Origin of the sequence: Pantoea sp. USHLN256 (genome assembly GCF_037149875.1) — a bacterium.
Classification (GTDB): Bacteria; Pseudomonadota; Gammaproteobacteria; order Enterobacterales; family Enterobacteriaceae; genus Pantoea; species Pantoea nemavictus.
In genome coordinates this window covers 514,780-745,465 of record NZ_JBBCQO010000001.1, presented here as the reverse complement: position 1 = coordinate 745,465, position 230,686 = coordinate 514,780, and the positions used below count along the sequence as shown (strand labels likewise).

At 55.2% G+C, this 230,686-nt stretch carries 199 protein-coding genes, 3 tRNA genes and 1 riboswitch (2 of these 203 running past the window's edge); of the genes, 129 read left to right on the top strand and 73 right to left on the bottom strand.

Annotated features, from left to right (window positions below):
• The 18 genes from sucA to WFL93_RS03425 all read left to right on the top strand — a co-directional run.
• A protein-coding gene (sucA, locus tag WFL93_RS03510; RefSeq protein ID WP_007890648.1) for a 2-oxoglutarate dehydrogenase E1 component crosses the window boundary here: on the top strand, positions 1–283 show its 3' end. It extends 2,525 nt beyond the left edge of the window; only the last 283 of its 2,808 coding nucleotides appear in the window; its start codon lies beyond the left edge, outside the window; its stop codon occupies positions 281–283.
• Positions 284–298: 15 nt separating this feature from the next.
• Positions 299–1,522, top strand: a complete 1,224-nt coding sequence (gene odhB / locus WFL93_RS03505) for a 2-oxoglutarate dehydrogenase complex dihydrolipoyllysine-residue succinyltransferase (RefSeq protein ID WP_007890647.1) — start codon at positions 299–301, stop codon at positions 1,520–1,522.
• 61 nt (positions 1,523–1,583) lie between these two features.
• The gene (gene sucC / locus WFL93_RS03500; protein WP_007890646.1) at positions 1,584–2,750 is read left to right on the top strand and encodes an ADP-forming succinate--CoA ligase subunit beta; all 1,167 of its coding nucleotides are present in this window, start codon (positions 1,584–1,586) and stop codon (positions 2,748–2,750) included.
• Complete coding sequence (gene sucD, locus WFL93_RS03495) at positions 2,750–3,625, top strand: succinate--CoA ligase subunit alpha (RefSeq protein WP_007890645.1); 876 nt, start codon at positions 2,750–2,752, stop codon at positions 3,623–3,625. Before sucC ends, sucD begins: the two co-directional genes overlap by 1 nt.
• Before the next feature lie 665 nt (positions 3,626–4,290).
• Positions 4,291–5,862, top strand: coding sequence for a cytochrome ubiquinol oxidase subunit I (cydA, locus tag WFL93_RS03490; protein ID WP_336777255.1), 1,572 nt, complete (start codon positions 4,291–4,293; stop codon positions 5,860–5,862).
• A gap of 11 nt (positions 5,863–5,873) precedes the next feature.
• Positions 5,874–7,013 carry a cytochrome d ubiquinol oxidase subunit II gene (cydB, locus tag WFL93_RS03485; RefSeq protein ID WP_049850913.1) on the top strand — a complete coding sequence of 380 codons (1,140 nt, stop codon included), beginning with the start codon at positions 5,874–5,876 and terminating at the stop codon, positions 7,011–7,013.
• A gap of 15 nt (positions 7,014–7,028) precedes the next feature.
• Entirely contained in the window at positions 7,029–7,142 is a 114-nt protein-coding gene (gene cydX / locus WFL93_RS03480; protein ID WP_007890642.1) for a cytochrome bd-I oxidase subunit CydX, read from the top strand.
• On the top strand, positions 7,142–7,435 hold the full coding sequence (ybgE, locus tag WFL93_RS03475) for a cyd operon protein YbgE (RefSeq protein WP_007890641.1): 294 nt from the start codon (positions 7,142–7,144) through the stop codon (positions 7,433–7,435). The genes cydX and ybgE overlap by 1 nt, the downstream gene beginning before the upstream one ends.
• Positions 7,436–7,615: 180 nt before the next feature.
• On the top strand, positions 7,616–8,038 hold the full coding sequence (gene ybgC / locus WFL93_RS03470) for a tol-pal system-associated acyl-CoA thioesterase (RefSeq protein ID WP_191322252.1): 423 nt from the start codon (positions 7,616–7,618) through the stop codon (positions 8,036–8,038).
• The gene (tolQ, locus tag WFL93_RS03465; protein ID WP_007890639.1) at positions 8,035–8,721 is read left to right on the top strand and encodes a Tol-Pal system protein TolQ; all 687 of its coding nucleotides are present in this window, start codon (positions 8,035–8,037) and stop codon (positions 8,719–8,721) included. Before ybgC ends, tolQ begins: the two co-directional genes overlap by 4 nt.
• 13 nt (positions 8,722–8,734) lie before the next feature.
• On the top strand, positions 8,735–9,163 hold the full coding sequence (gene tolR / locus WFL93_RS03460; RefSeq protein WP_007890638.1) for a colicin uptake protein TolR: 429 nt from the start codon (positions 8,735–8,737) through the stop codon (positions 9,161–9,163).
• 25 nt (positions 9,164–9,188) lie between these two features.
• Complete coding sequence (gene tolA / locus WFL93_RS03455; RefSeq protein WP_049850915.1) at positions 9,189–10,475, top strand: cell envelope integrity protein TolA; 1,287 nt, start codon at positions 9,189–9,191, stop codon at positions 10,473–10,475.
• Between the two features lie 117 nt (positions 10,476–10,592).
• Entirely contained in the window at positions 10,593–11,888 is a 1,296-nt protein-coding gene (tolB, locus tag WFL93_RS03450; protein WP_007890636.1) for a Tol-Pal system beta propeller repeat protein TolB, read from the top strand.
• 64 nt (positions 11,889–11,952) lie between these two features.
• Positions 11,953–12,474: a peptidoglycan-associated lipoprotein Pal gene (gene pal / locus WFL93_RS03445; RefSeq protein ID WP_007890635.1), complete on the top strand. Its 522-nt coding sequence runs from the start codon at positions 11,953–11,955 to the stop codon at positions 12,472–12,474.
• Positions 12,475–12,483: 9 nt separating this feature from the next.
• Positions 12,484–13,278 (top strand): cell division protein CpoB, encoded by a 795-nt coding sequence (gene cpoB / locus WFL93_RS03440; RefSeq protein WP_036621514.1) that lies wholly within the window; start codon positions 12,484–12,486, stop codon positions 13,276–13,278.
• 166 nt (positions 13,279–13,444) lie between these two features.
• Positions 13,445–13,520, top strand: a tRNA-Lys gene (locus WFL93_RS03435).
• A gap of 53 nt (positions 13,521–13,573) precedes the next feature.
• Positions 13,574–13,649: transfer RNA gene (locus WFL93_RS03430), tRNA-Lys, on the top strand.
• Between the two features lie 27 nt (positions 13,650–13,676).
• Positions 13,677–13,752: transfer RNA gene (locus tag WFL93_RS03425), tRNA-Lys, on the top strand.
• 440 nt (positions 13,753–14,192) lie between these two features.
• Here WFL93_RS03425 and WFL93_RS03420 read toward each other — a convergent pair.
• The gene (locus WFL93_RS03420) at positions 14,193–15,665 is read right to left on the bottom strand and encodes an AlkA N-terminal domain-containing protein (RefSeq protein ID WP_336777403.1); all 1,473 of its coding nucleotides are present in this window, start codon (positions 15,663–15,665) and stop codon (positions 14,193–14,195) included.
• Positions 15,666–15,823: 158 nt separating this feature from the next.
• Here WFL93_RS03420 and WFL93_RS03415 point away from each other — a divergent pair, with 158 nt between their 5' ends.
• The 3 genes from WFL93_RS03415 (at position 15,824) to pnuC (ending at position 18,286) form a co-directional block, all read left to right on the top strand.
• The gene (locus WFL93_RS03415; protein ID WP_336777254.1) at positions 15,824–16,330 is read left to right on the top strand and encodes a methylated-DNA--[protein]-cysteine S-methyltransferase; all 507 of its coding nucleotides are present in this window, start codon (positions 15,824–15,826) and stop codon (positions 16,328–16,330) included.
• Between the two features lie 135 nt (positions 16,331–16,465).
• A complete protein-coding gene (gene nadA / locus WFL93_RS03410) occupies positions 16,466–17,527 on the top strand; it encodes a quinolinate synthase NadA (RefSeq protein ID WP_336777253.1) in 1,062 nt (353 codons plus the stop codon).
• Positions 17,528–17,563: 36 nt separating this feature from the next.
• Positions 17,564–18,286 (top strand): nicotinamide riboside transporter PnuC, encoded by a 723-nt coding sequence (pnuC, locus tag WFL93_RS03405; RefSeq protein WP_007890629.1) that lies wholly within the window; start codon positions 17,564–17,566, stop codon positions 18,284–18,286.
• On the opposite strand, the gene zitB is transcribed toward pnuC, so the two are convergent.
• The 4 genes from zitB to WFL93_RS03385 form a co-directional block, all read right to left on the bottom strand.
• Positions 18,280–19,248 (bottom strand): CDF family zinc transporter ZitB, encoded by a 969-nt coding sequence (zitB, locus tag WFL93_RS03400; RefSeq protein ID WP_049850919.1) that lies wholly within the window; start codon positions 19,246–19,248, stop codon positions 18,280–18,282. The genes pnuC and zitB overlap by 7 nt on opposite strands.
• On the bottom strand, positions 19,217–22,303 hold the full coding sequence (locus WFL93_RS03395) for a hybrid sensor histidine kinase/response regulator (RefSeq protein WP_336777252.1): 3,087 nt from the start codon (positions 22,301–22,303) through the stop codon (positions 19,217–19,219). The genes zitB and WFL93_RS03395 overlap by 32 nt, the downstream gene beginning before the upstream one ends.
• Positions 22,285–22,869 (bottom strand): response regulator transcription factor, encoded by a 585-nt coding sequence (locus tag WFL93_RS03390; protein ID WP_049850921.1) that lies wholly within the window; start codon positions 22,867–22,869, stop codon positions 22,285–22,287. Before WFL93_RS03390 ends, WFL93_RS03395 begins: the two co-directional genes overlap by 19 nt.
• Before the next feature lie 104 nt (positions 22,870–22,973).
• Positions 22,974–23,339 carry a YbgS-like family protein gene (locus WFL93_RS03385; protein ID WP_200902249.1) on the bottom strand — a complete coding sequence of 122 codons (366 nt, stop codon included), beginning with the start codon at positions 23,337–23,339 and terminating at the stop codon, positions 22,974–22,976.
• 300 nt (positions 23,340–23,639) lie between these two features.
• On the opposite strand from WFL93_RS03385, the gene aroG reads away from it, so the two are divergent.
• Complete coding sequence (aroG, locus tag WFL93_RS03380) at positions 23,640–24,692, top strand: 3-deoxy-7-phosphoheptulonate synthase AroG (RefSeq protein ID WP_180823275.1); 1,053 nt, start codon at positions 23,640–23,642, stop codon at positions 24,690–24,692.
• A gap of 61 nt (positions 24,693–24,753) precedes the next feature.
• Here aroG and gpmA read toward each other — a convergent pair whose 3' ends face one another.
• The 6 genes from gpmA to modE form a co-directional block, all read right to left on the bottom strand.
• Positions 24,754–25,506, bottom strand: a complete 753-nt coding sequence (gene gpmA / locus WFL93_RS03375; RefSeq protein ID WP_008109047.1) for a 2,3-diphosphoglycerate-dependent phosphoglycerate mutase — start codon at positions 25,504–25,506, stop codon at positions 24,754–24,756.
• Positions 25,507–25,655: 149 nt separating this feature from the next.
• Complete coding sequence (gene galM, locus WFL93_RS03370) at positions 25,656–26,690, bottom strand: galactose-1-epimerase (protein ID WP_049850923.1); 1,035 nt, start codon at positions 26,688–26,690, stop codon at positions 25,656–25,658.
• A complete protein-coding gene (galK, locus tag WFL93_RS03365; RefSeq protein ID WP_336777251.1) occupies positions 26,684–27,832 on the bottom strand; it encodes a galactokinase in 1,149 nt (382 codons plus the stop codon). The genes galM and galK overlap by 7 nt, the downstream gene beginning before the upstream one ends.
• The gene (galT, locus tag WFL93_RS03360; protein ID WP_007890620.1) at positions 27,833–28,876 is read right to left on the bottom strand and encodes a galactose-1-phosphate uridylyltransferase; all 1,044 of its coding nucleotides are present in this window, start codon (positions 28,874–28,876) and stop codon (positions 27,833–27,835) included.
• 267 nt (positions 28,877–29,143) lie between these two features.
• On the bottom strand, positions 29,144–30,616 hold the full coding sequence (gene modF / locus WFL93_RS03355) for a molybdate ABC transporter ATP-binding protein ModF (protein ID WP_336777250.1): 1,473 nt from the start codon (positions 30,614–30,616) through the stop codon (positions 29,144–29,146).
• A gap of 76 nt (positions 30,617–30,692) precedes the next feature.
• A complete protein-coding gene (gene modE / locus WFL93_RS03350) occupies positions 30,693–31,475 on the bottom strand; it encodes a molybdenum-dependent transcriptional regulator (protein ID WP_007890617.1) in 783 nt (260 codons plus the stop codon).
• 118 nt (positions 31,476–31,593) lie between these two features.
• Here modE and WFL93_RS03345 point away from each other — a divergent pair, with 118 nt between their 5' ends.
• The 4 genes from WFL93_RS03345 to modC all read left to right on the top strand — a co-directional run bounded on the left by WFL93_RS03345 (position 31,594) and on the right by modC (position 34,400).
• Positions 31,594–31,752 (top strand): AcrZ family multidrug efflux pump-associated protein, encoded by a 159-nt coding sequence (locus WFL93_RS03345; protein WP_007890616.1) that lies wholly within the window; start codon positions 31,594–31,596, stop codon positions 31,750–31,752.
• Between the two features lie 127 nt (positions 31,753–31,879).
• A complete protein-coding gene (modA, locus tag WFL93_RS03340; RefSeq protein WP_336777249.1) occupies positions 31,880–32,653 on the top strand; it encodes a molybdate ABC transporter substrate-binding protein in 774 nt (257 codons plus the stop codon).
• Positions 32,650–33,342, top strand: coding sequence for a molybdate ABC transporter permease subunit (gene modB / locus WFL93_RS03335; RefSeq protein ID WP_007890614.1), 693 nt, complete (start codon positions 32,650–32,652; stop codon positions 33,340–33,342). Before modA ends, modB begins: the two co-directional genes overlap by 4 nt.
• Positions 33,342–34,400: a molybdenum ABC transporter ATP-binding protein ModC gene (gene modC / locus WFL93_RS03330; RefSeq protein ID WP_336777248.1), complete on the top strand. Its 1,059-nt coding sequence runs from the start codon at positions 33,342–33,344 to the stop codon at positions 34,398–34,400. Before modB ends, modC begins: the two co-directional genes overlap by 1 nt.
• A gap of 56 nt (positions 34,401–34,456) precedes the next feature.
• Here the strand turns inward: modC and WFL93_RS03325 are convergent, their stop codons facing one another.
• A complete protein-coding gene (locus WFL93_RS03325) occupies positions 34,457–35,275 on the bottom strand; it encodes a pyridoxal phosphatase (protein ID WP_336777247.1) in 819 nt (272 codons plus the stop codon).
• A gap of 148 nt (positions 35,276–35,423) precedes the next feature.
• Here WFL93_RS03325 and pgl point away from each other — a divergent pair, with 148 nt between their 5' ends.
• Positions 35,424–36,419, top strand: coding sequence for a 6-phosphogluconolactonase (pgl, locus tag WFL93_RS03320; protein ID WP_336777246.1), 996 nt, complete (start codon positions 35,424–35,426; stop codon positions 36,417–36,419).
• A gap of 36 nt (positions 36,420–36,455) precedes the next feature.
• Here the strand turns inward: pgl and WFL93_RS03315 are convergent, their stop codons facing one another.
• Positions 36,456–36,932, bottom strand: coding sequence for a kinase inhibitor (locus WFL93_RS03315; RefSeq protein ID WP_007890610.1), 477 nt, complete (start codon positions 36,930–36,932; stop codon positions 36,456–36,458).
• Between the two features lie 28 nt (positions 36,933–36,960).
• Complete coding sequence (gene bioA, locus WFL93_RS03310) at positions 36,961–38,256, bottom strand: adenosylmethionine--8-amino-7-oxononanoate transaminase (protein WP_336777245.1); 1,296 nt, start codon at positions 38,254–38,256, stop codon at positions 36,961–36,963.
• Positions 38,257–38,344: 88 nt separating this feature from the next.
• On the opposite strand from bioA, the gene bioB reads away from it, so the two are divergent.
• The 4 genes from bioB to bioD are packed head-to-tail and all read left to right on the top strand — an operon-like array spanning position 38,345 to position 41,935.
• Positions 38,345–39,376: a biotin synthase BioB gene (gene bioB, locus WFL93_RS03305; protein ID WP_049850931.1), complete on the top strand. Its 1,032-nt coding sequence runs from the start codon at positions 38,345–38,347 to the stop codon at positions 39,374–39,376.
• On the top strand, positions 39,377–40,528 hold the full coding sequence (gene bioF / locus WFL93_RS03300) for an 8-amino-7-oxononanoate synthase (RefSeq protein WP_336777244.1): 1,152 nt from the start codon (positions 39,377–39,379) through the stop codon (positions 40,526–40,528).
• Positions 40,512–41,267 carry a malonyl-ACP O-methyltransferase BioC gene (bioC, locus tag WFL93_RS03295; RefSeq protein WP_336777243.1) on the top strand — a complete coding sequence of 252 codons (756 nt, stop codon included), beginning with the start codon at positions 40,512–40,514 and terminating at the stop codon, positions 41,265–41,267. Before bioF ends, bioC begins: the two co-directional genes overlap by 17 nt.
• Positions 41,264–41,935, top strand: a complete 672-nt coding sequence (gene bioD, locus WFL93_RS03290) for a dethiobiotin synthase (RefSeq protein WP_049850934.1) — start codon at positions 41,264–41,266, stop codon at positions 41,933–41,935. The genes bioC and bioD overlap by 4 nt, the downstream gene beginning before the upstream one ends.
• A 77-nt stretch (positions 41,936–42,012) precedes the next feature.
• On the opposite strand, the gene WFL93_RS03285 is transcribed toward bioD, so the two are convergent.
• Positions 42,013–42,729: an ABC transporter ATP-binding protein gene (locus WFL93_RS03285; protein ID WP_049850935.1), complete on the bottom strand. Its 717-nt coding sequence runs from the start codon at positions 42,727–42,729 to the stop codon at positions 42,013–42,015.
• 904 nt (positions 42,730–43,633) lie between these two features.
• Between WFL93_RS03285 and uvrB the strand changes: the two genes are divergently transcribed.
• Entirely contained in the window at positions 43,634–45,655 is a 2,022-nt protein-coding gene (uvrB, locus tag WFL93_RS03280; RefSeq protein ID WP_007890603.1) for an excinuclease ABC subunit UvrB, read from the top strand.
• A gap of 114 nt (positions 45,656–45,769) precedes the next feature.
• Here uvrB and WFL93_RS03275 read toward each other — a convergent pair whose 3' ends face one another.
• Positions 45,770–46,672 (bottom strand): gluconeogenesis factor YvcK family protein, encoded by a 903-nt coding sequence (locus WFL93_RS03275; protein ID WP_007890602.1) that lies wholly within the window; start codon positions 46,670–46,672, stop codon positions 45,770–45,772.
• Positions 46,673–46,867: 195 nt separating this feature from the next.
• A riboswitch (molybdenum cofactor riboswitch) is annotated at positions 46,868–47,004 on the top strand.
• Here WFL93_RS03275 and moaA point away from each other — a divergent pair.
• The 7 genes from moaA (at position 46,993) to WFL93_RS03240 (ending at position 51,635) form a co-directional block, all read left to right on the top strand.
• On the top strand, positions 46,993–47,979 hold the full coding sequence (gene moaA / locus WFL93_RS03270; RefSeq protein ID WP_007890601.1) for a GTP 3',8-cyclase MoaA: 987 nt from the start codon (positions 46,993–46,995) through the stop codon (positions 47,977–47,979). It overlaps the preceding riboswitch by 12 nt.
• A gap of 17 nt (positions 47,980–47,996) precedes the next feature.
• Positions 47,997–48,512, top strand: coding sequence for a molybdenum cofactor biosynthesis protein B (gene moaB / locus WFL93_RS03265; protein ID WP_336777242.1), 516 nt, complete (start codon positions 47,997–47,999; stop codon positions 48,510–48,512).
• A 2-nt stretch (positions 48,513–48,514) separates the two neighbouring features.
• The gene (gene moaC / locus WFL93_RS03260; RefSeq protein WP_336777241.1) at positions 48,515–49,000 is read left to right on the top strand and encodes a cyclic pyranopterin monophosphate synthase MoaC; all 486 of its coding nucleotides are present in this window, start codon (positions 48,515–48,517) and stop codon (positions 48,998–49,000) included.
• Positions 48,993–49,238 carry a molybdopterin synthase sulfur carrier subunit gene (moaD, locus tag WFL93_RS03255; RefSeq protein ID WP_049850937.1) on the top strand — a complete coding sequence of 82 codons (246 nt, stop codon included), beginning with the start codon at positions 48,993–48,995 and terminating at the stop codon, positions 49,236–49,238. The genes moaC and moaD overlap by 8 nt, the downstream gene beginning before the upstream one ends.
• A 2-nt stretch (positions 49,239–49,240) precedes the next feature.
• Positions 49,241–49,693, top strand: coding sequence for a molybdopterin synthase catalytic subunit MoaE (gene moaE / locus WFL93_RS03250; RefSeq protein ID WP_049850938.1), 453 nt, complete (start codon positions 49,241–49,243; stop codon positions 49,691–49,693).
• A gap of 80 nt (positions 49,694–49,773) precedes the next feature.
• Complete coding sequence (locus tag WFL93_RS03245) at positions 49,774–50,868, top strand: DUF1615 domain-containing protein (protein ID WP_180823286.1); 1,095 nt, start codon at positions 49,774–49,776, stop codon at positions 50,866–50,868.
• Positions 50,869–50,927: 59 nt separating this feature from the next.
• Entirely contained in the window at positions 50,928–51,635 is a 708-nt protein-coding gene (locus WFL93_RS03240; protein WP_007890595.1) for a Bax inhibitor-1/YccA family protein, read from the top strand.
• 72 nt (positions 51,636–51,707) lie between these two features.
• On the opposite strand, the gene WFL93_RS03235 is transcribed toward WFL93_RS03240, so the two are convergent.
• From WFL93_RS03235 to WFL93_RS03225, 3 genes are read right to left on the bottom strand one after another with little or no spacing between them, the layout of a single operon-like run.
• Entirely contained in the window at positions 51,708–52,682 is a 975-nt protein-coding gene (locus WFL93_RS03235) for a lysylphosphatidylglycerol synthase domain-containing protein (RefSeq protein WP_336777240.1), read from the bottom strand.
• Complete coding sequence (gene clsB, locus WFL93_RS03230; protein ID WP_049850939.1) at positions 52,682–53,926, bottom strand: cardiolipin synthase ClsB; 1,245 nt, start codon at positions 53,924–53,926, stop codon at positions 52,682–52,684. The genes WFL93_RS03235 and clsB overlap by 1 nt, the downstream gene beginning before the upstream one ends.
• Positions 53,923–54,684: an endonuclease/exonuclease/phosphatase family protein gene (locus tag WFL93_RS03225; RefSeq protein ID WP_336777239.1), complete on the bottom strand. Its 762-nt coding sequence runs from the start codon at positions 54,682–54,684 to the stop codon at positions 53,923–53,925. The genes clsB and WFL93_RS03225 overlap by 4 nt, the downstream gene beginning before the upstream one ends.
• Before the next feature lie 177 nt (positions 54,685–54,861).
• Here WFL93_RS03225 and WFL93_RS03220 point away from each other — a divergent pair, with 177 nt between their 5' ends.
• From WFL93_RS03220 to WFL93_RS03205, 4 genes are all read left to right on the top strand, one after another.
• Positions 54,862–55,254, top strand: coding sequence for a YbhQ family protein (locus WFL93_RS03220; RefSeq protein ID WP_336777238.1), 393 nt, complete (start codon positions 54,862–54,864; stop codon positions 55,252–55,254).
• Between the two features lie 215 nt (positions 55,255–55,469).
• Positions 55,470–56,861: an ATP-dependent RNA helicase RhlE gene (gene rhlE / locus WFL93_RS03215; protein ID WP_336777237.1), complete on the top strand. Its 1,392-nt coding sequence runs from the start codon at positions 55,470–55,472 to the stop codon at positions 56,859–56,861.
• Positions 56,862–56,865: 4 nt separating this feature from the next.
• Positions 56,866–57,816, top strand: coding sequence for a tRNA dihydrouridine(16) synthase DusC (gene dusC, locus WFL93_RS03210; protein WP_049850941.1), 951 nt, complete (start codon positions 56,866–56,868; stop codon positions 57,814–57,816).
• A gap of 183 nt (positions 57,817–57,999) precedes the next feature.
• Positions 58,000–59,205, top strand: coding sequence for an MFS transporter (locus WFL93_RS03205; protein ID WP_336777236.1), 1,206 nt, complete (start codon positions 58,000–58,002; stop codon positions 59,203–59,205).
• On the opposite strand, the gene ppk2 is transcribed toward WFL93_RS03205, so the two are convergent.
• Positions 59,202–60,122: a polyphosphate kinase 2 gene (gene ppk2 / locus WFL93_RS03200; protein ID WP_007890587.1), complete on the bottom strand. Its 921-nt coding sequence runs from the start codon at positions 60,120–60,122 to the stop codon at positions 59,202–59,204. The two genes, WFL93_RS03205 and ppk2, sit on opposite strands and share 4 nt — an antisense overlap.
• Before the next feature lie 12 nt (positions 60,123–60,134).
• The gene (locus WFL93_RS03195) at positions 60,135–61,745 is read right to left on the bottom strand and encodes an inorganic phosphate transporter (RefSeq protein ID WP_336777235.1); all 1,611 of its coding nucleotides are present in this window, start codon (positions 61,743–61,745) and stop codon (positions 60,135–60,137) included.
• A gap of 165 nt (positions 61,746–61,910) precedes the next feature.
• Between WFL93_RS03195 and WFL93_RS03190 the strand changes: the two genes are divergently transcribed.
• Positions 61,911–62,936 (top strand): transporter, encoded by a 1,026-nt coding sequence (locus WFL93_RS03190; protein ID WP_336777234.1) that lies wholly within the window; start codon positions 61,911–61,913, stop codon positions 62,934–62,936.
• A 786-nt stretch (positions 62,937–63,722) separates the two neighbouring features.
• Here WFL93_RS03190 and WFL93_RS03185 read toward each other — a convergent pair.
• Positions 63,723–64,775 carry a L,D-transpeptidase family protein gene (locus WFL93_RS03185; protein WP_007887865.1) on the bottom strand — a complete coding sequence of 351 codons (1,053 nt, stop codon included), beginning with the start codon at positions 64,773–64,775 and terminating at the stop codon, positions 63,723–63,725.
• Between the two features lie 196 nt (positions 64,776–64,971).
• Positions 64,972–66,786 carry a glycoside hydrolase family 15 protein gene (locus tag WFL93_RS03180; RefSeq protein ID WP_336777233.1) on the bottom strand — a complete coding sequence of 605 codons (1,815 nt, stop codon included), beginning with the start codon at positions 66,784–66,786 and terminating at the stop codon, positions 64,972–64,974.
• Positions 66,787–66,903: 117 nt separating this feature from the next.
• On the opposite strand from WFL93_RS03180, the gene WFL93_RS03175 reads away from it, so the two are divergent.
• Positions 66,904–67,680, top strand: a complete 777-nt coding sequence (locus tag WFL93_RS03175) for an SDR family oxidoreductase (RefSeq protein WP_007887857.1) — start codon at positions 66,904–66,906, stop codon at positions 67,678–67,680.
• Here WFL93_RS03175 and WFL93_RS03170 read toward each other — a convergent pair whose 3' ends face one another.
• Positions 67,681–68,256: a DedA family protein gene (locus WFL93_RS03170; RefSeq protein ID WP_007887855.1), complete on the bottom strand. Its 576-nt coding sequence runs from the start codon at positions 68,254–68,256 to the stop codon at positions 67,681–67,683.
• A 165-nt stretch (positions 68,257–68,421) separates the two neighbouring features.
• Between WFL93_RS03170 and WFL93_RS03165 the strand changes: the two genes are divergently transcribed.
• The 3 genes from WFL93_RS03165 (at position 68,422) to WFL93_RS03155 (ending at position 72,764) form a co-directional block, all read left to right on the top strand.
• Positions 68,422–69,009, top strand: coding sequence for a Yip1 family protein (locus tag WFL93_RS03165; RefSeq protein ID WP_007887853.1), 588 nt, complete (start codon positions 68,422–68,424; stop codon positions 69,007–69,009).
• Between the two features lie 215 nt (positions 69,010–69,224).
• Positions 69,225–70,154 carry a D-alanyl-D-alanine endopeptidase gene (pbpG, locus tag WFL93_RS03160; RefSeq protein ID WP_336777232.1) on the top strand — a complete coding sequence of 310 codons (930 nt, stop codon included), beginning with the start codon at positions 69,225–69,227 and terminating at the stop codon, positions 70,152–70,154.
• Between the two features lie 165 nt (positions 70,155–70,319).
• The gene (locus WFL93_RS03155; RefSeq protein WP_049850947.1) at positions 70,320–72,764 is read left to right on the top strand and encodes a DUF3772 domain-containing protein; all 2,445 of its coding nucleotides are present in this window, start codon (positions 70,320–70,322) and stop codon (positions 72,762–72,764) included.
• 131 nt (positions 72,765–72,895) lie between these two features.
• On the opposite strand, the gene dld is transcribed toward WFL93_RS03155, so the two are convergent.
• Positions 72,896–74,605 carry a D-lactate dehydrogenase gene (gene dld / locus WFL93_RS03150; protein WP_007887849.1) on the bottom strand — a complete coding sequence of 570 codons (1,710 nt, stop codon included), beginning with the start codon at positions 74,603–74,605 and terminating at the stop codon, positions 72,896–72,898.
• Positions 74,606–74,760: 155 nt separating this feature from the next.
• Here dld and bglX point away from each other — a divergent pair, with 155 nt between their 5' ends.
• Together bglX and WFL93_RS03140 are read left to right on the top strand one after the other, a co-directional pair.
• A complete protein-coding gene (bglX, locus tag WFL93_RS03145; protein WP_180823292.1) occupies positions 74,761–77,058 on the top strand; it encodes a beta-glucosidase BglX in 2,298 nt (765 codons plus the stop codon).
• Between the two features lie 145 nt (positions 77,059–77,203).
• The gene (locus WFL93_RS03140) at positions 77,204–78,073 is read left to right on the top strand and encodes an oxygenase MpaB family protein (protein ID WP_336777231.1); all 870 of its coding nucleotides are present in this window, start codon (positions 77,204–77,206) and stop codon (positions 78,071–78,073) included.
• Here the strand turns inward: WFL93_RS03140 and WFL93_RS03135 are convergent.
• The gene (locus tag WFL93_RS03135; RefSeq protein ID WP_007887845.1) at positions 78,065–78,361 is read right to left on the bottom strand and encodes a hypothetical protein; all 297 of its coding nucleotides are present in this window, start codon (positions 78,359–78,361) and stop codon (positions 78,065–78,067) included. The two genes, WFL93_RS03140 and WFL93_RS03135, sit on opposite strands and share 9 nt — an antisense overlap.
• A gap of 225 nt (positions 78,362–78,586) precedes the next feature.
• Here WFL93_RS03135 and WFL93_RS03130 point away from each other — a divergent pair, with 225 nt between their 5' ends.
• From WFL93_RS03130 to idi, 3 genes are all read left to right on the top strand, one after another.
• Positions 78,587–79,699 (top strand): suppressor of fused domain protein, encoded by a 1,113-nt coding sequence (locus tag WFL93_RS03130; protein WP_336777230.1) that lies wholly within the window; start codon positions 78,587–78,589, stop codon positions 79,697–79,699.
• Positions 79,700–79,851: 152 nt separating this feature from the next.
• A complete protein-coding gene (locus WFL93_RS03125; RefSeq protein WP_007887842.1) occupies positions 79,852–81,747 on the top strand; it encodes a methyl-accepting chemotaxis protein in 1,896 nt (631 codons plus the stop codon).
• A gap of 239 nt (positions 81,748–81,986) precedes the next feature.
• Complete coding sequence (gene idi / locus WFL93_RS03120; RefSeq protein WP_007887840.1) at positions 81,987–82,520, top strand: isopentenyl-diphosphate Delta-isomerase; 534 nt, start codon at positions 81,987–81,989, stop codon at positions 82,518–82,520.
• Positions 82,521–82,605: 85 nt separating this feature from the next.
• On the opposite strand, the gene WFL93_RS03115 is transcribed toward idi, so the two are convergent.
• A complete protein-coding gene (locus tag WFL93_RS03115) occupies positions 82,606–84,072 on the bottom strand; it encodes an MFS transporter (RefSeq protein WP_336777229.1) in 1,467 nt (488 codons plus the stop codon).
• Positions 84,073–84,287: 215 nt separating this feature from the next.
• On the opposite strand from WFL93_RS03115, the gene osmF reads away from it, so the two are divergent.
• From osmF to WFL93_RS03095, 4 genes are read left to right on the top strand one after another with little or no spacing between them, the layout of a single operon-like run.
• Entirely contained in the window at positions 84,288–85,196 is a 909-nt protein-coding gene (gene osmF, locus WFL93_RS03110) for a glycine betaine ABC transporter substrate-binding protein OsmF (RefSeq protein WP_336777228.1), read from the top strand.
• A 3-nt stretch (positions 85,197–85,199) separates the two neighbouring features.
• Entirely contained in the window at positions 85,200–86,366 is a 1,167-nt protein-coding gene (locus WFL93_RS03105; RefSeq protein ID WP_336777227.1) for an ABC transporter permease, read from the top strand.
• Complete coding sequence (locus WFL93_RS03100) at positions 86,359–87,294, top strand: ABC transporter ATP-binding protein (protein ID WP_336777226.1); 936 nt, start codon at positions 86,359–86,361, stop codon at positions 87,292–87,294. Before WFL93_RS03105 ends, WFL93_RS03100 begins: the two co-directional genes overlap by 8 nt.
• Positions 87,294–88,025 carry an ABC transporter permease gene (locus WFL93_RS03095; RefSeq protein ID WP_007887823.1) on the top strand — a complete coding sequence of 244 codons (732 nt, stop codon included), beginning with the start codon at positions 87,294–87,296 and terminating at the stop codon, positions 88,023–88,025. Before WFL93_RS03100 ends, WFL93_RS03095 begins: the two co-directional genes overlap by 1 nt.
• A gap of 170 nt (positions 88,026–88,195) precedes the next feature.
• Here WFL93_RS03095 and WFL93_RS03090 read toward each other — a convergent pair whose 3' ends face one another.
• Positions 88,196–88,930 carry a MerR family transcriptional regulator gene (locus tag WFL93_RS03090; protein WP_007887821.1) on the bottom strand — a complete coding sequence of 245 codons (735 nt, stop codon included), beginning with the start codon at positions 88,928–88,930 and terminating at the stop codon, positions 88,196–88,198.
• Between the two features lie 151 nt (positions 88,931–89,081).
• Between WFL93_RS03090 and WFL93_RS03085 the strand changes: the two genes are divergently transcribed.
• Positions 89,082–89,645 carry a helix-turn-helix domain-containing protein gene (locus WFL93_RS03085; RefSeq protein ID WP_007887818.1) on the top strand — a complete coding sequence of 188 codons (564 nt, stop codon included), beginning with the start codon at positions 89,082–89,084 and terminating at the stop codon, positions 89,643–89,645.
• Entirely contained in the window at positions 89,642–90,160 is a 519-nt protein-coding gene (locus WFL93_RS03080; protein ID WP_336777225.1) for a GNAT family N-acetyltransferase, read from the top strand. Before WFL93_RS03085 ends, WFL93_RS03080 begins: the two co-directional genes overlap by 4 nt.
• Before the next feature lie 188 nt (positions 90,161–90,348).
• Here the strand turns inward: WFL93_RS03080 and WFL93_RS03075 are convergent, their stop codons facing one another.
• Positions 90,349–91,320 carry a LysR family transcriptional regulator gene (locus WFL93_RS03075; RefSeq protein ID WP_007887814.1) on the bottom strand — a complete coding sequence of 324 codons (972 nt, stop codon included), beginning with the start codon at positions 91,318–91,320 and terminating at the stop codon, positions 90,349–90,351.
• A 157-nt stretch (positions 91,321–91,477) separates the two neighbouring features.
• On the opposite strand from WFL93_RS03075, the gene argH reads away from it, so the two are divergent.
• From argH to WFL93_RS03040, 7 genes are read left to right on the top strand one after another with little or no spacing between them, the layout of a single operon-like run.
• The gene (gene argH / locus WFL93_RS03070) at positions 91,478–92,905 is read left to right on the top strand and encodes an argininosuccinate lyase (RefSeq protein ID WP_336777224.1); all 1,428 of its coding nucleotides are present in this window, start codon (positions 91,478–91,480) and stop codon (positions 92,903–92,905) included.
• 10 nt (positions 92,906–92,915) lie between these two features.
• Positions 92,916–93,791, top strand: a complete 876-nt coding sequence (locus WFL93_RS03065; RefSeq protein ID WP_007887802.1) for an amino acid ABC transporter permease — start codon at positions 92,916–92,918, stop codon at positions 93,789–93,791.
• Positions 93,792–93,804: 13 nt separating this feature from the next.
• Entirely contained in the window at positions 93,805–94,569 is a 765-nt protein-coding gene (locus WFL93_RS03060; RefSeq protein WP_007887797.1) for an amino acid ABC transporter ATP-binding protein, read from the top strand.
• Between the two features lie 16 nt (positions 94,570–94,585).
• On the top strand, positions 94,586–95,407 hold the full coding sequence (locus tag WFL93_RS03055; RefSeq protein ID WP_007887796.1) for an ABC transporter substrate-binding protein: 822 nt from the start codon (positions 94,586–94,588) through the stop codon (positions 95,405–95,407).
• A 12-nt stretch (positions 95,408–95,419) separates the two neighbouring features.
• Positions 95,420–96,265: a polysaccharide deacetylase family protein gene (locus tag WFL93_RS03050; RefSeq protein WP_336777223.1), complete on the top strand. Its 846-nt coding sequence runs from the start codon at positions 95,420–95,422 to the stop codon at positions 96,263–96,265.
• A complete protein-coding gene (locus tag WFL93_RS03045; RefSeq protein ID WP_336777222.1) occupies positions 96,258–97,145 on the top strand; it encodes a polysaccharide deacetylase family protein in 888 nt (295 codons plus the stop codon). Before WFL93_RS03050 ends, WFL93_RS03045 begins: the two co-directional genes overlap by 8 nt.
• On the top strand, positions 97,129–98,490 hold the full coding sequence (locus WFL93_RS03040; RefSeq protein ID WP_336777221.1) for an MmgE/PrpD family protein: 1,362 nt from the start codon (positions 97,129–97,131) through the stop codon (positions 98,488–98,490). The genes WFL93_RS03045 and WFL93_RS03040 overlap by 17 nt, the downstream gene beginning before the upstream one ends.
• A gap of 180 nt (positions 98,491–98,670) precedes the next feature.
• On the opposite strand, the gene WFL93_RS03035 is transcribed toward WFL93_RS03040, so the two are convergent.
• Entirely contained in the window at positions 98,671–99,756 is a 1,086-nt protein-coding gene (locus tag WFL93_RS03035) for an iron-containing alcohol dehydrogenase family protein (RefSeq protein WP_336777402.1), read from the bottom strand.
• A complete protein-coding gene (speB, locus tag WFL93_RS03030) occupies positions 99,756–100,712 on the bottom strand; it encodes an agmatinase (RefSeq protein ID WP_007887791.1) in 957 nt (318 codons plus the stop codon). The genes WFL93_RS03035 and speB overlap by 1 nt, the downstream gene beginning before the upstream one ends.
• A 124-nt stretch (positions 100,713–100,836) precedes the next feature.
• On the opposite strand from speB, the gene WFL93_RS03025 reads away from it, so the two are divergent.
• From WFL93_RS03025 to ybiB, 3 genes are read left to right on the top strand one after another with little or no spacing between them, the layout of a single operon-like run.
• Complete coding sequence (locus WFL93_RS03025; RefSeq protein ID WP_336777220.1) at positions 100,837–101,733, top strand: LysR family transcriptional regulator; 897 nt, start codon at positions 100,837–100,839, stop codon at positions 101,731–101,733.
• Positions 101,734–101,787: 54 nt separating this feature from the next.
• Complete coding sequence (gene dinG / locus WFL93_RS03020) at positions 101,788–103,932, top strand: ATP-dependent DNA helicase DinG (protein ID WP_180823730.1); 2,145 nt, start codon at positions 101,788–101,790, stop codon at positions 103,930–103,932.
• Positions 103,933–103,984: 52 nt separating this feature from the next.
• Complete coding sequence (gene ybiB / locus WFL93_RS03015) at positions 103,985–104,953, top strand: DNA-binding protein YbiB (protein ID WP_336777219.1); 969 nt, start codon at positions 103,985–103,987, stop codon at positions 104,951–104,953.
• Between the two features lie 150 nt (positions 104,954–105,103).
• Here the strand turns inward: ybiB and WFL93_RS03010 are convergent, their stop codons facing one another.
• The 3 genes from WFL93_RS03010 to hutH all read right to left on the bottom strand — a co-directional run bounded on the left by WFL93_RS03010 (position 105,104) and on the right by hutH (position 109,787).
• On the bottom strand, positions 105,104–106,261 hold the full coding sequence (locus tag WFL93_RS03010) for a M20 aminoacylase family protein (RefSeq protein WP_336777218.1): 1,158 nt from the start codon (positions 106,259–106,261) through the stop codon (positions 105,104–105,106).
• A gap of 276 nt (positions 106,262–106,537) precedes the next feature.
• Complete coding sequence (hutU, locus tag WFL93_RS03005; RefSeq protein ID WP_336777401.1) at positions 106,538–108,223, bottom strand: urocanate hydratase; 1,686 nt, start codon at positions 108,221–108,223, stop codon at positions 106,538–106,540.
• Positions 108,224–108,233: 10 nt separating this feature from the next.
• The gene (hutH, locus tag WFL93_RS03000) at positions 108,234–109,787 is read right to left on the bottom strand and encodes a histidine ammonia-lyase (RefSeq protein WP_007887781.1); all 1,554 of its coding nucleotides are present in this window, start codon (positions 109,785–109,787) and stop codon (positions 108,234–108,236) included.
• 319 nt (positions 109,788–110,106) lie between these two features.
• On the opposite strand from hutH, the gene hutC reads away from it, so the two are divergent.
• Positions 110,107–110,862, top strand: coding sequence for a histidine utilization repressor (gene hutC, locus WFL93_RS02995; RefSeq protein ID WP_007887779.1), 756 nt, complete (start codon positions 110,107–110,109; stop codon positions 110,860–110,862).
• A 174-nt stretch (positions 110,863–111,036) separates the two neighbouring features.
• On the opposite strand, the gene WFL93_RS02990 is transcribed toward hutC, so the two are convergent.
• Both WFL93_RS02990 and WFL93_RS02985 read right to left on the bottom strand, forming a co-directional pair.
• Positions 111,037–111,576, bottom strand: coding sequence for a HutD/Ves family protein (locus WFL93_RS02990; protein WP_336777217.1), 540 nt, complete (start codon positions 111,574–111,576; stop codon positions 111,037–111,039).
• Positions 111,573–112,928 carry a formimidoylglutamate deiminase gene (locus tag WFL93_RS02985; RefSeq protein WP_049850968.1) on the bottom strand — a complete coding sequence of 452 codons (1,356 nt, stop codon included), beginning with the start codon at positions 112,926–112,928 and terminating at the stop codon, positions 111,573–111,575. Before WFL93_RS02985 ends, WFL93_RS02990 begins: the two co-directional genes overlap by 4 nt.
• An 85-nt stretch (positions 112,929–113,013) precedes the next feature.
• Here WFL93_RS02985 and hutI point away from each other — a divergent pair, with 85 nt between their 5' ends.
• The 7 genes from hutI to WFL93_RS02950 all read left to right on the top strand — a co-directional run bounded on the left by hutI (position 113,014) and on the right by WFL93_RS02950 (position 120,007).
• The gene (gene hutI, locus WFL93_RS02980) at positions 113,014–114,231 is read left to right on the top strand and encodes an imidazolonepropionase (protein ID WP_336777216.1); all 1,218 of its coding nucleotides are present in this window, start codon (positions 113,014–113,016) and stop codon (positions 114,229–114,231) included.
• Positions 114,228–115,019: an N-formylglutamate deformylase gene (gene hutG / locus WFL93_RS02975; RefSeq protein ID WP_336777215.1), complete on the top strand. Its 792-nt coding sequence runs from the start codon at positions 114,228–114,230 to the stop codon at positions 115,017–115,019. The genes hutI and hutG overlap by 4 nt, the downstream gene beginning before the upstream one ends.
• Before the next feature lie 390 nt (positions 115,020–115,409).
• A complete protein-coding gene (locus tag WFL93_RS02970) occupies positions 115,410–116,261 on the top strand; it encodes a transporter substrate-binding domain-containing protein (RefSeq protein WP_007887773.1) in 852 nt (283 codons plus the stop codon).
• A 12-nt stretch (positions 116,262–116,273) separates the two neighbouring features.
• The gene (locus WFL93_RS02965) at positions 116,274–116,993 is read left to right on the top strand and encodes an ABC transporter permease (protein WP_036620519.1); all 720 of its coding nucleotides are present in this window, start codon (positions 116,274–116,276) and stop codon (positions 116,991–116,993) included.
• Between the two features lie 11 nt (positions 116,994–117,004).
• A complete protein-coding gene (locus WFL93_RS02960) occupies positions 117,005–117,733 on the top strand; it encodes an ABC transporter permease (protein WP_007887768.1) in 729 nt (242 codons plus the stop codon).
• 1 nt (position 117,734) lies between these two features.
• A complete protein-coding gene (locus tag WFL93_RS02955; protein ID WP_049850971.1) occupies positions 117,735–118,529 on the top strand; it encodes an ABC transporter ATP-binding protein in 795 nt (264 codons plus the stop codon).
• A complete protein-coding gene (locus WFL93_RS02950) occupies positions 118,526–120,007 on the top strand; it encodes an HAL/PAL/TAL family ammonia-lyase (protein WP_336777214.1) in 1,482 nt (493 codons plus the stop codon). Before WFL93_RS02955 ends, WFL93_RS02950 begins: the two co-directional genes overlap by 4 nt.
• A gap of 87 nt (positions 120,008–120,094) precedes the next feature.
• Here the strand turns inward: WFL93_RS02950 and WFL93_RS02945 are convergent, their stop codons facing one another.
• Positions 120,095–120,730 carry a flavin reductase family protein gene (locus WFL93_RS02945; RefSeq protein ID WP_336777213.1) on the bottom strand — a complete coding sequence of 212 codons (636 nt, stop codon included), beginning with the start codon at positions 120,728–120,730 and terminating at the stop codon, positions 120,095–120,097.
• Positions 120,731–120,882: 152 nt separating this feature from the next.
• On the opposite strand from WFL93_RS02945, the gene WFL93_RS02940 reads away from it, so the two are divergent.
• The 6 genes from WFL93_RS02940 (at position 120,883) to rlmF (ending at position 126,294) form a co-directional block, all read left to right on the top strand.
• Positions 120,883–121,788, top strand: a complete 906-nt coding sequence (locus WFL93_RS02940; protein ID WP_336777212.1) for a LysR family transcriptional regulator — start codon at positions 120,883–120,885, stop codon at positions 121,786–121,788.
• A gap of 110 nt (positions 121,789–121,898) precedes the next feature.
• Positions 121,899–123,779: an FUSC family protein gene (locus tag WFL93_RS02935; RefSeq protein ID WP_336777211.1), complete on the top strand. Its 1,881-nt coding sequence runs from the start codon at positions 121,899–121,901 to the stop codon at positions 123,777–123,779.
• Positions 123,769–123,963: a DUF1656 domain-containing protein gene (locus WFL93_RS02930; protein WP_007887752.1), complete on the top strand. Its 195-nt coding sequence runs from the start codon at positions 123,769–123,771 to the stop codon at positions 123,961–123,963. Before WFL93_RS02935 ends, WFL93_RS02930 begins: the two co-directional genes overlap by 11 nt.
• 37 nt (positions 123,964–124,000) lie before the next feature.
• Positions 124,001–124,876, top strand: coding sequence for an HlyD family secretion protein (locus WFL93_RS02925; RefSeq protein WP_336777210.1), 876 nt, complete (start codon positions 124,001–124,003; stop codon positions 124,874–124,876).
• A 16-nt stretch (positions 124,877–124,892) separates the two neighbouring features.
• Positions 124,893–125,288 carry a hypothetical protein gene (locus tag WFL93_RS02920; RefSeq protein WP_007887749.1) on the top strand — a complete coding sequence of 132 codons (396 nt, stop codon included), beginning with the start codon at positions 124,893–124,895 and terminating at the stop codon, positions 125,286–125,288.
• A gap of 79 nt (positions 125,289–125,367) precedes the next feature.
• The gene (gene rlmF, locus WFL93_RS02915) at positions 125,368–126,294 is read left to right on the top strand and encodes a 23S rRNA (adenine(1618)-N(6))-methyltransferase RlmF (protein ID WP_336777209.1); all 927 of its coding nucleotides are present in this window, start codon (positions 125,368–125,370) and stop codon (positions 126,292–126,294) included.
• A gap of 2 nt (positions 126,295–126,296) precedes the next feature.
• Here the strand turns inward: rlmF and ybiO are convergent, their stop codons facing one another.
• The 6 genes from ybiO to rhtA form a co-directional block, all read right to left on the bottom strand.
• Positions 126,297–128,573, bottom strand: coding sequence for a mechanosensitive channel protein (ybiO, locus tag WFL93_RS02910; RefSeq protein WP_180823325.1), 2,277 nt, complete (start codon positions 128,571–128,573; stop codon positions 126,297–126,299).
• Positions 128,574–128,729: 156 nt separating this feature from the next.
• Entirely contained in the window at positions 128,730–129,452 is a 723-nt protein-coding gene (glnQ, locus tag WFL93_RS02905) for a glutamine ABC transporter ATP-binding protein GlnQ (RefSeq protein WP_007887746.1), read from the bottom strand.
• Positions 129,449–130,108: a glutamine ABC transporter permease GlnP gene (glnP, locus tag WFL93_RS02900; RefSeq protein WP_007887744.1), complete on the bottom strand. Its 660-nt coding sequence runs from the start codon at positions 130,106–130,108 to the stop codon at positions 129,449–129,451. Before glnP ends, glnQ begins: the two co-directional genes overlap by 4 nt.
• Positions 130,109–130,193: 85 nt before the next feature.
• Positions 130,194–130,940, bottom strand: coding sequence for a glutamine ABC transporter substrate-binding protein GlnH (glnH, locus tag WFL93_RS02895; protein ID WP_007887743.1), 747 nt, complete (start codon positions 130,938–130,940; stop codon positions 130,194–130,196).
• 322 nt (positions 130,941–131,262) lie between these two features.
• Entirely contained in the window at positions 131,263–131,766 is a 504-nt protein-coding gene (gene dps / locus WFL93_RS02890; RefSeq protein WP_036620516.1) for a DNA starvation/stationary phase protection protein Dps, read from the bottom strand.
• Between the two features lie 296 nt (positions 131,767–132,062).
• A complete protein-coding gene (gene rhtA / locus WFL93_RS02885) occupies positions 132,063–132,971 on the bottom strand; it encodes a threonine/homoserine exporter RhtA (protein ID WP_336777208.1) in 909 nt (302 codons plus the stop codon).
• Between the two features lie 378 nt (positions 132,972–133,349).
• Between rhtA and ompX the strand changes: the two genes are divergently transcribed.
• Positions 133,350–133,859 carry an outer membrane protein OmpX gene (gene ompX, locus WFL93_RS02880; RefSeq protein WP_007887740.1) on the top strand — a complete coding sequence of 170 codons (510 nt, stop codon included), beginning with the start codon at positions 133,350–133,352 and terminating at the stop codon, positions 133,857–133,859.
• A gap of 146 nt (positions 133,860–134,005) precedes the next feature.
• On the opposite strand, the gene WFL93_RS02875 is transcribed toward ompX, so the two are convergent.
• Positions 134,006–134,200: a hypothetical protein gene (locus WFL93_RS02875; protein WP_007887739.1), complete on the bottom strand. Its 195-nt coding sequence runs from the start codon at positions 134,198–134,200 to the stop codon at positions 134,006–134,008.
• 201 nt (positions 134,201–134,401) lie between these two features.
• Here WFL93_RS02875 and mntR point away from each other — a divergent pair, with 201 nt between their 5' ends.
• The 7 genes from mntR to WFL93_RS02840 all read left to right on the top strand — a co-directional run bounded on the left by mntR (position 134,402) and on the right by WFL93_RS02840 (position 143,048).
• Complete coding sequence (mntR, locus tag WFL93_RS02870; protein WP_007887735.1) at positions 134,402–134,860, top strand: manganese-binding transcriptional regulator MntR; 459 nt, start codon at positions 134,402–134,404, stop codon at positions 134,858–134,860.
• Between the two features lie 20 nt (positions 134,861–134,880).
• On the top strand, positions 134,881–135,990 hold the full coding sequence (locus tag WFL93_RS02865; RefSeq protein WP_336777207.1) for an SLC13 family permease: 1,110 nt from the start codon (positions 134,881–134,883) through the stop codon (positions 135,988–135,990).
• 115 nt (positions 135,991–136,105) lie between these two features.
• Positions 136,106–137,236: an HlyD family secretion protein gene (locus WFL93_RS02860; protein WP_007887731.1), complete on the top strand. Its 1,131-nt coding sequence runs from the start codon at positions 136,106–136,108 to the stop codon at positions 137,234–137,236.
• A complete protein-coding gene (locus tag WFL93_RS02855) occupies positions 137,233–138,801 on the top strand; it encodes a DHA2 family efflux MFS transporter permease subunit (RefSeq protein WP_007887728.1) in 1,569 nt (522 codons plus the stop codon). The genes WFL93_RS02860 and WFL93_RS02855 overlap by 4 nt, the downstream gene beginning before the upstream one ends.
• A gap of 1 nt (position 138,802) precedes the next feature.
• On the top strand, positions 138,803–140,332 hold the full coding sequence (locus WFL93_RS02850; protein ID WP_180823327.1) for an efflux transporter outer membrane subunit: 1,530 nt from the start codon (positions 138,803–138,805) through the stop codon (positions 140,330–140,332).
• Between the two features lie 415 nt (positions 140,333–140,747).
• The gene (locus tag WFL93_RS02845; protein ID WP_007887725.1) at positions 140,748–141,149 is read left to right on the top strand and encodes an H-NS family histone-like protein; all 402 of its coding nucleotides are present in this window, start codon (positions 140,748–140,750) and stop codon (positions 141,147–141,149) included.
• A 306-nt stretch (positions 141,150–141,455) separates the two neighbouring features.
• The gene (locus tag WFL93_RS02840) at positions 141,456–143,048 is read left to right on the top strand and encodes an ABC-F family ATPase (RefSeq protein WP_007887723.1); all 1,593 of its coding nucleotides are present in this window, start codon (positions 141,456–141,458) and stop codon (positions 143,046–143,048) included.
• A gap of 74 nt (positions 143,049–143,122) precedes the next feature.
• Here the strand turns inward: WFL93_RS02840 and moeB are convergent, their stop codons facing one another.
• Together moeB and moeA are read right to left on the bottom strand one after the other, a co-directional pair.
• Positions 143,123–143,878, bottom strand: a complete 756-nt coding sequence (moeB, locus tag WFL93_RS02835; RefSeq protein WP_336777206.1) for a molybdopterin-synthase adenylyltransferase MoeB — start codon at positions 143,876–143,878, stop codon at positions 143,123–143,125.
• Complete coding sequence (gene moeA / locus WFL93_RS02830; RefSeq protein ID WP_336777400.1) at positions 143,878–145,113, bottom strand: molybdopterin molybdotransferase MoeA; 1,236 nt, start codon at positions 145,111–145,113, stop codon at positions 143,878–143,880. Before moeA ends, moeB begins: the two co-directional genes overlap by 1 nt.
• 359 nt (positions 145,114–145,472) lie before the next feature.
• Here moeA and WFL93_RS02825 point away from each other — a divergent pair, with 359 nt between their 5' ends.
• The 5 genes from WFL93_RS02825 to gsiD all read left to right on the top strand — a co-directional run bounded on the left by WFL93_RS02825 (position 145,473) and on the right by gsiD (position 151,789).
• Positions 145,473–146,438, top strand: coding sequence for an isoaspartyl peptidase/L-asparaginase family protein (locus tag WFL93_RS02825; protein WP_049850983.1), 966 nt, complete (start codon positions 145,473–145,475; stop codon positions 146,436–146,438).
• A 9-nt stretch (positions 146,439–146,447) separates the two neighbouring features.
• Positions 146,448–148,304, top strand: coding sequence for a glutathione ABC transporter ATP-binding protein GsiA (gsiA, locus tag WFL93_RS02820; protein ID WP_007887715.1), 1,857 nt, complete (start codon positions 146,448–146,450; stop codon positions 148,302–148,304).
• Positions 148,305–148,367: 63 nt separating this feature from the next.
• Complete coding sequence (gsiB, locus tag WFL93_RS02815) at positions 148,368–149,903, top strand: glutathione ABC transporter substrate-binding protein GsiB (RefSeq protein ID WP_049850984.1); 1,536 nt, start codon at positions 148,368–148,370, stop codon at positions 149,901–149,903.
• Between the two features lie 49 nt (positions 149,904–149,952).
• A complete protein-coding gene (gene gsiC / locus WFL93_RS02810; RefSeq protein WP_336777205.1) occupies positions 149,953–150,873 on the top strand; it encodes a glutathione ABC transporter permease GsiC in 921 nt (306 codons plus the stop codon).
• Positions 150,874–150,883: 10 nt separating this feature from the next.
• The gene (gene gsiD, locus WFL93_RS02805) at positions 150,884–151,789 is read left to right on the top strand and encodes a glutathione ABC transporter permease GsiD (RefSeq protein WP_180823332.1); all 906 of its coding nucleotides are present in this window, start codon (positions 150,884–150,886) and stop codon (positions 151,787–151,789) included.
• A 108-nt stretch (positions 151,790–151,897) separates the two neighbouring features.
• Here gsiD and WFL93_RS02800 read toward each other — a convergent pair whose 3' ends face one another.
• Positions 151,898–153,559, bottom strand: coding sequence for a methyl-accepting chemotaxis protein (locus WFL93_RS02800; protein WP_007887707.1), 1,662 nt, complete (start codon positions 153,557–153,559; stop codon positions 151,898–151,900).
• 115 nt (positions 153,560–153,674) lie between these two features.
• Here WFL93_RS02800 and WFL93_RS02795 point away from each other — a divergent pair, with 115 nt between their 5' ends.
• Positions 153,675–154,124: a DUF4385 domain-containing protein gene (locus WFL93_RS02795; protein WP_049850987.1), complete on the top strand. Its 450-nt coding sequence runs from the start codon at positions 153,675–153,677 to the stop codon at positions 154,122–154,124.
• Here the strand turns inward: WFL93_RS02795 and rimO are convergent.
• A complete protein-coding gene (gene rimO, locus WFL93_RS02790; RefSeq protein WP_336777204.1) occupies positions 154,121–155,446 on the bottom strand; it encodes a 30S ribosomal protein S12 methylthiotransferase RimO in 1,326 nt (441 codons plus the stop codon). The genes WFL93_RS02795 and rimO overlap by 4 nt on opposite strands.
• Before the next feature lie 329 nt (positions 155,447–155,775).
• Between rimO and WFL93_RS02785 the strand changes: the two genes are divergently transcribed.
• The 3 genes from WFL93_RS02785 (at position 155,776) to WFL93_RS02775 (ending at position 158,424) form a co-directional block, all read left to right on the top strand.
• The gene (locus WFL93_RS02785) at positions 155,776–156,411 is read left to right on the top strand and encodes a carbonic anhydrase (RefSeq protein WP_007887698.1); all 636 of its coding nucleotides are present in this window, start codon (positions 155,776–155,778) and stop codon (positions 156,409–156,411) included.
• 118 nt (positions 156,412–156,529) lie between these two features.
• Positions 156,530–157,186, top strand: a complete 657-nt coding sequence (locus WFL93_RS02780; protein WP_336777203.1) for a DUF3313 domain-containing protein — start codon at positions 156,530–156,532, stop codon at positions 157,184–157,186.
• A 104-nt stretch (positions 157,187–157,290) separates the two neighbouring features.
• Positions 157,291–158,424, top strand: a complete 1,134-nt coding sequence (locus WFL93_RS02775) for a PQQ-dependent sugar dehydrogenase (protein ID WP_336777202.1) — start codon at positions 157,291–157,293, stop codon at positions 158,422–158,424.
• Between the two features lies 1 nt (position 158,425).
• On the opposite strand, the gene WFL93_RS02770 is transcribed toward WFL93_RS02775, so the two are convergent.
• On the bottom strand, positions 158,426–159,082 hold the full coding sequence (locus tag WFL93_RS02770; protein ID WP_336777201.1) for an HAD family hydrolase: 657 nt from the start codon (positions 159,080–159,082) through the stop codon (positions 158,426–158,428).
• A 276-nt stretch (positions 159,083–159,358) separates the two neighbouring features.
• Between WFL93_RS02770 and WFL93_RS02765 the strand changes: the two genes are divergently transcribed.
• Positions 159,359–160,564 carry a serine hydrolase gene (locus WFL93_RS02765; RefSeq protein WP_049850992.1) on the top strand — a complete coding sequence of 402 codons (1,206 nt, stop codon included), beginning with the start codon at positions 159,359–159,361 and terminating at the stop codon, positions 160,562–160,564.
• A 67-nt stretch (positions 160,565–160,631) separates the two neighbouring features.
• Here WFL93_RS02765 and ybjG read toward each other — a convergent pair whose 3' ends face one another.
• Together ybjG and WFL93_RS02755 are read right to left on the bottom strand one after the other, a co-directional pair.
• Positions 160,632–161,237 (bottom strand): undecaprenyl-diphosphate phosphatase, encoded by a 606-nt coding sequence (gene ybjG / locus WFL93_RS02760; RefSeq protein ID WP_049850993.1) that lies wholly within the window; start codon positions 161,235–161,237, stop codon positions 160,632–160,634.
• Positions 161,238–161,601: 364 nt separating this feature from the next.
• Complete coding sequence (locus WFL93_RS02755) at positions 161,602–163,290, bottom strand: aspartate:alanine antiporter (protein ID WP_007887678.1); 1,689 nt, start codon at positions 163,288–163,290, stop codon at positions 161,602–161,604.
• Between the two features lie 252 nt (positions 163,291–163,542).
• On the opposite strand from WFL93_RS02755, the gene ybjM reads away from it, so the two are divergent.
• Positions 163,543–163,914 carry an inner membrane protein YbjM gene (ybjM, locus tag WFL93_RS02750; protein WP_336777200.1) on the top strand — a complete coding sequence of 124 codons (372 nt, stop codon included), beginning with the start codon at positions 163,543–163,545 and terminating at the stop codon, positions 163,912–163,914.
• Between the two features lie 33 nt (positions 163,915–163,947).
• On the opposite strand, the gene WFL93_RS02745 is transcribed toward ybjM, so the two are convergent.
• Entirely contained in the window at positions 163,948–164,211 is a 264-nt protein-coding gene (locus WFL93_RS02745; RefSeq protein ID WP_007887673.1) for a GrxA family glutaredoxin, read from the bottom strand.
• Positions 164,212–164,381: 170 nt separating this feature from the next.
• Here WFL93_RS02745 and WFL93_RS02740 point away from each other — a divergent pair, with 170 nt between their 5' ends.
• The 10 genes from WFL93_RS02740 to rlmC all read left to right on the top strand — a co-directional run bounded on the left by WFL93_RS02740 (position 164,382) and on the right by rlmC (position 173,119).
• Entirely contained in the window at positions 164,382–164,633 is a 252-nt protein-coding gene (locus WFL93_RS02740; protein ID WP_007887671.1) for a DUF1418 family protein, read from the top strand.
• Between the two features lie 15 nt (positions 164,634–164,648).
• Complete coding sequence (gene nfsA / locus WFL93_RS02735; protein ID WP_049850995.1) at positions 164,649–165,371, top strand: oxygen-insensitive NADPH nitroreductase; 723 nt, start codon at positions 164,649–164,651, stop codon at positions 165,369–165,371.
• Positions 165,372–165,388: 17 nt separating this feature from the next.
• A complete protein-coding gene (rimK, locus tag WFL93_RS02730; RefSeq protein WP_007887665.1) occupies positions 165,389–166,291 on the top strand; it encodes a 30S ribosomal protein S6--L-glutamate ligase in 903 nt (300 codons plus the stop codon).
• 87 nt (positions 166,292–166,378) lie between these two features.
• The gene (locus tag WFL93_RS02725) at positions 166,379–166,861 is read left to right on the top strand and encodes a YbjN domain-containing protein (protein ID WP_007887662.1); all 483 of its coding nucleotides are present in this window, start codon (positions 166,379–166,381) and stop codon (positions 166,859–166,861) included.
• Between the two features lie 372 nt (positions 166,862–167,233).
• Complete coding sequence (potF, locus tag WFL93_RS02720; protein ID WP_007887660.1) at positions 167,234–168,343, top strand: spermidine/putrescine ABC transporter substrate-binding protein PotF; 1,110 nt, start codon at positions 167,234–167,236, stop codon at positions 168,341–168,343.
• 114 nt (positions 168,344–168,457) lie between these two features.
• Positions 168,458–169,591: a putrescine ABC transporter ATP-binding subunit PotG gene (gene potG / locus WFL93_RS02715; protein ID WP_007887659.1), complete on the top strand. Its 1,134-nt coding sequence runs from the start codon at positions 168,458–168,460 to the stop codon at positions 169,589–169,591.
• Between the two features lie 9 nt (positions 169,592–169,600).
• Positions 169,601–170,557, top strand: a complete 957-nt coding sequence (gene potH / locus WFL93_RS02710; RefSeq protein ID WP_336777199.1) for a putrescine ABC transporter permease PotH — start codon at positions 169,601–169,603, stop codon at positions 170,555–170,557.
• Positions 170,554–171,399: a putrescine ABC transporter permease PotI gene (potI, locus tag WFL93_RS02705; RefSeq protein ID WP_007887657.1), complete on the top strand. Its 846-nt coding sequence runs from the start codon at positions 170,554–170,556 to the stop codon at positions 171,397–171,399. The genes potH and potI overlap by 4 nt, the downstream gene beginning before the upstream one ends.
• Positions 171,400–171,473: 74 nt before the next feature.
• Positions 171,474–171,941, top strand: a complete 468-nt coding sequence (locus WFL93_RS02700) for a YbjO family protein (RefSeq protein WP_336777198.1) — start codon at positions 171,474–171,476, stop codon at positions 171,939–171,941.
• Between the two features lie 47 nt (positions 171,942–171,988).
• Positions 171,989–173,119 carry a 23S rRNA (uracil(747)-C(5))-methyltransferase RlmC gene (gene rlmC / locus WFL93_RS02695; RefSeq protein WP_049850996.1) on the top strand — a complete coding sequence of 377 codons (1,131 nt, stop codon included), beginning with the start codon at positions 171,989–171,991 and terminating at the stop codon, positions 173,117–173,119.
• A gap of 49 nt (positions 173,120–173,168) precedes the next feature.
• On the opposite strand, the gene artJ (WFL93_RS02690) is transcribed toward rlmC, so the two are convergent.
• The 6 genes from artJ (WFL93_RS02690) to WFL93_RS02665 all read right to left on the bottom strand — a co-directional run bounded on the left by artJ (WFL93_RS02690) (position 173,169) and on the right by WFL93_RS02665 (position 177,676).
• Entirely contained in the window at positions 173,169–173,900 is a 732-nt protein-coding gene (artJ, locus tag WFL93_RS02690) for an arginine ABC transporter substrate-binding protein (protein ID WP_049850997.1), read from the bottom strand.
• 130 nt (positions 173,901–174,030) lie between these two features.
• Positions 174,031–174,699, bottom strand: coding sequence for an arginine ABC transporter permease ArtM (gene artM / locus WFL93_RS02685; RefSeq protein WP_336777197.1), 669 nt, complete (start codon positions 174,697–174,699; stop codon positions 174,031–174,033).
• A gap of 2 nt (positions 174,700–174,701) precedes the next feature.
• Positions 174,702–175,415, bottom strand: a complete 714-nt coding sequence (artQ, locus tag WFL93_RS02680; RefSeq protein WP_007887649.1) for an arginine ABC transporter permease ArtQ — start codon at positions 175,413–175,415, stop codon at positions 174,702–174,704.
• Positions 175,416–175,421: 6 nt separating this feature from the next.
• On the bottom strand, positions 175,422–176,153 hold the full coding sequence (gene artJ / locus WFL93_RS02675) for an arginine ABC transporter substrate-binding protein (RefSeq protein WP_007887647.1): 732 nt from the start codon (positions 176,151–176,153) through the stop codon (positions 175,422–175,424).
• A 15-nt stretch (positions 176,154–176,168) separates the two neighbouring features.
• Positions 176,169–176,897, bottom strand: a complete 729-nt coding sequence (gene artP / locus WFL93_RS02670; RefSeq protein WP_049850999.1) for an arginine ABC transporter ATP-binding protein ArtP — start codon at positions 176,895–176,897, stop codon at positions 176,169–176,171.
• A 239-nt stretch (positions 176,898–177,136) separates the two neighbouring features.
• A complete protein-coding gene (locus WFL93_RS02665; RefSeq protein ID WP_336777196.1) occupies positions 177,137–177,676 on the bottom strand; it encodes a lipoprotein in 540 nt (179 codons plus the stop codon).
• 107 nt (positions 177,677–177,783) lie between these two features.
• Here WFL93_RS02665 and WFL93_RS02660 point away from each other — a divergent pair, with 107 nt between their 5' ends.
• Complete coding sequence (locus WFL93_RS02660) at positions 177,784–178,104, top strand: heavy metal-binding domain-containing protein (protein WP_007887640.1); 321 nt, start codon at positions 177,784–177,786, stop codon at positions 178,102–178,104.
• Complete coding sequence (locus WFL93_RS02655; RefSeq protein WP_336777195.1) at positions 178,104–178,928, top strand: N-acetylmuramoyl-L-alanine amidase; 825 nt, start codon at positions 178,104–178,106, stop codon at positions 178,926–178,928. Before WFL93_RS02660 ends, WFL93_RS02655 begins: the two co-directional genes overlap by 1 nt.
• 59 nt (positions 178,929–178,987) lie before the next feature.
• Here the strand turns inward: WFL93_RS02655 and ltaE are convergent, their stop codons facing one another.
• The 5 genes from ltaE to WFL93_RS02630 all read right to left on the bottom strand — a co-directional run bounded on the left by ltaE (position 178,988) and on the right by WFL93_RS02630 (position 197,427).
• On the bottom strand, positions 178,988–179,989 hold the full coding sequence (gene ltaE / locus WFL93_RS02650; RefSeq protein WP_336777194.1) for a low-specificity L-threonine aldolase: 1,002 nt from the start codon (positions 179,987–179,989) through the stop codon (positions 178,988–178,990).
• 67 nt (positions 179,990–180,056) lie between these two features.
• Complete coding sequence (poxB, locus tag WFL93_RS02645; protein WP_180823346.1) at positions 180,057–181,778, bottom strand: ubiquinone-dependent pyruvate dehydrogenase; 1,722 nt, start codon at positions 181,776–181,778, stop codon at positions 180,057–180,059.
• 151 nt (positions 181,779–181,929) lie between these two features.
• Entirely contained in the window at positions 181,930–195,237 is a 13,308-nt protein-coding gene (locus WFL93_RS02640) for an amino acid adenylation domain-containing protein (protein WP_336777193.1), read from the bottom strand.
• A gap of 32 nt (positions 195,238–195,269) precedes the next feature.
• Complete coding sequence (locus WFL93_RS02635; protein ID WP_336777192.1) at positions 195,270–196,154, bottom strand: hypothetical protein; 885 nt, start codon at positions 196,152–196,154, stop codon at positions 195,270–195,272.
• A 376-nt stretch (positions 196,155–196,530) separates the two neighbouring features.
• On the bottom strand, positions 196,531–197,427 hold the full coding sequence (locus WFL93_RS02630; protein WP_336777191.1) for a lysine exporter LysO family protein: 897 nt from the start codon (positions 197,425–197,427) through the stop codon (positions 196,531–196,533).
• 137 nt (positions 197,428–197,564) lie between these two features.
• Between WFL93_RS02630 and WFL93_RS02625 the strand changes: the two genes are divergently transcribed.
• The gene (locus WFL93_RS02625) at positions 197,565–199,205 is read left to right on the top strand and encodes an ATP-dependent endonuclease (RefSeq protein ID WP_336777399.1); all 1,641 of its coding nucleotides are present in this window, start codon (positions 197,565–197,567) and stop codon (positions 199,203–199,205) included.
• Positions 199,206–199,295: 90 nt separating this feature from the next.
• On the opposite strand, the gene cspD is transcribed toward WFL93_RS02625, so the two are convergent.
• On the bottom strand, positions 199,296–199,523 hold the full coding sequence (gene cspD, locus WFL93_RS02620) for a cold shock-like protein CspD (RefSeq protein ID WP_336777190.1): 228 nt from the start codon (positions 199,521–199,523) through the stop codon (positions 199,296–199,298).
• Positions 199,524–199,846: 323 nt separating this feature from the next.
• Between cspD and clpS the strand changes: the two genes are divergently transcribed.
• The gene (gene clpS / locus WFL93_RS02615; RefSeq protein ID WP_007887621.1) at positions 199,847–200,167 is read left to right on the top strand and encodes an ATP-dependent Clp protease adapter ClpS; all 321 of its coding nucleotides are present in this window, start codon (positions 199,847–199,849) and stop codon (positions 200,165–200,167) included.
• A 55-nt stretch (positions 200,168–200,222) separates the two neighbouring features.
• The gene (gene clpA / locus WFL93_RS02610) at positions 200,223–202,502 is read left to right on the top strand and encodes an ATP-dependent Clp protease ATP-binding subunit ClpA (protein WP_007887619.1); all 2,280 of its coding nucleotides are present in this window, start codon (positions 200,223–200,225) and stop codon (positions 202,500–202,502) included.
• A gap of 89 nt (positions 202,503–202,591) precedes the next feature.
• On the opposite strand, the gene infA is transcribed toward clpA, so the two are convergent.
• The 5 genes from infA to trxB all read right to left on the bottom strand — a co-directional run bounded on the left by infA (position 202,592) and on the right by trxB (position 208,493).
• Positions 202,592–202,810, bottom strand: a complete 219-nt coding sequence (gene infA, locus WFL93_RS02605; protein ID WP_002211347.1) for a translation initiation factor IF-1 — start codon at positions 202,808–202,810, stop codon at positions 202,592–202,594.
• 346 nt (positions 202,811–203,156) lie between these two features.
• Positions 203,157–203,849, bottom strand: coding sequence for a leucyl/phenylalanyl-tRNA--protein transferase (gene aat, locus WFL93_RS02600; protein ID WP_036620486.1), 693 nt, complete (start codon positions 203,847–203,849; stop codon positions 203,157–203,159).
• 33 nt (positions 203,850–203,882) lie between these two features.
• Positions 203,883–205,613 carry a heme ABC transporter ATP-binding protein/permease CydC gene (cydC, locus tag WFL93_RS02595; protein ID WP_336777398.1) on the bottom strand — a complete coding sequence of 577 codons (1,731 nt, stop codon included), beginning with the start codon at positions 205,611–205,613 and terminating at the stop codon, positions 203,883–203,885.
• Complete coding sequence (gene cydD, locus WFL93_RS02590) at positions 205,613–207,382, bottom strand: heme ABC transporter permease/ATP-binding protein CydD (protein ID WP_336777189.1); 1,770 nt, start codon at positions 207,380–207,382, stop codon at positions 205,613–205,615. Before cydD ends, cydC begins: the two co-directional genes overlap by 1 nt.
• A 145-nt stretch (positions 207,383–207,527) precedes the next feature.
• On the bottom strand, positions 207,528–208,493 hold the full coding sequence (trxB, locus tag WFL93_RS02585) for a thioredoxin-disulfide reductase (RefSeq protein WP_336777188.1): 966 nt from the start codon (positions 208,491–208,493) through the stop codon (positions 207,528–207,530).
• A 520-nt stretch (positions 208,494–209,013) separates the two neighbouring features.
• On the opposite strand from trxB, the gene lrp reads away from it, so the two are divergent.
• From lrp to WFL93_RS02555, 6 genes are all read left to right on the top strand, one after another.
• A complete protein-coding gene (lrp, locus tag WFL93_RS02580) occupies positions 209,014–209,508 on the top strand; it encodes a leucine-responsive transcriptional regulator Lrp (protein WP_006118610.1) in 495 nt (164 codons plus the stop codon).
• A 119-nt stretch (positions 209,509–209,627) separates the two neighbouring features.
• Positions 209,628–213,017 carry a DNA translocase FtsK 4TM domain-containing protein gene (locus tag WFL93_RS02575; protein WP_336777187.1) on the top strand — a complete coding sequence of 1,130 codons (3,390 nt, stop codon included), beginning with the start codon at positions 209,628–209,630 and terminating at the stop codon, positions 213,015–213,017.
• Positions 213,018–213,192: 175 nt separating this feature from the next.
• Positions 213,193–213,804: an outer membrane lipoprotein chaperone LolA gene (gene lolA, locus WFL93_RS02570; RefSeq protein WP_049851011.1), complete on the top strand. Its 612-nt coding sequence runs from the start codon at positions 213,193–213,195 to the stop codon at positions 213,802–213,804.
• Between the two features lie 7 nt (positions 213,805–213,811).
• The gene (locus WFL93_RS02565) at positions 213,812–215,158 is read left to right on the top strand and encodes a replication-associated recombination protein A (RefSeq protein ID WP_007887493.1); all 1,347 of its coding nucleotides are present in this window, start codon (positions 213,812–213,814) and stop codon (positions 215,156–215,158) included.
• Positions 215,159–215,255: 97 nt separating this feature from the next.
• Positions 215,256–216,548 carry a serine--tRNA ligase gene (serS, locus tag WFL93_RS02560; RefSeq protein WP_007887492.1) on the top strand — a complete coding sequence of 431 codons (1,293 nt, stop codon included), beginning with the start codon at positions 215,256–215,258 and terminating at the stop codon, positions 216,546–216,548.
• Positions 216,549–216,860: 312 nt separating this feature from the next.
• Positions 216,861–218,012 carry an MFS transporter gene (locus WFL93_RS02555; RefSeq protein ID WP_036620530.1) on the top strand — a complete coding sequence of 384 codons (1,152 nt, stop codon included), beginning with the start codon at positions 216,861–216,863 and terminating at the stop codon, positions 218,010–218,012.
• 52 nt (positions 218,013–218,064) lie between these two features.
• Here the strand turns inward: WFL93_RS02555 and pflA are convergent, their stop codons facing one another.
• The 4 genes from pflA to ycaO all read right to left on the bottom strand — a co-directional run bounded on the left by pflA (position 218,065) and on the right by ycaO (position 224,299).
• Positions 218,065–218,805 (bottom strand): pyruvate formate lyase 1-activating protein, encoded by a 741-nt coding sequence (gene pflA / locus WFL93_RS02550; RefSeq protein WP_180823351.1) that lies wholly within the window; start codon positions 218,803–218,805, stop codon positions 218,065–218,067.
• A 161-nt stretch (positions 218,806–218,966) separates the two neighbouring features.
• Positions 218,967–221,249, bottom strand: a complete 2,283-nt coding sequence (pflB, locus tag WFL93_RS02545; protein ID WP_007887486.1) for a formate C-acetyltransferase — start codon at positions 221,247–221,249, stop codon at positions 218,967–218,969.
• A 69-nt stretch (positions 221,250–221,318) separates the two neighbouring features.
• Entirely contained in the window at positions 221,319–222,179 is an 861-nt protein-coding gene (focA, locus tag WFL93_RS02540; protein ID WP_049851013.1) for a formate transporter FocA, read from the bottom strand.
• A 356-nt stretch (positions 222,180–222,535) separates the two neighbouring features.
• The gene (gene ycaO, locus WFL93_RS02535) at positions 222,536–224,299 is read right to left on the bottom strand and encodes a 30S ribosomal protein S12 methylthiotransferase accessory factor YcaO (RefSeq protein WP_336777186.1); all 1,764 of its coding nucleotides are present in this window, start codon (positions 224,297–224,299) and stop codon (positions 222,536–222,538) included.
• Positions 224,300–224,609: 310 nt separating this feature from the next.
• On the opposite strand from ycaO, the gene serC reads away from it, so the two are divergent.
• The 6 genes from serC to WFL93_RS02505 all read left to right on the top strand — a co-directional run.
• Positions 224,610–225,695 carry a 3-phosphoserine/phosphohydroxythreonine transaminase gene (gene serC / locus WFL93_RS02530; RefSeq protein WP_336777185.1) on the top strand — a complete coding sequence of 362 codons (1,086 nt, stop codon included), beginning with the start codon at positions 224,610–224,612 and terminating at the stop codon, positions 225,693–225,695.
• A gap of 81 nt (positions 225,696–225,776) precedes the next feature.
• The gene (gene aroA, locus WFL93_RS02525) at positions 225,777–227,063 is read left to right on the top strand and encodes a 3-phosphoshikimate 1-carboxyvinyltransferase (protein ID WP_180823354.1); all 1,287 of its coding nucleotides are present in this window, start codon (positions 225,777–225,779) and stop codon (positions 227,061–227,063) included.
• Between the two features lie 198 nt (positions 227,064–227,261).
• Complete coding sequence (gene cmk, locus WFL93_RS02520) at positions 227,262–227,942, top strand: (d)CMP kinase (protein ID WP_007887471.1); 681 nt, start codon at positions 227,262–227,264, stop codon at positions 227,940–227,942.
• 121 nt (positions 227,943–228,063) lie between these two features.
• Entirely contained in the window at positions 228,064–229,740 is a 1,677-nt protein-coding gene (gene rpsA, locus WFL93_RS02515) for a 30S ribosomal protein S1 (RefSeq protein ID WP_336777184.1), read from the top strand.
• Positions 229,741–229,826: 86 nt separating this feature from the next.
• Positions 229,827–230,111, top strand: a complete 285-nt coding sequence (gene ihfB, locus WFL93_RS02510; RefSeq protein WP_003849360.1) for an integration host factor subunit beta — start codon at positions 229,827–229,829, stop codon at positions 230,109–230,111.
• Positions 230,112–230,316: 205 nt separating this feature from the next.
• Positions 230,317–230,686: the start of a DNA internalization-related competence protein ComEC/Rec2 gene (locus tag WFL93_RS02505; protein ID WP_336777183.1), read on the top strand. It continues 1,889 nt past the right edge of the window; 370 of the gene's 2,259 nt are visible here — the first part of the coding sequence; it begins with the start codon at positions 230,317–230,319; the stop codon falls past the right edge of the window.

The following is a 230,686-nucleotide window of genomic DNA, read 5'->3' as shown; positions in this document are numbered from 1 at the left end:
GGCCATCGTACGTATCGAACAGCTTTATCCGTTCCCGCATAAAGTCGTGCAGGACGTGTTGAAAAACTATGCTCATGTGCAAGATTTCGTGTGGTGTCAGGAAGAGCCGCTCAATCAGGGCGCATGGTATTGCAGTCAGCATCATTTCCGCGAAGTGGTTCCATTTGGTGCGTCACTGCGTTATGCAGGCCGTCCGGCTTCTGCTTCACCGGCCGTGGGCTACATGTCCGTACATCAAAAACAGCAGCAAGACCTGGTTAATGACGCGCTGAACCTTGGTTAATAAAAAGGAAAGAAAATGAGTAGCGTAGAAATTCTCGTTCCCGATTTGCCTGAATCCGTAGCGGACGCAACGGTTGCAACCTGGCACAAAAAACCTGGCGACTCTGTGAGCCGCGATGAAGTACTGGTAGAGATTGAAACCGACAAAGTGGTGCTGGAAGTGCCTGCTTCCGCAGACGGCATTCTGGAAGCCGTGCTGGAAGATGAAGGTGCTACCGTCACTTCTCGCCAGATTCTGGGCCGCTTGAAAGAGGGCAACAGCGGCGGGAAAGAGACCGCGGCAAAAGCGGAAAGCAACGAGTCTACTCCGGCTCAGCGCCAGACAGCTTCGCTGGAAGAAGAGAGCAACGATGCGCTCAGCCCAGCGGTACGTCGTCTGATTGCTGAAAACAACCTCGATGCTGGCCAGATCAAAGGCACCGGCGTGGGCGGCCGTCTGACGCGTGAAGATGTGGAAAAACATCTGGCGAAGAAAGCCGACAGCGGCAAAGCAGCGCCAGCACCCGCCGCTGCGGCTGCACCGCAGGCTGCTGTGGCTAATCGCAGCGAAAAACGCGTACCGATGACGCGTCTGCGTAAGCGTGTTGCCGAGCGTCTGCTGGAAGCAAAAAACAGCACCGCCATGTTGACCACGTTCAACGAAATCAACATGAAGCCAATCATGGATCTGCGTAAGCAGTACGGCGATGCGTTTGAGAAGCGTCACGGCGTGCGTCTGGGCTTCATGTCCTTCTACATCAAAGCGGTGGTTGAAGCGCTGAAACGCTTCCCGGAAGTGAACGCGTCTATTGATGGCGAAGATGTGGTTTACCACAACTATTTCGATGTGAGCATTGCGGTTTCTACCCCGCGTGGTCTGGTTACGCCAGTGCTGAAAGATGTTGATGCGCTGAGCATGGCCGACATTGAGAAGAAAATTAAAGAGCTGGCGGTGAAAGGCCGTGACGGCAAGCTAACGGTTGACGAGTTGACCGGCGGTAACTTCACCATCACCAACGGTGGTGTATTCGGTTCGCTGATGTCTACGCCAATCATTAACCCGCCGCAGAGCGCGATTCTGGGCATGCACGCCATCAAAGAGCGCCCAATGGCGGTCAATGGTCAGGTAGTGATTCTGCCAATGATGTATCTGGCGCTCTCTTACGATCACCGTCTGATTGATGGTCGTGAATCCGTTGGCTATCTGGTCGCGGTGAAAGAGATGCTGGAAGATCCAGCGCGCCTGCTGCTGGACGTCTAAATTTCGCCGGGCGCGCGGAGTGACGGCGCGCCCAAAATCTTACCTGAATGGATAGAACATCATGAACTTACATGAATACCAGGCGAAGCAGTTGTTTGCACGCTATGGCATGCCAGCACCGACAGGCTACGCCTGCACCACGCCACGTGAAGCCGAAGAAGCCGCTTCTAAAATTGGCGCCGGTCCGTGGGTAGTGAAATGTCAGGTTCATGCCGGTGGCCGCGGTAAAGCGGGCGGCGTGAAAGTGGTTAATAGCAAAGAAGACATTCGTGCTTTTGCTGAGCATTGGTTGGGCAAACGTCTGGTGACCTATCAAACTGACGCGCACGGCCAGCCGGTAAACCAGATTCTGGTTGAAGCAGCCACGGATATCGATCAAGAGCTGTATCTGGGCGCGGTGGTTGATCGTGCAACCCGTCGCGTGATCTTCATGGCCTCGACTGAAGGCGGTGTTGAGATTGAGAAAGTGGCAGAAGAAACGCCACACTTGATCCATAAGATGGCACTGGATCCATTAGCGGGTCCACAACCGTATCAGGGCCGTGAGTTAGCATTCAAACTCGGTCTGACCGGTAAGCAAGTCAGCCAGTTCACCAAAATCTTCATGGGTCTGGCGACCATGTTCCTTGAGCGCGATCTGGCAATGGTTGAGATCAACCCGCTGGTGATCACCAAGCAGGGCGATCTGATCTGCCTCGACGGCAAATTGGGCGCAGACGGTAATGCACTGTTCCGTCAGCCGGAGCTGCGTGAAATGCGCGACCCGAGCCAGGAAGATCCACGTGAAGCGCACGCGACACAGTGGGAACTGAACTACGTTGCGCTGGATGGCAACATCGGCTGTATGGTGAACGGCGCCGGTCTGGCCATGGGCACCATGGACATCGTGAAACATCACGGTGGTGAGCCGGCAAACTTCCTCGATGTTGGCGGTGGCGCAACCAAAGAGCGCGTAACCGAAGCCTTCAAAATCATCCTGTCTGACGATGCGGTGAAAGCGGTATTCGTTAACATCTTCGGCGGCATTGTGCGTTGCGACCTGATTGCAGACGGCATCATTGGTGCAGTGGCAGAAGTGGGTGTGAACGTGCCAGTGGTGGTACGTCTGGAAGGTAACAACGCCGAGCTGGGCGCTAAGAAACTGGCGGACAGCGGTCTGAATATCATTGCAGCAACCAGCCTGACAGACGCAGCACAGCGTGTTGTCGCTGCAGCGGAGGGTAAATAATGTCCATTTTGATCGACAAAAACACCAAAGTCATTTGCCAGGGTTTCACCGGTGGTCAAGGGACGTTTCACTCTGAGCAGGCGCTGGCCTACGGTACGCAGCTGGTTGGCGGTGTAACGCCAGGCAAAGGCGGCACCACGCATCTCGGGCTGCCCGTGTTTAATACCGTGCGTGAAGCGGTAGAAGCGACCGGCGCAACTGCCACCGTGATCTATGTTCCGGCTCCGTTCTGCAAAGACGGTATCCTGGAAGCGATCGATGCAGGCATCAAGCTGATCATCACCATCACCGAAGGTATTCCAACGCTGGATATGCTGACCGTGAAAGTGAAGCTGGATGAAGCCGGCGTGCGCATGATCGGCCCGAACTGCCCAGGCGTGATCACGCCAGGCGAATGTAAAATCGGTATTATGCCGGGCCACATTCACCAGCCGGGCCGCGTAGGTATCGTCTCACGTTCAGGTACGCTGACCTATGAAGCCGTTAAGCAGACTACTGACATCGGCTACGGCCAGTCTACCTGCGTCGGTATCGGTGGTGACCCGATCCCAGGCTCTAACTTCATCGATATCCTGAAACTGTTCCAGGACGATCCACAGACCGAAGCGATCGTGATGATCGGTGAGATCGGTGGTAGCGCGGAAGAAGAAGCAGCTGCCTACATCAAAGCTCACGTGACTAAGCCGGTTGTCGGCTACATCGCGGGTGTGACTGCACCGAAAGGCAAGCGTATGGGCCACGCCGGCGCCATCATTGCCGGTGGTAAAGGCACCGCTGATGAGAAGTTTGCTGCGCTGGAAGCGGCCGGTGTGAAAACCGTACGTAGCCTGGCTGACATTGGTGACGCGGTTAAAGCGGTTCTGCCAATCAAATAAGCCATCATCGTAGTGATGTAAAAAGGCCACCTTCGGGTGGTCTTTTTTTTGGCAATATCCTGCTAAAAATCAGGGGAAAAAGCGCAACGGGTTAAAAAAGTGCGGCTATGCTTACTTTGGGTTCAAGGTAAAGAAGGGAAAAGGCGCTAGATCTCTGTCAAAGAATTGACGCGTAACTTTCCAGATAGAGGTTAAATAATTGCGGAAAAGGTAATTATATTCTTAATTTTACCAACTGGTTGTGACAACTAATTAACAACCATTCTTACACTACACATCTGGAAATTTATAGCCTTAATCCAGATCAATAAATAGCGAGTTATAGCAAACTTTACCACTGGCTAAGCGCGGGCCAACCGGTTTAAATTGCGCTGCATCAATTCAGTCTACTTCATAATATTTCAGGAGTTTGTGTCAGGCGTTGCTATATCAATTCTGTCGCCTCCTTAACTCACTTCTGCCTGAACCTGACTGAAAAGAGAGTTTATTTCGGGAAATTTTTATCACTGTTACTCGCTCACTTCGGGCAACAGGTTTCTCTGTTATCTCAGTAATAAAACTGGAATCAATAATCAGTCGTTCCTGAATCTAATTCTGCGCATCAATGTCAGTGTGTTTGCCGTTGTATCCGCAGAGCGAGTTTATGCGAGGAGCAAGGAGTCATCATGTTAGATATTGTCGAGCTGTCGCGTTTACAGTTTGCCCTGACGGCGATGTACCATTTCCTGTTTGTCCCATTAACGCTCGGTATGGCGTTTTTATTGGCAATCATGGAAACCGTATATGTCCTGACGGGGAAACAGATTTATAAAGATATGACCAAATTCTGGGGCAAGTTGTTCGGTATCAACTTTGCGCTGGGCGTGGCTACCGGTTTGACCATGGAGTTTCAGTTCGGTACCAACTGGTCATATTACTCACACTACGTCGGCGATATCTTCGGTGCGCCGCTGGCCATTGAAGGCCTGATGGCGTTCTTCCTCGAATCCACCTTTGTCGGCCTGTTCTTCTTCGGCTGGGATCGTCTCGGTAAGGTGCAGCACCTTGCAGTCACCTGGCTGGTCGCGCTCGGTTCTAATATGTCCGCGCTGTGGATTCTGGTAGCGAACGGCTGGATGCAAAACCCGATCGCTTCAGAGTTCAACTTTGAAACCATGCGCATGGAGATGCTGAGCTTCTCCGAGCTGGTGCTGAATCCGGTGGCGCAGGTGAAGTTTGTGCACACCGTTGCCGCCGGTTATACCGCGGGTGCGATGTTCATTCTTGGTATCAGCGCCTGGTATCTGCTGAAAGGGCGCGATATCGCCTTCGCAAAACGCTCTTTTGCTATTGCAGCCAGCTTCGGTATGGCGGCGATTTTGTCGGTGATCGTACTGGGTGATGAATCGGGTTATGAGATCGGCGATGTGCAGAAAACCAAACTGGCCGCGATTGAAGCGGAGTGGGAAACCCAACCGGCGCCAGCCGCGTTTACCCTGTTTGGTATTCCGGATCAGGAGACGCAAGAAAACAAATATGCGATTCAGATCCCTTATCTGCTCGGCCTGATTGCCACGCGTTCGGTCAATACGCCGGTTACCGGGCTCAAAGATCTGTTGGCGCAGCATGAAGTGCGTATTCGTAACGGCATGAAAGCGTATGCATTGCTGAACGAGTTGCGTGGGGGCAGTAAAGATCCGGCAGTACGCAGCCAGTTTGAAGCGAGCAAACAGGATCTCGGTTACGGCCTGCTGCTGAAGCGCTACACCGCTGATGTCGCCAACGCCACGGAAGAGCAAATTCAGCAAGCGAAACAGGATTCGATTCCCCGCGTTGCGCCGCTCTACTTCGCCTTCCGCATCATGGTGCTGGGTGGTGTGCTGATGCTGGGTATTATCGCGCTCTCATTCTGGAGCGTCATCCGCAACCGCATTGGCAAATCTCGCTGGCTGCTGAAAGCGGCGCTGTACGGTATTCCTTTGCCATGGATTGCGATTGAGTCGGGTTGGTTTGTCGCTGAATACGGTCGTCAGCCGTGGGCGATTGGTGAAGTGCTGCCGACCGCAGTCGCTAACTCATCATTAACCGTAGGCGATCTGCTGTTCTCGATGATTCTGATTTGCGGTCTTTACACCTTGTTCCTTGTGGCCGAGATGTACCTGATGTTCAAGTTTGCGCGCCTCGGTCCAAGCAGCCTGAAAACCGGCCGCTATCATCATGAAACGCTGAAGACATCATCTCAGCCGGTGCGTGGATAAGGAGAGCTACCATGTTTGATTATGAAGTTTTACGCTTTGTCTGGTGGCTGCTGATTGGTGTCCTGCTGATCGGTTTTGCCGTCACTGATGGCTTTGATATGGGCGTTGGTATGTTGACCCGTATTCTTGGGCGCACCGATACCGAACGTCGCATCATGATTAACAGCATTGCGCCACACTGGGACGGCAACCAGGTTTGGCTGATTACGGCGGGTGGTGCGCTGTTTGCCGCCTGGCCGATGGTCTATGCCGCTGCTTTCTCAGGCTTCTATGTAGCGATGATTCTGGTGCTCGCTTCACTGTTCTTCCGTCCGGTCGGTTTCGACTACCGTTCGAAAATTGAAGATATGCGCTGGCGTGGCATGTGGGATTGGGGCATTTTCATCGGCAGCTTTGTTCCGCCGTTAGTCATTGGTGTGGCATTCGGCAACTTGCTGCAAGGTGTGCCGTTCCATGCTGACGAATATCTGCGCCTCTTCTATACCGGCAACTTCTTCCAGCTGTTGAACCCGTTTGGTTTACTGGCCGGCGTAATCAGTGTGGCGATGATCCTGACCCAGGGTGCAACCTATCTGCAGATGCGTACTGCGGGTGATTTGCACTTGCGCAGCCGTACCACCGCGCAAATCACTGCGCTGGTGATGATGGTGTGTTTCATTCTGGCCGGTGTGTGGGTGAAATACGGTATCGACGGTTATGTGGTGAAGAGCGTCATCGATCATCACGCGGCATCTAACCCGTTGGGTAAAGATGTGGTGCGTGAAGCCGGTGCGTGGATGGTGAACTTTGAGCAAACACCGGTGCTGTGGCTGTTTCCGCTGTTAGGTGTGGTGCTGCCGCTGCTGACTATTCTCTGCTCGCGTCTGGAGAAGGGTGCCTGGGCATTCATCTTCTCTTCACTGACGCTGGCTTGCGTTATTATGACGGCGGGTATTGCGATGTTCCCGTTCATCATGCCATCCAGCACCGTGCCGGGCATCAGCCTGACAATGTGGGATGCCACATCTAGCTTGCTGACGCTGAAAGTAATGACCATTGCTGCCATCATCTTTGTACCCATTATCCTGGCGTACACCGCCTGGTGTTATTACAAGATGTTTGGCCGTATCACCAAAGAACACATTGAGAGCAATACGCACTCCCTGTACTGATTAAGGAGATTGAGCATGTGGTATTTTGCCTGGATTCTTGGCACCTTGCTGGCCTGTGCGTTCGGTGTGATTACGGCGCTGGCGCTGGAGCATGTAGAAGAGAGCAGCGCGAAGGACGAACAAGTCTGATGCGCGCACTGATTCAGACACTCTATCGTCTGATGGACAAGGGCCCACTGCGGGCCCTTTCGCTCATCCTTGCGCTGTGGCTGGCGGGCTGTGTGATCTGGCAGCCATCGCGCTTCGCCGCACGGACCAGTGATTTAGCAATATGGCATGGATTAGTGCTGATTTGGGCAGTGTGCGCGGGCGTGGTGCACGGTACTGGATTCCGACCGCAGCGCCTACGCTGGCAGGCACTGTTTTCACCGTTGCCAGCGATGCTGGTGCTGCTGACAGGAATAGTCTGGTTCTACCATTAAGTCCTGTCTCAGGACTTAAAATTGCTGTTTTTTCAGGCGTTGACGTGAGTTTTTGTCAGTGCCAGGTCAAGAAACATCCCAAAAATCCTTCCAGTTGTTAACGTGTGATAATTATTTTCTCCTGGCTCTGGCGGACCATTCCCAAGCCGATCTCTCTTGCGTATAGTAGCAACGTTTAAAATGAGACCGGGATGTAGAGTGAGTACAACGCTGTTTCGCTGGCCGGTTCGTGTCTATTACGAAGACACCGATGCCGGTGGTGTGGTTTACCATGCCAGTTATCTTGCTTTCTATGAACGAGCACGTACCGAAATGTTGCGCCAGCGCCATTTCAATCAGCAAGTCCTGTTGGAAGAGCAGGTGGCTTTTGTGGTACGACGCATGACAATCGATTTTGTTGCGGCTGCCCGTCTGGACGATCTTCTGGAAATTCAAACAGAAGTGACCTCAATGACGCGTGCAACTATGACGTTCTCGCAGCGTATCGTGAATGCAGAAGGCAAAGTGCTAAATGAAGCAGAAGTCCTGATTGCCTGCATCAACCCACATCTAATGAAGCCAATTGCGCTTCCCAAGTCTATTGTCGCGGAGTTCAAGCAGTGACTGACATGAATGTTCTTGATTTGTTCCTGAAGGCGAGCCTTCTGGTCAAACTTATCATGTTGATTTTGATCGGCTTTTCTATTGCCTCATGGGCGATCATTATTCAGCGTACGCGCATTTTGAATGCGGCGGGGCGCGAAGCCGAAGCGTTTGAGGATAAGTTCTGGTCGGGTATCGAGCTGTCACGCCTGTATCAGGAAAGCCAGGGACGCCGTGATGAACTGAGCGGATCTGAGCAAATTTTCTATTCAGGTTTCAAAGAGTTTGCGCGTTTGCATCGTGCTAATAACCATGCACCGGAAGCGGTGGTGGAGGGCGCGAGCCGTGCGATGCGTATCTCCTTCAATCGTGAACTGGAAACGCTGGAAAACCACATTCCTTTCCTTGGCACCGTGGGTTCCATCAGTCCGTATATCGGTCTGTTCGGTACGGTGTGGGGGATCATGCACGCCTTTATCGCCCTCGGTGCGGTAAAACAGGCAACGTTGCAGATGGTTGCGCCGGGTATCGCTGAAGCGTTAATCGCAACGGCCATCGGTCTGTTCGCGGCTATTCCTGCCGTTATGGCGTACAACCGTCTGAACCAGCGCGTTAACAAGCTGGAACAGGGCTACGACAACTTTATGGAAGAGTTCACGGCTATCCTGCATCGTCAGGCTTTCTCCACCGACAACACGAAGTAAGTCGAGGTTTACGATGGCCAGAACCCGTGGTCGCGGTAAGCGCGACCTTAAGTCGGAAATCAACATTGTTCCACTGCTGGACGTACTGTTGGTGTTGCTGCTCATCTTTATGGCAACCGCGCCGATTATTACCCAGAGCGTAGAAGTGGATCTGCCGGATGCGACAGATTCGAAAACCGTCTCAACTGATGATAATCCACCGGTGATTGTTGAAGTGGCTGGCGTTGGCCAGTACAGCCTGGTAGTGGATCACGATCGTATGACGCAGCTGCCGCCGGAGCAGGTGGTAAGCGAAGCGCAGCGCCGGATTGAAGCCAATCCGAAAACGGTCTTCCTGATCGGCGGTGCGAAAGACGTGCCTTACGACGAAATCATCAAGGCGCTGAACCTGTTACATCAGGCCGGCGTGAAATCTGTCGGTTTGATGACGCAGCCGATTTAAAGCGAACCGTTTTTGGGAACCGAGAGTGTCGAAGGCAACCGAGCAGAACGACAAGTTAAAGCGCGCGATAATTGTTTCGGTGATTCTGCACATCGTGCTGATCGCCTTACTGATTTGGAGCTCGTTTAACGAAAAAATCGAATCCAGCGGCGGTGGCGGCGGCAGTGATATTGACGCAGTGATGGTCGATTCAGGCGCCGTGGTTGAGCAATATAACCGCCAGCAGAATCAGCAACGAGACAGTCAGCGTGCCGAGCAGCAGCGGCAAAAACAGTCGCAGCAGCAGGCCGAAGAGTTACAGCAGAAACAAGCTGCCGAGCAGCAACGCTTGAAAGAGATGGAAAAAGAGCGCTTGCAGGCACAGCAGGAAGCCAAAGAGCAGGCCAAACAGCAGGCTGAGCAACAGAAAGCCGCTGAAGCCGCCGCTAAGCAAGCGCAGGAACAGCAGAAAACCGCCGAAGCGGCTGCCGCGAAAGCCAAAGCGGATGCCAAAGCAGAAGCGGACGCGCAGGCAAAAGCGGCCGCCGATGCCAAAGCCAAAGCGGTAGAAGAGGCTAAGCAAGCCGCGGCTGATGCGAAGAAGAAAGCCGAAGAGCAAGCGAAAGCGGCTGCTGCTGAAGCGGCGAAAGAGAAAGCGGCACAACAGGCGAAAGCCGCCGCAGAATCGAAAGCCAAAGCGGACGCTGAAGCGAAAGCCCAGGCTGCTGCCGATGCGAAGGCGAAAGCAGCTCAGGAAGCGAAAGAGGCCAAAGAGCAAGCGGCGGCTGAGGCGAAAGAGAAGGCCGCTGCAGAAGCGAAAGAGAAAGCTGCAGCAGAGGCGAAAGCCAAGGCCGATGCGGCTGCCAAGGCAAAAGCGGATGCGGCGGCGAAAGCCAAGGCAGCGGCGGATGCGAAGAAAAAGGCAGCAGCTGAAGCGGCGAAAAACGAAAGTGACGTCGATAACCTGTTAGGTGGTTTATCTTCTGGTAAGAACGCACCGAAAAGCGGTACCGCTTCGGGCGGCGCGGCTGGGCAGGGCAATCAGAAGAAGTCTGGCGCATCGGGTGCAGACATTAGTAATTATGCAGGCCAAATCCAGGCAGCAATCAAAAGTAAATTTTATGATTGGGAAAGCTTTAAGGGCAAAACCTGTACTTTGCGTATTCAGCTGATGTCAGACGGTACTGTGGCTGGCGTTAAATCTGAAGGAGGCGACCCGGCACTTTGCCAGGCTGCGGTTGCAGCTGCTCAGCAGGCTCGTATTCCTAAGCCGCCGAGCCAGGAAGTTTATCAGGTGTTCAAAAACGCACCTCTGGATTTCAAGCCTCAATAAATGCAGTAACGTACGGCAGGTTGAACTAAGGTTAGCTTGCCGTACTCTATGAGTACTCGTGTTTTTCAGGAACTGTGCGAATTATCATGAACCTCTGGTTCAGGTAAGGGAGATAAGATGAAGCAGGCACTTCGTGTAACCTTAGGTTTTTTTGTACTGCTGTGGGCAGCCATGCTCCATGCAGAAGTACGTATTGAAATTACGCAGGGCGTTAACACCGCACGTCCTATTGGTGTGGTTCCGTTCCAATGGGCTGGCCCAGGCGCGGCACCAGAAGACATCGGCGGCATTGTTAGCGCTGACTTACGCAACAGCGGTAAATTTAACCCGCTGGATCGTTCTCGTCTGCCACAACAACCCACCAGCGCGCAGGAAGTACAGCCTGCAGCGTGGAGTGCATTAGGTATTGATGCAGTCGTTGTCGGTCAGGTAACCCCTAACGCTGACGGCAGCTATCAAATTGCCTATCAGCTGGTGGATACCGGTGGTGCCCCAGGTACCGTGTTGGCCCAGAACTCTTATAAAGTGACTAAGCAGTGGCTGCGTTATGCCGCGCACACCGCCAGTGATGAAGTGTTCGAGAAGCTGACGGGCATTAAAGGTGCATTCCGTACCCGTATCGCTTACGTGGTCCAGACCAATGGCGGTCAGTTCCCGTATGAGCTGCGCGTGTCGGATTACGATGGCTACAACCAGTTTGTGGTTCACCGCTCACCGCAGCCATTGATGTCGCCAGCCTGGTCGCCAGATGGCAGCAAAGTGGCCTATGTGACCTTCGAAAGCGGCAAATCTGCGCTGGTAGTGCAGACGCTGTCTAACGGCGCAATCCGTCAGGTAGCTTCTTATCCGCGTCACAACGGTGCGCCAGCCTTCTCACCAGACGGTTCCAAACTGGCCTTCGCGCTGTCGAAAACCGGTAGCCTGAACCTGTACGTGATGGATCTGGCTTCAGGTCAGACGCGTCAGGTTACAGATGGCCGCTACAACAGCACTGAACCGACGTGGTTCCCGGATAGCCAGACGCTGGCTTATACCTCGGATCAGGCCGGTGCGCCTCAGATTTATAAAGTTGGAGTTAACGGCGGTGCGCCACAACGTATTACCTGGGAAGGTGCGCAAAACCAGGATGCGGACGTGTCAACTGACGGTAAAACGATGGTGATGATCAGCAGCGCCGGTGGCGCTCAGCATGTCGCCAAACAGGATCTGGTAACGGGAGCCGTTCAAACAATAACGGACACGTTCCTGGATGAAACGCCAAGTCTGGCGCCAAACGGCACAATGGTAATCTATAGCTCTACTCAGGGGATGGGTTCCGTGTTGCAGTTGGTTTCAACCGACGGGCGTTTCAAAGCGCGTCTTCCGGCAACTGATGGACAGGTCAAATTCCCTGCCTGGTCGCCGTATCTGTGATGCATAGGTCCCCTGCACGGCGGGGGATTAAAATGTATGGCAAACAAAATAATAGGATAAAGAAATGCAACTGAATAAAGTGCTGAAGGGTTTGATGCTGGCTCTGCCGGTTATCGCAGTAGCTGCATGTAGCTCACACAAAAACAACAACAACGATCAGACTGGTATGGGCGCTAACGACGGTGCTTACGGTGCTGGTGCGGGCCAGAACGGTAACATGTCTTCTGACGAGCAAGCGCGTCTGCAGATGCAGCAGCTGCAGCAGAACAACATCGTTTACTTCGGTCTGGACAAGTATGACGTGCAGTCTGATTACGCTCAGATGCTGGATCAGCACGCTGCATTCCTGCGTGGCAACCCGTCTTACAAAGTGACCATCGAAGGTCATGCGGATGAGCGCGGTACCCCAGAATACAACATCGCCCTGGGCGAACGTCGTGCAAGCGCCGTTAAGATGTATCTGCAAGGCAAAGGCGTTTCTGCTGACCAGATGTCTATCGTGTCTTACGGTAAAGAAAAACCAGCTGTACTGGGTCATGACGAAGCGGCTTACGCTAAAAACCGTCGTGCCGTACTGGTTTACTAAGATAATCGTATGATGAGTAACTTCAGACTTCATCTATTGAGTCTGTCGTTACTGGTTGGTTTAGCGGCCCCCTGGGCCGCTAATGCCCAGGCGTCAATCAGTAGCGTTGGCTCAGGCTCGGTCGAAGACCGCGTCACCACTCTTGAACGTATCTCTAATGCCCAGGCTCAGCTTCTGCAGCAGTTGCAGCAGCAGATGAGCGATAACCAAAGCGATATCGATTCGCTGCGCGGGCAAATCCAGCAAAATAGCTATCAGCTCAATCAGGTGATTGAGCGCCAGAAACAGCTTTATCAGCAGATCGATAGCCTCAGCTCCGGCAGCAACGGTGCCCAGGCGAGCGGTGGTGCCGATGCTGCTGCAGCGGGCGCAGCGACCTCTGATAGCGGCAGCAACAACAGCGCCACTGCGGCAGCGCCAGCTCAAACCGGCGATGCCAATACGGACTACAATGCTGCCGTTGCGTTGATTCTGGAGAAGAAGCAGTACGATCAGGCGATTACCGCCCTGCAGGCTTGGGTGAAGAAATATCCTGATTCTACCTATCAGCCGAACGCCAACTATTGGCTTGGTCAGCTGTTTTACAACAAGGGTAAAAAAGACGATTCCGCTTACTATTTTGCCACAGTGGTAAAGAATTATTCGAAATCGCCAAAAGCCCCAGAAGCGCTGTTTAAAGTTGGCGTGATCATGCAAGAGAAGAATGACACGGCGAAAGCCAAGGCCGTCTTCCAGCAAGTGATCAAACAATTCCCAAATAGTGATTCTGCGAAGCAGGCGCAAAAACGCCTTGCCGGGTTGTAATTTGTGCATAAAAGACCGGATTTCGTGTGATTTCTGGTCTTACAGCATGAAAGGTAAGCAATTGAGACATTTAGTGGAAAATAAGGGTTGCGCCGCCCCGCTAAATCAGTAATATATGCCGCCGTTGCCGGGACATATCTTAACAAGTATCGGCAGCACTGAAGATGGGTCGTTAGCTCAGTTGGTAGAGCAGTTGACTTTTAATCAATTGGTCGCAGGTTCGAATCCTGCACGACCCACCATCTCAACCCGTTGTTAGTGAGATGATTTCTTCAGTAAGCTTCACAACCTTGATGGGTCGTTAGCTCAGTTGGTAGAGCAGTTGACTTTTAATCAATTGGTCGCAGGTTCGAATCCTGCACGACCCACCATCAAGCATAAGGTTGTAAGCCCTCAACGGGTCGTTAGCTCAGTTGGTAGAGCAGTTGACTTTTAATCAATTGGTCGCAGGTTCGAATCCTGCACGACCCACCAGTTATGTAGAAAGGCGCCCTAAAGGCGCCTTTTTGCTTTTCTACGCTGATTAAAATGTTTAAATGGATTCGCTGTGTGATTGTGCACCGGCCAGATAAGGCGGGGCGGATCGCGAAGAAACCTCACATCCCTGTGGATCGGCCTCGCAAGTACTCGCCTCATCCATGAGGCTCGCCCGCAAGCGGGCAACGCTTCGGATTGTGCAAAAACTATCCTGGCGTTTATGTCCATGGCTCGGACGCTTAGCTCCTTCCGCACTCGCCTTTACTGGCCCTTAAGCTTTGTCGTTGCTTTAAATAATCGCACCGATGCATAACGAAGACGGAAGGATCGGGCGGTGGAGTAAAGCTTCCGGCGCATGGATGCGCCGGCAGAGCCTACAGGGATGTATCCACGGCGACTTTACGCAACCGCCCGATCCTTTCGGCTGTTGGCACGGTTTAATTACTTTTAATGACCTTAACCGGCGTCAGACTTTTCCAAATATGCAGCACAGCATAGCTGCGCCACGGTCGCCAAACCTGTGATAACTGTTCCGCCACTTTGGCACTCACGCCGCCAAGATTATTACGAATCGCAATATCCTCTTTCGGAAACGCATCCGGCCAACGCAGAGCGCGCATCGCAATATAACTCGCCGTCCACGGCCCAATCCCTTTCAGCGCCAGTAACTGTTGCTGAACCACATCAGGATTCACCGCACCGTTAAACCGCAAAGCGCCAGAAGCACACGCCTGCGCCAAAGCCTGAATGGCTTGTGAACGCGCACTGACAATTCCGAGGCTGGCGATATCATCAATGCTTGCCGCCGCCAGCGTCTCCGCATTGGGTGGCAAACGAGACAGCTCTGGCCACGGCGTTGCCAGCGATTCGCCAAAGCGTTGTGCCATACGACTGCTCAACGTCGTTGCGGCTTTCACGGTAACCTGCTGGCCGAGTATCGCACGCACACCCAGCTCAAAGCCGTCAAACGCACCAGGAACGCGTAAACCGGGAAAGCGCGATAAACTCTCCGCCAGTAGCGGATCGTGGCTCAGATGCTCTGCTATACGCTGTGGTTGCGCATCCAAATCAAACAGATCGCGCAGACGACGCAGTAGGGCGGGAAGCACCGGCGTCAACGACGTGGTGAATTGCACTTTCAACGACTGTTTCTCAGCAAGATGGCTCACGCGCACCCAGCCGCGACAATTGCCCAACGCCACGGTGCGTTGGTAAATGCCGCCGTTCACCCATTCCACCTCTTTCATCACGCGCTGCTGTAGAAAATCGAGTATTGCGTCCCAATCATAAGGCGGGCGATAACTCAGGCGCAGCTCGGCACTTTCCTGAATGGGAGTGACAGAATCGGGTTGGCTCTGCTTGCGTAAGCGGGAAGGCGTCATGCGATAACGTGCCTGAAACACATCATTAAAACGCCTCAGACTACGAAAGCCGCTCGCGTAAGCGATTTCCGTCACTGGCAGCGAGGTTTCAGTTAAAAGTTGCTTAGCGAGCAGCATACGGCGCGTCTGACGCAATTCTAATGGCGACACACCTAGCTCATGCTGCACTACTCGACGGAGTTGGCGCTCACTTAGGTCAAACTCGCGAGCAATCTCTGCGAGCGTCTCCTGCTCCTCCAGCAAACCTTCTTCGATGCGTCGAATCAAGCGATCGGCAATGCGATGATGACTGTCCACCGGTGCAAAGCCTGGCGCAAGCTCAGGGCGGCAACGCAAACAGGGGCGGAAATGCGCTTTCTCGGCGGCTTCAGCGCTGCTGAAAAACAGGCAGTTCTTCTGCATCGGCGCTTTCACCGGGCAAATGGGCCGACAATAAATGCCGGTTGACGTCACGCCAACGAAAAACAGCCCGTCGAAGCGACTATCGCGCGAGGTCAGCGCCTGGTAAGCAATTTCAGGATCAAACATCATGATCTCCAGCAAATAAACCGCATGGTCGCGCAAGCTGAACAGGAAAACTCGCTGCTTTCGGACAGCTAACCAGTTTATGCTGATGACCGAAAACAGCCAGTTTCTCAGGTTAGAAGTGCGATAATCGCCAACAGAGATTACGCCGGAGGTGCACTATGTATCATGCCAAAATTATCGCCACCCCTGTTGGGGAGCTCACGCTTATTGCTACTGACCACGGATTGTCGGCCATTCTGTGGGAAAACGAAGGTGCGCAGCGCGTACCGTTGACGCCGATCAGCCATAACGATCAACACCCCATTCTCTGTGAGGCGGAACGCCAGCTGCGCGAATACTTCGCTGGCGAGCGCCAGCAGTTTGATATGACATACGACACGGTTGGTACCGAATTCCAGAAAAAAGTCTGGCAAGCGCTACTCACGATTCCGTTTGGTGAAACCCGTAGCTATCAGCAAATCGCCGTTCAAATTGGTAATCCCAAAGCGGTGCGCGCGGTAGGTGCGGCGAACGGTAAAAACCCGCTGTCGATTATGGCGCCGTGCCATCGCGTGATTGGCAGCAACGGAAAACTGACCGGCTTCGCGGGCGGTCTCAGCGTTAAAGCATTCCTGCTGGAATTGGAAAGCCCACAGAAATCTGTGAGCAGCGTATTGTTGCTATAGGGCGCGCAAAAAAGAGACGACACTCTCGCGCAATTCCGCTATCGTGTTTAGCATATAAAACACGATGGCGGTTTTGATGCCGCATCATTGCCGTAGTAGGCAATTTTGTTAAATTGAGAAAACGAGAGCCGTGTCATGAGCCTGATGTTTGATCCTGAAAGCGCAATCTATCCTTTCCCGCCGAAACCGGCACGTCTCAGCCACGATGAAAAAGCCCACTATAAGAACGAAATCAAACGCCTGCTAAAAGAACGTGATGCGGTGATGGTGGCGCACTACTACACCGATCCCGAAATTCAGGCGCTGGCGGAAGAGACCGGCGGCTGCGTGTCGGACTCACTGGAAATGGCGCGTTTTGGCAGCACGCATCCGGCGAAAACCTTGCTGGTGGCGGGCGTGCGTTTTATGGGGGAAACCGCGAAAATCCTCAGCCCGGAAAAAACCGTACTGATGCCCACGCTGCAGGCCGAATGTTCGCTCGATCTCGGCTGCCCCATTGAAGAGTTCAATCGCTTCTGCGATCAACATCCTGACCGCACCGTGGTGGTGTATGCCAACACTTCAGCGGCGGTCAAAGCGCGTGCGGATTGGGTGGTAACATCAAGCATCGCGGTTGAGCTGATTGAGCATCTCGACAGCCTCGGCGAGAAAATTATCTGGGCACCCGATCGCCATCTTGGCCGTTACGTCACGCAGCAGTCCGGCGCCGATGTGCTGTGCTGGCAGGGCGCGTGCATCGTGCATGACGAATTCAAAACCCAGGCGCTGCAACGCATGAAGGCACTCTATCCGGATGCGGCGGTGCTGGTGCATCCTGAATCACCGCAGGCGATTGTCGATCTGGCCGATGCGGTGGGCTCCACCAGCCAGCTGATTCAGGCGGCGCAAAGCTTGCCGCATCCACAAATGATCGTCGCCACCGATCGCGGTATCTTCTACAAAATGCAGCAGGCGGTGCCGGAAAAAGAGTTGCTGGAAGCACCAACCGCCGGCGAGGGCGCGACTTGCCGCAGCTGCGCGCACTGTCCGTGGATGGCGATGAACGGCCTGAAAGCGATTGCTGAAGGATTGGCGCGCGGCGGCAGCGAGCATGAAGTTCACGTGGACAGCGCCTTGCGGGAGGCCGCGTTGCGACCGCTCAACCGCATGCTATCCTTTGCAGCAGATCTCAAACTCAAGGTAAAAGGGAACGCATGACGCGCACCCTTCATATTTAGGGTATAGGTACATAGCATGGACTTCTTTAGCACGCAAAATATCCTGGTTCACATCCCGCTCGGCGTGGGCGGCTACGATCTCTCATGGATTGAAGCCGTCGGCACCGTCGCGGGCCTGTTGTGCATCTGGCTTGCCAGTCTCGAAAAAATCATCAACTACTTCTTCGGTCTGATTAACGTCACGCTGTTCGCGGTGATCTTTTTCCAGATTCAGCTGTACGCCAGCTTGCTGCTGCAGCTGTTCTTCTTCGTCGCCAACGTCTATGGCTGGTACGCGTGGAGTCGGCAAACGTCCAATAACGAACACGAGTTACGGATTCGCTGGCTGCCGCTGCCGAAAGCGTTGGGCTGGGGTGCGGCATGCGTGGTGGCGATTGCCTTGATGACGGTGTACATCGATCCGGTGTTCGCCTTCCTAACCAAAACCGCGGTGGGCATCATGCAGAGCATGGGACTCAACGTGGCGATGCCGCAGCTACAGCCCGATGCGTTCCCATTCTGGGATTCGTGCATGATGGTATTGTCGATTGTGGCGATGATTCTGATGACGCGTAAATACGTTGAAAACTGGCTGCTGTGGGTGGTGATCAACGTGATTAGCGTGATGATTTTCGCCCGTCAGGGCGTGTATGCGATGTCGCTCGAGTACGCGATCCTGACGCTGATTGCCCTCAACGGTTCGCGCTTGTGGATGCAAAGCGCACGCGAACACGGCTCGCGTGCGCTATCACATCAGTGATGGTGATGGGCATGTCCTTCCAGCGCAGCATGATCATGATGATCGTGCTGCGCTGCATGACTCTCTAAACCGAGCTCGCAATCTGGTCCGCTACAGGCTTGATACTCCATCTGCACAGTGGCGTGGGCAATTTGATAGTGCTCGTGCAAATAGTGGTGAATACGTTGCAGCAAGCCGTCATGGTCGTAAGGCGGTATCACCTGCACATGCAGCGTCAGCACCGGTTTTTCACCTACTTGCCAAACGTGCACATGATGCACATTACGCACCTCATCAATATTGCGCGTCAGCTCGCGCGACAGCTTATCGGCATTGATATGGCCTGGCGCGCCTTCCAGTAACTCATGCAAACTCTCACGCAGCAGCGACCAGGCGCTGCGCACCACCAGTAATGACACCAGCAGCGAAAGAATCGGGTCAATCGGCGTCCAGCCAGTCAGCATAATGATTACGGCGGCGACAATCGCACCAACCGAACCGAGTAAATCGCCGAGCACGTGCAGCGCTGCAGCGCGCACGTTGAGATTTTTCTCTTCACTGCCGCGATGCAGTAGCCAGAATGACAGCAGATTAGCGAATAATCCGGCAATGGCGATGCCTAACATCAAACCACCGGCAATCGGCTGTGGCTGATAGAAGCGACGCAGCGCCTCCCAGACAATCAGCACGGTAATTACCAGCAGCGCGATAGCGTTAACGAACGCCGCCAGCGTGGTCAAACGCAGCAGACCAAACGTATGACGCGCATTTGGCTTGCGCTGGGCAAACTGTACGGCCAGCAGCGCCATCAGCAGTGCGGCAGCATCGGTCAACATATGTCCGGCATCCGCCAGTAACGCCAGCGAACCTGAAACCAGTCCGCCAATCACTTCGGCCACCATAAACAGCGCGGTCACGCCAAATGCGGCCGCCAGTCGCGTGCGGTTGCCGTTAGCTGAGCCGTGAGAATGAGTGTGTGCCATAATTTTCCAGTTGTTTTAGTAACCTGTTTGTTAATGATATCAGTAAATTGAGATTATCAACCTGCAACTGTTGCTGTTTAGCCTGCACAATCAGTTGCTGGCAGCGCTCGGCTAGTTCATCCATACCCAACATCAACCAGCTGCCCTTCATGCGGTGCGCCGCCTGTTCCAGTAAGGACCAGTTCTGGGTCGCGCGCGCGTTAAGCAGCGCATCACGATCCTGCTGCAGGGTACGTTGCAGAGTCTGGCAAATGCGCGGAATAAACGCCTGATTATTCTGCGCCAGAATCAGCAGGCTATTTGGCAACGCAGCCAATGGATCCATTGCCGCTCGCGCCAGCAGCGGTGCCAGATGATCGAGCTCGATCGGTTTTAACAGTAATGCTTCATCATCCTGCAGCGTCATTTTCAGCAACTGTACATCGGCAGAGCAGAGCACGCGCAGCACGTTTGTGCCACGCTGGCGCTGACGACGGCGCAGAATGCGCAGCAGGGTTAAACCATCCGGGCGCGGCATCATCTGGTCGATAAACAGCATATCAAACGGCTGCCTTTCATCTGCCTGCAGCAGCGCTCGACCCTCTTCAAACACCATTGCTTCCACGCCAAAGTTGGCCAGCTGCTGCTGCATCACTAAAAGATTGGTGGGATGATCGTCAACGATCGCCACGCGCAAATGGGAATAGCGTGGCCAGCATGCTGTGCGCTCGGTTGATGGCGCTTCACTCAGCACCAGCGGCAATTGCACCCTAACCGTGGTGCCGAGTCCCGGCTGCGAAGTCAGCGTCAGCGTGCCCCCCATGCGTTGCACGATTTCGCGGCAGATAAACAGTCCCAAACCGCTGCCTTGCACGGCATGGCTTTTGCCGGACGGCGCCTGGTACCACGGCTCGAACAGCTGCGCTTGCTCGCTGAGCGGAATGCCGCTGCCGCTATCGGTCACCGTCAGCTGTATATCTTCCTCGACCGCCAGCGACAGGCGCACTTCGCCCGCGCGGGTAAATTTTAGCGCGTTGGCCACCAGATTATTCACCACCTGCTGCAGGCGATCGCCATCCAGCAACACGCAGGCTGGTAGCGGCGTCAGCGCTTCAGCAATCAGCACTGGCCCGGTGTCACGCATCAAAGGATGATAAAACTGCTGCTGTTGCTGTAGCCAGTGCACCAGATTAAGCGGGCGTGGCGCCAGGCGGAAGCTCTGACTCTCAATGCGTGCGTGATCCTGCAGATCGTTCAACAGGGCCATCAGCGATCGCGCGCTGCTGTGCATCAGCGCCAGGCGTTCGCTCGGATGCTGCTGCTGTTCCAGCTCCAGCAAACCGAGAATCGCCTGCATCGGCGTACGCAGCTCATGACTGGCGGTGGCGAGAAACTGGCTCTTGGCAGCGTTAGCGCGCTCGGCCTGTTCGCGCTGCAGCCGGTCGCGGCGCTGTTGCCAATAGCGACGCAGCAACAAGGCTAATAGCAGCAAAATCGTCATGCCGGCGACGATCAGGATCATTAACGGAATATTGCGCATCGCCATGCTGTTACCCGGCTGTGGCGGCTGTGACCAGCTCACGCGCATCTGGTTGAGCGTGTCGGGGGGAATCTGCTGGAGTGCATGATCGAGCAGCGCACGTAACTGCGGTTGTGCAGCACTGACCTGCGGCGCCAATGGCCAGGCAATATCGCTGGCGGCAAACGCCAGATGAACGCGATTATCCTGATGACTCGCCATGCGCCAGCGCGCTGACAGCACGTTATCCACTAAGGCATCGATCTGACCACTGTTCAGCGCCTGCCACAGCTGTGCGCGATCCTCAAACAGCTGTGGCACCATGCCGGGTGGCAACAAACGCTGGGCTAAATCTGCGCGCACGATGCCAACGCGCTGGCCTTGCAGGGTTTGCCAGTTCATGGGTTGCGAAGTGGAAAGGGTATAAATCCCCCAAATGGCGCGCCAAACCGGCAAGGTATTGCTGTTGGCATCGTCGCCAAACAGCGGCTGAAACAGTTTCAGCATCACCTGCTGTTGTTGCATTAACGTGGTGGCCTGTTGCGGATTGCTAACCCAATGCGGCGTAAAGCGCAGGCCGGTGCTTTGGCTGAGCGCATTGAGCAGATCGATACCAAAGCCGCGAGCATTGCCATTGCTATCGCGATAGCTCCACGGGGCGTTATCTGCTTCAACGGCGTAAGGGATGTCAGTATGCTGCGCCAGCCACTGCTTTTCGCTGGCTGAGAGCATCAGGGTTTGCGTGTCCTGATAGCGCAACAGCGGCGGGCTCCAGCGCTGCTGTACGCGATTGCTGAACTCGGCGGGCAGCAGGCGCAGCTGGCTGTTGAGCCAGTGAATCAGGGCTTGATCGCGCGCCAAAGCGCGTAAGGTTAACTCGCTGGCGCCGGGATCGGCGGTAATCTGATAAATCTGTCCCTGCTGCAGCTGGCCGAGCAAAAAGCCCGCGCTGGCTTCGTCAGCCACCAGATAATCGCTCTGCTGATTCAGCAAGGCATACAGCGCCTGCAGATCACCCGGCAGGCTATGCCAGCGGTGCTGCTGCACAAAATCGGCTGGCAGTTGGGCCAGCGTGGCTTCAGCGATAGTGAGCTGGGCGGTCTCGCTATTGAACATCACCGCGCGCTGGTTATCGCGGTTGCGATAGATGCGAATCGGGCTGCTGTACCAGCTGTCGCTCAGCAGAATATCGGGCGGCAAGTGTGCGTGTTCGGTGCTCAACACCAAATCCACCTCGCCGCGTTGCAGCGCCGCCAGCTGCTGACTACGATCCGCATAGCTTTGCAGCGTAAAGTGGGTGCCGGTCAGTTGGCTGAGAGCACTAAGATAATCAGCATCAATTCCCCAAATGCGATCGCCGATCCGCATCGCCCATGGGGCGCTATTTTGCGCCGGAACCGCAACGCGCAACGATGCGCCGGGCCATGGCTCAGCATGCGGCGCAGGCATCATGGCAGGCAACATCACGCTGCTGGCGGGTTGCAAATCGGCTCTCGCCAGCAGACTCAGCAATAACGTACACAGCAACAGCCAAATCCTCACTGCTGCGCTTTCCACAGTTCGGCGAGTTCTACCACCGATTGCACGCCGGTTTTCTCCAGAATATTTTTCTTGTGGGTGCTTACGGTTTTATTACTGATATGCAGCTGTTCGCCAATCTGCAAATTCGACAATCCCTTCACCAGCAGCGCCACAATTTGCTGCTCTTTCTCAGTTAAAGGCAGTTCGATACGTTCTGGCAGCGGCGGGAAGGCTTGTTGGCCGCCGAGCACCGCCAAAATGGCACTGAGCAGTTGCGCCATACTTTGGCTCTTTACCACATAACCGGCGGCACCGAGCGATACCGCACTGAGCAACGTGTGGCGACTCTGCTGTGCCGAGTAGATCAATACCGGACATTGCTGATTGCGCAGGCGTAAACGGCGCAATAGCTCGAGTCCGTCGCAGTCCGGCAAACCGATATCGAGCACAATCACATCAATGTGATGCAGCTGAAGCAGTTGGCGCGCTTGCGCTTCATCGCCAGCAGCGTGAATTTTTAAGGGGATGGGGGCGTGAGCACTCGCCGCTTCCAGTGCGACGGCAACTAACGGATGATCATCAATAAGCAGCAATGAAGCCATGAATCAGTTCCTGTGAATTTCATTGCTCCAGCATAGCGGAAAAGGGCAGGGGGAAAAATAAAAGGGAGAGCCGAAGCTCTCCCTTATTTAAACTGCTGGTAACCTTATTGCGCGGTACCGTCAGTTTTATGTTTCACGTGGCCGCCACCTTCTTTAGTGTCGACTTTCTTATTCATATCCGGGCATTTGCCGTCTTTACACATGCTGTTTTTGTGAACCTGGCTGGCTGACATATTGCTTGAATCAGTGCCTGAGGTTGCCGCGCTATTAGTATTGGTGCTGCCATTGTTGATTTTGCTGTTATCAACGTTATTCGGTGGCAGGTTCTGTTTTGCATCGCCTGCTGCTGCGCCCGCTTCAGCTGCAGCATTAGCCGCGCCATTATTGTCTGAAGAGTTATCTGCAGCCATAACCGCACCGCTACCTAAAGTCATCGCTGCCGTCAGAAAGATAATTGCAAACTTATTCATCATTATGCTCCAGTAATTAATGGATAGTTGCCGTCAAACACCGGCTGGTGTTGTGTGACGAAAATAGCGTGCCGCGATGGAATAAAATTCCACCTTATACGCTTCGCTTAAATATTAAATTTTGCAAACACATCAATCCTTAGTGCTTACATTTAAAAAGCTTAGTGCATGGAAATATAAATGCAAATTTGAGATGTACATTTTAAGACGGGTACGTAATTTACACCCACCCTGTGAAGGGCTAAAGTGGGCGGGTTGCGCCCGACGGACGTTGGGCCAGAAATTTGAATGGAATGACGTATGGATTACCAGAACGACGATTTACGCATCAGAGAGATCAAAGAGTTACTTCCTCCTGTTGCCTTACTTGAAAAATTCCCCGCCACCGATAAAGCGGCTGAAACCGTAGCGCAGTCACGCCAGGCAATCCACCGCATCCTGCATGGCGAAGATGATCGTCTGCTGGTGGTGATTGGTCCTTGCTCGATTCACGATACCAAAGCGGCGAAAGAGTATGCCGCTCGTCTGCTGCCACTGCGTGATGAGCTGAAAGACGATCTTGAAGTGGTGATGCGCGTTTACTTTGAGAAACCGCGTACCACGGTGGGCTGGAAAGGGCTGATTAACGATCCCTTCATGGATGGCAGCTTCCAGATTAACGATGGTCTGCGTCTGGCACGTAAGCTGCTGGTGGATATCAATGATATCGGCTTGCCGGCGGCAGGTGAGTTCCTCGACATGATCACGCCACAATATATGGCCGATCTGATGAGCTGGGGCGCCATTGGCGCGCGCACCACCGAATCGCAGGTGCACCGTGAACTCTCCTCCGGTCTTTCCTGCCCGGTTGGTTTCAAAAATGGCACCGACGGTACCATTAAAGTGGCGATTGACGCGATTGGTGCAGCCAGCGCGCCTCATTGCTTCCTCTCGGTGACCAAATATGGCCACTCAGCGATTGTGGAAACCAGCGGTAACGAAGATTGCCATATCATCCTGCGCGGCGGTAAAGAGCCGAACTACAGTGCTGAGCATGTGGCAGCGGTGAAAACCGGTCTGGAGAAAGCGGGCCTGCGTCCGCAGGTGATGATCGACTTTAGCCACGCCAACAGCAGCAAGCAGTTCCAGCGTCAGATGGTGGTTGCCGATGACGTTGCGCAGCAGATTGCGGGCGGCGAGCAGGCGATTACCGGCGTGATGATTGAGAGCCATCTGGTGGAAGGTAACCAGAGCCTCGAAAGCGGCAAACCGCTGGTGTATGGCCAGAGCGTCACCGATGCCTGCATTGGCTGGGAAGACACGGAAAAAGCCCTGCGTCAGCTGGCGCAGGCGGTGAAACAGCGCCGCGGTTAATCGCGACATGCAATAAAAAAGGCCAGACTCGCGTCTGGCCTTTTTGCGTTTCAGCGTTCGCTTACTTGGCTTTACCCTGGTTTGCAACGGCTGCTGCTTTCGCAGCGATCTCGTCAGCATCACCCAGATAGTAACGTTTGAGCGGCTTGAAGTTTTCGTCGAATTCATACACCAACGGCACGCCAGTTGGGATGTTCAGTTCGAGGATTTCATCTTCGCTCAGGTTGTCGAGGTATTTAACCAGTGCGCGCAGTGAGTTACCGTGTGCGGCAACGATCACTTTCTCACCGCTCTTGATGCGCGGCAGAATGCTTTCGTTCCAGTACGGGATTACGCGTTCGATGGTCAGCGCCAGGCTTTCGGTGGTTGGCAGCTGTGCATCAGTCAGTGAGGCGTAACGCGGGTCGTGGCCTGGGAAACGCTCATCAGCGCGATCCAGTTCCGGTGGGGTGATGGCAAAGCCACGACGCCACTGTTTAACTTGCTCGTCACCGTATTTTGCTGCGGTTTCCGCTTTATCCAAACCTTGCAGCGCACCGTAGTGACGCTCGTTCAGACGCCAGGTTTTCTCAACCGGCAGCCAGGCCTGATCCAGCTCATCCAGCACGTTCCACAGGGTGTGGATAGCGCGCTTCAGCACGGAAGTGTAAGCGAAATCAAACACGAAACCTTCTTTCTTCAGCAGCTGACCGGCTGCTTTGGCTTCCGTGCGACCTTTGTCAGACAGGTCCACGTCGTACCATCCGGTGAAGCGGTTTTCCTGGTTCCACTGGCTTTCGCCGTGTCGCACCAGTACCAGCTTAGTTACGGCCATAGCTTTACTCCTTAATGCTCGATTTACGATTAGTATTGAAACCGGCTGCGGCCACCGAGAAGCGGCTCACTAATAGCGCCATACCATAGCGGAAAACAGCGCACTGCGTAAGCCTGTCGGCAGCGCAGTGCGCGTTTTTCATCCGGCGGCTAGTGCGACGTGAAGCGATAACGCGTCACGGACTGCCAGCTGTCGCCGGGTTGCAGCCAGCAATCGGGCTGCGGCCATTCCGTATGATTGGGCGAGTCCGGTAAAAATTCACTTTCAAGAGCAATGCCCTGGAAAGCAGTATAGCTGTCTTGCTCACGGGCGCGTGTTCCCGCCAGATAGTTGCCGGTGTAAAACTGCAGCGCCGGCGCAGCGGTAAATACGCTCAACTCTAGCTTGCCATCGGCAGACCACAAATGGGCGGCGGGCTGGCTGCTGTCGCCAGCGGTGTTGAGTAAAAAGGCATGGTCATAGCCCTTCACCGCTTTTTGATCGTCATCAGCAAGGAACTCATCGGCAACGCACTTCGGCTGGCGGAAATCAAAACTGTTTCCCGCCACCTCTTTTAGCGGCGCGTTGGGGATGCCCTCGCTATCCACCGGCAAGTAACGATCGGCGTGCAGTTGTAAGCGATGCTGGCGCGCATCACCATGATGCGCATCAAGATTGAAGTAAGCATGGTTGGTCAGATTGACCGGGCAGGGCTTATCCGTCTTCGCTTCATAACGAATCGACAGGCAATTATCATCATCAAGCTGATAGATCACGTCAGCAATCAAATTGCCGGGATAACCCTGATCGCCATCGGGCGAATCAAGGCGATAGTGCACCTCGGTTTCGCTCTGGCTGAGAATCTGCCAGCGACGCTTATCAAATCCTTCTGGTCCGCCGTGCAGCTGATGCGCGCCCTGGTTAGCGGCCAGCAGCAGATTGAGCGGCTTGAGTTCTGCCGAGGCAATACGGTTCGCGTAGCGGCCAATGGTGGCCCCAAGATAGGCATCCTGATGCAGATAATCTGATGGCGTCGCGCAGCCGAGCAGCGCTTCACGCACGCTGTGATCGCGCATCGGTACACGCGCCGACAGCCAGGTCGCCCCCCAATCCATGAAGGTTGCGACCATGCCGTTGCGATTGCGCAGCACAGTGATGCGCCATGGCTGCCCGTCTGGCGCGTGTGAATTGATATCACTTACCATTGGCCAGCTCCTGCGGACGCTTTGCACACGTAGAAGGTCTCTTTAATGCCGGTTTGCGCTTCATATTTTTCGGCCACTACCGCTTTCACGGCATCGACCAGATCAATCGGCATCAGCGCCACGATGCAGCCACCGAAACCACCGCCGGTCATGCGCACGCCGCCGCGCGGACCGAGCTCGGCTTTGACAATCTCAACCAACTGATCGATTTGCGGTACAGTGATTTCAAAATCATCACGCATTGAAGCGTGGGATTCAGCCATCAGTTCGCCCATGCGCTTCAGATCGCCCGCGCTCAACGCATCCGCCGCTTCCAGCGTGCGCGCATTTTCCGTAATGACGTGACGCACGCGCTTCGCTACCAACGCATCCAGCTCACCTTCGGAGGCGGCAAACTCTTCCAGCGTGACGTCACGCAACGCGGGTTTGTTGAAGAAGCGGGCACCGGTTTCACACTGTTCGCGACGCGTATTGTATTCGCTGCCCACCAGGGTGCGCTTGAAGTTGGAGTTGATGATCACTACCGCGACATCTTCCGGCATCGATACCGCACGCGTGCCGAGTGTGCGGCAATCCAGCAGCATGGCGTGGTCAGGTTGGCCAAGTGCCGAAATCAGCTGATCCATGATGCCGCAGTTGCAGCCAACAAACTGGTTCTCGGCTTCCTGACCGTTCACCGCAATGGCGGCGCCGTCCAACTTCAAGGCGTACAGTTGCTGGAAAACCGTGCCTACCGCGACTTCCAGAGATGCCGATGAACTCAAGCCTGCGCCCTGTGGCACGTTGCCGCTGATCACCATATCCACGCCGCCAAAGCTGGCATCGCGTTTCTGCAGATGTTTCACCACGCCGCGCACGTAGTTGGCCCACATCGGCTCTTTTAACGGCGCAATGGGCGCGTCCAGCGAGAAACTGTCTTGCTGATTGTCGTAGTCGACCGCAATCACGCGCACTTCGCGGTCATCGCGTTTGGCGCAGGCAATCACCGTTTGGTAATCGATGGCGCACGGCAGCACGAAGCCATCGTTATAGTCAGTGTGTTCGCCGATCAGATTCACGCGGCCCGGCGCCTGAATACTGTGCGTAGGTTGATAGCCGAAGGTGTCAGCGAAAACCTGTTGAGTAATGGATTTTAAAGACATTTATTGCGCCTCGCGGAAATGGACATCGCTGACAGAACGCAGACGTTCAGCTGCCTGTTCCGCCGTTAAATCACGTTGGGTTTCGGCCAGCATTTCATAGCCAACCATAAATTTGCGTACCGTGGCTGAACGCAGCAGCGGCGGATAGAAATGGGCATGCAACTGCCAATGGTCGTTGGCTTCACCATTGAACGGTGCACCATGCCAGCCCATCGAATAAGGGAAGGAGCACTGGAACAAATTGTCGTAGCGGCTGGTCAGCTGCTTGAGTGCCAGCGCCAGATCGGTGCGCTGCGGCTCGGTGAGATCGGTAATGCGTTTTACGTGGGCTTTTGGCAGCAGCAGCGTTTCAAACGGCCACGCGGCCCACCACGGTACTACCGCTAACCAGTGCTCAGTTTCTACCACCGTGCGGCTGCCATCGTTCAGCTCGCGCGCCGTGTAATCCACCAACAGCGGTGAGCCTTTTTCATCAAAGTAACGTCGCTGATTGTCATCTTCTTTTTGCGCTTCGTTTGGCAGGAAACTGTTGGCCCAAATCTGGCCGTGCGGATGGGGATTCGAACAGCCCATCGCCGCACCTTTGTTTTCGAACACCTGCACCCAAGGATAGTGTTGGCCGAGGTCGGCGGTCTGTTCTTGCCAGGTACGGACAATATCTTCCAGTCCGCTCAGCGGCAGTTCTGGCAGCGTTTTGCTGTGATCCGGCGAGAAGCAGATTACGCGACTGGTGCCGCGCGCACTTTCGCAGCGCATCAACACATCGTCGCTCTGCGGCGCGTCGGGGGTATTGGTCATTAGCGCGGCAAAATCATTGGTGAACACGTAAGTGCTTTTATAGTTGGGATTGATGTCACCGGTGATGCGGGTGTTTCCGGCACAAAGGAAACAGTCGGGATCGTGTGCCGGTAACTGCTCCAGTGCCGGCGTTTCTTGCGCACCTTGCCACGGACGCTTAGCGCGATGGGGTGAAACCAGCACCCATTGATCGATCAATGGGTTATAGCGGCGATGCGGATGATCGACCGGATTAAATTTTTCCATGATGAGTCCTGGTAAACGGCAAACAGATAAACAAGGTTTTGATCAAAGTAACACAAAGACCCGCGTGAAAGCGTGATCCAGTCTGGATAAATGGTATCGTTTACACAAGGTGACGATTCTCATTTTGTGGGGTTATCGTTGCTATTTGCTTAATTACCAGGCAATGGAATGGTAGCGGTTACATTGGTGAGTGATTTTATTTCGATGCGCATTAATGGGCACCCTACGAAAGCTCATTGTAGGGTCGCCATTAATGGCGACCGCCAATTACCGCAGCGATTCTTGCAGGAAACCGTAACCTTGTTCTTGCGCGACAAAACTCAGGCGATGAGTGATGCACTGCGGAGCATCTTCGGCGTGATGTGATACAAACAACAGCTGCGTGCGGCCTTCGCCAATCAGCACATCGACAAAACGGCGCACCAGCTGGCGGTTAATCGGATCCAGCCCTTGCAGCGGTTCATCGAGGATCAGAAGCGTCGGGTGTTTTACCAGCGCACGCGCAATTAGCACCAGCCGCTGTTGTCCCCACGACAAACTGTGGAACGGCGCATCGGCCAGCTGATTATCCATCCCGAGCAGGGCCAACCACTGGCGTGCCAGCGCTTTTTGCCGATCCGACACCGCCTGATACAGGCCAATGGAATCAAAGAAACCCGAGAGCACCACGGTGCGCACATTGCAGCTGACGCGATAATCAAGGTGCAGGCTACTGCTGACGTAACCGATGTGCTGCTTGATATCCCAAATGGTTTCACCGCTGCCACGGCGGATGCCAAACAGCGTCAAATCATTGCTGTAGCCTTGTGGATGATCGCCAGTGACTAAACTGAGCAGGGTGGATTTGCCCGCGCCGTTCGGCCCGGTAATCTGCCAATGTTCGCCAGGATTCACTTGCCAGCTCAGGCCATTAATCACCGCTTTATCGTTGTAGGACACCACCCCGTTACGCAGAGTCACGCGCGGCGCATCTTCAGCTAATTGTGGCAGTTGATCAGGTTGATCCGCTTCCGGCAGCGCCATGCCAGCCAGCTGCTCACTGTGCGCCAGCTGTGCCACCAGCGCTTCGGCCAGCACGGCACGATGTTCGCCCACATGCGTCAGCGTGCATTCGGCCAGCACGCCCACTTTCTCAACGAAATCAGGAATATCGTCGAAGCGATTTAGCACCAGCACCACGCTGTAACCGTTGCGGTGCAAATCGTTGAGGGTGTTTGCCAGGCTGGCGCGCGACGCCACATCCAGTCCATCAAAAGGCTCATCAAGAATGAGCAGATCTGGCTGCGCCATCAGCGCCTGACACAGCAGCGTTTTGCGCGTCTCGCCAGTGGAGAGATATTTGAAGCGGCGATCGAGTAGATAAGTGATACCAAACTGCTGCGCCAGTGCCTGACAGCGCGTCTCGTCTTTCACCTCGTCCTGAATGATTTGTGCCGCAGTGCGGCCCGTATCATCTTCGCCTTCACTGAGCATATCGGTGTTATTACGTTCCCACTCATCGCTGACCAGCTGCTGGAGCTGCTCCAGCGACAGGCGCGTACGGCGCTGAAAATTCTGCTGCACGCTGCCTTTACCGGGCAGCAGCTCGCCGGAGAGCGCGCGCGCCAACGACGATTTGCCGCTGCCATTGGCGCCGACAAAAGCCCAGCTTTCGCCGCTGTTAAGGGTTAAATCGTTGAGTGACAGTGCTCGGGTGGCGCTAAGGTGAAATATGCCTTGCGAAATTTGCAATGAAGCCATGATGTATTCCGTTTTATGCATCGTGTTGCTCAGTTTTAGCCAGCGATGCAGGTGAAGTCAAATCATGGTGGAGATTTCAGAGCAGTGTGGCGATGATGGCGTGTTCAGCATTAAAACTGGCGGTGACGCTGGCGCCAGGCTGCAGATTCTGCTGTTTAACCTCATCGTTAGTGACGGTGGCGCACAGCGTTTCGCCGCTTGGCAGGGCCATCAATACTTCACTGACCTGCTCGCCGGGTTCGATGGCACTAATCTGCGCCGCCAGCTGGTTATCGCTGCTGCCTGCCGTGCTGCTAACCTGAATCCACGGCGCTTTAATTAACACCAGCACCTCTTTACCGCTGTCGAGCTGCAAACGTTCGGCGCTGCGCTCGGTGATCGCCACCTGTAAACGTGTGGTGCCGTCGGCGAGCAGTACCTCAATGTGCTGCTGCACCTGTTGATGGTCGCTGGCTAGCACCGTACCAAACAGCTGGTTGCGTGCGCTGGTTTGCAGCGAAAAACGCGCAATCGCCGCTAACAGGCTATCGAGCGGTAAACTGTCGCTTTGCAACGCGTCAAAGGCTTTCTGCTGAATCTGTTCCATCAGTTGGAAAAGCTGAATCAGCCGCTCACCATACTGCGTCAACTGCGCGCCGCCGCCGCCTTTGCCACCGGTGGCGCGATCAACTAAAGTTTGATCGGCCATCTGATTCATCTCGTTGATCGCGTCCCAGGCACTTTTGTAGCTGATGCCCGCCAGCTTTGCGCCCTGGCTAATGGAGCCGGTTTGCTGCACGCGTTTCAGCAGCTCAATACGGCGCGGATCGGCAAACAGCTTCTGCTGAAGACGAATATGAAGAGAAAGTTCTGCCTGCATGTCAGCTCCTTAGGTTAATCCGCTCAGTTTACTGCTTAAAAGTAAAAGCACGAAAAGGGCAGTGCGTTTTTTTCTCTAACCGTTACAATCACTTTTTTATTTTCTGCGTGAGGTTTCCATGCTGGAACTGTTAAAAAGCCTGGCTGTGGCTATCATCATGGTGCCGATTGTGATGGCGATTATGCTCGGTCTGATTTACGGCCTGGGTGAAGTTTTCAACGTCATCTCTAAATTTGGCCGCCGCGACGATCGTCCCGCCAACAGCTCGCAACACTGATTTCCCAACGCCCGCACCCTGCGGGCGTTTTGTTATTAACTTCCGTAAAATCCTGCCGATAACTATCTCATGACGCATTTGTGCCGACGTTGTATTATCAAATATATAACGTAACAAGGAGCAACAAATGCAAAAAAATCATTACCGTTTGGCTGCTATCACTGTACTGACGCTTTCTCTGGCCGGTCAGGCGGTTGCTGCGGAAAAAATCACCGTGTTCGCTGCCGCGTCACTGACGAATGCGTTGCAGGAGATCGCCACGCAGTATCAAAAGAAAACCGGCGTTGAAGTGGTCTCTTCATTTGCCTCTTCATCGGTGCTGGCGCGTCAGATTGATCAGGGTGCGCCTGCCGATCTGTTCATCTCCGCCGACCAGCAGTGGATGGACGATGTGGTGGCAAAAAACAGCGTGGTGACCAATACGCGCTATACGCTGCTTGGCAACGATTTAGTGCTGATTGCCCCAAAAAGTGATGCAGCCAAAGCGGTGACCATTGATAGTAAAACCGACTGGAAAAGTCTGTTGAAAGGCGAGCGACTGGCGGTGGGCGATCCCGATCACGTACCGGCCGGGATTTATGCCAAAGAAGCATTACAAAAACTGGGTGCGTGGGACGCTTTATCCCCGCAGCTGGCGCCGGCCAATAACGTGCGTGCCGCGCTGGCGTTGGTAGAGCGTAATGAAACGCCTTACGGCATTGTCTATGGTTCGGATGCGGTTGCTAGTCAGAAAGTGCAGGTAGTGGGACGTTTCCCGGAAGATAGCCACAAGCCGGTGGAATATCCGATGGCGATCGTCAAAGAACATCAGAACGCAACGGTAACCGCCTTCTATAACTATTTGCAGGGGCCGGATGCCGCTGCCGTATTTAAACAGTATGGATTTACGCCGAAGAAATGATATTGAGCGATCCCGAATGGCAGGCCGTGTTTCTCAGCCTGAAAGTGTCCTGTGTAGCGGTGCTGTGCAGCTTGCCGTTTGGCATCATGATGGCCTGGATTCTGGCGCGCTGCCGGTTTCCGGGCAAAACTTTGCTGGATAGCCTTGTTCATCTGCCCTTGGTGCTGCCGCCGGTAGTGGTGGGCTATCTGCTGCTGATCGCCTTAGGCCGACGTGGTTTCATCGGCGAATGGTTGTATGACTGGTTCGGCTTCACTCTCGCTTTCAGCTGGCGCGGCGCAGTCGTCGCGTCGGCGGTGATGGCCTTTCCCTTGATGGTGCGAGCAATTCGCCTCGCGCTGGAAGCGGTCGATAGCAAACTGGAGCAGGCGGCACGCACGCTCGGTGCCGGGCGCTGGCGCGTGTTCTTCACCATCACCATTCCGCTCACCTTGCCGGGTATTATTGTCGGTACGGTGCTGGCTTTTGCTCGCTCGCTGGGCGAATTTGGTGCCACAATCACCTTTGTTTCCAACATTCCCGGCGAGACGCGCACCATTCCGTCGGCGATGTTTACCTTGATCGAAACGCCAGGCGCCGAAGGCACCGCTGCGCGACTGTGTGCGGTGGCAATTGCGTTGGCGCTGATGTCGCTGGTGGCTTCTGAGCTGCTGGCGCGCTGGGGCCGTAAGCGGCTGGGAGCGGCGTAATGCTACATCTGCACATTTCTCAGCAGTTGGGTCATCACCTGCTCGAGGTTAACGTCAATATTCCCGCTAGCGGTATCACCGCCATTTTTGGTGTGTCGGGCGCGGGGAAGACCTCGTTGATTAACGCGATTGGTGGCTTAACGCAGCCGCAAAGCGGGCGCATTGAATTGAACGATCGTTTGCTGTTTGATTCAGCATCGCGCGTGAATTTGCCGCCGGAAAAGCGTCGCATCGGCTACGTATTTCAGGATGCGCGGCTATTCCCGCACTATCGCGTACGCGGCAATCTGCAATACGGCATGGCACCGTCGATGAAGTCACAGTTCAACGCGCTGGTGGCGCTGCTCGGCCTTGAATCGCTGTTAACGCGCTATCCGGCATCGCTGTCGGGCGGCGAAAAACAGCGCGTGGCGATTGGCCGCGCCTTACTCACTGCGCCCGATATTTTGCTGATGGACGAACCGCTGGCGTCGCTGGATCTGCCGCGCAAACGTGAACTGATGCCCTATCTGCAAAAGCTGGCTAAGCAGGTCGATATTCCGATTATGTACGTGTCGCACAGCCTCGATGAAATCCTGCAGCTGGCGGATAACGTACTGGTGCTGGATGCGGGCCAGGTGAAAGCCTTTGGCTCGCTGGAGAAGGTATGGAGCAGCACGGCAATGCGCCCCTGGCTGCCGCTTGCCGAGCGCACCAGCGTGCTGCGCGTGCAGGTGCTGGAGCAGCATCCGGATTATCCGATGACGGCGCTGTCGCTGGGCGATCAGCATATTTGGGTCAGTCGCGTGAACCAGCCGCTGAAAACACCGCTGCGCATTCGTATCGCTTCAGCCGACGTTTCGCTGGCGCTGCAGCCGCCGCACAACACCTCGATCCGCAATATTTTGCCGGCGCAGGTTGTCGAGCTGCTGGAGATTGACGATCAGGTGGAAGTAAAACTGCGCATCGGCATTAGCGAGCTGTGGGCGCGCATTTCGCCGTGGGCGCGGGATGAGCTGGGCATCCGGCCCGATCAGTGGTTGTATGCGCAGATTAAGAGTGTGTCGATTGCGGCATGATTTATTGCACGGTTTGATAAACACCGCGCAATAAATTGCGCCGCTACATCCTACGGTTACAGGATTTCCTGGTTAATCACTTCGGCGATGCCCGGCTCCAGATTGGTGCCAATCACCTTTTTAGCGCGTGCTTTGATGGCGTCATCGGCATTGCCCATCGCCACACCTAATCCTACCTGTTCCAGCATGCTGAGATCGTTGTAGTTGTCGCCAAATGCCAGCACGTCTTGCATGCTGAAGCCCTGACTTTCCACCCACTGCGCCAGACGCTTGCCTTTGCTGTTGCCGCCTTTGGCGATATCCACCTGATCATGCCACGACCACTCACAGGCCAGCCCCAATTCCGCTTCGGTGCGCTCGGCAAACTGCTGCAGCGCACGCGTATCCGGATGCGACAGCGCGAATTTCCAGATCGACGTGGCTTCCATTGCGGCCTGCGCCAGACTGGGCACCTGCAGAAACAGCGGACGCTGCGCTTCCGGCAGCGATTGCGCCCAGTTTAGCGTTCGCGTTACATGACCTGTTGGCGTCTGATACAGCATCGCATCATCAACATACAGCAGACCATGGATGTTCTCTTCATCCAGCATCTCAATCACATGGGCGGCTTTGTTTTTCTCAAGCGGATCGGCAGCCAGCACCTTTTTCGCCGGATAATCATACAAATAGGTGCCATTACAGCAGATCGCGGGTGTATCGAGCTTAAGTGCCTGATAAAAAGGGTGGATGGCGCAGTGGTGGCGACCGGTAACGATCAACACTTTCACGCCCGCCTGTTGTGCGCGGGCCAGCGCTTCGATGGATTCAGGCAGAATGGTTTTATTCGGGGTCAGCAGGGTGCCGTCGAGGTCAAGGGCGATTACGCGGTAGCTCATTACACTTTCCGTCCGGGAGTTGGCAAAGCATTGAGTCTACACCCGGCAGCGGCCCTGAGACAAAAAACAGGGCACAAATGAATCCAGCGCGACAAAATGAAACGCGCTACAGTTATCCCTTTCATCAGGCAGCGAATAAGGAAAACGCATGAAACAAGTCGTGTATACCGCCAGTCCCGAGAGCCAGCAGATCCATGCCTGGCAGTTGCAGGAAGATGGCGCACTGACGTTATTGCAGGTAACGGATGTTGCCGGCCAGGTGCAGCCAATGGTGGTGAGCCCGAAGAAAGATTTTCTCTATGTGGGTGTTCGTCCGAATTTTCGCGTGCTGGCGTTCCGCATTGCGGCCGACGGTACCCTGAGCCTGGCCGGTGAAGCGCCGTTGCCGGGCAGCCCAACGCACATCTCTACCGATCGTCACGGCAACTACCTGTTCTGCGGCTCGTATAACGATGCCTGCGTCAGCGTCAGCCTCATTGGTAGCGATGGCTTGCCGCAGGCACCAAGCCAGGTGATTAACGGCTTAGACGGTTGCCACTCGGCAAACATCGACCTGAACAATCAAACGCTGTTTGTACCGGCCTTGAAGCAGGATCGTATCTGCCTGTACCAGCTGAATGCTGACGGCACCCTGGCACCGCGTGAGCAGGCGCAGATCACCACCGTTGAAGGCGCGGGGCCGCGTCATATGGCTTTCCACCCGAACGGCGCGTATGGCTACGTGGTGAACGAACTGGATAGCACGGTCGATGTCTGGGCGCTCAACAACGTGCACGGTCAGGTTGAGCGCGTGCAAAGCCTCGATATGATGCCGAAAGATTTCAGCGATACGCGTTGGGCGGCTGATATTCATATCACGCCAGATGGACGCTTCCTCTATGCTTGTGACCGCACCAGCAGCACCATTACGGTGTTCAGCATCAGTGAAGATGGTGCCGTGCTGGCGATTGAAGGCTTCCAGCCAACTGAAACGCAGCCGCGCGGTTTCAACATTGACCATAGCGGCCAATATCTGGTTGCGGCGGGACAGAAATCGCACCATATCGAAGTGTATAAAATTCAGGAGCGCGGCCTGCTGAATCCGCTGGCGCGTTATGCGGTAGGACAAGGCCCGATGTGGGTGGTGATTCACGCACTGGGTTAATCAATCAAAAACGGCTCCGAGGGCGCCGTTTTTATATCAGGCATACTTCACGGTAATTGATGCACTCGCCAGCGCATGAAAATGCACGTTAAAGCCGACCATCGCGCCGCTGGCACCTTCATCCACTTCAATCTTGTCGGTATCCAGCGCATGCACCGTAAAGATATAGCGATGCGATTCGCCCTGCGGGGGTGCCGCACCACCATAGCCGGTTTGGCCAAAATCGGTGCGCGTCTGAATGGCGCTCTCCGGCAGCTCTGCCACGCCAGAACCGGCACCTTGCGGCAGCACGGTCACCTCGGCGGGGATGTTCGCTACCACCCAGTGCCACCAGCCGGAACCGGTTGGCGCGTCGGGATCGTAGCAGGTCACGACAAAGCTCTTAGTGCCCGCCGGGACATCATCCCACGCCAGATGGGGTGACAAATTGTCGCCCTGATAACCCATGCCGTTGAAAACGTGTCGTTCTGGCATCTTATCGCCATCGTTAAAATCCTGGCTGAATACGCGCATGATCTCTCCTGTTTAGTGTGCAGTGTTCTCAATCATGGTGGAAATGCGCCGCAACATCCAGTGCCGCGCTGAGCGCTTGCGTCAGCTGCGTCAGTTCGGCGGCAGAAATCAGATAAGGTGGCATCAGATAAATGAGGCGGCCAAACGGGCGAATCCACACGCCGCGCTCGACGAAGAACTGCTGCAGCGTCGCCATGTTCACCGCCTGATGGGTTTCGACAACGCCAATGGCGCCCAGCACGCGTGCATCGGCCACCGCGCTATGGCTGCGCAGCGGCAGCAGCTCGGCCCGCAGCTGCTGTTCGATAGCCGCTACCTGTGTCGTCCAGTGACCTTCATTAATCATTGCCAGACTTTCCACCGCCACCGCACAGGCCAGCGGATTGCCCATAAAGGTTGGGCCGTGCATAAAGCAGCCAGCCGCGCTGCGGCTAATGGTATCGGCGACTTCCCGCGTGGTTAGCGTAGCGGAGAGCGTCATGGTGCCGCCGGTGAGCGCTTTGCCGAGGCAGAGAATGTCCGGCGTGATACCCGCATGTTCGCAGGCGAACAGTTTGCCGCTACGACCAAAGCCGGTGGCGATCTCATCGGCAATCAGCAGTAATCCGTAGCGATCGCACAGCTCACGCACCTGCTGCAGATAACGCGGGTGATAGAAGCGCATGCCGCCCGCGCCTTGCACAATCGGTTCGAGAATGACTGCCGCAATCTCGCGATGATGCGTTTCTGCCAGCTGCGCGAAATCGGCGAAATCCGCCTCATTCCACCCATCATCGAATGCGCACTGCGGCGCATTGGCAAACAGGTGTTCCGGCAGATAACCGCGCCACAGGCTGTGCATCGAGTTTTGCGGATCGCACACCGACATGGCGGCAAATGTATCGCCGTGATAACCCCGCTTCAGCGTGAGAAATTTCTGCCGCGTTTGATTGCGTCCCAGCCAGTATTGCAGCGCCATTTTCATCGATACTTCGACGGCGATCGAACCCGAATCGGCGAGGAATACGCACTCTAGCGCGTCGGGCGTCATGGCAATCAACTGGCGGCTCAGCTCAACCGCCGCCGGGTGGGTAATACCGCCGAACATCACGTGCGACATCTGCGCCATTTGCTGCTGCAGCGCCTGGTTGAGACGCGGATGGTTGTAGCCGTGAATCGCCGCCCACCACGACGACATGCCATCAACCAGTTCACGTCCATCAGCCAGCTGCAGCTGACAGCCGTGCGCTGCCACAACCGGATAACAGGGCAGGGGATCGCGCATCGACGTATAGGGATGCCAGATATGCTGGCGGTCAAAGTTGAGGTCGTCCTGAGTGAACATGCGTATTGTAAACCATTTTAAAAAGATTTAGTTTACAAGTATAACCACGTTAATCGTCGGGATGAACCCCCTTTTTTTGGAGTAAGCAATGGCAAACCGCTGGACACTGACACAAGCTCAGGCACTGTTCGATAAACCTTTCCTTGAGTTGATGTTTGAAGCGCAGCAAGTGCATCGTCAACATTTCGATCCGCGTCAGGTACAGGTCAGTACGCTGCTGTCGATCAAAACCGGTGCCTGCCCGGAGGACTGTAAATACTGTCCGCAAAGCGCACGCTATAAAACCGGTCTGGAATCTGAGCGTCTGATGGAGGTGGATGCGGTGCTGGAATCGGCGCGCAAAGCCAAAGCAGCGGGCTCAAGCCGTTTCTGCATGGGCGCGGCGTGGAAAAACCCGCACGAGCGCGATATGCCGTACCTGCAGCAAATGGTGCAGGGCGTAAAAGCGATGGGCATGGAAACCTGTATGACGCTCGGTACGCTGGATGGCAGCCAGGCGCAGCGCCTGGCTGAAGCCGGCCTCGATTTCTACAACCACAACCTCGATACCTCGCCAGAGTTTTACGGCAACATCATCACCACGCGCAGCTATCAGGAGCGTCTGGATACGCTGGATAAAGTGCGCGGCGCGGGCATAAAAGTGTGTTCGGGCGGCATCGTAGGCCTGGGTGAAACGGTGAAAGATCGTGCGGGCCTGCTGGTGCAGCTGGCCAATCTGCCAACGCCGCCGGAGAGCGTGCCGATCAACATGTTGGTGAAGGTGAAAGGCACGCCGCTGGCGGATAACGAGGATGTTGAACCGTTCGATTTCATCCGCACCATCGCGGTGGCGCGCATCATGATGCCATCCTCGCACGTGCGTCTTTCTGCCGGGCGCGAGCAGATGAGTGAGCAGACTCAGGCGATGTGCTTTATGGCCGGTGCCAACTCGATCTTCTACGGCTGCAAGCTGCTGACCACGCCAAACCCGGAAGAGGATAAGGATCTGATTCTGTTCCGCAAACTGGGTCTCAATCCAGAACATACTGCGACCACGGCGGGTGATAATGAGCAGCAGTATCAGCTCAGCGAGCAGCTGCTGCACGCCGATACCGAGCAGTTCTACAACGCGGCAGTGTAAATGGGCTGGTCACAACGTATCGATCAGGCGCTGGCGGCACGTCGAGCGGCCGATGGCTGGCGGCAGCGACGTCCTATTGCGCACAACAGCGTGCGCGAAATTACGCTGGAGGGTCAGCGTTATCGCCACTTCTCAAGCAATGATTATCTCGGATTGAGTCAGCATCCGGCGGTCATCGCTGCATGGCAGCAGGGCGCGGCTGAATCGGGCGCGGGCGCGGGTGCATCCGGACACGTTACCGGTTACAGCCGTCATCACGCACAGCTCGAGGAGCAGCTGGCCGACTGGCTCGGCTACTCGCGCGCGTTGCTGTTTATCTCGGGATTTGCCGCCAATCAGGCGGTGATCCATCTGCTGGCAGAAAAGCAGGACCGCATCTTTGCCGATAAGCTGGCGCACGCTTCGCTGCTGGATGCTGCCAGCCATAGCCCGGCGAGTCTGCGTCGCTTTGCGCATAATCAGCCAGAGAGTCTGGCGAAACTGCTGACTACGCCGGCGGACGGCGGCACGCTGGTGGTGACCGAAGGCGTGTTCAGCATGGATGGTGACAGTGCGCCACTTGCTGCTATCGCGGAACAGACGCGGCGCGGCAACGGCTGGTTGCTGGTGGATGATGCGCACGGTATCGGTGTTACCGGTGCACAAGGACGCGGCAGCTGTTGGCAGCAGCAGGTGAAACCGGAGCTGCTGATTGTTACCTTTGGTAAAGGATTTGGCGTCAGCGGCGCCGCGCTGCTGTGCGATGACGCCACCGCCGATTATGTCGAACAATTTTCCCGCCATTTGATCTACTCCACCGCGATGCCACCGGCGCAGTGCTGCGCGCTGCTGGCGGCGCTGCGGCAGATTCAGCAAGGCGATGCGCTGCGTGAGCGGCTGCACAGCCACATTGCGCGCTTCCGCGCCGGCGCTGCGGATTTGCCGTGGCAGTTAGGCGCATCCAATAGCGCCATCCAACCCTTAATCATCGGCGAAAACAGTGCGGCGCTGGCGTTGTCGCAGCGGCTGGCGCAAGCCGGCTGTTGGGTGAGCGCGATTCGTCCGCCTACCGTGCCACCGGGTACGGCGCGGCTGCGTATCACGCTCACGGCTGCGCATCATACCGATGACATAGATCGTTTGCTGGAGGCGCTGTATGACGCTGCAGGTTAACAAACAGGCGGTGGCGCAGGCATTTGGTCGGGCAGCTCCGCATTATGAACAGCATGCGCAGCTACAGCGACTGAGCGGCGAGGCGTTGCTGGCGCTGGCTCCGGCCGGTTTTGGTCCGCATCTGCTGGATGCCGGCTGTGGTACCGGCTGGTATAGCCGCTACTGGCGCGATCGCGGATGCACGCTGACGGCGCTCGATCTCTCACCCAACATGCTGCAAACGGCGCGCGAGCGACAATCGGCGCATGACTATGTGCTGGGTGATATTGATGATCTCCCGCTCGCGGATGCCAGCGTTGACGGTGTGTGGAGCAACCTGGCGGTGCAGTGGAGCAGCGATCTGCGCACTGCGCTGCAGCAATGCTTGCGCGTCACGCGGCCGGGCGGCACGGTGCTGTATTCCACCCTGCTCGACGGTTCGCTGCATGAAGTGCATCAGGCGTGGGCGCAGCTGGATGGTCGTCGTCACGCTAATCGTTTCCTCAGCGCCGCGCAGTTTCATGCCGCTACTGCCGCCCTGCCGATGCAGGCAGAGCAGCAGATCGTTACGCTGCATTTCCCGAGCGCGCTCAGCGCGATGCGCTCCCTGAAAGGCATTGGTGCCACGCACCTGCACGATGGACGCGGCGCCAGCGCCGTGACGCGTTCCCAGTTAGCTCAACTTGAACAGTATTGGCCGCAGGATCAGGCCGGATATCGCCTCAGCTATCACCTGATGTATGGAGTTTTAACGAAATGACACGTTGGTTTATTACCGGAACCGATACCGAAGTAGGCAAAACCGTGGCCAGCGGTGCGCTGTTGCAGGCAGCAAGTGCCGCAGGGTTGCGCACCGCAGGTTACAAGCCGGTAGCATCCGGCTGCGAAATGACGCCGGACGGCATCCGCAATAGCGATGCGCTGGCGTTGCAGCGCTACAGCAGCCTGGCGCTGCGTTACGAGCAGGTGAATCCACTGGCGTTCCTCGAACCGACATCGCCGCATATTATTAGTGCGGAAGAGGGCAGGCCGATCGCGTTTGCGGCACTGTCAGCGGGGTTGCGCGCGCTGGAGCAGCAGGCGGAGTGGATATTAGTTGAGGGCGCGGGCGGTTGGTTTACGCCGTTATCTGAGACGCAAACTTACGCCGATTGGGTGGAAGCCGAGCAGTTGCCGGTGATCCTGGTGGTGGGCGTTAAGTTAGGCTGTATCAACCATGCGATGCTCACCGCCGAAGCGGTAAAAGCGCGCGGGTTACGTCTGGCGGGCTGGATTGCTAATGATATCCAGCCGCCGGGCAAACGCCATCAGGAATATATCGCCACGCTGCGACAACGTATTGACGCGCCGTTGCTGGGTGAGATCCCGCATCTTACTGATGAGGCACAGCAGGCCGAGTGCGGGCGCTATCTGACACTACCGCAATAAACCAGGTCGCCATAAATGGCGACCCTACGGTGCTTGATGCGGTTTTGTAGGGTCGCCATTTATGGCGACCTGGATATCTAAGTCGCGGTTAACCACTTACTCACGGTAACGTCATCCAGCTGCGCCACTTTGCCGTGCGCTACGTTGCGTCCGCGATGCAGCAGCAGGAAGTAGTCGGCGACGCGACGAATGAAGGATACGTGCTGCTCCAGCAGCAGAATCGTCAAACCATATTCCCGGTTGAGCCGACGAATCAGATTGCCCATCTCCTCCTCCAGCCACGGCGACATCCCTTCCGTCGGCTCATCCAGAATCACCAGCTTCGGTTGCAGCACCAGCGCGCGCGCCAGCGCCAGATGTTGCTGCTGATCCATCGGTAACTCGCCGCTGCGTTGATGGCGCAGTGAATAGAGCGCAGGAAACAGATCAAACACCATTTCAGGAATGGCGCGGCTGCGATCGTCCTGTGCCGCCATCAGGGCAATCAGTAGGTTATCCTCCACGCTCATCTGCGAGAAGATATGGCGACCTTGCGGCACATAACCAATGCCGGTGCGGGCGCGCAGCTCCGCGGGCTGCAGCAGCAAATCTTCCGGGGGTGAGCCATCCTCCTGCCAGGTCATTGAACCGCTGTTAATCGGCAAACGACCCATGATGCAGTTGACTAACGTGGTTTTGCCCATGCCTGGACTGCCCAGCACGCCCGTGCAGGTGCCGGGTGGCAGATCGAGATCCACATCCCATAGGATGTGGTTTTGACCGTAAAACTGATTCACCGAACGTAAACTCAGCATCTGACATACTCCTTCCAGATTATTAGCCTGAATGCTCCCGCTCTGTGTCGTCTGGCATACAGTCGTGCACGATTGATGGACACCATTGTCGTCGGCAATAGCCGATATGGACTCGTCACTCCATACCGCTAATCATTGCAATTCCCAGGCCAGGTTAAAGATATAAGCGGGGCATCGTCTGAAACCGAGCAAATAGGCGCTTAAAAGTTGAGTAACGCTTAACAATTCCAGACGGTGATAAATCGGCTGCACTTTCACGGTGCTGACTGCTCAACGTTTCTGGTGCATCTGATCGTTCGTAAAGCACGCACTGAAGAAATAAGTGGCCTTAACGGCGGGTTTTTCTACGCGGAAACGCCCGTTGATGGGCAAAAAGAGGAGGTTAATGCGACACGCAATGGGAGAAAAATAAATACGAAAATAAATTTTTTCGCCCTTAAAAAGACGCGGGAGAAAATTATACACAGCTGATGGGCTCGGGGCTGGATTCACTTATCCACCATTACTGTGGATAACCTTGTGCATTAGCGACTGAAAACCGGGCGCAAGCGAGTAAATTCGCGGCCTTCATACATTATGATGAGAATCTGGGCTTTTAGGTGAAATTTAATTAAAACAGCAGGTTAACTAAAATCAAGCATGCGATTTATCTGCCTTGTCATCAGACTGCAATTTAATGACACTCTATTGACAAATGTTAAAAGCATCCTCCCTTTGGGGATAACATTGCGCAACAACAGCTTGCTGCTTGCCGCATAAATTGCACTGAAGAAAATCATTGGCGCGTGCCATAATCGTGCAAGGTTACTGTGATTATGTCCAGTATTTTTTTCTGGCAAATTCGCCATAGCAGAGTAGAATTAGCAGCCTGCCCGCCGACTTCATCTGCTGGAACCGCCAAAACATGAGCAAAGCCTTTAAACTCAACTCCGCTTTCAAGCCTTCAGGCGATCAACCTGAGGCCATTCGCCGCCTTGAAGAGGGCCTTGAGGATGGGCTCGCGCATCAAACGCTGTTGGGCGTAACCGGCTCAGGTAAAACCTTTACCGTGGCGAACGTGATAGCTGACCTGAATCGGCCGACCATGGTGCTGGCGCCGAATAAAACCCTGGCAGCGCAGCTGTATGGCGAGATGAAGGAGTTCTTCCCGGATAACGCGGTGGAGTTTTTCGTCTCTTACTACGATTACTATCAGCCTGAAGCCTATGTGCCGAGCTCTGACACCTTTATCGAGAAAGATGCGTCGGTGAATGAACACATTGAGCAGATGCGTCTCTCGGCCACCAAAGCGCTGCTCGAGCGTCGTGATGTGATTGTGGTGGCCTCGGTTTCTGCCATCTACGGTTTGGGCGATCCAGACCTCTATTTAAAAATGATGCTGCACTTAACGCGCGGCATGATTATCGATCAGCGCAGCATTTTGCGTCGTCTGGCGGAGCTGCAATATGCGCGCAACGATCAGGCTTTCCAGCGCGGGACTTTCCGCGTACGTGGCGAAGTGATTGATGTGTTTCCGGCCGAATCGGACGATATTGCGCTGCGTATTGAGCTATTTGACGAAGAAGTTGAGCGGTTGTCGCTGTTCGATCCGCTCACCGGCCAGATTGACTCCGTCATTCCACGCTTTACCGTCTATCCCAAAACGCACTACGTGACGCCGCGCGAGCGCATTCTGCAGGCGATGGAAGATATCAAAGTTGAGCTGGTGGATCGCCGTAAGGTGCTGCTGGAGAACAATAAGCTGCTGGAAGAGCAGCGCATTTCTCAGCGTACCCAGTTCGATTTAGAGATGATGAACGAGCTGGGTTACTGCTCCGGTATCGAAAACTACTCGCGCTATCTTTCTGGCCGTGGACCGGGCGAGCCGCCGCCGACCCTGTTTGATTACTTACCGGCAGATGGTTTGCTGGTGGTCGATGAATCGCACGTGACCATTCCGCAGATTGGCGGCATGTATCGCGGCGACCGGGCGCGTAAAGAGACGCTGGTGGAGTATGGCTTCCGCTTGCCGTCGGCGCTGGATAACCGCCCGATGAAGTTTGAAGAGTTTGAGGCTTCAGCGCCGCAAACCATTTATGTCTCGGCGACACCGGGCAACTACGAGCTGGAAAAATCGGGCAGCGAAGTGATCGATCAGCTGGTGCGTCCAACCGGCCTGCTCGATCCGATTCTCGAAGTGCGTCCGGTGGCGACACAGGTCGACGATCTGCTGTCAGAAATCCGCAAGCGTGTGGAGATTAACGAGCGCGTGCTGGTTACGGTGCTGACCAAGCGCATGGCGGAAGATCTCACCGAATATCTGGTCGAGCACGGCGAGAAGGTGCGCTATCTGCACTCTGATATCGATACCGTAGAGCGTATGGAGATCATCCGCGATTTGCGCCTCGGCGAATTTGATGTGCTGGTCGGCATTAACTTGCTGCGTGAAGGGTTAGATATGCCGGAAGTGTCGCTGGTGGCGATTCTAGATGCCGATAAAGAGGGCTTCCTGCGTTCTGAGCGCTCCCTGATTCAGACCATTGGCCGCGCCGCGCGTAACATCAACGGCCGGGCGATTCTCTACGCCGACAAAATTACCCCGTCGATGGAGCGCGCGATGGGCGAAACCGAGCGCCGTCGTGAGAAGCAGCAAAAATACAACGAAGAGAATGGCATCGTGCCGCAAGGGCTCAACAAGAAGATCACCGATATTCTTGAGCTCGGCAAAAATGTGGTAAAAACGCGCGGCAAAGGCAAAACCGCCTCGCGCACTGCGGCAGAAGCAGAAGCTAACTACATGGCGCTTACACCACAGGCGATGCAGAAGAAAATTCACGAGCTGGAAGGGCAGATGCAGCAGCATGCGCAGAATCTGGAGTTCGAAGAGGCGGCCAGCGTGCGCGATCAGTTACATCAGCTGCGCGAATTGTTTATTGCTGCTTCGTAGTGCCTGCGTAGGGTGTGCATTAATGCGCACCGAGACGGCTGGTCGCCATGAATGGCGACCCTACGAGCATGCAATGTGGTTTTCGTAGGGTGCGCATTAATGCGCACCTGGAAGCTAAACCGCTTGAATCGCGTGTTCCAGCGCGATGCGCAGCAGCTGGCGGTCGTGTCGATATTTAATATCGGCGGCTTCCAGCGGTTCGCGAATGATTAAGCGTTGTTCCACACCGGCAATATCCGCTGACGGCCCGACGACAATCGCATCAATCACCCGCTTGCCAATGGCTTTTTCCATGATCGCTAGCTTATCCGCGACATTCAGACTGGCGGCTGCCGGGCTCAATTCGCGGCCAAGATTGCCGATAAATACCATGGTGGCAGGCGTGCGACGCAGCGCACGCGCCATATCTTCCATCAACAAAATGGGCATCAGGCTGGTGTAAAAACTGCCGGGGCCGATCAGAATCAAGTCGGCTTCGCCTATTGCCTCGATCGCTTCACGCGTCGGCTGCACGTTGGGATGCAGCATCAACTCTTCGGGCGGCTGTCTCATTTCATCAATCGCAGTTTCGCCGTATACCATATTCCCTTCGCCATCCTGAGCCACCAGATCGACCGGCTGTTCCGACATGGGGATAAGAAAGGCATCGACTTTGAGCAGATTGCGAATGATGTTAATCGCCTCCAGTGGCCTCACGCTGAGGTGATCCAGCGCTTTAAGCATCAGATTGCCAAGGTTGTGGCCAGCTAACTCGCCGTTACCGCTAAAGCGATACTCAAACATCGCCGTCGCTACGCTAGGTTCGGTAATCAATTGATTGATGCAGTTGCGCATATCACCCCAGGCAATGCCGCCTTCCGAGCGGCGAATGCGGCCGGTAGAACCGCCATTATCGGTGGTGGTGACAATGCCGGTTAAGCGCGAGCCTAACGGTGCTAATGCTGACATCACGCGGCCCAGGCCGTGTCCGCCACCCAATGCCACTACGCGATCCAAATCTGCCAGGGTTCGATTCATGTTTCTCCTTTGTTGCTGACGTCCTCGCGTTGAGGCGTAGTTGAACTGATGTGCATCAATATCTGTGAGATATTTTACCGTATCCTGTCGCGAAAATGCGGTGAAAATACGTTATGTATCAATATATATAGCGAAATTCACTGATGGATGCTAATCGCTAATCGCGCTACCATTCGTTTTAACCGTGTTGTCCACAATGACAACAAACTCCCAAGCCTGGTTTCCTAAGTCGTTAATGATATGGAATGCAGGCCGCAGCCTTGAGCTGCCAGGGTGCAGAAAGAAATGACTGCATCTCCCGACTTTGGAAAGGTGTTCAGGTGCCACAATTTACAGATGCCTACGCGCGCAGCTTTTACTATCTGCGCCTGTCGGTCACGGATGTGTGTAACTTCCGTTGTACCTACTGCTTGCCGAACGGCTACAAGCCGAACGGAACGCACAACAAGAGCTTTCTCTCGCTGGATGAGATTCGTCGTGTGACGCGTGCCTTTGCGGCCGCGGGCACCGAAAAAGTGCGTCTGACCGGCGGCGAGCCCTCCATGCGCCGTGATTTTACCGACATTATCGCGGCAGTACGCGAAAACGACGCCATCCGCCAGATTGCGATGACCACCAACGGTTACCGCATGGCGCGCGATGTACGTGCCTGGCGCGCAGCCGGCCTCACCCATATTAACGTCAGCGTCGATAGCCTCGATGCGCGCCAGTTTCACGCCATAACCGGACAGGACAAATTTGCCGAGGTGATGGCGGGAATTGATGCCGCTTTTGATGCCGGTTTCGAGAAAGTGAAAGTCAACAGCGTGCTGATGCGTGATGTGAACAGCCATAGCCTCAGCACCTTCCTTGAATGGCTGCGCCTGCGGCCGATTCAACTACGCTTTATCGAGCTAATGGAAACCGGCGATGGCAGCGATCTGTTTCGCCGTCATCACATCTCTGGTGAAGTGATTCGCGATCAGCTGATCATGCAGGGCTGGCAGCGCCAGCCACGTGGCCGCAGCGACGGTCCGGCGCAGGTGTTTCGTCATCCCGATTATCAGGGCGAAGTGGGCCTGATTATGCCGTACGAGAAAGATTTCTGCGCCAGCTGCAACCGCCTGCGCGTTTCGGCGCTGGGCAACCTGCATCTGTGTCTGTTCGGCGATGGCGGCGTGTCGCTACGCGATCTGCTGGCGTCTGACGATCAGCAAGCGGAGTTGCAGGCGCGCATTGCGCACAGCCTTGGGCAGAAAAAGCAGACGCATTTCCTGCATCAGGGCAATACCGGCATCACGCAAAACCTCTCCTTTATTGGTGGCTAAACACAGGAGTTACGGCCATGGGTAAACCTTCCGGCGAATTTGTCGCCTTAAATGTGGCGGTGATGACCGTCTCTGACAGCCGCGATGCCAGCAATGACACCTCCGGCGATTTCCTGCGTGTAGCCCTGGCAGAAGCCGGGCATCAGGTGGTGGACCGCGCGCTGGTGCCGGACAACCGCTATCGCATTCGCGCCACGGTATCGCGCTGGATCGCCAGCGACGATGTGCAGGTGGTGATCGTCAATGGCGGCACCGGTTTTAACAGCAAAAACAGCACGCCTGAAGCCTTGCTGCCGCTGTTTGATCGCGAAATTGAAGGCTTTGGTGAGCTGTTTCGCATGATCTCCTATGAAGAGATTGGCAGCTCGACGTTGCAGTCGCGTGCTGTCGCCGGTTTGGCCAATCAGACGCTGATTTTTGCCGTGCCGGGATCGACCAATGCCTGCCGCAGCGGCTGGGAACGCATTATTGAAGATCAGCTGGATGCGCGTACGCGTCCGTGTAATTTTGTCTCTCATTTGAAGAAGTTGTAAGCATGTCATCCTTAACGCATATCAATGCCGCTGGCGAAGCCCACATGGTGGATGTCTCTGGCAAAACCGAAACGGTGCGTGAAGCCCAGGCCGAAGCGCTGGTGCTGATGAGCGCCGAAACGCTGCAGATGATTATCGACGGCAGCCACCACAAAGGTGACGTGTTCGCCACCGCACGTATCGCCGGCATTCAGGCGGCGAAACGTACCTGGGAACTGATTCCGCTGTGCCATCCGCTGATGTTGAGCAAAGTGGAAGTGACCTTAATTGCCGAACCGGAAAACAACCGCGTGCGGGTGACCTCGCTTTGCCGCCTGAGCGGGAAAACCGGCGTCGAAATGGAAGCGTTGACCGCGGCGTCCGTTGCGGCGCTCACAATCTATGACATGTGCAAAGCGGTGCAGAAGGATATCGTCATCGACCAACTGCGTTTGCTGAGCAAAAGCGGCGGAAAATCCGGTGATTTCAAGGTGGTGAGCCATGATTAAGGTGCTGTTTTTTGCCCAGGTGCGCGAATTAACCGGTACCAGCACGCTGGAACTGGCGCCAGAATACGCCGATGTTGCCACGCTGCGTGCGGCGTTAGCCGGGAAGGGCGATCGCTGGGCGCTGGCGCTGGAATCGGGAAAATTGCTGGCCGCAGTCAATCAAACGCTGGTGCCAATGAGCCATCCGCTGCGTGCGGGTGACGAAGTGGCGTTCTTCCCGCCGGTTACCGGAGGCTGATGATGGAGACGCGGATTCGGGTGGGTACAGCACCTTTTAACGTCGGTGAGGAGTATGAAAAGCTGTCGGCTGATGACAGCGATGGCGCGGTGGTGACCTTCACCGGTAAAGTGCGCAATCACAATCTCGGCGACGCTGTGGCGGCGCTGACGTTGGAACACTATCCCGGCATGACGGAGAAAGCGCTGGCGGAAATCGTCACGGAGGCACGTCAGCGCTGGGCGCTACAGCAGGTGACGGTAATTCACCGCGTCGGCGAACTGTTTCCCGGCGATGAAATCGTGTTTGTCGGCGTCAGCAGCGCCCATCGCGGCAACGCCTTCGCCGCCACCGAGTTCATCATGGATTACCTGAAAACCCGCGCGCCGTTCTGGAAGCGGGAAGCCACCGCAGAAGGTGATCGTTGGGTGGATGCCCGCGATAGCGATCATCAAGCCGCCGAGCGCTGGAGCTAGCGCGCAAAATCCTCCCGCTCCGATAGCGGCAGGCCACTGAAAACGTTAAGGTACGGTTTTTGTTGGCGTCAGGGAGCAGGATGAAAACCACGAAGATGTTAAAAGGCGCAGCATTGCTGGCTGCGCTAGTGCTGGCCGGTTGTAGCAGCAAAAAAGAGCCGCAGGCGCCGGCGCGTCAGCCCGCCGATGTCAAAAGCCAGATCCAGCAGTTGTTACCCAGCGACGTGAAACAAAAATCAGCCTGGGCTGACGATATCTATACCGCATTCCGCGTGCAGCAGATCGATGCCAGCGCCAGCAATATCTGCGCGGTGATTGCCGTCACCGATCAGGAATCTAACTTCAGCGCTGACGCGGAAGTGCCGGGGCTACCTAAAATCGCCTGGGGCGAAATCGATCGCCGCGCCGCGAAGGTGCATGTGCCGGCATTTCTGGTGCGTACCGCGCTGCTGATCAAATCGCCGAACGGTGAAAGCTATGCGGCGCGGCTGGATAAGGTGCGCAGCGAAAAAGAGCTGAGCGCCATCTTCGATGATTTTATCGATATGGTGCCGATGGGGCAGAAGCTGTTTGGTAACCTCAACCCGATTCATACCGGCGGCCCGATGCAGGTCAGCATTGAGTTTGCCGAAGCGCATGCGAAAGGTTATCCGTATGCAGTGGACGGATCGATTCGTCGCGAAGTGTTCACGCGACGCGGAGGCATCTACTTCGGTACGCTGCATTTACTGGGCTATCCGGCCGATTACAGTCAGCCGCTGTATCGCTTCGCCGACTTCAACGCTGGCTGGTACGCTAGCCGTAATGCCGCTTTCCAGGCCGCGATCGCCCGCGCCAGCGGCATTAAACTGGCACTGGATGGCGATCTGATCGTCTATGGCAGCGAGCAAGCCGGTTCTACCGAACTGGCGGTGCGCAGCCTGAGTAAACAATTGGATATGAGCAATCGCGAAATCCGCCGCGATCTGGAGAAGGGCGATAGCGCCGACTTCGCCAGCAGCACGCTGTGGAAACAGACGTTTATTCTCGCCGATAAGATGGCCGGAAAACGTGTGCCGCGTGAGATGCTGCCGGGTATCAAACTGGAAAGTCCAAAAATCACCCGTAACCTGACCACCGCCTGGTTTGCCCAACGTGTTAACAGCCGCTATCAACAGTGCTTGACGCGCCGTTGACGCAAACGGGTGTACACTCCAAACTTACAGAGTTTGTCTAACATTTAATGAGGCGCTTCATGGATCGATATCCACGTAATGATTCAATCGTGCAGCAGGCATCCACCTCGCTGCAGACCTACATGGCGCAGGTGTATGGCTGGATGACCTGCGGCTTGCTGCTCACCGCGTTTGTTTCGTGGTTTGCCGCCCGCACACCTGCAGTAATGGAACTGGTGTTTGCCAACCGCATCACCTTCTTCGGCCTGATCATCGCCCAGCTGGCGGTGGTGTTTGTGCTGTCGGGCATGGTGCATCGTCTGAGCGGGGCGGTCGCCACCGCACTGTTTATGCTTTATTCGGCGCTGACCGGCTTAACCATGGCGAGTATTTTCCTCGTCTACACCTATTCATCCATTGCCAGCACTTTCTTTGTAACGGCCGGAATGTTCGGGGCAATGAGCTTCTACGGCTACACCACTAAGCGCGACCTGAGCCGCTTTGGCAGCCTGCTGTTTATGGCGCTGATTGGTATTCTGCTGGCCTCGCTGGTGAACTTCTGGCTGAAAAGCCCGGCGTTGATGTGGGCGATTACCTATATCGGCGTGGTGGTGTTTGTGGGTTTAACCGCCTATGACACGCAGAAGCTGAAAGCGATTGGCGAGAACATCAATGTGAACGACAAAGAGAATCTGCGTCGCACCTCAATTATGGGCGCGTTAACGCTGTATCTCGACTTCATCAACCTGTTCCTGATGCTGTTACGCATCTTCGGCAACCGCCGTTAAACCTCGCATATCTTCGTAGGGTCGCCATTCATGGCGACCAGGTCGGCATCAATGCCGACCCTACGATGATCTTTAACGCGAAACCGATTTCTCCATCTTCTGCTCATTCTTTTGCCGCAAATGCTTCGCGCGACTCTCCAGCCACAAATAGAGCACCAGCGCCACCAGCAAGGGGAGGATGAAATAGAGCACGCGATAGGCCAGCAGCGCCGCGATAATGGTGCCGTGAGAAGCATGTTGCCCACTCAACAGCGCCAGGAAAACCGCTTCGAGCACGCCAATTCCGGCCGGAATATGAATAATCACCCCGGCGATGCTGCTGATTAACAGCACGCCCAGCACGATGGGGTAATCCACCTGGCGCGCCAGCAGCAGCCAGATAATCATCCCCATCACCATCCAGTTGGCGCAGGATACCGCAAACTGAAACAGCGCCATGCGCAGTGAAGGCAGCTGCAGATGCTGGCCTTTCACCGTCCAGCGCCGCTTCTTCGAGAAAGCACAGGCCCACAAATAGACGGCGACTACCACCAATAACGCCGCTCCAATGATGCGCAGCGTGGTTTCACCAATGAACCAACCGGAAGGGATTGGCACCATGCCGGCTGAAAATACCACGCCGGCCAGTAGAATGTAGCCAAGCCAGTTGGTGGCGATGCTCAACGAGAAGATGCGCGTGATGGTGTTGCCGGGTAAGCCAAGCCGGGAATAAAGTCGATAGCGCATCGCCACGCCACCAACCCAGGTACTGAGCGTCAGGTTGAAGGCATAGCAGATAAACGACACCAGCATTACCTGACGCTTTGCCAGCTTATGGCCGCAGTAGGCGCGGCCAATCAAATCGTACAATCCGTAGGTCAGATAACTCACCACCACCAGCGCGGCAGCGCTGAGCACTACGTAACGGTTGTAGCCGACGATGACGGTGTAAACATCTTCCCAGTTCACCTTGCGCGCATAGACCACCAGCAGCACAATTACCGCGATAAAAAACAGCCAGGTGAGGATTTTCTTCGCCAGTTGCCAGCGCGGATTCTTTTTCGACATTAGGGTTTTGCTCCTGGATTCTCAGTTTCGACCCGATCCTGCGTTTCCATTTCGGGTTGGACGGGCGGAGCAACCTGTGACAGGCGCGGCGTATGTGCAGGCAGCCAACCGGCGATGGCCGGAAAGTGGCGTAAAAAGTGGAACACAATGATGCCTTTAGTGAGCTGCCACCAGTTGCGCGGCGGCAGCTTGTCATCGTCTACCCGCACGCAATCGTGTTGCAGCAGCAGTTCAAGATTTTCACGCAACGTCTGATTGAAGGCGCGATCGTGAACCATCAAATTCGCTTCCAGGTTGAGCGATAAGCTCAGCGGATCAAGGTTGCTCGATCCCACCGTTGACCACTGTTCATCTTGCACCGCGATTTTACCGTGCAGCGGGCGGCGGCAATATTCATACACCTCTACGCCGCCATCGACCAGGTAGTTGTACAGCAACTCGGCGCCCACTTTAACGATCGGCATGTCGGGTTCGCCTTGCACAATCAGCCTGACGCGCACGCCGCGTTGGGCCGCGCTGCGCATCTCACGCAGCAGGCGATAGCCCGGGAAGAAGTAGGCGTTGGCAATAATCACATCCTTCTTCGCCTTGCGCAGCATGGCGAGATAATGCTGCTCGATATCGTCGCGGTGCTCATCGTTATCGCGATAGACAAACAGCACCTGCGCCTCGCCAGGCATGGCGTTGACCGCCGGACGATGCGAACGCCCGCCCCACCAGCGCCGCGTGTGCTGTTCGCTACCCATCTGCTGCTGAACATATTGCGTGATATCCAGCACCACCGGACCTTTCACTTCCACCGCATAATCCTGCTTGGACTGCGCGCCGTAATCGGTGTTGTGTTCGGCAGAGAAGTTAATGCCACCTACGAAGGCGATCACCTCATCGATCACCACAATTTTGCGATGCAGGCGGCGGAACACATTGGTACGCATGCCGAGCACCAGCGGACGGGGATCGTAATAGATAAAGCGCACACCCGCCGCCGTCAGGCTATCGACAAACCTGTCCGACAAATCCGGTGAGCCGTAGCCATCCACCATCACTTCAATTTTCACGCCGCGCTGGGCTGCCTGCAGCAAGGCTTCATGCAGATCGGTACCGACTTCATCCTCGAACAGGATAAAGGTTTCCAGCAGCAGCGTGCGCTCGGCCCGCTGAATAGCGCCTAAAACGCGCGGAAAAAATTGGTCACCATTTTCTAACAGACGGAGCTGATTACCGTCGCGCCAACTAAAACTCATAAGAAAATCTCCACCGCTAACGGCGCGTGATCGGACAGGTGGGACCAGGGTTTCACCGGTAACGCCCAAGGCTTGCTCACCGTAGCGTTACGGATGTAGATACGATCGAGCCTGAGCAGGGGGAAACGGGCCGGAAAGGTGCGAGCGGGGCGGCCGTTTTTCATGCTGAACACTTCTTCCAGCCCAGCAGCACGCTTGAGAAAACGATTCGCGCGCACCTGCCAGTCGTTAAAATCACCGGCCACCACCAGCGGCGCATCCGGCGGCAGCGCATCAATGATGTCGCACATCATCTTCATCTGCGCCTGACGATGCTTCTCTTTCAACCCCAGATGCACGCAAAACACATGCAGCGGCTCGGCACGATCCGGCAGACGGATTTGGCAGTGCAACATGCCGCGTTTCTCCGTTCCGGCGACAGAAATGTCGCGGTTTTCATATTCAATAATCTGGAAACGTGACAATATCGCGTTCCCATGGTGTCCCTCGGGATAAACGGCGTTTCGGCCATAGGCAAAATCGTCCCACATGGTATCGGCCAGAAACTCATAATGTGAGGTTTCCGGCCAGTTTTCGATGTGCAGCGAATGGATAGCGTGGGTGCCCATCACCTCTTGCAGGAAGACGATATCCGCTGATGTTGCGCGGACAGCGTCGCGCAATTCCGGCAGGATAAAGCGACGATTAAAGCTGGTGAACCCCTTGTGGGTATTGATCGTCAGGACTTTAAATGAAAATCCTTGCTTATTTTGTGGCATACTGCGACGCGCTCCTTTTCATCATCAACAGCACAAAGTGTAGTCTTTGTCACAAATGAAGGGTGTTAAGGGCAGAAAATTAGGGCGTAATCCGAAATTTGCTTTACATTGAGGACGTTCGTCTGGCCTCCAGCCAGATACACTTGGGCGACCTGTTGGGTCTGCCAGGAGAAGAGAATGAAATGGTCTAATCGTGTTCAGATTGTTACCGGACAAACCTGTTTGCACATTGCAATGCACCTGTTGGTGATTGCCGCATTGGTTTGGGGCTGGAAACATAGGGCGCTGGTTGAAGTGAGCAGTACCCTGGTGGCAGCTTATGCGGTGGTATTTATTACCATGCTGGTCATGCAGCGTAGTGCCCGTTTACGTAGAATGGGTGATTCCCTCGAAGAGGTGACCACCACTTACTACTTTGGCGCAGCGATGTTAACGCTGTTCCTGATCTCCCGCTTTATCCACAACAACCTGCTGATTGGTATCCTCGGCGTGGTGATGTTAGTCGGACCGGCGCTGGTTTCGCTGCTGGTAAAAGAGCCGGTGCAGCGCATCGAGAAGAAGCGCAGTTGATCGATTGATGTCCGCAGCGATGCGGACCAGACGAAGAGGAGCCGCATGCGGCTCCTTTTTTTATGGATGCTGTCAACGCGGAAAGCTGCTAAACTCGCGCCCTTACGCATGGTAGTTTGTGCCCTTTTCACACGTGAGCCCCGCGCTTGCGTCATATCCCTCCTGAAAACTACACCGCTAACGGCGGTCAGGACGGTTCGGAGTAATACACCTGCATGTCATTTGACTCTCTCGGCTTAAGTGCCGATATTTTGCGTGCGGTAGCAGAACAAGGCTACCAAGAGCCGACGCCGATTCAGCGTCAGGCGATTCCTGTGGTGCTGGCTGGTCGTGACCTGCTGGCGAGCGCCCAAACCGGTACGGGTAAAACCGCCGGCTTTACGCTGCCGTTGCTGCAGCGTCTCACGGCGAAACCGTACACGGCGCGTGGCCGTCGTCCGGTACGTGCGTTGATTCTCACCCCGACCCGCGAGCTGGCGGCTCAGGTTGGCGAGAACGTGCGCGAATACAGCCAATATCTGGATATCCGTTCGCTGGTGGTTTTCGGCGGCGTGAGCATCAACCCGCAGATGATGAAACTGCGCGGCGGCGTTGACGTGCTGGTGGCGACACCGGGCCGTCTGCTCGATCTGGCGCATCAGAATGCGGTCGATCTGTCGCAGGTCGAAATCCTCGTGCTGGATGAAGCGGATCGTATGCTCGATATGGGCTTCATCCACGACATCCGTCGCGTGCTGGCACGTCTGCCCGCCAAGCGTCAGAACCTGCTGTTCTCCGCGACTTTCTCTGACGAGATCAAAACCCTGGCGGAAAAACTGCTCACCAACCCAGAGCAGGTTGAAGTGGCGCGTCGCAACACCGCGTCTGAGCAGGTTTCACAACAGGTCCATTTTGTTGATAAGAAGCGCAAGCGGGAACTGCTGTCGCTGATGATTGGTCGTGATAACTGGCAGCAAGTGCTGGTGTTCACCCGTACCAAACACGGCGCCAACCACCTGGCTGAGCAGCTGAACAAAGACGGCATTACCGCCGCCGCTATCCACGGTAACAAGAGCCAGGGTGCACGTACCCGCGCATTGGCTGACTTCAAATCCGGCGGCATTCGCGTGTTGGTGGCAACCGACATCGCGGCGCGCGGCCTCGACATCGAAGAGCTGCCGCACGTAGTGAACTACGAGCTGCCGAACGTGGCGGAAGACTATGTGCACCGTATCGGTCGTACCGGTCGTGCAGCCGCTACCGGCGCTGCACTGTCGCTGGTGTGCGTGGATGAACACAAACTGCTGCGCGATATCGAGCGTCTGCTGAAGCGTGAAATCCCGCGTATCGAGCTGCCAGGTTTCGAAGTCGATCCAAGCATCAAAGCCGAGCCGATTCAGAACGGTCGTCAGCAGCAGGGCGGCGGTCGTGGTCAGGGCCAGGGACGTGGTCAAGGCCAGGGTCGCGGTCAGGGCGGCAACGTCTCGCGTCCGCACAGCGGCAATGCGCCACGTCCGCAGGGTGAAGCGCGTTCAGCGCGTCGTCCAGCGCAGGGCGCGAGCCAGGCTGCGCCAGCGGCGAACAGCGGTCGTCGTCGTCCGGCACCGAAGAAAACCGGGAACGCCTAACGCTATGAGGGTTTTGCTGGCGCCGATGGAGGGCGTGCTCGATTCGCTGGTGCGTGAGCTGCTCTCTGGGGTGAATGATTATGACTTATGCGTGACCGAGTTTTTGCGCGTGGTCGATCAGCTGCTGCCGGTAAAATCCTTCTATCGTTTGTGTCCTGAGCTGCATAACCACAGCCGCACGCCGTCAGGCACGCGCGTTCGTATGCAACTGCTTGGGCAATATCCTGAGTGGCTGGCGGAGAACGCCGCGCGCGCGGTGGAACTCGGTTCCTGGGGCGTTGACCTCAACTGCGGTTGTCCGTCGAAGCTGGTGAACGGCAGCGGCGGCGGCGCCACCTTGTTGAAAGATCCCGAACTGATCTATCGCGGTGCGAAAGCGATGCGTGAAGCGGTGCCGGATCATCTGCCGGTGACGGTGAAAGTGCGCTTAGGCTGGGATTCCGGCGATCGTCGCTTTGAAATCGCCGATGCCGTGCAGCAAGCCGGTGCCAGTGAGTTAGTGGTGCACGGTCGTACCAAAGAAGATGGCTATCGCGCCGAAAGTATTAACTGGCAGGCGATTGGCGAAATTCGCCAGCGTCTGCGCATTCCGGTAATTGCCAACGGTGAAATCTGGAACTGGCAGGACGCACAGGATTGCATGCGCATTACCGGCTGTGACGCGGTGATGATTGGACGCGGTGCGCTCAACGTGCCGAATTTGGCGCGCGTGGTGAAGTACAACGAAGCGCCGATGGCATGGCCTGACGTTGTCGCTTTGCTGCTGAAGTACACCCAGCTGGAGAAGCAGGGCGATACCGGCATGTATCACGTGGCACGCATCAAGCAGTGGCTGGGTTATCTGCGCAAAGCCTATCACGAAGCCGATGGCTTATTCAGTGAAGTCCGCACTCTCAAAGTCTCCGCCGAGATCGCCACGGCGATTGAGCGGCATGCGTCGGCAATTGCCGTTTAACTCACATTATGCACATTTCGTAGCGGCGCAATTTATTGCGCGATAAATCGCGCCGCTACGAAATGTGCGTTCATTATTTCCTGAACCTGATTAAAACTTTATAACTAAAAAATCCGCGATCTATTAGCAGGCTAAGGTTATAGTGACGACTCAATTTCGCCACCGTTCCCGACGCCACCTTCCATGTCTGACGCCGCTGTACTGAGTAACGCTCAGTTAAATAAACGTATTCTCTCCGTCATTGTCTTTACCTTCTTTTGCTACCTTTCGGTGGGGTTGCCGCTCGCGGTGCTGCCGGGATTTGTGCATAACCAGCTTGGATTCAGCTCATTCATCGCCGGATTAATCATCAGTCTGCAATACTTCGCCACGCTACTCAGTCGCCCGCACTCCGGTCGTCTGGCGGATCGCTTTGGTCCAAAGCGCGTGGTGATGATGGGATTGGTGTTCTGCGGTATGAGCGGCGTGTTGTCGATTATCGCCGCCCTGTGCAGCGATGTGCCGATGCTGAGCCTGGCGCTGCTGGCGGCGGGGCGGCTGTTCCTCGGTGTGGGTGAAAGCTTCAGCAGCACCGGCTCCACGTTGTGGGGTATGAATATTGTCGGCCCGCTGCAAACCGCGCGCGTCATCTCGTGGAACGGCGTTGCCACCTATTTCGCCATGGCGATCGGTGCGCCGCTCGGCGTGCTGCTTAATCTGTGGTTCGGCATCAGCGGCTTTGCCGGTTTGGTGGCGATCATGGGCATTGCCGGTTTCTGGATGGCGAGCCGCAAAGCGGGCGTCAACGTCACCGCGGGCGTGCGTATTCCGTTTCATCGCGTGGTCAGCCGCGTGTGGATGTTTGGTCTGGCGCTGGGCTTTGGCACCATCGGTTTCGGCGTCATCTCCACCTTTATCACCCTCTATTTTGCCAGCCGTGACTGGAGCGGTGCGGCGTTCGCGCTCACCTTGTTTAGCCTCGGTTTTGTGATCGTGCGCCTCGGTTTTGGTCGCTACATCACCCGCTTTGGTGGCCTGAAAGTGGCGCTGGTGTCGTTCGTGCTGGAGTGCGCCGGATTACTGCTGATTTGGCAAGCCGATAGCGTGTGGTTGGTAGATTTAGGGGCATTCCTTACTGGCGGCGGTTTCTCGCTGGTGTTCCCGGCGCTCGGCGTCGAAGCGGTGAAGCGGGTGCAGCAGCAGGATCAAGGTTCGGCGCTTGGCACCTATTCAGCCTTTCTCGATTTAGGGCTGGGATTAACCGGGCCGGTAGCGGGTTTATTGATTGGACATTGGGGCATGCAGTCGGTCTATCTGGCGGCGGCGCTGATGGTGCTGGGCGCGTTTGCGCTGACGCTGCGTCTGCAACTGCAGCACGGCCGCCAGGCAGCCGTGCAAACGAGTCATTAATATTTTTCGGGCACCACCATGTGCTCGGGCACCGGCGCGCGACGATAGTCTTCAGAACGTTCGCGCGTCGGTAACATAATCGGTTTGGCTTCACTCTCTTCATACGGCATTTGCTGCAGCAGATGGCTGATGCAGTTGAGGCGCGCGCGCTTCTTATCCACGCCCTGTACCACCCACCACGGCGCTTCGGCAATGTTGGTGCGCTCCAGCATCTCCTCTTTCGCCTCGGTGTAATCTTCCCAGCGGCGACGGCTTTCGAGATCCATCGGGCTCAGTTTCCACTGTTTGAGCGGATCGTGGATGCGGCTAAGGAAGCGCAGCTCCTGCTCTTCATCGGTAATGGAGAACCAATATTTGATGATTTGGATGCCGCTGCGCGTCAGCATTTTTTCAAACTCGGGCACGCTGCGGTAAAACTCCTCCACTTCATCTTCGTTACAGAATCCCATTACGCGCTCAACGCCCGCACGGTTGTACCAGCTGCGGTCAAACATCACGATCTCACCGGCGGCGGGCAGGTGGGCGATATAGCGCTGAAAATACCATTGGGTTTTTTCACGATCGTTGGGCGCGGGCAGGGCGGCCACGCGGCAGGTGCGCGGATTGAGGCGCTGGGTGATACGTTTGATCACGCCGCCTTTGCCCGCCGCATCGCGGCCTTCAAACAGAATCACCACGCGATGACCGGTACGCATCACCCAATCCTGTAGCTTCACCAGCTCGCCCTGCAGATGCAGCAGTTCGCGGAAATAGCGGCGACGGAACGCCTTGTCGCTATCATCCTGTGGCGCAGCGCTATCGTTAAAACGCAGGTCATCCAGCTCCATCTCCAGCTCTTCGTCGTAGCTGTCGTAAAACTCCTGCAGCAGACGCTGGTTAAAGGTCTCGCTGTGGAAGCTGTTGTCGTGTGTCGCCATCATTTTCTCCCATTACAGGTGGATAAACAGGGCGTAAAGCAGCCCCGAAAGTAACACGGAAACCGGCAGCGTCAGCACCCATGCCATCGCCAGATTGCGGAGGGTGGAGAGTTGCAGGCCTGAACGGTTGGCGGCCATTGATCCGGCGACGCCCGAAGAGAGCACATGGGTGGTGGAGACCGGCAGGCCAAATGCGTCAGCCGCGCCGATGGTGGCCATCGCCACCAACTCGGCGCTGGCACCCTGCGCGTAGGTCAGGTGGGTTTTGCCAATGCGCTCACCCACGGTGACCACAATGCGGCGCCAGCCGACCATGGTGCCGAGGCCCAGCGCAATCGCCACCACCACTTTCACCCACATCGGGATAAAGCGCGTGGCGGCATCCAGCTCTTTCTTGACCGCCGCCAGGTTGCGCGCAGTCTCTTCCGGCAGTGCGACCTTGGCCGTTTGCAGATGCTTAATGGTTTCGGAGGCCAGATACATGTCGTTGCGCGTGTTGGTCACCGCCTGCGCCGGGATGTTCTCCACCGCGCCATAGCGGCGAATCTGCTCACCGATATCGCCCAGCATCATGCCGAGCGCGGGCAGTACCTGCGGACGGTTTTGGCTGGTGCGCACGAATTCGGTTAGCACCTCGCGCGGGGCGGGCATCGCGGCGGGCGCCGGTTGCAGCGTCAGCAGCTGCTGTTCGGTTACCTGCGTTAAGGCGGCGACGCGTGGAATTTGCTCCGGCGGCAGAGAGCGGTTCAGGGCGTAGGCAATCGGCATGGTGCCGACCAGAATCAGCATGATTAAGCCCATGCCTTTCTGCCCGTCATTCGAGCCGTGCGCAAACGAGACGCCGGTGCAGGTGAGAATCAGCAAGCCGCGAATCCATACCGGCGGTGGCTGATTGCCTTTGGGTGCTTCATACAGTTGGCGATTGCGGATAAACGCTTTCATCGCCAGCAGCAGCAACCCGGCGCAGATAAAGCCGACCACCGGCGACAGCAGCAGCGCGTAGCCCACTTTAATCGCCTGATCCCAATCGACACCGCTGGTGCCGCTGCGGCCATGCAGCAAGGCGTTCGCCACGCCCACGCCGATGATCGAACCGATCAGCGTATGGGATGACGAAGCCGGCAAGCCAAAATACCAGGTGCCCAGGTTCCAGATAATCGCCGAGAACAGCAGGGCGTAAACCATGGCAAAGCCGTGGCCGCTGCCCGCTTGCAGAATCAGCTCGACTGGCAGCAGCGAGATAATGCCGAATGCCACCACACCGCTGGAAAGCAGCACGCCAAGAAAGTTACAGAAACCCGACCACATCACCGCCACGCCGGGTGACAGCGAATGAGTATAAATCACCGTGGCGACGGCGTTGGCGGTATCGTGGAAACCGTTCACAAACTCAAAGCCGAGCGCGATGATCAGCGCGACGCCAAGCAGCAGGAACGGCGTATAGCTGTTGACCGGTGCGCCGGTCTCTTCAACGTCATTAAACAGATTGATGCCGGCATACAGCAGGCCGGCAATCAGCAATAGGACAAAGATCAGACGTGAAGCCGGACCGTTGCCGCGGTTAAGGTTCGGGCGTCCGCTGTGGGACGAGGAGGTTGATGCAGGGAAACTGTTTTCAGCCATAAAACACCTCGGTGTTAAATCACGATGCTCGAACGGCACCCTTTGACTTCCAGTGTGATACGGGGTTTGTATGACAGAATGATGATGGCGAACCAACGGTGTCATCTTGCTGCAACATCCCTGTCGCACGCTGTGGATCTGACCGCTCTGGAATAACCTGCTGCTATGCTCCAGCCCGTTTTACCGCTTGCCTCGCTGCCGGACTTCAATAACGAAGTGGCCGGACTGATTCATGGTTATCTGTTTACGCCTGAGTCGCCGCCACAGCGGCTGAATGCGCGCGAAGCCGCTCAGCTGGCGCAGCAACAGCTGCCAGCGTCATACTTTATCTGGCTGCACATCAACCTTAATCACGCGCGCGCTGAACGCTGGGTTCAGGACCACTTTGGCGTAGACCACGACTTTTTCGATGAGATACATTCGGCTTCACCGCGTACCCGTTTGGCGCATCAAAACGACGCGCTGCTGGCGGTGCTCAATGACGTCACCTTCAGCAAAGAGGAGCGCAGCACGCAGAACGCCACGCTGTGGATGTGGTGCTGCCCGCATGTGGTGGTAACCGCACGTTTTCGCCCGGTTGGCATGATCGAACGCATGCATCAGCAGATCGACCGCCTGCAGTTTGCCGACGCTGACGCGATGCTGTTGTGGCTGCTCGGTGAGCAGGAAGCCCAGCTCGAGCAGGTGGTGCGTCGCTCCAGCCAGGCGGTGGATGCGATTGAAGAGCGTTTGCTCAGTGCGGCGATCAAAACCAATCGCCGTGAACTGGGGCAGCTGCGCCGCATGCTGCTGCGCGTGCAGCGCCTGCTGGCGCCGGAACCGGCGGCACTGTTTCGTCTGCTAAATCGACCGCCTAAATGGCTGAAGCGCGAACCGCTGGGTGAGCTGCGTATTTTCACCGAAGAGTTCAGCGTGGCGCTGAATGATTTGGCCAGTTTGATGGAGCGCATTCGCCTGCTGCAGGAGGAGATTGCCGCGCGCCTGATGGAACAGAGCAACCGCACGCTGTTTTTACTGACGGTGATTACCGTACTGGCGCTGCCGATCAATATCGTGGCAGGCTTTTTTGGTATGAACGTCGGCGGCATTCCGCTGGCCAATAATCCGCACGGCTTTCTGCTGCTGGTGCTGGTGGTGCTGGCATTTACGCTGGTGGCGGGCTGGTTGGCATTTCGGCGACCGCGTGATTGAGCGCTTAAGCACGCGTCAAGCAGTGAATTGGCATCGTAGGGGTTCCGCCCGCTAAGCATCCGGCAGTTTCAGAATGAGTGAAGCAGGCGGCCGGGCTAAGGTCCGAAGGCGCGGACCTTAGCAATCCGCGCCTGCGCCGTCCTCGCTGTTCCCTCGCTTATCACTCCGGCCTGACGGACCGCGCGGATTCGCCATCCCTGGCTCATGCCGCGCTTTCGCCGACGTCGTGTCGGCTCATCCTGGCCGTCAATCTGCGCTCGGCGCTGCGGATAGCACCCAACACCGCCGCCTGTGATTGCAGTTCCTGGTTTGAAATTTCTCAGGCTGAAGGTTTATGCGAACCAGGTCGCCATAAATGGCGACGCTACGAAACATACAGCGAATATGAAGTAAGAAAACGCAGTGCTGTTGCAGCGCGGGTGTTGAGGCGACATCCCAGCCCGCTGAGCGAGAGAGGGATTCCAGGGCGAGCCGCAGGGATGCGGCGAGAGGCGGCGCTGAGCAGGAGCGAATCGCCGCCGGTCCGTCAGGAATCGCGAGGGAGCGAAGGCACCGCGAAGCGGCGGGCTGGGCTGGCGCAGGGCCCGGGAGTGCAGAGGGCGCGGCCAGGCGTCCTCTGCTCGGTCGCCGCACGGCATGACTGAAACTGCCTCAGCCGATGGCGAACGAAAGCCGCTCCGTACAAACGAAAGTAACTGATTGGCATTAGCCATTTATGGCGACCAGGCTTATCGCACGCAAAAAAAAGCCAGCCCGCAGGCTGGCTCATTACATCTCAAAACAGACTTACAGGCTGGTAGCCGGCTGAGCAGCTGGCGCTGCACCATTGATACCCTGCGGTGTCATTGGCTCTTCTTTCGGCAAGGCGTCAGAAGATTCCTGTACCGGCACCGGTGCTGGCTGAACGTCGCCGGCTGGACCGTTGATTTTGATCGGCATACCGTTACGCGCCTGGATAGCGTTGTTCACTGCATCCTGGTTAGTGCTGGCATCGGCAATCACTTTGGTCACGGCAGAAGTCAGATTGATTGGCACCAATTCACGTGAGTTGAACTGCTCTTCCGTGGTCGACAGCGGGTTGTGAACTTCCACATAGCGCGAACCATCTGGCTCAACCGAGGCTTTCACCGGCTGGTCGATGAACTGGACGCGCGTGCCAACTGGCACGTTGTCGAACAGCCATTTAATGTCATCAGAACGCAGACGCACACAGCCGTGGCTCACGCGCAGACCAATACCGAAGTTGGCGTTGGTGCCGTGGATCGCATACAGGCGGCCGATATACAGCGCGTGCAGCCCCATTGGGTTATCAGGACCGGCTGGGAACACGGCGGGGATGCTCTCGCCGCGTGCGGCATATTCGGCATGCATCGCTTTGGTTGGCGTCCAGGTCGGGCCATCTTTCTTACGCTCAACCTTGGTGGTCCAGTTCATTGGCGTGTCTTTACCCAACTCGCCGATGCCGATTGGCAGCACAACCACGGTCTTAGTGCCTTTCGGGTAGTAATAAAGACGCATTTCAGCACTGTTGATGATGATACCTTCACGCGGCGCGTCAGGCAGAATCAGCTGCTGTGGGATGATCATTTTAGTGCCAGCTTTCGGCAGATAAACGTCAACGCCCGGATTGGCTTCCAGCATGTTGCTGAGACCCATCTGATACTGTGCGGCAAAGGCTTCCAGCGGAAGTTTGCTGTCATCAGGAACAGTGATTTCGATATTTTCGCCGATCAGACGGCTGTTAGCCGGCGGCAGCGGATACACAACTGCAAATGCCGACTGGCTGAACGCCGCCAGTGCGAGGGCGAGTGAAGCGAACGCGCGAATGCTCATTTTCATTTTTTTCAAGTCGTTATGGCCATGTTTCAGGCTTGTCAGTGTGTCGAATCCATCGTGGTCAGTATGACCCGCTGCGCATTATATGTGCATTGGCACAGTGATGGAAATCAGGATTTTTGCTAGCTGCGGAAACTTTACGCAAATCCTTGTCTTTACCAGACAATTCTCTTGGATCCGTAGTCCAAAATGTGAATTTTTAGGGCTGCCACAGGGTAACTTCATTACTCAATTTACGATTGAGGAAAAAAGCGGCACTGATTAACGCCAGATGCGTTAACGCCTGCGGCATGTTGCCCAAGGCATTGCCGTGCGGGGTAAATTCCTCCGCATACAAGCCGAGCGGATTGGCATAGCTCAACAGCTTTTCAAACTCAAAATGCGCTTCGCTTACCCGCCCGGCACGCGCCAGGCACTCCACGTACCAGAATGAGCAGGCGGCAAACGAGCCTTCTCCTCCCTTTAAAGCATCGGCAGGCGTCTCGTGAATGTTATAGCGCCGCACTAAGCCATCGCTCACCAGGTGCGTTTTTATCGCGTCCAGCGTGGAGAGCCAGTCAGGATCGGTCGAGCTGACAAAGCGCACCAGCGGCATCAGTAGCATCGATGCATCAAGGAAATCTCCACCACGCGTGGCGGTGAAATGGCCCAGCTCGGGGTTCCAGAAATTTTGCCAGATATCATCGCGAATCTCGCTGCGCACCCGATCCCAGCGATCGTACGGCATCGGTAGCGAGCGCTTCAAACCGAGGCGCAGTGCACGATCGAGCGCCACCCAGCACATCAAACGCGAATGCAGAAAATGCTCGGGTTCGCCGCGCATCTCCCAAATCCCGGCATCGGGCTGATTCCAGTTCACGCAGACGTAGTCGATCATATCGGAGACGTACTTCCAGCCGCGATGCGAAATCGCTTCGCCATATTTGTTGGCGAGGTAGATGGCATCCATTAGCTCGCCGTAGATATCGAGTTGGGTCTGGCGCCAGGCGTCATTGCCGATGCGCACCGGACGTGAATTGGCGTAGCCGGACAGATTCAGCAACTCGGTTTCGTGCAGCTCGGTGCCGCTATCAAGGCGATACATCACCTGCAGATGCGGCGTATCGTCGTGGCTGTGTTCGACGCAGCGGCCGACCCATTTGGTAAAGTCGCGCGCTTCTTCGGTGTAACCGAGGCGCATCAGCGCGTACATGCTGAATGAGGCATCGCGGATCCACGAGGCGCGATAATCCCAGTTGCGCTCGCCGCCCAGCTCCTCCGGCAAGCCAAAGGTGGCGGCGGCGGCAATGGAACCGTGCTGATGGGAGGTCAGCAGCTTGAGCGCCAGCGCGGAACGCGTCACCATCTCTTGCCAGCGGCCGCGATAGGAGCTGTGGCTGCTCCAGCGGCGCCAGTACGCTAGCGTGTCGCGGAAACACTGTTCGGTGGCGATCTCGGCTACGTGGGGATCGTCATCGTTGCCAAAAACAAACTCGGCCGATTCACCGGCTTTAAGGGTGAATTCCGCCACTGCGCTGTGATTTTCGCGCGTCATCACCACCGTGGCGCTCAGGCGCAAGCTCGGTTGACCGGCGGCAAGGAAGGCGATGCCACCGGGTCGCAGTTCGGTGGTGGTTTCCGCGCGCGCATAGTCGTGGCGCGGTGCGCACAGCAGATGAAACTTCGCTGTGCCGCGCACCATTTTCACGCGGCGCACCAAACGCGGCGCTTTGTTGTGTTCATCGCAGATCGGCATGTAATCGGTAATCTCGGCCACACCTGAATCGTCGAGCCAGCGGGTTTGCAAAATATTGGTATCGGGCAAGTAGAGTTGCTGCTGACGGGCATGTTTCCAGTCAGGCGCGATAGAAAAAAGTCCGGCTTCATCGCTGTCGAGCAGCGCGGCGAAAACCGATGGGCTATCCAGCTCCGGCCAGCAAAGGTAGTCGATGGTGCCGTCGTTGGCGATCAATGCGCAGGTGCGTAAATCACCAATCACGCCGTGGTCGTCTATTCTGCGTTTAATCTCGCTCATCTTGCCCCCTTTGCCGTATGTAATTGTTAACTATAGACGAAACGGCAGTTTCGGCGGCCCGGAGGCACAGAAGGATAACTTCTATACTGTAAAGACACCCTCAATCAGGAGAATGTTATGCCTTCAGGAAAACAGAAAGTCGCCGTGGTTACCGCTTCCGATTCCGGCATTGGCCGCAGCTGTGCCGTGATGCTGGCAGAAGCGGGTTATACGCTGGGGATCACCTGGCGCTCGGATGAAGAGGGCGCGCAGGAAACCGCACGCATGGTGGAGAGCCGTGGCCAGCTGGCGCAGGTGCGGCAGCTCGATCTCTCCGACCCGCAAGCCGGTGGCCAGCAGCTGGCGCAGCTGATTAATTCGCTTGGACGTATCGACGTGCTGGTCAATAACGCCGGTGTGATGACCAAAGCCGATTTTCTCGATGTCACCTTTGAGGATTGGCGCAAGGTGTTTGATGTGGATGTCGATGGAGCGTTTGTCTGCGGGCAGATTGCTGCGCGCCATATGGTCGACCAGGGCGATGGTGGACGCATCATCAACATCACCTCGGTGCACGAACATACGCCGCTGCCGGATGCCACCGCCTATACCGCCGCGAAGCATGCGCTGGGTGGCTTGACTAAATCAATGGCGCTGAGCTTACTGCCGCACCATATTCTGGTGAATGCGGTGGCGCCGGGCGCGATTGCCACGGCGATGAATGATATGAAAGATGACCAGCAAGGGCGTCGTATGCCGGAAATCCCGATTGGGCGTCCCGGCGATACGCGTGAAGTGGCGAGTTTAGTGGCGTGGCTCTGTTCGGAGTGGGCAACCTATACCACCGGACAATCGTTTATTGTCGACGGTGGCTTTATGCTGGCGAATCCGCAGTTTAAAGGTTATCACGCATAGTTAACCGGCGCGGCGGTGGTTCCAGTGGCGAATAATGTAGCGCAGCACGATGCCGAAAATCACCGCCGCCGCCAGCCACAATACCGGCTTGAGATGCTGATCGATTTTATGCAGCCACGGCGCGACAATCTGTCCGGCAAAGTAGCCGAGCGAAACAAAAATCAGCGCCCATAGCGCCGCACCAATCACATTCAGAATGAAAAAGCGCAGCGGTTTCAGGCGGCTGGTGCCAATAATGATCGGCCCCACAATACGGAAACCGTACATAAAGCGCACGCCTATCACGAATAAGCTCGGATGCTTTTGAATCAGGCGCTTGGCTTTGCCGATGGTTTCCTGATGCTTACTGAAGCGCCGCAAAATGCGCGTGCCATAACGACGTCCCAGCCAAAACAGCAGCTGATCGCCAATAATGCCGCCGATCATCGCCGCCAGCACCACACCGCTAAAGTGCAATAATCCCTCATGTGCCGCAACACCGCCCAATAGCGTGAACGTTTCCCCTTCGGCAATACAGCCAATCAGCAGCGCCAGATAGCCATACTGGCTAATTAATCCATTGATATCGAGATGCAAATTATCCTCCCTGCCAAGATTGAAATCGCTATTAGTGTATACCAACGGCTTAATTTGCGTGGCTCCCCGCAAAAATGGCGGCGACGATTATACTTGAGAGACGCTGCCTGCGTTGACGAGGTCTTTTGCTTTAGGGGCAGCCCATGGCATTAGAGGAGTAAACGTATGAATCATGTCTGGGGTTTACTGGCGCATCCGGGTCAGGAAATGCGCGATATCAAACAGGAAAATGAGAGCGTTTCGCACCACTACACCCACCATGTTTTGCTCATGGCGGCGATCCCGGTGATCTGCGCCTTCATTGGCACGACGCAGCTGGGCTGGAATCTGGGCGAAGGGCAGTTCGTACAACTCAACATGCTGACCGGTATCGGTCTGGGCATTTTGTTCTATCTGATTATTCTCGGCGGCGTGGCGGTGATGGGCCGCGTGATCCACTGGATGGCGCGTAATTACCCGCAGCGCCCAAGTCTGCAGCGCTGTACGGTGTTTGCCGGCTATGTGGCGACGCCGCTGTTTCTCAGCGGGCTAGTGGCGCTCTATCCATTAGTGTGGCTGTGTGTGCTGGTGGGCGCGATCGCGCTGGTATACACCGGTTATCTGCTGTATGTCGGCATCCCGGTGTTCCTGAGTATTGACCGCGATGAGAGCCTGCGTTTCTCCGGTTCAACATTGGCGATTGGCGTGCTGGTGTTTGAGGTGCTGCTGGCGCTGACGGTAATTCTGTGGGGCTATGGTCCACGGTTGTTTTAGTGGTAGCCGGGTCGCCATGAATGGCGACCTTACAACACCTCCCCCGTAAGGTCGCCATTCATGGCGGCCTTTTTAACGCCCGGAAACAATCTCGTTAAGAAATTTCTCAGGGAAGTGCGTATGATATCGCAGCCAGCCCGCATCCCGTCTGGTTTGTTGCGGGCGGCCTGTGTCTTAACACAGCGCAAAACTCCTTACCGGATTTTTTTGACACGATGTCTGCAAAAATGCGTATTTCCCTGCTGTCGCTGGCGCTGTTTGTCGCCGCGCCGGCTGCTGTGACGCCCGCGCTCGCTGCGCCGGTGGCGCTCTCAAACCTGGCGCCGATTGCCCAACCGCAAATCGCCTCCGGCAGTGCCATGATTGTCGATCTGGAAAACAACAAAGTCCTGTTTTCCAGCCATCCTAACCGCGTACGCCCGATTGCTTCACTCACCAAGGTGATGACGGCGATGGTGGTGCTGGATGCCAAATTGCCGATGGATGAGATGCTGTCGGTAGATATCAGCCATACCGCTGAAATGCGCGGCGTATTCTCCCGCGTCAAACTGAATAGCGAAATCAGTCGCCGCAATATGCTGCTGCTGGCGCTGATGTCATCGGAAAACCGTGCGGCCGCCAGCCTGGCGCACCACTATCCCGGCGGTTACGATGCGTTTATCCGCGCAATGAACGCCAAAGCGCGTGCGCTGGGCATGACGCACACGCGTTATGTGGAGCCAACCGGTTTGTCGATTCAGAACGTTTCCAGTGCGGAAGATCTGGTTAAGCTGGTGAAAGCCACGCGCCAGTACCCGCTGATTGGCGAGTTGAGTACCACCAAAGAGGACACCGCGGTATTTAAGCATCCGAACTACGCGCTGCCGTTCCGCAACACCAACCATCTGGTGTACAAAAACGACTGGCGTATTCAGCTCACCAAAACCGGTTATACCGATGAAGCCGGGCACTGTCTGGTGATGCGCACGGTGATCAACAACCGTCCGGTGGCGCTGGTGGTACTGGATGCTTTTGGTAAATACACCCATTTTGCCGATGCTAATCGCCTGCGCGACTGGCTGGAAACCGGCAAAGCGGCGCCGGTTCCGGCCGCTGCGCTGGCGTACAAAAAGCAGAAGTCGGGCCTCACCGCCAATAACGAATAATTCTCCCGCAGGTGCTTTCGGGCACCTGCAAAAACGCTTATCGTTAGCGCCAATGTTTTACACCTTCATTCCTATAGTTTCAGTGTCGGCAACGTCTTAAACTAGCCGCCATTCACCTGCACACGTGCGTTTATCGGCTGTTATTACGCTGGAATCTTATTAAACATGTTCAAGTTCCGTTCCTTACTTACGCCATTTTTACTGCTGCTGGTGCTGTTAACCCCGGCACTGAGTTTTGCCGACGACAGCGCGGCAGCCGATCAGCAAGAGGATGCTGCGCCCAAAGTTAACGCGTCGGTCGAGCTGCCCAAGATGCAGAAAATACTCGACAAAATTAAAGGTCAGGTCTCGGGCGATACCAATGAGAGCCAGCTTAACCAGCTGAACGAGATGGCGCTGGAGCTTTCCGGCAATGCCGAAACGCTGGGGCAGGCGTTAATCCCGCAGCGCCAGCAGCTGGATGCCCAGCTGGCGGTGCTCGGCCCGGCGCCCAAAGCCGATAGCGGCGTGAAAGAGACGCCGGAAGTGACGCGCAAACGTGCGGCGCTGGAGAACCAAAAAGGCAAGCTGGACGATCAAATCAAGCAGGCCGACGGCATCAAAAACGGGGCGCTGGTGCTGTCATCGCAGATCGTTAACCTGCGTCGTGACCAGCTAAAAAGCCAGCTGGCGCTCAACTCCGGTAGTATCTTCGGCCCGCGCTTCTGGGCGCCGGTATTTAGCAGCCAGGATCTCGACGGCGAGAAGATCAGCGACTTTCGTGATGAATTGCAAGACACCGCGGCGCTGTCGTGGGAGTCGGGCTGGCGCTTTGGCACCATCGCCTGGCTGGTAGCGGCGATGCTGGTGATGACGATCGGCCGTCGCTACGGCGAAGAGTTTCTGGCGTGGGTGAGTATTAACAAAATGCCGGAAGGGCGTTTACGTCGTAGCTTCCTGGCCGCCACCATCGCCCTGACCACGCTTGCGGCAGTGGTGTTAACCTTCCACTTCCTTGCGCAGGCCTTTACGCGCCGCGATGAAGTCTCCGGCGACGTGCAGGATTTTGTCGACCGTTTGGTGCAGCTTAGCGTCTACTGCGGACTGATTGCCGGCTTAGGTCGGGCCTTTTTGTCAACGCGTCGACCCAGCTGGCGTTTGCCCGCCATCTCCAATGAAGTGGCGCAGGCGCTGAAGCCGTTCCCGCCCTTTACCGCGGCGCTGGTGTTTGTGTTCCAGACGGTTGAAGCCTTTAACTACAGCGTCGGCACCAGCCTGAATACCACTATTTTTGCCAACGGCCTGACCGCGCTGCTGATTGGCTGCACCGGCCTCGCCATCAGCATGCGCGTGAACCGTGTACGTCGCCGCATGGTGCAGGAAGGCCATCAGCCAGAAGCGCGCTCGACGATTGTTGGTCTGGTGCAGCTGGCGCTGATGCTTACCGCGCTGGCCATTTTGATCTCGCTGATCATCGGTTATGTCACGCTGGCACGCTTCCTCAGCTATGAGGTGATTTGGTGCGGCATTCTGTTTGGCTCGTTCTACTTCCTCAGCCATCTGGTGCAGGATGGCTGTGAAAGCCTGTTCTCCACCAGCAATGCCACCGGCAAGCGCCTGCAAAGCTCACTGAATATTGATGAGCGCCATTTGCAGCAGGCGGCGACGCTGCTGAGCGCGCTGGGTAAAACCTTGCTGATTGCTATTCTGGCGTTGGCACTGCTCAACGGTACCTTCGCCTCCTCAACGCCGATTGAGCTGATTCAGAAGGTGATTGAATTCTGGGGCGGCAAAGGACTGGAGTCACTGAACATTGTGCCGGCGCACATGGTCAATGCGATTCTGTGTCTGGTGGTGGGGATTTACGTGCTGCGTTCGGTGCGTCGCTGGCTGGACAAAGATTTCCTGCCGAAAACCACCATGGACGTCGGCATGCGCGTGTCGCTGGTGACGTTGTTCAGCAACATTGGTTACGTGCTGGTAATTCTGCTGACGCTGTCGATCATGGGCCTGCAGTGGAACAAACTGGCGTGGATTGTCAGCGCTTTATCGGTCGGTATCGGTTTCGGCTTGCAGGAGATTGTGAAGAACTTCATCTCCGGCTTGATTCTGCTGACCGAGCGTCCGGTGAAGGTGGGCGATCTGGTGAGCATCAGCGGTATCGAAGGCGACATTCGCCGCATCAACGTACGCGCTACCGAGATTCAGCTGGGCGACAAATCCACGGTGATTGTGCCGAACTCGCAATTTATCTCGCAGAATGTGCGTAACGCCACCATGGGCAATGCGCAGGGCGTGGTGACCATTCAGCTGACCTTCCCGCTGGATATTGATCCGGTAAAAGTGCGTGAAATTCTGCTGGAGGTTTATCAGGAGAACGAGCGCATTCTGGAGACGCCAGAGCCGTCGGTGTCGTTCAAAGATCTGACGCCAGCGGGTATCGTGTTGAGCGTCACCGGCAACGTCGCCGGTCAGCGTCAGATTTCCGGTGCCAAGAGTGATTTGCTGTTCGATATTCTGACGCGTCTGCGCAAAGAGGGCATTATGCTGTCAACGCCGCAGACCATGATTATTGAACGCCGCGCCCTGGCGGCGGCTGCGCAAGAGCAGCAGGGCGAGCAACTGCCTTAATCACGTTGACGCACATTTTGTAGCGGCGCGATTTATCGCGCGCCTTTGAGCAAACCCGCGCAATAAATTGCGCCGCTACAGATTGGAGAAAGGTGGCCATTCATGGCCATCTTTTCAACAACCGCACACCCTCAAACCTTTACCGCCCAGCCCTTCTGCTTACTGGTTTTACCGATTCCCGGATTGAAACTATTAGTGGGATCCAACTGCTGATAAAACGCCTGCAGCTGCGGTTTCGCCTGATAAAGATGACCAACGTTATGCTCTGCCGGATACTCGGCACCGCGTGCGGCTAAAATCGCCAGCATCTTCTCCTTCAGCGCATGCGCATCCACGCCTTTCTTCACGATGTAATCCTGATGGAACACGTGACAGAAGAAGTGGCCGTAATAGAGGCGATGGCTTAAGTCCTTATCGAACTCGGCCGGCAGACGCTCAAACCACTCCTCATCATTACGGCGTAGCGCAATATCCAGCGCCAGAATATCTTCCACTTCGTCAGCATGCACCGCGTGATAGCGCACGGCAGCACCGGCAGCGGCAAAGCGATGCAGAAACGCGTGCGCTCCCTCCTGGGCGTCGCAGGCAAAGAAGGCGCCGCCACCTTCGCGGAAGTATTCAGTCAGATACGCCTGCGCTTCGGCGACGCCGTCACCGGACATCTTCAGCATCAGGTGATGCTCATATTTATCGCGATACTGCTTAAGACGTTTGGGCAGATGCGCCGGTAACCAGCCGCTGACGCGCTGCAACAGGCGATCGGTAAGATGCGGTTTCACCCAGCTCAGTTTGCTCAGCCAGGCATCAACGCGGCCTTTGAGGGTGAAAAACAGCGGCATTTTGTCGGTGCCGAGTTTGTCGATCATCACAAAGGTATCTTTACCGTACACTTCGGCGATGTCGAAAATGTCGCGATGCATATATTCGCCCGCCACCGGCAGATGCTTGAATTCCGCCAGAATATGACGGCGAATATCGCCCAGCTCTGCCGGATTGTTGGTGCCGATATAGAACACCTGCTGCTGGGGTTCGGTGGGGAAGGTATCCAGACGTACGGCGAACACCGCCAGCTTGCCGGCGCAGCCAGACGCTTCAAACAGGCGACGTTCATCGGCGTTGAAGCGTGCCGGAGTATCGGCGTTGATCTCACGCACGCGCTCGGCGTATTCATGATCGGAGGCATGGCGCTCATCCCAGCGTACATCGTTTTGCTGCCAGCGATCGTCATCCAGCCGGCCCAGCATCTCTTCCGGCGAATGACCGAGATCGATACCGAGGTGATTCACCAGCTTGAGTTTGCCGCTGGCATCAATTTGTGCAAACAGCGCCATTTCGCTATAGGCCGGCCCACGTTTGATTAGCGATCCACCCGAGTTATTACAGATGCCGCCCATTACCGAGGCGCCAATACAGGAAGAACCGATCACCGAATGGGGCTCGCGACCTAGCGGTTTGAGCGCTTTTTCCAGCTGATACAGCGTGCTGCCGGGGAAGGCAAGGATCTGCTTGCCGCCATCAATCAGCTGCAACTTATCCAGCCGCAGGGTGCTGATGATTACCACCGGACGATCGTAATCGTTGCCGTTTGGCGTGGAACCTTCCGTCAGACCGGTATTGGCGGCCTGCATCAAAATGATCGCATCCGCGCTCACCAGCGCTTGCAACGCACGCCATAGCTCCAGCAGCGAGCCGGGGAAAATCACCGCCAGCGCCTCGCCTTCACCCGAGCGAAAACCTTTGCGGTAGCGTGCGGTCTGTTCCGCATCGGTCAACAGGTTCGACGAACCCAGCAGACGACGCAGTTCGGCGAGCAGAGTAGGGTGCGAAGTGTTGTTATTCATTGGCCTATCCTTGTCTTTAACATGGCGCTTCAACTGTAGCACGCGTCAGCGGCAGGGTCGCGGTGTGACATTGGCGGCTACCTGCTATCCTCATCTTGTGGCAAACTGCCCCGGTTATTTCGATATTGCGCAGTCACTTAAGAGAACCCGACCTGATGAAATGGATTTACTCTGTTAGCCTCGCTGTCTCCTTAGCCATGCAGCCCGCTTTCGCGGACGACCTGTTTGGCCCACATCCAATGACCGAACAGGCGCGTGACGCCTTTGTGAATCAGCTGCTCAGCAAAATGACCCTTGATGAAAAAATCGGGCAAATGCGTTTGATCAGCGTAGGGCCAGATACGCCGAAATCGGCGGTTCGCGACATGATTCAGCACGGTCAGGTTGGGGCGATCTTTAACACCGTGACGCGCCAGGATATTCGCGCCATGCAGGATCAGGTGATGGAACTCAGCCGCCTGAAAATCCCGCTGTTTTTTGCCTACGACGTAGTACACGGTCAGCGCACTATCTTCCCGATTCCGCTCGGCCTGGCGGCCAGCTGGGATCTTGATGCTATCGCGCAGGTGGGCCGCGTATCGGCCTATGAAGCGGCGGATGACGGTTTAAACATGACGTGGGCACCGATGGTCGATGTGTCACGTGAACCGCGCTGGGGCCGTTTCTCTGAAGGCTTTGGCGAAGACACGTTCCTGACCTCGCAAATGGGCAGCACCATGGTGAAAGCCATGCAGGGTAAAAGCGCGGCGGATCGTTTCTCAATCATGACCAGCGTGAAACACTTCGCGGCATACGGAGCGGTCGAAGGTGGACGCGATTACAACACCGTCGACATGAGCCCGCAGCGGCTGTTCCAGGATTATCTGCCACCCTATAAAGCCTCGCTTGATGCCGGCAGCGGCGGCGTAATGGTGGCGCTCAACTCGCTCAATGGTACACCGGCCACGGCGGATGGCTGGCTGCTGAAAGAGGTGCTGCGCGGCGACTGGAAGTTCAAAGGCATCACCATCAGCGATCACGGTGCGATTAAAGAACTGCTGAAACACGGCGTGGCCAGCGATCCGCAGGACGCGGTGCGCATTGCGGTGAAATCGGGCGTCGACATGAGCATGAGCGACGAGTACTACAGCAAATATCTGCCGGGGCTGGTGAAAAGCGGCGCGGTAAGCATGGCGGAAGTCGATGATGCCGCGCGCCATGTGCTGAACGTCAAATATGACATGGGCCTGTTCAACGATCCCTACAGCCATTTAGGGCCGAAAGAGAGCGATCCGCAGGACACCAACGCGGAAAGCCGACTGCACCGTGCCGAAGCGCGCGACGTGGCGCGCAAAAGCATCGTCCTGCTGAAAAACTGGCATGAAACGCTGCCGCTGAAGAAAGACGCCACCGTGGCGCTGGTCGGGCCGCTGGCCGATAGCCAGCGCGACATTATGGGCAGCTGGTCTGCGGCAGGCGTGGCGAAACAATCTATTCCGCTGCTGCAAGGCGTGCGCAGCGCGATGGCGGGTAAAGGCACGGTGCTGTATGCCAAAGGCGCCAACATCAGTGATAACAAGGGCGTTCAGGACTTCCTTAATCTGTATGAGCAAGCGGTAAGCGTGGATAAACGTTCGCCGCAGGAGCTGATTGATGAAGCGGTGGCGCAGGCGAAAAAAGCCGACGTGGTGGTTGCCGCAGTGGGTGAAGCGCAGGGCATGGCGCATGAAGCTTCCAGCCGCAGTGAACTGTCGATTCCGCAAAGTCAGCAGAAGCTGCTGGACGCGCTGAAGGCCACCGGCAAACCGTTGGTGATCGTGCTGATGAATGGCCGTCCGCTGACGGTGGTGAAGGAAGATCAGCAGGCCGATGCAATGCTGGAAACCTGGTTCAGTGGCACCGAGGGCGGTAATGCCATCGCCGATGTGCTGTTTGGTGATTACAATCCATCGGGCAAACTGCCGGTCTCCTTCCCGCGTTCAGTTGGCCAGATTCCGATTTACTACAACCATCTGCCAACCGGCCGTCCGTACAACTTCGCCAAACCGAACAAGTACACTTCACACTACTATGATGCGATCAACGGCCCGCTCTATCCGTTTGGTTACGGCCTGAGCTACACCACGTTCAGCGTGTCGCCGGTGAAGATGTCATCACGCACCATGCCGCGTAACGGTTCGGTGGATGCATCGGTGACCGTGACCAATACCGGTAAACGCGACGGAGCTACCGTGGTGCAGCTGTATCTCAACGATCCGGTCGCCAGCATTAGCCGTCCGGTGCAGGAGCTGCGCGGCTTCCAGCGCATCATGCTGAAAGCCGGCGAATCGCAGACGGTGAAGTTTAAGATCGATGTGGATGCGCTGAAGTTCTGGAACCAGAAGATGCAGCAGGTGGCTGAGCCAGGCAAAATCAACGTGATGATTGGTCTGGATTCCGTGCGTACCCAGGATGCGCAGTTTGATTATTTATAGTCGCTGATGCCCTCACCCTAACCCTCTCCCGCAAGCGGGAGAGGGAACCTATGGGTGCGGCGTTTTCAATCCGAGCACAATCCTCTCCCTCGCCCGCTTGCGGGAGAGGGCCGGGGGGAGGGCCTAACCGCACAAATCGAAACCCATGAACATCCGCGAACGTATCCAACAGCAAGTCTTCCGCCTCAACGGCCTGTCACTCAATGAATTTGATATCTCGCAACCGCCCGGCGATCCTGGCTTGTTTGGTCCGGATCACGTTATCTGGCGCGTGCACGGCGATTTCACGGCGATGCTGTGCGGCGGTATCAGCGCCTTAATGTTGCAGATGCTGCATCCGGCAGCGCTGGCCGGCGTGTGGGATCACTCCAACTTCCGTCAGGACATGATGGGCCGCCTGCGGCGTACCAGCCAGTTTATCGCCGTCACCACCTTCGGCAATACCGTGGATGCCAATATTCTGATTGAGCGCGTCAAACGTATTCACCTGCGCGTTACCGGCATCGACAACGCCGGCAAGCCTTATGCCGCCAGCGATCCGCATCTGCTGACCTGGGTGCACGTTGCCGAGACCAGCCGCTTTCTGGCGGCGCATCTACGCTACAAAAATCCGCAGCTCAGCCGGGAAGATCAGGATCGCTATTATCAGGAAGCGGCGCTGATTGCCGAAGCGCTCGGCGCGCAGCAGGTGCCGAAAAGCGTACCGGCGGTTGAGGACTATTTACAGAGAATGCGCCCTGAGCTGATCTGCGATGAGCGCACGCTGGAAGTGATGCAGCTATTAATCAATGCGCCTGCGCCAAGCTGGCAGGCAAAGCCAGCCATGCGGGTGATGCTGAAAGCGGGAATGGGGTTGCTGCCAACCTGGGCGCAACAGCAGATCCAGCAGCCGATTGGGCCGATCAATCAGTGGCGGGTGGATCGGGAAATTGCGGTGCTTGCCGGGCTGCTGCGCTGGTCAATTCAGCGCGGCGCCTACACGCGCGCCATGCAGCGCATGGGCCGTTCAGGGTAGATTAAGCTCGTCCTGCTTTTTGGTATAGGTGCGTGGGGTGCGCGCTTCGCGCTGCAGCGCCAGCCGACGTTGCTGATGATGATGGATCAACATACCAAGCCCGACGCCAATCAGCGCCAGCGGTAATAAACTGAAGTAAATATCCGTGGGCAACAACACCAGCAGTGCGGCGCCCGCCAGCATGATGCTCAGCGACGACATTACCCACGTATAGCGTATAAACAGCCACACTAACATCGCGCAGATAACCACGTCGCGCAGGTTCAAATCGAGGTTTTGCAGCACCATATCGGCAGCTCCGCACAGAGGAATGCGCCGACGATACCATGCGTGACGGCAAAAGAATCGCGAAATAATTTGAAGCGTGTCAGCGCGTTATGCTGGCACTGATCCGCCGTTTTCATTTACGCCTGCACGCACTTTGAGAGTTTTACCCTTGTGTCACATGGCACGAGTGCCGATCCTGCTCTATTCTCGGGGAAAATGGATTCCTCCAGGTAATATCGAGGCGTTATGACCCACCAACCTCTGATTGCTGAGGTGCCGAATCAGCAACACACACTAACCGCTATCGTCGAACAGGACGCGCGTACGGCCTATTTTTATATCTGGCCGAACGACCTGTTTCGCAGCCAATATGCGGTGCGCGGCTGCTGGCTGCGCAATCTGCTGCCTGCGCCGGCGCAGGAAGATCGCGAAGCGATGGAGCAGGGCATAGCGCCGCTGCTGAGTGCGGAGTACTGCCGTACGCTGGAAGCCGAGCCAATGCTCGATCCGGCCGGATTACAGGTGCTGTGGGAGCCAAGCGATGACGGTGCGGCGTTATGGTATTACGGTCAGCTGCTGGCGGTAATCCCCGGCTGGAGCCTGTATCAGGACAAGCAGGTGAGTTTCTCTGCCGCCTGTATCAAAGAGAATCGCCTGACCGCACCGCTTGGCTCGGCCTCGACCAACGACTATTACGCGCGTGCCGAACAGCAGCGTCATTTCTGGCGCGACTGGCACGACGGGCATCTGTGGGGTGTGGTGCAGCGCGAGCTGATGCAGTGTTATCAGGCGCAGTTTGGCGAATCGGTCAAGTATTACTCCATCGATCAAGGCAACTGGCCGCCGATGGCGATTTCGCAGCATTTACACAACGGCGTTTGGGTTTTTCTGACTCTCGGTATGGGGATTCGCCCAATGCCGCAGGTGGATCACCTGTTTGATGAGCTGGCGCCGCAGTATCGCCGCGTTGAACTGGCGATGGCCGTAGACGGAGAAGTGATGACCGAAGCCAATGCGGTGCAGATGGCGAGCGCGCTGGCTGAGTTTGCGCATCTGCCGTGGGCGCGGCTGACGTGGATTGGCGAAGGCCATACGCTGGCATCAGAAGTGGCACCGGTGGGTTTTGAAAGCTTCCTGCTGGCTAATGATTTGGCGCCGGAAGCCGCGCAGTTTCGCTTGCCGAAACGCGATGGTGACCGGGTGAATTTGCTGTGGTCAACGCCGATAACCGAAGCCGAACGCCAGTTCGCACAAGCCGACGATCGCGGTGGCCAGCAGTTGCTGCAGCGTTTGCTGGCGGACGGGAATAATCATATTTTCCGCCCGCGTCAGGAAGTGGTGGAGCCGCCCGCACCCTAAACCCGGTCGGCATTAATGCCGACCCTACGATTTTAAATTATCACTCAAATCAACTATTTCACTGCTTTGTGATCGCGCTCACCTCAAGATCCCCATTAACACGCCGTTAACCTCGATCAGGCAACTCGCCAACCAGGGTAAGGGCACACATAATGTTCAAAACAACACAATCCCGTTTCACCGCGACGCTGGTCGCCTTTTTTGCCGGGCTAATGCTGATTACCGTGCTGGTGATCAATCAGTTTATCGCCCCGCAGCTCTCTCATAATGAAAGCCGTCTGGTGCGCTACGAAGTAGACGGCCTGGCCGGACGCATTATCGAGCAGATGAACCGTGTGCAGGCGCAGCAGCGTGCTATCACCGAAGCGGCTGGCGTGATGGACAGTGCGACCATCGATACCTTGCTGCCCGCCTTAGTCAACCAATATCAGGACAGCAATGTGTTCGGCGGTGGCATCTGGCCATTACCGAATCGTCGCGATCCGGCGAAAGAGAAAAACAGCTCGTTCTTTGCGCGTAACGCCAGCAATCAGCTGCAGGTCAACACCTACTGGAACTCAGACGCCGCCGACAAATACTGGGAGCAGTCCTGGTACAAAGATGGCCTGGCCGCCGCTAAAGGTCAGTGCGCCTGGGCGAAAGCCTATCAGGATGCCGCCAGCCCGCAGCCGCGTACCAACTGCGCCATGGCGATTTATCGCGACGGCACCGCGTGGGGCGTCGCGACGATCGATGTGACGCTGGGCTTCTTCAACCAGCTGGCAAAACAGATGGGCGAGGCGATTCAGGGCCGCGTACTGATCGTTGAAGCCGATGGCAAAGTGGTCGGCAACGCCGCGCTGGTGGAGGGTGCGCCGAAGCTGGAAAATCTTGCGGATACGCAATTGCCGATGGCCGCCGCGTTGAAAGGCTTGTTAGCGCAGGCGGGCAGCCAGCCGACACAAACCACCTTTGCAGGGGAAGATGGCGAACACACGCTGTTCCTGCAGGCGATAGCCGGCAGCCCGTGGTATCTCGCCAGTGATGTGCCCTCCAGTTTGCTGGATGCGCAGACGCACAGCATGTTGACGCGTCTGGGTCTGGTGCAGATCCCGCTGGCGGTGATCCTGCTGCTGGTGCTGCTCGGTTTCGTGCGAGCGATGATGAAACGCCTGGCGTTGCTGCATCGCAACATCGAAGCCTTGTCGACCGGCGGTGCCGATCTGACGCAGCGTCTGCCTGCCAGCAATAGCCCGGAATTCAACGCCGTGGCGCAGAGCTTTAACCAGTTCATCGCTTATCTGCAGGGGCTGATGCGCCAGGTGGGCGACAGCGCGCTGGCGATCACCTCCGCTTCGCGTGAAATCGCCAGCGGCAACGCCGATCTCTCAGCGCGCACGGAGTCGCAGGCCAGTTCGATCGTGGAGACCGCTGCGTCGATGGAAGAGCTGACCGGCACCGTACGACAGAATGCCGATAACGCCACGCACGCCAATCAGCTGGCCGACGGTGCTTCACAAGTCGCCGCGCGCGGTACCGAAGTGGTGCGTCAGGTGGTGAGCACCATGGGGGCGATTAACCAATCGTCGCGTAAAGTGGTGGATATCATTAGCGTCATCGACAGCATCGCTTTCCAGACCAATATCCTGGCGCTCAATGCGGCGGTAGAAGCCGCACGAGCCGGTGAGCAGGGCCGCGGATTTGCCGTGGTGGCCTCGGAAGTGCGCAATCTGGCGCAACGTTCGGCTAACTCGGCGCGTGAAATCAAAAAGCTGATTGAGGAGTCGGTAGCGAATATCGATACCGGCAGCCAACTGGTGGAGCAGGCCGGGCAAACCATGGATGAGCTGATGCAGGGCGTCAGCAGCGTCACCACGCTGATGAGTGAAATCATGTCGGCGAGCCGCGAGCAGAGCATGGGTATCGATCAGGTCAACGTGGCGATTACTCAGCTGGATGGCAGCACCCAGCAGAACGCCGCGCTGGTTGAGCAGGTTTCTGCCGCCGCGCAAGCGATGGAGCAGCAGAGCGTCCAGCTGGAGCAGGTGGTGCAGAGCTTTAAGTTGTAATCGACTCGGTCGCCATGCATGGCGATGCTACACAATACGGTCGTCATTGATGGTGGCGACCGTATTACACACCGCCCGCATCTCCTCTGTTAACCCCTTTTTCCGCCTTTTTATGCTGAATTGTCCGCAGGCTGCTACGCTTTACGTTGCCCACGTTAACGCACGGAATGTGCGCTATTTCCTCCATTAACGCCGGGGAGGTTGTGTACAATAGCTGCGAATTTTCCGAAGGAGTTGTCATGTCCGCCATTGAAGTTATTCTCGTCGACCACCTCGATCGCCCTATCGGCCAAATGGAAAAGCTGGAAGTGCATGAGAAAGGATTACTGCATCGTGCGGTGACGGTTTACGTGTTCAATTCGCGCCATGAGGTGCTGCTGCAGCGTCGGGCCAGTGGGAAATATCACTGCGGTGGGTTATGGAGCAACACCTGCTGCAGTCATCCCTATCCGCAAGAGTCGACCCGTGATGCCGCCGAACGCCGTCTGCGTGAAGAGATGGGCATGAAACTTACGCTAACGCCGGTGTTTGAACTCAGCTATAACCTGCCGCTCAGCAACGGTTTAACCGAGCATGAATATGGCCACGTGTTTTTCGCCATCAGCGATGAGCAGCCGGTACTCAATCCGGAAGAGGCTGATGCGTGGTGTTATCGCTCGATTGCTCAAATTCAGCAGGAGATGGCAGAAAACCCCGAGCAGTTTACGCCGTGGTTCCTGCACACCTTCCCGCGCATTCCCAATACGCTCGGCGATTTCCGCCTGACCGCATAATTGCACACTCCGTAGCGGCGCGATTTATCGCGCAATAAATTGCGCCGCTACAACACGTGCGCTCGGGGAAGTCAGTGTTTAGGTATCACTGAAAATCTTCCGCATCCACGTCGTAGCCCGACGGCTCCCAGCGAATTGCCAGCAGCGCCAGCAAGCCAATCAGTGGCGCCAGGAAGATCACCCAGAACACGCCAGTACCAAACGCAGCGACCAGCAGGGGGAAGGCAAACAGCGACACGGTTGAACTGCCGCGCATCAGCGTCTGGTTGAAGCCAACGCCCACGCCGCGCAGCGAAGCCGGATAGCTCAGCGAAGCAAACGTCATGGTATGCGAGCCGGGACCAAAGCCCTGACCAAACAGGAACAGTGCCAGCATGGCAATCGCCACCGCCGCTTGTTCGCCACCTTCCGGACGACCAATCAACGCTAATCCCAGCAGCGCTACGCACTGACAGGCGTAACCGGCAACCGACATCTTCCACGCACCGAGACGTGGCACCAGCCGCACCGCCAGTAAGCCGCCAACAAACGCAAACAGCAGATTAAGCGCCAGCGACACCAGAATTGTGGTCAGCATCGATTGCGCAAAGAAGCTTGAGATGATCACCGGCAGGCCAAACGCCACCGCGTTATAGGCAAACGATGAGGCGATTGACGTCACGGTGGCCAGAATAGTGCGGCGGCGATAGACGCCCTGCAGCAGCGCGCCGTAGTTGCGCCAGCTGGCTTTACGTACCGCTTTCTGCGGTGTCAGATCGGCATCCTCCGCCACCTGCGCGTTGATGTTGTAGGCGTTGCGCAGAATCTCCGCCGCGCCTTTCAGGTTACCCTGATTGGCGGCCCAAATCGGCGATTCACTCATGTAGCGGCTGCGAATGGCAATGATCAGCAGCGCGGGCACCGCACCAAAGCCCAGAATTAAACGCCACAGCCAATCGGTGTGGGTTTCCGGCAGTACCGCATACAGCAGCAGTACCAGCAGATAGGAGATACTGATCGCCGCGTACCACGTCGGACACCACATCGCCACGCTGGCGGCTTTGTTGCCTTGTCCGCGCAGCTTCGAAAACTCGGCAAGAAACGCCATCGCCACGGGCAAATCGATGCCAACGCCGAGTCCCATTACGAAGCGCGCACCCGCCAATACGTATTCGTTCGGCGCAAAGGCACAGGCTAATGCCGCTACCACGAAGAAGAACATATCGGCCATAAATACCCGATAGCGGCCAATTTTATCGGTGAGATAGCCGCCAATTAAGGCACCGACAATCGCGCCAAAGGTGATCGCCGAGGCCACCATGCCGGTGCCGGCAGGCGTGAGCTGGAACTCGCGCGTCACGTCTTTAATACCAAAGGCTAATGCGCCGAGATCGTAGGCATCAAGAAACACGCCGCCCAGCGCAATGGCGATGACAATGCGCGCGTTGCTGCGCGATTCGTCGCTGTTATTAACCAAACCGGAAACGTCGGCCGCGCTGCGAATCCATTTGGTCTCACCGGTGGGTGTATTCCCTGCCTGCGCCACGTGCGCCGGAGAAGCTAAATCGGTCATGATGTTTTGTAATTTATTGTAATGAGTGGGACGGTGAGCATAAGCCGCCGCCTCGGCATTAAAAATTCAATTTGGTTATATGAACTGCGTTTTGGTTATAACTAACCCGCTATCGATAGCAAAAAAAGCACGAAGTAAGCTGCTTGACCGCGCCCATCGCTATTCGCCAGGCTACGCTTGATAGTCACACAATGAAAACAAATGAGGGAAGCGAGATGATAAAGCAGGGTTTATTGGGGATGATGGCGCTCGCCATGAGCGTGGGTGCGGCGCATGCGGCGGATCCGGTGAAGGTGGGCTCTAAGATTGATACCGAAGGCTCGTTGCTCGGCAATATCATCCTGCAGGTGCTGGATAAACACGGGGTGAAAACGGTTAACAAAATCCAGCTCGGCACTACGCAGGTGGTGCGCGGTGCGATTACCGCAGGCGAGCTGGATATCTATCCGGAATACACCGGCAACGGCGCTTTCTTCTTCAACGATGAGAAAGATGCGGCGTGGAAAAATGCTCAGCAGGGCTACGAGAAGGTGAAAAAGCTCGATGCTGACAAAAACCAGCTGGTGTGGTTGACGCCAGCGCCAGCCAACAACACCTGGACCATCGCGGTGCGCGGCGACGTGGCGCAGAAGAATAACCTCAATTCACTGGACGATCTCTGTGCATACCTGAAAAAAGGCGGCACTTTCAAACTGGCGGCATCGGCAGAATTTATCGAACGCAGCGATGCGTTACCGGCGTTTGAAAAAGCTTACAACTTCAAGCTGGAGCAGTCGCAGCTGCTGTCGCTGGCGGGCGGTGACACCGCGGTGACCATCAAGGCGGCGGCGCAGCAAACCTCCGGCGTGAACGCCGCGATGGCGTACGGCACCGACGGTCCGGTTGCGGCGCTCGGCCTGCAAACCCTGAGCGATCCCAAAGGCGTGCAGCCGATTTACGCGCCTGCACCGGTGATCCGCGCCAGCGTGCTCAAACAGTATCCTGAGATCGGTAACTGGCTGCAGCCGGTGTTCAGCAAGCTGGATGAGAAAACCCTGCAACAGCTGAATGCGCAGATTGCGGTCGATGGTCAGGATGCCAGTCAGGTCGCGAAACAGTGGTTACAGCAGAATAAGTTGCTGTAAACAGTGTCGTCGTTGTTACTCAGACCCCGCCAGCAGCCGGTGCTGCTGGTGCTAACCACGCTTATCTCGCTGGCGCTGTTTGCCTTGCCGCTACTGAGCTTCGCCCCTAATCGTCTGGTTTCCGGGCAGCCGTTGTTGTTTTGGCAGGTAGCGAATAGCGGGTTGCTGCTGATACCGCTGCTGTGGCTGTGGCAAGGATTATGGTGGCCTGCGCGGCGTATCAGCGCGGTCAGCTTGCTGCTGGCGGCCGACGTCATGCTGGCGTTGCTTATCTGGCTCGCCGGGCAACAGGCGACGGCGTTGGCGAACAGCGGTAGTCCGCTGGCGCGCACCGCGTTTGGCAGCGGCTTATGGTGCGCCGCGGCGCTGTCGCTGCTGCTGGCGGCCGAAGTGGTACGGCAAATCACGGCCAGCACACCGTGGCGCATTGTGCTCAACCTGCAAATCTGGCTGTTGCCGCTGCTGCTGTTACTCAGCGGTCACCTCGATCGTCTCTCGTTATTGAAAGAGTATGCCAACCGCACGGCAGTGTTCGACGCGGCCTTCAGCCAGCATCTGTGGCTGCTCGGCGGTACGCTGTTGCCGACGTTGCTGATCGGTTTGCCGCTCGGCCTGGCAATTGCACGTCGTCAGCGCTGGCAAAACGCGGCTTTCAGCGTGCTGAACCTGATTCAAACCGTGCCGTCGGTGGCGCTGTTTGGCTTACTGATTGCGCCGCTGGCCGGTTTGGTCGCGCATTTCCCGGTGCTGGCGCGCTGGGGCATTAGCGGCATCGGCATTGCACCCGCGCTGATTGCCCTAGTGCTCTATGCGCTGCTGCCGCTGGTGCGCAGCGTGGTGGCCGGTTTGCAGCAGGTGCCGCAGGAAGTACGCGAAACCGCGCGCGGCATGGGCATGAGCGCGTGGCAGCAGTTCTGGCTGGCCGAGCTGCCGCTGGCGCTGCCAGTGTGGCTTTCTGGCTTGCGCGTGGTGGTGGTGCAAACCGTTGGTCTGGCGGTGGTCGCCGCCTTGATTGGCGCGGGTGGATTTGGTGCCATTGTTTTTCAGGGATTGCTGAGCAGCGCGCTCGATCTGGTGCTGCTGGGCGTGATTCCGGTGGTGGCGCTGGCGGTGATTTTTGATGCACTGCTGCGTTTACTGTCGGCACTGCTGGAGAGACGTCATGATTGAATTTCATCAGGTGAGCAAAGTGTTTGCCGGGAAAGAGGCGATACGCAACCTGTCGCTAAAGATTGAGAAGGGCAGTTTTACCGTGCTGATTGGTACCTCGGGTTCCGGCAAATCCACCACGCTGAAGATGATCAACCGGCTGGTCGAGCACGACAGCGGTGAAATTCGTTTTGCCGGTGAACCGATTGAGCGCATGGATGCCCGCGCGCTGCGCCGCCGCATCGGTTACGCCATTCAGTCGATTGGCCTGTTCCCGCACTGGAACGTGGCGAAAAACATCGGCACCGTGCCGTCGCTGCTTGGCTGGCCGCAGGCGAGGATCAATCAGCGCGTCGACGAGCTGCTGGCGCTGCTTAATCTTGATAGCCACCTGGCATCGCGCATGCCGCATCAGCTTTCGGGCGGACAGCAGCAGCGTGTCGGCGTGGCCCGTGCGCTGGCGGCCGATCCGGAACTGCTGCTGATGGATGAACCGTTTGGCGCGCTCGATCCGGTCAATCGCCTGGCGCTGCAGCACGAGATGCTGCGCATCCAGAAAATGACCGGCCGCACCGTGGTGCTGGTCACGCATGACATCGACGAAGCGCTCACGCTTGCCGATCAATTGGTGCTGATGGATGGCGGTGAAATTGTGCAGCAGGGCAGGCCGATTGATTTGCTGACGCAGCCGGTGAATGACTTTGCGCGCGAATTCTTTGGTCGCAGCGAGCTTGGCGTGCGTTTGCTGGCACTGGGTCGCGCCGGCAGTGCGGCACGGCGCGGCGAATGGCTCGATGTGGAACCGATCGCCGAATCACTCACGCTGCGTGAAGCGCTGTCGCAGTTTATTGCGCGCCGCACCGATAAACTCCCGGTGGTTGATCAGCAGCACCAGCCGCTGGGCGTGCTGCACTTTAGCGATCTGCTGCGCCAGCAGGAGGCGAGCTGATGCGGCTGTTACGCGATCCACTCTACTGGCTGCTGGCGGCCTTTTTGCTGCTGCTGTGGGGATTGCCGCACAGCGGCCCGCTGTTTGCGCACTGGTTTCCGCAGCTCGAGCGGCCGCTCTATCAGCAGGAGAGTTTCTGGCGCCTGGCGCTGGCGCATCTGGCGCTGGTGGTAAGCGGTAGCCTGCTGGCAGTGGTAGTCGGCGTGGGCTGTGCGGTGTTTGCCACGCGGCAGGCCGGGCGCGCGTTTCGTCCATTACTGGAAACGGTAGCTGCGGCAGGGCAGACGTTTCCGCCGGTGGCGGTGCTGGCGATAGCGGTGCCGGTAATGGGATTTGGCGCGACGCCCGCCATCATGGCGCTGTTTCTCTACGCGCTGCTGCCGATTCTGCAGGGTACGCTGGCGGGTTTAGATAGCGTGCCGGCCAGCAATCGTGAAATAGCCGTTGGCCTCGGCATGGGGCCGTGGCGGCGTTTATGGCAGATTGAGCTGGCGCTGGCCGCGCCGGTGATCATGGCCGGGGTGCGAACATCGGTGATGATCAGTATTGGTACCGCCACCATTGCGTCTACCGTGGGCGCAGAAAGCCTCGGATCGCCGGTGATCATCGGATTGAGCGGTTTTAACACCGCTTATGTCATTCAGGGGGCACTGCTGGTGGCGCTGCTGGCGTTGATTTGCGATCGTCTGTTAGAGCGGGTGCAACGCAAACTTAGTTGGTATGCACAATAAGGCTGTAGCCGACCAGCATCATGCCGCCCATGCCGCCAAGCGCCATGATGGCGAACAGGGAACCGATAAGGAGTTTATTCCAGTTCATAAGGAGACCTGAGAAAAGAAATTTAGGGCGGCATCATAACGCGCACACTCCGCCAGGCAAAGGCCGTGTGTGCGATTTTTGCTTATGCAGGATCGTGCAGATGAATCGCAAAACCTTGGGCCTGCCAGTGTTCAAACTGCTCTTGCTGACGGCGCGTCGGTTTTTTACCGGTCCAGATAAACAGGTTTTGCCCGGGGAACAGTTCAGGACGCGGCATGTCCAGCGGCTCCGCCAGCACATCCATGCGCCAGCCCTGCTGCGCTAAGCGCCAGGCTTCCAGCCAGATGCGGGTGCGATCTTCCACCGCCCAGCCAATCATCAGTGCATCTTTACCGGCTTTCTTACGCGCGCCTGCCAGGCAAAACGCCACATAATCGATCAATGCGCCATCCAGCAGGCTGCACATGGTGCGCGCGGTGTTCTGATCTAAGCCCAGACGCTGGCGAACCGGCACAAACACGTGATCGATTAGCGCATCCACCGGATGTTCCCGGCCAATAGTGGCAATTTTGGTGCGTAATTTAGCCGGGCGCACGTGGCGCAGCACGCTCATCAACTCTTCTTGTAGTGCCGACCAGCCGTCGTGCACATTGACGGTAGCGCCTTCCAGCAACGCTTTCACTTTGCCAACGGGCACGCCGCTCTCTATCCAGCGTTTTATCTCTTCGATACGCTGAACATCTTCATCATCAAATTGCCGATGACCACCTTCGGTGCGCTGCGGCTTTAACAGACCGTAACGTCGCTGCCATGCGCGAAGCGTTACTGGGTTGATTCCACAGCGTTCGGCTACGTCCCCGATACTGTATAAGGCCATAAAGTCCTCAAAAATTCTGACCTGCATAACAACACCTTAACCCCCACGACTGGGTTGTACAACGATTTTTTAGTTGTACAACTTGACCTTGTTGAGGATTCGTAGTGTTATCTCATATATGAGATTTAATTCCCATAATTGAGAGGTGAAGATGTCTGCTTCGGAAACTGACGATCGCTTAGCGTCAAGACTGGCCGAACTGCGCGTGCAGCGCGGTTGGTCATTAGATGAATTGGCGATGGCGACCGGCATCAGTCGGGCTTCATTGTCGCGAATTGAGCGCGCTGAAACCAGCCCGACAGCCGCTTTGCTTAATCGGCTGTGTGTCGCTTACGGTTTGACCATGTCACGCCTGCTCAGCGAGGTGGAAGAGGAGGCGGCGCTGTTGCTGAAAGCGGAGCAGCAGCCGGTGTGGCATGATGCCGCCAGCGGTTTTCAGCGCCGCAACGTGTCGCCGCCCGCCAGCCATTTTAAAGCGGAGCTGGTGGAGGGCGTGCTGCGTCCTGGCGCGCGCATTGATTACGATGCACCGCCGGTGCAGGGGCTGGAGCAGCATATCTGGCTGCAATCGGGCGAGCTGACAATCTTGATGGATGACCAGCGCTGGACGCTGCAGGCGGGCGATTGCTTGCGCTTCCATCTCACCGGCAAATCCGCCTTCGAGGCTCACGCCGAAGGCGGCGCGCGCTACATTTTGGTGGTATGCAAACCATGATTGAGATCGAACCTCTCAGCGCCACCCAGGCGCAGCCGCTGCTGGCGGCGTTAAGTGATGTGCTGCAGGGCTGCGTGGCCGACGGTGCCAGCGTGGGCTTTATTGATGTGAGAGATCGCGCGGCGATTGAGCGTTTCTGGCAGGACAAAATTTACAGCCTGGCGAGCGGCGACAACCAACTGCTGGTGGCGTATCAGCAGGGCGTGATTGTGGCGACGGTGATGGTGGGGTTCAGCGCGATGCCGAATGGTCGCCATCGTGCTGAGATCAGCAAGCTGCTGGTGCATCCGCGCGCGCGCCGTCAGGGCATTGCCCGCCGCCTGATGCAACAAGCCGAACAGCTGGCGCAGCAGCAGGGCAAAAGTTTGCTGGTACTGGACACACGCAGCGGTGACGTGGCGACGGCGTTGTATTTGTCGATGGATTGGCAGATTGCCGGGGCGATTCCGCAGTATGCGGAGTCGACTGAAGGTGCGCTGGATGCGACTACGGTGATGTATAAGGTGTTGCGCTGAGATCGTGCTCGCTGTCCCCCTCCTAAGTTTGTGCTCGCAGTCCCCCTCCTCGGTCCTCCCCCACGAGTGGGGGAGGAAGATGCTGCTATATGTTAGTTCTGAAGTTGCATGTGGCAGCGTCTCCTTCCCCCACTCGTGGGGGAAGGCCGGGATGGGGGACAGCGAGCACCAACCCAAAATGCACCAACTCAGTGCGCCGCTTCCGCCTCGGCTATCCCCAGCGCCTGCATAAACAGCTTAATAATCGGATTTATTTTGCGCCCCTTTTTCATCAGCAGACAAAACGGGTTCTCGCGACGAATTGAATCATCACCCAATTCGCATAGCTGACCGCGCGCAATAAACGCGGCGGCATAATGCTCTGGTAAATAACCAATAAAATGGCCGGTTAAAATCAGCATAGCCACCGATTCCACCTGTACCGCTTGTACACCACTCTCCTGCAAGGGAATGATGCGACGATCGTCGCGTGGCGTCACATATAAATGATTAATGATTTTCTGCTCACGTAATGTCTCCAGCGATATACTCTTATCGCGCGAGCCTGAATATAAAGGGTGTGACATAGAGCAATATAATTTTGAATATTCCTTATAAAGCGGAAAGTAATCAAAATCACTTTTCATTTCATAAACCGGCGCCACCCCACAATGAAAACGACCTTCGCTGATGCCGCGCTCAATATCGTCTAATTGGGCGGTTTGTAATCGAATTTGTACCTTTGGCGCTTTCTGGTGCAGCTGTTGCACCGCGGCGGTGACCGGCGATTGCGGGTCAGAAATGGTATTGTCTACCACGCAAATGGCGATATCACCCAGCAGCTCGTTGCGACTGTTGTGCAGCCGCTCACGAAACAGATTCAGCGACACAAACAGCTCCAGCGTGGCCTGATAGACGTTAATGCCATATTGCGTCAGCTCAAAACCTTCACGCCCGCGGCTGCATAACGTCATGCCGAGACGAATTTCCAGATCGGAAACTTGTTTACTGATTGCTGCCAGACCAATATTCAATTCGTGACTGGCGGCGGTTAATCCGCCAGCTTCTACCACGCATTTAAATACCCGCAGTAATTTTAAATCGATATTACTCAGTGCCAGAACCGCATTATCGCTGCGATTATTTGCATTGTTTCCGGACTGGGAAACTTTACTTTCCATTTTTGCTATTCAACTCCGGAATAATTGCGGTGATTGTACAGTGAACCTGAAATGTGCGGTATTTACTAGTTTGTTCATAAAATAAGTTTTTATTATCGCTAGTGGCGCATTCATCTCTTTTTCATATCGCTGATGATTATCTGTAAGGGGAAATAGCATGTCTGATAATGCCGAACTGTTATGGGGCGCGCGTTTTAAAGCGGCACCGGCGGCGAGTTTAACCGCGCTGTCTCGTAGCCCGGATTATTACTTTGCATTGGCACCTTACGATCTGGCGGGCTGCCGGGCGCATGCCCGTGAACTGGCGCGCGGCGATCTGCTAAGCGCAGAAGAACTCAGCACCATGCTGGCGGCGATTGATGCGCTGGACGCCGATTATCGTGCCGGTCAACTGCATCCCATTGCTGCCGATGAAGATGTGCACACCTTTATCGAACGTGCGCTGACCGAACGCTTAGGCCCGCTGGGCGGCAAGCTGCGCGCCGGACGTTCGCGTAACGATCAAACCGTTAACGACCTGCGTCTTTACCTACGTGACAACGGCCGCAAAGTCGCCCACGCGCTACTGGAATTACAGCAGGCGCTGGTGGAGCAGGCGGCGCAGCACACCGAAAGCGTCGCGCCCGGTTTCACCCATTTACAGCAGGCGCAGCCGATTGTGTTCGGGCATCAGCTGCTGGCGCATGCGCAATCCTTCGCTCGCGATATTGAACGCATGCAGGATTGGGATCGCCGCAGCGCGCGCTGTCCGCTCGGTGCCGCCGCCATGGCCGGCTCCGCGATTGCGCGCCAGCCGGAGCAAGCCGCTACCGATCTCGCTTATCTCGCGCCGTGCGAGAACTCCATCGACGCCGTTGCCAGCCGCGATTACGCCGCCGAATTCCTGTTTGTCACCAGCATGATTGGCATCAACCTGTCGCGTTTATGTGAAGAGGTGTGCATGTGGGCCTCGCGCCAGTTCCGCTGGGTCGAGCTGCACGACAGCTACGCTACCGGCAGCTCAATCATGCCGCAGAAGAAAAATCCGGATATCGCCGAGCTGACGCGCGGTCGCTCTGGCCGCCTGGTCGGCAACCTGATGGCGCTGCTCACCACCATGAAAGCGATGCCGCTCTCCTATAACCGCGATCTCAGCGACGACAAACGCAACGTGATTGATGCGGTCGATACGCTGCTGCTGGTGCTGCCAGCAATGGCGGGGATGATGGCGACGCTGAAATTCAATACCGAGGTGATGCGCGAGCAGGCACCAGACGGTTTCACGCTGGCCACCGAAGTGGCCGACTGGCTGGCGATGCGCGGCGTGCCGTTCCGTGAGGCGCATGAGATCACCGGCCAGCTGGTGCAATTGTGCGAGCGTGAAAACTGCGGCCTGTCAGATCTCAGTGATGCACAGCTGCAGGCGGTGGATGCGCGCTTAACGCCAGAAGTGCGCAGTGCCCTGACGCTGGAAGCCGCACTGGCGGCGCGCAGCGGTTACGGCGGCACCGCGCCGGCACGGGTGCGAGAGCAATTGGCGCGTCTGCAATCCCTGATGCAGGACCAGCAGCGCTGGACCGAAGATTACGCTGGCCCGCGCGCCTGAGGAGGCTTTTATGTCGTCAACGCCGATTGAGCCGAGTTTAAACAACAGCCGCGAGCAGACGCATTACGATCTCGATCGTTATCAGGTGGTGCCGCGCCGCTATTACGGCCGCATTACCGCATCCGCAGTGATTCTTATCCTGCTAGCCTTGCTGGTGAATGCCTTTGCCCACGGCAACATTGAGTGGTCCTTCGTTGGCCAGTTCTTTACCGCGCAGGCGATTCTTAACGGCGTGGTGAATACGCTAATCATGTCGGTGCTGGCGATGGGGCTTGGCATCCTGTTCGGCGTGATCACCGCCATCATGTACATGTCGCCAAACCCGGTGCTGCACTACATCGCCGTGGGTTACGCGTGGATCTTCCGCGGCACGCCGCTGATTTTGCAGCTGCTACTGTGGTTTAACCTCGCGCTGGTGTTCCCGACCATCAGCATTCCCGGCCTGTTCAGCGTGCAAACCGTCAGCTTTATGACGCCGTTCCTTGCCGCGCTGCTCGGTTTGAGCATCAATCAGGGCGCCTATACCTCGGAAGTGGTGCGTGCAGGTTTGCTGTCGGTGGATACCGGACAGTACGAAGCAGCGAAAGCCATCGGCATGCCACGGCTGCAGGCGCTGCATCGCATCATTCTGCCGCAGGCGATGCGCGTGATTCTGCCGCCGGTCGGCAATGAGTTTATCAGCATGATCAAAACCACCAGCCTCGCCAGCATGATTCAGTACTCCGAACTGCTCTACAACACGCAAACCATCTACTTCGCCAACGCGCGCGTGATGGAGCTGCTGTTCGTGGCGGGCATCTGGTACCTGATTGTGGTCACGCTGCTGTCCTTTGGGCAGAGCCGACTGGAACGTTACTTCTCACGCGGCCATCGTCAGCGTCAGTAAGCAGGAGCCAAACATGAGAAACATCGTGCGCGCCGTCAAGGTGAACAAATATTTCGACCAGTTCCACGCCCTAAAGGATGTCAGCCTGGAAGTGAACTACGGCGAGGTGATGTGCATCCTCGGGCCGTCCGGTTCCGGCAAAAGCACCTTTTTACGCTGCATTAATCAGCTGGAGAAGGTCGATAAAGGCGGGATTTGGGTCGACAACGAACTGGCGGGCTATCGCATCGCCGGCAATAAATTGCATGCCTTGAGCGACAAGCAGATTGCGCGTCAGCGTCTGCAAACCGGCATGGTTTTCCAGCGCTTCAATCTGTTCCCGCATAAAACCGCGCTGGAGAACATCATTGAAGGGCCGTGTCGCGTCATGCTCCGTCCGAAGCGAGAAGCCTGTGAAGAGGCGATGGCGCTGCTGGATCGCGTTGGCATGGCGCATAAAGCGCACGACTATCCGCAGTCGCTCTCCGGCGGCCAGCAGCAGCGCGTGGCGATTGCCCGCGCGCTGGCGATGAAACCCAAACTGATGCTGTTTGACGAACCCACTTCGGCGCTAGATCCGGAAATGGTGGGCGAAGTGCTGGCGGTGATGCGCCAGCTGGCAAAAGAGGGCACCACCATGCTGGTGGTCACCCACGAAATGGGCTTTGCCCGCGAGGTGGCCAATCAGGTGGTGTTTATGGACGAGGGACGCATTATCGAGCAGGGCGCACCGGAAGACATTCTGCTGAACCCGCAAAATCCACGGATGAAAAACTTTATTAACGCGATTCTTCTTTAACGTGACCGGGGTGAATATGAAAAAGCTGTTATTGAGTGCCATCAGTGCCGCCGTGCTGCTGCAATCGTCTGCCTGGGCAGATATCGCCGTGCCTGCCGCCATCAAAGAGAAAGGGCTGACGGTCGCGATCATGCCGAACTATCCGCCGATGGATTTCAAGGATCCGGCGACTAACCAGCTGACCGGCGTGGATTACGATCTCGGCCAGGCGATTGGTGAAAAGCTGGGCGTGAAGATCAACTGGCAGGAGATCGCCTTCGAGCAGATGGTGAACGCGGTAGTGACTAAGCGTGTTGATCTGGTGATGTCCGGCATGACTGACACCAAAGAGCGTCAGCAGGTGGTGAATTTTATCGACTACTTCAAAACCGGCCCGCAGTTCTACACCCAATCCGCGCGCAGCGATATCAACAGCGCCATGGACCTGTGCGGTAAGAAAGTCGGCACCAGCCGTCGCACCACCTTCCCGCTGGAGATTGCCAACTGGTCCAAAGCGCACTGTGAAGCGGCTGGCAAGCCCGCCATCATCGTGGTCGGCGCCGAAGGCACCGCCGATGCGCGCACCCAGCTGCGTCAGAACCGTCTGGATGGCGTGGTGCAGGGCAGCGAAACCCTGCCGTACATCATGGATCTGGAAAAGGGTAAATATAAGCCACTCGATAAAGCCTTCTCCTTCCAGTACACCGGCATGGCGATTGGTAAAGATGCGACGGAGCTGACCACCGCAGTGCAGGCCGCTATCGACGCGATGATTGCTGACGGTTCATACCAGAAAATCCTTGGCAAATGGGGTTTGGCCGACAACGGCGTAACGAAAGCAACGGTCAACCAGGGCTAAAGGAGCGCGCAGATGCAACAACCGGGCGCAGTGCGCTGGCCGCAGGGTAAACGCGGCTGCATGGCGCTGGCGTTTGACCTCGACGGTCCTACCGGCGATGCCATGCTGAATGGCAGCCTGTGGTCAACGCCAGAGTATTTTACCTTTGGGGCTTACGGGCCGTACCGCGCGCTCGGGCGTCTGCTCGACCTGCTGCGCGCCTTCCAGATTCCCGCCACCTTTTTCGTTCCGGCGTGGGTGGTGGAGCAGTGGCCGCAGCAGTGTCAGGCGATTATTGAACAGGGCCACGAAGTGGCCTATCACGGCTATCGCCACGAATCGTTCTGGTCGATTTCGCCGGATGAACAGCGCGCGGTGATGGCGAAATCCGCTGAGATCTTTAAGCACTATCTTGGCATCACCGCCTGCGGTTTTCGTACGCCGTCGGGCGACTGGCATGCCGAAACGCCGCAGATTCTGCGCGACGCGGGCGTGATTTACTCCAGCAGCATGCGCGGTGACGATCGCCCCTACAGCATTCCAGTGGCGGGCCATACGCCACTGGTAGAGATTCCCGGCAAGTGGGAGATGGACGATTACGCCTCGCTGGCCTACACGCGCCAGCCCGATTTCCCGAAAGGCGGTGACCGTATCGCCAGCTATGCGCACACGCGTGATAACTGGCAGCGCGAGTTCGATGGCGCGATGGATGAAGGCTTGTGCCTCACCACGCTGTTCCACCCGAAAATCTCCGGGCAGCCGGGACGGCTTTTGCTGCTTGAACAGCTGTTTGAACATATGTCGGCGCGCGATGACGTGTGGTTTGCGCGCTGCGACGCGGTGGCGCAGTGGTATTTGCAGGAGCAACAGCATGACTGAACCTTCACGCTGGCCGCTGGGCTTCCAGTCGGCGGCGATCCTCACTATCGATTTCAACGATATTCACGGCATTCTCACCCAGGCTCCCGCGGTGGCGGGGCGCGATAAAACGCTGTCGGTGTGGCGCTACGGCACGCTGCGCGGCGTCGATCGCGTGCTGGCGCTGCTGGCGGAAAAGCAGCTCAAAGCAACCTGGTGCATGCCTGCGATTGTCGCCGAAGAGCAGCCGGAATTAGTGCAGCGCATGGTGGCGGATGGCCATGAAATCGCCTGTAGCGGCGATGTGCACGAAGATTTTTCGGCTTTGACGCTGGAGCAGCAGATCGCCAGCGTGACGCGCGGCTGCGACAAACTGGCGCAGGTCGCCGGTCGCAATATCGTCGGCTTCCGCACACCCGCCGGACAGTGGAAACCGGGGCTGGCGCAGGCGCTGGTTGAGTGCGGTATTCGCTGGTCATCAAGCTGGCGCGGCGACGATTTGCCGTACTTCCATCCCGGCACGCGCTTAGTTGAGCTGCCGATGCACTACACGCTAGAAGATGAGCCGTACTTTGCTTTTAATCTCAGCCCGGCGATCCCGCCAGGCCAATCGCGCATCGCGCCCTATGGCGAAACGCTGGCGAACATGACGCTGGATTTCCACGGTTTCCACCGCTTTGGTCTGTGCTATTTGCTGCGGCTGCATCCGGAAATTATCGGCACCGCCGGACGCATTGGCCTGCTGCGTTCACTGCTCGACACGCTGCAACAGCACAACGTGTGGATCGCCACTGCTGAGCAGGTGGCGGCGCACTGGCAGACGCAGCCGGAGAATGATTTCTCGCATCCGGCTGAGGTGTTTAGCCGCATCATCGGAGGTGCGCATGGCGAGCACGGTTGATCAACTGGCGGCTTTTATCGCCGAGAGCCACTTCGCACAACTGCCGCAGCCGCTGGTGGAGCAGGCGAAACGTCATCTGCTGGATACGCTCGGCGCCTCGCTGGCGGGCTGCGATAGCCCGATCTGGCGCCAGTGTCTGGCGCTGGTTAATGCAGAGGGCGGGCACGCACAGGCGCAGGTATGGGGCAGCGCGCAGCAGGTTAATGCGCGTCAGGCGGCATGGCTGAATGGCGTGGCGGCGCACATGTATGAACTGGATGATACCGGCGGCTGCGATCACTCCGGTGCGGTGGTGATCCCGGCGCTGCTGGCGGCACTGCCGCTGGCGACGCAGCCGGTGGACGGTCAGGCGCTGATCGTCGCGATGGTGATTGGCTATGACATCGGTCGTCGGGTATTAGAAGCCTGTGGTGGTTACTCCGCCCACAACGGTGCGGGCTGGCACTCCACCGCCAGCTGCGGCGTGTTTGGTGCGGCAGCGGCGGTCTGTTCGCTCCTGCAACTGGATCGCGCGCAGTGCGCGTCGGCGCTGGGGATTGCCGCCAGCTTCAGCGGCGGTTTATGGGGCTTTATCCACGACGGCTCGCACACCAAAAAACTGCATGCCGCACGCGCCGCAGAAGGCGGCGTGCAGGCCGCGCTGCTGGCACAGCGCGGTATCAACGGGCCTGCTGCAGTATTCGAAGAGCGTTGGGGCGGTTTCCTGCAAACCTTAGCGCCACAGACGCAGCAGCCGCAGGCGCTGACGGCGGATCTGGGCGAGGTGTGGAAGCTGGAGCGCTGCTCAATCAAGCCGTACGCATCCTGCCGTGGCACCCACGCGGCGATTGATGCGCTGAGTAGTTTACTGCAGCAGCATGATGTGCGGGTAGAGCAGATTGCGCGCATTGTGGTGGGCGTTAATCCGTTCCTGCTGGAGATGTGTGGTGGACGCGAGCTGCGCAGTCTGGCGGCGGCGCAGATGAGTTTGCCCTATGCGCTGGCGGCGCGCGCGCTGTATGGCTCAGCCGAGCTGGCGAGCTATGAGGACGCTAAACGTCTGCATCCAGCGGTGGAAGCGCTGCTGGCGCGCATTGTGCTGGTGATCGATGAGCAGCAGAGCCGCGACGATGAGCCGTGGGTGCGGCTGGAAACCGTGCAGGGCGCGCAGTGGCAGCAGCACGTGCCGGTGCCGTCGGGCGCGCCGACTAATCCGTTAAGTCTTGAGGCGCTGCTGGCGAAGTACCGCAGTCTGGCATTGCGCGTGCTGCCGCTGGAGCAGGTCGAACGGCTAGAAGCGATCTGTCTGGAGTTAGAGGAAGTGGCCGACGTGCGCGAAGTGGTGGGGCTGTTGGCGGTTAGGTGATTTTATTGTGCTCGTTGTCCCCCATCCCGGCCTTCCCCCATAAATGGGGGAAGGAGACGCTGCCACATGCAGCTTCAGAACGAACATATGGCAGCATCTTCCTCCCCCATTTATGGGGGAGGACCGAGGAGGGGGACAGCGAGCACATTCAAACCACAGCGAGCACATTCAAACCATAAACTAAACCCTGCCCGCCAACCCCTCAACCCGCTCAATCGCCGCCAGCAACCTTGCTTCTGTCACCGCTTCGGCCATATTCGCCATATCCGGCGCGTGCACCGATTCACGCACAATCAGCGCCAGCTCACTCGCCTCTAAATCGGCAATTTCGCGCAGCGTCAGCGGTACGCCGCAGTCGCGCGCCAGGCGCATCTCATCCAGCACTTCCTCATCCGTGCGGTTCTCCAGCGCCAGCAAGCACAGGTTGCCGAAGCCGACCAGCAAGCCGTGGCCAAATTCGCGGGTTTTATCACAGAAGGTAAAGCCTTCATAAATCGCATGTGAAGCGGCAGCATGCGCGCCGTTGCTCATCAGCGAGGTCAATCCGGCCCAGGTAAAAATCGCATCGAGCACCTGATCGAGCGACGCGCTGCTCTCACCGCGCAGCACCGCGGCATAGGCTGCCGGGCCGTGTTCGGCAATCACGTCATAACAGATCCGGCTATGCGCCAGCGAAGAACGCGCATTGCCTTCGCGCGCGGGATGACGGGCGCTGACCGCGCGGAACTCGTACCACTTGGCCAGCGTATCGCCCAAGCCAGCCGCCAGCCAGCGCGCGGGCGCGTTGGCCAGCAGCTCACTATCAATAATCACCGCCGCTGGAGCCTGCGGTAGCGGGAAGATATCGAAGAAATTGCCGTTGTCGTCATAGCGAATACTCAGCGGCGTCACCGCCGAACAGGTGGCGGCGATGGTCGGCAGCGTCACCACCGGCAAGCCGAGCTGCGCGCCGACCGCTTTCACCGTATCCAGCGATTTACCGCCGCCAACGCCAATCAGCACCTCGGCGTGCAACTCGCTGGCAATGGCTGCCAGACGATTGATGTGCGTGATCGACGTTTCGCCGCCAAACCACTCTTGCGCCAGCAGCGTGACGTTAGCGGCCAGCAGCTGCGCACGCGCCTGACTTTCCACGGCCTGCAACGCCTGATGGCCACCAATGAGCAGCGCACGCTGGCCCAACCCGGCACAGATCGCGCCCAGTTGATTGATCACCCCAGCACCGCGTAGCACGCGTGCCGGGAACACCAGATCCTGTTGTGTCATCACTTGTTCTCTGTGTAACGGACGCCGGGCAACACGCACAGCATCTCATAAAGGATATTGGCCGCCAGCTGTGAGGTCATGCCGCTGATGTCATACGGCGGCGACACTTCCACCAGATCGCCGCCCACCAGGTTCAGCCCACGGCAGCCGCGCACGATCTCCAGCCCCTGCATCGAGGTCAAACCGCCCACTTCCGGCGTACCGGTACCGGGCGCCCAGGCGGGATCGAAGCTGTCGATGTCGTAAGAGAGATACACCGGGCCGTCGCCGATACGCGCGCGCACCTCGGCCATCAGCGGCGTCATCGAGCGATACCAGCACTGCTCGGCGGGTACCAGATGGAAGCCCTGATCGACACCCCACTGAAAATCATCGGCGGCGTAACCCTGCGCACGTTGGCCAATCTGCACCACGCGCTGACAGTCAAGCAGGCCTTCTTCCACCGCGCGGCGGAAGGTGGTGCCGTGCGCGATCTTCTCGCCAAACATCTCATCGTTGGTATCGGTATGCGCATCAATATGAATCAGGCCCATCGGCCCATGCTTCTTCGCCAGCGCGCGCAAAATTGGCAGCGTCAGCGTGTGATCGCCACCGAGCGTTAAGGGGATAATCGGCCAGTTATTCAGCTCGGTATAATAGCTTTCAATGATATCGACCGATTTCAGCAGGCTGTAGGTGTTGATCGGCACATCACCGAGATCGCCAACGCGCAGCGAATCAAACGGTGCCGCGCCGGTGGCCATGTTGTAAGGGCGAATCATCACCGAATCGGCGCGAATGGCGCGCGGCCCGTAGCGTGTGCCGCTGCGCTGCGAGGTGCCGATATCCAGCGGGATGCCAACAAAAGCCACATCTAAATCGGCCGGGGATTCCGCGGCGGGCAGACGCATCATGGTGCCGCGTCCGGCGAAACGAGGCATTTCATTACCGCCTTGCGGCTGAGGGAAATCGGTCATCATGGGCTCCTGCGGCTAAGTGAAGCCCATCATTACCCGGTTGGCTGACGGGAAAAATCCTTGACAGCAGATAATCACTTCAGAGATTACTTAACTTTAGTCAGCAATCACTGAAGGAAAATCGGTGCAGACGCTTCCCAACCTTAAACTGCTGCAGGTGTTTGCCAGCGTGGTGGAAAATCAGGGCTATTCTCGCGCGCAGCAGGCGCTTAACATGACCACGCCCGCCATCAGCGCCTACATGAGCGAGCTGGAAAGCCAGCTCGGTTTTATCCTGTGCCAGCGCGGGCGCGGCGGCTTTACGCTCACCAGCAAAGGCGAGCAGTTTTATCGCTACAGCCAGGAGATGCTGGCGACGCTGGCGGGCTGGCAGGAGCAGGTGGAAACGCTGAAAAGCGCGCAGGGCGGGACGTTCTCGCTGGGCGTGGTGGATGCCACCGTCACCGACAGCACGCTGGATCTGCCCGCCGCCATTGCCCGCTTCAACCAGCGCTTTCCGGCAGTGTTTTTTAACCTGAGCGTGCGCGATCCGAATGAGCTGCAGCAGCAATTGCTGGAGGATCGGCTCGATTTGGCGATTGGCCACTTTCCGCTGCGTGCCAGCAATCTGGTGACCATCCCGCTGTATGAGGAGCAGCATTGGCTCTATTGCAGCCCGGAACATCCGCTGGCTGAGGGCCATCCAGATGTGCGTACCGTGCAGCAAACCGGCATGGTGACGCGACGTTACTGGAATCAACAGGAGCTGAACAAGCGCGGTTTCCGCCAGAGCAACGCGTCGGTGGAGAGTATCGAAGCGCAGCTGACGCTGATTCTCTCCGGCCGTTTTATCGGTTATCTGCCCGAACACTATGCGCGCAGCGGAGAACAGCAGGGCACGCTGTGCCGCCTGCTGCCGCACCATTTCCACTTCCGCGCACCCTTCTCCTTTGCTTTTCGCCGCGGGCGCGCGCGTGAAACGCTGATCCGCGCGATGCGTGAAATTCTGAATCCAGCGCGAAAAAATAGCAGCGAAAGCTGACGCTGCGCCAATACTGTGTAAAAATACAGGCCAATTCAGCAAACAGTAATGAATATGGCCCTGACAGCAGCGATAAAAAGCCAGATTGCGCAATGGTATAAGGCGCTGCAGCAGCAGGTTCCTGACTTTATCCCGCGCGCGCCGCAGCGCCAGATGATTGCCGAAGTGGCGAAAAGTCTGGCCGGTGACGAAGGGCGCCATCTGGCGATTGAAGCGCCAACCGGCGTAGGAAAAACCCTCTCTTATCTGATTCCCGGCATTGCGGTGAGCCGCGCCGAGGAAAAACGGCTGGTGATCAGCACCGCCAATGTGGCGTTGCAGGATCAGATCTTCACGAAGGATCTGCCGCTGCTGAAGAAAATTATCCCCGATCTCACCTTTACTGCGGCCTTTGGCCGAGGACGCTATGTCTGCCCGCGTAACCTTGCGGCGCTGGCGGCTACCGAGGATCAGCAGGGCGATTTATTGCTCTATCTCGATGAAGAGGCGGTGAGCGGTTCCAAAGAGGAGCAGAAATTCTGCGCCAAACTGGAGAAACAACTCAGCAGCTACCGCTGGGATGGTTTGCGCGATCACACCGATGTCACCATCGACGATAGCCTGTGGAAGCGCCTCTCAACCGACAAAGCCAACTGCCTTGGCCATCACTGTCGCTGGTATCGCGAATGCCCATTCTTTGTTGCGCGCCGCGAAATTGAGCAGGCGGATGTGGTGGTGGCGAACCATGCGTTGGTGATGGCGGCGATGGAGAATGAATCGGTGCTGCCGCCGGCAAAAAACCTGATGCTGGTGCTGGATGAAGGTCATCATTTGCCAGAAGTGGCACGCGATGCGCTGGAGATGAGTGCGGAAATCACGCCGGGCTGGAGCAGTTTGCAGCTCGATCTGTTCGTGCGGCTGGTAGAAACCATCATGGCGCAGTTTCGGCCAAAATCGCCGCCGCCGCTCACCAATCCGGAACGCCTCAAAGGCCACTGCGATGAAATGCGCGAGCTGCTGCAAATTCTCTGCGACGCCCTCAATCCGCTGCTGCCGGGCAACAATCAACCGGGCGAATTCCGCTTTGTGCTGGGCGAACTGCCAGAAGAGTTGATCAGCCTCTGCGCGCGGCTGTTTAAGCTCAGCGATGCGCTGCGCGGCTTGAGTGAAGGATTGCTCAACGAGCTCGGCGATCAAACCGGTAAAGCCGACATTATGCGGCTGCATAAAGCCATCATTCAGCTCAATCGCCATTTCGGCTGGTTCGAATCGATCAGCAAACTGTGGCGGCTGGCGGCGATGGAGAAAGCCTCGAATGCACCGGTATCGAAATGGATTACGCGTGAGATTCGTGAAGGGCAGGCGCATCTGCTGTTCCACTGCGCGGGCATTCGCGTTAGCGATCAGCTGGAAAAAATCCTGTGGCGCAAAATTCCGCATGTGGTGGTGACTTCCGCGACGCTGCGATCGCTGAACAGCTTTAACCGATTGCAGGAGATGTCTGGCCTGAGCGAAAAAGCGGGCGATCGTTTTGTGGCGCTGGATTCGCCGTTTAACCATATCGAACAGGGCAAACTGGTTATCCCGCAGATGCAGTTTGAGCCGCTGATGGCGCAGGAAGCGGAACACATCGCTGAGATGGCGCGCTTTTTCCGCCAGCAGATTGCCGAAGAGCAGCACAAAGGCGTGCTGGTGCTGTTCGCCAGCGGGCGCGCGATGCAGCAGTTTGTCAGCCACGTTACCGATCTGCGCCTGTCGATGCTGGTGCAGGGCGATCAACCGCGTTCGCGGCTGGTGGCGTTGCATCGGGAACGCGTCGAAGCCGGCAAAACCAGTATTTTAGTCGGGCTGCAATCGTTCGCCGAAGGGCTGGATTTGAAGGGCGATCTGCTGTCGCAGGTGCATATCCATAAAATCGCTTTTCCGCCGGTGGACAGTCCGGTAATTTTGACCGAGGGCGAATGGCTGAAGAGCCTGAAACGTTATCCTTTCGAGGTGCAGAGCTTGCCGAGCGCCTCCTTTACTCTGATTCAGCAGGTAGGACGTTTGATTCGCAGCCACAGCTGCTTTGGCGAAATCGTGATTTACGATCGCCGCCTGCTCAACAAAGCCTACGGCAGCCGACTGCTGGCCGCATTACCGGTGTTCCCGATTGAGCAACCGCCGATGCCGGAAGCCAGCGGTGAAAAAGCAAAAAAACGCCGCAGTAAGAAAACCTAATTATCAATGTTGGCAGCCGCATGGCGGCGCGCCCTGGAAGCGGGAATGCCTGATGGAACTGAACAAAATCATTAAAGAGATTGGGCGCGGTAAAAATCACGCGCGCGATATCGATTTCGACACCGCGCAGGCGTTGTACCGCGCGATGCTGGCGGGTGAAGTGCCGGAGCTGGAGCTGGGTGGCATCCTGATTGCGTTGCGTATCAAAGGCGAAGGCGAAGAGGAGATGCGTGGTTTTTATCACGCCATGCAGCAGCAGATGATGCAGCTGCAGGCACCTGCTAACCGCCCGATGCCGATTGTTATCCCCAGCTACAACGGCGCACGACGCCAGGGCAACCTGACGCCGCTGCTGGCGCTGCTGCTGGTGAAACTCGGCTTCCCGGTGCTGCTGCACGGCGTCAGCGATGATCCGACGCGCATCACCTCCGAAGCGGTGCTGGCGGCGCTGGACATCGCGCCGGTAACCTCGGCCGAACAGGCGCAGGCGAAGCTGGATAACGGCGAGCTGGCGTTTATCACCATCGACCACCTCTGTGCGCCGATGGCGAAACAGCTGTCGCTGCGCTGGCGCATGGGCGTGCGCAACAGCGCGCATACGCTGGCGAAGCTGGCCACGCCGTTTGCTGAGCGTGCGGCACTGCGCCTGGCCAGCGTGTCGCATCCGGAATATGTGCCGCGCGTGGGCAAATTCTTCCAGGATATCGATGCTCCGGCGATTCTGTTGAATGGCACGGAAGGTGAGGTGTACGCCAATCCGCAGCGCTGTCCGGCTATTAATTACATGCGCGGCGCGGGTAGCGAAGCGGAAGTGTGGGTTAAGCGCCAGCCGGAAGTGAGCGTGGAACTGCCGGAAAGCAAAAGCGCAGCGGATACCGCCGCGTGGATCAAGCAGGTGTTAGCCGGTGAACGCGCGGTGCCGCAGGCGCTGCGACTGCAGCTGGCATGCTGTTTGGTGGCGACCGGTGAATCGGCCAACCTGGCGGATGCGGAAGCGCGTTTGCAATTGGCAGAGATTTAAAGAATAAAGCGATTGAATTTAGCGCCTTACTTGTAGCATGCACAATCTGTAGCGGCGCGATTAATCGCGCTTTTCAATGGCGGTAATGTGCCCATCCAGATAATGCGCAATAAATTGCGCCGCTACGGTACGAGCAAATGGCGACCGCGATCAGGCTTTCGCCAGCACGCTCTCCACTAACTGCTGCCAGAAGGTAATGCCGATTGGCAGCAGCTCATCGTTAAAGTCGTAGTTGGCGTTATGCAGCGGTGCGGAAGGTGTCGCGCCATCGGCACCTAACCAGAAATAGGCGCCGGGACAGGCTTCCAGCATGCAGGCAAAATCTTCGGATGCCATGGAAGGGTTAACCTGCCAGTTGACCTGCGCTTCACCGAGCAGATTGACACCGACCGCGCGCACCTGTTCTGCCTGCTCGGCATGGTTGGCGGTGACCGGATAACCGGGATACCAGTGAATCTCGCCGCTAACGCCAAACGGGCGCGGCAAGGTAGTGACAAAATCCTCAATCAGACCGCGCACGCGATTGCGTACGTCGGTCTGCAAACATCGCACCGTGCCGCGTAACACGATCTGCTCAGGAATGACGTTAATCGCTTCGCCGCCGTGAATCTGCGTCACGCTCACCACGGCGGAGGCCAGCGGCGACAGGCGACGTGATGGAATGGTTTGCAGCGCCAGAATCAGTTCCGCCGCCACAACCATCGGATCGGCACCGCTTTCCGGCATCGCCGCATGACAGCTTTTACCGTGCAGGGTAATTTCAAACGAATCGAGTGACGCCATCATCGCGTCTGGATTCACCGCCAGCGTTCCTACCGGCATCCCCGGCCAGTTGTGCATGGCGTAAACCGCATCCATCGGGAAGCGCTGGAACAGACCCTCTTCCACCATCTTGCGTGCGCCACCGAGGTTCTCCTCAGCGGGCTGGAAGATAAAGTGGAGTGTGCCGCTGAAGTTACGCGTGGCGGCGAGCTGACAGGCTGCGGCCAGCAGAATGGCGGTGTGGCCATCGTGACCGCAGGCGTGCATGACGCCGGTTTTCTGTGACTTCCACTGCGGAGTGCCTTTTTCGGTAATCGGCAACGCGTCCATATCGGCACGCAGGCCAATAATCGGGCCGGGACCGTTTTCTAATGTGCCAATGACGCCAGTGCCCGCCAGGCCACGAAACACCTGTAATCCGGCATCAGCCAGAACGTTAGCGACCAGCTCGCTGGTTTGCTGCTCCTGGTAACCCAGCTCAGGATGTTGATGTAACTGACGACGCCAGTGCAGGGCGTTTTCCAGCAGGACAGCAGGCAGGCTCATAAGGTAAGGCTCTCCATCAGCAGCAGTGGCTGCAAAATAATGTATTTACTGTAGTGGCAAGCGCATGGCGGCGTCTATCGTGGAGCGTAAGAATTTGGCTATAGGGTATAGCGGAATGGAATATAGCGAACGGGCTGGTAAGCTCCTTCTCCCGCTTGCGGGAGAAGGCTGGGATGAGGGGAATGCTGCACAATGTTGAAAGGTGCGCGCTGTCCCTCACCTTAACCCTCTCCCGCAGGCGGGAGAGGGGATTGATCGGCGTGCGCGGGTTGGACGTTATTTCTGCATCGGCAGGTTGAGACCGTGCTCCTGCGCGCAGCTTTGCGCTAATTCGTAACCTGCATCCGCGTGACGCATTACGCCAGTGGCCGGATCGTTCCACAGCACGCGGCCCAAACGCGCATCCGCTTCTTTGCTGCCGTCACAGACAATCACCACGCCGGAGTGCTGAGAGAAGCCCATGCCGACGCCGCCGCCATGATGCAGGCTCACCCAGGTCGCGCCGCCCGCAGTGTTCAGCAAGGCATTCAGCAGCGGCCAGTCTGAAACCGCATCTGAACCATCTTTCATCGCTTCGGTTTCACGGTTCGGTGAAGCCACGGAACCGCAATCCAGGTGATCGCGACCAATCACGATGGGCGCTTTCAGCTCGCCGTTACGCACCATTTCGTTGAACGCCAGCGCCGCTTTGTGACGCTCGCCGAGGCCCAGCCAGCAGATACGCGCCGGTAAGCCCTGGAAGGCAATACGCTCCTGCGCCATATCCAGCCAGCGATGCAGATTGTGGTGATCCGGGAACAGCTCTTTCAGTTTGGCATCGGTCTTGTAGATATCTTCGGCATCGCCCGACAGCGCTACCCAGCGGAACGGGCCTTTGCCTTCACAGAACAGCGGACGAATATAGGCGGGCACAAAGCCGGGGAAATCGAAGGCATTCTTCACGCCTTCATCCAGCGCCACCTGACGGATATTGTTACCGTAATCCACGGTCGGCACGCCCATATGATGGAAATCGAGCATCGCCTGCACATGTACCGCCATGGAGGCACGCGCGGCTTTCTCCACCGCCTTCGGATTGCTGACGCGCTCAGCTTCCCAGCGCGCCACATCCCAACCCACCGGCAGATAGCCGTTGATCGGATCGTGCGCCGAGGTCTGATCGGTGACGATATCCGGCTTCATGCCGCCCGCTTTGGCACGTTTTACCAGCTCTGGCACAATTTCAGCGGCGTTGCCCAGCAGGCCAACAGAAATAGCGCGCTTCTCTTTATTCGCCTGATCGATCAGTTCCAGCGCGTCGTCGAGCGTGTAGGCTTTATGGTCGACATAACGGGTGCGGATACGGAAATCGATACGCGACTCCTGGCACTCAATGGCTAACACGCTGGCACCGGCCAATACGCCCGCCAGCGGTTGTGCGCCGCCCATGCCGCCCAAACCGGCGGTGAGGATCCAGCGACCGCTCAGATCGCTGTCGTAATGCTGGCGACCGGCTTCGGCGAAGGTCTCAAACGTTCCCTGCACGATGCCCTGCGCACCGATGTAGATCCACGATCCGGCCGTCATCTGGCCGTACATCATCAGGCCTTTTTTATCCAGCTCGTGGAAGTGATCCCACGTCGCCCAATGCGGTACCAGGTTGGAGTTGGCCAGCAGCACGCGCGGCGCATCGGCATGGGTACGGAACACGCCCACCGGTTTGCCAGACTGGATCAGCAGCGTCTCATCCGGCTGTAACGCACGCAGCGAACGCAGGATCTGCTCGAAGCACTCCCAGTTGCGTGCGGCTTTACCGATGCCGCCGTACACCACCAGATCTTCTGGGCGCTCCGCCACGTCAGGATCGAGGTTGTTCTGGATCATGCGGTAGGCCGCTTCAATCAACCAGTTGGCGCAGTGCAATTCATTACCGCGCGGCGCACGGATTTCACGGGCTACAGCCTGAGTCAAAGTTTCGCTCATCATCGATTCCTTAATTAACAGTCTTACGCTTACTTGGCAGCAGCGCGGTAAGGGATTCTGGCCAGGCTGAATCGCTGGCCCACAGGCGCATGGATTCAATATCCGGCGCCAGTAAACGGTCGTGATCGAGGAAGGCCACGTTCGCGCGGATGCGGCGCATCTCTTGCTCTAGCGTTGGCGAGCTCTGCAGCGGGCGGTGGAAATCGATACCTTGCGCGGCGGCCATCGCTTCAATGCCTACCACGGCGGCGGTGTTAAAGCACATGCTGCCGAGGCGGCGGGCGGCGTAAGTGGCCATTGAGACGTGATCTTCCTGGTTGGCCGAGGTCGGTAGGCTGTCAACGCTGCCCGGGTGCGCGAGCGATTTATTCTCGGAAGCCAGCGCCGCTGCCGTCACCTGCGCAATCATAAAGCCGGAGTTAACACCGCCGTCGTTGACGAGGAACGGTGGCAGGCCAGAAAGACCGGTATCCAGCAGCAGCGCCAGACGACGCTCGGAAATGGCACCGATTTCGGCAATCGCCAGCGCCAGAATATCGGCGGCAAAGGCGACCGGCTCGGCGTGGAAGTTGCCGCCGGAGATGACATCGCCGCTGTCGCTGAACACCAGCGGGTTATCGGAAGCCGCGTTAGCTTCAATCTGCAACACGCGCGCGGCGTGCGTCAGGTTATCAAGGCAGGCGCCCATCACCTGTGGTACGCAGCGAATCGAGTAGGGATCCTGCACGCGGCCACAGTGGGTGTGCGAGCTGAGAATTTCGCTACCGGCTAATAAAGAGGAGACGGCGGCGGCGACGTTGATCTGTCCCACCTGACCGCGCGCCTCGTGAATACGCGCATCATAAGGTTTTACTGAACCTTTGATCGCTTCCAGCGATAACGCACCGGCCATCAAGCCAGCGGCGAACAGATTTTCCGCTTCGAACAGGCCGCGCAGCGCCAGCGCAGTTGAGACCTGGGTGCCATTCAACAGCGCCAGGCCCTCTTTTGGCCCCAGCACGATTGGCGGTAAGCCAACGCGCGCCAACCCTTCGGTGGCGGGGATCAGTTCGCCATCCACGCGCACCTGGCCTTCGCCGAGCAGCATCAGCGACATGTGCGCCAGCGGTGCCAGATCGCCGGATGCGCCGACCGATCCTTTCTCCGGAATACACGGCATCACACCGGCGTTGAACAGCGCCAGCAGGGCTTCGATCAGTTCGATGCGCACGCCGGAATGACCGCGTGCCAGGCTAATAATTTTGGTGGCCACCACCAAACGCGCGACATTGTCGGGCAGCAGATCGCCCAACCCCACGCTGTGCGACAGCACCAGATTGCGTTGCAGTTCGGCCAATCGCGCCGAGGGGATCTGCGTCTGCGCCAGCTTGCCGAAACCGGTATTGATGCCGTACACCACGTTGCCGGATGCGACAATGGCATCAACGGTTTCATGGGCACGATCGATCGCCGCACGCGCGTCATCCGCCAACGTGAGCGTAACCTTGCTTTGATAGATGGTGCGCAAGGTCGCGAGGTCCACTTCACCGGGAACGAGGCGAATTTCCTGAACCGAACCTGACATAGTCTACTCCTGTCTATACAAGTGATCTGGCATATGTCGGACGCCAGTATTTTGCGATGTGGCTGTCCGATTTACCGTGGATTGCGATGAGTGAAGCATAAGTGTCTAATCTTGTCTATACAAGTAGCAAGCGCTATGCCAGATTGTTCTGGTTCTGTGAAATACCGCGCAGTGCGCTGTAGCAGACGCAACGGCGCAAAAGGTGCACCGAAACAGGGCGAAAGCTGCACCAATGGTGAACTGTCTGCACAATTAGATGTATATACATTTACGGGCTGAGACAGTAAACTTTGGGCATTATTCATAAAAGGAACAGGAAATGGCCGAGCAAACAGCAGTAGCACAGCTGGCTGCGGCGATGGGCGATGAGCCCGCGCCAATTTACCAGCGGGTGAAGCAGGCGATCGTCAGCCAGATCCGCGAAGGTCACTGGAAAGCCAACCAGCGGGTGCCATCTGAAAGTGAGTTGGTGAACGAGCTGGGCGTGAGCCGCATGACCATCAACCGTGCGTTGCGTGAGCTGACCAGCGAGGGTTTTCTGGTGCGCATGCAGGGCGTTGGCACCTTTGTCGCGGAGATGAAGGGCTACACGGCAATGCTGGAAGTGCACAATATTGCCGATGAGATCGCTCAGCGTGGTCATCAGCACAGCTGCAAAATTTTATCGATTGGCCAGATGAAGGCCGACCCCGAGCAGGCAGCGGTGTTGGGCTTATCCACCGGCCAGACGCTGTTTCACTCGCTGATTGTGCATTACGAAAACGACTTGCCGGTGCAGCTGGAAGATCGTCTGGTCAATCCGCTGGTGGCACCGGATTATCTCAGTCAGGATTATCATCAGCTGACGCCGTACACCTATTTAATGCGCGTGGCGCCGTTGACCGCCGGTGAGCATATTGTTGAAGCGGTGCTGCCGGATCTGCGCCAGCGTAAGCATCTGGCGCTGGATGAGCACGAGCCATGCCTGCTGATTCGTCGTCAGACGTGGAGCGACAATAAGATTGTGACTTACGCGCGTCTGCTCTATCCGGGCTCGCGTTATAAGTTGCTGGGGCGTTTTCGAGGGCATGGTTAAGCGTTGCTTCCCCTCACCCGAGCCCTCTCCCGCGGGCGGGAGAGGGGACTAGCCGGTGCGGTTTGGGATAATTGAGCTGAATCGAGGTGTTCATCGCTGAATCTACTCGTTCATCGCTCGATCGGCTCCTTCTCCCGCTGGCGGGAGAAGGTTGGGATGAGGGGAACGCGGCTCTCACTCTACCCGGCTAAGCGCCACAAACAGCAGTTCGGCATCCGGCGTTTGCGGTGCCAGCTGCGTAGGCTCATCCAGCCACCAGATCCCCTGATTCATGGCCAGCGTTTCTCCGCCTGGCATTTGCCACGAACCCGCCACCACCCACGCCACGCCGTGTTCACTGCTAACCGTTTGTTTTGCGATCGCCACCTCTGAATGCCAGCTATCGCGCCGCGTCATGATATTAAAGTCCTGACAGCTGCCGCTAATTTTGGCCTCAATTGCCCATTCACCCGGAAATGCCCACGGCTGCAGCGGCGTTAAGCGCTGTTGCGCGTGCTCACTCTCCAGCACAACGCTGTCGCCGTATAGCAGGGTAATCACGCGGTCGATGCCGGGAAAGGGCGAAAACGGCCCGTCGGCGGAGATGGTCGCGATGCTGGCACGCCAGGCAAACTGCGCTGCGCCTGGCGGATAGCTGATGATTTCGCGCGTCTCGCCGCCGCCGTTACGCCAGCGGCTCACCGGCAGTTGCTCATAGGCAAAACGCGTTCTCATTGCAGCGCCCTCATCGCCTCGGCAAAGCGCGCCGCTGCTACTTCTTCGGCCGGATGATGGCCATGATGAATCACCTGTTTACCGGCCACAAATACGTCGCGAATCTGCTCGCGCTGCCCGCCAAATAGCCAGCGATTCAGCAGCGAAGCGCTGCTCACGCTGCCGAGAAATGCATCTTCTGCCAGCACCAACCAATCGGCACGTTTGCCCATCGCCAATTCGCCCGCTGCTAAACCGCACGCCTGCGCGCCACCCTGCGCGGCTTGCTGCCACAGCAGATCGCCCACCGACGGTTGATTCGGCAATGTGATGCGGTTGCGACGGCGATCGCGTAGTCGCTGGCCGTACTCCAGCCAGCGCAGCTCCTCCAGCGCGCTGAGCGAAACATGGCTGTCGGAACCAATGCCCCAGCGGCCGCCGCGTGCAATGTACTCAACCGCCGGGAAAATGCCGTCGCCGAGGTTGGCTTCAGTGGTCGGACATAAACCGGCCACCGCGCCGCTTGCCGCCATGCGCTGAATCTCATCGTCATCCAGATGGGTAGCGTGAATCAAACACCAGCGCTGATCGACATTAAAGCGGTTGAGCAGCCAGGCCACCGGACGTTCGCCGCTCCACGTTAGGCTGTCATTCACCTCTTTTTCCTGCTCGGCAACGTGAATGTGCACCGGCACATCCTGCGGGCAGGCGGTTAACACCTCATGCATTTGCGCTTCACTCACCGCGCGCAGCGAATGGAAACAGATGCCATGATTAAGCAGCGGTTTATCCGCGCTCCAGCTCGCCACGCGCTGCTGCTGTTGCAGGTAGGCTTCAGTTTGCTGGATGAAACGGCGCTGACCGTCGCTGGCCGGCTGCGCACCAAAGCCGCTGTAGCTATACAGCACCGGCAGCAAAGTTTGGCCGATGCCTGCCGTGTCTGCCGCTGCCATTAAATGCAGCAGCATTGCATCATCGGCATACGGCTGCCCGTGCGGATCGTGGTGTAGGTAGTGGAATTCTGCCACCTGGCTGTAACCGCCTTTTAGCATGTCGATGTAGAGATGCGTGGCGATATCGCCAACCTGCTGCGGCGATAGCCGCTGCACCATGCGGTACATCAGATCGCGCCATGTCCAGAAGCTGTCCTGCGGATCGCCCGCCACTTCGGCCAACCCAGCCATCGCGCGCTGAAAGGCGTGCGAATGCAGATTGGCAATCGCCGGGATAACCGATCCAGCAAGGCGCGTGGCCGTGCCGGGTTCGCTATCAGGCGTGAGTTCGGTGATTTGGCCGGCTGCGTTGGTGGTGATCAGCACGTGCTCATGCCAGCCGTCGGCCAGCAATGCGCGTGGGGCAAAATACGTTGTCATGGTTGATCCTGCATGGCGGAAAGTTGTATATACATATACATACTTTGATGCGCAGTGTAAATCGCCGAACGTGAAGGGGAGTGGGATGGCAGAAGCAAAGCAGATCGACAGCCTGTGGCTGGGGGCCGACATCGTTACGATGCGTGACGGACACTACAATCTGATTGCCGACGGCGCGCTAGCGGTCGATCAGGGAAAACTGATTTGGGTGGGGCCGCGCAGCGATTGTCCGGCTTTCGCACCGCGTAAACAGCACGAATTTTCCGGCGGCATCATTACGCCTGGTTTAGTGGATTGCCACACGCATCTGGTGTTTGGCGGCGATCGCAGCCAGGAGTTTGAGCAGCGTTTGAATGGCGTCAGCTATACGGAGATTGCGGCGCAGGGCGGCGGCATTCTCTCCACGGTTCGCGCCACGCGAGCTGCAACTCAGCAAGAGCTGGTGGCAAGCGCGCGGTGGCGGCTGGATCGTCTGCTGGCGGAAGGCGTGACCACGGTAGAGATCAAATCCGGTTACGGCCTCGATGAAGCCAGCGAGCTCACGATGCTGCGTGCCATCCGCGAGCTGGCGGAAACGGTGCCCGCCGATGTACAGGCCACCTGTTTAGCCGCGCACGGTTTTCCGCCGGAGTTTAAAGACAACCCGCAAGGCTGGATCGATATCATCTGCCAACGCCTGTTACCGCAGGTAAAAGCAGACGGTTTGGCGGATGCGGTGGATGCATTCTGCGAACATTTAGCCTTTTCACCGCAGCAGGTCAGCGCGGTATTCGATGCCGCTAAAGCCTTAGATTTGCCGGTGAAACTGCATGCCGAGCAGCTTTCCGCGCTAGGCGGCGCGGCGCTGGCGGCGCGTTACGGTGCGCTCTCCGCCGATCATCTGGAATATGCGACTGAAGAGGATGCCAAAGCGATGGCACAGCACGGCACCGTGGCGGTGCTATTGCCGGGCGCGTTTTATCTGCTGCGCGAAACCCAGCATCCGCCGGTCGCACTTTTCCGGCAACACGGCGTGCCGATGGCGCTGGCCAGCGATGCCAATCCGGGCACCTCACCGGCGCTATCGCTGCGCCTGATGTTGAATATGGGCTGCACGCTGTTTGGTCTGACGCCGGAAGAGGCGCTGGCTGGCGTGACGCTGTGGGGCGCTAAAGCGCTGGGCTTAGCGCAATCGCACGGTTCGCTGGAAGCGGGCAAGGTGGCGAATTTTGTTCACTGGCCGCTGGCGCGTCCGGCAGAGTTGGTTTACTGGCTGGGCGGCGAATTGCCGTGCCAGGTTATCTATCGTGGAGAAGCGCAATGACCCCTTTTCATTTCACCGCCGGCAAGATTCCGTTGCTGGTTAGCATTCCGCATGCGGGCACCCAATTAACGCCAGACGTTGAGGCCGGATTGAGCGACGCGGCGTGCGGCCTGCCGGACACCGATTGGCATCTGCCGCTACTGTACGATTTTGTCCGCGATTTGGGTGCCAGCGTGCTGATTGGCCACTATTCGCGCTTTGTGATTGACCTCAATCGTCCGGCGGACAATCAACCGCTCTACACCACGGCGACCACCGGTTTATATCCGGAAACGTTATTCGACGGCAGCCCAACCTTTGTCGCAGGTAAAACGCCGAGTGCTGAGGTGCGTCAGGGCTATTTGGACACCATCTGGCAGCCGTATCACCAGCAGCTGCAGCAGGAGCTGGCGCGCCTGAAGGCGCAGCACGGTTACGCGCTGCTGTTTGATGCACACTCGATCGCCTCCGTCATTCCGCGCCTGTTTGACGGGCGTTTGCCGGATCTCAACATCGGCACCAATGATGGCGCCAGCTGTTCAACGCCGGTGATTGAAGCGATTAAACAGGTTTGTACGGCACAAAACGATTACAGCTGGATCGCCAACGGACGCTTCAAAGGTGGCTATATTACGCGCGCCTACGGCCAGCCGGAGCAGGGCGTGCAGGCGGTGCAGCTGGAGCTGGCGCAGCTTAATTATATGGATGAGACGCCGCCGTTTGCCTGGCAACAGGACCGCGCTGGGCAGCTACAGAAGGTGCTGAAACCGCTGCTGCAGGCGTTTATTGAAGCGGGTAAACCCGTTTAACCCTCCGCACAAACCGTAGCGGCGCGATTTATCGCGCGTATTAATGGCGGCATTATGCCCCTCCAGAAATGGCGCAATAAATTGCGCCGCTACGATTCATTACTCTGCACCACCACCATGCACATCCTGCCCCCATACGGTGCAGCATTGATCGCGCTGCGTGACAATCCCCCTGATTCTGCGGCTTTGCCATTTTGGCATAGCGCTTGCTAGGTTGTATGTACAAGTAAACACCACGCAGCGATTATGATTTTTTATACTGGCTGGCTCACAAAAAGCTTATGCCGACAATGATCTGCCGCACGCTAACTTGTATATACATGAAAGGTCATCTGCAAAAATATCACCCGCAGAGACCGAGAAACTCGATAAATAACCAGGAGAAGCCGCATGACGTACCGCGCCCCGATTCGCCGTTTTTGCCTCACGACCCTGTTTGCCAGCCTGATGATCAGCGGTGTTGCTGTACAAGCGAAAGAGTGGAAATCGATCACTATCGCTACTGAAGGCAGCTATGAACCCTGGAACCTGACGCTGCCGGGCGGCAAGTTAGGCGGCTTTGAACCTGAACTGATGGAAGATCTGTGCAAGCGCATGGGCATTCAGTGCAAGCTGGTGGTGCAGAACTGGGACGGCATGATCGCTGGCCTGAATGCCGGTAAATATGACGTGATCATGGATGCAATTGTCATCACGCCAGATCGTAAGAAAGTGGTCAACTTCACCGCGCCTTATGCTTCAACGCCCGCCACCTTTATCACCACCAAAGACAGCCCGCTGCTGCCGGCCGATCACAACATCATCAAGCTGCATGACGATGAAAAAGAGATCAACGCAGCGATTGCCCCGCTGAAAGCGGCGCTGAAGGGCAAAACCATCGGCATTGCCTCTGGCACCGTCTACACGCCGTTTATCGATAAGTACTTCAAAGGTGATGCCGACGTACGCGAATACACCTCGTCGGCGGATGCGATGCTTGATCTGCAATCGGGTCGTATCGATGCGGTATTCGATGATGTGACCTTTGCGCAATCGATGCTGGCGCGTAAAGAGAACAACAACCTGGTCTTCAGCGGCCCGCAGCTCGGCGGCCCGATCTGGGGCGAGGGCGAAGCGATGGGCGTGCGCATGGCGGATAACGATTTGAAAGCCAAGCTGGATGAGGCGATTCATGCCGCGCTGGCCGATGGCACGGTGAAAAAGCTCAGTGAGAAGTGGTTTAAAACTGACGTAACCCCGTAAGTGAGGTGAAAGATGATGAGCCTGCTGAGTTTTGGTGCTGATGGCTGGGGCCGCCTGATCCTGAGCGCCGCCTGTACCACGCTGCTGCTGTCGCTGGTGGCGCTGATGATTGGTGCGGTGGTCGGTTCCGGTGTCGCGGCGGCCAAGTTATCACCTCAGCGCTGGCTGCGCTGGTTAGGTGAAGGCTATTCGGTGGTGTTCCGCGGCATCCCGGAACTGCTGGTGATCTACCTGTTCTATTTTGGTGGATCCGGCCTGATTACGCTAGTCGGGCAGATGTTTGGCGCCGATGGTTTTATCGAAGCGCCGCCGTTCCTGATTGGTGCACTGGCTATCGGGCTCATCTCGGGTTCGTATCAGGGTGAAGTGTATCGCGCGGCGCGTCTGGCGCTGGCCAAAGGCGAAGTCGAAGCGGCAGTGGCGATAGGCATGCCGCGTTGGCGTATCGCGCAACGCATTCTGTTGCCGCAGGTGGTGCGCTATGCGCTGCCGGGCATGTCGAATGTGTGGCAGATGAGCCTGAAAGACTCGGCGCTGGTGTCGGTCACCGGCATCGTCGAGCTGATGCGCGCCAGCCAGGTCGCCGCCGGATCTACGCGCGATTACTTCACCTTCTATCTGGTCGGCGCTGCCTGTTATCTGGTGCTGACGCTGCTGTCTAATCATGCGTTTCGCCGGGCAGAGTCGCGCCTCGGTCGTGCGTGGCAAAGTCGCACTGCGGCACAGCATTAAGGAGCAGCAGCATGATCGATTTCGCCTTTCTCTCTGACACCTTTCTCAAGCTGAGCGCCGCACTACCGGTGACGCTGGGCCTGTTTATCAGCGCCTTTCTCTGCGGCGGCATTCTGGCGATCGGTATTTTGTCACTGCGTATGAGCCGCTGGCGCGTGCTAAGCGGCTTTGCGCGCGGCTATATTCTGGTGTTTCGCGGTTCGCCGCTGATGATCCAGCTATTTCTCATCTATTACGGCCTTGGCCAGTTTGGCGTGATCCGCCACAGCTTCGTCTGGCCGTTCCTGCGCGAGCCGTTCATCTGTGCGGTGCTGGCGCTGTCGCTGTGCACCGCGGCCTATACCGCCGAGATTCTGCGCGGCGCATTGCTGGCCGTGCCCGCCGGACAAGTGGAAGCCGGGCTAGCCTGCGGCATGTCGCGCTGGCTGCTGCTGCGCCGCATTATTGCGCCGATCATGTTGCGCTATGCGCTGCCGGCGTACTCCACCGAAGCGATCCTGCTGGTGAAATCCACCGCGTTAGCCAGTCTGGTGACCGTTTGGGACGTGACCGGTGTGGCGCAGCAGATCATTCAACGCACCTATCGCACCATGGAAGTCTTTATCTGCGCGGCGGCCATCTACCTGATTCTCAACTTTATTATCGTCCAGCTGTACGGGCTGTTAGAGCGCCATCTGAGTGCGCAGCATCGTGCCGCAAAAAAGCCGTTGCCCGCCGTTAAACCGCTTGCCGGAGAGTAATATGCATCACACATCACCCGTTACCTTATCCGCCACCGATATCCATAAATCTTTTGGCGCGATGGAAGTTCTGAAAGGCATTTCGCTGCAGGCACATCAAGGCGATGTCATCTCGATTCTCGGTGCCAGCGGCTCGGGCAAAAGCACCTTGCTGCGCTGCATCAACCTGCTGGAAACGCCGGATGCCGGCGTGGTGAGCGTAGGCGGTGAAACCATTGAGATGAAGCGCCACGCGCGCGGTCATCAGCTGGCGGCCAACCCAAAACAGATTGAGCGCCTGCGTTCACGGCTGGGCATGGTGTTCCAGAGCTTTAATCTGTGGTCACACATGACGGTGCTGCAAAACGTCATCGAAGGCCCGCACTACGTATTGAAACGCGACAAAAAAAGCTGCATCGCGCAGGCGGAGCAGCTGCTCGATCGCGTGGGATTGCTGAATCGCAAAGATTTCTATCCGGCGCAGCTGTCGGGCGGCCAACAGCAGCGCGTAGCGATTGCCCGCGCGCTGGCAATGGATCCCGAAGTCATGCTGTTCGACGAACCGACCTCGGCGCTCGATCCGGAACTGGTGGGCGAAGTGCTGAAAGTGATGCGCAGCCTGGCAGAGGAGGGGCGCACCATGCTGGTGGTGACGCACGAAATGGGCTTTGCGCGCAACGTCTCCAATCGCGTGGTGTTTATGCATCAGGGCACTATTGATTGTCAGGGTGCGCCGGAAGAGATGTTTGGCGAGCAGGGATCGCCGCGCTTTAAGCAATTTATCTCCAGCCACCATGGTGTGGAGCAGCCAGCATGACCGTGGTGTGGGGCGATAGCCCACTAACATGGCAGGAACTGGTGCAGGTGGCACGCCACAATGCGGAGCTAAGCCTGAGCGTTAGCGCCTGGCAGCGCATTGCGCAAGGTCGTGCGATTGTCGATGAGATTGTGGCCAGCGGCCAGATTGCCTATGGCATCAATACCGGCTTGGGCGCGCTGTGTAATATCACGCTGCCGGAGGAGCAGCTTAGCCAGCTATCGCGTAATACGCTGCTGAGCCATGCCTGCGGCGTGGGTCAAGTGCTGACGCGGGAACAGGCGCGCGCCATTCTGTGTGCGGCCATTGCTAATTACAGCCACGGAAAATCCGGCGTGTCGGTGGCGCTGGTGCAGCATCTGCTGGCGCTGCTGAATCAGCAGATTACGCCGCAGGTGCCCGCGCAGGGATCGGTGGGCTATCTCAGCCATATGGCGCATATCGGCCTGGCGCTGATAGGGGTTGGCGAGGTTGAGTATCAAAACCAGATGATGCCCGCTGCGCAGGCGTTAACGCTGGCGGGATTGCAGCCCTATCGTCCGGGCGCTAAAGAGGGGCTGAGCCTGGTGAACGGTACGCCGTGTATGACGGGCTTGTCCTGCCTGGCGCTGGATGATGCCGCGCGTTTGCTCGATTGGGCGGATGTCACCGGTGCGATGAGTTTTGAGGCGCTGCGTGGACAGCTGGTGGCCTTTGACGCCGAAGTGATCGCGCTGAAAGCCAGCCCGGGCATGCAGCGCAGCGGTCAGCGCTTGCGTCAACTGCTGAGCGATAGTCCGCTGCTGGCGGCCAGCGTTGGCATTCGCACCCAGGATGCACTCAGCCTGCGTTCGATGCCGCAGGTGCACGGGGCCAGCCGCGATCAGTTCGATCACGCGGCGCGCCAGATCACCATTGAACTCAATGCCTGTACCGATAATCCGCTGGTGCTCGGCACGGCGGATAGCTGGCGCGTGGTGTCGCAGGCTAATCCGCACGGTGAATCGGTGGCGATGGCGGCGGATCTGCTGGCGATTGCGATGGCGGAAGTTGGCAGCATCGCCGAGCGACGCCTCGATCGCCTGGTCAATCCCCTGGTGAGCGGCTTACCGGCGTTTCTGGTGGCACAGCCGGGCGTTAACTCCGGCATGATGATTGCGCAGTATGTGGCGGCGTCGCTGTGCGCAGAGAATCGCCAGCTGGCGCAACCGGCGGTGCTGGATAACTATGTCACCTCGGGTTTGCAGGAAGATCATCTCAGCCTTGGCACCGGTGCGGCGCTCAAGCTGCTGAAGCTGCTGGGCAATGTGTGGCAGATTCTGGCAATTGAGTATCTGCTGGCGGCGCAGGCGCTGGATTTCCACGGCGAAGATCAGCTGGCGCAAGGCACGGCGCAGGCATTACGTCGCCTGCGCACCGTGGTGGCCAACTGGCAGGAAGATCGCTGGCTGGCCCCGGAGATTGCGCGCGCGGTTGAAGTGTTGAAAAGCGGGTTGTAGCGCGGGGTTTTAAAAGCGGTCGCCATGAATGGCGCCCCTACAAACCGCATGAGCCCATCGTAGGGTCGCCATTTATGGCGACCGGGCTTACGAGGATCGGCGGGCATCCGGGCGCACCAAATCAAAGCGCAGCTCCTCGCTGATGCCGTAATAGGCCGACGGACCACCGGCACGCAGGATCGGCTGCGCTTTGGCGGTTTGGTAGATGCCATTCTCCAGCAACGCCTCATCAATATGGATGGCGATGGCTTCACCCAGCACCAGCCAGCTATCAATCGGATGGCCTTGTGCATCCTGCAGTTGAATCAGCTGCGTCAACTTACACTCAAAATTCACCGGGCTTTCTGCCACCATGCTGACATTGACGTGTGACGCTGCCAATGGCGTTAATCCCGCCAGCGCAAACTCATCCTGATCGGACGGCACTGACGCGGAGCTCTCATTCATCGCTTCGGCCAGCGGACGCGTTGCCAGATTCCAGACAAACTCTTTGGTCTCCGAGATATTTTGCACGCTGTCTTTCCAGCCGCTGCTGGCAAAACCAATAATCGGCGGATGATAATTGAAGCAGTTAAAGAAGCTGTACGGCGCCAGATTGCGCGTGCCGCTGGCGCTCTTTGAGCTGACCCAGCCAATCGGGCGTGGACCGACGATGGCATTCAGCGGATCGTGCGGCAAACCGTGTCCAGCGCGTGGCTGATAAGAGTAACGTTGACGTGTCATTTCTGCTCCCGGTGATGATCAAAGCTTTATCTTAGCCGGTTAGCTTAGGGCGCAATAGCCAGTAGTTGCGTACAACGCACGCATTGCTTCCCGTTGTTTACGTATTCGTAATACGGCTAGTATGGCCTTTTGGCTGGTTGCAGGGAGTGGCAATGAAACACCCCGATTTAAACTTATTAATTGCGCTGGATATTTTGCTGGAAGAGGGCAGCGTAGCGGCGGCTGCCCGGCGTATGAACCTCAGCGCACCGGCGATGAGCCGCACGCTCGGGCGGATTCGCGACACCCTGGGCGATCCGGTTTTTGTCCAGGCGGGACGCAAGCTGGTGCCCACGCCACGCGCGCTGGCGCTGCGTGAGCAGGTGCGTGCAGCGGTTGAACAGGCCACGCAGGTGCTCACGCAGGGCGAAAATGTGCCGCTGGTGGGGCTGGATCGCCGCTTCAATGTGCGCGCCAATGATACTTTCACCGGCTTCTATTCCGGGCGTTTGCTGGAAGTCATGGCGCAGGAGATGCCTCGCGCGCTGCTGCACTTTGCGCCGGAAGAGGATGATGTGGACGTGGAGCTACTGCGCAGCGGCCGCGTCGATCTGTTTATCAGCGCGGCGCGCCAGCTTGGTCCTGAAATTCGCGTGCAGCCGCTGTTTACCACCCGGTTTGTTGGGCTGGCGCGCCACGATCATCCGATTTTTGCTGAGGATATCTCCCCCGAACAGCTGACGCGCTGGGGACATATCAGCATTTCACGTCGCGGCAAAGCCACGGGACCGATTGATAGCGCACTGGAGCAGCAGGGATTGCAGCGTCAGATATCGCTGATTGTGGCGACACCCTATAGCGCGATCTTCGCCCTGCAGGATTCTGACCTGTTATTACCACTGCCGGAGCATCTGGCGCGCAGCGCGGTGAGTGCCGGCATGCGCGTGCGCAGCTTTGAGCTGCCGGTGCCGCTCGAGACAGTGCTGTTAACGCAGGCCTGGCATCCGCGCTTCCAGCAGGATGCGGCACATCGCTGGTTGCGTCAGACCATCCGCCAGTTATGCAGCAACGACGGCTGAATATTGCTTAATCCGTGCGTTTGACGCACTCATCAATTTAACAATCGTCACTTTTACGCATGGATTCCTTTCCCTACAGTGAGCCCAACTTTCACGGTTGAGGATTCTCCATGCAGTCCCGCACTCTCTCATTTGCCCATCGGTTCGTGTTGCAGTGCGATTTAACCACGCCGCGCGCGACCTATATTCTGCGTTCGTTAATCGCCGCCAACCTGGCGCTGGTGGTGGCTTACGCGCTGGAACTGGACATGCCCTATTCGGCGGCCACCACCGTGCTGCTGGTGCTCAATCCGGTGCAGGGCGCGGTGCTGGGCAAAGGTAAATGGCGCCTGATCGGCACGCTGGTTGGCATGGTGGTGGCGCTGGCATTGATGGCCGCGTTTGCCCAGCTTCCGTGGCTATTTATGCTGGCAGAGAGCTTGTGGCTCGGCGTGTGCGTGATGGCGATGAGCGTGCTGCGCCACTTTCGCGCCTCGGGCGCGGCGGTAGCGGGTTACACCATTGGCCTGGCAACCCTTGGGGCGATGCAGCATCCCGATCTGGCTTTTGCACACGCGGTGGGCCGCGCCTCGACGGTGGCGATTGGTGTGATGTCACTTGGGCTGGTGACGGCACTGTTTAGTCGCCGCACCTTAAGCAGCAAACTGGACGCGCTGCTGCTGCGTTTAACGCAGCAAACCGCCACGCTATTGGCTATGCAAGGCCCGCCCGCGGCCCAGCATCGACTGATGAGCGAAATCTACAGCGTTGACGATTTGCTGGCAGCAGCCCGCCAGGAGTCCGTCACGCTTGCGCAGCATAGCCGCGCCATCCAGCAAGCCATGGATGCGCTGGGTGAGATGGTGGCGAGCGGCGTCAGTCAGCCAGCGGCGATCTGGCAACGTGTCGCCGATGCGCTGGCGCAGGGCCGGGCGGGATTGCCTACGGCGCGGCATCTACTGCTAGACGCGCGTGCTGATGAAACGCAGCCTCAGACGCACATTGACGCCATGCAACGCGTAGTCCAGGTGCTTAGCTATCTGCCCTACACCTCTTCATCACCGCGCCTGGTCGCGCCGAGTTTTCATCGTGACTGGAGCGGTGCACGGCGCAATGGATTACGTGCCACCTTAACGCTACTGGCGGCATCGCTGCTGTGGTTGGGTAGCGGCTGGCCTGCGGGCGATATTATGCTGCTGATCATTGCGCCTTATTGCGCCTTGCTCTCCGCATCTCCTCAGCCTGCCGCCGGTGCACAACAGTTTTTGCGTGGCACGCTGTATGCGCTGCCGATGGCGCTGATCTGCGCCTTTCTGGTGCTGCCATTGATTAATGGTTTACCGCTGTTGCTGCTGGTGCTGAGCCTGTTTTGGTTGCCGGGTATTTATGCCACCAGCTATCCGCAACATATTCTGAGCGGGTTGGCGTATCTGGTGGGGTTTAACACCTTAACGGCGGCCAGTAATCCCATGGTGTATGACGTTACGCAGTTTCTTAACTGGTCGCTGGCGTGGCTGACCGGCACGGCGTTAACGCTGCTGGCGTTTCAGTTGATGCCACGTAACCCGGCGCGTCATGTGCAGAGACTGCGGGCGCGGATTCGGCTCAACAGTCTGGCGTTGCTGGCGGGAAAAGCGGCGAAACCGCTGCGCTGGCAGCAACAGCAGCAGCATCGGCTGGCGCAACTGGGGGCGCTGCTGCGCACCCAACCGCAAGCACAGGATCTTGCGCTGCAGCAGGGCTTAGCCAGCCTGCAGCTGGGGCGTGAAGTGCTGCGTTTACGCGCGCTGGCAATCGATTCGCCGTGGCGTTCGCAAATTGTCACGGCACAACAGCGTATTGCACGTCGCGTGGGTAACCCGCTCCAGGCGGCAAAGCACGCTCAACGCACGGCACGTTTGCTGCGCGGTGATGCGACTTTAGCGGCCGGTTTTAGCGCCCTCGCGCAGCTTTTGCAGCAGCATGCTGACTACTTCTCGCCGCAGCTGGGAGGGGATGCGCATGTTAAGTGAGGTGTCGATTGCCGGCATCTATCTGCCGCCTTTCTTTATCTATCTCTGTGCCACTTTCCCGCTATTCCTTGCTGCACGTGCGCTGCTGGTGCGCTGTGGTGTGCTTCGTTGGGTTTGGCATCCGGCGCTGTTCGAATTCGCTTTGTCTTTTCTCTTACTGGCGGTGTTAATTCTCTATGTCTGATTCAGTTTTCTCATGGAAGTCGTCCCTCAGGATGGTCATGACGCTGCTGGTGGTGGCCGTCGCAATCTGGCTGGCAATCGCTCTGTGGCGGGCCTACGTGCTGGCGCCCTGGACACGCGATGGTCGCGTCAGTGCGCAGGTGATTCGCATTGCCCCGGAGGTTTCCGGCACGGTGCAGACGGTGCCGGTGGCGGATAACCAGTTTGTGGCGCGCGGTACCACGCTTTTTGTGATTGATCCACTGCGCTTCCAGCTTGCGGTGGCACAGGCTGAAGCTCAGCTGCGGGAGGCCAACGCCACGCTGCAGCAAAAGCGCGATGAGGCGCAGCGGCGGCGGCAAATGGCGGCGCTGATGGCTGCTGAGGAGGTACAACGTGCGCGCGAGGCATTGCTGGTAGCGGAGGCGCAACAGCAGCAGGCGAGCGCAGCGCTGGCTCTCGCGCAGCTCAATCTACAACGTGCCACGGTGCGCGCGCCGGTGGATGGCTACGTAACCCATCTGCGCTTACAGGCGGGTGATTACGCGGTGGCAGGCACACCGGATGTGGCGCTGGTGGATGCGCACAGCTTCTGGGTTACCGGCTACTTCGAAGAAACCAAACTACACGCCATGCACATTGGCGATCGCGTTGATATTCATCTGATGGGCGACAGCCAAACGCTTAGCGGCCGCGTTGCCAGCTTTGGCCATGGCATCAGCGACACCAATCAGCAGGTGGATGAACAGGGTTTGCCCGGCGTAGAAGCCACCTTTAGCTGGATTCGGCTGGCGCAGCGCATTCCGGTGCGCATCGAACTCGAGGCGCTACCGCAGGATAAATTACTCACGGCTGGCATGAGCTGCAGCATTGCGGTGGCGGGTAACACACGCGCCCGCGGACGTCTGACAGCGTTGCTGGCGCACTGGCTTTAATCAATCAGGAGGTTGTATGTCGTTAAATCCCCAGGATTTTACCGTTTATGATATTCAGGCTTTTCCGCTGGTGTGCCTTAACCAGCAGGCCGTGCTGCCGGGTTACGCCAGCCAATGGGAAGCGGAGATGCTGGCGCTGCTGCAGCAAGAGGCGCCATTTGTGGTGGTCTACGATCACATGCGCGTTGAAGAGACCGAGGCCGATCGGCGGCAACGGGGTGACTGGCTGATTCGCCATCGCCAACTGCTGAGTCAACGCTGCAAAGGAATGCTGAGTATTGAGAGTGAGGCGTCGCGCTGTGCGGAACTGCGTAAGATGCGCAAAATGTTCGGCATTCCGCATCAGGTGGTGAGTTCACGCACTTATGCCCTGGCGCAGATGCAGCAATGGCTGGCTCGCGCACAGAAATAATGGCAAAAAACGGCGGCTGATAATTTCTTTTACGCTCGCAGCGGGGTATCTTACGCCCGCGCTATTTTCCGGAGAAACTATGAACAAGCCAGCCGCCACGTCACCTTTCCATCCGCGTAACCGCCATCAGGGCCGTTATGATTTTGCTGCTCTGACCGCAGCCCATCCGCCGCTGGCGGTGAAAGTGCGTCCCAACGGCTACGGTGAGTTGTCAGTGGATTTCGCCGATCCTGAAGCGGTTATGCTGCTGAATCAGGCCCTGTTGAAACTGTTCTACAACCTTAACTGGCAGCTGCCGGCCGGCTACCTGACGCCGCCGGTTCCGGGCCGTGCTGATTACGTGCACGCGCTGGCCGATCTGCTGGCGAGCGACAACGGTGGCGTGATCCCGCGCGATTTAGATGTGATGGATATCGGCTGCGGCGCGAACTGCATCTATCCGCTGATTGGCAACGCCGAATATGGCTGGCGCTTCACCGGCACCGATATCACCGCCGAAGCGATAACTGCCGCAGGGCAGATTGTAGCGAGTAATCCGGGCTTGCAGCGCGGCGTGCGTTTGCGTCGTCAAAAGGATGCCGCTGCCATTTTTGCCGACGTGGTGCACAAGAACGAACGCTATCATGCGGTGTTGTGTAACCCGCCGTTCCACTCCTCCGCGCAAGAAGCGGCCACCGTTGGCCAGCGCAAAACGCGTAATCTGGGCTTAGGCAAAAACGCGCCGCTCAATTTTGGTGGTCATCACAGCGAACTGTGGTGCGATGGCGGCGAGCGCAAGTTCGTCGGTCAGATGATTGATGAAAGCGTGGCGCACTCAGACAACATTGTGTGGTTCACCTCGCTGGTGTCACGCAAAGAGAACTTGCCGGCGCTGCGTGACCAGTTGCGCGATCTGGACGCTTATGAAGTGCGTATCATCGAAATGGCGCAGGGGCAGAAGCAGAGCCGCTTTATCGCCTGGACGTTCCAGCCGCCAGCGACACGCGCTAAGCGGCTGAAACGCTGAGTTTATTGCGCCGGCGGTAGCGCCGGTAAACTGGCAGCGGACGTGATATCGCTGCCGGTTTGCATCACTTCCACCGTTTGATGCGGTGCTTTAATGCCGGCCGCATCAAAATGCTTCTTCACCTTGTCGTCCAGCGCAAAGCGCACCGTCCACTGTTTTAGCGGCTGGGTGGTGAAGGAGACGCGCACGGTAAAGGATTGATTGGTTAAGCCCACCAGTCCCGCAAAGCTCGGCTCGCCAATCACCATGCCGCGAATGTCCGGATTCTCCAGCAGTTCCTGCACCGCACCTTGCAGCGTCGCGTTAACGCGTTCGGTGTCTTCACTGCGATCCACATCATAGTTGGCCACGAACGAGCCGATACCGCGCACAAAGTTGGCGAAAGTGGTGATCGATGACCACGGAATAATGTGATAGGCGCCGGTATCCTGGCGTACGCCCACCGAGCGAATGGACATGCGCTCCACTGTGCCAGTGATCGGGCCAATCGTCACCAGATCGCCGGTGTTCATGCCGTTCTCAAACTGGATAAAGATGCCAGTAATGATATCTTTCACCAGCGTTTGTGAACCGAATGACACCGCCAGGCCAAGTGCACCGGCACCGGCCAGCAGCGGCGCAATGTTGACCCCGACTTCCGACAGCAAAATCATAATGGTGATGGTGCTAATCACCACCGCTAGCGCATTACGGAACAGCGTCAGCAGCGTGCGGGTGCGTGCGCTGGGCATCGGACGACCGTGCGAATCTGACGCCAGACGGCTTTCGATCAAACTGGCAAGCAGCGTCCAGCCTACCGCCGACAGCAGCACAATCATCACGATGCGAATCAGCACATCCACCATTTTCTGTCCGGCACCGAGGGTCAGCCAATGCCAAAGATCAAACAGATTCCATGCGTTGAGCAGCAACAGCAGCGTGGCGAATACCGTGACTACGCGCGCCAGTTTTAGCAGCGCTTTTATCCAATCATTGACGCGCTTTTGCAGCTCGGGATAGTTGCGGCGCATATCTGGTGAGAGCGTAACGGTCTTGCCGATCCAGCGCGTGAGCATGCCGGAAATCAGCGCGGCGATGACGACGATGGCCAGGCTGCGCACCGTGGCGGACATCATAAACTTCAGGCTGTCGCCGGGATTGAAGATCGAGAACAGGAACAGCGCGATAAAGTAGGCGCTGGCCAGCCAGTGCCACACCATACCGAAGGCGCGGATGAACAGCGCAAAGAAACTCATGCTGCGATCGGCGAGGCGCGACAATTCGTGATGGATGTTGTTTTTGTTGCGGAAAATCAGCCACAGCGCCCATCCGGTCATGATCCCCATGATCAGCATATTAACCAGCGCAGCCACCTGAATATTGACCTGATTGGAAACAATGGGCACCACCACTAATAAGCCGTAGCCAATAATGCCGCTCAGCCAGCTTAAACGTGTGTTCCAGTAACTGGCGCGCGCATCCGGTAAGTGGAAGAAGCGCAGCGCGGGGAAACGCGGGCAGAATATCAGGCGCAGTACCGCTTTAAAGAATTCAATGAGCGCAAAGGCGTTGAGGAATAGCCCTTGCTGATAGGCGATGGTGCGGTTGCCGTTGTGATAGTTGTCGCTGATGATCTGGCCGACAAACAGCGTCAGCGCCAGCAGCAAAATATCAAGAATAAACGCCATAAAGATAGTGGCGGGCAGATGCAGCCACTTGGTGCGCTCAAGGTTTTGCTGGCGTCCCCAGCGCCCCATGCGCCGCCACACCGGCCACATCATGCGGCGCGTCAGCCAGTAAAAGGCAAACACCGCGGCGGCGAGGCCGGCAAAGTATTTCAGCGCATTGAGAAAGGTTTGCTGGTTGAAGGCTTTGTGCGGCGCGTTGGTGATGTTGTCATGTAACTTCACAAACTGTGAGGCCACCGCGCCGCCATATTGACGCGTGACGTTGGTGACGCTCTCCAGCACCGTAGGATCTTCCTGATCCGCCTGCGGTGGGGCGAGCACCGGCTGTTCGCTGGTGGATTTGCTGTTAGCGGCCTGGCGTAACTGATCGATCAATTCCTGACGTGAAGCGTTGTTATCCAGAATATTGGCCAGCGCGGCGTAGGCGGCTTTTTTCTCTTCTACGCTGGGTTCACCTTCCGCGCTGCTGCTGCTGGCTGGCGTTTGTGACTGCTGTGCTGCCACGGCGGCCTGAGGCAGATTAACCGCCTGCGCCGAAGGCATGAGAAATAGGGTGAGCAAACTGAAGAGTAACCACAGGGTGGCACGACCGGGTGGGCTGGCAGACAACATCGCTTTCTCCTTGAACGGCACAAGAGGGAAGTATAGTCAGTGATGGAAGGTACAGATTCTGAAAGGAAAATTGATTTGTGTGTGGGGCGGTGGGGAAGAAGGTCGTCATCAATGACGACCTTACAGAATCGGTCGCCAACCACGGCGACCTGGCTATCAGGATACGTGCTGCAGGAACTCGCGCAGACGATCGCTCGGCGGGTTGGTGATCAGCTCGTCTGGATTACCATCTTCGGCAATGGTGCCTTTGTCGATGAAGATCAGACGTGAAGCGACTTTTTGTGCAAAGCCCACTTCGTGCGTCACGATGACCATGGTCATACCTTCCTCAGCCAGATCCTGCATCACTTTCAGTACTTCGTGACGCAGCTCGGGATCCAGCGCTGAGGTCGGTTCATCAAACAGCATCATTTTCGGCTTCACTGCCAGCGCACGCGCAATGGCCACACGCTGCTGCTGACCACCGGAAAGCTCAGACGGGAAGTGGTGCGCACGCTCGGCGAGACCCACTTTACCCAGCAGCTCACGCGCCAGCTTGTGCGCTTCCTCTTTCTTCGCACCGCGCACGCGAATCGGGCCAAAGGCCACGTTATCCAGCGCGCTCATCTGTGGGAACAGATGGAACTGCTGGAACACCATGCCCGCTTCCTGACGAATTAAGCGCTCATCAACTTTTGGGTCATTAACCTTCATGCCATCGACAATCAGGTCGCCGGTGGTGATCTCTTCCAGCTTGTTGATGCAGCGCAGCAGCGTGGATTTACCGGAACCCGATGGCCCGATAATCACCACCACTTCGCCTTGATTGATCTTCAGGTTGATGTCGTGCAGCACCTGAGTCTGGCCGAAATTCTTCGAGACGTTGTTAAATTCAATCACAGAATTTTCATCCTTTTCTCAATACGGCGCAGCACAAAGCTCAACACCAGCGTAATAACCAAATAGATAATGGCAACGGCGCTCCAGATTTCGAGCGCGCGGAAGTTACCGGCGATGATCTCCTGGCCCTGACGCGTCAGTTCGGCCACGCCAATCACGATAAACAGCGAAGTATCTTTGATGCTGACAATCCACTGGTTACCCAGCGGTGGCAGCATACGGCGCAGGGCCAGCGGCATAATCACGTAACGCAGGGTTTCGCGGCGCGACAAACCCAGCGCCAGACCCGCTTCACGGAAGCCTTTATTAATCGACAGCACCGCACCGCGAGTGATCTCTGCAATATAGGCGCCGGAGTTGATCATAATGGTGACCACCGCCGCGCTGAATGGATCGATACGCAGGTCGGGGAACGCCATTGGCAGGGCGAAGTAGATAAACATCACCTGGACTACGATTGGCGTGCCGCGAATCAGTTCGATGAATACCAGTGCGATGTTATTGGTGATCCAGCCGCCGTAAGCGCGCGCAAAACCGGCGACTAAACCGATAATTAAACCGCCGACCAGGCCGAGGACCGAGATCAGCAGGGTCATTTTGGCACCTTCGATTAAAATCGGCAGGGCAGGCCAAATGACGCTCCAGTCAAACTCCATGGTGTGACTCCAAAATCTGTTGCGTGGAAATGTAAAAAGCAGGGAGTTTTATGCTCCCCGCTGGAAAAATCGGCTTAGGCCGCAATTATTTTGGTTCAGTACCGAACCATTTTTTATAGATGGTGTTGTAAGTGCCGTTGTCGCGCAGGGTTTTCAGTGCGCCGTTCACTTTTTCACGCAGGTCATCGCTGCCTTTCGGGAAGGCGATGCCATATTGTTGTGCTTCAATGGATTCGCCAACCGCTTTGAAGCGGCCTTTACCGGCGGTATTGATGAAGTACAGGATGTTTGGCGTATCGTGCAGCACGGCATCAGCACGTTGAGTGCCTAACTCCATGTAAGCGTTGTCAATATTCGGGAACTGACGCAGATCTTTCGATTTGATGTGCGCTTTCGCGTAATCAACCGAACCGGTGCCGCTTTTCACTGCCACAACTTTACCGTTCAGATCGTCGATGCCTTTAATGTCTTTTTCATTTTCGCGCACCATTACCAGCAAACCGCTTTTGTAGTAGCCGTCTGAGAACTCGATGGCTTTCTTACGCTCTTCGGTGATGGTGATGCCGGCCAGCGCCAGGTCAATATTTTTGGTTTGCAACGCAGGGATGATGCCGCTGAAATCCATCGGCTTGAAGGTGTAATCCAGTTTCAATTCTTTGGCGACCGCGTCCCACAAATCGATATCAAAACCGACGTATTTATCGCCTTGTTTGAACTCAAAGGGAACGAATGCGGTGTCGGTGGCGACAATCAGTTTTTTGTCTGCTGCGGTGGAAGAAAGGGAGAAGGCCAGCGCCAGCGCGGCCACGGAGACTTTAATCAATGACTTCATCATTTTTTCCTTATTACCCTTCAGGCCTGATGGCCCGATGTACGGCTTATCATATGAAAAAATTATGCCAACTTTTCCTTTTTTCACGAAATCAGTCGTTTTAAGCACTTGCTGACACGATTTTGCGCTGCAGAAAAGGGTTGCACCTTATTGGTGCCTTATTTTGGTGCAAGGGGCTGTTGTGGTGCAGGCACAGTGTGCACCATGGGCGGGGCGAGCGAAAGAAGGGTTTAAGGAATTGTTAACGACGTCAAAAAAAGCACCACAATGTTACAGACGTAAAAAAAGGCGGGATAACCCGCCTTTATTATGAGATTGGAGTTTATTCAATATTTGATTCGATGAACCACAGGAATTTATCCAAATCACGCGATGCCGCGGTGAAGATATCAGCGGTATCTTCATCGCTGACTTCAGTGATCGCTTTACGCGTGTCATTCGCTACAATCGCATAACGATCGGCCAGCGCTTTCAGATGATCCTGCACGCTATGAATATTTAGCGGATAGCTTTTCAGTGGTGTTTTGTCGTTGACGATCTGGGTGGTGCCCAGCGCCACGCCGCCCAGCTGAACCACGCGTTCAGCGATAGTGTCCTGATGATCGGTAATCGCCGTACGGAAGCCATCAAGCATCTCATGTACGCCAATAAAGTTAGCGCCGCGCATATTCCAGTGCGCCTGCTTGGTGATCAGCGACAGGTCAATAAACTCCACTACCAGACGGTTGAGCACCTCGATGGTCGCTTTTTTATCGCTGTCAGCGACGTCATTACGGGTGTAAATCAGATCAGACGATTTAGTTTTAACCAGTTTTGCGGTACTCATCATTAATGTCCTCTTATTGATGGTTGTCCTAATCAAGCACGGAAATAAGTATAGCAGCAGTTTTAGACTCTGCAGAGTTGATTAAAACGATGACAGGAATAGATAAACCTTAATGTTGCTCATGGATTGTGCGTTTTTTATTTTACGTTATATAAAACAATGAGTTAATTACGATGTTAATTATTTATTAATCCTGTTGCAAAATAATAACAGAAAATTCTTATTATCGGCCAAAAAATGATAATGAGAATGCGTCTATATTTAACCTGCCTGAAGCAGGCTAAATAAAGGATTATTTATTGCGGATTATTAATATCCACTTCGCTTATTTTCGCGCTTTTTTGTTTCATGGTCAGCGTTGAACCCGCTGAGGCGATAATGATCGCCAGCAACGCAATCCACTGCTGGAGCGTTAACAACTCGCCAAGGAACAGCATGCCCGACAGCGCAGCCATCGCCGGTTCCAGACTCATCAAGGTTCCGAAAATACGCGCTGGTAGACGCGTCAGCGCCATCATTTCAAGAGAATAAGGAATCGCGCTCGAGAGCATGGCGATCAGCAGTGCCAAAGGCAGTACTTCCCAGTGCCAGATCCCCGGAGCGGCAAAGGTCAGGCCGAGGGGAACGAAAATCACTGATGCAATCAGCGATCCCATCGCGACCGTTGCCGGACCATGTTCGGCACCCGCGCGCTGACCCGCAAGAATATAGACCGCCCAACAAGCGCCGGCACCGACCGCCAGCAAGGCGCCGAGCGGATCGATGTGGCTCATTCCTGCGCCGATTGGCAGCAGAAACCATAAACCGACCACCGCCAGCAGCACCCAAATGAAATCAAGCGGCCGACGCGCACCGATTAATGCCAGCGTTAATGGGCCAAGAAATTCTAAACCCACCGCGACGCCAAGCGGCACGGTGCGAATCGCCAAATAGAAGAGATAGTTCATGCAGCCGAGCGCTAAGCCATACATCAGCAGCGGCTTGCGTTGCGCACGCGTGAAGCGTAAACGCCACGGTTTAAAGATAATGCAGAGAATAACGGTGCCAAGTCCCAGGCGCAGTGCGGTGATGCCCGGCGCGCCGACGGTAGAAAAGAGGGATTTCGCTAATGAAGCGCCGCCCTGCAGTGAAAGCATCGCAATAAGAAGTACGGCGATAGGGAACAACACTGGGGCCATATTTTTGGTCGTTGGAGGCGCAGACATCCTGTAATCCATTCCTTTAGGTTTTAACAGCGAAGTAACAAGTACCCAGTGTAAAGGAATCTTCAGCAAATAAGGAGACACGAAGCGGGGAAATAAAAAGCGTTAGTAGTTCAGAATTTGCCCGTTTTCAGGGCCATTTCCGTAAAGAAACGTCAGGTTTTTTTAGGAATATACTTAAACGCATTTTTTGTGATCGGAAATTTTGTTGCAGAAAAATGATGGTTTTTATAAGTAAAATGAATGACATAGGAAACTTCATTAACTTTCTGTTACACCAAACAATCTGTTAGACAACAAATTGCGGGCAGAGTTTCTTGCTGTTTTTTGTTATATTTATAGCGTTGTCAGGAGAGAAGTATATTCACATTTGAGGTGGTTATGAAAAAAATTGCATGTCTTTCAGCATTGGCTTGTGTACTTGCAGTTTCTGCAGGTTCTGCCATGGCACAAAGCACCGTTACCGGTGGTTACGCTCAGAGCGATTATCAAGGCGTTGCTAACAAAGCAAACGGCTTCAACCTGAAATATCGTTACGAAGACGGTACTAACCCACTGGGTTGGATCGGCTCTTTCACTTACACCGAGAAAGATCGTACTGACGCTGGCGTTTATAACAAAGGCCAATACTACGGCGTGACCGGTGGTCCAGCTTACCGTCTGAACGACTGGGCAAGCATCTACGGTGTTGTAGGTGTTGGCTACGGTAAATTCCAGTCTACCGCTCCAGAGCGCCAGAAAGCTGATACCAGCGACTACGGTTTCTCTTACGGTGCAGGTATGCAGTTTAACCCAATCGAAAACGTTGCACTGGACGTGGGTTACGAGCAGAGCCGCATCCGCAACGTCGACGTGGGCACCTGGATTGCTGGCGTAGGTTACAGCTTCTAAGTTCTTGCTTAGACCAGTTGCACAATAAACGGTCCTTCGGGGCCGTTTTTTTATGCGCGCCACTCTGTCATCAATCCCTGTGTGGCGGTTTAAAACACAAAGCCCGCTACATGAGCGGGCTTTGTTAAATTCTGGAGGAGTGGGATTTAGCCGCGCCAGATCAGGTTAGGGCACGGACGTTCAACCAGCGCTTTGCCGGTTAGCTTTTCAATTAGCATCAAACGCAGCGCAAACGGCGAGCGCGTGAACAGGCACAGCAGCGATTTCAGCTCGAAAGCCGGTTTGCTCTGTTCAGCCTGGAAGCATTTGCCACAGTCGAGGCAGTTTTTCATGGTAGTCATGTTCACCTCCCGAGTGAATTACGACATCTTCTTGTAGCCTTTATAAGCTATTCGCTTACATTATCAACAAAGATAGCACTGGCTATACTCTTTAGCCAACACTATTTAGGAAAAATTTGTGCTTATTTGTGCCTGGTTTACAATGAGCGCAGCCAGCCCGCACCGCAGGTAAAGTGCGGCAGATAATAAAGAGGAAGTTGAATGAGTCGTCGTGCAAAAATCGCCACCAACACGCCCCAGGGGCCGCTGAAAGAGATTGAGGAGCATGTTGAAGGATTTCGCCAGGTGCGCGAAGCGCATCGTCGTGAGCTGATTGACGACTACGTTGAGTTAATCTCTGACTTAATTCGCGAATTTGGCGAGGCGCGTCAGGTAGATATGGCTGCGCGTCTCGGGGTTTCGCAGCCCACCGTAGCCAAGATGTTGAAGCGCCTTGGTACTACCGGACTGGTTGAGCAAGTACCCTATCGCGGGGTGTTTCTGACCGCCGAAGGCGAGAAGCTGGCTGAAGCGAGCCGCGTGCGCCACCATATTGTAGAAACCTTCCTGTTGGCGCTGGGTGTTAGCCCGGAAACCGCGCGCCGTGATTCAGAAGGCCTGGAGCATCACGTCAGTGATGAAACGCTGGCCGTCTTCCAGAAATTTTACGAGAGTCGCTAACTACAAGGCCTTCCGCCATCATGCCCATCCTGCTTCGTTCTTTAATGCGCGATCGTATTTTGCATTTGTTGTTGCTGTTGGGTGTGATTATGTTGCCGCTGGCGAATTTTCGCTGGTCGCAACTGCCTGGTGCCGTTGACTGGCACACCATTATGACGCTGACAGGCCTGTTGATGTTGACGAAAGGGCTGGAGAACAGCGGCTATTTTGATGTGCTCGGTGCGCGCCTGATCCAACGCTTCCAGCATGAACGGGCGCTGGCGCTGTTTATGGTGTGCGCGGCGGCTTTGCTTTCTACTTTTCTTACCAACGACGTCGCACTGTTTATTCTGGTTCCGCTGACGTTAACGTTGCGGAAATTCTCGCGTCTGCCGATCTCACGTCTGATTATTTTTGAAGCGCTGGCCGTCAATGCGGGATCGTTATTGACCCCGGTCGGCAACCCGCAAAATATTCTGTTGTGGAGCCACGGTTCGCTTAGCGTTGGCGGATTTATTGGACAGATGGCGCCGCTAGCGGCCTTTCTGATGCTTACGCTGATGGCGCTGACGTGGTGGAGCTTTCCGGCACGCGCGATTCAAAAGCATCAGCAGGATGAAACCCAGCCGTGGCGCAAGCCACTATTTGTGATTAGCGTCGCGCTGTATATCGTTTTTATTGTCGCACTTGAGATGAAAATGACCGGCTGGGCGTTACTGCTGGTGGCGGCGTGTTTCCTGATTATGGCGCGCAGCGTATTGATCAGCATCGACTGGAGTTTGTTGCTGGTATTTGTCGCGATGTTTATCGATGTATTTTTGCTGATGCATTTATCCTGGCTGCAGCCGCATTTTGCCGCGATTGGCCAATTAGGTGAGGGCGGACTTTACCTGCTGGCGATCGGTTTATCGCAAATCATCAGTAACGTCCCCGCCACCATTTTGCTTTTGCAGAAAGTGCCACCGTCCGAGGTGCTGGCGTGGGCGGTGAATATCGGCGGTTTTGGCTTATTGCCCGGATCGCTCGCCAACCTGATCGCCCTGCGCATGGCGCAGGATGCGCGCGTTTGGTGGCGTTTCCATCTGTTTTCTATCCCCATGCTCGCCTGGTCGATGGCGGGTGGATGGCTGCTGTTGCACTTATTGGCTTAACGGCGGGCCAATGTCGGCTTGTGTAAAGTTGCATTGGCATTTGTCAATTTCCCATCTAAGGTTATGTTGACCGTTTTTGCCCGGGAATCGGGACAACTGCCTACGATGAAAAATTATGAGTGAAAACCAGAATCAGCCGTCCGCACGCGATCAGCAAGATCCGCAAAACACATCAACATCCAATCAAGACAACAACGAACCAGAACGTAAACGCCCCGGAAAGAAACCCCTGATAATCCTCGCCGTTGTGGTGGTGATTATGATTGTGGTGGCGTTATGGTTCTGGCTCACCACGCGCAACATTGAAAGTACCGACGATGCCTTTACGGAAGGCAACGCCGTGACCATTGCGCCGAAAGCCTCTGGCTATGTGGTCAAGCTGCTGGTGCGCGATAATCAGCGGGTGAAGAAGGGGGATCTGCTGGTTGAAATCGACGCGCGCGATACCGAAGCGCAGCGCGATCAGGCCAAAGCGCAGCTGGGATTAGCGCAAGCGCAGCTGCATCAGGCACAGGCGCAGTTAGATTTGTCGCGCGTGCAGTATCCGGCGCAGCGTGACCAGGCGCTTGCCGATCAGGCCAAAGCGCAGGCGAACTTATTGAATGCGCAGGCAGATTATCGTCGTCAGCGCGGTGTCGATCCTCGCGCCACTTCACAACGTAATATTGATACTGCCGCCGCACAATTGCGTTCAGCTGAAGCACAATTGCAGAGCGCTAAAGCTCAGGTCGAAGTGGCTTCGCAGGTTAAGTTGCAAATTCGTCAGCAGGAAACCAATGTTGAAGCGCGTGAGCAACAAGTTGCCCAGGCCGAAGCACAACTCAACACCGCCGAACTGAATCTCTCGTATACCCAGGTACGTGCGCCCTATGATGGTTTTGTCACTAAGCGCAACGTGCATCTCGGTACGCTGGTGCAGGCGGGCAGCGCACTGTTCTCGCTGGTTTCACCTGAAATCTGGATTAACGCCAACTTTAAAGAGTCGCAGCTGGCGCGCATGAAGCCGGGTAACAAAGTGGAAATCAGCGTGGATGCCTGGCCAGATATGAAGCTGGAAGGGCACGTTGATAGTGTGCAGATGGGCTCGGGTTCACGCTTCTCCACCTTCCCGGCCGAGAATGCCACCGGCAACTATGTGAAAATTGTCCAGCGCGTGCCGGTGAAAATCGTTATCGACAAAGGTTTGGATCCAAATCATCCGTTGCCGCTGGGCCTGTCTGTTGAGCCGAAGGTGACAGTGGAATGAGTGCGAGCGAAAGCTGGCGTCCGGCCAGCAATCCGTGGCTGGTTGCCATCACGGTGACGCTGGCGGTGTTTATGGAGATCCTTGACACCACCATCGTCAACGTCGCACTGCCGCATATCGCGGGTTCGCTCTCCTCCAGCTATGACGAATCCACCTGGGTTTTGACCTCCTATCTGGTCGCCAACGGCATCGTCTTACCGATCTCGGCGTTTTTCAGTCGCCTGTTCGGCCGCAAGCAGTTCTTCCTGATCTGCATCGTGATGTTCACCATCTGCTCCTTCCTGTGCGGCATCGCCACTGAGCTGTGGCAGATCATCTTGTTCCGCGTGCTGCAGGGCTTTTTTGGTGGTGGATTGCAGCCGGTGCAGCAATCGGTATTGCTCGATTACTTCAAGGCGGAAGATCGCGGCAAAGCGTTTGGCCTGTCATCGATTGCCATCATCGTCGCGCCGGTTATCGGTCCGACGCTCGGCGGCTGGATTACGGATAACTACAGCTGGCGCTGGGTGTTCTTCATTAATATCCCGGTGGGCATTTTAACCGTGATGGCGATTTACCAGCTGCTGGAAGATCCGCCGTGGGAGCGTAAGTGGGCGAAAGGTCGCCTGAAGATTGATTACATCGGCATCAGTTTGATCACGCTGGGACTCGGTTGTCTGCAGGTGTTCCTCGATCGCGGCGAAGATGAGGATTGGTTTGCTTCGCACTTTATCATCCTGTTCGCCACGCTGGCGCTGGTCGGTATTGTTGGCGCGATTTACTGGTTACTGTACGCGCGTAAGCCGGTGGTTGATCTCACGGTAATGAAAGATCGCAACTTCTGGGTTGCGGGTTTGCTGATGGCGGGCATGGCGATGATTTTGTACGGCAGTTCGGTGGTGCTTCCGCAACTGGCGCAGCAGGATCTGGGTTATACCGCCACCTGGTCTGGGCTGGTGCTGTCGCCCGGTGCGATACTGATTGTGCTGACCATTCCGCTGGTATTGAAGCTGATGCCGATCGTGCAAACGCGCTATATCATCGCGTTCGGTTTTACCTGTCTTGCCAGCGCCTTTTTCTACTCCAGCACGCTGACGCCGGACGTCGATTTCAAGACCCTGGTGATGATGCGTAGCGCGCAGTCGATCGGACTGGGCTTCCTGTTTGTGCCGCTCACCACCATTGCTTTTATTACCGTACCGCAGCGTCTGAATGCCGATGCCTCGGCGCTGTTCACCATGTTCCGAAACGTTGCCGGTTCAATCGGCATTTCGCTTTCCACTGCGGGGATTACGGAACGTATGCAGACACGATCGGCGAACATGGTGCACAACATGTCGCCGCTCAATGAACCTTACAATCTCACGCTGCAACACTGGGCCGACTCGATTCGTAATTTCACCACTGCGGTGGGCGATCCGCTGGTGCTGGCGAGCGGGCAGCTGTATCAGGAGATGATCGCCCAGGCGCGTATCCTGGCGTACATCGACGTATTTATGGGCCTGAGTATCGTGGCTTTGCTACTGATTCCATTTTGTTGGTTGCTTTCGCCGATTAAGAGCGAAGGCGGTGCAGGAGCACATTAACATGAACAAGATTTCGCGCTCGACGCCGTCACTGACGCTGCTGGCGCTGTCATTATTGCTGGCCGGTTGCGCCGTAGGACCTGATTACCAGTCGCCGCAGGCGCACACGCCGGGTAGCTACCATGATTTGCCTTCGCAGCAGGCTTCAAAACCGCTGGCGGCGGCGACCAATCCGCTGTGGTGGAAAAGTTTTAACGATCCGCAGCTGGATAGCCTGATTGAGCGCGCGGTTGCCGGCAACTTAACGCTGCAGCAATCGGTACTGCGCATTGCTGGCGCGCGCGAGCAGCTGGCGCAAGCGCGCGGCGGTTTGTTCCCGTCGCTCAACGGCTCGGCAAAAGTCACGCGACAGCAGCTGGGTTTGAAGGGCTTACTGAAGTCTAACGGTGTTTACGATCAGGTAGACAGCGATGTGGCCAACCAGCTGAACGGGTTGGACCATTCCGTTACTCTCTATCAGGGCAGTTTTGACGCCAGCTGGGAGCTCGATCTGTGGGGCAAAGTGCGCCGCCAGATGGAAGCGGCGGATGCGCAGCAGCAGGCGGCCATTGAACAGCGCAACGATGCGCTGGTGTCGCTGGAAGCAGAAGTGGCTCGCGCTTACCTGCAGTTGCGTGGTTCACAGGCGGTGCTGGCAACGTTGCAGCAGCAGATCGAGGTGGCGCAGCAAACCTGGGAACTGACGCAAAGCCAGCAGCAAAACGGTCTGGCGCCTACCACGGATGTGGAAAATGCCCGCGCACAGCTGGCCTCCCTCAATGCGCAGCTGCCGCAGTATCAGGCACAGCAATTACAGGCCATGAACGGCCTTGCGGTACTGCTGGGGAAAACGCCAGGCGCGCTGGATAACGAGTTGATGAACCCCAAAGCACTGCCCGAGTTGCCGAAAATGGTGCCGGTGGGGATTCCGGCGACGCTGGCGCGTCGTCGCCCGGACATTCGTCAGGCAGAAGCGACGTTGCATGCACAAACCGCCAACATTGGCGTATCGGTTGCCGATCTCTTCCCCAGCCTGTCGCTGACCGGGCAACTTGGGGTGCGCAACACCGATGCCAGCTATCTGGATGACTGGAGCAGCCACTTCTTCAGCGTAGGGCCGTCGCTCTCTATCCCCATTTTCCAGGGCGGTCGTTTAGTTTCCAGCGTAAAACTGGCGCGTGCTCAGCAAGCGAACGCGGCGCTCGATTATCGTCAAACGGTGTTGACCGCGCTGCAGGATGTGGAGAACGCGTTGGTGAGCTATCGTGCCGATCAGCAGCAGGTCATCGCACTGGATGAGACCACGGGCGCTCTGCAGCGCGCCTTTGATTTAGCCAGCGACAGTTATCGGCAGGGCATCTCGACCTTTATTGATGTGCTGGATGCGCAGCGTCAACTGTCGCAAGCCAAAGCGCAGTCGACTCAGGCGCGTATGCAAAGTGCGCTCGATCTGGTGGCGTTATATAAAGCGCTCGGCGGCGGTTGGGAACCTTATCAAAACGTCAACCTGCCGGACTATTCTGTGTTTGGCCCGGCAACAGAGGTGCATTAATTTTACTTAGTAGCCGGTTAACCACCGGCTTTTTATCGCCACGATAAGTAAAAATGAGATTTCTCTCCCATCCTCGGCAATATAATAATCCCCTATGAAAATAGGGCCTGCGTTACACCATTAATCCTTTTTTACCTTTATGCTCAGTTATGCTGCACAGCACAATAGCTGCTAAATGATTGTTTAATACCTGGGAATATTGGTTTGAAATCGATTCCAGCTGCAACATAAGCAACAACCAAGGGTTGTTAATTCAGGGTTAATTAAAGGCGACGCGGCGCTTTTAAACCTCAACGTAAGAAATATGTAAGCAAGTTCAGATTAATCCAGGCAATAAAATTAATTTATTTTTTTATTTGAATTAGGTAATCTTGCCACTACAGTTTATTTAACCCCCTTAAGCAAGGACATTGTGATGAGTGACGCATTTAAAGTTCTGAACAACATTCGCACATTACGTGCGCAGGCTCGTGAACTGCCATTGACCGATCTGGAAGAGATTCTGGAAAAATTAACCGTCGTTGTGACTGAACGTCGCGACGAAGTAAATGCAGAAGAAGCACAGAATCGCGAAAAAGAAGAGAAGCTGTCTAAATATCGCGAAATGCTGCTGGCTGACGGTATTGACCCGAACGAATTACTGGGTGCTCTGGAAGTGGGTAAAAAGCGCGCCAAGCGTGCACCGCGTCCAGCGAAATATTCTTACACTGACGAAAACGGTGAAGAAAAATCATGGACTGGCCAAGGCCGTACCCCAGCTGCGATTAAGAAAGCACTGGATTCAGGTAAAAGCCTCGACACTTTCCTGATCAAATAATCCGCACAATCCTTGTAAGTGGGAGCCGAAGGCAAATGTCTTCGGCTTTTTTTATTTATTTAAATACATTTTTACCTCGCGCCCAGGCACATTGGCTGCACACGCTGGTCTCGTTCACTTAACGGCGTAAGATTCCAGGGACTCGCCCGCTTGCGGCCTTGCTATCGCGCAAATTATTTTGCGTATGCGCTCAACACGTTCAGCTCATTACACGCTCTGCTTCTGGCGCAGAGGTGGCGTCAGGGTGCCCGCTTCTGGCATAATGCCCGCTGTTTTTTCCTCCACTGCGTAACAAAGGTCAATGCCGTGTTAGTTTCCAGCAATATCACCATGCAGTTCGGCAGTAAGCCGCTGTTCGAGAATATCTCCGTTAAATTTGGCGGCGGTAATCGTTACGGTTTAATCGGTGCGAACGGCAGCGGTAAATCAACCTTTATGAAAATACTGGGCGGCGACCTGGTTCCAACAGGTGGAAATGTTTCCCTCGATCCTAATGAGCGTATCGGTAAGTTACGCCAGGACCAATTTGCCTTTGAGCAATATAGTGTGCTGGACACCGTGATCATGGGCCACAATGAATTGTGGGCAGTGAAGCAAGAGCGTGACCGTATATATGCCTTGCCAGAAATGAGCGAAGAGGAAGGCTATAAAGTGGCCGACCTTGAAGTCGAATACGGTGAAATGGACGGTTACAGTTCGGAATCACGTGCCGGTGAATTATTACTGGGCGTGGGCATTCCCGTGGAGCAGCATTACGGCCCGATGAGTGAAATTGCGCCGGGTTGGAAATTGCGCGTGCTGTTAGCGCAGGCATTATTTGCTAATCCCGATATTTTGTTGCTCGATGAACCGACCAACAACCTGGATATAGATACCATTCGTTGGTTGGAGCAAGTGCTCAACGAACGTAACAGCACCATGATCATCATTTCGCATGACCGTCATTTCCTGAATATGGTTTGTACGCACATGGCGGATCTGGATTACGGCGAACTGCGCGTTTATCCGGGTAATTATGACGAATATATGACCGCGGCGACGCAGTCGCGCGAACGTTTATTATCGGATAATGCGAAGAAGAAAGCGCAAATTGCCGATCTGCAATCGTTCGTTAGCCGCTTTAGCGCCAACGCCTCTAAATCCCGTCAGGCGACTTCGCGTGCTAAGCAGATTGATAAAATTAAGCTGGAAGAGGTGAAAGCCTCCAGCCGTCAAAACCCGTTTATCCGTTTTGATCAGGATAAGAAGCTGTTCCGTAATGCGCTGGAAGTTGAGGCGCTGACCAAAGGTTTTGATAACGGTCCGCTGTTTAATAAGCTCAACCTGATGTTAGAAGTCGGCGAGAAATTGGCGATTCTGGGTGCTAACGGTATCGGTAAAACCACGCTGTTGAAAACGCTGATTGGTGAACATACTCCCGATAGCGGTACGGTGAAATGGTCTGAAAATGCACGCATCGGTTATTACGGCCAGGATCATGCGGAAGACTTCGCTGAAGATCTGACGGTATTTGACTGGATGAGCCAGTGGAAGCAGGAAGGCGATGACGAGCAGGCGGTGCGCAGCGTTCTCGGTCGTCTGCTGTTTGGTCATGATGAGATCAACAAGCCCGCTAAGGTGCTGTCCGGTGGTGAGAAGGGCCGCATGCTGTTTGGCAAGCTGATGATGCAGAAGCCGAACATTCTGATCATGGATGAACCGACTAACCACCTGGATATGGAATCGATCGAGTCGCTCAACATGGCGCTGGAAATGTACGAAGGCACCTTGATCTTCGTCTCGCATGACCGTGAGTTTGTGAGCTCGCTGGCCACGCGTGTGATGGAGATGAAAGCCGATCGTATTGTCGACTTCACGGGTAACTATGAAGATTACCTGCGCAGCCAGGGTATTGTTTAATCTCTGCATCGCCAGGTGCGCATCAATGCGCACCTTACTGTAATGAAGGCCGCCCTGGAGGCGGCCTTCATCATTTACGGCTTGCCACAAACTTCACAATGCGCATCCTGCGCGACTTTCATGCTGCGGAATTCCGCACTCATCGCGTCATACATCAGTAAGCGCGCGCTGGCTGGTTTGCCAAACTCCGTCAGCACCTTTAAGGTTTCCATCGCCTGCATCGCGCCGATCACACCCACCAGCGGTGCCATCACCCCGGCTTCTACACAGCTCAACACCTGCTCGCCGAATAAGCGGCTGATGCAGCGATAGCACGGCTCGCCGGGCTGCCAGGTAAATACGCTCAGCTGGCCTTCCATACGAATCGCTGCACCGGAAATCAGCGGGACCTGGTGCTGGAAACAGAGGCGATTGATTTGCTCGCGCGTAGTGACGTTATCGGTGCAATCTACCACGGCGTCGTGGCGGGCAATCAGTGCGCTGAGCTGCGTATCATCTAACTGCGCATCAATCGGCTCGAGCTGGCAGTGCGGATTAAGCGCCGCCAGCGGCTGCTGTGCCGAGGTGACTTTCGCCACGCCAATTTTTGCATCGCTGTGCAGGATCTGCCGTTGCAGGTTGCTCAGGCTCACGGTATCGAAATCGAGCAAGGTGAGATGGCCCACGCCTGCCGACACCAGGTAAGGTGCCGCCGCACAGCCCAACCCGCCGAGGCCAATCAGCAACACGCGTGCCGCCTTGAGTCTCTCCTGGCCATCAAAATCGAAGCCACGCAGCACAATCTGGCGGTTATAGCGCAGCATCTCATCATCGCTCAACTCCACGCTCATTAGCCCTCCAGCAGGCTGTTGAAGGCTTCAATTTCTACCCACTCGCCGGGCTCAACGTCACCGCGATCGCGCTGGAGCACCACAAAACAGTTGGCCAGCGCAAAGGAGCTGAAGACGTGCGAACCCTGCGCGCCGGTGCTGCGCACTTCCAGCTCGCCGTCGTCACCACGGCTGAAAATGGCACGCTGGAAGTCGAGACGACCCGGGGATTTCTTCAGGCGTTGCGTGGCGCGCGCGCGTTGACGCAGCGGCATGATGCGCGTGGTTTGGCCAGTGAGCGTCGCCAGCAGCGGCTGTACCAGCTGATAGAACGTCACCGCTGCCGAGACCGGATTACCCGGCAGGCCGCAGAACCAGCTGTTTGCCAGCCGTCCAAAGGCAAAGGGTTTGCCCGGCTTGATCGCCAGTTTCCAGAAGGTGATAGCGCCCAGCTCCTCCAGCATCGCGCGGGTGAAATCGGCCTCGCCGACCGACACGCCGCCGGTGCTGATCACCACATCGGCCTGACGATCGGCTTCGGTAAAGGCGGTACGCAGCGCCGCCTGGTCGTCAGCAATCACGCCAAGATCGATGACTTCGCAGCCCAGTTTGTTGAGCATCAGCGCGACGGTGAAACGGTTGGTATCGTAAATCTGACCGGCGGCTAATGGCTGACCCACCGCCTGCAGTTCATCACCTGTCGAGAAGATCGCCACACGCAGTTTACGCAGCACGCTCACTTCGGCTATGCCCAGCGACGCCAGCAGCGGCAACTCGGCGGCACCAAGGCGCACACCGGCATCCAGCACCTGTTTTCCCGCCTGAATATCTTCGCCGATGCGGCGGATATTTTGCCCTTCCTGCAGCGGTGCGGTAATCACAATGCCGCCGTCGCGCTGCTCGGTTTGTTCCTGCATTACCACGGCATCACAACCGGCGGGAATCGGGGCGCCGGTCATAATGCGAATCACGCTGCCCGCTGGCCACTCGCCGTTAAAGGGCGCACCGGCGAAGGCTTTTCCCGCCACCGGCAACACGCGATCGGCTGCGCTATCCGCCAGACGAACGGCGTAACCGTCCATGGCTGAGTTATCAAAAGAGGGCACATCGAGCGGTGAGTTAATCGGTTTAGCGGTGATGCGTCCGGCGGCTTCAAACAGCGAAACGTTCAGCGAATCGCTAATGGGCGTTAACTGCTGCAGCATCTTTTGCTGCGCGTCTTCGAGGGAGATTAATCCTGCGGTAAAAGGTTCCATGTCCATCTCTGCCTGGTTAATTTCAGATGCGGTCTATTATGGGTAATGCGTGGCCGTTAAGCGAGCGCGCACGTTACTCATTCACCGCACATTCCATAGCGGCGCGATTTATCGCGCAATAAGTTGCGCCGCTACGCTGCGTGCGATCGGTGATATCGGTTGTCTTGGTTTGCAACTATGAAGTGAGTAAACCCATCGCGACCAAAAAAGCATAATCCACAATAAAAGGTTATGACCATGAAGACAGTTTCTGCTTTACAAGATGAGGGGGCCTTTCTATAGTCGAAAATTGCCAAAAAAAGATGAAAACCATTCTAAATCAGTGTTTTTGGTTCTGATTCCTTTACAGGGTACCGGTTATGGCTAAAGCAGTTATCGCAATTCACGGCGGTGCCGGCGCGATTACGCGCGCGGCAATGAGCGCCGAAAAAGAGCAGCACTATCGTCAGCAACTCACCGCAATCGTTACCGCAGGCCAGCAGATTCTCGCGGCGGGTGGCAGTGCACTCGATGCGGTGACCGAAGCGGTTCGCTTGCTGGAAGAGTGTCCGTTGTTCAACGCCGGCAAAGGTGCGGTGTTCACCCATCAAGGCACGCACGAACTGGATGCCAGCATTATGGATGGTCGCACGCTCGATGTGGGGGCGGTTGCGGGCGTCAGCCACATTCGTAATCCTATCCTCGCCGCGCGTAAGGTGCTGGAAAATAGCCCGCACGTGCTGTTTATCGGGGCGGGCGCAGAAGCCTTCGCTGCCGAGCAAGGCTTAGAACCGGTTAATGCCGATTACTTCTCCACGCCCGAGCGCTGGGAGCAGCTGCAGCGCGCGCTGCACAGCCAGCAGATGGTGCTCGATCATGATGGTGAAGCTAACAGCCACAGCGATGATCCGCTGGACCCGGATCGCAAATTTGGCACCGTGGGTGCGGTAGCGCTCGATCTTCAGGGTAATCTGGCGGCCGCCACGTCAACCGGTGGCATGACCAACAAACAGGCCGGTCGCGTCGGCGACTCACCGCTGGTGGGCGCAGGTTGCTATGCCAGCAACGACAGCGTGGCGGTCTCCTGTACCGGCACCGGCGAAGTGTTTATCCGTACGCTCGCCGCCTATGACGTGGCGGCGCAGATGCATTACGCCGGACGCTCGCTGCAGCAGGCCACTGCCAATGTCATTCACGACAAAGTGCAGGAACTGGAAGGCAGCGGCGGGCTGATCGCCATTGACGCCGCAGGCAATGTGGCGCTGCCGTTTAACAGCGAAGGTATGTATCGCGGATTCGCCTATGTTGAGGGTGACGTTGAGGTAGCGATTTACCGCGACAGCTAAGGAGCAGGCATGACGGACCAACAGCTGCAGTTTGCGCCGGAGCAGGTTCTGGCGGTGCGCGATCTTAACGTGCGCTTCGAGCATGAAGGGCGCATTACCGAAGCGGTGCGCAACCTGTCGCTCGACCTGCATCGCGGTGAAACGCTGGCGCTGGTGGGTGAATCGGGGTCGGGCAAATCTGTCACCTCGCTGGCGCTGATGCGTCTGATTCAACAGGCCGGTGGCGATGTGAGCGGTGAAATTCAGCTGCGTCGCCGTAATGGCGAGGTGCTGGATGTAATGCGCGCTTCCAGCGGTCAGATGCGCAAGGTGCGCGGCGCCGATATGGCGATGATCTTTCAGGAGCCGATGACCTCGCTTAACCCGGTGTTCACCGTCGGCGAGCAGATAGCGGAATCTATCCGTCTGCATCAGGGGAAAAGCCACCAGCAGGCGCTGGCCGAAGCGCGCCGCATGCTCGATCTGGTGCGTATTCCGGAAGCACAAAATGTGCTGGGGCGCTATCCGCATCAACTCTCCGGCGGCATGCGTCAGCGCGTGATGATCGCGATGGCGCTGTCGTGCAAACCGGCGCTGCTGATTGCCGATGAACCGACCACCGCACTCGACGTCACGATTCAGGCGCAGATCCTGCAGCTGATCCGCGTGCTGCAAAAAGAGATGCAGATGGGGGTGATTTTTATCACCCACGACATGGGCGTGGTGGCAGAAATGGCCGATCGCGTGCAGGTGATGTATCGCGGTGATGTGGTCGAACGCGCGCCGGTGCAGCAGCTGTTTGCCGATCCGCAGCAGCCCTATACCCGCGCGTTACTGGCAGCGGTGCCGAAGCTGGGCGCGATGCACGGCCAGGCGTTGCCGGCAAAATTCCCCTTACTGCATGCCAACGGCCGCGAAGAGCGGGCTCAACCGCAGGATACGGTGCGCCACGATCGTCCGCCGATTTTACAGGTCCGCGATTTGGTTACGCGTTTCGATATTCGCGGCGGGTTGCTCAATCGCGTTAAGCGCCGCGTGCACGCAGTGGAGAAAGTCAGTTTTGATCTCTACGCCGGTGAAACGCTGGCGCTGGTGGGCGAATCCGGCTGTGGTAAATCCACCACCGGACGTTCACTGCTGCGGCTGGTGGCCAGCCAGGGCGGCACTATTACCTTTGACGGCCAGCGCATTGATGCGCTGCAGGGCAATGCGCTGGCGTCGCTGCGCCGCGATATCCAGTTTATCTTTCAGGATCCTTACGCCTCGCTCGATCCGCGGTTGACCGTAGGTTTTTCCATTATGGAACCGCTGCTGGTGCATCAAACGATGGATCGCCGGCAGGCGGAGAAGCGCGTCGCCTGGCTACTGGAACGCGTTGGCCTGCTGCCGGAACATGCGCAGCGCTATCCGCACGAATTCTCCGGCGGTCAGCGGCAGCGCATCTGCATTGCTCGCGCGCTGGCGCTCAATCCTAAAGTGGTGATCGCCGATGAATCGGTGTCGGCGCTGGATGTATCGATTCAGGCGCAGATCATTAATCTGATGCTCGATTTGCAGCGTGAGTTTGGTATCGCCTTCTTATTTATTTCGCACGATATGGCGGTGGTGGAACGCATCAGCCATCGCGTGGCCGTGATGTATCTTGGACAGATCGTGGAGATGGGACCGCGCCAGGCGGTGTTCGAACAGCCGCGTCATCCTTACACCAAAAAACTGATGGCCGCGGTGCCAGTGGCCGATCCGGCCCACCGGCATCGTGAGCGGGCGCTGATGGTGGATGAGATCCCCAGCCCGATTCGCCCGCTGGGTGATGAGCCGGAAGTGGCGCCCTTACTGGAAGTGGCACCGGGCCATTTTGTCGCCCGCCACGCTATTAGCGGCGCCTGAGCAGCAACCAATCGCACATCTTCAGATGTCGCGCATGACAGGGATTACAGGAGAACGATAACGATGCACCATATTATGCGAAAAGGGGTTATCACTGCCGGTTTGTTGAGTTCGGCGCTGGCGCTGCCCGCGTGGGCGGCGAAAGATGCGGTGATTGCGGTGGCCTCAACCTTTACCACGCTCGATCCTTACGATGCCAACGACACGCTGTCGCAGGCGGTGGCGAAGTCTTTCTATCAGGGCTTATTCGGCTTTGATAAAGACATGAAGCTGACCAACGTGCTGGCGGAAAGCTATCAGGCGAGCAGCGATGGCCTGACGTACACCATCAAGCTGCGTTCCGGTGTGAAATTCCAGGATGGCACCGATTTCAATGCCGACGCGGTGAAAGTTAACCTCGATCGCGCCAGCAATCCAGACAACCATCTCAAGCGCTATAACCTGTTCAAATACATCGCCACCACTGAAGTGGTTGACCCAACCACGGTGAAGATCACCCTGAAGCAGCCGTTCTCGGCCTTCATCAACAACCTGGCGCACCCGGCGGCGGTAATGATTTCGCCAACCGCGCTGAAGAAATATGGCAAGGATATCGGCTTCCATCCGGTCGGAACCGGCCCGTTTGCCTTTGATACCTGGAATCAGACCGACTTCGTGAAAGTGAAGAAGTGGGAGGGTTACTGGAAAAAAGGTTATCCGAAGCTGGATAGCATTACCTGGCGTCCGGTGGTGGATAACAACACCCGCGCGGCGATGCTGCAAACCGGTGAAGCAAGCTTTGCCTTCCCGGTGCCGTTCGAGCAGGCCAAACTGCTGCAAGGTAACAGCAAGCTCGATGTGGTGACCACGCCGTCGATCATGCAGCGCTACATCAGCCTCAACGTCACGCAAAAGCCGTTTGATAATCCGAAGGTGCGTGAAGCGCTGGAGTACGCGATTAACCGTCAGGCGCTGGCAAAAGTAGCGTTTGCGGGTTATGCCACGCCAGCAACCGGCATCGTGCCGCCGACCATCGATTTTGCGCAGAGCTATCCGGCGATTAAATACGATCCGGCTAAAGCGCGTGAATTGCTGAAAGAAGCGGGCTTCCCGAACGGTTTCGAAACCACCTTGTGGTCATCGCATAATCACAGCACCGCGCAGAAAGTACTGCAGTTCACTCAGCAGCAGCTGGCGCAGGTGGGCGTGAAGGTCAAAGTGACGGCGATGGATGCCGGTCAGCGCGCGGCTGAAGTGGAGAGCAAAGGGCAGAAAGAGAGCGGTGTGCGTATGTTCTATACCGGCTGGTCGGCGTCAACCGGTGAAGCCGATTGGGCGTTGACGCCGCTGTTCGCTACCACGTCCTGGCCGCCAGCGATCTTTAACACCGCCTTCTACAGCAATCCGCAGGTGGATAAAGATCTCGGCGATGCGCTGAAAACCACCGATCGCGACCAGAAAGCCAAACTGTATAAAGACGCACAGGATCGCATCTGGAACGACCATCCGTGGATCCCGCTGGTGGTCGAGCAACTGCTGTCTGCCAACAATAAAAACCTCAGCGGTTTTTATGTCATGCCCGATACCTCATTCAATTTTGATGAGGCGGATCTGAAGTAACAGACGCGGCCAGCCTTGCGGGGCTGGCCGATGCTGCGCAGGACTTCGCATGCTCAACTATTTTCTCAAACGATTACTGGGATTGATTCCCACGCTGCTGATTGTCGCGGTGCTGGTGTTCCTGTTTGTTCACCTGCTGCCGGGCGATCCGGCGCGCCTGATTGCTGGCCCGGAAGCGGATGCCTCGGTAGTGGCGCTGGTGCGTCAGGATCTCGGCCTCGATCAGCCGCTGATCAAGCAGTTCTGGCACTTCATGCTCAATGCGGTGCAGGGCGATTTCGGTCATTCGCTGGTCTCGAAGCGTCCAGTGATTGATGAAATTGCCGCGCGCTTTTTCCCTACGCTATGGCTCACGCTGAGCAGCATGGTGTGGGCGGTTATTTTCGGCATGGTGATTGGTATCACCTCGGCGGTATGGCGCAATCGCTGGCCGGATCGTATCGGCATGACGCTGGCGGTGTCGGGGATTTCGTTCCCGGCCTTCGCGCTCGGCATGCTGCTGATGCAGGTGTTTTCGGTGCAGCTGGGTTGGTTGCCTACCGTCGGAGCCGATAGCTGGAAACACTACATTTTGCCGTCAATCACGCTGGGTGCCGCGGTGGCGGCGGTGATGGCGCGCTTCACCCGTGCTTCATTCGTGGAGGTGATGCAGGAAGATTACATGCGCACCGCCCGCGCCAAAGGGGTACGCGAATCACTGGTGGTGGTGAAACACGGCCTGCGTAACGCGATGATTCCGGTGGTGACCATGATGGGCCTGCAGTTTGGTTTCCTGCTGGGCGGCTCGATTGTGGTGGAAGTGGTGTTCAACTGGCCAGGCTTAGGCCGCTTGCTGGTGGATTCGGTTGAGATGCGCGATTACCCGGTGATTCAGGCCGAAGTGTTGCTGTTCTCGCTGGAGTTCATCCTGATTAACCTGATTGTCGATGTGCTGTACGCGGCAATCAACCCGGCAATTCGCTACAAGTAAGGAGTCGCAATTGAAGAACTGGCGACGTGCCGCGGCATTAAAGACCATGCCGACCATCACGGAAAACCGGGTACGCACGCCGTGGCGCGAATTCTGGCGGCGTTTTCGCCGTCAGCATGTGGCGCTGCTGGCCGGACTGTTTGTGCTGCTGCTGATTGTGGTGGCGTTTATCGCGCCGATGATGGCGCCGTTTGATGCGGAAAACTATTTCGATTACGACCGGCTGAATGAAGGGCCATCGCTAATGCACTGGTTTGGCGTCGATTCGCTGGGGCGCGATATCTTCAGCCGTGTGCTGGTGGGGACGCGCATCTCGCTGATTGCCGGTTTCTTCTCGGTGGCGATTGGCGCGCTGATTGGCACGGTGTTAGGTTTGCTGGCCGGTTACTACGAAGGCTGGTGGGATCGCATCACCATGCGTATCTGCGATGTGCTGTTCGCCTTTCCCGGCATTCTACTGGCGATAGCGGTGGTGGCGATCATGGGCAGCGGCATGAGCAATGTGATTGTCGCGGTGGCGATTTTCAGTATTCCTGCTTTTGCCCGTTTGGTGCGCGGCAACACGCTGGTACTGAAGCATCAAACCTATATTGAGTCGGCGCGCAGCATTGGGGCGTCGGACTGGACCATTATCATGCGACACATTCTACCCGGCACGGTGTCGTCGATTGTGGTCTATTTCACCATGCGCATCGGCACATCAATTATCACTGCGGCGAGCTTGTCGTTTCTGGGGTTGGGCGCGCAGCCGCCAACGCCAGAGTGGGGCGCGATGTTGAATGAGGCGCGCGCCGATATGGTCATTGCGCCGCACGTGGCGATTTTCCCCAGCCTGGCGATTTTCCTTACCGTGCTGGCGTTTAATCTGCTGGGTGATGGCTTGCGCGATGCGCTTGATCCGAAATTGAAGACCTAAAGCTTACTGCAGATCGTAGCGGCGCAATTTATTGCGCGTTGTTGAGAAGCACATCTGCGCGCAATAAATTGCGCCGCTACGGTTATGCATGATCTGTTAATCAATCACTCAGAACGTTTCCCAGTGGTCATTACTGTGCGCGGCAACAGGCTGTGCGCGGGTGGACGCTATCGCCGGCTTCACCATTTTCGCCACCGGCACGATCGCCTGGCGGGTGCCGGTTTTAAAACGCGCCACCGCTGAAGAGAGGCTGCTTGCCTGCTGTTCCAGCGATGCTGAAGCGTTAGCGGATTCCTGCACCAGCGTGGCGTTCTGCTGCGTCACGCGATCCATCTCGTTCACCGCCTGACCAATTTGATCGATGCCGCGGCTCTGCTCATCTGAGGCTGAAGCGATCTCGCCCATGATATCGGTGACGCGGGTCACCGCGCTGACGATCTCCTGCATGGTGTCGCCAGCGCTGCTTACCTGCTGCGAGCCGACGTTTACGCGCTGCACTGAATTCTCAATCAGCAGTTTGATCTCTTTAGCGGCCTGGGCGCTACGCTGTGCCAGGTTGCGTACTTCACCTGCCACCACGGCAAAGCCTCGGCCCTGTTCACCAGCGCGCGCGGCTTCGACCGCCGCGTTGAGCGCAAGGATGTTGGTCTGGAACGCAATGCCATCAATTACGCTGGTGATGTCGGCGATTTTTTTCGAACTGTCGGCGATGTCGCGCATGGTTTTCACCACGCCATCCACCACGTTGCCACCTTTATCCGCGGTTTCGGAGGCGGTTTTCGCCAGCTGCGTGGCCTGACGCGCGTTATCGGCATTCTGTTTCACCGTCGCGGTTAACTCTTCCATGCTTGCCGCCGTCTCTTCCAGCGAAGCCGCTTGTTGCTCGGTGCGCGAGGAGAGATCGTTATTGCCGGTGGCAATTTCGCTGGCGCTGCCGAATATGGCATCCGCACTATCACGCACATTGTTAATGGTGCTGAGCAGCGACTGCTGCATATGATTGAGGCTGGCGGCAATCAAGGCCATTTCGCTACGGCCCTCGACCTGCAGGCTGGCGGAGAGATCGCCGTCGGCGAAGCGCTCCATCTGCTGCTGCACCTGTTTCATCGGGGCGAGCAGAATACGGCGTACCAGCATCCACACGGCAACCAGCATCAGCACGACAACCACCGCCATCACGGCTACCATTACCAGCATCTGCTGATAGGTGCTGTCGTTCTGCGCACTGCGTTCCGCCAGCAGCTGGACGTTCTGCTCGCGCCACTGTTTGTAAGCCGCTTCAAGATCGTCCTGCGCCTGTTGTGCATCCAGGTTGCCATACGCAGCGTAATCATTGGCTTTGAGGAATGCCGCCGACTGCTGCAGCAATTCGGTAAAGGCGATGAATTTCGCATCAACCACGCTGGCGGAGTCAGCGCTTTGTCCCGGCAGACGCGGCATGCTTTTGTAGAGATCGTAATGCTGCTTTGCTTCATCAAGGGACGCGTTAGCGCTAATCAGCAGTTTATTGATGGCGGCAAGTGACGCGTCATCGGTCTGCTTTTTCAGAATGCGAATCGCGACGCGGTTAATGATAACGCGGGTTTTCACCAGCGTTTGCCAGCCGTCGGCTAGCTCACGCTGCTGATGCGATAGCTGATTGCTGGTGGTGAAATTATGCTGACCGGTAATCAGTGATGACAAGAACAGCGATCCTGAAATCGCCTGCATCGCGGTGAATACCACCAAAATCATCATGATGGCGGTCACAATTCTCATTCGTTTAAACATAGGGGCATCTCTGAGGAAGTAGGCTTATATCTACGTTATCGGTGCAAAAACACATCGCTTAAGTGCCAGCAGGAAATAATTACGTCACGGGATGATGAGAGGGTGATAAAACCAGATGAAAGCGTTTAATTATGAGCAGGATTTCAAGCACATCGATTTTCGTCGGCAGCCAGAGTTATATCAGGTTGGACGTGGCGAACAGGGCGTGCTGATGGTCGAACCTTACAAAAGTGAAATTTTGCCACACTGGCGCTTTCGCACCGTAGAGCTGGCGCAGCAATCTTCGCAGCAGATTATGCAGCTGTTTGAGGAGTACCGCGCGCAGGATGACTTTGTTGGCATGGATATGGCGCGGAAATACATTCAGATGGGCTATACGCGCGCGCGGCGCTACAGCAATCATCAGGGTGGGCGTAAATATGACGCGGCGGGCAACGAACTGCCGCGTACCACAGAAAAAGAGAAGGCCGCTGCGGCGGCCGTTTTCAAAGCGTGCTGGGATAAACTGCGCGCCGATACTGACTATCTGGCGCGCAAACGGGCGCACCAGCAGAAGTATGGTTAAACGCGCGTGCCCCACAGATCGTATTCGTCGGCGTGCTCGACTTTGACGCGAACCACGTCGCCGACTTTTACCTGACAATCGCCATTCAGATAGACCGCGCCGTCAATTTCCGGGGCATCTGCCATGCTGCGGCCCACCGCGCCTTCCTCGTCCACTTCATCAATCAGCACCAGCACTTCGCGGCCGATTTTCTCCTGCAGACGTTCGCTGGAGATCTTCTGCTGCAGCTGCATAAAGCGGTCGAAACGATCCTGCTTCACTTCGTCCGGCACCTGATCCGGCAGCTGGTTAGCGGTTGCGCCTTCCACCGGGCTGTACTGGAAGCAGCCAACGCGATCGAGGCGCGCTTCCTGCAGGAAGTCGAGCAGCATCTGGAAATCTTCTTCGGTTTCACCCGGGAAGCCAACGATAAAGGTTGAGCGCAGCGTCAGCTCCGGGCAGATTTCACGCCAGCGCTTTATGCGCTCCAGCGTACGCTCCACCGCGCCAGGACGCTTCATCAGCTTAAGGATGCGCGGGCTGGCGTGCTGCAGTGGAATATCGAGGTACGGCAGAATCTTACCTTCCGCCATCAGTGGGATGACATCATCCACATGCGGATACGGATAAACATAGTGCAGGCGCACCCAGACGCCGAGTTTGGCCAGCTGCTCGCACAGGCTAACCATGCTGGTTTTCACCGGCGATCCGTTCCAGAAACCGGTGCGGTGTTTTACATCCACGCCATAGGCGGAAGTGTCCTGCGAGATCACCAGCAGCTCTTTGACGCCGGCTTCGACCAGACGTTTGGCTTCGTCGAGCACCGAACCAATTGGGCGGCTATCAAGATCGCCACGCATCGAAGGAATGATGCAGAAGGTACAGCGATGGTTGCAGCCTTCGGAAATTTTCAGGTAGGCGTAATGGCGCGGCGTCAGTTTGACACCCTGCTCTGGCACCAGGCTGAGGAACGGGTTGTGTTCCGGCTTTGGCACGTAGGTGTGCACGTGTGACAACACCTGCTCGTAGCTGTGCGGGCCAGTGATCTCCAGTACCTTCGGATGCACTTCGCGGATCTGGTCCACTTTGGCACCGAGGCAGCCGGTGACGATCACTTTGCCGTTCTCGTTCAGCGCTTCACCAATCGCTTCCAGGGATTCCTGTACGGCGCTATCAATAAATCCACAGGTGTTAACGATGACGATCTCCGCATCATCGTAGCGTGGCACCACGTCATAGCCTTCAGTACGCAGCTCCGTCAGGATGCGTTCAGAGTCGACGAGGTTTTTCGGACAGCCGAGGGAGACGAACCCCACGCGTGGTGGATTTTTGACATGGCTCATAAGGATAAAAATTCATCATAATTAGTGTGGATAGGGGGGCGATTGTACAGAGGTTGCAGAGGAAAATGTATAGGCTGTGTAAGAATCTCCTTTTAGGGCCGCCAATCTGTTGTGATTATGCTTAACTCATTTGGCGGTGCGTTTAATTCGTTGTGGCGCACCCTCTACGCGCCCGGCTGCATAGGGTCATCCGAGTTGTGTAAGCGGGCGTGTTTTGCTTAAATGTTGGGTCGGTGAAGGTAAGTTATTATCTGCACTGAAAATTTCAAATCGCACTGATGGTGAATCCTCACTGCCAGGGCAGAAGTGGATAATGTGAGAGCAAACAAATGCAAGAGATCGTCAAAGGTTTTCTGAATTTTCAACAGAATGTGTTCCCCGAAAGGAAGGATCTTTTCAAAAGTTTGGCATCCAACCAAAATCCCAAAGCCCTGTTTATCTCCTGCTCAGACAGCCGTCTGGTGCCAGAGCTGGTGACGCAGTCAGAGCCTGGCCAGCTGTTCGTGATCCGTAACGCCGGTAACATTGTGCCGCCGTTTGGACCCGAGCCAGGTGGTGTGTCAGCGACCATTGAGTACGCGGTCGTCGCGCTGGGTGTGACCGAAATTATTATTTGCGGCCACTCCAACTGCGGTGCCATGAACGCCATTGCATCGAATGCCGATCTTGAAACCATGCCGGCGGTCGATCACTGGTTGCACTACGCCAACGCCGCTAAAGCGGTGGTGGAAGAGCGCAACTACGATAGCGTGGAGAAACGTCTCAATGAGATGGTGAAAGAGAACGTGATTGCGCAGCTGCACAATATCAAAACACACCCTTCCGTGGCGGTGGCGCTGCGTAAAGGCAAAGTTCGCCTGCACGGGTGGGTTTATGATATTGAGAGCGGCGGAATAATCGCTCTGACGAAAGGCGGTGAATCGTTCATTTCACTGTCGGAAAATCCGGAAACCTGCTTCGAGTAATTCCGCCTAACCACCTGCAATGCAGGTGGTTTTTCCTCGCATTTCGCGAAAATTTCCCCCCACGCGCATTACCAGCCTCTACACTTGAGAAGCAATTACCTCTGATAAGGGCTCTCTTATGCGATTTTCCCTTTCTGTTCCCGTCTTAACGCTGGCGCTGCTGGCGGCGGGCTGTACCTCTCATGTTGCCGACAAACAACAATATTCGGGCTTTCTTGGCGATTATAGTCAGTTACAACCGGAGAAATCACCGAGCGGCAAACCAACGCTACGCTGGGTATCTCCCGATTATCGCGATGCGGATTATCGCGGCGTGGTCTATACGCCAGTGGTCTATTATCCGGTGCCACATGCTAATGCACGTGTCAGTCAGCAAACACTGGACGAGGTGCGGAGCTATACCGATAGCCAGCTAAAACGCGCAATCTCTGAGCGCAAACCGCTGGTAACACAAAAAGGTCCACAAACGTTGGTGGTGAAAACAGCCATTACTGCGGTGTCGGCCGAAAACAAAGGCATGCAATTCTATGAAGTTGTACCGGTCGCTGCGGTAGTCGCCAGCACCATGGCGGCCACCGGACATCGCACGCAAGAGAGTGCCTTGTTCCTCGAAGTGGAAGCGGTTGATGGACAGACCGGTAAGCCGCTGATCAAAGTGGTGCGTAAAGCCTTTGGCAAGCCGTTGCCAAATAGCAGCACGCCAATCACGCTTAACGATCTCCGTCCGGCGATTGATGAGATGGTGCGCGATGTAGTGGCGTTTTCCACACCGTAACGTCGAGCCCGGCCTTGCGCCGGGCTTAATGTTTTGTAAATCCGTCCCATCCTTTGTTACGCGCTGACTACCCTTAACGGCAGACCGTGATAAAGGAGAATGCCATGCGATTACTGCCCGCCGCGCTTCTGTTTAGCGCCTTAAGCTGTTCCTCCCCGCTGCTCGCTGCCGATGTGCAGGTGCAGGTTTTGCAAGACAAGCTCGATCATCCGTGGTCGGTCGCATTTCTGCCCGACAATCAAACGCTGTTAATTACTGAACGATCCGGTCAGCTGCGCAGTTGGCAGCCGGGCAAAGGCTTGTCACAGCCGATTGGCGGCGTGCCGAAAGTGTGGGCCAATCGCCAGGGTGGCTTGCTGGACGTGGTGTTGGCGCCTGATTTCGCCCAAAGCCGTCGCGTGTGGCTGAGTTATACCACCGCCGATGCCAGTGGACGCGCTGGCGGCGTGGTGGGTTATGGGCGACTCAGCGACGATAATCGTCAATTGAGCGATTTTAAGGTGGTGCTGGAGCAAACGCCGAAGCTCTCGGGTGGCGCGAATATCGGCACGCGACTGGCGTTTGATCGTCAGGGTTTTCTCTATATCGCCTTCGGCGATAACTTCGCCAGCAGCAGCGCACAGCAGCTGGATAAACTTTCCGGTAAAATCGTGCGCCTGACCCAGGACGGCGCAATTCCCGCGGATAATCCGTTCGTTGACCGTAAAGGGGCTCGTGCTGAAATCTGGTCCTATGGCATGCGCAATCCGCAAGGTCTGGCGCTCAATCCGTGGACGCAGCAAATGTGGGAAAGCGAACACGGTCCACGCGGCGGCGATGAGGTGAATATCCCGCAAAAGGGCAAAAACTATGGCTGGCCGCTGGCCACTCACGGCATTGATTACAGCGGTGAAAAGGTGCCGGAAGCCAAGGGCAGCGCCGTAGACGGCACGGAACAGCCGCTGCATTACTGGAAAGTCTCTCCTGCCATTAGCGGCATGGCGTTTTACAACAGCGCACGTTTCCCGCAGTGGAAAAACTCGCTGTTTATCGGCGCGTTGAAGGAGAAGAACCTCATTCGTTTACAGGTTAACGGCGAAAAAGTGGTGGAAGAGCAGCGGTTACTGGACGATCGTGGCGAGCGCATTCGCGATGTGCGCCAGGGACCGGATGGTTATCTGTATGTATTGACCGATGAAGCCAATGGCAAGCTGCTGAAAGTGGGGCTGGCAGCTGAAGCCAGCACCCCGCGCGGTTAACTCAACGTACCCAGTTACACACTTCCCAACCGCGCTGCTGCGCCTCTTGTAGCAGCAGCGGGTTGGGGTTCACTACCCAGGCATGATCGGCATGCGTCAGCAGCGGCAAATCGTTCATGGAATCACTGTAAGCCCAGGTGCGTTCAAAGCGCTGCTCCTGCTGTAAGGCTTTCCAGTCACTGAGGCGCGTCACTTTGCCTTCGCGATAGGTCATGGTGCCGTAGGTTTGGCCGCTGTAGCGTTCATCCACCACTTCCACGCCAATCGCCAACGCACCGTGTACGCCAAGACGTTCGGCAATCGGCACGGCTAAATGGTCGCCGCTGGCGGTAATGATCATCACCGTGTCGCCGCGTTGCTGATGCCACTCGATGCGCGCGCGCGCAGCAGGAAAGACGCGCGGCATGATGTCGCGATGGATAAAGCGGCGTACCCAGCCTTCGACGGTCATGGTTGCCATGCCAGCTAACGGTGCCAGCGTGGTGTTCATATACTCTTCAATTGATAACGTACCGGTGTGATACTGCTCCATCAGGATTTTCTCCTGCTGAATGATCTCTTCGGGGGCAAATCCCTGTGAAACCAGCCAGCGTAGCCACAGGCTGGTGCTGTCTTCACAAATCAGGGTTTCATCCAGATCGAAAATGGCTAAGTCCATCGCGGCTCTCCTCAGGCTGACTGAGATTCAGGTTAGCGGAAATTTGTGACTGGCTTAACCGTTCTGCGAAAAATCGGAATTACACGCAATTTTTCTTTGCGGTCAGCCGCGCAAAAGTGGCAGCGCAGGGCGGTTGGTGCCAGGGTTACTCTAATAAACTCTATAAAACTTTACGATTGAACGGTTTTTTTCGCTGGCATGAACCGTTAGCGTTGGGCGAGACACGTCTTGCCTGCAAGAAAACCAAGATTTAACAAGGACAATCTGGTCACGCTCATGAGAAAAAACACCTTCGCTTCTGTCTGGCGGCCGCTGGCTGCTTCTTCACTATTACTGCTTTTTATTCCCGTCACCACGCAGGCTGAGCAGGCACCTGCAGCACCGCAAATTGATGCCAAAGCCTGGATCTTAATGGATTACAACAGCGGAAAAGTGCTGGCGGAATCCAATGCCGATCAGCGTCTCGATCCGGCAAGCCTGACCAAAATGATGACCAGCTATGTGGTCGGCCAGGCGTTGAAATCGGGCAAAATTACCAATGACGATATGGTGACCATCGGTCAGGATGCCTGGGCTACCGGCAATCCAAAACTGCGCGGTTCATCGCTAATGTTCCTTAAACCCGGCGACCGCATTCCGGTATCAGAACTGAATAAAGGCGTGGTGATTCAGTCCGGCAACGATGCGTGCATTGCGCTGGCCGATTATGTGGCGGGCAGTCAGGATTCGTTTATCGGCTTGATGAATAACTACGTCAAAGCCTTTGGTCTGCAAAATACTCACTTTATGACGGTGCACGGTCTGGATGCCGAAGGGCAGTACAGCACCGCGCGCGACATGGCGATTATCGGTCAACGTCTGATTAGCGATGTGCCGGAAGAGTACGCGCTTAACAGTGAAAAAGAGTTCACCTTCAACAAGATCAAGCAGATGAACCGCAACCGCCTACTTTGGAGCAGCAATCTGAAGGTGGATGGCATTAAAACAGGCCATACCTCTGGCGCGGGTAACAATCTGGTGGCATCGGCCACCGAAGGCGATATGCGTCTGATTTCGGTAGTGCTCGGTGCGGCGACCGATGCAACGCGTTTCCGCGAGAGCGAGAAGTTGCTGACGTGGGGTTTCCGCTTCTATGAAACGGTCACGCCGATTAAAGCTGACAAGCCGTTTGCCCAGCAGCGCGTGTGGTTTGGCGATCGCAGCCAGGTCAATCTTGGCGTGGCCAAAGACGCGGCGATTACCGTGCCGAAAGGGCAGATGAAAAATCTCAAGGCCAGCTTTACTCTGAACTCACCGCAGCTGGAAGCGCCGCTAGAGAAAAATCAGGTGGTCGGCACCATCGACTTCCAGCTGGATGGCAAAACCATTGAACAACGTCCGCTGGTGGCGATGGAAGCCGTGCCGGAAGGCGGCTTTGTTGGCCGGATCTGGGATTTCGTGATGATGAAATTCCACGGCTGGTTCGGGAAGTGGTTTAGTTAATTAGACGGTGCGCAGCCCTGCGCACCTGATGAATTTGTTGGGTCGCCACTCATGGCGACCTCATCGCTCACTCGCGAATCCAACCCTTCTTAATCGGCATAGCGAACAGCGCGCGATACACCTGATGGGTGAACGCCAGCATCCGCTGACCATAAAGCTGCCATGCCATGTGTGACGCCAGGCAACCCAGCATGCCGACCAAAAATCCGCCCAGCATATCCAACGGCCAGTGCACGCCAAGGTAGACGCGTGACCAGGCAATGGCGCTACCGACGACCAGCAACAGTACGCCAGACCACATGCGGTGCCAGAAGATAAACGCCAGCGCAAAGGTGAAAATGGTGGTGCCGTGATCGCTCGGATAAGAGTCGTCTGGCGCATGCGACAGGAACTGATGGCCGAAACCGATGGCGAAAGGGCGTGGATGCGGCAGCAACTGACCCACGCACCATGAAATGCTCAATGCATACAGCAGCGCCATGCCGGTTTTTAGCACCAGTTCGCGCTGTGATTGCACCTGATCGCGCGGTCCCCACAACCAGAGCGCGACAATCAGCAGCGGCACAATGGCAATCACATCTTTGGCGATAAACGTCGCCAGACCGATCAGCCATTGCGGTGAATCCTGCGTGGCGTTGATCCATAAAAAAAGCGTGTGGTTAAGTGCTTCCATCACGATTGCGTATCCTCGACTTGTTTACCCAAACAACACCAGTGTAAAAATTGCCAGCAAAATAAAGCTGATAGCCTAAAAGCGCGCGCATCAGTAATAAATAGTCGCGCTCTTAATCTTATTGCGGGTTGTTGGAGTGTTTAACTTTGATGAAAGTTGCATGAATATTGGAAAATAGCGCAGGCGGTGGACAGGCTGACAATTTACGCAGCAGTGAACCTTAAACCACAGGATCGATAGCCATAAAAAAACCCGCAAGTCATTGACCGGCGGGCTCCGCAATTTGGGGATTTCAAAGAAAAGCAGTGGCACTTATTCAGACTGCGACCCCAAAAGAAAGTTCGTTATTGCGTCAAATATATTTTTAGAATGGCAATAGCGGCCAGATTATCACTATCAAGGTGCCCGCCAGCGTGAGCAATACGTTGGCAATTGCGTAGGTGCCGGCATAACCCAGCGCGGGAATGCTGCTGCGCGCGGTATCGCTGATGATCTCCATTGCCGGCGCACAGGTGCGTGCCCCCATGATGGCGCCAAACAGCAGGGCGCGGTTCATACGCAGCACATAGGCGCCAAACAGATAGCAAATCACCACCGGCAGCAAACTCACCAGCAGGCCACTCAGAAGCATCAATGCGCCTGCGCTGCCAAAACCGTGCTGCAAGCCGCTGCCCGCACTCAGGCCGACGCCGGCCATAAACACCATCAGGCCAAACTCTTTCACCATCGTCAGCGCGCCCTGCGGGATGTAGCCAAACGTGGGATGGTTGGCCCGCATAAAGCCAAGCATAATGCCGGCGAATAGCAATCCGGCGGCGTTGCCGATGCCGAAGCTGAAGTTGCTGAACTGGAAGGTGATCATGCCCACCATCAGGCCGACGATAAAGAAGGCGCAGAAGGCGAGGAGATCGGTGATTTGGCTGTGGATGGCGATAAAACCAATGCGGTCGGCCAAACTCTTTACGCGACGCGCTTCGCCGCTCACCTGCAGCACATCACCCTTGTTTAGCATGATGCTGTCATCAATCGGCATCTCAATCTGGCTGCGGATCACGCGGTTAAGAAAACAACCGTGGTCGGTCAATTTGAGGTGACTCAGGCGTTTGTTAACCGCGTTGTGGTTTTTCACCACGATCTCTTCGGTAACGATGCGCATATCCAGCAGATCGCGATCGAACACTTCTTTGCCGTTGCGGAAGCTGGGATCCAGGCGCGCATGCGCATCGGGATAGCCTACCAGCGAGATATCGTCGCCGAGCTGTAACATGGCGTCTCCATCCGGGCTGGCGAGAATACCGTTGCGGCGCAGCCGCTCGATATAACAGCCGGTCTGGCGATGAATGCCCAGCTCACGCAGGTTTTTGCCGCCGCTCCACTCCACCAGTTCCGGGCCCACGCGATAGGCGCGGATGACCGGCAGAAACACCTTGCGCTGGCTATCGGCATCAAGGCCGCGCTCGCGGGCAATTTGCTGCGCGCAGGTTGGCAGATCCTGATGCTGCAGGCGCGGCAGATAGCGCGCACCAAAAATCAGGCTCACTAATCCCACCAGATAGGTGAGGGCGTAACCGAGGCTAAGGTTATCCTGCATCAGCGTGAGTTGATGACTGTCGCTGATGCTTTGCCGCAGCGTATCACCCGCGCCCACTAACACCGGCGTCGAGGTCATTGAACCTGCCAGCATGCCCGCGGTTAAACCAATATCCCAGCCGAACAATTTGCCGAGCGTCAACGCGATTAACAGCGCGCTAACCACCATAACAATCGCCAAAAAGAAGTAATTTTTACCGTCACGGAAAAAGATTGAGAAAAAGTTTGGCCCGGCTTCCACGCCGACACAAAAAATAAACAACATAAAGCCAAGACTTAAGGCGTCAGTATTAATAGCGAAATGCTGCTGGCCTAAAATTAGCGAAACAACCAGTACACCAATGGAATTACCGAGTTGGACCGAGCCGAGGCGTAATTTACCCAGGCAAAGTCCGAGTGCTAAAACGACAAATAATAACAGAACGTCATTTCCGCTTAACAATTCTGCGACGTTAATGTTCACGGTTTAACTTCTTCTTTACCTGTAACAAGTTGATGAGCAGGACTTTTTTCGCTATCTTGTGCCGACCGCTAAGGTTTCTGCAACAAAAAAGCTAAGACCTCATACTAAAGCGGCGTCATTCTAATCATAATTAACATCCTCAGCTATCGGCAGTTTTCATTCCTTTCGCCTCCAGCTGTTTCTTTTTATTTCCAGTCGTGCGCATCAGGGCAAAAAGTTTCATAATTGTTAACGTAAAAGTTGAGGCTAATTATGTTGCAGCGCAATAATCGCTGGCCAGCATCGGTTCTGGGCGTGATGCTTTATACGCTGGTGTTTATTTATGCACACCATTTCTGGGCCGCCGCCAGTGAACAAGCCGTGCGCGGACAACCAGAATTACTGCTGTTTTTATTACCGGGGATGTTAATGGCGCTTTTGCAGCCAGAGAGTCCGCTGGTCAGCACGTTGTGGATTGCGCTGGGTGGGACGCTGCTGGGAATGATGTGGCTGATGCTGGTCATACCGATGACGCACAGCGCCTTGCTGATTGTGGCCTGGAGTTTAAGTGCGCTGTTCTGGGCGGGATGTGGGGCACTGCTGGTGCGCTTGCTACGGATTATGCTGGCGATGCGGGCTGAATAGCCCGATCAAAAACGGGCCCGCAGGCCCGTTATCTTACGCTTCTATACCCAGGTTTTCTTTCGTCCAGGCAGCAAATTCGGTGTAACCACCAATGTGCTGATCGTCGAGGAAAATCTGCGGCACGGTGGTTACCGGCTTGCCGGCACGCGCTTCCAGATCGGCTTTGGTGATGCCGGTGGCCTGAATGTCCACGTACTGATAGTTAAAATCGTCGCGCTCGCTGGTCAGCTTTGCCGCCAACTCTTTTGCACGTACGCAGTAAGGGCAGCTAGAACGGCCAAAAATCACTGCAATCATTGCTTCTCTCCTTCCGCTGCTGTTTTGTGACTAGAATCACATCACAGCGTGAATAATGCGTCACATCATGCCCGCCCATCCTGCTTAAAGGAAGAAGAAGTTACCTGTTATTCTGATATCTGCTGCCTATGCAGACGCTAAAACTGATTGTACGCCAAAGGAACCCTCGCATGCGTAATCTCGCCACATTACCCAAACCCGTGTTGCTGCTCGAAGTGCTCGGCGTGCTTGCCGTAGTGGGTGCGCTGCTACTGACCAATGACTGGGTGAGCGCACCGGATTTTATGGCCAAAAAGCCGCTGGCGACGCTGCTGTTTTTTCTGGGCATCGCGCTGATGCTGCCTGCAGCATGGATGATGATGTGGCGGACGGCGAAGGCGATGGCCCCGCAATTGTTCAATCATTCCAACAAAAAGAAGTAACCACCGGAGAGGATTATGACGCCGACTATCGATTTACTGTGCAGCCACCGTTCTATTCGCGCCTTTACCGAACAAGGCATTGATGAGGCGCAGCGCAGCGCCATTATTGCAGCGGCACAAGCGGCCTCAACCTCCAGCTTTTTGCAGTGTTCCTCCATTATTCGCATCACCGATCGAGAAAAACGTGAGCAGCTGGTGCAGCTTACCGGCGGCCAGCCTTGGGTTAGCGCGGCGGCGGAATTTTGGGTGTTCTGCGCTGACTTCAATCGTCATCAGCAGATTTGCCCGGATGCGCAGCTGGGACGCGCTGAACAGCTGCTGCTCGGCTGCGTTGATACCGCGCTGATGGCGCAAAATGCCATGGTCGCGGCAGAATCGCTCGGCCTTGGCGGCGTATTTATTGGCGGAATTCGTAACAGTATTGCTCAAGTCACCGAACTGCTTGAGCTGCCGAAGTTTGTGCTGCCGCTGTTTGGTTTCTGCGTCGGTCATCCAGCGGATGCGCCGGACGTTAAACCGCGCATGCCGCAGGCGATGCTGGTACACGAAAATCGTTATCAACCCGTCGATAAAACCGTGCTGGCACAGTACGATGAGCAAATTACCGCCTATTATCAGCAACGCGACAGCAATCAGCGTTCTGAAAACTGGAGCCAGCTGATTCAGCGTCTGATCATTAAAGAAACGCGTCCATTTATTCTGGATTACCTGCATCAGCAGGGTTGGGCGACACGCTAAGCACAAGGAACTCTGCAATGAAGATGGCCATTCTCACCCGCGATGGATCGATCTATTCGTGTAAACGTCTGCGCGACGCCGCGGAAGAGCGTGGCCATCAGGTGCAGATCATCGATCCGCTCTCCTGCTACATGAATATCAACTCCGATTCGCCGGCGGTGCACTACCGCGGCGAGGCGCTGGGGCATTTTGATGCGGTGATTCCGCGTATCGGCACCGCCACCACCTTTTACGGTACGGCAGTGTTGCGCCAGTTTGAGGTGCGCGGCAGCTATCCGCTTAATGAATCGGTAGCGATTACCCGCGCGCGCGACAAACTGCGTTCACTGCAGCTGCTGGCGCGTGAGGGGATTGATATGCCGATCACCGGCTTTGCCTCCTCGCCGGATGATACCGATGATTTGATTGCCATGGTCGGCGGTGCGCCGCTGGTGGTGAAGCTGGTGGAGGGCACCCAGGGCATCGGCGTGGTGCTGGCAGAAACGCGTCAGGCGGCGGAGAGCGTGATCGATGCCTTTCGTGGCCTCAACGCACATATTTTGGTGCAGGAGTTTATCAAGGAAGCACAAGGGCGCGATATTCGCTGCTTAGTGATTGGCAATGAAGTGGTGGCGGCGATTGAGCGCGAAGCAAAAGAGGGCGATTTTCGCTCCAACCTGCATCGCGGCGGGAAAGCCCGAGCGGTGGAGATCACCGCACAGGAGCGGGAAATTGCGGTGAAAGCGGCCAGCACGCTCGGTCTCGAAGTGGCTGGTGTGGATATTCTGCGCGCACATCGCGGGCCGCTGGTGATGGAAGTGAACGCTTCGCCGGGGCTGGAAGGCATTGAGGGCATTACCGGTTTGGATATCGCGACCATGATGATCGCATGGATAGAGCAACATGCTTGCCCCGGCTATCGTCCTAAAACCGGCGGCTAACCCGCGTTTTTCGGCGGTTTTCGTGGCATCCAGATCGGTTTTTCCGTAAGCTAAGGCGCTCATTTCTTCACCCCACAGGATATTACGATGGATTCACTGGTCGTTCCGGACATTGACGTGCTGCGTCGCTGGCTGGATCAACAAAATATCACCTGGTTCGAATGCGATGCCTGTCAGGCACTGCACCTGCCGCACATGCAGAATTTTGACGGGGTGTTTGATGCAAAAATTGACCTGGTGGATAACGTCATCCTCTTCTCCGCGCTGGCAGAAGTGAAACCCACGGCGCTGATTCCGCTGGTGGGCGATTTATCGCAGATCAACGCCAGCTCGCTCACGATTAAAGCCTTCGTGGATATTCAGGACGACAATCTGCCGAAGCTGATTGTCTGCCAGTCGATCAGCACCACCGCCGGATTAACCTTCGGTCAGTTCTCCCACTTTATGAAGCAGAGTGAAGAGGGCGTTTCCATGGTGATTATGGAAGCCTTCGCTAATAACTTGCTCATCATGGAAGGAGAAGAAGAGGAGCGACAGCCCAGCACCAGCAGCCACGCGATGCTGCACTGAGTTCCCCGCCTCGCTAACTGCCGCTTTTTGCGGCAGTTTTCATTTCTGCCCCACCACTTTTTATTCTGCACTTTGCCCTTTATTGCCAGATATTAGTTGTGCTTTATGCCACTAGTGCCAAACCCCATAGCAGAAACATGCATAACTTATCGCGAAAAGGCGTTTTTTAAGCTGGGATCTGGTGCAGTAGGTAAGGGGGGGCTATCCTTGCGGGGCTGACTGGGACAAGCAACCTCAGCACAACTATAGGTTTTTGCTATTAAACTCCCGCTGAATATTGATTCATTGTGTGCCTGTAATTTTTACAGAAAACGCAACGTTCGGATCGCGTGTATACAGCGTTGTAATGACCCGCTCAGGAGGAAGGAAAACATGTTCAACCAACGTCAAAAATGGTTGCCAGGTGTGGTTGCTGGTGTGCTGATGGCTGCGGCCGCCGGTGCTCAGGCAGAAGATAAAACGCTGCATGTGTATAACTGGTCAGATTATATCGCGGCTGACACGGTGCCGAACTTTGAGAAGTTGACCGGCGATAAAGTGGTTTACGACGTTTTCGATTCCAACGAAGTGCTGGAAGGCAAACTGATGGCCGGTAGTACCGGTTATGACGTGGTAGTGCCATCGTCGAGTTTCCTTGCGCGTCAGCTGCAATCGGGCGTGTTCCAGGAGCTGGATAAGAGCAAGCTGCCAAACTATAAAAACCTCGATCCCGATCTGATGGCGAAAGTGGCCCAGCACGATCCTGGTAACAAATACGCGATCCCTTATCTGTGGGGCACCACCGGCATCGGCTATAACGTCGATAAAGTGAAAGCCGCACTGGGCAAAGATGTACCGCTGGATAGCTGGGATCTGGTGTTGAAACCGGAAAACCTGGAAAAACTGAAAGGTTGCGGCGTCTCCTTCCTTGATGCACCGGAAGAGATTTTCGCTACCGTGCTCAACTACCTTGGCAAAGATCCCAACAGCTCTGACGCGAAAGATTACTCTGGCGCGGCGACCGATTTGCTGCTGAAACTGCGTCCGAACATCCGTTACTTCCACTCGTCGCAGTACATCAACGACCTGGCGAACGGCAACATCTGCGTAGCGATTGGCTGGTCGGGCGATATCCTGCAAGCGAAAGATCGTGCGGATAAAGCCAATAACGGCGTGCATCTGGGCTATATCGTGCCGAAGCAGGGCGCCCTGGCGTTCTTCGACATGTTCGCGATTCCAAAAGACGCGAAAAATGTAGAAGGGGCATACAAATTCCTCAACTACATGATGGATCCAAAAGTCATTGCTGATGTTTCCAACAACATGAACTATGCCAACGGTAACAAAGCCTCGCTGCCGCTGATTAATGCGGACGTGCGCAACAATCCGGGCATTTTCCCAACGCCGGATGCCATGGCCAAACTGTTTGTGCTCAAGGTCCAGGATCCGAAACTGGATCGTGTGCGTACCCGTGCATGGACTAAAGTAAAAAGTGGTAAGTAACTCGTTCTGAACGAGTATTGCCTGAAGACGACAGCAGAGGCGCGGTACTGGCCTCTGTTGTGCCATTTTTAGCGGCTGGCTGTGCCGCGCGATTTTAGCGCCGGAGAAATGTTAGTGAACGACGCGATTCCCCGCCCCCCAAATAAAACCGCTAAGGCGTTGACGCCGCTGCTGGAAATTCGCAATCTGACCAAATCTTTTGACGGCCAGCACGCCGTGGATGATGTCAGTTTGACCATTTACAAAGGTGAAATTTTTGCGCTGTTGGGTGCTTCCGGCTGTGGTAAATCCACGCTGCTGCGTATGCTGGCGGGATTCGAACCGCCGACCAGCGGCCAGATTGTGCTGGATGGTCAGGATCTCTCGCACGTAGCGCCGTATCAACGCCCAATCAACATGATGTTTCAGTCCTACGCGCTGTTCCCGCACATGACGGTGGAGCAGAACATTGCCTTTGGTCTGAAGCAGGACAAACTGCCGAAAGGTGAAATCAACAGCCGCGTCGAAGAGATGCTGTCGCTGGTGCACATGCAGGAGTTTGCCAAACGTAAGCCGCATCAGCTCTCTGGCGGCCAGCGTCAGCGTGTGGCGCTGGCGCGTAGCCTGGCGAAGCGTCCGAAACTGCTGCTGCTTGATGAACCGATGGGCGCGCTGGATAAAAAGCTGCGTGACCGCATGCAGCATGAGGTGGTCGATATTCTTGAGCGAGTGGGCGCCACCTGCGTGATGGTGACGCACGATCAGGAAGAAGCGATGACCATGGCGGGCCGCATCGCCATCATGAACCGCGGCAAATTCGTGCAGATTGGTGAGCCGGAAGAGATTTACGAGCATCCAACCAGCCGTTACAGCGCCGAGTTTATCGGTTCGGTGAATGTGTTTGAAGGCCTGCTGCGCGACCGCGGTGAAGACGCGCTGATCATTGATGCGCCGGGCTTAGTGCATCCGCTGAAGGTGCAAACTGATGTCTCCGTCGTCGATAACGTGCCGGTGCACGTTGCGCTGCGCCCGGAAAAAGTGATGCTGTGCGAGGAAGTGCCGGCCGATGGCTGTAATTTTGCCGTCGGTGAAGTGGTGCACATTGCCTATCTTGGCGACCTGTCGATTTATCACGTGCGTCTGCGCAGCGGCCAGATGATTAGCGCACAGTTGCAAAATGCCCATCGCTACCGCAAAGGCGCGCCAACCTGGGGCGATGAAGTCCGTCTCTGCTGGGACGCTGACAGCTGTGTGGTTCTGACGGTTTAAGGGGGCGATATGAGCCAGATTTCTCAACGCCGCGTGCCTAAAGTCGTGGGCACGCCGCTGCAGCGCTGGGCAACGCGCATCAAAATGCAACACGGCCGCAAGCTGGTGATTGCGCTGCCTTATCTGTGGCTGATCCTGCTGTTTCTGCTGCCATTCCTGATTGTGCTGAAGATCAGCTTCGCCGATATTGCGCGCGCCATTCCGCCGTATACCGATTTGGTTACGTGGGCGGATGGTCAGCTCAATCTGGTGCTCAATCTCGGTAACTACTTTACGCTGACCGACGATCCGCTCTACGCCGATGCCTATCTGACGTCGCTGAAAGTGGCGGGCATTTCGACCATTATCTGCCTAATGATCGGCTATCCGCTGGCGTGGGCGGTGGCGCACAGCAAGCCGTCAATGCGCACCATTTTGCTGCTGCTGGTGATTTTGCCGTCGTGGACCTCATTCCTGGTGCGCGTTTACGCGTGGATGGGGCTGCTCAACAACAACGGCATTATCAACCGTTTCCTGATGTGGCTCGGGGTGATCGATCACCCGCTGGTGATTCTCTACACCAATACCGCGGTGTATATCGGTATCGTTTACTGCTATCTGCCGTTTATGGTGCTGCCGATTTATACCGCGCTGACGCGTATTGATTATTCGCTGGTGGAAGCGTCGCTGGATCTCGGCGCGCGTCCGTTAAAGACCTTCTTTAGCGTGATTGTCCCGCTGACCAAAGGCGGGATTATTGCCGGCTCAATGCTGGTGTTTATTCCGGCGGTGGGCGAGTACGTGATTCCTGAACTGCTCGGCGGTCCGGACAGCATCATGATTGGGCGCATTTTGTGGCAGGAGTTCTTTAACAACCGCGATTGGCCGGTAGCGTCCGCGCTGGCGGTGATCATCCTGTTGATTCTGATATTACCGATCATCTGGTTCCACAAGCATCAGAACCGTGAAGTGGGAGAGAAAGAGTGAGCCAGTTACCTACCATTCGATCTCCGTGGCGCACCGTGATTCTGGTGCTGTGCTTTATGTTCCTGTACGCGCCGATGCTGCTGCTGGTGGTGTACTCCTTCAACAGTTCGCCGCTGGTGACGGTGTGGGATAGCTTCTCATTCCACTGGTACAAAGTGCTGTTCCAGGATCAGGCAATGCTCGATGCGGTGGGGCTTAGCCTGACTATCGCCGCGCTCTCAGCAACGATGGCGGTGGTGCTCGGCACCATGGCGGCGGTGGTGATTGTGCGCTTTGGCCGCTTCCGCGGGCATAACGGTTTCGCCTTTATGCTGACGGCGCCGCTGGTCATGCCTGATGTCATCACCGGTTTATCTTTGCTGCTGCTGTTTGTGGCGATGGGCAATACGTTTGGCTGGCCGAGCGATCGCGGCATGCTAACTATCTGGCTGGCGCACGTGACCTTCTGTACCGCTTACGTGGCGGTGGTGATCAACTCGCGTCTGCGTGAACTGGATCGCTCGATAGAAGAAGCGGCGATGGATCTCGGTGCCACACCGGTGAAAGTGTTCTTCGTGATCACCGTGCCGATGATCGCACCCGCGATTGTCACCGGCTGGCTGCTGGCGTTTACCCTATCGCTCGACGATTTGGTGATCGCCAGCTTCGTCACGGGTCCAGGCGCAACCACCTTGCCGATGGCGATTTTTGCCACCGTGCGGCGTGGGGTAAATCCGGAGATCAACGCCTTGGCATCGTTGATTCTGTTTGTCGTCGGTTTAGTCGGTTTTATCGCCTGGCGCTTTATGGCGCACGAAGAAAAGCAGCGATTACGCGATATTCAGAAAGCAAAACGTGGCTGAACATCGTAACATTTGCCACCATAAGAACGGGCTGATTATTTCGGCCCGTTTTATTATGGTGACGGAGCTAAACCATGTCGGAAACCCTGAAAAACGGTTCAATGATTAACGCGACGCCGGTGCCGGTCATGGTGGCGGGCAGCGCGATTATTATCACGCGCTGCCTCAGCGTGTTGATGCTGGCCAACGAACTGGGTTACGACGAACTTGCCAACTTTGTGCATCGTAGCGCGCAGGCCTGGGATTCCACGCTGATATTTATCGCCAGCCAGCTGATTTTCCTGTTTGAACTGCGCTGTGCCTTCACCCTGATGCGGGGCAATAACCGTGGACGCTGGGGCTATGTTGTCACGCAAATCATTGTGCTTTTCTATATGTTGATGGCTTCGGTTGGCTGGATTTATCCAGAGATTTTCAGCATTCCCGGCGAAAGCAATGCGCAGATTATTCATCATACCCTGCAGCAAAAGCTGCCGGATGTGCTGGTACTGCTGCTGCTGTTTTTGCCCGCCAGCAGCCGCGCTTTTTTCCGGCACCGGTGATACAATCGGCCCCCATTTTTTTCCCGATTCTGAATACAGGCCTTTCCATGTATTGCGCGCTTTATGATGCCGGTCGCTGTCGCTCGTGCCAGTGGCTGGAAAAACCCTATCCACAACAGCTCAACGACAAACAGTCGCTGCTGGAGCAGCTGCTGGCGGAAAGGCCGGTCGCCGAGTGGTTGCCGCCGGTTGAGTCTGAGCAGCAAGGGTTGCGTAATAAAGCCAAAATGGTGGTTAGCGGCAGCGTAGAGCGTCCCATCCTCGGTATGGTGGCGCGCGACGGTGAACCGGTTGATTTGTGTGCCTGCCCGCTCTATCCCGACAGCTTCGGTGCGGTGTTCGAGGTACTTAAGCCCTTTATCGCCCGCGCGGGGTTAACCCCGTATAACGTGGCGCGCAAACGCGGTGAGCTGAAGTTTTTGCTGCTGACTGAAAGCACCCAGGGCGGCATGATGCTGCGCTTTGTGCTGCGATCCACCACTAAGCTGGCGCAGCTACGTGCGGCACTGCCGTGGCTGCAGCAGCAGTTACCACAGCTGAAAGTGATCTCCGCGAATATTCAGCCGGTGCACATGGCGATCCTTGAAGGTGATGAAGAGATCGCGCTGACGCCGGATCAAGCGCTGGCTGAACGTTTTAATCAGGTGCCGCTCTATATTCGCCCGCAAAGCTTCTTCCAGACCAACCCGCAGGTTGCCGCCAATCTTTACGCCACCGCGCGCGATTGGGTGGCGCAGCTGCAGGTCAGCAGCATGTGGGATCTGTTTTGTGGCGTTGGCGGGTTTGGTTTGCACTGCGCGACGCCAGACATGCAGCTGACCGGGATTGAAATTAACGCCGAAGCCATCGCCTGTGCGCAGCAGTCGGCGCAGCAGTTGGGGCTGGAGAAGGTGAGCTTTGCCGCGCTGGATTCCACCCAGTTCGCTACTTCACGGGAAGCCGTGCCGCAGCTGGTGCTGGTCAATCCGCCGCGTCGCGGCATTGGTGCGGAGTTGTGTGCTTATCTCAGTGAGATGGCGCCCGATTACATTCTCTATTCCAGCTGCAATCCCACCAGCATGGCGCAGGATATCGCGCGTCTAACGGATTATGACGTCAGCCGTGTGCAGCTGTTCGACATGTTCCCGCACACCGCGCATTTTGAAGTGCTGTGTTTGCTGACAAAGAGAACAGCGTAACGCCTGCCATACAGAATCTGTCAGGCGGCGCCACGCCATCCCATCAGACTTATTCCGGGAACCACTTCTGATTAATCTGCTGCCAGGTGCCGTTGGCTTTCAACGCCACTAACGCGCTATTTAGCTCGTTTAGCAGCGGCTCATTGCCTTTACGTACCGCAATGCCTAAGCCGGTGCCGAAGAAATCGGTATCGGTGATATGCTCGCCGACTGCACTGAGATCCTCATTGGCCTTCAGCCACTGATTGACCACCGCCGTGTCACCAAACACGCCGTTCAGGCGACCGTTTTTCAAATCAAGAATCGCGTTTTGATAGCTGTCATAGGCTACCGCCACCACCTCCGGATGCTTCTCCAGCAGGTATTTCTGATGTGTGGTGCCGTTCTCAACGCCGACACGTTTGCCTTTAAGCTGGCTGAAATCGCTGAACTGGCCTTTGTGCGCAATCACGATGGCGGAGTTGGCGTAGTAAGGCTGGGTGAAATCCACCTGCTTGCTACGATCGGCGGTGATATCCATACCTGAAATCACCGCGTCGTAGCGACGGAATTTCAGCGAGGGAATCAGGCTATCGAAAGCATTATTGGTGAAGCTGCACTCCGCTTTCATTTGCTGACACAGTGCTTTTGCCAGATCGATATCGAAGCCGACGATTTGATTGTCGTGATCGAGCGATTCGAAAGGGGGATAAGTTGCGGAAGAGGCGAAGCGGATTTTTTCCGCCGCATAAGCATTCATTGCCAGAGTTGCCAGCGCAGCAGCAACGATCCATTTTTTCATTATATAACTCCTGTAAACCTTGCCAGAGACGGAACGGGTTACACGATGCCAGTTAATGAATTTATATGCAATATTTTTGCTTAATAATATGAAAGGGCGAGCACCTTATTCGGTGCCCGCTCTGTTGACATCAGTTGCGGCGCTCAAACGCCAGCGCACGTTTTTCCACCAGGCGCATCATGAGCGTCAGCAAACCGTTAACCACCAAATAGATCAGGCCAGCGGCGGCGTAGACCGAAATGTCGTAAGTGCGGCCATACAGCAGCTGTCCGTGGCCCATCACTTCCATCAACGTAATGGTGTAAGCCAGCGAGGTACTTTTAAATACCAGCACCACTTCGTTGGAATAAGACGAAAGGGCGCGCTTGAAGGCGTACGGCAGCAGAATGCGCAGCGTGTCTTTGCGATTCATACCCAGTGCGGCGCAGGACTGCCACTGACCGGATGGAATGGCGCGCACCGCGCCGTAAAACAGCTGCGTAGTGTAAGCGGCGCTGTTCAGTGACAGCGCCAGCAGCGCACACAGCCAGGGCTGCGACAGCAGATGCCACAGCCACGGAATGTTCTGGATGCTGGGGAACTGGCCGGGACCGTAATAAATCAGGAAAATCTGCACCAGCAGCGGGGTGCCGGTAAACAGCGTGATATAGCCTTTGACTATCCAGTTTAGTACCGGCACTTTGAGCGCCAGTACAATGGTGCACAGCAGCGACAGTACCAGCGCGGCAATCAACGATGCCACGGTCAGCGTCAGGCTGGTATGCAGCCCTTTGAGCAGCTCGGGTAAGTAATCCAGCATGCTTAAGCCCCTCGCTCGAAACGCGTGGTGCGCAATTCAATGCGGCGCAGCACGGCCTGACTGAACAGCGTGATGATCAGATAGATCGCCGCCGCCACCAGATACCAGGTAAAGGGTTCTTGCGTGCGCGTAGCAATGCTTTTGGTCTGTAGCATCAGATCATTCACGCTGATCAACGATACCAGCGCGGTATCCTTCAGCAGTACCAGCCACTGGTTTCCGAGGCCTGGCAGCGCATGACGCCACATCTGCGGCATAATCAGGCGCAGGAAAATCGCCGACTTTTTCATGCCGAGCGCCTGACCCGATTCCCATTGACCGACCGGCACCGCTTTGAGGGCGCCGCGCAGGGTCTGTGATGCATAAGCAGAATAGAGCATCGCCAGCGCAATCACGCCGCACAGGAAGGGGCTGACGTCAAAGTTCTCAATCTGCACCTGCACCGGAATGTTGAACAGACCAAGATTGATGTGGAAGCCATCGGAGAGCGTCAACAGCAGCTGTGAGGCGCCGAAGTAGATAAACAGTACCACCAGAATTTCCGGCAGGCCTCGAATCAGCGTCACCAGACCGGTGCCGATCCATGCCAGCGGTTTCCAGCGCACCGATTCCCAGCCAGCAAAAATCATCGCCAGCACAAGGCCGGCGATCAGTGCACAAACGGCAAGGCCGACGGTCATCCCGGCGGCGCTTGCGAGTGGAATCATTTCATTCATCAGAAATTACTGCTGGAACCATTTGCTGTAGATGGTTTTGTAGGTGCCGTCGGCTTTGATCTTCTCCAGGGCGGCATTGAATTTGCCCTGCAGCTCAGTGTTGCCCTGGCGCACCGCAATACCTAAGCCGGTACCGAAGTAATCTTTGTCGGTCACTTTCTCGCCCAGCGGTGCGAGGTTGGCGTTCTGCTTCAGCCACTCATTCACCACTGCAGTGTCTCCGAACACCGCATCGATACGGCCATTTTTCAGATCAAGCACCGCATTTTGATAGCTGTCGTAAGGCACAACGGTGATATCGCTATGCTTGTCAGACAGGTATTTCTGGTGCGTGGTGCCGTTCTGCACGCCGACACGTTTACCTTTTAATGCAGCGACGTCAGCGACTTTATCTTTCTGCGCGATGAAGATGGCGGAGTTGTCGTAATACGGCTTGGAGAACAGCACTTGTTTCTCACGATCTGGGGTGATGTCCATGCCGGCCATTACCGCATCGAAACGGCGGAACTTCAGGCTTGGAATCAGACTATCGAACGCCTGATTAGTGAAGGTGCAGGTCGCATCCATCTCTTTACACAGCGCGTTAGCCAGATCGACATCAAAGCCCTGAATTTTATTGTCAGAGTCGACGAATTCAAACGGAGGATAGGAAGCCTCGGTGGCGAAACGCAATGTCTGTGCCGCAGAAGCGCTCAGGCTCAGGCCGGCAAGGAGGGCAGCAATTACAACTTTTTTCATTAGAAGCTTCCTGACTTAATGCGAAAGATAATTAGCAAACGCGTCGGTTTGCGGCTGTGTAAAGTGGCTGGCATCACCTTGCTCCACAATGTGACCGTTTTCCATGTACACCACGCGGCTGGCGGTTTTACGCGCTACTTCCACTTCATGTGTCACGATCACTTGCGTGATGTTGGTCTGTGCCAGCTCACGAATAATGCTAACGATCTGGGCGGTAATTTCGGGATCGAGTGCGGCGGTCGGTTCGTCAAACAGCAACACCTGCGGTTCCATCATCAGCGCACGTGCAATGGCAACGCGCTGCTGCTGACCGCCGGAAAGGTGCAGCGGGAAACGATCGGCATACGGCGTCAGGCGCAGGCGATCCAGCAGCTTTTCGGCACGCGCACGCGCAGCGTCTTTGCTGAGACCGAGCACGCGGCACGGGGCTTCAATCAGGTTTTGCACCACGGTGAGGTGCGGCCACAGATTGTATTGCTGAAACACCATGCCGACGTTCTGACGCAGCTCGCGAATCGCGCTGTCAGAGGGGGCTTTGGTGAAATCAAACTGGTTGCCGGCAATCTGCAGGCTGCCGGAGCGCGGTTGCTCCAGCAAATTGAGCACGCGCAGGAGCGAACTTTTACCCGCGCCACTCGGGCCGAGCAACACCAGCGTTTCTCCCTGCGGACAAGCCAGGTTGATATCGAACAGTGCCTGATGGGCACCGTAAAAACAGTTTATGGCGTTTAGTTGAATACTCATGCGCTAAAAATGAATAGTAATTAGTGTCGCGGATTTTAACGTCACCAGAATAGTTATGCAATTGTGGTGGGTTAATATTTATTAAAGAGCAGTGAAACATCCAAAGCGTAGCACAATATCGCGCCACTCACGGCGGGTAAGGGCTGACGAGGCGAATTTAGTTCACAAATTATAAACAAAAAGCGCCGCAAGGATGCGGCGCGCTAATCAATAGAACGGAGTGCTGGAAAAGTGAACGACTATTTTTTCGCTTCCAGCAGCTGCGTCAATGAACCACCGTTAACGTGCGGCACATCGCTGACATAACGCACATCATCCACGACCCAGCAGGTGCCTTCGTGGATCATGAGCACTTCGTCGTGCCACGTTTTATCATCGCGGCTCAAATCCACGCGCAGCGGGATGTTGCGCGCATCACGGTTAGGGATGGTTGAAGCACTGGCGACATCCGCCGAAGTTGGTCCTTGCGCCAGGCTTGAGAACAGATCGCCGCGGGTCCACGTCGCCGGTTTCGGATTCTGACTGCTAGCGCTCAGCAGTTTCTGATACAAACGATCGCTCAGGTAAGGGCGATATTTCGCCAGCTGGGTGCTATCCGGCAAGCCCTGAGTGGGCTGGCTGACGCGTAAATCATAGAACTGTTGCGCCACGCTGTCCGGACCACCCTCAACGCAGGCAGCGGTGCGCGGGCCATTATCCTTAATCACTGGCTCAACGGTGGTACAAGCACTCAGCAGTAACGCAGCGGGAATAAGCAGCGCAAAGGCATGGTTTCTCATCTCGATTTCCTTATTGTTCACTGGCAAAGCGCCATTTTTAGCATAGAGTATAGCCTTGCTTTTACGCCGTAAGAGCTATAACTCGCTGATTAAGAAAAGGAGAAAGTATGAAATTTTCCACTACGCCTACGCTGGAAGGACACAGCATCAGTGAATATTGCGGTGTGGTTGCGGGCGAAGCGATTCTGGGCGCCAACATCTTCCGCGACTTCTTCGCCGGTATCCGCGATATCGTTGGTGGCCGTTCTGGTGCGTACGAAAAAGAGTTACGCAAAGCGCGGCAGATCGCCTTTAAAGAGCTGGAAGAGCAGGCCAAAGCACTGGGTGCCAATGCGGTGGTGGGGATCGATATCGATTACGAAACCGTGGGCAAAGAGGGCAGCATGTTGATGGTGAGCGTCACCGGCACCGCGGTGATTATTCGCTAATGCGCGTGGTTTTCCTGCTGGCGATGGCGTTGCTGCTGAGCGCCTGTCAGTCATCGATTGAAGCGCGTCACGGCTATTGGGTGGATACCGCGCATCCGGCGCAGGGCGCGCGGCCACGCATCAAAGTGGTGGTGATTCACTATACCGCCGAGGATTTTTCCAGTTCCCTGGCAACGCTGACCGATCGTGAAGTGAGCGCGCATTATTTAATTCCTCGTCATCCGCCGCAGAAAAACGCGCAGGGCATCATTTGGCAGCTGGTGCCGGAAAGCCAGCTAGCATGGCATGCTGGCCCCAGCTTCTGGCGCGGTGCAACGCGCATCAATGACACCTCGATTGGCATTGAGATGGTTAATAGCGGTTACCGTCGAACATTGACGGGCGTACAGTGGCAGCCCTTTACTCCAGCACAGATCGATGCGCTGAAGGCGCTAGTAGAAGACATTACGCAGCGCTACGGCATTTCGCCGGAAAATGTGGTGGGGCACAGCGATATCGCGCCGCAGCGCAAGCAAGATCCGGGTCCGCTGTTCCCCTGGCAGCAGCTGGCTGCGCAAGGTGTAGGTGCATGGCCTGAGCAGGCTACGGTGCAGCGCTATCTCAACGGACGCGCTGCGGATGAAGCGGTGGATCAAGAGGTGTTGCTGGAGGCGTTGCAGCGCTACGGTTATGACGTCGCCGCAGCAACCACACCACAGATGCAGCGCAAGCTGATTGCGGCGTTTCAGATGCACTTCCGTCCAGCAGATTATCGCGGGATCGCCGATGCGGAAACCCTGGCGATTGCCCGCGCGCTGCTGGCGAAATACGGTGCGGCGCAGTGAGGTAGAGCGCATGGGTCGCCATCATTGGCGACCCGACGAAGCATTGCGCGTACCAGGATTTACTGCTGCAGGAATGCCTGCCAGTGCGCCACCAGCCGTTGCAAATCCTGACGGCTGACATCCAGATGCGTCACGATGCGCGTTACTGGCCCGACGCTGACTAGCACGTCGCCCGATTGCATCCAGCTTTTCAGCGCTTCAACTTTCTCTGGCGCTACTTTCACAAACAACATATTGGTGTGCTGGTTCAGCACCTCAACGCCGATGGCGCTCAGCTGCTCGCCTAACCACGCCGCGTTGTCGTGATCCTCTTTAAGGCGTGCCACATTGTGTTGCAATGCATACAAGCCAGCCGCTGCCAGAATGCCCGCCTGACGCATGCCGCCGCCGGTCATTTTGCGCCAGCGCCGCGCCTGCTCGATATACGCCTCATCGCCACACAGCAGCGAACCGACCGGCGTGCCGAGGCCTTTTGACAGGCAGATGGTCAAGGTGTCGCAGTAACGCGCAATCGCTTCCAGCTCTACATTCTGCGCCACCACGGCATTAAATATACGCGCGCCATCAATATGCAGCGCCAGCTTACGTTCACGAGTAAATTTCCACGCTTGTTCGAGGTAGCTCAACGGCAGCACCTTACCGTGATGGGTGTTTTCCAGGCTAAGCAAACGCGTGCGAGCGAAGTGGAAATCATCGGGTTTGATAGCGGCAGCAACGTCGGCCAGCGGCAGAGAACCATCTTCGGCATGCAGAATCGGCTGTGGCTGAATACTGCCCAGCACCGCTGCGCCACCGGCTTCGTATTTGTAGTTGTGCGCCTGTTGACCAACGATATATTCATCACCGCGCTGGCAGTGACACAGCAGCGCCACCAGATTTGCCTGGGTGCCGGTGGGGAAAAACAGCGCAGCGGCCTTGCCACTCAAGCGGGCCGCTTCAACTTCCAGTGCCTGTACGGTGGGGTCATCGCGATAGACATCATCGCCAGTTTCCGCCGCCATCATAGCATCGAGCATGGCAGCACTGGGGCGGGTTACGGTATCACTGCGTAAATCGATCACGTCGCTCTCCTGAAATAAAAAAGCGGGCAAAGTGCCCGCGTTATCATCATGTCTGGCCTGAATTGTTTTACCTCAGCCAGTTGGTTTTCGCCAGTTCCACGATCTCATCACCGCGTCCATTCAGAATGGCGCGCATCATATACAGGCTGAAACCTTTGGCCTGCTCCGCTTTGATCTGAGGCGGCATCGACAACTCTTCCTTGGCGGTGATCGCATCAATCAGTACCGGACCATCGTGCGCGAAGGCTTCCTGCAGCACGCCGTTCAGCTCGGAGGCTTTCTCCACGCGCATACCTTTGATGCCGCAGGCGGCGGCAATCGCGGCGAAATCCGGGTTCTCGAGATCGGTACCATCGGTCAGATAACCGCCGGCTTTCATCTCCATCGCGACGAAGCCCAGCACGCTGTTGTTGAAGATCACCAGTTTCACCGGCAACTTCAGCTGCGCCACCGAAATGAAATCGCCCATCAACATGCTAAAGCCGCCATCACCGCACAGCGCCACAACCTGACGCTGTTTGTCCAGCGACTGTGCGCCCAGCGCCTGTGGCATGGCGTTGGCCATCGACCCGTGATTAAACGAGCCGATGAGTCGACGTTTGCCGTTCATCTTCAGGTAGCGTGCCGCCCATACCGTTGGTGTGCCCACGTCGCAGGTAAAAATGGCGTCGTCATCGGCGTATTCACTGATTTGCTGGGCGAGATATTGCGGATGAATCGGCAGCTTGTCGTTGGCCGTTGCCAGTTCATCAAGGCCTTTACGCGCATCGACATAATGTTCCAACGCCTTGTCCAGATGCTGGCGATCGGTTTTACTGGTGAGCTGCGGTTGCAGCGCATGCAAGGTGGTTTTGATATCACCGACCAGCGCCATATCGACATGGCTGTGTGAGCCGAGACTACCGGGATTGATATCGATCTGAATGATTTTGGCATCTGCCGGATAGAAAGCGCGATAGGGGAATTGCGTGCCGAGCAGCACCAGGGTGTCGGCGTTCATCATCGCGTGGAAACCCGATGAGAAACCAATTAGCCCGGTCATCCCGACGTCGTAAGGATTATCGTATTCGATGTGCTCCTTCCCGCGCATGGCGTGTACTACCGGCGCTTTCAGCGTTTCCGCCAGTTTGACCACTTCTGCATGCGCGCCAGCGCAACCGCTGCCGCACAGCAGCGTGATATTTTTCGCGCCGTTCAACGTCTCGGCTAACCGAGCCACTTCGCTGGCGGATGGCACCACATGCGGCAGCTGCGGTGGATACCATTCACTACGCGCGCTTTCCGGGGCGGGCTGCAGTGCCACATCGCCGGGAATCACAATCACCGAGACGCCGCGATTAAGAATCGCTTTGCGCATCGCGATGCCCAGCACTTGCGGCAACTGTTCGGGATTGGAAACCAGCTCACAGTAGTGGCTGCACTCACGGAACAGCTCCTGCGGATGGGTTTCCTGGAAGTAGCCACTGCCGATTTCGCTGGAGGGAATGTGGGCCGCGATGGCTAATACCGGAACATGGTTACGGTGACAATCAAACAAGCCATTGATTAAGTGCAAGTTTCCTGGACCACAGGATCCTGCGCAGACTGCCAGTTCGCCGCTGATTTGTGCTTCGGCTCCAGCCGCGAAGGCCGCGACTTCTTCATGGCGCGTGGGCATCCATTCGATAGTGCCCATACGATTTAGGCTATCGCTCAGCCCGTTGAGTGAGTCGCCGGTGACGCCCCAAATGCGCTTCACACCGGCGTTTTCGAGGGTTTTTGCCAGCAGTGCCGCCACAGTTTGCTTCATCGTTTGCTCCTTTCTGGTGTTGAGCCATCCATGCCGATGGCGAAAACGTGTCAGTCAGAAAGCGTAGACGATGAAGCAGGCGCGTAGCCGTGAAAAAATGCGTTGTAGCAAACTGAAAAAGAAACAAGCCCCTTGCGGGGCTTGAGAAGGATTACTGCACGATAGCGTCGATGGCTTGAATGAAGGTTTCACACAGGGTGCGTACCGTCTGTTCACTCAGCTCACTGGCATCGTAGAACAGCGACAGGAACAGCTGATCGTTTTCCGGGATTAAACACAGTACCGTCTGATGATTACTGCCGCTGACGTTATCCAACGGCGTTAACGTAAACGGCAGATCGTTAAGCTGTGCCTGGGGCATGCTTTCAAAGACAAACAGGCTGCCAAACGGCGATGTAGGTTGCCACTCACTGTCGTAATGATTGAGCTCGTGGAAAGCATACTGTTGCCGATCGGGCTGGCTAGTGGCGATCTGCGCTAACAGCACATTCGCCGACTGCTGTCGTATCTCCTGCAGACGCAATACCGGGCTGGCGACAAACAGCCCCACCAGTTGCGCAACGTTATCAATATCCGCCGGGCGCTCACTCATGGTGGTGCCGATGACCACATCATCAGTGTCCAGCAACTGCGCTAATGCCTGCATCCACGCCAGTTGCGTGATCTGGTTGGGTGTGAAGCCAGTGCGGGTCGCATAGCTGTGCAAGGCTGTGCTTTGCGCGCAACTTAGCTTGTGTGCGAACTTACGCATGCGCTTTTCGCACGCCAGATCGATGGGCGACACCTTGTCTATGGCCAAACGCTGGTTCATCGGCGCATTACACAAATAGTCTGACCAAAAGTGCTCGGCTGCGGCAATGTCACACTTTTGCAGCCACTGTGGGAAGGCCGCAAAGCTGAGTGGCGTAAAGTTAATTGGCTCACCGCGCAGTCGATGTTGATAATCATCCAGCAGACTGGTCAGGATGTTATTCAGCGACCATCCATCAAACAGCACATGGTTAAAGGTTTGCATCATGTAGTGACACGTTGCACTGGCACGCACCACCATCACTTTCATCAAACCTGGCTGTTCGATGTCCATCGGACGGTTACGTTCGGCCAACATGCGCGCCTGTAATGCCGCATGCAACTGCTCGGCCTCCATCCCAGACCAATCTTCAACTGTTACAGGAAAATTAACCTGCTTACAGACATAGGCTAACGGATTGCCGGGACAGTGCTTGTCGATATAACCCGTGCGTAACACATCGTAGCGTTGTGCCGCATATTGCCAGGCTTCCGCCATCACCTGTGCATTAAATTCACCGTCGATGCGTAGGATATTTTGATCGATCTGGAAATCCGGATTGATGCGATTGAAATAAAGTAACTCGCGCTGTGTGCCGGTTGCAGGGTAAAGATTCTCTAACTCAATCTGTTGCTGCAGACCATCAAGCGCCTCTATGGTGATATTACACATCGGAAAATCTGACGGGCTAAACCAACTTTTCCCGGCCCGATGATGTTCAAGGCAATGTGTGACCAATCTTTCCAGCGTCCCGGTAAATTGCGCAATCAGCTGCGCGGTGACGGTCGATGGCAGTGCCGAAGCAACATTAAGAATTAGTTCGTCATTTACCACGCTAACAGTGAAATCCAGCACGTTATGGGCGTTGTTTTCAGGTGCGCTTTGTTCTCCGCAACCATACGGCAAGATAACCCACGGCTGATGCTGCTGCGCTGTACTAATCTGACCAAGATAGTTGAAGCTGATCACCGGCAACAGGTGACTTTGCAGCATAGGTGCTGTGCCGGTACTGGCGAACTTCAGCGCGCTATAACCAAAGCCTTTGTCAGGAATGGCGCGTAACTGATCTTTGATAACGCGTAGATTTTGTGCTTCATTCTCGTGGATCGCCAGGCGTAGCGGGAACAGGGTGGTAAACCAGCCCAGTGTGCGGCTAACATCGGTCAATTCTGCAATATCCTCACGGCCATGTCCCTCCAGCGTAATGTAAGACGCCGGCTGTCCGTGCCAACTTTGAAGCGCATGACTGAGTGCAGTAAGCAAGAAGTCGCTTACCTCCGTGTGGTAGACGTGATGCACATGATGCAGCAGCTGATCGGTTAATGTGGCTGACAGGCGCTGCGTAATAAACTGTCGCTCAGTTCGGCGCTCGATAAGCTGCCAATAGTCATATTGTCCGGCTATTTGTTCCTGCCAGTAATCCATCTGCGCCAGGTTGCGCGTGGCATAATCGCCAATGCATTGCTGCCACTGGCGATAGCTGGTGGCTTTTTTCTGCAGGGCATTACCCTGATACAGGGTCTGCAAATCACTGGCAACGATTCGCCATGAAACGGCATCAATGATCAGATGATGGAACGCGCAGAACAGCGCTGGCGGCTCACTACCGCAACTGTCGTATAAATAAACAAAGTGATAGAGCGCTCCCTGATTCAGATTGAAATAGCGCTGCCACTCGCTGCACTTCTCCTCAAGTTGCTGTGGATGCGTCAGCGTTGCGCGATCAAATCGGGTAAATGCCAGAGGTTCTTGCTCGGCAAGATAGCGCTGACAACTGATCTGCGCATCCTCAAAGGTAAAGCGCGCGCGCAGCATGTCGTGATGCGCCACTAACTGCTGCAAATGATGACGTAGATCGTCCACTTGCAAATCAGCGGGTAAAGTCAATATGAAGGCTTGGTTAAACCAGTGCGGATTAGCCAATTTGAGGCTATTAAACCAGTGCTGCACCGGCAGCAACGCAAACTCACCACTCAGGCCGCCTTGTTCATTTATCACATCCTGCTGCTGCGGACGTTGCTCAATCAACTGCGCCAGCCTTTCGATAGTCTTTGCAGCAAAGATGTCGCGCGTAGAGCATGCAATGCCGCGTTTGCGCAGTTCGGTAGTGACCAGAATACTCTGGATAGAATCACCGCCGATACGGAAGAAGTTGGCATTAATGCTCACGGAATCGCTGTTCAACACCTGTTGCCACACTGCCGCAATAGTTACTTCCAGCCCGGAGCGAGGAGCACAGTATTGTTGTTCGCTGCGTTGTAGTGTGGGAGTCGGTAAACGGGCGCTGTCCAGTTTGCCGTTTACCGTAACCGGCAGATTATCTATGCGCGTTATTGCAGCTGGCAGCATGTAATCAGGCAAGGTGCGTTCCAGCCTACTTAACAGATCGTCAGCGGAGAACGGCTGTTCAGCTCGCATGACGCACCATGCGCAGAGTTTTTTCTGACCGTCCAGCTCGCGCAACTGCACCACGGCATGCTCGACGCCTGGCTGCTGTTTGAGCGCGGTAGCGATCTCTTCCAATTCCACACGGAAACCGCGAATTTTTACCTGTTGATCTCTGCGTCCGAGATACTCCAGCTGACCATCGGCGCGATAACGTACCCAGTCACCGGTTTTGTACAGGGTGCCTTCACCAAATGGATTGGCGATAAAATGGCGGGACGTCAGATCAGGGCGATTAAGATAGCCGCGTGACACCGCACTGCCACCGATATATAGCTCCCCCGGCGCCCCCTGCGGCACAGGTTTCATCAGCCGGTTGAGCACGTAGAGCTGACGACCAGCAATGGCTTTGCCAATCGGAATAGAAGTGCCGTTTTCAGCTGTGGTGATTTCATAGGTGGTGGCAAAGGTAGTGCATTCGGTTGGGCCGTAACCGTTAAGAATATGGCGTGGTCGCTCAGGCTGAGCAGCCAGCTGGCGCATAATATCGGCAGATAATGCTTCACCGCCCACCAGTAAGTAGCGCAGTGAGTTAAACAGATCGCGCTGGCGCAAATAAAGCATGTCAAACAGCGACCGTGTTACCCACATCACGCTGATCCCTTCCGTCAGTATTAACGTTTTGAATCGCACGGTATCACTTGCCAGATCCTGTGTTGAGGGCGGTATCACTAATTTCGCCCCGTTCAACAGTGCTCCCCAGATCTCAAACGTGGCGGCATCAAACACTGGACTGGAAAGGAACAGCAGTGCATCGTCGTCACGCAATGCAACATACGAATTGTCCACCACCAAATCGACCATTGCCTGCTGAGTAATCGGCACGCCTTTGGGTTGGCCTGTAGTCCCCGAGGTAAAAATGATCGCGCCGGTTGCTGCTAATTCGGAATGAATTGGCAGTGCGGCGGGGCTTAAGGTAGGGATAGCCTCGTCGAGCAGTAAACAGGGAAGAGGATTATCCGCGAGATGATGGCGATGCTGCCGATGCGTCAACAGCAGTGGCGCAGCAGTTTCTGCCAGCATATAGCTGATGCGCTCTGTGGGATAGTCGATAGAGATTGGCACATAGCAGCCACCCGCTTTCAGTATCGCTAGCATACCGATAATAAAATCGGTGCTTTTATCCATTAGCAGGGCAATGGGCGTTTCACGCGGCAGTGCTCCGCCGCTCATTAACTGATATCGGGTCAAAATATGGCGAGCCAGTTGATTACTGCGGCTATCCAATTCTCTGTAGCTGAGATCTCCCTGGTGGCTGGAGAGTGCGATGCTTTCTGGATAACCCTTTGCCATATGTTGGAAACGCTTCAGCAGCAATTGACCGCAGCCACTGAGGTTTGGTGGTGTCAACGGCAGCATAGCGCAGGGCAGTTCAATGGTCTCATGCAGACGATGGGGATCTTGTGCACACTGCTGCATAATCATATTCAGCTGGCGCAGACGTTCATCGGCCTGCATGTCACTCAACCAATGAGTGAAGAAGTTAAGCTGCAGGGTAAGCGTTTCTTGTGATTCCCACGCCAGTAACGCCAGCGGATAATCAAGTTTCTCGTAAGCCGCATCCATTCGCCAGGCATTGGCAATACCGCTGCTGTGCGCCGCAATCGGATAGTTTTCAAACACTACCAGGCTGTTGAACAGCGCCTCGCCATCGGTTTGAAGCTCGACCAAACCGATGTTGCTGTGGCTGTTTAGTTCGGCAATTTTTTGCTGAATCGCCAACAGCACCTCGGCGCAACTCTGATCCTGATGCCATGCAATCGCTAAAGGCAGCGTATTGATATAAGGACCGACACTCTCATTGATGCCAGCTACCGGCAGATCACGTCCGGCTACGACGGTGCCGACTTGTGTCGTCTCATCCTGACTATAGATCTGTATCAACTTATGCCAGGCAAATTGCACCAGTGCATTGAGCGTGATGCCTAACTGCGCCGCACAGCTGCGCATTAAATGGGCTTCGGTTTTGCTTAGAATCAGGCGTTGCGAGGCTGCACTAAACTCTTCTGATGCAGTGTCCGAACTGCATTCCGGCGCAAGGCAACGCAAATCATTGGTACTGGATAGGCGAGCTTTTTCCAGCTGCCAGTAACGGGCATATTTCAGCTTATTACGTTGCAGGTAGCGCTGAGCCTCCAGCCAGCTGGTTTGCTCTTCCACGAGCGGATGCTCGCCACGCTGCAGAGCTTCGTAATAAAGATGAACGGTATTGAGCACACAAGGTTCGCTCCAGCCATCGCAAATGGCGTGATGCTGACTTTTCAGTACACTCCAGCCGTTTTCATGATGTTTAACCAACAGCAAGCGAATCTCTGCAGGGTGTTGTAGAGAGAATACCTGCTGACGATCTTGCTGCTGTAATTGCACTAACCGTTGTTGCTGTTGGTGTGTGGGTAATGCACTAAGATCGATCACCCGCAGATTGGTGCTCGAAATGGCGGCATCCGCAATCACTATCTGCAGCATAGTGCCATCTTCCCAATCAAATGCGGTGCGCATGATTGGGAAACGCTGTACGGCCAACTGCCAGGCTTGCTGATAATGTGCAGTGTTGAGTGTGCAGTCGTAATGCATAAGCTGCTGCACGCGATAAGCATCATCCTCTGGATGCGCGAGCGTATGGGAAATCATCCCTTGTTGCAGCGGTGTTGCCGGAAGAATGGCGGACAGGGTGGGATACTGTTGCTGCAGGCGGGCCAGTCTGCCCTCAGAAAGGATAATCGGTCCGTAGTCGCTGGCAGTCAGCTGTGGTTGTTGCCGCGCCTTATCACAACACAGCGCAATAATATCAATGAGCGCCTGCTGAAACGCGGCGGCAAAATGCTGAGTTTGTCGATCAGGCAGTTGGCTATTAATAAAGAACATCAGTTGCTGATCAAGTACCGCGCCATCCAGCGTTAGCGCATAAACGCTCTTATTCGCATGACTGATGGTATTGCCACAGTGTTCGGTGACTAATGACCAGGCATCCTGAGTACTGGAGAGCACCCCAAGATAGTTAAATGCGATAGCAGGATGTGCGGTTTCACTCAGCATTCCCTGCTGGCGCGCAATGCCATAGCCAATTCCCTTCGCCGGGATCTGACGCAACATCTCTTTGGTTGCCACAATGGTCGCGGCAATATCATCCTGCGCCTGCAAATTTACCGGAAACAGCGTAGTGAACCAGCCAACGGTTTGTGCCAGGTCGATTTGTTCATCCCAGGGCTCGCGGCCATGCCCTTCCAGGATAATGCGGTGCTGAGTGCGACGGCTCACCTGCGGTAGCGCCAGCGCCAACGCGGCCAGCAGTAAATCGTTGATAGTGGTATTCCATGCCTGACCCGCTTCGCGTAATAACTGCTGGGTTTGTTCCGCTGTAAATCGGATAGTCAGATTATGCGGCGCAGCTTGGGGGGTAAAAATTGGGCTGGAATCCGATGTTATCGCCACCTGTTGCCACCACAGAAGATCATCCGGGTGCTGCTGCAAATACTCCTGTTGTGTTAACGCCCAACGACGGTAGCTGGTTGATTTACTGTGCAGCTGACCTTGTTCGATCTGCTGTTGTAGATCCAGGCCGATGATGCGCCATGAAACGGCATCAATGATTAAGTGATGGAAAGCGAACCACAGACGGTCGTTTCCATCAGGATGATGGCGAATAACTGCTGCCCGCCACAATGGTGCTTGCGTGTAGTCAAAGTTTGCCTGCAGAGCAGAGAGCTGCTGCTCTAGCGCTTCTGGTGATAACGCCGCAGCGTCAATCTCAATCAATATCGGCGTGACAAAATGCTCAGTTTCCGCGATCCATTGCTCCACAGCATTTGAGGAAACGCGATAGTAAGCACGCAACATATCATGCTGGCGGGAAAGCTGATGAAGTGCTGACTGCAGCTGTTCCGCCCTGAGCCCATCGGGTAAACGCAGCATGAATGCCTGATTCCAGTGATGCGGTTGGGCAAAGTTTTGTTCGAAGAACCATTGCTGGATCGGTAGGAGTGGACACTCGCCGCTAATGGCTTCTTGTTCCTGCACGATCTGTTCCGCTTGATGTTGCAGAACCTGCGCCATTTTCGCTACGGTTGGCGAACGGTTTATCTCGCCAGCATCAAGGCTGTAACCGGCTTTACGCAGTTCAGTAACGAGCAAAATGCTTTGAATGGAATCGCCACCCATACGGAAAAAGTTATCATGTATGCCGATGCCATCAAGATTGAGCACCTTTTGCCAGGCGTTGCACAAGCGCTCTTCGAGCTCGTTGCGTGGCGCGCAAAAATCATCGCTGAGCGTCATCGTGGGAGTGGGTAACGATTTCTCATCCAGTTTGCCATTAGTTGTCAGCGGTAACTGCTCCAGCACAGTAAAACTGGATGGAATCATATATTCCGGTAAACACTCTTCCAGCATTCGGCGCAGCAAGGCAGTATCAATCTCGCTATTTTTTGCCGGCACCATCCAGGCCGCGAGCTGTTTGTTTGTCCCTGCTTGCCAAACCGTGACGGCCGACTGTTGCACGTTGGGCAGTTTAAGCAGAGCCATTGCGACTTCATCAGGTTCAATGCGGAATCCGCGAATCTTGACTTGCTTATCCATGCGCCCCAGATATTCAAGATTGCCATCAGCCAGCTGCCGCACGCGATCGCCGGTGCGATACAAGCGGCAATTCAGCTGGGGGTGGTGGATAAAGCTACGTTCACTTTGCTCAGGTTGATTGAGATAACTTCGGGCAAGGCCGATACCCCCGACATAGAGTTCACCCGGTGCTCCTTCAGGCACGGGTTGACCGCGACTATCCAGAATCCATAAGCTGCGACCGCTGATGGCTTTACCGAGTGGAATCGTCGTGTGCTGTTCGTTGGCAGGAATGGCATAGGTAGTGGTGAACGTTGTGCACTCTGTTGGCCCGTAGCCATTGAGGATGTATGCAGGACGTGAAGGTTGCGCTGCCAATTGTTTCATGATGGCTGGCGTGAGGGCTTCACCACCTACCAATAGATAACTTAATGCGTTAAATAAATTATTATCCGCCAGATACAGCGCATCAAATAAGGAACGGGTCAACCACATAATGGTGATGGGATGCTGCTGTAACCATGCTTGCATCCGCGCCGCATCACTGACCAGCGCCAAAGTATCATCAGGAATAACCAGACTCGCTCCGTTAAGTAATGCCCCCCAAATTTCAAAGCTGGCGGCATCAAATGCGGGATTGGCGAGAAAAGCAACGCAGTCATCCGCTTGAATATGCATGTAGTTAGTGTCGACCACCAGCGCCAGAAGCGCTGCTTGCTCAATGATTACGCCTTTAGGTTTACCACTGGTGCCGGAGGTATAAAGAATGGCACCCGCCAGAGTGGCTTTTGTTAACGTTACTATCTCGTTCGATGCATCAACTCCGAATGACTCGGCTAAGCAGGTGATAGTGATGCCTGCTTCAGATTCAAATAAGGCAGCGACATGAGCTGCATGATGTTCGCTAGTGATCACTTGTCGCACGTTAGCATCCTTTGCAATCAGGCGCACACGTGCTGCAGGTGTATCAATAGCCATCGGTAAATAGCAACCACCAGCTTTAAGGATCGCCAACATAGCAACCAGCCACTGAGGCTGTTTTTCCATCAGAATAATGACCGGCTCTTCTGCTTCAAGTCGGGGTGACAACTGGCACGCCAGCGCGTTGGCCGCCATGTTAAGTTGCTGATAGGTGATGGAATGTTGTTGCCAGATAAGCGCCGGTTTTTCCGGATAGCGTTCAACTATCGCCGCAAAACGTGACAGTAAAGTCTCTGAATGGCCAATTGGAGGGGCATCAATCGCTGTCAACACGGAACCTAGCGACAGCATCTCGTGCGGCTGATCGAAGTTTGCATTTGCCATCGACATCAGGGTCGCTACCTGCTGAACCAATCTCGCGGCGCGTGCTGCGCTCATCAGAGCGCCATCGTACTTCAATGAAAGTGTTAATTGGTCATCGCGCAGAAATGCGACCATTACCAGCGGATATTCGAGTATTTCACCCATGATGTGTAAATGGGTATGGGCATCGATTCCATCGCTACTGCGATGCTCAGGGAAGTTTTCAAATACCACCAAACTTTGGAAAAGTCGCTGTTGACCGGATTGCAAATCGGATAAAGCATAAGCGTGATGCTGGTTCATCACGACGATGCTGTGGTGAATCTGCTTCAGCTGTTGTAGTACGCTATCGTCTGACTGCCAGTTGACCGCTAGCGGCAAGGTATTGATAAACAGACCGGCACTTTCAGTAATATCGTCAATCGGCAGATTTCTTCCAGACAGCACGGTGCCAACCAGCGTTTGCGGATCGTTAGTGTAGATCTGCATCAGCTTGTGCCAGGCAAATTGCAGTAACACATTCAGTGTGGTGCCCGCGCGCTGACAGCCCTGTTTTAGTGCCTGTACCACCTCGCTCTCCAGCGTTAGCTCGAACGCCTGAGCCTCTTTGACCTGCCGCAAATCAGCTGACTGATGAGGCTTATCCAGCAGCCAGCCAATGTTATTCGGTGAGTTAAAGGTTTGCGCTTGTTGTTGCCAGAAGGCGTTGGCCTGAGTTCTGTTCTCCTGCTGCCAGACCAATGATGCCAGCCAGGCGGTTTCAGGTTCGACTTCAGGCTGATTACCCATCATCAGGTCGTCATAATAGGCATGCAGCTGCTGCCAAATATTGTTGCAGCTCCAGCCATCAGAAATTGCATGATGTTCGCTTTTAATCAGTTGATAACGATCGTCGGCCAGCTTAAAAAGAGTCAGGCTCAGGGTGCCCGGGATTTTGAGATCAATCGGTTGTGAGCGCTGTTGCTGCAAGAAATGGTCTAATTGCTGTTGCTGATCATCTTCGTTGCAATGCGTAATATCGATGAGTTGGATTCCCTGAGCCCCCAGTGGCTGCCAGGGAAGAATCTGCTGACGAAAGATGCCATGCTGCCAGTCAAATTCTGTACGCAGTGAGGGATAACGTTTACGCACTAAATCCCAGGCCGCGTAATAGTGTGGCAAGTGCACTTCGCATTGGTAAGTCATTACTTGCTGAATGAAATAGGCATCATCATCGGGATGCATCAGACTCCAGGTGAGCAAACCGGCTTGTAAGGGCGTAACAGGATAAGGGTAATTTTCGAGAGGAAGCGTTTTGGCATCAAGACAATGAATCGTTTGCGTAAGATGCTGGGCAAACTCATCCAGCGAGGCATATTGGTCTAAATCGCTTAAGGTCGCGTTGTATCCCATTTTACGCAGGCCCGCAATAAACTGGATTGCCTGGATAGAGTCACCACCCGCAGCATAAAAATGATCCTGCAACGACAAGGTGGGATCATGAAGTAAGGTGCTGGCAAGATGCAGCACGTCAACTGCGCTGGGGGAATGGGCGACTGATTGCTCATTGCTCAGTTCCCGTGCTGGTTGACCCAGTGCGCGTGAGTCCAGTTTACCGTTTAAGGTGAGGGGAATTGCCGCAATGGGCGTGAAGAAACGTGGGATCATATAGCCAGGAAGTTTGGCGGATAATTCACGCTTAATCTGCTGCGACGTGGTGTTTTCTCCGACTTTAACCACATACCAGGCGGCGAGCTGCCCACCCTCAGACTGGGGTAAGGCGACGACCGCAGATTGCTGGATTGCCGAACAGCCATTGAGGACGCTCTCAATTTCGCTGAGCTCAATGCGGTGCCCACGAATTTTTACCTGGCCATCTTTGCGACCACAAAACAGTAAATTACCGTCTGGCAGCTGTTTCACCTGATCGCCTGTTTTATAGAGGCGGCCCTGTCTGAACGGATTGGTTAAGAAGCTATTAGCCGTTTGCAGCGGATTATTGATATAGCCCTTCGCCAGGCCCCGGCCACCAATATATAGCTCTCCCGTTGCGCCTTCCGGTTGCACCTGCAACTGCTCATTGAGCACATAGAGTTCTCGTCCGGTCGTCGCCTTGCCAATCGGCACGCTATTAAGGCTAAGGTTTGGCGGGATTTCATACCACGAACTCATTGTGGTGCATTCAGTTGGGCCGTAGCCGTTGATGATTTTTTCAGGGCGCTGAGGAGCAGCACTTAACTCGCGCATAACGGCTACCGTTAAACCTTCCCCCCCAACCATCAAATATTTGATGGAATCGAACAGGTGTTTATCCAGTAAAAACAGGGTATCGAATAGCGTGCGGGTAATGCAGACGAAGGTGATACCTTCATCATGAATAAGCTGGCGAAAGGCAATACTATCGCTGGCTAAGGCTTGAGTGCTTTGTGGAATTACCAGTTTCCCGCCATTAAGTAGTGCACCCCAAATTTCCAGCGTGGCGACATCGAATATGGGGCTAGCGAGAAACAGGCAGACATCCTGAGATGTCAGTTGCAGATAATTGGTTTGGGTAACCAGTTCGATTATGGCGGATTGCTCAATCAATACCCCTTTGGGATTGCCGGTGGTGCCTGAGGTAAAAATAACCGCGGCTTCGGAGTGACATGACGTTGCCAGCGGGGAGCCTTGCGGCTGATTTTGCAATGCTGAAAGATCGATGCTGATAATGGTGGGTGCTGATTGCATTGACGTCACGAGCGTAGTGGCGTGTTTCTGCAGGCCTGGCGCAACCAGCATTAATGGGCTTGCGCTATGCTCGAGCTGATAATGCGTCCTTTCGTTTGCCGCTTCGACAGAGATGGGCATATAAATATGCCCAGCCTTCAGAATCGCTAGCAGCGCAATAATAAACTCCGCACTTTTGTCGCAATAAACTGCAATAGGTTGAGGTTCAACCAGGTGAGGCATTGTATGCATTGCGATGCTGATATTTTGTGCAAGTTGGCAGGCATAGCGATCCAGTTGACGATAAGTCATGGTGGAGCCGGAATAGCTTAAGGCAATGTTTTCCGGATGCTGATGGGCGATTTGTTCGAAATGGGTCGCCAGACTTAAAGGACTTTGCTCGGTTTGATTTGCGGCGGCAGGTAATAATTGGGCAATCTCCTGATGCGTCAGCAGTGGCAATGACAGTAATGGAACATCAGGAGCGGCGAGCGCATTTTTCAGTAGCTGTTGGAAATAATCTGTACAGCGACTAATTTGCGAAGCGACAAAAAACGCACTGCGGAAACGTAGGCGGAATTGCCAGGCATCGGCCGTCTCTTCATACTCTAGCGATAAATTAATGCCGCCTAAATCACAATAATAGTCATGGAGAGGTGTACTCACGCATGAGTTAAAAGTGAAGGAAGTGGTGCGTAAGTCCGTTTGTGCAAAGGCAACTTGCAGATTACGGCAGCCGCTATATTGCAAAATTTTATGAGTGGGTAGTTCATTAAGGTAGCTGCCGTTTGTCGGATGTTGTTTTCGAAAAAGTGTTTTGGCACGCTGGCAGAGATCATTTAGTGTTGTAGTCGCTTGCAGGCTGACTGGCATCAGGCTGGTATTGATTTGAGCACCCAGTTGCAAGTCGGCGGCCTGACGGATTGATACGGGATAAAATAACGTCAAATCACTCTGTCCGGCACAGCGTGCCAGCAGAGTTCCCCAAACCTGAGAAAATAGAATAAAAGGGCGATAAGAGTATTGTGTAATTTCAGACCAGTTTTGTTTTTCGAGATTGAAGCGTAATTCGGAAATGGCCTGGCGATCGGAGGATTGATTTTGCTGCTCATTAACAAATGGCAAAGTGTAGTTTTCAGCTTCGCCGGAGGCCATTTGCTGCCAAAATTGTTGGGTTGACTGGTCGTCTAAGTTTTTTACATGATCGTGAAGATAGCTATTTGTTTTAGCGATGCTTTGATATTTTTCTTCGCAGCGATAATCAGGATCATTGTAGTATTGACTGATTTTGTTAATGATGTTTTTAAACTGATTACCATCCAAAAGAATATGGTGAAACACCAATGTCAATGAGGTGTTGCTGGTGTCTGTTTCTTGCAAAAGAATACGATAAAGCGGGCCGGAAGTTAAGGTGAAAGACGCTTGAATTAAACTGTTTAATTGCTCACTGTCAGTATAGTGAATGATGTTAATTTCAGGAGGTAATGTTTCCCAACAAGGCTCCCCATCATTGATCTGAATTTGGCTATTAAAGATATTATGCTCGCTAAGAAAACGGCGCATGCCTGACTGAAACTGATTTAAATTGAAGTCCCCCTGAATCTGTTGAGTGAATGAAATATTGTATTCGCTGCTGTCAGGATTTAACTGGTGGTCATGCCAAAAAAGCAAAGAGTAAGGGCTTAAAGGGATTGAATGCATGGTTTTTTCCTTACGAAATTGGGTGTGATAATTTACCGGCGCTCTAAACGACTTATCCATATATGGTCAGGGTTAATATCCAGCTCTTTCCCATGATGGAATGAGAGTAATAAATTGAGCGGCTTAAGATTGATGAGGTGTGGAATATGTACCGTTAATTGTGTAAAGCGGGACTTAGGGAGTAACACTTTACAATAGCAATGGAAAGCACGGCTGGCTTGTATCGCCCATTGAAAGATTTCATTACTGGTGTGCGAGAGTTCCAGTATCTCTACATAGTCATCCGTTAATCCCAACACACAGTAAAAGTCGTCATGTTGGAGGAAGTGAAAACGTCTATACAGTGGGTTTTTCTGCAGATACGCAAAATACTCCTGATCTTTTAGGCGGCCAAGGTTATTTGAAAAAAATACTTTCCCTAACTCCTCGGGGTTAATTTCATCGAAATGAGTTGATAAATTATTAGGCTGCAAAAGAGTATCAATAAAGGGAATGATGTAATTACTGGTGAGAGTGTATTTATCAAATATTTTTTTATAGATAGCTATTTTACGGTCATCCGAATAACAGATAACCATATCCGTATTTTGCTGATGCCCAGCCAGGAGTAAATCTTTCAAAAGCTTTGGGGATTTGACTGTGTCATCAATGCCTAAATCACCAATTATATTGGCTGTGCGATACTGGTTGTTATAAGAGAATGAATAAAGCGTGGAAACAATAATACCTTGTGTAACAAGATTGTCCTGATGACGAAAGGTGCGTTTTGTTGGTTTTTTGAAGCGGTCAATATCAATGAGGTGTTTCCAGATGAAAAAATCTTTTCCGCCTAAATCGCGGCCGTAGAAGTGGCTTATAATTTCATAGTCGGTTTCGAAAAGATGAGAAGGTGATAAGTAATTGATTACCTTTTCCATATGATTTTTTCCATTACGTGCTACAGCATTGAGTTTCCTTTTTGCGAAAAATAGATTTATTTAATAATGAAATCAATGAGGTTTCACTGGTGCTCACTGCTTTTTTAAAACGGTTACTGAAAGCATTGAAAGTGAAAATTCTTAATGTTTCTGAGAGTTATTTATAAAAACGGAAAATATGAGATCCAGGTAGGGTTAGTAATGGTTTTTTTGCTGTTGATATCAGCCGGGTCTGTTTTTACTGTAAATTTTCTGTGAAATTTAATGCTTTAAGAATGACATTTTTGGTTAAAAAATCTTATTTAAGATGCAGGTTTTTTTAGTTTGTCATAGAGGAAGGCTTACATTGCGCGGCTGATCCGCGCATTTGATAAAGTCAGGCCGAGAACAGCGCAATAAGGATTGGCGCCAGCAAGCTCATAATAAAACCGTGCACAATAGCGGCGGGCACGATTTCCATGCCGCCGGTGCGTTGCAGGATGGGCAGGGTGAAATCCATTGAGGTGGCGCCGCTTAAGCCCAACGTCATACTGCGCTGACGGGTAATTAACAGCGGGATCAGCATAATGGTGATCAGTTCGCGCAGCAGATCGTTGAAGAAGGCGGCGCTGCCAATCACCGGGCCGAACGATTCGCTCATCAGAATGCCGGAAAGTGAATACCAGCCGAAACCGCTGGCTAACGCCAGACCGGTTTTGATCGGCAGACCCAGCAGCAGCGCTGCAATCATGCCGCCGACCAGCGCGCTACACAGTGAGACCAGCGCCACCACCATGCCGCGCCGATTAATGGTGATCTGACGCAGTGTCATGCCGCTGCTGCGCAGCTGAATGCCGACCAGCAATAGCATCAGCATTAAGGCGTATTCGCTAATGGTCGATGCATGGCGCAGCGGCGCCCACTGGCTCAGTCCCAGCAGAAAACCCGCCAGCACCGATCCGCACAGCTTGAGCGACTCCAGCGCCATATGCAGACGTGACGGTAGCGCTTGGGGTTTGTGCTGATGTCGCCACGGCCAACGCCGCTCGAGCAGCCACAATGCCAGCAGCGAGCAGGCCAGAATGCTCAGCATGCTCACCAACGCAATGTGGAAAATGGTGAGCAGATTACTGCTTAGGTTATCGAGAAATGCCAGGCTGGTGCCCATAAAGAACAGAATGATATAAACCAGCGCGCTCAGCGTGCGGCCAACAGCGTGCAAAAGGGTGGTGTGTCGCAGCGGCAGCAGATAGCCGAGAATCAGCGGCAACAGGATGATGATCAATCCGTACATGTTGGGTTTCTATCCATGTTTGAAGGGCTGCAACGCTAGCGAAAAACGTTTGAAGTGTAAACCTTTTCTCCCGTGGCTGACTTGACCAACGCAGCGTGGCAGACCATGCTCAGGCAAAGTAGCAGATGGATTGTATGATGATTCTGGAACATATCGATATTCATGGTTTTCGCGGCATTAATCGGCTGTCATTGCCGCTGACTGATACCAATCTGTTGATTGGCGAAAATGCCTGGGGTAAATCGAGCCTGCTGGATGCATTGACGCTGTCGCTGGCGCCCGCAGCGGAACCCTATCAATTCACGGAACACGATTTTCACTTTCCTCCCGGCGATCTCGATGCCCGCATGCGTCAGCTGCAACTGGTATTCCGTTTCCGCAGCCAGAAAGACGATGACAACGCGCTATTCGCGCCTTTTTGGCAGCACGATGAAAAGGGACGCTTTGTCCGTTTCAGCACGCGGGCAAAACGTCACGAGCAAGGGGTAAAAACCACCTGGCGGTTTATCGATCAACGCGGCGATGTGATACCGATGGCGGGCACCGACGCGGCACTGGCACATTTGCGCGCTTACTATCCGGTGTTGCGTTTACGCGATGCCCGTTTTGGTCGTCGCGCCCGGCACGCAGACAACGATACAGAACGGCGCGCCACAACCTTGACGGCATTAGCACAGGAAGTGGAAAAGCTGACGCGTGATTTGGTGGTGCGTCCACAAACCTTGAGTGATGATCTGCTACGGCAGGGTTTGCATACCATGCAGCAACTGCTGGAGCACTATTTTTTGGTGCAACAGTCGGGCAGCAGTGCCGCGCGGCTTGCGCCGGAACTGCGTGATGGCAGCCAGGGCTGGCGCTCGCTGGATAAGCTCAACCATCTGATAGCCGGAACCGAATCACGCAGTCGTCAGGTGATTCTGTTGCGGATGTTCTCGCTGTTAATTCAGGCACACGGCAATGAAGCGTTGCCCGCAGGCGCACATCCGTTGCTGCTGGTAGAGGATCCGGAAACGCGTCTGCATCCCATTATGCTCTCCGTGGCCTGGAATCTACTGGAGCTGATGCCGCTGCAAAAAATCGCCACCACCAATTCGGGCGAACTGCTGTCGCAGGTACCGCTGGAGAATATTTGTCGTCTGGTGCGTGAACCGGCGCGCGTGGCGGCCTGGCGTATTGGCCCGGAAGGGTTGAGTGCCGAAGAGAGTCGCCGCATCGGTTTTCACATCCGCGTTAATCGCCCCTCAGCGTTGTTTGCCCGCTGCTGGCTGCTGGTAGAGGGTGAAACTGAAGTGTGGATTATCAATGAACTGGCGCGACAGCGTGGCTATCACTTTGCGGCGGAGGGGGTAAAAGTGATTGAGTTTGCGCAGTCCGGTCTTAAGCCGCTGCTGAAGTATGCCCAGCGCATGGGGATTGCCTGGCATGTGCTCACTGATGGCGACCAGGCCGGCAGTAAATATGCGGCTACCGCACGCAGCCAACTGCCGTCGCACGGTGTGGAAGCGGACCATCTCACTCAATTCCCTGCGCCAGATATTGAACATTTTCTCTATAAGCAGGGCTTTAGCGATGTTTATCACCATATGGCGCACCTGCCGTTAAACGCGCCGATGAATACGCGGCGTATTATTAGTAAAGCCATACAGCATAGCTCGAAACCTGAGCTGGCGATTGCCATCGCGATGGCTGCGGCTGAACGCGGGCCACAGGCGATTCCGCCGCTGTTAGATCAGCTGTTTGCGCGCGTGATGTGGCTGGCACGTGGTCGGGCGGATTGAGGAAAGAGGAACGTCGCCAAATAAAAATGCCAGCATCTGCGGCTGGCATTTTTTTCGGGAGTGGTCAGAATGAGTGAAGTAGCCTGCGCGTCACGCGACCGCAGCTTGCGTGGCTTCACAGGGCACGATCAGGCTGGCATGATTGCCTTTTGGTCCCTCATGGACATCAAACCGAACCTGCTGGCCAGCTTTCAGCGTTCTGTATCCCTCCATCTGGATCGTGGAGTAGTGTGCGAAGATATCGTCGCCGCCGCTAATCGGACAGATAAACCCGAAGCCTTTGGCGTTGTTGAACCATTTTACTGTACCCGTCTCCATGCTTTTACTTCCCTCGCAAGACATTTTGATAAGTAGGTGAGGTCATTGAAGCTGTGAGTCGAGCTTGTTTAAAACTCAATCAGCTTGTGTTAGTAGAATGTAGAGAAACGGACCTTATCGTCAAGCAAACGGCCTTGGCGGACGGGGATAAATTCATCAAAATTTGAGGCAGTTAACGCTATTGCAAATTTTGTGATACAGGTCGCGCATGTGCTTTTAGGGCCAGTTTTTATCAAGTGAAAACCGGCTTGACAGGCATGTTAAACTTTAAGAATGGGCGCAGAAATGTGCACAACCGTAACGCAGAATTTCGATGGAACATTATGGCAAACACAAACGACTGGCTTAATTTTGAACATCTAGCCGAAGATAAAGTACGCGAAGGGTTAAAGCCGCCTTCAATGTATAAAGTCATTCTGAACAATGACGATTATACACCTATGGAATTTGTTATTGACGTTCTGCAAAAGTTCTTTTCTTATGATATTGAACGTGCAACGCAGCTGATGTTGAAAGTCCACTACCATGGCAAAGCAATCTGTGGTGTATTCACTGCAGAAGTCGCGGAAACCAAGGTAGCCCAGGTGAACAATTATGCACGCGATAATGAACATCCGTTGCTGTGTACGCTAGAAAAAGCCTGAAGCCATCTCCATATAGGAGATAGGTTGTCAGAGCGATAATTGGGGGAGGTGCCAAATGCTCAATCAAGAACTGGAACTCAGTTTAAACATGGCTTTCGCCAGAGCGCGCGAGCACCGTCATGAGTTTATGACCGTCGAGCATCTGTTGCTGGCATTGCTCAGTAACCCGTCGGCCAGAGAGGCGCTGGAAGCCTGCTCGGTAGATATCGTGGCTCTGCGTCAGGAACTCGAAGCCTTCATCGAACAAACCACACCGGTGTTGCCGGCCAGTGAAGAGGAGCGCGATACCCAACCTACGCTCAGCTTCCAGCGCGTGTTGCAACGTGCGGTGTTCCACGTCCAGTCATCCGGTCGCAGCGAAGTTGCAGGTGCGAACGTGCTGGTCGCTATCTTCAGCGAGCAGGAGTCGCAAGCGGCTTACCTGTTACGCAAGCACGAAGTGAGCCGTCTCGATGTGGTGAACTTCATCTCCCATGGTACGCGTAAAGACGAACCCGGCCAGCCGCAGAACAATGCGGAGAATCCGGTTAACGAAGAGCAAGCAGGCGGGGAGGATCGTATGGAAAACTTCACCACCAATCTTAATCAGCTTGCTCGCGTCGGCGGAATTGATCCGCTGATCGGCCGCGATAAAGAGCTGGAACGTGCCGTTCAGGTGTTGTGCCGTCGTCGCAAAAACAACCCGCTGTTGGTGGGGGAATCAGGCGTCGGTAAAACTGCGATTGCTGAAGGACTTGCCTGGCGCATTGTGCAGGGCGACGTACCTGAGGTGATGAAAGAGTGCACCATTTACTCTCTCGACATCGGTTCGCTGCTTGCGGGTACCAAGTACCGCGGTGATTTTGAGAAACGTTTCAAAGCGCTGCTGAAACAGCTGGAACAGGACAGCAACAGCATCCTGTTTATTGATGAAATCCACACCATCATTGGTGCCGGTGCGGCATCGGGCGGCCAGGTGGATGCGGCAAACCTGATTAAGCCGCTGCTCTCCAGCGGGAAAATCCGCGTGATGGGTTCAACCACCTATCAGGAGTTCAGCAACATCTTTGAGAAGGATCGTGCGCTGGCGCGTCGTTTCCAGAAGATCGATATTACCGAACCTTCTGTGGAAGAAACCGTGCAAATCCTCAATGGTCTGAAGCCGAAGTACGAAGCGCACCATGACGTGCGTTATACCGCGAAAGCGGTGCGTGCGGCGGTGGAGCTGGCGGTGAAATACATCAACGATCGCCACCTGCCTGATAAGGCAATTGACGTGATTGATGAAGCCGGCGCGCGCGCGCGTCTGGTCCCCGTCAGCAAGCGTAAGAAAACGGTTAATGTGTCCGATATCGAAACGGTGGTTGCACGTATTGCGCGTATTCCAGAGCAGAGCGTGTCACAAACCGATCGCGATACGCTGAAAAATCTCGGCGATCGTCTGAAGATGCTGGTGTTTGGTCAGGACAATGCGATTGAAGCTCTGACTGAAGCGATCAAAATGAGCCGCGCTGGTTTGGGCCAGGATCGCAAACCGGTCGGTTCCTTCCTGTTTGCCGGCCCAACGGGTGTGGGTAAAACGGAAGTGACGGTTCAGTTAGCTAAAGCGCTGGGCATCGAGTTACTGCGTTTTGATATGTCCGAGTATATGGAGCGTCATACGGTCAGCCGTTTGATTGGTGCGCCTCCGGGTTACGTCGGTTTTGATCAGGGCGGTTTGCTGACAGATGCGGTGATCAAGCATCCACATGCTGTGGTGTTGCTGGATGAGATCGAAAAAGCGCACCCGGATGTCTTCAACCTGCTGCTGCAGGTGATGGACAACGGTATGCTGACCGATAACAACGGCCGTAAAGCCGACTTCCGCAACGTGGTGCTGGTAATGACCACCAATGCCGGCGTACGTGAGACTGAACGTAAGTCGATTGGCCTGATTCATCAGGACAACAGTACTGATGCGATGGAAGAGATCAAAAAGATCTTTACCCCAGAGTTCCGTAACCGTCTGGACAACATTATCTGGTTCCGTCACCTGTCTCAGGAGGTGATTCATCAGGTGGTGGATAAATTTATCGTCGAGTTGCAGGCACAGTTGGATGCTAAGGGCGTGTCGCTGGAAGTGAGTGATGATGCGCGCGATTGGCTGGCTGATAAAGGCTATGACAAAGCGATGGGTGCGCGTCCGATGGCACGTGCGGTACAGGAAAACCTGAAGAAACCGTTGGCGAATGAACTGCTGTTTGGTTCGCTGGTTGATGGTGGATCGGTATCAGTCGCGCTGGATAAAGATAAAAACCAGCTTACTTACCACTTCCTGAGCGCGGAAAAACGTAAAACCGAAGGTACTGTGCACTAAGCGTGTTGCAGATATGAAAAAGGCCGGATGCAAATCCGGCCTTTTTTTCGCGCTAATAAGTGTAACCAACGCGAGGGGTGAACAGTTACTTAGCGACTACGGAAGACAATGCGGCCTTTGCTCAGGTCGTACGGGGTCAACTCGACAGTCACTTTGTCGCCCGTCAGGATGCGGATGTAGTTTTTGCGCATTTTACCGGAGATATGAGCGGTAACCACGTGCCCGTTTTCAAGCTCTACGCGGAACATGGTGTTCGGTAACGTATCCAATACGGTACCTTGCATTTCAATATTGTCTTCTTTGGCCATCGAATCCTCTGGGTGTACTACCAAACTGTTGAACCGGCAAGATAATGCCGAATTCCATGATTTATGTAAAGAACCGTTGATGATTTTGCCAACGCTTCGCCGTGCGTCGCGCCGTTGCGCGTGCAGTACGGATAAATTAGGGTGTTTTTTGACGTCTGCGGGGGATTAGCGGGCTAAGAATCTGTAGCAATCGGCATCAGGTGCACAATCAAAACAGCTTCGGGAAATATGTGAGATTCCCAACCTGGCAATTCCGGCTCGCCACAGCGAAGCGCGGACGACATACCAAACTCGCTTATTGTATCACTTTTGTCGGGAATTGTGTGCAAAACATCTGAGAGCAATGTCAAAAAAGGGTCTGCGTTTGCCAACAACTCTCTGAAACCGGCTGCCAGGCCAGTGTTTGCACATACTGTAAATAGTCGACGCGAGGAATTTCAACCGCCCCGAGCGAGGCGGTATGCGGGTTTAGCACCTGGCAATCAATCAGTCGGCCTTGATGGGCAAGAAAGTGTTGTGAAAAGACCCAGAGTGCGGTTTTTGAGGCGTTTTCCTGCCGGCTAAACATCGATTCGCCGCAAAAGATTTGTCCCAGCGCCAATCCATACATGCCGCCCACCAGTTGCTGACCGCACCACACTTCTATCGAATGCGCATGGCCCAATTCATAAAGGCGCAACCAAGCGCGTTTAACTTCAAAGGTAATCCATGTACCTTCCTGGCGGCCGCTGGCACATCCTTCCAGCACTTGTGGAAAGGCATGATTCATTGTGACACGAAAAGGTGAACGCTTATGGAAGCGCGCCATGCTACGGCTAAGATGGAAGGATTCCGGCAGCATCACCGCGCGAGGATCCGGCGACCACCAAAGAATGGGGTCACCGGGTGAGAACCACGGGAAAATCCCGCGCTGGTAAGCATTCATCAGGCGGGCAGGGGAGAGATCGCCGCCCATCGCCAATAATCCATTGGGCTCGCGCAGCGCCATTTCCGGTGGTGGAAAATTTAATGAATCCCGTGAAAGCTGTATCAGTCTCATTGCGTTAATCACACTCAGGGCTGTTGGCTAAGACTATAGCGTAAAGCGCTGATGGAAACGCCAGTAGCGGCCTGCTTTTGAGATTAATTCGGCGTGCGTGCCGGATTCAATAATTTGCCCGCCATCCATAACACAAATGCGGTCCATGGCTTCTAAGCCGCTTAAGCGATGCGTCACCATAATCAACGTCTTGCCACGGCTCACTTGCTGCAATAGCGAAAGAATCTGCTGTTCGGTGCTGGCGTCAAGGCCTTCGGTGGGTTCGTCCAGCAGCCATAAATCGCCATCGTGCAGCAGCGCGCGCGCTATCGCCAGACGACGCAGTTCGCCGCCAGACAGGGGGCGACCGCCGTCGCCCATCCACGCATTGAGGCCCTCATCATTTTCGGTAAGATCTGCCAGGCCCACCTGGTCTAACGCGGCGATCAACTGCTCGTCGCTGGCGCTGGGTTGGGCGAGCAACAGGTTGTCACGCAGCGTTTGGCTAAACAAATGTACACGCTGCGTCACGACGCTAATGCGGCTGCGCAGCGAAGCTTCATCCCAACTGGCGAGGTCGATTTCATTCAGGGCAATCGAACCTTGCTGCGCTTCCCAGCCACGGGTAATCAGCGTTAACAGACTGGATTTACCGCAGCCGGTTGGGCCGAGCAGCGCCAGATGTTCGCCTGCGCGCAATGATAACGAAAAATGCTGCAGTACGGGTTCCGGACGTTGTGGGTAGCTAAAACTGATGTTTTCCAGTTTTAGACTAAGACCGGCAACGTTCTCGATTTTCATGCTGGGAAAATGAATTGCGGCGGGTTGGTCGATGATCTCTTGCACGCGCTGAGCCGCGCTAGTGACTTGGGCAAGAGGTAAAAACGCGCCAGCCACGGGGGCCAGCGATTCGAATGCAGCCAGTCCGCAGAACACAAACAACGCGATGAAAGCGCCTGGGGCGCTGTTTTCACCCACACCCTGAGCAGAAATCCATAACAGGAGCGTCACGGTCACTCCGCTGATCAGCAGCAGCAGGCTTTGTGCCAGCGCCTGTAACCGGTGTTGTTTGCGTTGTGCCTGCTGCCAGTTGAACTCTTCCGTATCCAACTGACTGCGCCACGAAAGCGCTGCACCATAAATTTTCAGCTCAGATAAACCGGTGAGCCAAAGTGTTAATTGCAGACGCCAATGGGCTTGATGCTGTGCGATCTGCTGTCCGGCTGAAGCACCCAGTCGCCAGAACAGCGGCGGCATCAGCATCAGCGTAAGCAGCATGATGCCGCCGAGCAGCAGCGCTAGCGGCACATCCAGCAAGGCTAAACCGCAGGTAACCACTACAATCACTACCGCAGCGCCGATCAAAGGTGAAATGACACGCAGGTAAAGATGGTCGAGCGTATCGACATCACTGACGAAGCGGTTGAGTAATTCGCCCTGACGAAAACGGGCCAGCTGCTCAGGAGCCAACGCGATAAGTTTGCTGAACGTGAAAACACGCAAATGTTGCAGCACGCGGAAAGTGGCATCGTGACTGACTAAACGCTCAAAATAGCGCGCGGCGGTGCGGGTTATCGCTGCGCCTCGTACACCTGCAGCGGGCAACATGTAGTTAAAGGTAAAGAGCCCTGCGACACCCGCCAGCGAAGAGGCCGCGAGAAACCAGCCGGATAACGTTAGCAGGCCAATACTGGCAAGCAAGGTGACAATCGCCAGCACAATGCCAAGGCCAAGGCGCCACGGATGACGACGAAACAGCTGCAGGAAAGGCAATAAATCTTTCATCATGCGATCTCCTTCTGACGATGCTGTGCCATATCACGCAGCGGTCCATCTTGCAGAATCAGTTGCTGCCAATGGCCTTGCTGCACCAACTGCCCAGCTTGCATAACCCACACCTCATCCCAGTTCGCGAGATCGTGGAGTTGATGGGTGATCATCAGCGTGGTTTGTTGGTTAGCCGCTTGCTGCAAGGCGCTAATGACGTGTTGCTCGCTTTGGCTATCAAGGCCGGATCCCGGTTCATCCAGCAACAGTAATTGTGCCGGTTTAAGCAGTGCGCGTGCGACGGCAACACGCTGCGCCTGTCCGACAGAAAGGCCAATGCCGCCATCGCCTAAAACGGTATCTAATCCTTGCGGCAAGCGGTCTAAGAATTCATCAACGCCCGCACGTTGCAACACTATCGCGAGCGTAGCGTCATCAACATGGTTGTTCATCAATAAGTTTTCACGCAGCGTCGTTGCAGGCAGATGCGGATTTTGTCCAACCCAGGCGAGATGTTGTTGCCAGCTATCGCGATGGATATCCCGTAATTCAGTCGCGTTTATCAGTAACGAACCTTGATAAGGCAGGAAGCCGAGCAGCACATTCATCAGCGCAGTTTTTCCTGCGCCACTTTGCCCAACCAATGCCACACGTTTACCCGCTTCGAGGGAGAAATTCAGCGGCTGCGATAGCGCCTCACCGCTGGCGGTTGTTACCACCAGATCTTTCGCCTGAATGGTCAGTGTTGCGGTTACGGTAAGCGCAGCCGAAGATTGGTCGGCTGCCAGATCGGGGCTTTCACGAAGAAATTGATCCAGTGCATCAGCTCCGCCAATCGCCTGCGCTTTGGCATGATAGAAAGTGCCTAAGTCGCGTAATGGCTGGAAAAATTCCGGCGCCAGAATTAATGCCAGGAATCCGGCAAAGAGCGTTACGCCGGTGCCGTAATGTCCAAAGTTCAGTTCGCCCAGATAAGAGAAACCAAAATAGACCGCGACAACGGCGATCGCCAGTGAAGCAAAAAACTCCAGTACGGCAGATGAGAGAAACGCCAGGCGTAAAACTTCCATGGTGCGCTGACGAAAATCAGTGGTGCTAGCAGCGATCGCTTGTTGCTCTGCAGCGGCGCGGTGGAACAGGCGCAACGTCTCGCGGCCACGCAGACGATCATAGAAATCGCCGCTAAGCCGGGCAAGAGCAAGAAAATTGCGCCGGTTAGCATCCGCAGCACCCATACCAACCATCGCCATGAATAATGGAATCAGCGGCGCGGTCACCAACAAAATCAATCCCGCCGCCCAGTTAACCGGGAAAATCACCAGCAAAATAGCCAGGGGAATAAATGCCGCCAACGTCATCTGGGGCAGATAGCGCGCGTAGTATTCCTGCATCTCTTCGATTTGCTCGAGCAGTAGCGTCGCCCAACTACCAGCGGGCTTTCCCTGAATCCAGGCCGGGCCTAATTCATTGAGCCGGTCCAATACCTGTTGACGCAACGCCCGCCGAATAGCCACGCCAGCGCGATGGCCTGCCATTTCACGGGCATAATGCAGCCCGGCGCGCAGCACGAAGCACAGCAGTAGTAAGAGGAAATCGTTAAGAAGCGCCGAGCGCGGTTGTTGAGCCACAATCAAATTTTGCAGCAGCGAAGCCAGCAACCATGCCTGGGCTATGATCACCAAAGCACCAGCAAAACCCAGCAGTGAAGCTGCACGCAAGCTGCTTGCGCCATGATGACGTTGCTGACGGAGCCAGCGAAGAAGTTCTTGTTGCCGTGATTTGTTCATGCGATGCCGTTTGGTAACTCAAAAGAGATGTCAATCCCGGATGAAAACCCAGCAGTGTCGGGCGCCTGAACTGTAGCACGCAGGTAACAAAAAAGGCGACCAAAACTGGCCGCCTTGAGGCGATTATGATCAGGTTATTAACAACTTACTTATCGTTTTTAACCAGTCCATCGAGGAAACGTTCGGCATCCAGCGCAGCCATACAACCGGTGCCGGCAGAGGTGATTGCCTGGCGATAGATATGGTCCATGACGTCACCGGCAGCGAATACGCCCGGGATGCTGGTTTGCGTGGCATTGCCGTGCAAGCCAGACTGCACTTTGATGTAGCCGTTTTCTAATTCAAGCTGACCATCAAAGATAGCTGTATTCGGGCTGTGACCGATCGCAACAAACAGGCCTGCAACGTCCAGTGATTCTGGCGCTTCGCCATTGGTAGACAGCAGTTTCAGGCCAGTTACACCCATTTGATCGCCAACCACTTCGTCCAGTGTGCGATGGGTATGGAGCACGATGTTGCCATTGCGCACTTTTTCCATCAGACGGTCGATGAGGATTTTTTCGGCACGGAAGCTGTCACGGCGGTGAATCAGATGCACTTCAGCAGCAATGTTTGCCAGATAAAGGGCTTCTTCAACCGCGGTGTTACCGCCGCCAATCACCGCAACTTTCTGATTGCGATAGAAGAAACCATCGCAGGTCGCGCAGGCGGACACGCCTTTGCCCTTGAAGGCCTCTTCCGATGGCAAGCCAAGATAACGCGCGGAGGCGCCAGTTGCGATGATCAACGCATCGGCAGTGTATTCGCCGCTATCACCAACCAAACGGAACGGGCGGTTCTGCAAATCAACCGTATGAATGTGGTCAAAAATGATCTCGGTATTGAACTTCTCGGCGTGCTCTTGCATGCGCTCCATCAGCGCTGGACCGGTCAGATCGTTTGGATCGCCTGGCCAGTTTTCCACTTCAGTCGTGGTGGTGAGCTGACCGCCTTTTTCCAGCCCGGTAATTAAGACCGGATTCAGGTTAGCGCGCGCTGCATACACCGCAGCAGTATAACCGGCTGGACCGGAGCCCAGAATGAGCAGCTTACTGTGTTTGGCCGTACTCATGCGTTCCTCAATTTTTTCTGACAACATAGTTTTTGATTGTAGGGAAATTAACGCCGCAAAAAAAGGCTTCAGCAATTTTGTTAACAATCGCTGTAAGCGGCGTAGACGATGAGTACAGATTCTGCACGTGCGCTGCGCCAAAAGGGGGCAATGCTCGGCAAATAGTGGTGCAGCAGCATAAAAATTCTCATTTAAAAACAGCAACCCAGATCTCTATCTGGCATCTTGTACTGAATTTGGATGTTTTACTTTGACAATCGCCTGCGCTTTTGCGAAAACATTGGGAGAAGCAGAGAATATTTAGCGATTCAAAACAGAATTTCATTTCCGTTTTGGGCTTTTTAGCCGAATAAACTCAGCCTGACATTGGTAATGACGCATGATGTGGACAGACAACATGCGTCATACGGATGGTCGCATTGCTGCACAGGCTTATCGTCTTCACTTCAGTAAGGCCCTGAACAATGAGCGTTTTCAGGGTGTGGCAGGTAAAGGGAAGGAATTAAGAGAGACAATAATAATGGTAGACAATAAGAAACGCCCCGGAAAAGATTTAGATCGTATCGACAGAAATATTCTGAATGAACTGCAGAAAGACGGTCGAATTTCCAATGTCGAGCTTTCCAAACGTGTTGGATTATCGCCAACACCTTGTCTTGAGCGCGTACGTCGCCTTGAGCGTCAAGGTTTCATTCTGGGTTACACCGCGCAACTCAACCCGCATTATCTGGATGCTTCGCTGCTGGTATTCGTTGAGATTACTCTGAATCGTGGTGCGCCAGATGTGTTTGAGCAATTTAACGCCGCTGTGCAAAAACTTGAGGAAACTCAAGAATGTCACCTCGTTTCCGGTGACTTTGACTACCTGTTGAAAACCCGCGTACCGGATATGTCCGCCTATCGTAAGCTGCTGGGTGAAACCTTGCTGCGCCTGCCGGGCGTAAACGACACCCGTACTTACGTTGTGATGGAAGAGGTCAAACAGAGCAATCGTCTAGTGATCAAAACCCGGTAGTGCAGGACAGGTGCAAAGCTTACAGGATTTCGGTACACTCCTGTGAATTCATACAGGACCAGCGTCGGGCATGCCCGACGTTGTTGCCTTCTTAATTTACAGGCACCTGGAGAGTTCTCTTGAGCCAGGAATATACAGAAGATAAAGAAGTTTCGTTACAACCGCTGAGCAGTGGACGCCGTCTATTGGAAGCGTTGCTGATTCTCGTGGCCTTGTTCGCCGTCTATTTGATGGTGTCGCTGGTTAGTTTTAACCCTTCAGACCCAAGCTGGTCGCAAACCGCCTGGCACGAGCCTATCCATAATCTGGGTGGTAGCGTAGGTGCATGGCTGGCAGATACGCTATTGTTCATTTTTGGCGTGATGGCCTACGCCATTCCTCCCGTGATCATTGGTCTGTGTTGGATCACCTTCCGCCAGCGCGATCGTCAGGACTACATTGACTACTTTGCCGTGGGCTTGCGCCTGATTGGCGTATTAGCATTAGTCGTGACCACCTGCGGCCTTGCGGCGCTTAATGTTGATGACATCTGGTATTTTGCTTCCGGCGGCGTCATTGGCAGCCTGGTAAGCAATGCGATGGCGCCATGGTTTAGTTCTGCTGGCGGTACGCTGACGCTGCTGTGCGTTTGGGCGGCAGGAATCACGTTGTATACCGGTTGGTCCTGGTTAACCATTGCCGAGAAAATTGGTGGCGTGGTGATGGGCGTTCTAACTTTCGCCAGTAATCGTTCACGTCATGATGAGCCGTGGCAGGGAGATGAAGAATATGACGATGAGGAGCACACTGATGATGTTCCGCCTCCGATTCATGCTGCGCAGTCTGTAAATGAAGACGATGACGTACTGTTGGCGAAACCACGCAAGGTAAGTGAATCGGTTACTGAAGAGTTGGGTGATGACCCGCTGTTGGCAAAAGCCAGTGCAGCAACCGCCGCTGCGATTGCTGTTACTACTCAAGCTGCACAACAAGCACCAGCTGTAGCGGCACCCGTCGCCAACGCACCCGCAGAACCTGTCGCAATGCCTCGTTCTGTGGAACCAGCACCGGTATCGATTCCCGCTCCTCAGCCTGTCGCTGCGGCGCCAGAATCGATCCCACAATCCGCGACTCCGCTTTATCGCTTTGAAGTGCCGAATCAACCCGCGCCTTCACCGTTTTCGCCTGTCGATGATGATGAAGGTCCGAGTATGGGGAATTGGCAAGATGCCGATCCCTCTTCGGCATCATTCAATAGCGTAGCCGCTGCATATCTGGCAACCGGGGCAGTAAAAGCCGCTGCTTCACCTGCTGCCTACTCGCCTGCTTTCGATATTGTGCCTGAACGTGATTACAACCCGCAGGTAAAACAGGGCATTGGCCCAGAGTTACCGCGGCCAAATAAAGTCAAATTACCAACGCGACGCGAGTTGGCCTCATACGGCATTAAGCTGCCTTCGCAGCGTATGGCCGAAGAGCAAGCTAAAGATGCGGAGCAACAGCAGCCGGAAATGACGGCATCCTTTAGTGCTCCTTCGCATGAGGATGAAGTAGAGCTGCAGGAAGCGCAGTTGCGTGATGCTTTCGCGTCACAGCAGCAGAATCGCTACGGTGAAAGCTGGCAAGATGTTCGCGAGCCTGAAGATGAGGACGCACTGCAGCAGGCGCAACTTGCGCGTCAGTTCGCCGATCAGCAACAACAACGCTATAACGAACCTGAAGTTAAGGAGGCGCCGGTATTCAACCTGGATACGACCTCTGCTTTTGACTTCTCACCAATGAAAGATTTGGTCGATGATAGCCCAAGCGAACCGCTGTTTACGCTTTCAGCAACGCCAGAGCCCGAAGAGCCTGAACAGTGGCAGGAGCCGGCTGTTCCACAGCCTTCGCCGCTGCCGTCGTTGAGTGCAGAGTCCAGTCCGTGGTCGTCACCGGATCAGGAGGCCTATTCGGCGCCGCCGGCACCAGTGAAGCCCGCTGCGCCTGTCCAGGACAGCCTGTTCCACCCGTTCCTGGTTCGTCATGAACAGCCGCTGGAAAAACCTTCTACGCCACTGCCAACGCTGGATCTCCTGACGTCGCCACCGGCAGAAGAAGAACCCGTCGATATGTTTGCTCTTGAGCAAACAGCGCGACTGGTTGAAGCGCGACTGGCGGATTACCGTGTGAAGGCGGAAGTTGTTGGTATTTCACCTGGCCCGGTTATTACCCGTTTTGAACTTGATCTGGCTCCAGGCGTGAAAGCTTCACGTATCTCTAACTTGTCACGTGACCTGGCGCGTTCCTTGTCAGCTGTTGCGGTGCGTGTGGTGGAAGTCATTCCCGGCAAGCCATATGTAGGCCTTGAGCTGCCAAATAAACGCCGTCAAACCGTTTATTTACGCGAAGTGCTGGATTGTCCTAAATTCCGCGAGAATCCTTCTCCGCTTGCCGTAGTGTTGGGCAAAGACATTGCAGGACAGCCGGTTGTCGCTGATTTAGCGAAGATGCCTCACTTGCTGGTTGCCGGTACCACCGGTTCCGGTAAGTCGGTCGGCGTTAACACCATGATCATCAGCATGCTGTATAAAGCCACACCGGAAGAAGTGCGCTTTATTATGATTGACCCGAAAATGCTCGAGCTATCAGTGTACGAAGGCATTCCGCACCTGCTGACCGAAGTGGTTACCGACATGAAAGATGCGGCGAATGCGCTGCGCTGGAGTGTGGGTGAAATGGAGCGTCGTTATAAGCTGATGTCGGCACTGGGCGTACGTAACCTTGCGGGCTACAACGAAAAGATTGAGCAAGCTGCAGCGATGGGCCGACCAATCCCCGATCCATTCTGGAAGCCGGGCGATAGCATGGACACCACGCCGCCAGTGCTGGAAAAATTGCCGTACATTGTGGTGCTGGTCGACGAATTTGCCGACCTTATGATGGCGGTGGGTAAGAAAGTCGAAGAGTTGATTGCACGTCTGGCGCAGAAAGCGCGAGCTGCGGGCATTCACTTAGTGCTGGCAACGCAACGCCCGTCGGTAGATGTCATTACGGGCCTGATTAAAGCTAACATCCCGACGCGTATCGCTTTCACCGTTTCCAGTAAGATCGATTCGCGTACTATTCTCGATCAGGGTGGCGCAGAATCGTTGCTTGGAATGGGTGACATGCTTTACATGCCGCCTAACTCCTCTATGCCAGTGCGTGTGCACGGTGCGTTTGTGCGCGATCAGGAAGTGCATGCGGTGGTCCAGGACTGGAAAGCGCGTGGTCGCCCACAATACATCGAAAGCATTACCGCGGGTGAAGAGAGCGACAGTGCTGCTGGCGGTATGATGGGTGATGAAGAGCTGGATCCGCTGTTCGATCAGGCGGTCTCTTTCGTGGTGGAAAAACGCCGCGCTTCCATCTCTGGGGTTCAGCGCCAATTCCGTATTGGCTATAACCGTGCTGCACGCATCATCGAACAGATGGAAGCGCAGGGTATCGTTTCTGAACCCGGACACAATGGTAACCGCGAAGTACTATCGCCGCCGCCACACGAGATGTAGCTTATTACGTGCAATTGTTCTCTTATGGGCCAGTTAATACTGGCCCATTGTTTATCTGTTGGTCGATCCCCATATTTTCGGGAGCTTTCGGCTTTTTCTCCTGTCGAAGAGACAGGGCGGCAACTACGTTTAATGTGGTAAGTGTCGGGAAACAATGAATAAGGAATTGAATCAGATGAAATTACACGTTATTGCCTGCGGCTTAATGGCCAGTTTAGTTTCCGCATCAGTTTTGGCGGATGCTTCCAGCGATCTGCAACAGCGTCTCAATAAAGTGAACAGCTTCCATGCCAGCTTCAGTCAGAAAGTGACTGACGGCGGCGGTGCCAATGTACAGGACGGCGAAGGAGAGCTTTGGGTAAAGCGTCCAAGCTTGTTTAATTGGCACATGACAGCACCGGATGAAAGCGTGATTATTTCTGATGGTAAGAATCTGTGGTTCTACAATCCATTTGTTGAACAAGCAAGTGTTAGCCTGCTGCAAAATGCCGCCAGCAACACGCCGTTTATGTTGATTGCTCGCAACCAGCCAAGTGATTGGAAGCAATACAACATCAAGCAGCAGGGTGATAACTTTGAGCTGACCCCGAAAAGCAGTGATGGCAATCTCAAGCAATTCACCATTAATGTGACGTCAGCAGGCACCATCAATAAGTTCAGCGCGATTGAGCAAGATGGACAGCACAGCGATTATCAGTTGAAAAGCCAGAACAACGGCGCCATTAGCCCAGATAAATTCACCTTTACGCCGCCAAAAGGAGTAACGGTGGACGATCAACGTCAGTGAGGCCACAGTGAGTAATCTGTCTCTGGATTTCGCCCCATCGAATGAGTTTCAGCCGCTGGCCGCGCGTATGCGGCCGGCTACGCTGCAACACTATATTGGGCAGCAACATTTGCTGGCGCCAGGTAAGCCCTTACCGCGTGCCATTGAGGCTGGGCATCTGCATTCGATGATTTTATGGGGACCGCCGGGGACAGGGAAAACAACGCTGGCTGAAATCATTGGCCATTATGGTAAAGCCGATGTTGAGCGCATATCTGCGGTGACTTCTGGTGTTAAAGAGATTCGTGAAGCCATCGAACGTGCGCGTCAAAATCGTCAGGTGGGTCGTCGCACCATCTTGTTTGTAGATGAGGTGCATCGCTTCAACAAAAGCCAGCAAGATGCGTTTTTGCCACACATTGAAGATGGCACGATAACTTTTATTGGCGCCACCACCGAAAATCCCTCGTTTGAACTCAACTCGGCGTTACTATCGCGAGCACGTGTTTATTTGCTTAAGTCGCTCACCACCGCTGATATTGAGCAGGTACTGCTGCAGGCGATGGAGGATGAAGAACGCGGCTATGGTAAGAGTGATATTGTGCTGCCGGATAATACGCGTCGCATGATTGCTGAACTGGTCAATGGTGACGCACGTCGTGCTTTGAATACGCTGGAAATGATGGCGGATATGGCAGAAAGCAACGCTGAGGGCCAGCGTGAATTAACGCCACAGTTACTCAATGAAGTGTCGGGTGAAAGGGCAGCGCGTTTTGATAATAAAGGCGACCGCTTCTACGATCTGATTTCCGCCTTGCACAAATCTGTGCGTGGCTCAGCACCTGATGCGGCGCTCTATTGGTATGCAAGAATCATCACCGCTGGCGGAGATCCATTGTATGTCGCTCGACGTTTGCTGGCGATTGCCTCAGAGGACGTAGGAAACGCCGATCCACGCGGTATGCAGGTCGCATTGGCCGCCTGGGATTGCTTTACCCGCGTCGGTCCAGCTGAGGGTGAGCGAGCCATTGCTCAGGCGATTGTTTACCTTGCCAGTGCGCCAAAAAGTAATGCAGTTTATACCGCTTTCAAAGCCGCGATGCGCGATGCGCGCGAGTTTCCTGATTACGACGTGCCGGAGCATTTACGCAATGCGCCCACTAAGTTAATGAAGGAAATGGGGTTGGGTAAAGAGTATCGCTACGCGCACGATGAAACTCACGCATATGCGGCTGGGGAAGTCTATTTCCCGCCGGAAATGGCGCAGACTCGCTACTATCAGCCTACGAATCGCGGGCTTGAAGGGAAAATTGGCGAAAAACTCGCCTGGCTGGCTGAGCAGGATCAAAATAGCCCGATAAAACGCTACCGCTGATAAACACCTTACGGTAAGGTGAGCAAGGATTTCATTGCATTCCATAGGGATGCGTCCCGCCATTCGTTCAATCAACCTTTTATTACACAGGATTAGCATGCTCGATCCCAACCTGCTGCGTAACGAGCCAGACGCAGTCGCAGAAAAACTGGCACGCCGAGGATTTAAACTGGATGTGGAAACGTTACGTTCGCTCGAAGAGCGCCGTAAAGTCTTGCAGGTAGAAACTGAAAATCTACAGGCTGAGCGTAATTCCCGATCCAAATCCATCGGTCAGGCCAAAGCACGTGGGGAAGATATCGAGCCACTGCGTCAGGAAGTGAACGCACTGGGCGAACGCCTGGATGCAGCTAAAGCAGAACTGGATACGCTGCAAAATGAGATCCGTGATTTTGCCCTCGCGCTGCCTAACCTGCCGGTTGATGAAGTCCCGTTGGGTAAAGATGACAGCGAGAATCAGGAAGTCAGCCGCTGGGGCCAGCCGCGCCAGTTTGATTTTCCGGTAAAAGACCACGTTGAGTTGGGTGAAGCCGCCAAAGGCCTCGATTTTGCAGCCGCCGTAAAACTGACTGGTTCACGTTTTATCGTGATGCAAGGTCAGATCGCGCGCCTGCATCGTGCCTTAAGCCAGTTTATGCTTGATCTGCACACGCAACAGCACGGTTATCTCGAAACCTATGTTCCCTATCTGGTCAACCAGGAAACATTGTACGGTACCGGGCAATTGCCGAAGTTTGGTGAAGACCTGTTCCACACCAAACCGCTGGGCGAAGAAGCGGGTAGCAGCAACTATGCGCTGATCCCAACAGCAGAAGTGCCGTTGACCAACTTAGTGCGTGATGAGATCGTTGAAGAAGAAGCGTTGCCAATTAAACTTACCGCGCATACGCCATGCTTCCGTTCAGAAGCCGGTTCATATGGACGCGATACGCGCGGTTTAATTCGCATGCATCAGTTCGACAAAGTTGAGATGGTGCAGATTGTCGCACCTGAATCTTCCATGGATGCGTTAGAAGAGTTGGTCGGCCACGCTGAGAAGGTGCTGCAACTGCTCAATCTGCCATATCGTAAAGTTCTGCTTTGCACCGGCGATATGGGCTTTGGTTCAGCCAAAACCTACGATCTGGAAGTTTGGTTGCCCGCGCAAGATACCTATCGCGAGATTTCATCTTGTTCCAACATGGGTGATTTCCAGGCGCGTCGTATGCAGGCGCGTTGCCGTAGCAAAACCGATAAGAAGCCGCGTTTGCTGCATACGCTGAATGGTTCTGGTTTGGCGGTAGGCCGTACCCTGGTTGCGGTGCTTGAAAACTATCAGCTGGCCGACGGTCGTATTGAAGTTCCAGAAGTATTGCGTCCTTATATGGGTGGTCTGGAATTTGTTGGCTAATCAACGCTCAATGATATTAACCCGGCAATGCCGGGTTTTTTGTTTCTTAAGCTGTAACATAATTATTTTTTAGTTGGAATTAATCAGAAATAAACGTTATCGACAGCAAATGGCTATAAAGCATTAAAAATCGCTAATTCAAGTAGATAGCTATCCATTTTAATTGCTCCCGCACCCTTCTAACCTGCTGAAGATAAGAAAAATAAATTGTTCATCAGCAAATCGTGCTGCGGTGATTTTTTGCACATTGACTTTAAAATGGTGAATGGCAAACTGCGCGCAATTATCATCATCTCTTTTGGTTTCTTCACTATGTCAACCTGGTCCCGCCCCGTCGTTTTGCTGCTCTGCGGCTTAATGCTTATGACGGTGTCTATTGCTGTGCTTAATACGTTGGTACCGCTGTGGCTTACTCACGATCAATTGCCAACCTGGCAAGTGGGTATGGCCAGCTCATCGTATTACACCGGTAATTTGCTAGGCACCTTACTGGCGGGCTGGTTGATCAATCGTTATGGTTTTAACCGCTGTTTCTATTTGGCTAGCGTACTTTTCGCCGTGGCGACCATGGGCATGGTTATGCTGGATGGATTTTACAGCTGGACGATGCTGCGTTTCACTGCAGGCATCGGATGCGCCTTGATTTGGGTTGTGGTTGAGAGCGCTTTGCTCTGCAGCGGTACCGTGCGTAATCGTGGCCAGTTACTGGCTGCTTACATGATTATCTATTATCTCGGGACGGTAGCAGGCCAGCTGTTGGTAAGCCGCCTTTCGACAGAATTGCTGCACGTGATTCCATGGGTGACCACACTGATTATCTGTGCGGTATTGCCGGTAGTGTTTGTGCAGGTAAAAGCGACTGTAGCAACGGAAGAGGCCTCAACGGGCCATATCTGGATTATGTTGCGCCGTCGCAGTTCTCGCCTTGGTATCAATGGCTGCATTATTTCCGGTATCGTTCTCGGTTCCCTTTATGGCTTGATGCCACTGTATCTTTCTCATCAGGGCATGAGCGATGCAACCGTCGGTTACTGGATGGCATTATTAGTAAGTTCAGGCATTGTCGGTCAGTGGCCAGTAGGGCGCCTGGCCGATCGTTTTGGCCGTTTGATGGTGCTGCGTGTACAAGTGTTCGTGGTGATTTTAGGTGCTATCGCTATGCTTGGTGATGCAGCGATGGCACCGGCGTTGTTTGTGCTGGGACTTGCTGGTTTTACACTCTATCCGGTGGCCATGTCGTGGGCGTGTGAAACCGTGGCGCACCACGAATTAGTGGCGATGAATCAGGCATTACTGTTTAGCTATACCGTAGGCAGCCTGGTGGGGCCGGGAATGACGGCGATGTTAATGCAGAACTACTCTGATCGACTGCTGTTTGTGATGATTGCGGCGGTGGCGCTGGTTTATCTGGTAATGTTACTGCGTAAAGTCGATCATCAGGCAACGCCAGTTGCACACGCATAATACAGAAATATGAATCACTAAAAAGGGGAGCCAGCGGCTCCCCTTTTGTTGATTAGTACATCACTTCATGACCGTAGCTGGCGAGAATACTCTTTACTCGCTCCATGGTTTCCTTACTCGGCGGCTTAACACCATCCAGCTTGTACTCTTCCCCCATGGCAATCCACTTGTGTTTGCCCAACTCGTGGTAGGGCAATAGCTCAATCTTCTCGATATTATCCATATCTTTAGTGAACTCGCCTAAGCGATGAACAGAGTCGTCATCATCGGAGTAGCCTGGCACTACCACAAACCGAATCCAGGTGCGTTTACCTTTCTTCTGCAAATAGCGTGCAAAATCCAGCGTGCGATGATTAGACACACCCACCAGAATCTGATGCACATCATCGTTAATCTGCTTGAGATCGAGCATCACCAAGTCAGTGGCTTCTAGCAGTTCATCGATCACTGGATCGTAGCGGCGAACAAAGCCATTAGTGTCGAGGCAGGTATGGATACCTTCAGCCTGGCAGGCTCGGAACCAGTCACGGACAAATTCGGCTTGTAAAATCGCTTCTCCGCCGGATGCTGTAACGCCGCCGCCAGATGCATTCATGAAGTGACGATATGACAGTACATCCTTCATCAACTCTTCAACAGTTACCTCTTTCCCGCCGTGTGTATCCCAGGTATCGCGATTGTGGCAATACAGGCAGCGCATCAGGCAACCCTGGAAAAAGGTGATAAAGCGTATGCCCGGGCCATCAACGGTGCCGCAGGATTCAAAGGAGTGGATACGACCGATGGTTGACATTGCGATGAGTTCTCCAGGTGAGCCTGAACATCAGGCAGCACAATCTCTGTTGTGCTCTAAGTGAAAGTCGGTTTTGCAAGGGTGCCTGCATTAGCAAACTGGCAAAACGGACTTTGGAGAAAAGGCTCCCGAAGGAGCCTTTTAATCTTAGTAAGGTGCGATTACAACGACTGGGTGAAAGTACGTGTAATTACATCTTTCTGCTGTTCTTTAGTGAGCGAGTTGAAGCGTACAGCATAGCCAGAAACGCGGATGGTCAGTTGCGGATATTTCTCAGGATGTTCCATGGCATCCAACAGCATCTCACGATTCATTACGTTGACGTTCAGATGTTGACCACCTTCGATGTTGGCTTCGTGATGGAAATATCCATCCATCAGGCCTGCAAGGTTAGTTTTACGCACGTTATCATCTTTGCCCAGCGCATTCGGCACGATGGAGAAGGTATAAGAGATACCGTCTTTAGCGTAAGCGAACGGCAGTTTCGCGACTGAGGTCAATGAAGCAACTGCACCTTTCTGGTCACGACCATGCATTGGGTTAGCGCCCGGTCCAAACGGCGCACCTGCACGACGACCATCTGGGGTATTACCGGTTTTCTTACCGTAAACTACGTTAGAGGTGATGGTCAGTACTGATTGCGTTGGTACCGCGTTGCGGTAGGTTTGCAGTTTCTGAATTTTCTTCATGAAACGCTCAACCAGATCGCAGGCCATATCATCAACGCGAGAGTCGTTATTACCAAACTGTGGATATTCACCTTCAATTTCGAAATCTACTGCTAAGCCATCTTCATCACGGATGGTTTTTACTTTCGCATATTTGATCGCAGAGAGTGAGTCAGCTGCGACAGACAGGCCAGCGATACCACACGCCATGGTGCGATAAACGTCACGATCGTGCAGCGCCATTAATGAAGCTTCGTAGCTGTACTTATCATGCATGTAGTGAATGATATTCAGTGAGGTGACATACTGCTTAGCCAGCCAATCCATGAAGTGATCCAGACGTTCCATCACAGTATCGAAGTCGAGAATTTCGTCAGTAATTGGCGCTTCTTTTGGGCCAACCTGCATTTTCAGCTTCTCATCTACGCCACCGTTGATTGCATACAGCAGAGTTTTAGCCAGGTTGGCACGTGCTCCGAAGAATTGCATCTGTTTGCCGACAATCATTGGGCTTACGCAGCAAGCGATAGCATAGTCATCGTTATCGAAGTCAGGACGCATCAGGTCATCATTCTCATACTGCAATGAAGACGTATCGATCGAGACTTTCGCTGCGTATTTTTTGAAATTAACCGGTAATTTTTCAGACCACAGAATGGTCATGTTGGGTTCCGGTGATGGGCCCATGGTGTAAAGCGTGTTCAGGAAGCGGAAGGTGCTTTTGGTCACCAGAGTACGGCCATCAACACCCATACCGGCGAGTGATTCAGTTGCCCAGATTGGGTCACCTGAGAACAGCTCATCATATTCAGGGGTACGCAGGAAGCGCACCATACGAAGTTTCATGACCAGATGGTCAATCAGTTCCTGTGCTTCTTCTTCATTCAGTTTGCCTGCCTGAATATCACGATCGATATATACATCCAGGAAGGTTGATACGCGTCCAAAGGACATCGCCGCACCGTTCTGCGATTTCACCGCAGCGAGGTAGCCGTAGTAAGTCCACTGTACTGCTTCTTGTGCATTAGTGGCCGGCAGTGAAATGTCTGAGCCATATTTCGCAGCCATCTCTTTAATCTGACCAAGCGCACGATGCTGTTCAGAGATCTCTTCACGCAGGCGGATGGTGGCTTCCAGATCAACGCCGTTTTCCATATCGCTCTGTAATGAATTGAACTGCGCGACTTTGTCTTTCATCAGATAGTCGATGCCGTACAGCGCAACGCGACGGTAGTCACCGATGATACGTCCGCGACCATAAGCATCTGGCAGGCCAGTCAGTACGCCTGATTTACGACAGCGCATAATGTCTGGGGTATAAACATCGAATACACCCTGGTTGTGGGTTTTACGATACTCGGTGAAAACTTTTTTTAGCGCAGGGTCGAGTTCGCGGCCATAAACTTTGCATGAACCCTCAACCATTTTTATGCCGCCAAAAGGAATGATGGCTCGTTTCAATGGCGCTTCAGTTTGTAGGCCAACAATTTTTTCCAGCGACTTGCTGATATAACCTGCATCGTGAGAGGTAATGGTTGAAGCCAAATCGGTATCAAAATCAACCGGAGCGTGAGTACGGTTCTCGATTTTGATGCCTTCAAGCACGCTATCCCACAGCTTAGTTGTGGCCGGAGTTGCACCGGCCAGGAAGGATTCGTCGCCTTCATACGGTGTATAGTTTTTCTGGATAAAGTCACGGACGTTGACGCTGTTCTGCCATTCGCCGGCGCTAAATCCTTCCCAGGCTGACGCCATTTTTTCATTCAGTTCGGACATGATATACCTGCCTTATTTAGGGAGACTTTGACGTATGGCGCGCTGAGTCAGCACGCCCGTACCAATTCATTAATGCACCGGCTCATTGCCACGCAGATAGATTACCCAGTAGGTCAAACCTACTAACAATCCGCCGCCAATAATGTTGCCGATGGTCACGGGAATAAGATTGTTAAGAATGAAATCGCTAACGCTAAGTGAAGGAAATTGAGCTGCGCTTGCACCGGCCATTTGCCAGAATTCTGGGCTGGCGAAATCGCGAATAACGATGGCCATTGGGATCAGGAACATGTTGGCGATGCTATGTTCGAAGCCGCAGGCAACAAACATCGCCACCGGTAAAATCATCGCGAACATCTTATCCATCAAACTGCGGCCGGAATAACTCATCCACACAGCGAGGCAAACCATAAGGTTGGCGAGCGTGCCGAGACTGACGGCTTCAATAAAGGTGTGATGCATTTTATGGTCAGCAGTTTGCAGAACGTTTAAACCCCATGCACCATTTGCCACCATGTGTTCACCAGCTAACCAGATGAGTGCTACAAAGAATAGTGCACCGAACAGATTGCCGATATAGACGGTCAGCCAGTGTCGGCCCAGTTGCAACCAGGTAATTCGTCCGCTGGCTTTCGCTACAACTATCAATACGGTTGAGGTGAACAGGTCAGCACCGCAAACCACTACCAACATCAAACCGAGTGAGAAACAGATGCCGCCTATCAATTTTGCTATGCCATAAGGCATCGCTCCACTTCCGGTAGTCGCAGTGATATAGAAGACAAATGCAATTGAGATAAATACGCCAGCAGTAATGGCAAGGAAGAATGTGGTTAAAGGATGTTTGGTTGCTTTATATATGCCGGCTTCTTCTGCAACTTTTGCCATTGCCGCCGGTAATAATGAATTAAAAGGGTTGTCAGCTTTCACACTAACGCTCTCCAAAAATTGCCTGTAAAGATACTAACAAAGGAGTATAGGTCAGAAATTGACGTGGATCATATTTGACCGGAAGGTAGGCGCTAAGTGAAGCGACTAGCAAGGTGATTTTCAATTAAGATATTGAAATTAATAAAATAAATAATTTTTAATTTATGCAAAATAAGTTGAAGTGAGTTGTGATGCAGGCTTGGTTTTGTTAAATATCATTAACGATTAAAGCTGAATTGTTATTTAATATAAAGTTTTATGCTTCTTTAATTTTTTGATTAAAAAAATGGCACTGATCTTACTCAGTGCCATTTACGTTACGTGAATTATCCAACTAAAAAATTAAAGAGGGATAATTATTTTTGTGACCAGTAACGACGTTTAGCTGCCTGTAATTTTTCATAAGCGGCTAACAGTGATTGATGAGCAGGGAAGGCTTTAAGGTCCAGATCGACGGCTTGCAATCCATAGAATGGCGCTTCACCACTGATCGCGGCTGAAGCAGCATCTACGGCTGCTTCACCATACATACGTGTGAAAGCACGATGGTATTGAAGTGGGTCACGCTCTTCTTCCATCGCCAGTAACAGCAAAGTTTGCAGGCAGCGATAATAGTTAGCGCGTTCTTCGCTAAAGATCGACTGGTTGAATTCCATCGTCCATTCAGTCCAGATCAACGCCTGATCCAAATCACCGCCAGCGAGTGCCAGCATTGCTTTTAGCTCGCCAATACGCAGCGTATACCAGCCATTATCTTTGCCCGACGCCAGACCCAGCAGTTCACGCACGCGAGTAAAGTCATCGTGACCTTCTTCATCTAACTGAACAATAAGATCGAGATAGGCTTCAGGTTCCCACTGACTCTCTGGCAACGCGAGCAGCGTCTCGCGCAGCGGTGCACCCATACTGTTGTTTGCCAGCAGTAGATCTTCTGCCGGATAGATGTCGGACATGCCAGGCACGATGATGCGGCAGGCGTAAACACTCAGATGTTCGTAATCGGCAATGTAAACTTCTTTATCTTCCGCACGGAAGATGGCCATCAAAGTATCAAACTCTTCGTGAGTCGTACCCGCAAAGCTCCAGTCGACGAATGGATAATCGGCATCTTCTTTAAACATATCCCATGAGATCAGGCCGCTAGAGTCGATGAAGTGAGTTTCCAGGTTAGCGTGTTCAGCTACTTCTTCATCATCAAATGTAGGTGGCGTGAACACGTCGAGATCTTTCAGACCGCGGCCCTGCAATAGCTCAGTTACCGTCCGCTCCAGCGCAACGCCAAAGTCCGGATGTGCGCCGAAAGAGGCAAAGCAGGTGCCGTTCGCCGGGTTGAACAACACGACGCAGATAACCGGATATTTGCCGCCCAGCGAAGCATCATAAGAGAAGATAGGGAAACCTTCTGCTTCCAGACGCTCAATCGCTTCTATCACTCCCGGATAACGCTGCATTACTGCTTCAGGAATTTCTGGCAGGCTGATGGACTCGGCGATGATGCGGTTCTTGATATGACGCTCAAACACTTCAGATAAGCCTTGTACACGCGCTTCGTTTGCGGTGTTACCAGCTGACATGCCATTTGAGACATACAGGTTACCGATGATGTTCATCGGGATATAAACCGTTTGCTGATCAGATTGACGGGTAAATGGCAGGCCGCAAATGCCGCGCTCGCTATTTCCAGATTGCAGATCAATCAACTCAGAGGCACCCAGGCTCTCCTCTGGATCGTAGAATTTGCGCAGGCGCGCATCCAGAATGCCTTCCGGCAGGCTGTCATCCTCTGTGAGCGGGAACCACTTCTCATTCGGATAGTGTACAAAATCGCCATTGGCGATGGATTTGCCCAACCAAAAATCAGCAAAGAAATAGTTGGTTGAGAGACGTTCGAAATATTCGCCCAGCGCTGAGGCTAATGCCGCTTTTTTGCTGGCACCTTTACCGTTAGTAAAGCAGAGCGGGCAGTCGCGATCGCGAATGTGCACTGACCAGACGTGTGGTACCGGATTCAGCCAGGAAGCTTCTTCAATATTGAAACCAAGGTCTTGCAGTTTCTGCTGGAAGCGTGCAATGGAATCTTCCAGTGCGGCATCTTTACCGGGGATAAACGTTTGCGTCATGGTGGCGCTCTCTCAAGTCAATGGGGTGGGCGTAAAGCGCGCAATAATACGGGTTTTACACGTGCTTCGCTATTCAGTCCGCCAAATTTATCTGAGTCTGGTAACGGCATTTACTTCCTTTAACACCTGGGTTCTTGTTTCATAAGCCACCTCACAAAATTCCGCAGCTTAATGCATTTATGACATAAGCTGCGGTGGGGCTGGCTCTGGAAATGTGATCGCTGCCGGATTAATGATTGCAGCCATCTGGAGGCAATGATAAAACCGATGGGGTATTCATAACCGTTCGATATGACAGTGGTGAGGGGAAATGACGCAGGTTTATAATTTTAGCTCTGGCCCGGCTATGCTGCCGGTAGAAGTGCTCCGTCGCGCAGAACAAGAACTGACAAACTGGCACGGGTTAGGCACCTCGGTGATGGAGATCAGTCACCGCAGCAAAGAGTTTATTGCGGTTGCGGAAGCGGCAGAACAAGATTTTCGCGATCTGCTGAAGATCCCAGCCAACTACAAAGTTTTGTTCTGCCACGGCGGTGCCCGCGCGCAGTTTGCTGCTATTCCCGGTAACTTATTGGGTGAGGCTAAAACGGCAGATTATATAGATGGTGGTTACTGGGCTCATAGCGCCATCAAGGAAGCCGAAAAATTCTGCTCACCTAAGACCATTGATGTAAAAACCACGCGTGATGGTAAGCGTGCTTTATTACCTATGCGTGAATGGCAGTTGAGCGACGATGCAGCTTATGTCCACTTCTGTCCGAATGAAACTATTGACGGTATTGCCATTGATGAAGAGCCGGATTTTGGCAATAAGGTTGTGGTTGCGGATCTCTCCTCTACTATTTTGTCGCGTCCGATTGATATCAATCGCTATGGCGTAATCTATGCTGGCGCGCAAAAAAATATTGGACCAGCGGGCTTAACGCTGGTGGTTGTGCGTGAAGATTTGCTGGGTAAAGCGCAGCGTTATGTGCCATCTATTCTTGATTACAAAGTGTTGGCAGAAAACGAGTCGATGTTTAACACCCCGCCGACTTTCGCCTGGTATCTCTCTGGTCTGGTATTCAAATGGCTGAAAGAGAAGGGCGGCGTTGCTGAGATGGATAAGCTGAATCAGGCCAAAGCCGATTTGTTGTACGGTGTGATTGATAACAGCGCATTTTATCGTAACGATGTAGCGACCGAAAACCGTTCTCGTATGAATGTGCCATTCCAGTTGGCGGATTCAGCGTTGGATAAAGTGTTCCTTGATGAGTCCCTCAACGCGGGCCTGCACGCACTGAAAGGCCACCGCGTGGTTGGCGGTATGCGTGCATCAATCTACAATGCGATGCCGATGGAAGGCGTCAAAACACTAACTGAGTTTATGGTTGATTTCGAACGTCGCCACGGTTAACGACTTTTTTCATGCCAGCCTGTCTGGTATCAGACCCCGTCATATGATGGGGTTTCGTATTTTCTGGAGATTTAGTTTCACATGCAGGACTCCCTGACTCTACAACCGATTGCCCACGTTGACGGCACGGTAAACCTACCGGGTTCAAAAAGCGTCTCGAACCGCGCACTATTGCTGGCCGCGCTGGCAAACGGCACTACGCGTTTAACTAACTTACTTGATAGCGATGACGTTAAACACATGCTGAACGCGCTAAAAGCGCTGGGTGTCAGCTTCACGCTCTCTGCCGATCGCACTGTATGCGAAGTGGTGGGTAACGCGGGGCCTTTGCGTGCTGAACAACCCCTCGAATTATTCCTTGGTAATGCTGGTACAGCGATGCGCCCATTGGCTGCTGCGCTCTGTTTGGGCCAACAATCAATTGTCCTGACGGGCGAGCCGCGCATGAAAGAACGCCCAATCGGTCATCTGGTTGATGCACTGCGTCAAGGCGGAGCCAACATCGATTATCTGGAGCAGACTGATTATCCGCCAGTGCGTCTCAATGGTGGCTTTGTGGGTGGTGAAGTTAGCGTAGATGGCAGCGTTTCGAGTCAGTTTCTCACTGCATTGCTGATGACCGCGCCGCTGGCGCAGCAAGATACAGTTATTACTATTAAGGGCGACCTGGTTTCCAAGCCTTATATTGATATCACGCTGCACCTGATGCGTAGCTTCGGCGTCGAAGTTGATAACCAGAATTACCAGCGATTTGTGGTAAAAGGACAGCAACAGTACCAGTCTCCGGGTGATTATCTGGTGGAAGGTGATGCGTCCTCCGCCTCGTACTTCCTCGCTGCGGCAGCCATCAAAGGTGGTACGGTGCGCGTAACCGGTATTGGTCGCAACAGCGTTCAGGGCGACATCCATTTTGCTGATGTGTTGGAAAAGATGGGCGCGGTGATTGAGTGGGGCGATGACTACATTTCTTGTACGCGTGGTTCGCTTACTGCCATTGATATGGATATGAATCATATTCCCGATGCGGCGATGACGATTGCCACGACAGCGCTATTTGCACAAGGCACCACGCTGATGCGTAACATCTATAACTGGCGCGTAAAAGAGACCGATCGTCTTGCCGCCATGGCGACTGAATTGCGCAAAGTTGGTGCTGAAGTTGAAGAAGGGCATGATTTTATTCGTGTCACACCACCGGCGAAACTGCAACACGCAGATATTGGCACCTACAACGATCACCGCATGGCGATGTGTTTTGCGCTGGTGGCGCTTTCCGATACGCCAGTAACGATCCTTGACCCCGGCTGTACCGCGAAAACCTTCCCAAGCTACTTCGAGCAATTGGCGAAAATTAGCCGCACGTCCTGATCTTCTAACCCGGTGCGCTGCGCCGGGTTTCTTTGCTAACTTTTGGCCTTATCAGGCGGAAATTCTTCTGAATCTGTCTATATTTCTAGCGCTGTCTACGCTAAAGGGTAACCAACCTGATGCGGGCAGCGTATAATGCCGCGCATTCCAGGCGGCCTGGAAGGGCTGAAAATAAGCACGCAGCAACAGGAGAGAACAATGACGGCAATCGCCCCGGTTATTACCATTGATGGGCCAAGTGGCGCGGGTAAAGGGACTTTATGTAAAGCGATGGCGGAGTCGTTGCAGTGGCACTTACTGGATTCTGGCGCTATTTATCGCGTTTTAGCATTGGCCGCACTTCATCATCAGGTGGATATTGAATCCGAAGAAGCATTAGTGCCGATGGCGGCACACCTCGATGTGCGTTTTTTGTCGGTTGAGGGTGAAATGCAGGTGGTATTGGAAGGTGAAGACGTTACCGGTGAAATCCGCACGCAAGAAGTGAGCAACACCGCATCACGCGTTGCTGCTTTTCCGCGAGTGCGCGAGGCATTACTGCGCCGCCAGCGCGCCTTCCGCGAAGAACCCGGTTTAATCGCCGATGGACGTGACATGGGGACAGTAGTTTTCCCTGACGCGCCAGTGAAAATTTTCCTCGACGCTAGCTCGGAAGAGCGGGCGCATCGCCGTATGCTACAGTTGCAGGAGAAGGGCTTTAATGTTAACTTTGATCGCCTTTTATCCGAGATAAAGGAACGTGATGACCGCGATCGTAATCGTGCCATTGCACCTTTAGTGCCTGCCACTGATGCTCTGGTACTGGACTCAACCAGTATGTCTATTGAGCAAGTGATTGAAAAGGCGCTTGATTATGCCAGGCAAAAGCTGGGCATTTAATCTTTCGGCAATCGAATTGTTGTAACCTTGTACCAAGGACCCGGTGCTGGGCATGTGAAACAACCCCATCCGACAATGACGTCAGGTGGACGTTAAATTGAAGAATCCTAAGATTATCAATATGACTGAATCTTTTGCTCAACTCTTTGAAGAGTCCCTGAAAGAAATCGAAACCCGTCCGGGTTCCATCGTTCGTGGCGTTGTTGTCTCTATCGACAAAGACGTAGTCCTGGTTGATGCGGGTCTGAAATCTGAATCTGCAATTCCTGCAGAGCAGTTCAAGAACGCAGCCGGCGAACTGGAAATCCAGGTAGGCGACGAAGTTGACGTTGCGCTGGACGCAGTAGAAGACGGCTTCGGTGAAACCCTGCTGTCCCGTGAGAAAGCTAAACGTCATGAAGCTTGGATCACGCTGGAAAAAGCTTACGAAGACGCTGAAACTGTTACCGGTGTTATTAACGGCAAAGTTAAAGGTGGCTTCACAGTTGAGCTGAACGGTATTCGTGCGTTCCTGCCAGGTTCACTGGTAGACGTTCGTCCGGTTCGCGATACTCTGCACCTGGAAGGCAAAGAGCTTGAATTCAAAGTAATCAAGCTTGATCAGAAACGTAACAACGTCGTGGTTTCACGTCGTGCTGTTATCGAATCTGAGAACAGCGCTGAACGCGATCAGCTGCTGGAAAACCTGCAGGAAGGCATGGAAGTTAAAGGTATCGTTAAGAACCTCACTGACTACGGTGCATTCGTGGATCTGGGCGGCGTTGACGGCCTGCTGCACATTACCGATATGGCTTGGAAACGCGTTAAGCATCCGAGCGAAATCGTCAACGTGGGCGACGAAATCACTGTTAAAGTGCTGAAGTTCGACCGCGAGCGTACCCGTGTATCTCTGGGCCTGAAACAACTGGGCGAAGATCCGTGGGTAGCTATCGCTAAGCGCTATCCGGAAGGCACCAAGCTGACCGGTCGTGTAACCAACCTGACTGATTACGGCTGCTTCGTAGAAATCGAAGAAGGCGTTGAAGGTCTGGTACACGTTTCTGAAATGGACTGGACCAACAAAAACATCCATCCGTCTAAAGTTGTTAACGTAGGCGACGTGGTTGAAGTAATGGTTCTGGACATCGACGAAGAGCGTCGTCGTATCTCCCTGGGTCTGAAGCAGTGCAAATCTAACCCATGGCAGCTGTTCGCAGAGACCCACAACAAAGGCGATCGTGTTGAAGGTAAAATCAAGTCAATCACTGACTTCGGTATCTTCATCGGCCTGGACGGTGGCATCGACGGTCTGGTTCACCTGTCTGACATCTCCTGGAACGCGACTGGCGAAGAAGCCGTTCGTGAGTACAAGAAAGGCGACGAAATCGCTGCCGTTGTACTTCAGGTTGATGCAGAGCGCGAGCGCATCTCTCTGGGTGTGAAGCAGTTGGCTGAAGATCCATTCAACAACTACATCACCCTGAACAAGAAAGGCGCTATCGTGACTGGTAAAGTCACTGCAGTTGACGCGAAAGGTGCTACAGTAGAATTAGCTGACTGCGTAGAGGGTTACCTGCGCGCTTCTGAAGCTTCTCTGGACCGCATCGAAGACGCAACTCTGGTTCTGAGCGTTGGTGACGACGTTGAAGCTAAATTCACCGGCGTTGACCGTAAGAACCGCGTTGTGAGCCTGTCTGTTCGTGCTAAAGACCAGGCTGATGAGAAAGAAGCTATCAATACTGTTAACACCAAACAGGATGAAGGCAGCAACTTCTCTAGCGCAATGGCTGAAGCGTTCAAAGCGGCTAAAGGCGAGTAATCGACCTAAGGCACCGGGCGATGCAAGTCGTCCGGTTTCGGTAAAAGCTGTCATACCTTTCCAAATAAGGATTAACCGGAGGTTACATGACCAAGTCAGAACTGATTGAAAGACTTGCTGGACAGCATACTCATATTCCGGCGAAAGTCGTTGAGGATGCGGTCAAAGAGATGCTTGAGCACATGGCCACTACGTTGGCACAGGGCGAGCGCATTGAAATCCGGGGATTCGGCAGCTTTTCTTTGCATTACCGCGCACCACGAACGGGTCGTAACCCGAAAACGGGTGATAAAGTGGATCTGGAAGGTAAATACGTTCCCCACTTTAAGCCGGGCAAAGAATTGCGTGACCGTGCGAATATTTACGGCTAAGCCGTTACCGAACGATAAAAACGACACTCTTGAGTGTCGTTTTTTTTTGCTTAAATCTTCAGTATTGAGAGTCTGCCCTCAAAGCATTGCTACTTTAGCTGTAATACCGTTATAAATTTCTGAATTCACCTCTGTATCCTGATTTTCCCGAGGAGCAATCTCTTCCTGTTAACCGCACAATCTTTCCCACTAAGGGAGAGTACCAATGCGAATAAGTTGGATTGTGCTGGCCAGAATGATGATTGTGTCAGCATTACCATTAGGCGTCCTGCCGCAAATACCCGAAACCAGCGTGATTGTGGCTATAGCAGGTTTTGCATTGCTATTAGGAGTAACGCCAAATGGCTTGCTGCGCATAATGGGTGTGGGTCTATTACTATTATCCTGGGCGATGGTAGAGGCGCGGCACATGGTCAATACAATCGAGTTATTGGCTGCCGCTCCCATAGAGGCGACTGTCCGTATTACAGAGGTTCGCGAAGAAAAGCAGCAACTGACGGCACAAATTCTGCGTGTTGGTGATCGTTATCAATTCCCTCCCGTATTTGTCACGCTCAACAACGCAGCGTTAATTC

Excerpts from the sequence above, each read along its gene's own strand:
- odhB (WP_007890647.1), top strand. The coding sequence starts at position 299 with ATGAGTAGCGTAGAAATTCTCGTTCCCGATTTGCCTGAATCCGTAGCG.
- sucC (WP_007890646.1), top strand. The coding sequence starts at position 1,584 with ATGAACTTACATGAATACCAGGCGAAGCAGTTGTTTGCACGCTATGGC.
- sucD (WP_007890645.1), top strand. The coding sequence starts at position 2,750 with ATGTCCATTTTGATCGACAAAAACACCAAAGTCATTTGCCAGGGTTTC.
- cydA (WP_336777255.1), top strand. The coding sequence starts at position 4,291 with ATGTTAGATATTGTCGAGCTGTCGCGTTTACAGTTTGCCCTGACGGCG.
- cydB (WP_049850913.1), top strand. The coding sequence starts at position 5,874 with ATGTTTGATTATGAAGTTTTACGCTTTGTCTGGTGGCTGCTGATTGGT.
- cydX (WP_007890642.1), top strand. The coding sequence starts at position 7,029 with ATGTGGTATTTTGCCTGGATTCTTGGCACCTTGCTGGCCTGTGCGTTC.
- ybgE (WP_007890641.1), top strand. The coding sequence starts at position 7,142 with ATGCGCGCACTGATTCAGACACTCTATCGTCTGATGGACAAGGGCCCA.
- ybgC (WP_191322252.1), top strand. The coding sequence starts at position 7,616 with ATGAGACCGGGATGTAGAGTGAGTACAACGCTGTTTCGCTGGCCGGTT.
- tolR (WP_007890638.1), top strand. The coding sequence starts at position 8,735 with ATGGCCAGAACCCGTGGTCGCGGTAAGCGCGACCTTAAGTCGGAAATC.
- tolB (WP_007890636.1), top strand. The coding sequence starts at position 10,593 with ATGAAGCAGGCACTTCGTGTAACCTTAGGTTTTTTTGTACTGCTGTGG.
- pal (WP_007890635.1), top strand. The coding sequence starts at position 11,953 with ATGCAACTGAATAAAGTGCTGAAGGGTTTGATGCTGGCTCTGCCGGTT.
- cpoB (WP_036621514.1), top strand. The coding sequence starts at position 12,484 with ATGATGAGTAACTTCAGACTTCATCTATTGAGTCTGTCGTTACTGGTT.
- WFL93_RS03420 (WP_336777403.1), bottom strand. The coding sequence starts at position 15,665 with ATGTTTGATCCTGAAATTGCTTACCAGGCGCTGACCTCGCGCGATAGT.
- WFL93_RS03415 (WP_336777254.1), top strand. The coding sequence starts at position 15,824 with ATGTATCATGCCAAAATTATCGCCACCCCTGTTGGGGAGCTCACGCTT.
- nadA (WP_336777253.1), top strand. The coding sequence starts at position 16,466 with ATGAGCCTGATGTTTGATCCTGAAAGCGCAATCTATCCTTTCCCGCCG.
- pnuC (WP_007890629.1), top strand. The coding sequence starts at position 17,564 with ATGGACTTCTTTAGCACGCAAAATATCCTGGTTCACATCCCGCTCGGC.
- zitB (WP_049850919.1), bottom strand. The coding sequence starts at position 19,248 with ATGGCACACACTCATTCTCACGGCTCAGCTAACGGCAACCGCACGCGA.
- WFL93_RS03390 (WP_049850921.1), bottom strand. The coding sequence starts at position 22,869 with ATGGCTTCATTGCTGCTTATTGATGATCATCCGTTAGTTGCCGTCGCA.
- WFL93_RS03385 (WP_200902249.1), bottom strand. The coding sequence starts at position 23,339 with ATGAATAAGTTTGCAATTATCTTTCTGACGGCAGCGATGACTTTAGGT.
- aroG (WP_180823275.1), top strand. The coding sequence starts at position 23,640 with ATGGATTACCAGAACGACGATTTACGCATCAGAGAGATCAAAGAGTTA.
- gpmA (WP_008109047.1), bottom strand. The coding sequence starts at position 25,506 with ATGGCCGTAACTAAGCTGGTACTGGTGCGACACGGCGAAAGCCAGTGG.
- galM (WP_049850923.1), bottom strand. The coding sequence starts at position 26,690 with ATGGTAAGTGATATCAATTCACACGCGCCAGACGGGCAGCCATGGCGC.
- galK (WP_336777251.1), bottom strand. The coding sequence starts at position 27,832 with ATGTCTTTAAAATCCATTACTCAACAGGTTTTCGCTGACACCTTCGGC.
- galT (WP_007890620.1), bottom strand. The coding sequence starts at position 28,876 with ATGGAAAAATTTAATCCGGTCGATCATCCGCATCGCCGCTATAACCCA.
- modF (WP_336777250.1), bottom strand. The coding sequence starts at position 30,616 with ATGGCTTCATTGCAAATTTCGCAAGGCATATTTCACCTTAGCGCCACC.
- modE (WP_007890617.1), bottom strand. The coding sequence starts at position 31,475 with ATGCAGGCAGAACTTTCTCTTCATATTCGTCTTCAGCAGAAGCTGTTT.
- WFL93_RS03345 (WP_007890616.1), top strand. The coding sequence starts at position 31,594 with ATGCTGGAACTGTTAAAAAGCCTGGCTGTGGCTATCATCATGGTGCCG.
- modA (WP_336777249.1), top strand. The coding sequence starts at position 31,880 with ATGCAAAAAAATCATTACCGTTTGGCTGCTATCACTGTACTGACGCTT.
- modB (WP_007890614.1), top strand. The coding sequence starts at position 32,650 with ATGATATTGAGCGATCCCGAATGGCAGGCCGTGTTTCTCAGCCTGAAA.
- modC (WP_336777248.1), top strand. The coding sequence starts at position 33,342 with ATGCTACATCTGCACATTTCTCAGCAGTTGGGTCATCACCTGCTCGAG.
- WFL93_RS03325 (WP_336777247.1), bottom strand. The coding sequence starts at position 35,275 with ATGAGCTACCGCGTAATCGCCCTTGACCTCGACGGCACCCTGCTGACC.
- pgl (WP_336777246.1), top strand. The coding sequence starts at position 35,424 with ATGAAACAAGTCGTGTATACCGCCAGTCCCGAGAGCCAGCAGATCCAT.
- WFL93_RS03315 (WP_007890610.1), bottom strand. The coding sequence starts at position 36,932 with ATGCGCGTATTCAGCCAGGATTTTAACGATGGCGATAAGATGCCAGAA.
- bioA (WP_336777245.1), bottom strand. The coding sequence starts at position 38,256 with ATGTTCACTCAGGACGACCTCAACTTTGACCGCCAGCATATCTGGCAT.
- bioB (WP_049850931.1), top strand. The coding sequence starts at position 38,345 with ATGGCAAACCGCTGGACACTGACACAAGCTCAGGCACTGTTCGATAAA.
- bioF (WP_336777244.1), top strand. The coding sequence starts at position 39,377 with ATGGGCTGGTCACAACGTATCGATCAGGCGCTGGCGGCACGTCGAGCG.
- bioC (WP_336777243.1), top strand. The coding sequence starts at position 40,512 with ATGACGCTGCAGGTTAACAAACAGGCGGTGGCGCAGGCATTTGGTCGG.
- bioD (WP_049850934.1), top strand. The coding sequence starts at position 41,264 with ATGACACGTTGGTTTATTACCGGAACCGATACCGAAGTAGGCAAAACC.
- WFL93_RS03285 (WP_049850935.1), bottom strand. The coding sequence starts at position 42,729 with ATGCTGAGTTTACGTTCGGTGAATCAGTTTTACGGTCAAAACCACATC.
- uvrB (WP_007890603.1), top strand. The coding sequence starts at position 43,634 with ATGAGCAAAGCCTTTAAACTCAACTCCGCTTTCAAGCCTTCAGGCGAT.
- WFL93_RS03275 (WP_007890602.1), bottom strand. The coding sequence starts at position 46,672 with ATGAATCGAACCCTGGCAGATTTGGATCGCGTAGTGGCATTGGGTGGC.
- moaB (WP_336777242.1), top strand. The coding sequence starts at position 47,997 with ATGGGTAAACCTTCCGGCGAATTTGTCGCCTTAAATGTGGCGGTGATG.
- moaC (WP_336777241.1), top strand. The coding sequence starts at position 48,515 with ATGTCATCCTTAACGCATATCAATGCCGCTGGCGAAGCCCACATGGTG.
- moaD (WP_049850937.1), top strand. The coding sequence starts at position 48,993 with ATGATTAAGGTGCTGTTTTTTGCCCAGGTGCGCGAATTAACCGGTACC.
- moaE (WP_049850938.1), top strand. The coding sequence starts at position 49,241 with ATGGAGACGCGGATTCGGGTGGGTACAGCACCTTTTAACGTCGGTGAG.
- WFL93_RS03245 (WP_180823286.1), top strand. The coding sequence starts at position 49,774 with ATGAAAACCACGAAGATGTTAAAAGGCGCAGCATTGCTGGCTGCGCTA.
- WFL93_RS03240 (WP_007890595.1), top strand. The coding sequence starts at position 50,928 with ATGGATCGATATCCACGTAATGATTCAATCGTGCAGCAGGCATCCACC.
- WFL93_RS03235 (WP_336777240.1), bottom strand. The coding sequence starts at position 52,682 with ATGTCGAAAAAGAATCCGCGCTGGCAACTGGCGAAGAAAATCCTCACC.
- clsB (WP_049850939.1), bottom strand. The coding sequence starts at position 53,926 with ATGAGTTTTAGTTGGCGCGACGGTAATCAGCTCCGTCTGTTAGAAAAT.
- WFL93_RS03225 (WP_336777239.1), bottom strand. The coding sequence starts at position 54,684 with ATGCCACAAAATAAGCAAGGATTTTCATTTAAAGTCCTGACGATCAAT.
- WFL93_RS03220 (WP_336777238.1), top strand. The coding sequence starts at position 54,862 with ATGAAATGGTCTAATCGTGTTCAGATTGTTACCGGACAAACCTGTTTG.
- rhlE (WP_336777237.1), top strand. The coding sequence starts at position 55,470 with ATGTCATTTGACTCTCTCGGCTTAAGTGCCGATATTTTGCGTGCGGTA.
- dusC (WP_049850941.1), top strand. The coding sequence starts at position 56,866 with ATGAGGGTTTTGCTGGCGCCGATGGAGGGCGTGCTCGATTCGCTGGTG.
- WFL93_RS03205 (WP_336777236.1), top strand. The coding sequence starts at position 58,000 with ATGTCTGACGCCGCTGTACTGAGTAACGCTCAGTTAAATAAACGTATT.
- ppk2 (WP_007890587.1), bottom strand. The coding sequence starts at position 60,122 with ATGGCGACACACGACAACAGCTTCCACAGCGAGACCTTTAACCAGCGT.
- WFL93_RS03195 (WP_336777235.1), bottom strand. The coding sequence starts at position 61,745 with ATGGCTGAAAACAGTTTCCCTGCATCAACCTCCTCGTCCCACAGCGGA.
- WFL93_RS03190 (WP_336777234.1), top strand. The coding sequence starts at position 61,911 with ATGCTCCAGCCCGTTTTACCGCTTGCCTCGCTGCCGGACTTCAATAAC.
- WFL93_RS03185 (WP_007887865.1), bottom strand. The coding sequence starts at position 64,775 with ATGAAAATGAGCATTCGCGCGTTCGCTTCACTCGCCCTCGCACTGGCG.
- WFL93_RS03180 (WP_336777233.1), bottom strand. The coding sequence starts at position 66,786 with ATGAGCGAGATTAAACGCAGAATAGACGACCACGGCGTGATTGGTGAT.
- WFL93_RS03175 (WP_007887857.1), top strand. The coding sequence starts at position 66,904 with ATGCCTTCAGGAAAACAGAAAGTCGCCGTGGTTACCGCTTCCGATTCC.
- WFL93_RS03165 (WP_007887853.1), top strand. The coding sequence starts at position 68,422 with ATGAATCATGTCTGGGGTTTACTGGCGCATCCGGGTCAGGAAATGCGC.
- pbpG (WP_336777232.1), top strand. The coding sequence starts at position 69,225 with ATGTCTGCAAAAATGCGTATTTCCCTGCTGTCGCTGGCGCTGTTTGTC.
- WFL93_RS03155 (WP_049850947.1), top strand. The coding sequence starts at position 70,320 with ATGTTCAAGTTCCGTTCCTTACTTACGCCATTTTTACTGCTGCTGGTG.
- dld (WP_007887849.1), bottom strand. The coding sequence starts at position 74,605 with ATGAATAACAACACTTCGCACCCTACTCTGCTCGCCGAACTGCGTCGT.
- bglX (WP_180823292.1), top strand. The coding sequence starts at position 74,761 with ATGAAATGGATTTACTCTGTTAGCCTCGCTGTCTCCTTAGCCATGCAG.
- WFL93_RS03140 (WP_336777231.1), top strand. The coding sequence starts at position 77,204 with ATGAACATCCGCGAACGTATCCAACAGCAAGTCTTCCGCCTCAACGGC.
- WFL93_RS03135 (WP_007887845.1), bottom strand. The coding sequence starts at position 78,361 with ATGGTGCTGCAAAACCTCGATTTGAACCTGCGCGACGTGGTTATCTGC.
- WFL93_RS03130 (WP_336777230.1), top strand. The coding sequence starts at position 78,587 with ATGACCCACCAACCTCTGATTGCTGAGGTGCCGAATCAGCAACACACA.
- WFL93_RS03125 (WP_007887842.1), top strand. The coding sequence starts at position 79,852 with ATGTTCAAAACAACACAATCCCGTTTCACCGCGACGCTGGTCGCCTTT.
- idi (WP_007887840.1), top strand. The coding sequence starts at position 81,987 with ATGTCCGCCATTGAAGTTATTCTCGTCGACCACCTCGATCGCCCTATC.
- WFL93_RS03115 (WP_336777229.1), bottom strand. The coding sequence starts at position 84,072 with ATGACCGATTTAGCTTCTCCGGCGCACGTGGCGCAGGCAGGGAATACA.
- osmF (WP_336777228.1), top strand. The coding sequence starts at position 84,288 with ATGATAAAGCAGGGTTTATTGGGGATGATGGCGCTCGCCATGAGCGTG.
- WFL93_RS03100 (WP_336777226.1), top strand. The coding sequence starts at position 86,359 with ATGATTGAATTTCATCAGGTGAGCAAAGTGTTTGCCGGGAAAGAGGCG.
- WFL93_RS03095 (WP_007887823.1), top strand. The coding sequence starts at position 87,294 with ATGCGGCTGTTACGCGATCCACTCTACTGGCTGCTGGCGGCCTTTTTG.
- WFL93_RS03090 (WP_007887821.1), bottom strand. The coding sequence starts at position 88,930 with ATGGCCTTATACAGTATCGGGGACGTAGCCGAACGCTGTGGAATCAAC.
- WFL93_RS03085 (WP_007887818.1), top strand. The coding sequence starts at position 89,082 with ATGTCTGCTTCGGAAACTGACGATCGCTTAGCGTCAAGACTGGCCGAA.
- WFL93_RS03080 (WP_336777225.1), top strand. The coding sequence starts at position 89,642 with ATGATTGAGATCGAACCTCTCAGCGCCACCCAGGCGCAGCCGCTGCTG.
- WFL93_RS03075 (WP_007887814.1), bottom strand. The coding sequence starts at position 91,320 with ATGGAAAGTAAAGTTTCCCAGTCCGGAAACAATGCAAATAATCGCAGC.
- argH (WP_336777224.1), top strand. The coding sequence starts at position 91,478 with ATGTCTGATAATGCCGAACTGTTATGGGGCGCGCGTTTTAAAGCGGCA.
- WFL93_RS03065 (WP_007887802.1), top strand. The coding sequence starts at position 92,916 with ATGTCGTCAACGCCGATTGAGCCGAGTTTAAACAACAGCCGCGAGCAG.
- WFL93_RS03060 (WP_007887797.1), top strand. The coding sequence starts at position 93,805 with ATGAGAAACATCGTGCGCGCCGTCAAGGTGAACAAATATTTCGACCAG.
- WFL93_RS03055 (WP_007887796.1), top strand. The coding sequence starts at position 94,586 with ATGAAAAAGCTGTTATTGAGTGCCATCAGTGCCGCCGTGCTGCTGCAA.
- WFL93_RS03050 (WP_336777223.1), top strand. The coding sequence starts at position 95,420 with ATGCAACAACCGGGCGCAGTGCGCTGGCCGCAGGGTAAACGCGGCTGC.
- WFL93_RS03045 (WP_336777222.1), top strand. The coding sequence starts at position 96,258 with ATGACTGAACCTTCACGCTGGCCGCTGGGCTTCCAGTCGGCGGCGATC.
- WFL93_RS03040 (WP_336777221.1), top strand. The coding sequence starts at position 97,129 with ATGGCGAGCACGGTTGATCAACTGGCGGCTTTTATCGCCGAGAGCCAC.
- WFL93_RS03035 (WP_336777402.1), bottom strand. The coding sequence starts at position 99,756 with ATGACACAACAGGATCTGGTGTTCCCGGCACGCGTGCTACGCGGTGCT.
- speB (WP_007887791.1), bottom strand. The coding sequence starts at position 100,712 with ATGACCGATTTCCCTCAGCCGCAAGGCGGTAATGAAATGCCTCGTTTC.
- dinG (WP_180823730.1), top strand. The coding sequence starts at position 101,788 with ATGGCCCTGACAGCAGCGATAAAAAGCCAGATTGCGCAATGGTATAAG.
- ybiB (WP_336777219.1), top strand. The coding sequence starts at position 103,985 with ATGGAACTGAACAAAATCATTAAAGAGATTGGGCGCGGTAAAAATCAC.
- WFL93_RS03010 (WP_336777218.1), bottom strand. The coding sequence starts at position 106,261 with ATGAGCCTGCCTGCTGTCCTGCTGGAAAACGCCCTGCACTGGCGTCGT.
- hutU (WP_336777401.1), bottom strand. The coding sequence starts at position 108,223 with ATGAGCGAAACTTTGACTCAGGCTGTAGCCCGTGAAATCCGTGCGCCG.
- hutH (WP_007887781.1), bottom strand. The coding sequence starts at position 109,787 with ATGTCAGGTTCGGTTCAGGAAATTCGCCTCGTTCCCGGTGAAGTGGAC.
- hutC (WP_007887779.1), top strand. The coding sequence starts at position 110,107 with ATGGCCGAGCAAACAGCAGTAGCACAGCTGGCTGCGGCGATGGGCGAT.
- WFL93_RS02990 (WP_336777217.1), bottom strand. The coding sequence starts at position 111,576 with ATGAGAACGCGTTTTGCCTATGAGCAACTGCCGGTGAGCCGCTGGCGT.
- WFL93_RS02985 (WP_049850968.1), bottom strand. The coding sequence starts at position 112,928 with ATGACAACGTATTTTGCCCCACGCGCATTGCTGGCCGACGGCTGGCAT.
- hutI (WP_336777216.1), top strand. The coding sequence starts at position 113,014 with ATGGCAGAAGCAAAGCAGATCGACAGCCTGTGGCTGGGGGCCGACATC.
- hutG (WP_336777215.1), top strand. The coding sequence starts at position 114,228 with ATGACCCCTTTTCATTTCACCGCCGGCAAGATTCCGTTGCTGGTTAGC.
- WFL93_RS02970 (WP_007887773.1), top strand. The coding sequence starts at position 115,410 with ATGACGTACCGCGCCCCGATTCGCCGTTTTTGCCTCACGACCCTGTTT.
- WFL93_RS02965 (WP_036620519.1), top strand. The coding sequence starts at position 116,274 with ATGATGAGCCTGCTGAGTTTTGGTGCTGATGGCTGGGGCCGCCTGATC.
- WFL93_RS02960 (WP_007887768.1), top strand. The coding sequence starts at position 117,005 with ATGATCGATTTCGCCTTTCTCTCTGACACCTTTCTCAAGCTGAGCGCC.
- WFL93_RS02955 (WP_049850971.1), top strand. The coding sequence starts at position 117,735 with ATGCATCACACATCACCCGTTACCTTATCCGCCACCGATATCCATAAA.
- WFL93_RS02950 (WP_336777214.1), top strand. The coding sequence starts at position 118,526 with ATGACCGTGGTGTGGGGCGATAGCCCACTAACATGGCAGGAACTGGTG.
- WFL93_RS02945 (WP_336777213.1), bottom strand. The coding sequence starts at position 120,730 with ATGACACGTCAACGTTACTCTTATCAGCCACGCGCTGGACACGGTTTG.
- WFL93_RS02940 (WP_336777212.1), top strand. The coding sequence starts at position 120,883 with ATGAAACACCCCGATTTAAACTTATTAATTGCGCTGGATATTTTGCTG.
- WFL93_RS02935 (WP_336777211.1), top strand. The coding sequence starts at position 121,899 with ATGCAGTCCCGCACTCTCTCATTTGCCCATCGGTTCGTGTTGCAGTGC.
- WFL93_RS02930 (WP_007887752.1), top strand. The coding sequence starts at position 123,769 with ATGTTAAGTGAGGTGTCGATTGCCGGCATCTATCTGCCGCCTTTCTTT.
- WFL93_RS02925 (WP_336777210.1), top strand. The coding sequence starts at position 124,001 with ATGACGCTGCTGGTGGTGGCCGTCGCAATCTGGCTGGCAATCGCTCTG.
- WFL93_RS02920 (WP_007887749.1), top strand. The coding sequence starts at position 124,893 with ATGTCGTTAAATCCCCAGGATTTTACCGTTTATGATATTCAGGCTTTT.
- rlmF (WP_336777209.1), top strand. The coding sequence starts at position 125,368 with ATGAACAAGCCAGCCGCCACGTCACCTTTCCATCCGCGTAACCGCCAT.
- ybiO (WP_180823325.1), bottom strand. The coding sequence starts at position 128,573 with ATGTTGTCTGCCAGCCCACCCGGTCGTGCCACCCTGTGGTTACTCTTC.
- glnP (WP_007887744.1), bottom strand. The coding sequence starts at position 130,108 with ATGGAGTTTGACTGGAGCGTCATTTGGCCTGCCCTGCCGATTTTAATC.
- glnH (WP_007887743.1), bottom strand. The coding sequence starts at position 130,940 with ATGAAGTCATTGATTAAAGTCTCCGTGGCCGCGCTGGCGCTGGCCTTC.
- dps (WP_036620516.1), bottom strand. The coding sequence starts at position 131,766 with ATGAGTACCGCAAAACTGGTTAAAACTAAATCGTCTGATCTGATTTAC.
- rhtA (WP_336777208.1), bottom strand. The coding sequence starts at position 132,971 with ATGTCTGCGCCTCCAACGACCAAAAATATGGCCCCAGTGTTGTTCCCT.
- ompX (WP_007887740.1), top strand. The coding sequence starts at position 133,350 with ATGAAAAAAATTGCATGTCTTTCAGCATTGGCTTGTGTACTTGCAGTT.
- WFL93_RS02875 (WP_007887739.1), bottom strand. The coding sequence starts at position 134,200 with ATGACTACCATGAAAAACTGCCTCGACTGTGGCAAATGCTTCCAGGCT.
- mntR (WP_007887735.1), top strand. The coding sequence starts at position 134,402 with ATGAGTCGTCGTGCAAAAATCGCCACCAACACGCCCCAGGGGCCGCTG.
- WFL93_RS02865 (WP_336777207.1), top strand. The coding sequence starts at position 134,881 with ATGCCCATCCTGCTTCGTTCTTTAATGCGCGATCGTATTTTGCATTTG.
- WFL93_RS02860 (WP_007887731.1), top strand. The coding sequence starts at position 136,106 with ATGAGTGAAAACCAGAATCAGCCGTCCGCACGCGATCAGCAAGATCCG.
- WFL93_RS02855 (WP_007887728.1), top strand. The coding sequence starts at position 137,233 with ATGAGTGCGAGCGAAAGCTGGCGTCCGGCCAGCAATCCGTGGCTGGTT.
- WFL93_RS02850 (WP_180823327.1), top strand. The coding sequence starts at position 138,803 with ATGAACAAGATTTCGCGCTCGACGCCGTCACTGACGCTGCTGGCGCTG.
- WFL93_RS02845 (WP_007887725.1), top strand. The coding sequence starts at position 140,748 with ATGAGTGACGCATTTAAAGTTCTGAACAACATTCGCACATTACGTGCG.
- moeB (WP_336777206.1), bottom strand. The coding sequence starts at position 143,878 with ATGAGCGTGGAGTTGAGCGATGATGAGATGCTGCGCTATAACCGCCAG.
- moeA (WP_336777400.1), bottom strand. The coding sequence starts at position 145,113 with ATGGAACCTTTTACCGCAGGATTAATCTCCCTCGAAGACGCGCAGCAA.
- WFL93_RS02825 (WP_049850983.1), top strand. The coding sequence starts at position 145,473 with ATGGCTAAAGCAGTTATCGCAATTCACGGCGGTGCCGGCGCGATTACG.
- gsiA (WP_007887715.1), top strand. The coding sequence starts at position 146,448 with ATGACGGACCAACAGCTGCAGTTTGCGCCGGAGCAGGTTCTGGCGGTG.
- gsiB (WP_049850984.1), top strand. The coding sequence starts at position 148,368 with ATGCACCATATTATGCGAAAAGGGGTTATCACTGCCGGTTTGTTGAGT.
- gsiC (WP_336777205.1), top strand. The coding sequence starts at position 149,953 with ATGCTCAACTATTTTCTCAAACGATTACTGGGATTGATTCCCACGCTG.
- WFL93_RS02800 (WP_007887707.1), bottom strand. The coding sequence starts at position 153,559 with ATGTTTAAACGAATGAGAATTGTGACCGCCATCATGATGATTTTGGTG.
- WFL93_RS02795 (WP_049850987.1), top strand. The coding sequence starts at position 153,675 with ATGAAAGCGTTTAATTATGAGCAGGATTTCAAGCACATCGATTTTCGT.
- rimO (WP_336777204.1), bottom strand. The coding sequence starts at position 155,446 with ATGAGCCATGTCAAAAATCCACCACGCGTGGGGTTCGTCTCCCTCGGC.
- WFL93_RS02785 (WP_007887698.1), top strand. The coding sequence starts at position 155,776 with ATGCAAGAGATCGTCAAAGGTTTTCTGAATTTTCAACAGAATGTGTTC.
- WFL93_RS02780 (WP_336777203.1), top strand. The coding sequence starts at position 156,530 with ATGCGATTTTCCCTTTCTGTTCCCGTCTTAACGCTGGCGCTGCTGGCG.
- WFL93_RS02775 (WP_336777202.1), top strand. The coding sequence starts at position 157,291 with ATGCGATTACTGCCCGCCGCGCTTCTGTTTAGCGCCTTAAGCTGTTCC.
- WFL93_RS02770 (WP_336777201.1), bottom strand. The coding sequence starts at position 159,082 with ATGGACTTAGCCATTTTCGATCTGGATGAAACCCTGATTTGTGAAGAC.
- WFL93_RS02765 (WP_049850992.1), top strand. The coding sequence starts at position 159,359 with ATGAGAAAAAACACCTTCGCTTCTGTCTGGCGGCCGCTGGCTGCTTCT.
- ybjG (WP_049850993.1), bottom strand. The coding sequence starts at position 161,237 with ATGGAAGCACTTAACCACACGCTTTTTTTATGGATCAACGCCACGCAG.
- ybjM (WP_336777200.1), top strand. The coding sequence starts at position 163,543 with ATGTTGCAGCGCAATAATCGCTGGCCAGCATCGGTTCTGGGCGTGATG.
- WFL93_RS02745 (WP_007887673.1), bottom strand. The coding sequence starts at position 164,211 with ATGATTGCAGTGATTTTTGGCCGTTCTAGCTGCCCTTACTGCGTACGT.
- WFL93_RS02740 (WP_007887671.1), top strand. The coding sequence starts at position 164,382 with ATGCGTAATCTCGCCACATTACCCAAACCCGTGTTGCTGCTCGAAGTG.
- nfsA (WP_049850995.1), top strand. The coding sequence starts at position 164,649 with ATGACGCCGACTATCGATTTACTGTGCAGCCACCGTTCTATTCGCGCC.
- rimK (WP_007887665.1), top strand. The coding sequence starts at position 165,389 with ATGAAGATGGCCATTCTCACCCGCGATGGATCGATCTATTCGTGTAAA.
- WFL93_RS02725 (WP_007887662.1), top strand. The coding sequence starts at position 166,379 with ATGGATTCACTGGTCGTTCCGGACATTGACGTGCTGCGTCGCTGGCTG.
- potF (WP_007887660.1), top strand. The coding sequence starts at position 167,234 with ATGTTCAACCAACGTCAAAAATGGTTGCCAGGTGTGGTTGCTGGTGTG.
- potH (WP_336777199.1), top strand. The coding sequence starts at position 169,601 with ATGAGCCAGATTTCTCAACGCCGCGTGCCTAAAGTCGTGGGCACGCCG.
- WFL93_RS02700 (WP_336777198.1), top strand. The coding sequence starts at position 171,474 with ATGTCGGAAACCCTGAAAAACGGTTCAATGATTAACGCGACGCCGGTG.
- rlmC (WP_049850996.1), top strand. The coding sequence starts at position 171,989 with ATGTATTGCGCGCTTTATGATGCCGGTCGCTGTCGCTCGTGCCAGTGG.
- artJ (WP_049850997.1), bottom strand. The coding sequence starts at position 173,900 with ATGAAAAAATGGATCGTTGCTGCTGCGCTGGCAACTCTGGCAATGAAT.
- artM (WP_336777197.1), bottom strand. The coding sequence starts at position 174,699 with ATGCTGGATTACTTACCCGAGCTGCTCAAAGGGCTGCATACCAGCCTG.
- artQ (WP_007887649.1), bottom strand. The coding sequence starts at position 175,415 with ATGAATGAAATGATTCCACTCGCAAGCGCCGCCGGGATGACCGTCGGC.
- artJ (WP_007887647.1), bottom strand. The coding sequence starts at position 176,153 with ATGAAAAAAGTTGTAATTGCTGCCCTCCTTGCCGGCCTGAGCCTGAGC.
- artP (WP_049850999.1), bottom strand. The coding sequence starts at position 176,897 with ATGAGTATTCAACTAAACGCCATAAACTGTTTTTACGGTGCCCATCAG.
- WFL93_RS02665 (WP_336777196.1), bottom strand. The coding sequence starts at position 177,676 with ATGAGAAACCATGCCTTTGCGCTGCTTATTCCCGCTGCGTTACTGCTG.
- WFL93_RS02660 (WP_007887640.1), top strand. The coding sequence starts at position 177,784 with ATGAAATTTTCCACTACGCCTACGCTGGAAGGACACAGCATCAGTGAA.
- WFL93_RS02655 (WP_336777195.1), top strand. The coding sequence starts at position 178,104 with ATGCGCGTGGTTTTCCTGCTGGCGATGGCGTTGCTGCTGAGCGCCTGT.
- poxB (WP_180823346.1), bottom strand. The coding sequence starts at position 181,778 with ATGAAGCAAACTGTGGCGGCACTGCTGGCAAAAACCCTCGAAAACGCC.
- WFL93_RS02640 (WP_336777193.1), bottom strand. The coding sequence starts at position 195,237 with ATGCATTCAATCCCTTTAAGCCCTTACTCTTTGCTTTTTTGGCATGAC.
- WFL93_RS02635 (WP_336777192.1), bottom strand. The coding sequence starts at position 196,154 with ATGGAAAAGGTAATCAATTACTTATCACCTTCTCATCTTTTCGAAACC.
- WFL93_RS02630 (WP_336777191.1), bottom strand. The coding sequence starts at position 197,427 with ATGTACGGATTGATCATCATCCTGTTGCCGCTGATTCTCGGCTATCTG.
- WFL93_RS02625 (WP_336777399.1), top strand. The coding sequence starts at position 197,565 with ATGATTCTGGAACATATCGATATTCATGGTTTTCGCGGCATTAATCGG.
- cspD (WP_336777190.1), bottom strand. The coding sequence starts at position 199,523 with ATGGAGACGGGTACAGTAAAATGGTTCAACAACGCCAAAGGCTTCGGG.
- clpS (WP_007887621.1), top strand. The coding sequence starts at position 199,847 with ATGGCAAACACAAACGACTGGCTTAATTTTGAACATCTAGCCGAAGAT.
- clpA (WP_007887619.1), top strand. The coding sequence starts at position 200,223 with ATGCTCAATCAAGAACTGGAACTCAGTTTAAACATGGCTTTCGCCAGA.
- infA (WP_002211347.1), bottom strand. The coding sequence starts at position 202,810 with ATGGCCAAAGAAGACAATATTGAAATGCAAGGTACCGTATTGGATACG.
- aat (WP_036620486.1), bottom strand. The coding sequence starts at position 203,849 with ATGAGACTGATACAGCTTTCACGGGATTCATTAAATTTTCCACCACCG.
- cydC (WP_336777398.1), bottom strand. The coding sequence starts at position 205,613 with ATGAAAGATTTATTGCCTTTCCTGCAGCTGTTTCGTCGTCATCCGTGG.
- cydD (WP_336777189.1), bottom strand. The coding sequence starts at position 207,382 with ATGAACAAATCACGGCAACAAGAACTTCTTCGCTGGCTCCGTCAGCAA.
- trxB (WP_336777188.1), bottom strand. The coding sequence starts at position 208,493 with ATGAGTACGGCCAAACACAGTAAGCTGCTCATTCTGGGCTCCGGTCCA.
- lrp (WP_006118610.1), top strand. The coding sequence starts at position 209,014 with ATGGTAGACAATAAGAAACGCCCCGGAAAAGATTTAGATCGTATCGAC.
- lolA (WP_049851011.1), top strand. The coding sequence starts at position 213,193 with ATGAAATTACACGTTATTGCCTGCGGCTTAATGGCCAGTTTAGTTTCC.
- serS (WP_007887492.1), top strand. The coding sequence starts at position 215,256 with ATGCTCGATCCCAACCTGCTGCGTAACGAGCCAGACGCAGTCGCAGAA.
- WFL93_RS02555 (WP_036620530.1), top strand. The coding sequence starts at position 216,861 with ATGTCAACCTGGTCCCGCCCCGTCGTTTTGCTGCTCTGCGGCTTAATG.
- pflA (WP_180823351.1), bottom strand. The coding sequence starts at position 218,805 with ATGTCAACCATCGGTCGTATCCACTCCTTTGAATCCTGCGGCACCGTT.
- pflB (WP_007887486.1), bottom strand. The coding sequence starts at position 221,249 with ATGTCCGAACTGAATGAAAAAATGGCGTCAGCCTGGGAAGGATTTAGC.
- ycaO (WP_336777186.1), bottom strand. The coding sequence starts at position 224,299 with ATGACGCAAACGTTTATCCCCGGTAAAGATGCCGCACTGGAAGATTCC.
- serC (WP_336777185.1), top strand. The coding sequence starts at position 224,610 with ATGACGCAGGTTTATAATTTTAGCTCTGGCCCGGCTATGCTGCCGGTA.
- aroA (WP_180823354.1), top strand. The coding sequence starts at position 225,777 with ATGCAGGACTCCCTGACTCTACAACCGATTGCCCACGTTGACGGCACG.
- cmk (WP_007887471.1), top strand. The coding sequence starts at position 227,262 with ATGACGGCAATCGCCCCGGTTATTACCATTGATGGGCCAAGTGGCGCG.
- rpsA (WP_336777184.1), top strand. The coding sequence starts at position 228,064 with ATGACTGAATCTTTTGCTCAACTCTTTGAAGAGTCCCTGAAAGAAATC.
- ihfB (WP_003849360.1), top strand. The coding sequence starts at position 229,827 with ATGACCAAGTCAGAACTGATTGAAAGACTTGCTGGACAGCATACTCAT.